The 229,202-nt window shown below is 67.1% G+C and carries 198 protein-coding genes, 6 tRNA genes, 1 other RNA gene and 3 pseudogenes; 109 read left to right on the forward strand and 99 right to left on the reverse strand.

The window, feature by feature from the left end:
• The first annotated feature begins 308 nt into the window (after window positions 1–308).
• Window positions 309–1,328, forward strand: a complete 1,020-nt coding sequence (locus ACIBCN_RS12690) for an ArsA-related P-loop ATPase (protein ID WP_396991893.1) — start codon at window positions 309–311, stop codon at window positions 1,326–1,328.
• A gap of 70 nt (window positions 1,329–1,398) precedes the next feature.
• On the forward strand, window positions 1,399–2,529 hold the full coding sequence (locus ACIBCN_RS12695; protein ID WP_396991638.1) for an ArsA family ATPase: 1,131 nt from the start codon (window positions 1,399–1,401) through the stop codon (window positions 2,527–2,529).
• Between the two features lie 95 nt (window positions 2,530–2,624).
• Here the strand turns inward: ACIBCN_RS12695 and ACIBCN_RS12700 are convergent, their stop codons facing one another.
• Window positions 2,625–2,948, reverse strand: coding sequence for a WhiB family transcriptional regulator (locus tag ACIBCN_RS12700; RefSeq protein WP_014981178.1), 324 nt, complete (start codon window positions 2,946–2,948; stop codon window positions 2,625–2,627).
• A gap of 431 nt (window positions 2,949–3,379) precedes the next feature.
• Here ACIBCN_RS12700 and ACIBCN_RS12705 point away from each other — a divergent pair, with 431 nt between their 5' ends.
• Window positions 3,380–5,677 (forward strand): penicillin-binding protein, encoded by a 2,298-nt coding sequence (locus ACIBCN_RS12705; protein ID WP_396991894.1) that lies wholly within the window; start codon window positions 3,380–3,382, stop codon window positions 5,675–5,677.
• A 56-nt stretch (window positions 5,678–5,733) separates the two neighbouring features.
• Here the strand turns inward: ACIBCN_RS12705 and ACIBCN_RS12710 are convergent, their stop codons facing one another.
• Window positions 5,734–6,198, reverse strand: coding sequence for a GatB/YqeY domain-containing protein (locus ACIBCN_RS12710; RefSeq protein ID WP_396991639.1), 465 nt, complete (start codon window positions 6,196–6,198; stop codon window positions 5,734–5,736).
• A gap of 159 nt (window positions 6,199–6,357) precedes the next feature.
• Between ACIBCN_RS12710 and ACIBCN_RS12715 the strand changes: the two genes are divergently transcribed.
• The 8 genes from ACIBCN_RS12715 (at window position 6,358) to atzF (ending at window position 15,537) form a co-directional block, all read left to right on the forward strand.
• Complete coding sequence (locus ACIBCN_RS12715) at window positions 6,358–7,320, forward strand: metallophosphoesterase (protein WP_396991640.1); 963 nt, start codon at window positions 6,358–6,360, stop codon at window positions 7,318–7,320.
• Between the two features lie 38 nt (window positions 7,321–7,358).
• Window positions 7,359–9,056 (forward strand): hypothetical protein, encoded by a 1,698-nt coding sequence (locus tag ACIBCN_RS12720; protein WP_396991641.1) that lies wholly within the window; start codon window positions 7,359–7,361, stop codon window positions 9,054–9,056.
• Between the two features lie 81 nt (window positions 9,057–9,137).
• Window positions 9,138–9,211 (forward strand) — tRNA-Pro (locus ACIBCN_RS12725).
• Window positions 9,212–9,420: 209 nt separating this feature from the next.
• On the forward strand, window positions 9,421–10,611 hold the full coding sequence (locus ACIBCN_RS12730; RefSeq protein ID WP_396991642.1) for a DUF418 domain-containing protein: 1,191 nt from the start codon (window positions 9,421–9,423) through the stop codon (window positions 10,609–10,611).
• 81 nt (window positions 10,612–10,692) lie between these two features.
• A complete protein-coding gene (locus ACIBCN_RS12735; RefSeq protein ID WP_396991643.1) occupies window positions 10,693–11,418 on the forward strand; it encodes an SDR family NAD(P)-dependent oxidoreductase in 726 nt (241 codons plus the stop codon).
• A gap of 183 nt (window positions 11,419–11,601) precedes the next feature.
• Window positions 11,602–12,105, forward strand: coding sequence for a GNAT family N-acetyltransferase (locus ACIBCN_RS12740; protein ID WP_396991644.1), 504 nt, complete (start codon window positions 11,602–11,604; stop codon window positions 12,103–12,105).
• Between the two features lie 400 nt (window positions 12,106–12,505).
• Window positions 12,506–13,645: a Fic family protein gene (locus ACIBCN_RS12745; RefSeq protein ID WP_396991645.1), complete on the forward strand. Its 1,140-nt coding sequence runs from the start codon at window positions 12,506–12,508 to the stop codon at window positions 13,643–13,645.
• 140 nt (window positions 13,646–13,785) lie between these two features.
• Window positions 13,786–15,537, forward strand: a complete 1,752-nt coding sequence (atzF, locus tag ACIBCN_RS12750) for an allophanate hydrolase (protein ID WP_396991646.1) — start codon at window positions 13,786–13,788, stop codon at window positions 15,535–15,537.
• Here atzF and ACIBCN_RS12755 read toward each other — a convergent pair.
• Window positions 15,520–16,098 carry a TetR/AcrR family transcriptional regulator gene (locus tag ACIBCN_RS12755; RefSeq protein ID WP_396991647.1) on the reverse strand — a complete coding sequence of 193 codons (579 nt, stop codon included), beginning with the start codon at window positions 16,096–16,098 and terminating at the stop codon, window positions 15,520–15,522. The genes atzF and ACIBCN_RS12755 overlap by 18 nt on opposite strands.
• Before the next feature lie 101 nt (window positions 16,099–16,199).
• Between ACIBCN_RS12755 and ACIBCN_RS12760 the strand changes: the two genes are divergently transcribed.
• Complete coding sequence (locus ACIBCN_RS12760) at window positions 16,200–17,435, forward strand: FAD-dependent monooxygenase (RefSeq protein ID WP_396991648.1); 1,236 nt, start codon at window positions 16,200–16,202, stop codon at window positions 17,433–17,435.
• Window positions 17,436–17,487: 52 nt separating this feature from the next.
• Here the strand turns inward: ACIBCN_RS12760 and ACIBCN_RS12765 are convergent, their stop codons facing one another.
• The 5 genes from ACIBCN_RS12765 to ACIBCN_RS12785 all read right to left on the reverse strand — a co-directional run bounded on the left by ACIBCN_RS12765 (window position 17,488) and on the right by ACIBCN_RS12785 (window position 23,266).
• A complete protein-coding gene (locus tag ACIBCN_RS12765) occupies window positions 17,488–18,078 on the reverse strand; it encodes a TetR/AcrR family transcriptional regulator (protein WP_396991649.1) in 591 nt (196 codons plus the stop codon).
• A complete protein-coding gene (locus tag ACIBCN_RS12770) occupies window positions 18,075–19,301 on the reverse strand; it encodes a cytochrome P450 (RefSeq protein ID WP_396991650.1) in 1,227 nt (408 codons plus the stop codon). Before ACIBCN_RS12770 ends, ACIBCN_RS12765 begins: the two co-directional genes overlap by 4 nt.
• Window positions 19,302–20,225: 924 nt before the next feature.
• A complete protein-coding gene (gene bla / locus ACIBCN_RS12775) occupies window positions 20,226–21,149 on the reverse strand; it encodes a class A beta-lactamase (RefSeq protein WP_396991651.1) in 924 nt (307 codons plus the stop codon).
• Window positions 21,150–21,281: 132 nt separating this feature from the next.
• Complete coding sequence (locus ACIBCN_RS12780; RefSeq protein ID WP_396991652.1) at window positions 21,282–22,766, reverse strand: catalase; 1,485 nt, start codon at window positions 22,764–22,766, stop codon at window positions 21,282–21,284.
• Between the two features lie 59 nt (window positions 22,767–22,825).
• Window positions 22,826–23,266 carry a Fur family transcriptional regulator gene (locus tag ACIBCN_RS12785; RefSeq protein WP_396991653.1) on the reverse strand — a complete coding sequence of 147 codons (441 nt, stop codon included), beginning with the start codon at window positions 23,264–23,266 and terminating at the stop codon, window positions 22,826–22,828.
• Window positions 23,267–23,762: 496 nt separating this feature from the next.
• Between ACIBCN_RS12785 and ACIBCN_RS12790 the strand changes: the two genes are divergently transcribed.
• Window positions 23,763–25,115: a serine hydrolase domain-containing protein gene (locus ACIBCN_RS12790; protein WP_396991654.1), complete on the forward strand. Its 1,353-nt coding sequence runs from the start codon at window positions 23,763–23,765 to the stop codon at window positions 25,113–25,115.
• Between the two features lie 66 nt (window positions 25,116–25,181).
• Entirely contained in the window at window positions 25,182–26,531 is a 1,350-nt protein-coding gene (locus ACIBCN_RS12795; protein ID WP_396991655.1) for a serine hydrolase domain-containing protein, read from the forward strand.
• 1 nt (window position 26,532) lies between these two features.
• Here the strand turns inward: ACIBCN_RS12795 and ACIBCN_RS12800 are convergent, their stop codons facing one another.
• Window positions 26,533–27,018: a PaaI family thioesterase gene (locus tag ACIBCN_RS12800; RefSeq protein WP_396991656.1), complete on the reverse strand. Its 486-nt coding sequence runs from the start codon at window positions 27,016–27,018 to the stop codon at window positions 26,533–26,535.
• A gap of 177 nt (window positions 27,019–27,195) precedes the next feature.
• Between ACIBCN_RS12800 and ACIBCN_RS12805 the strand changes: the two genes are divergently transcribed.
• Window positions 27,196–27,879 carry a TMEM175 family protein gene (locus ACIBCN_RS12805; RefSeq protein ID WP_396991657.1) on the forward strand — a complete coding sequence of 228 codons (684 nt, stop codon included), beginning with the start codon at window positions 27,196–27,198 and terminating at the stop codon, window positions 27,877–27,879.
• 19 nt (window positions 27,880–27,898) lie between these two features.
• Here the strand turns inward: ACIBCN_RS12805 and ACIBCN_RS12810 are convergent, their stop codons facing one another.
• The gene (locus tag ACIBCN_RS12810) at window positions 27,899–28,813 is read right to left on the reverse strand and encodes an aminotransferase class IV (protein ID WP_396991658.1); all 915 of its coding nucleotides are present in this window, start codon (window positions 28,811–28,813) and stop codon (window positions 27,899–27,901) included.
• A gap of 100 nt (window positions 28,814–28,913) precedes the next feature.
• Between ACIBCN_RS12810 and ACIBCN_RS12815 the strand changes: the two genes are divergently transcribed.
• The 5 genes and pseudogenes from ACIBCN_RS12815 (at window position 28,914) to ACIBCN_RS12835 (ending at window position 34,015) form a co-directional block, all read left to right on the forward strand.
• Complete coding sequence (locus ACIBCN_RS12815; RefSeq protein ID WP_396991659.1) at window positions 28,914–29,954, forward strand: type IV toxin-antitoxin system AbiEi family antitoxin; 1,041 nt, start codon at window positions 28,914–28,916, stop codon at window positions 29,952–29,954.
• Window positions 29,920–30,738 (forward strand): nucleotidyl transferase AbiEii/AbiGii toxin family protein, encoded by an 819-nt coding sequence (locus ACIBCN_RS12820; RefSeq protein WP_396991660.1) that lies wholly within the window; start codon window positions 29,920–29,922, stop codon window positions 30,736–30,738. Before ACIBCN_RS12815 ends, ACIBCN_RS12820 begins: the two co-directional genes overlap by 35 nt.
• Window positions 30,739–30,845: 107 nt before the next feature.
• Window positions 30,846–31,001: pseudogene (locus tag ACIBCN_RS12825) on the forward strand (helix-turn-helix domain-containing protein); the annotation flags it as partial.
• Window positions 31,002–31,010: 9 nt separating this feature from the next.
• Window positions 31,011–31,421, forward strand: coding sequence for a TetR family transcriptional regulator C-terminal domain-containing protein (locus ACIBCN_RS12830; RefSeq protein WP_396991895.1), 411 nt, complete (start codon window positions 31,011–31,013; stop codon window positions 31,419–31,421).
• Window positions 31,422–31,576: 155 nt separating this feature from the next.
• Window positions 31,577–34,015, forward strand: a complete 2,439-nt coding sequence (locus ACIBCN_RS12835) for a glycoside hydrolase family 3 protein (RefSeq protein WP_396991661.1) — start codon at window positions 31,577–31,579, stop codon at window positions 34,013–34,015.
• A gap of 57 nt (window positions 34,016–34,072) precedes the next feature.
• On the opposite strand, the gene ACIBCN_RS12840 is transcribed toward ACIBCN_RS12835, so the two are convergent.
• Window positions 34,073–35,107, reverse strand: a complete 1,035-nt coding sequence (locus tag ACIBCN_RS12840; protein WP_396991662.1) for an aspartate-semialdehyde dehydrogenase — start codon at window positions 35,105–35,107, stop codon at window positions 34,073–34,075.
• A 3-nt stretch (window positions 35,108–35,110) separates the two neighbouring features.
• Window positions 35,111–36,376: an aspartate kinase gene (locus ACIBCN_RS12845; protein ID WP_357379849.1), complete on the reverse strand. Its 1,266-nt coding sequence runs from the start codon at window positions 36,374–36,376 to the stop codon at window positions 35,111–35,113.
• 231 nt (window positions 36,377–36,607) lie between these two features.
• Between ACIBCN_RS12845 and ACIBCN_RS12850 the strand changes: the two genes are divergently transcribed.
• Window positions 36,608–37,021, forward strand: a complete 414-nt coding sequence (locus ACIBCN_RS12850) for a secondary thiamine-phosphate synthase enzyme YjbQ (RefSeq protein WP_396991896.1) — start codon at window positions 36,608–36,610, stop codon at window positions 37,019–37,021.
• On the opposite strand, the gene ACIBCN_RS12855 is transcribed toward ACIBCN_RS12850, so the two are convergent.
• Window positions 37,018–39,699 (reverse strand): LuxR C-terminal-related transcriptional regulator, encoded by a 2,682-nt coding sequence (locus ACIBCN_RS12855; RefSeq protein WP_396991663.1) that lies wholly within the window; start codon window positions 39,697–39,699, stop codon window positions 37,018–37,020. The genes ACIBCN_RS12850 and ACIBCN_RS12855 overlap by 4 nt on opposite strands.
• A gap of 160 nt (window positions 39,700–39,859) precedes the next feature.
• Between ACIBCN_RS12855 and ACIBCN_RS12860 the strand changes: the two genes are divergently transcribed.
• Window positions 39,860–40,465: a dihydrofolate reductase family protein gene (locus ACIBCN_RS12860; protein ID WP_396991664.1), complete on the forward strand. Its 606-nt coding sequence runs from the start codon at window positions 39,860–39,862 to the stop codon at window positions 40,463–40,465.
• 56 nt (window positions 40,466–40,521) lie between these two features.
• On the opposite strand, the gene ACIBCN_RS12865 is transcribed toward ACIBCN_RS12860, so the two are convergent.
• The gene (locus tag ACIBCN_RS12865) at window positions 40,522–41,097 is read right to left on the reverse strand and encodes a dihydrofolate reductase family protein (RefSeq protein WP_396991665.1); all 576 of its coding nucleotides are present in this window, start codon (window positions 41,095–41,097) and stop codon (window positions 40,522–40,524) included.
• A gap of 27 nt (window positions 41,098–41,124) precedes the next feature.
• Complete coding sequence (locus ACIBCN_RS12870; RefSeq protein WP_396991666.1) at window positions 41,125–41,700, reverse strand: dihydrofolate reductase family protein; 576 nt, start codon at window positions 41,698–41,700, stop codon at window positions 41,125–41,127.
• 73 nt (window positions 41,701–41,773) lie between these two features.
• Here ACIBCN_RS12870 and ACIBCN_RS12875 point away from each other — a divergent pair, with 73 nt between their 5' ends.
• The 4 genes from ACIBCN_RS12875 (at window position 41,774) to ACIBCN_RS12890 (ending at window position 44,553) form a co-directional block, all read left to right on the forward strand.
• Window positions 41,774–42,346, forward strand: a complete 573-nt coding sequence (locus ACIBCN_RS12875) for a TetR/AcrR family transcriptional regulator (protein WP_396991667.1) — start codon at window positions 41,774–41,776, stop codon at window positions 42,344–42,346.
• Window positions 42,347–42,410: 64 nt separating this feature from the next.
• A complete protein-coding gene (locus ACIBCN_RS12880) occupies window positions 42,411–42,596 on the forward strand; it encodes a DUF1918 domain-containing protein (RefSeq protein WP_396991668.1) in 186 nt (61 codons plus the stop codon).
• 184 nt (window positions 42,597–42,780) lie between these two features.
• On the forward strand, window positions 42,781–43,251 hold the full coding sequence (locus ACIBCN_RS12885; protein ID WP_396991669.1) for an SRPBCC family protein: 471 nt from the start codon (window positions 42,781–42,783) through the stop codon (window positions 43,249–43,251).
• A 90-nt stretch (window positions 43,252–43,341) separates the two neighbouring features.
• On the forward strand, window positions 43,342–44,553 hold the full coding sequence (locus ACIBCN_RS12890) for a low temperature requirement protein A (protein ID WP_396991670.1): 1,212 nt from the start codon (window positions 43,342–43,344) through the stop codon (window positions 44,551–44,553).
• On the opposite strand, the gene ACIBCN_RS12895 is transcribed toward ACIBCN_RS12890, so the two are convergent.
• From ACIBCN_RS12895 to ACIBCN_RS12910, 4 genes are all read right to left on the reverse strand, one after another.
• Window positions 44,531–45,373 carry an ion transporter gene (locus ACIBCN_RS12895; RefSeq protein ID WP_396991671.1) on the reverse strand — a complete coding sequence of 281 codons (843 nt, stop codon included), beginning with the start codon at window positions 45,371–45,373 and terminating at the stop codon, window positions 44,531–44,533. The genes ACIBCN_RS12890 and ACIBCN_RS12895 overlap by 23 nt on opposite strands.
• Window positions 45,374–45,441: 68 nt before the next feature.
• Window positions 45,442–47,088 (reverse strand): GMC oxidoreductase, encoded by a 1,647-nt coding sequence (locus ACIBCN_RS12900; RefSeq protein WP_396991672.1) that lies wholly within the window; start codon window positions 47,086–47,088, stop codon window positions 45,442–45,444.
• Between the two features lie 180 nt (window positions 47,089–47,268).
• Window positions 47,269–48,882: an alpha/beta hydrolase gene (locus ACIBCN_RS12905; protein WP_396991673.1), complete on the reverse strand. Its 1,614-nt coding sequence runs from the start codon at window positions 48,880–48,882 to the stop codon at window positions 47,269–47,271.
• A 152-nt stretch (window positions 48,883–49,034) separates the two neighbouring features.
• On the reverse strand, window positions 49,035–49,802 hold the full coding sequence (locus ACIBCN_RS12910) for a sulfite exporter TauE/SafE family protein (protein WP_396991674.1): 768 nt from the start codon (window positions 49,800–49,802) through the stop codon (window positions 49,035–49,037).
• A 267-nt stretch (window positions 49,803–50,069) separates the two neighbouring features.
• Between ACIBCN_RS12910 and leuA the strand changes: the two genes are divergently transcribed.
• The gene (leuA, locus tag ACIBCN_RS12915; protein ID WP_396991675.1) at window positions 50,070–51,863 is read left to right on the forward strand and encodes a 2-isopropylmalate synthase; all 1,794 of its coding nucleotides are present in this window, start codon (window positions 50,070–50,072) and stop codon (window positions 51,861–51,863) included.
• Between the two features lie 508 nt (window positions 51,864–52,371).
• Window positions 52,372–53,838 carry an AAA family ATPase gene (locus ACIBCN_RS12920; RefSeq protein WP_396991897.1) on the forward strand — a complete coding sequence of 489 codons (1,467 nt, stop codon included), beginning with the start codon at window positions 52,372–52,374 and terminating at the stop codon, window positions 53,836–53,838.
• Between the two features lie 54 nt (window positions 53,839–53,892).
• Here the strand turns inward: ACIBCN_RS12920 and ACIBCN_RS12925 are convergent, their stop codons facing one another.
• Both ACIBCN_RS12925 and ACIBCN_RS12930 read right to left on the reverse strand, forming a co-directional pair.
• Window positions 53,893–55,152: a KasA/KasB family beta-ketoacyl-ACP synthase gene (locus ACIBCN_RS12925; RefSeq protein ID WP_396991676.1), complete on the reverse strand. Its 1,260-nt coding sequence runs from the start codon at window positions 55,150–55,152 to the stop codon at window positions 53,893–53,895.
• Window positions 55,153–55,402: 250 nt separating this feature from the next.
• Window positions 55,403–56,332, reverse strand: coding sequence for a LysR family transcriptional regulator (locus tag ACIBCN_RS12930; protein WP_396991898.1), 930 nt, complete (start codon window positions 56,330–56,332; stop codon window positions 55,403–55,405).
• A gap of 145 nt (window positions 56,333–56,477) precedes the next feature.
• Here ACIBCN_RS12930 and ACIBCN_RS12935 point away from each other — a divergent pair, with 145 nt between their 5' ends.
• The 10 genes from ACIBCN_RS12935 (at window position 56,478) to ACIBCN_RS12980 (ending at window position 66,455) form a co-directional block, all read left to right on the forward strand.
• Window positions 56,478–57,425 (forward strand): EamA family transporter, encoded by a 948-nt coding sequence (locus tag ACIBCN_RS12935; protein WP_396991677.1) that lies wholly within the window; start codon window positions 56,478–56,480, stop codon window positions 57,423–57,425.
• Window positions 57,426–57,711: 286 nt separating this feature from the next.
• A complete protein-coding gene (locus ACIBCN_RS12940; protein WP_396991678.1) occupies window positions 57,712–59,487 on the forward strand; it encodes an FAD-dependent oxidoreductase in 1,776 nt (591 codons plus the stop codon).
• Between the two features lie 49 nt (window positions 59,488–59,536).
• On the forward strand, window positions 59,537–60,172 hold the full coding sequence (locus ACIBCN_RS12945) for a pyridoxamine 5'-phosphate oxidase family protein (RefSeq protein WP_396991679.1): 636 nt from the start codon (window positions 59,537–59,539) through the stop codon (window positions 60,170–60,172).
• Window positions 60,173–60,242: 70 nt separating this feature from the next.
• Window positions 60,243–61,475 (forward strand): MurT ligase domain-containing protein, encoded by a 1,233-nt coding sequence (locus ACIBCN_RS12950; RefSeq protein WP_396991680.1) that lies wholly within the window; start codon window positions 60,243–60,245, stop codon window positions 61,473–61,475.
• On the forward strand, window positions 61,475–62,185 hold the full coding sequence (locus tag ACIBCN_RS12955; RefSeq protein ID WP_396991681.1) for a type 1 glutamine amidotransferase: 711 nt from the start codon (window positions 61,475–61,477) through the stop codon (window positions 62,183–62,185). The genes ACIBCN_RS12950 and ACIBCN_RS12955 overlap by 1 nt, the downstream gene beginning before the upstream one ends.
• Window positions 62,186–62,297: 112 nt before the next feature.
• On the forward strand, window positions 62,298–62,993 hold the full coding sequence (locus tag ACIBCN_RS12960; RefSeq protein ID WP_396991682.1) for a DUF2637 domain-containing protein: 696 nt from the start codon (window positions 62,298–62,300) through the stop codon (window positions 62,991–62,993).
• 62 nt (window positions 62,994–63,055) lie between these two features.
• Window positions 63,056–63,490 (forward strand): hypothetical protein, encoded by a 435-nt coding sequence (locus ACIBCN_RS12965; protein ID WP_357379871.1) that lies wholly within the window; start codon window positions 63,056–63,058, stop codon window positions 63,488–63,490.
• A gap of 157 nt (window positions 63,491–63,647) precedes the next feature.
• Window positions 63,648–64,535 (forward strand): ABC transporter permease, encoded by an 888-nt coding sequence (locus tag ACIBCN_RS12970; RefSeq protein WP_396991683.1) that lies wholly within the window; start codon window positions 63,648–63,650, stop codon window positions 64,533–64,535.
• Entirely contained in the window at window positions 64,532–65,599 is a 1,068-nt protein-coding gene (locus ACIBCN_RS12975) for an ABC transporter substrate-binding protein (protein ID WP_396991684.1), read from the forward strand. Before ACIBCN_RS12970 ends, ACIBCN_RS12975 begins: the two co-directional genes overlap by 4 nt.
• A 73-nt stretch (window positions 65,600–65,672) precedes the next feature.
• Entirely contained in the window at window positions 65,673–66,455 is a 783-nt protein-coding gene (locus ACIBCN_RS12980; RefSeq protein ID WP_396991685.1) for an ABC transporter ATP-binding protein, read from the forward strand.
• 7 nt (window positions 66,456–66,462) lie between these two features.
• On the opposite strand, the gene ACIBCN_RS12985 is transcribed toward ACIBCN_RS12980, so the two are convergent.
• From ACIBCN_RS12985 to ACIBCN_RS13015, 7 genes and pseudogenes are all read right to left on the reverse strand, one after another.
• On the reverse strand, window positions 66,463–66,837 hold the full coding sequence (locus ACIBCN_RS12985; RefSeq protein WP_396991686.1) for a type II toxin-antitoxin system VapC family toxin: 375 nt from the start codon (window positions 66,835–66,837) through the stop codon (window positions 66,463–66,465).
• On the reverse strand, window positions 66,834–67,091 hold the full coding sequence (locus tag ACIBCN_RS12990) for a type II toxin-antitoxin system Phd/YefM family antitoxin (RefSeq protein ID WP_396991687.1): 258 nt from the start codon (window positions 67,089–67,091) through the stop codon (window positions 66,834–66,836). Before ACIBCN_RS12990 ends, ACIBCN_RS12985 begins: the two co-directional genes overlap by 4 nt.
• A 69-nt stretch (window positions 67,092–67,160) precedes the next feature.
• Complete coding sequence (locus tag ACIBCN_RS12995; protein WP_396991688.1) at window positions 67,161–68,234, reverse strand: putative zinc-binding metallopeptidase; 1,074 nt, start codon at window positions 68,232–68,234, stop codon at window positions 67,161–67,163.
• A gap of 5 nt (window positions 68,235–68,239) precedes the next feature.
• Window positions 68,240–69,154, reverse strand: a complete 915-nt coding sequence (locus ACIBCN_RS13000; RefSeq protein WP_396991689.1) for a transglutaminase N-terminal domain-containing protein — start codon at window positions 69,152–69,154, stop codon at window positions 68,240–68,242.
• Entirely contained in the window at window positions 69,151–72,165 is a 3,015-nt protein-coding gene (locus ACIBCN_RS13005; protein WP_396991899.1) for a circularly permuted type 2 ATP-grasp protein, read from the reverse strand. The genes ACIBCN_RS13000 and ACIBCN_RS13005 overlap by 4 nt, the downstream gene beginning before the upstream one ends.
• Before the next feature lie 38 nt (window positions 72,166–72,203).
• Window positions 72,204–74,303 (reverse strand): annotated as a pseudogene (locus tag ACIBCN_RS13010) (transglutaminase family protein); the annotation flags it as partial.
• A gap of 189 nt (window positions 74,304–74,492) precedes the next feature.
• Window positions 74,493–75,809 (reverse strand): annotated as a pseudogene (locus ACIBCN_RS13015) (transglutaminase family protein); the annotation flags it as partial.
• 171 nt (window positions 75,810–75,980) lie between these two features.
• Here ACIBCN_RS13015 and ACIBCN_RS13020 point away from each other — a divergent pair.
• On the forward strand, window positions 75,981–76,187 hold the full coding sequence (locus ACIBCN_RS13020) for a hypothetical protein (RefSeq protein WP_396991690.1): 207 nt from the start codon (window positions 75,981–75,983) through the stop codon (window positions 76,185–76,187).
• Between the two features lie 25 nt (window positions 76,188–76,212).
• Window positions 76,213–76,857 carry a hypothetical protein gene (locus ACIBCN_RS13025; RefSeq protein WP_396991691.1) on the forward strand — a complete coding sequence of 215 codons (645 nt, stop codon included), beginning with the start codon at window positions 76,213–76,215 and terminating at the stop codon, window positions 76,855–76,857.
• A gap of 1 nt (window position 76,858) precedes the next feature.
• On the opposite strand, the gene ACIBCN_RS13030 is transcribed toward ACIBCN_RS13025, so the two are convergent.
• The 3 genes from ACIBCN_RS13030 to ACIBCN_RS13040 all read right to left on the reverse strand — a co-directional run bounded on the left by ACIBCN_RS13030 (window position 76,859) and on the right by ACIBCN_RS13040 (window position 78,516).
• Window positions 76,859–77,476: a LysE family translocator gene (locus ACIBCN_RS13030; protein WP_396991692.1), complete on the reverse strand. Its 618-nt coding sequence runs from the start codon at window positions 77,474–77,476 to the stop codon at window positions 76,859–76,861.
• A 69-nt stretch (window positions 77,477–77,545) separates the two neighbouring features.
• Window positions 77,546–78,154, reverse strand: coding sequence for a recombination mediator RecR (gene recR / locus ACIBCN_RS13035; RefSeq protein ID WP_357379883.1), 609 nt, complete (start codon window positions 78,152–78,154; stop codon window positions 77,546–77,548).
• A 20-nt stretch (window positions 78,155–78,174) separates the two neighbouring features.
• A complete protein-coding gene (locus tag ACIBCN_RS13040; RefSeq protein WP_396991693.1) occupies window positions 78,175–78,516 on the reverse strand; it encodes a YbaB/EbfC family nucleoid-associated protein in 342 nt (113 codons plus the stop codon).
• Window positions 78,517–78,754: 238 nt separating this feature from the next.
• Here ACIBCN_RS13040 and ACIBCN_RS13045 point away from each other — a divergent pair, with 238 nt between their 5' ends.
• Genes ACIBCN_RS13045 through ACIBCN_RS13055 form a run of 3 tightly spaced genes read left to right on the forward strand, consistent with a single transcriptional unit; the run spans window position 78,755 to window position 80,568 of the window.
• Complete coding sequence (locus tag ACIBCN_RS13045) at window positions 78,755–79,336, forward strand: hypothetical protein (protein WP_396991694.1); 582 nt, start codon at window positions 78,755–78,757, stop codon at window positions 79,334–79,336.
• 50 nt (window positions 79,337–79,386) lie between these two features.
• Entirely contained in the window at window positions 79,387–80,202 is an 816-nt protein-coding gene (locus ACIBCN_RS13050; protein WP_396991695.1) for a MerR family transcriptional regulator, read from the forward strand.
• 15 nt (window positions 80,203–80,217) lie between these two features.
• Window positions 80,218–80,568: a VOC family protein gene (locus ACIBCN_RS13055; RefSeq protein ID WP_396991696.1), complete on the forward strand. Its 351-nt coding sequence runs from the start codon at window positions 80,218–80,220 to the stop codon at window positions 80,566–80,568.
• A 66-nt stretch (window positions 80,569–80,634) separates the two neighbouring features.
• Here ACIBCN_RS13055 and ACIBCN_RS13060 read toward each other — a convergent pair whose 3' ends face one another.
• Complete coding sequence (locus ACIBCN_RS13060) at window positions 80,635–81,069, reverse strand: SRPBCC family protein (protein ID WP_396991697.1); 435 nt, start codon at window positions 81,067–81,069, stop codon at window positions 80,635–80,637.
• Window positions 81,070–81,276: 207 nt separating this feature from the next.
• Between ACIBCN_RS13060 and ACIBCN_RS13065 the strand changes: the two genes are divergently transcribed.
• Both ACIBCN_RS13065 and ACIBCN_RS13070 read left to right on the forward strand, forming a co-directional pair.
• Window positions 81,277–82,749: an FAD-binding oxidoreductase gene (locus ACIBCN_RS13065; RefSeq protein ID WP_396991900.1), complete on the forward strand. Its 1,473-nt coding sequence runs from the start codon at window positions 81,277–81,279 to the stop codon at window positions 82,747–82,749.
• Window positions 82,746–84,062 (forward strand): class I SAM-dependent methyltransferase, encoded by a 1,317-nt coding sequence (locus ACIBCN_RS13070; protein WP_396991698.1) that lies wholly within the window; start codon window positions 82,746–82,748, stop codon window positions 84,060–84,062. The genes ACIBCN_RS13065 and ACIBCN_RS13070 overlap by 4 nt, the downstream gene beginning before the upstream one ends.
• A 20-nt stretch (window positions 84,063–84,082) precedes the next feature.
• Here the strand turns inward: ACIBCN_RS13070 and ACIBCN_RS13075 are convergent, their stop codons facing one another.
• Window positions 84,083–87,649: a protein kinase gene (locus tag ACIBCN_RS13075; RefSeq protein WP_396991699.1), complete on the reverse strand. Its 3,567-nt coding sequence runs from the start codon at window positions 87,647–87,649 to the stop codon at window positions 84,083–84,085.
• A gap of 334 nt (window positions 87,650–87,983) precedes the next feature.
• Here ACIBCN_RS13075 and ACIBCN_RS13080 point away from each other — a divergent pair, with 334 nt between their 5' ends.
• A complete protein-coding gene (locus ACIBCN_RS13080) occupies window positions 87,984–88,421 on the forward strand; it encodes a MarR family transcriptional regulator (RefSeq protein ID WP_396991700.1) in 438 nt (145 codons plus the stop codon).
• A 31-nt stretch (window positions 88,422–88,452) separates the two neighbouring features.
• Here the strand turns inward: ACIBCN_RS13080 and ACIBCN_RS13085 are convergent, their stop codons facing one another.
• The 4 genes from ACIBCN_RS13085 to ACIBCN_RS13100 all read right to left on the reverse strand — a co-directional run bounded on the left by ACIBCN_RS13085 (window position 88,453) and on the right by ACIBCN_RS13100 (window position 96,384).
• Window positions 88,453–89,559 (reverse strand): esterase-like activity of phytase family protein, encoded by a 1,107-nt coding sequence (locus ACIBCN_RS13085; RefSeq protein ID WP_396991701.1) that lies wholly within the window; start codon window positions 89,557–89,559, stop codon window positions 88,453–88,455.
• A gap of 139 nt (window positions 89,560–89,698) precedes the next feature.
• Window positions 89,699–91,834 carry a 3-hydroxyacyl-CoA dehydrogenase NAD-binding domain-containing protein gene (locus tag ACIBCN_RS13090; RefSeq protein ID WP_396991901.1) on the reverse strand — a complete coding sequence of 712 codons (2,136 nt, stop codon included), beginning with the start codon at window positions 91,832–91,834 and terminating at the stop codon, window positions 89,699–89,701.
• Window positions 91,835–91,969: 135 nt separating this feature from the next.
• A complete protein-coding gene (locus ACIBCN_RS13095) occupies window positions 91,970–93,184 on the reverse strand; it encodes an acetyl-CoA C-acetyltransferase (RefSeq protein ID WP_150400710.1) in 1,215 nt (404 codons plus the stop codon).
• A 365-nt stretch (window positions 93,185–93,549) separates the two neighbouring features.
• Entirely contained in the window at window positions 93,550–96,384 is a 2,835-nt protein-coding gene (locus ACIBCN_RS13100; protein WP_396991702.1) for a DNA polymerase III subunit gamma and tau, read from the reverse strand.
• A gap of 466 nt (window positions 96,385–96,850) precedes the next feature.
• On the opposite strand from ACIBCN_RS13100, the gene ACIBCN_RS13105 reads away from it, so the two are divergent.
• The 6 genes from ACIBCN_RS13105 (at window position 96,851) to ACIBCN_RS13130 (ending at window position 104,761) form a co-directional block, all read left to right on the forward strand.
• On the forward strand, window positions 96,851–97,675 hold the full coding sequence (locus ACIBCN_RS13105) for a hypothetical protein (RefSeq protein ID WP_396991703.1): 825 nt from the start codon (window positions 96,851–96,853) through the stop codon (window positions 97,673–97,675).
• A gap of 171 nt (window positions 97,676–97,846) precedes the next feature.
• Window positions 97,847–99,148 carry an ammonium transporter gene (locus tag ACIBCN_RS13110; RefSeq protein ID WP_396991704.1) on the forward strand — a complete coding sequence of 434 codons (1,302 nt, stop codon included), beginning with the start codon at window positions 97,847–97,849 and terminating at the stop codon, window positions 99,146–99,148.
• Between the two features lie 86 nt (window positions 99,149–99,234).
• A complete protein-coding gene (locus ACIBCN_RS13115) occupies window positions 99,235–101,517 on the forward strand; it encodes an MMPL family transporter (protein WP_396991705.1) in 2,283 nt (760 codons plus the stop codon).
• A 44-nt stretch (window positions 101,518–101,561) separates the two neighbouring features.
• Window positions 101,562–102,191: a TetR/AcrR family transcriptional regulator gene (locus ACIBCN_RS13120; protein WP_396991706.1), complete on the forward strand. Its 630-nt coding sequence runs from the start codon at window positions 101,562–101,564 to the stop codon at window positions 102,189–102,191.
• Between the two features lie 110 nt (window positions 102,192–102,301).
• A complete protein-coding gene (locus tag ACIBCN_RS13125) occupies window positions 102,302–103,003 on the forward strand; it encodes a hypothetical protein (RefSeq protein WP_396991707.1) in 702 nt (233 codons plus the stop codon).
• 468 nt (window positions 103,004–103,471) lie between these two features.
• The gene (locus tag ACIBCN_RS13130; RefSeq protein ID WP_396991708.1) at window positions 103,472–104,761 is read left to right on the forward strand and encodes an ROK family protein; all 1,290 of its coding nucleotides are present in this window, start codon (window positions 103,472–103,474) and stop codon (window positions 104,759–104,761) included.
• A gap of 192 nt (window positions 104,762–104,953) precedes the next feature.
• Here ACIBCN_RS13130 and ACIBCN_RS13135 read toward each other — a convergent pair whose 3' ends face one another.
• The gene (locus ACIBCN_RS13135; protein ID WP_396991709.1) at window positions 104,954–105,724 is read right to left on the reverse strand and encodes an amidohydrolase family protein; all 771 of its coding nucleotides are present in this window, start codon (window positions 105,722–105,724) and stop codon (window positions 104,954–104,956) included.
• A gap of 67 nt (window positions 105,725–105,791) precedes the next feature.
• On the opposite strand from ACIBCN_RS13135, the gene ACIBCN_RS13140 reads away from it, so the two are divergent.
• Window positions 105,792–106,142: a MerR family transcriptional regulator gene (locus ACIBCN_RS13140; protein ID WP_396991710.1), complete on the forward strand. Its 351-nt coding sequence runs from the start codon at window positions 105,792–105,794 to the stop codon at window positions 106,140–106,142.
• A 10-nt stretch (window positions 106,143–106,152) separates the two neighbouring features.
• On the opposite strand, the gene ACIBCN_RS13145 is transcribed toward ACIBCN_RS13140, so the two are convergent.
• Window positions 106,153–107,784, reverse strand: a complete 1,632-nt coding sequence (locus ACIBCN_RS13145) for a DUF2207 family protein (RefSeq protein WP_396991711.1) — start codon at window positions 107,782–107,784, stop codon at window positions 106,153–106,155.
• Window positions 107,785–107,860: 76 nt separating this feature from the next.
• On the opposite strand from ACIBCN_RS13145, the gene ACIBCN_RS13150 reads away from it, so the two are divergent.
• Window positions 107,861–109,048, forward strand: a complete 1,188-nt coding sequence (locus ACIBCN_RS13150) for a neutral zinc metallopeptidase (protein WP_396991712.1) — start codon at window positions 107,861–107,863, stop codon at window positions 109,046–109,048.
• Between the two features lie 29 nt (window positions 109,049–109,077).
• Here ACIBCN_RS13150 and ACIBCN_RS13155 read toward each other — a convergent pair whose 3' ends face one another.
• Complete coding sequence (locus ACIBCN_RS13155) at window positions 109,078–109,428, reverse strand: hypothetical protein (RefSeq protein ID WP_396991713.1); 351 nt, start codon at window positions 109,426–109,428, stop codon at window positions 109,078–109,080.
• 93 nt (window positions 109,429–109,521) lie between these two features.
• Window positions 109,522–110,097 carry an HhH-GPD-type base excision DNA repair protein gene (locus ACIBCN_RS13160; RefSeq protein ID WP_396991714.1) on the reverse strand — a complete coding sequence of 192 codons (576 nt, stop codon included), beginning with the start codon at window positions 110,095–110,097 and terminating at the stop codon, window positions 109,522–109,524.
• Between the two features lie 318 nt (window positions 110,098–110,415).
• Here ACIBCN_RS13160 and ACIBCN_RS13165 point away from each other — a divergent pair, with 318 nt between their 5' ends.
• Window positions 110,416–111,222, forward strand: a complete 807-nt coding sequence (locus ACIBCN_RS13165) for a methyltransferase domain-containing protein (protein ID WP_396991715.1) — start codon at window positions 110,416–110,418, stop codon at window positions 111,220–111,222.
• Window positions 111,223–111,289: 67 nt separating this feature from the next.
• Here ACIBCN_RS13165 and ACIBCN_RS13170 read toward each other — a convergent pair whose 3' ends face one another.
• Window positions 111,290–112,579, reverse strand: coding sequence for an aminotransferase class I/II-fold pyridoxal phosphate-dependent enzyme (locus tag ACIBCN_RS13170; protein ID WP_396991716.1), 1,290 nt, complete (start codon window positions 112,577–112,579; stop codon window positions 111,290–111,292).
• 183 nt (window positions 112,580–112,762) lie between these two features.
• Window positions 112,763–112,857: signal recognition particle sRNA small type (ffs, locus tag ACIBCN_RS13175), an RNA gene on the reverse strand.
• A gap of 139 nt (window positions 112,858–112,996) precedes the next feature.
• On the opposite strand from ffs, the gene ACIBCN_RS13180 reads away from it, so the two are divergent.
• Window positions 112,997–113,081: transfer RNA gene (locus ACIBCN_RS13180), tRNA-Ser, on the forward strand.
• 545 nt (window positions 113,082–113,626) lie between these two features.
• Window positions 113,627–113,791 carry a carbohydrate-binding module family 14 protein gene (locus tag ACIBCN_RS13185; RefSeq protein ID WP_396991903.1) on the forward strand — a complete coding sequence of 55 codons (165 nt, stop codon included), beginning with the start codon at window positions 113,627–113,629 and terminating at the stop codon, window positions 113,789–113,791.
• 53 nt (window positions 113,792–113,844) lie between these two features.
• Here the strand turns inward: ACIBCN_RS13185 and ACIBCN_RS13190 are convergent, their stop codons facing one another.
• On the reverse strand, window positions 113,845–114,261 hold the full coding sequence (locus ACIBCN_RS13190; RefSeq protein WP_396991717.1) for a YybH family protein: 417 nt from the start codon (window positions 114,259–114,261) through the stop codon (window positions 113,845–113,847).
• 355 nt (window positions 114,262–114,616) lie between these two features.
• Here ACIBCN_RS13190 and ACIBCN_RS13195 point away from each other — a divergent pair, with 355 nt between their 5' ends.
• Window positions 114,617–115,090, forward strand: coding sequence for an RICIN domain-containing protein (locus ACIBCN_RS13195; protein ID WP_396991718.1), 474 nt, complete (start codon window positions 114,617–114,619; stop codon window positions 115,088–115,090).
• Between the two features lie 179 nt (window positions 115,091–115,269).
• Here ACIBCN_RS13195 and ACIBCN_RS13200 read toward each other — a convergent pair whose 3' ends face one another.
• On the reverse strand, window positions 115,270–115,608 hold the full coding sequence (locus ACIBCN_RS13200; protein WP_396991719.1) for a hypothetical protein: 339 nt from the start codon (window positions 115,606–115,608) through the stop codon (window positions 115,270–115,272).
• Between the two features lie 402 nt (window positions 115,609–116,010).
• Between ACIBCN_RS13200 and ACIBCN_RS13205 the strand changes: the two genes are divergently transcribed.
• A complete protein-coding gene (locus ACIBCN_RS13205) occupies window positions 116,011–117,189 on the forward strand; it encodes a hypothetical protein (protein ID WP_396991720.1) in 1,179 nt (392 codons plus the stop codon).
• Window positions 117,190–117,308: 119 nt separating this feature from the next.
• Here the strand turns inward: ACIBCN_RS13205 and ACIBCN_RS13210 are convergent, their stop codons facing one another.
• The 3 genes from ACIBCN_RS13210 to ACIBCN_RS13220 all read right to left on the reverse strand — a co-directional run bounded on the left by ACIBCN_RS13210 (window position 117,309) and on the right by ACIBCN_RS13220 (window position 119,766).
• Window positions 117,309–117,944: an EamA family transporter gene (locus ACIBCN_RS13210; RefSeq protein ID WP_396991721.1), complete on the reverse strand. Its 636-nt coding sequence runs from the start codon at window positions 117,942–117,944 to the stop codon at window positions 117,309–117,311.
• A 473-nt stretch (window positions 117,945–118,417) separates the two neighbouring features.
• Entirely contained in the window at window positions 118,418–119,401 is a 984-nt protein-coding gene (locus tag ACIBCN_RS13215; protein ID WP_396991722.1) for an adenosine deaminase, read from the reverse strand.
• 125 nt (window positions 119,402–119,526) lie between these two features.
• Entirely contained in the window at window positions 119,527–119,766 is a 240-nt protein-coding gene (locus ACIBCN_RS13220; protein WP_396991723.1) for a hypothetical protein, read from the reverse strand.
• A 267-nt stretch (window positions 119,767–120,033) separates the two neighbouring features.
• Between ACIBCN_RS13220 and ACIBCN_RS13225 the strand changes: the two genes are divergently transcribed.
• The gene (locus ACIBCN_RS13225; protein WP_396991724.1) at window positions 120,034–122,301 is read left to right on the forward strand and encodes a hypothetical protein; all 2,268 of its coding nucleotides are present in this window, start codon (window positions 120,034–120,036) and stop codon (window positions 122,299–122,301) included.
• A 77-nt stretch (window positions 122,302–122,378) separates the two neighbouring features.
• Here ACIBCN_RS13225 and ACIBCN_RS13230 read toward each other — a convergent pair whose 3' ends face one another.
• The 4 genes from ACIBCN_RS13230 to ACIBCN_RS13245 all read right to left on the reverse strand — a co-directional run bounded on the left by ACIBCN_RS13230 (window position 122,379) and on the right by ACIBCN_RS13245 (window position 130,005).
• Window positions 122,379–124,541, reverse strand: coding sequence for a bifunctional serine/threonine-protein kinase/ABC transporter substrate-binding protein (locus tag ACIBCN_RS13230; protein ID WP_396991725.1), 2,163 nt, complete (start codon window positions 124,539–124,541; stop codon window positions 122,379–122,381).
• Window positions 124,542–124,791: 250 nt separating this feature from the next.
• The gene (locus ACIBCN_RS13235; protein WP_396991726.1) at window positions 124,792–126,009 is read right to left on the reverse strand and encodes a cytochrome P450; all 1,218 of its coding nucleotides are present in this window, start codon (window positions 126,007–126,009) and stop codon (window positions 124,792–124,794) included.
• Window positions 126,010–126,019: 10 nt separating this feature from the next.
• Window positions 126,020–127,282, reverse strand: coding sequence for a cytochrome P450 (locus ACIBCN_RS13240; protein ID WP_396991727.1), 1,263 nt, complete (start codon window positions 127,280–127,282; stop codon window positions 126,020–126,022).
• 413 nt (window positions 127,283–127,695) lie between these two features.
• Window positions 127,696–130,005 carry a bifunctional serine/threonine-protein kinase/ABC transporter substrate-binding protein gene (locus ACIBCN_RS13245; RefSeq protein ID WP_396991728.1) on the reverse strand — a complete coding sequence of 770 codons (2,310 nt, stop codon included), beginning with the start codon at window positions 130,003–130,005 and terminating at the stop codon, window positions 127,696–127,698.
• 443 nt (window positions 130,006–130,448) lie between these two features.
• Between ACIBCN_RS13245 and ACIBCN_RS13250 the strand changes: the two genes are divergently transcribed.
• Both ACIBCN_RS13250 and ACIBCN_RS13255 read left to right on the forward strand, forming a co-directional pair.
• Window positions 130,449–130,934 (forward strand): GNAT family N-acetyltransferase, encoded by a 486-nt coding sequence (locus tag ACIBCN_RS13250; protein WP_396991729.1) that lies wholly within the window; start codon window positions 130,449–130,451, stop codon window positions 130,932–130,934.
• Between the two features lie 40 nt (window positions 130,935–130,974).
• On the forward strand, window positions 130,975–131,613 hold the full coding sequence (locus ACIBCN_RS13255) for a class I SAM-dependent methyltransferase (protein WP_396991730.1): 639 nt from the start codon (window positions 130,975–130,977) through the stop codon (window positions 131,611–131,613).
• A gap of 30 nt (window positions 131,614–131,643) precedes the next feature.
• On the opposite strand, the gene ACIBCN_RS13260 is transcribed toward ACIBCN_RS13255, so the two are convergent.
• A complete protein-coding gene (locus ACIBCN_RS13260; RefSeq protein WP_396991904.1) occupies window positions 131,644–133,137 on the reverse strand; it encodes a hypothetical protein in 1,494 nt (497 codons plus the stop codon).
• Between the two features lie 208 nt (window positions 133,138–133,345).
• Between ACIBCN_RS13260 and ACIBCN_RS13265 the strand changes: the two genes are divergently transcribed.
• Entirely contained in the window at window positions 133,346–135,001 is a 1,656-nt protein-coding gene (locus ACIBCN_RS13265) for a cytochrome bc complex cytochrome b subunit (RefSeq protein ID WP_396991731.1), read from the forward strand.
• 141 nt (window positions 135,002–135,142) lie between these two features.
• Here the strand turns inward: ACIBCN_RS13265 and ACIBCN_RS13270 are convergent, their stop codons facing one another.
• Window positions 135,143–135,352 (reverse strand): DUF397 domain-containing protein, encoded by a 210-nt coding sequence (locus ACIBCN_RS13270; RefSeq protein ID WP_396991732.1) that lies wholly within the window; start codon window positions 135,350–135,352, stop codon window positions 135,143–135,145.
• Window positions 135,353–135,769: 417 nt separating this feature from the next.
• On the opposite strand from ACIBCN_RS13270, the gene ACIBCN_RS13275 reads away from it, so the two are divergent.
• From ACIBCN_RS13275 to ACIBCN_RS13285, 3 genes are read left to right on the forward strand one after another with little or no spacing between them, the layout of a single operon-like run.
• Window positions 135,770–136,255 carry a DUF309 domain-containing protein gene (locus tag ACIBCN_RS13275; protein WP_396991733.1) on the forward strand — a complete coding sequence of 162 codons (486 nt, stop codon included), beginning with the start codon at window positions 135,770–135,772 and terminating at the stop codon, window positions 136,253–136,255.
• Window positions 136,256–136,303: 48 nt separating this feature from the next.
• Window positions 136,304–137,221, forward strand: a complete 918-nt coding sequence (gluQRS, locus tag ACIBCN_RS13280; RefSeq protein WP_396991734.1) for a tRNA glutamyl-Q(34) synthetase GluQRS — start codon at window positions 136,304–136,306, stop codon at window positions 137,219–137,221.
• Window positions 137,222–137,265: 44 nt separating this feature from the next.
• Complete coding sequence (locus tag ACIBCN_RS13285) at window positions 137,266–137,985, forward strand: RDD family protein (RefSeq protein ID WP_396991735.1); 720 nt, start codon at window positions 137,266–137,268, stop codon at window positions 137,983–137,985.
• 75 nt (window positions 137,986–138,060) lie between these two features.
• Here ACIBCN_RS13285 and ACIBCN_RS13290 read toward each other — a convergent pair whose 3' ends face one another.
• Window positions 138,061–138,618 (reverse strand): DUF4190 domain-containing protein, encoded by a 558-nt coding sequence (locus ACIBCN_RS13290; protein WP_396991736.1) that lies wholly within the window; start codon window positions 138,616–138,618, stop codon window positions 138,061–138,063.
• Between the two features lie 29 nt (window positions 138,619–138,647).
• On the opposite strand from ACIBCN_RS13290, the gene ACIBCN_RS13295 reads away from it, so the two are divergent.
• Window positions 138,648–139,427: a queuosine precursor transporter gene (locus tag ACIBCN_RS13295; protein WP_396991737.1), complete on the forward strand. Its 780-nt coding sequence runs from the start codon at window positions 138,648–138,650 to the stop codon at window positions 139,425–139,427.
• Window positions 139,428–139,481: 54 nt separating this feature from the next.
• Here ACIBCN_RS13295 and tgt read toward each other — a convergent pair whose 3' ends face one another.
• The 5 genes from tgt to ACIBCN_RS13320 form a co-directional block, all read right to left on the reverse strand.
• Window positions 139,482–140,726 carry a tRNA guanosine(34) transglycosylase Tgt gene (tgt, locus tag ACIBCN_RS13300; protein WP_396991738.1) on the reverse strand — a complete coding sequence of 415 codons (1,245 nt, stop codon included), beginning with the start codon at window positions 140,724–140,726 and terminating at the stop codon, window positions 139,482–139,484.
• A 107-nt stretch (window positions 140,727–140,833) separates the two neighbouring features.
• Complete coding sequence (locus ACIBCN_RS13305; RefSeq protein WP_396991739.1) at window positions 140,834–142,753, reverse strand: ABC transporter ATP-binding protein; 1,920 nt, start codon at window positions 142,751–142,753, stop codon at window positions 140,834–140,836.
• Window positions 142,750–144,483 (reverse strand): ABC transporter ATP-binding protein, encoded by a 1,734-nt coding sequence (locus ACIBCN_RS13310; RefSeq protein ID WP_396991740.1) that lies wholly within the window; start codon window positions 144,481–144,483, stop codon window positions 142,750–142,752. The genes ACIBCN_RS13305 and ACIBCN_RS13310 overlap by 4 nt, the downstream gene beginning before the upstream one ends.
• 154 nt (window positions 144,484–144,637) lie before the next feature.
• Window positions 144,638–145,147 (reverse strand): RrF2 family transcriptional regulator, encoded by a 510-nt coding sequence (locus tag ACIBCN_RS13315; RefSeq protein ID WP_396991741.1) that lies wholly within the window; start codon window positions 145,145–145,147, stop codon window positions 144,638–144,640.
• Between the two features lie 46 nt (window positions 145,148–145,193).
• Window positions 145,194–145,787 (reverse strand): TetR/AcrR family transcriptional regulator, encoded by a 594-nt coding sequence (locus tag ACIBCN_RS13320; protein WP_396991742.1) that lies wholly within the window; start codon window positions 145,785–145,787, stop codon window positions 145,194–145,196.
• A 201-nt stretch (window positions 145,788–145,988) separates the two neighbouring features.
• On the opposite strand from ACIBCN_RS13320, the gene ACIBCN_RS13325 reads away from it, so the two are divergent.
• Together ACIBCN_RS13325 and ACIBCN_RS13330 are read left to right on the forward strand one after the other, a co-directional pair.
• A complete protein-coding gene (locus ACIBCN_RS13325) occupies window positions 145,989–148,283 on the forward strand; it encodes an MMPL family transporter (protein ID WP_396991743.1) in 2,295 nt (764 codons plus the stop codon).
• Between the two features lie 207 nt (window positions 148,284–148,490).
• The gene (locus tag ACIBCN_RS13330; protein ID WP_396991744.1) at window positions 148,491–150,791 is read left to right on the forward strand and encodes an MMPL family transporter; all 2,301 of its coding nucleotides are present in this window, start codon (window positions 148,491–148,493) and stop codon (window positions 150,789–150,791) included.
• Window positions 150,792–150,834: 43 nt separating this feature from the next.
• On the opposite strand, the gene ACIBCN_RS13335 is transcribed toward ACIBCN_RS13330, so the two are convergent.
• The 3 genes from ACIBCN_RS13335 to ACIBCN_RS13345 form a co-directional block, all read right to left on the reverse strand.
• Entirely contained in the window at window positions 150,835–151,095 is a 261-nt protein-coding gene (locus ACIBCN_RS13335) for a hypothetical protein (RefSeq protein ID WP_396991745.1), read from the reverse strand.
• 60 nt (window positions 151,096–151,155) lie between these two features.
• Window positions 151,156–151,356, reverse strand: coding sequence for a hypothetical protein (locus tag ACIBCN_RS13340; RefSeq protein ID WP_396991746.1), 201 nt, complete (start codon window positions 151,354–151,356; stop codon window positions 151,156–151,158).
• A gap of 182 nt (window positions 151,357–151,538) precedes the next feature.
• Complete coding sequence (locus tag ACIBCN_RS13345; protein WP_396991747.1) at window positions 151,539–151,739, reverse strand: hypothetical protein; 201 nt, start codon at window positions 151,737–151,739, stop codon at window positions 151,539–151,541.
• A 197-nt stretch (window positions 151,740–151,936) separates the two neighbouring features.
• On the opposite strand from ACIBCN_RS13345, the gene ACIBCN_RS13350 reads away from it, so the two are divergent.
• Together ACIBCN_RS13350 and ACIBCN_RS13355 are read left to right on the forward strand one after the other, a co-directional pair.
• Window positions 151,937–152,218 carry a DUF6191 domain-containing protein gene (locus ACIBCN_RS13350; protein WP_396991748.1) on the forward strand — a complete coding sequence of 94 codons (282 nt, stop codon included), beginning with the start codon at window positions 151,937–151,939 and terminating at the stop codon, window positions 152,216–152,218.
• 107 nt (window positions 152,219–152,325) lie between these two features.
• Window positions 152,326–152,751, forward strand: a complete 426-nt coding sequence (locus ACIBCN_RS13355; RefSeq protein ID WP_396991749.1) for a hypothetical protein — start codon at window positions 152,326–152,328, stop codon at window positions 152,749–152,751.
• A 3-nt stretch (window positions 152,752–152,754) separates the two neighbouring features.
• Here ACIBCN_RS13355 and ACIBCN_RS13360 read toward each other — a convergent pair whose 3' ends face one another.
• The gene (locus tag ACIBCN_RS13360; RefSeq protein ID WP_396991750.1) at window positions 152,755–153,609 is read right to left on the reverse strand and encodes an SDR family oxidoreductase; all 855 of its coding nucleotides are present in this window, start codon (window positions 153,607–153,609) and stop codon (window positions 152,755–152,757) included.
• A gap of 62 nt (window positions 153,610–153,671) precedes the next feature.
• Between ACIBCN_RS13360 and ACIBCN_RS13365 the strand changes: the two genes are divergently transcribed.
• Entirely contained in the window at window positions 153,672–154,064 is a 393-nt protein-coding gene (locus ACIBCN_RS13365) for a winged helix-turn-helix transcriptional regulator (protein WP_396991751.1), read from the forward strand.
• The gene (locus ACIBCN_RS13370) at window positions 154,061–154,498 is read left to right on the forward strand and encodes a hypothetical protein (RefSeq protein WP_396991752.1); all 438 of its coding nucleotides are present in this window, start codon (window positions 154,061–154,063) and stop codon (window positions 154,496–154,498) included. The genes ACIBCN_RS13365 and ACIBCN_RS13370 overlap by 4 nt, the downstream gene beginning before the upstream one ends.
• A gap of 307 nt (window positions 154,499–154,805) precedes the next feature.
• On the opposite strand, the gene ACIBCN_RS13375 is transcribed toward ACIBCN_RS13370, so the two are convergent.
• Complete coding sequence (locus ACIBCN_RS13375; RefSeq protein WP_396991753.1) at window positions 154,806–155,279, reverse strand: hypothetical protein; 474 nt, start codon at window positions 155,277–155,279, stop codon at window positions 154,806–154,808.
• 210 nt (window positions 155,280–155,489) lie between these two features.
• Between ACIBCN_RS13375 and ACIBCN_RS13380 the strand changes: the two genes are divergently transcribed.
• Window positions 155,490–155,681, forward strand: a complete 192-nt coding sequence (locus tag ACIBCN_RS13380; protein ID WP_396991754.1) for an integrase — start codon at window positions 155,490–155,492, stop codon at window positions 155,679–155,681.
• Between the two features lie 460 nt (window positions 155,682–156,141).
• On the opposite strand, the gene ACIBCN_RS13385 is transcribed toward ACIBCN_RS13380, so the two are convergent.
• A complete protein-coding gene (locus tag ACIBCN_RS13385) occupies window positions 156,142–156,657 on the reverse strand; it encodes a hypothetical protein (protein ID WP_396991755.1) in 516 nt (171 codons plus the stop codon).
• Between the two features lie 535 nt (window positions 156,658–157,192).
• Here ACIBCN_RS13385 and ACIBCN_RS13390 point away from each other — a divergent pair.
• On the forward strand, window positions 157,193–158,560 hold the full coding sequence (locus tag ACIBCN_RS13390; RefSeq protein ID WP_396991756.1) for a hypothetical protein: 1,368 nt from the start codon (window positions 157,193–157,195) through the stop codon (window positions 158,558–158,560).
• Here the strand turns inward: ACIBCN_RS13390 and ACIBCN_RS13395 are convergent.
• A complete protein-coding gene (locus tag ACIBCN_RS13395) occupies window positions 158,544–159,080 on the reverse strand; it encodes an NUDIX hydrolase (protein WP_396991757.1) in 537 nt (178 codons plus the stop codon). The genes ACIBCN_RS13390 and ACIBCN_RS13395 overlap by 17 nt on opposite strands.
• A gap of 436 nt (window positions 159,081–159,516) precedes the next feature.
• On the opposite strand from ACIBCN_RS13395, the gene ACIBCN_RS13400 reads away from it, so the two are divergent.
• Window positions 159,517–160,200 carry a class I SAM-dependent methyltransferase gene (locus ACIBCN_RS13400; protein ID WP_396991758.1) on the forward strand — a complete coding sequence of 228 codons (684 nt, stop codon included), beginning with the start codon at window positions 159,517–159,519 and terminating at the stop codon, window positions 160,198–160,200.
• Window positions 160,097–160,798 (forward strand): class IV adenylate cyclase, encoded by a 702-nt coding sequence (locus tag ACIBCN_RS13405; RefSeq protein WP_396991759.1) that lies wholly within the window; start codon window positions 160,097–160,099, stop codon window positions 160,796–160,798. Before ACIBCN_RS13400 ends, ACIBCN_RS13405 begins: the two co-directional genes overlap by 104 nt.
• Window positions 160,799–160,805: 7 nt before the next feature.
• Here the strand turns inward: ACIBCN_RS13405 and ACIBCN_RS13410 are convergent.
• From ACIBCN_RS13410 to ACIBCN_RS13420, 3 genes are all read right to left on the reverse strand, one after another.
• A tRNA-Ser gene (locus tag ACIBCN_RS13410) sits at window positions 160,806–160,896 on the reverse strand.
• A 130-nt stretch (window positions 160,897–161,026) separates the two neighbouring features.
• On the reverse strand, window positions 161,027–161,494 hold the full coding sequence (locus ACIBCN_RS13415) for a nucleoside deaminase (protein WP_396991760.1): 468 nt from the start codon (window positions 161,492–161,494) through the stop codon (window positions 161,027–161,029).
• A gap of 1 nt (window position 161,495) precedes the next feature.
• On the reverse strand, window positions 161,496–162,035 hold the full coding sequence (locus ACIBCN_RS13420) for a tRNA adenosine deaminase-associated protein (protein ID WP_396991761.1): 540 nt from the start codon (window positions 162,033–162,035) through the stop codon (window positions 161,496–161,498).
• Between the two features lie 58 nt (window positions 162,036–162,093).
• Between ACIBCN_RS13420 and ACIBCN_RS13425 the strand changes: the two genes are divergently transcribed.
• Window positions 162,094–163,044, forward strand: a complete 951-nt coding sequence (locus ACIBCN_RS13425) for a prephenate dehydrogenase (protein WP_396991762.1) — start codon at window positions 162,094–162,096, stop codon at window positions 163,042–163,044.
• Between the two features lie 18 nt (window positions 163,045–163,062).
• Here ACIBCN_RS13425 and ACIBCN_RS13430 read toward each other — a convergent pair whose 3' ends face one another.
• The 5 genes from ACIBCN_RS13430 to ACIBCN_RS13450 form a co-directional block, all read right to left on the reverse strand.
• On the reverse strand, window positions 163,063–163,680 hold the full coding sequence (locus ACIBCN_RS13430) for a putative glycolipid-binding domain-containing protein (RefSeq protein ID WP_396991763.1): 618 nt from the start codon (window positions 163,678–163,680) through the stop codon (window positions 163,063–163,065).
• 51 nt (window positions 163,681–163,731) lie between these two features.
• On the reverse strand, window positions 163,732–165,606 hold the full coding sequence (locus tag ACIBCN_RS13435; protein ID WP_396991764.1) for an ABC transporter ATP-binding protein: 1,875 nt from the start codon (window positions 165,604–165,606) through the stop codon (window positions 163,732–163,734).
• A complete protein-coding gene (locus ACIBCN_RS13440) occupies window positions 165,603–167,468 on the reverse strand; it encodes an ABC transporter ATP-binding protein (protein WP_396991765.1) in 1,866 nt (621 codons plus the stop codon). Before ACIBCN_RS13440 ends, ACIBCN_RS13435 begins: the two co-directional genes overlap by 4 nt.
• 314 nt (window positions 167,469–167,782) lie before the next feature.
• Window positions 167,783–169,711, reverse strand: coding sequence for a long-chain-fatty-acid--AMP ligase FadD32 (fadD32, locus tag ACIBCN_RS13445; RefSeq protein ID WP_396991766.1), 1,929 nt, complete (start codon window positions 169,709–169,711; stop codon window positions 167,783–167,785).
• Window positions 169,712–169,817: 106 nt separating this feature from the next.
• On the reverse strand, window positions 169,818–171,065 hold the full coding sequence (locus ACIBCN_RS13450; protein ID WP_396991767.1) for a KasA/KasB family beta-ketoacyl-ACP synthase: 1,248 nt from the start codon (window positions 171,063–171,065) through the stop codon (window positions 169,818–169,820).
• A gap of 393 nt (window positions 171,066–171,458) precedes the next feature.
• Between ACIBCN_RS13450 and ACIBCN_RS13455 the strand changes: the two genes are divergently transcribed.
• The 3 genes from ACIBCN_RS13455 to ACIBCN_RS13465 all read left to right on the forward strand — a co-directional run bounded on the left by ACIBCN_RS13455 (window position 171,459) and on the right by ACIBCN_RS13465 (window position 174,055).
• Window positions 171,459–172,592: a DNA cytosine methyltransferase gene (locus ACIBCN_RS13455; protein WP_396991905.1), complete on the forward strand. Its 1,134-nt coding sequence runs from the start codon at window positions 171,459–171,461 to the stop codon at window positions 172,590–172,592.
• Entirely contained in the window at window positions 172,589–173,077 is a 489-nt protein-coding gene (locus ACIBCN_RS13460; protein ID WP_396991768.1) for a very short patch repair endonuclease, read from the forward strand. The genes ACIBCN_RS13455 and ACIBCN_RS13460 overlap by 4 nt, the downstream gene beginning before the upstream one ends.
• A gap of 276 nt (window positions 173,078–173,353) precedes the next feature.
• Window positions 173,354–174,055, forward strand: coding sequence for a DUF998 domain-containing protein (locus ACIBCN_RS13465; RefSeq protein WP_396991769.1), 702 nt, complete (start codon window positions 173,354–173,356; stop codon window positions 174,053–174,055).
• Here ACIBCN_RS13465 and ACIBCN_RS13470 read toward each other — a convergent pair whose 3' ends face one another.
• Complete coding sequence (locus ACIBCN_RS13470) at window positions 174,056–175,630, reverse strand: esterase-like activity of phytase family protein (protein ID WP_396991770.1); 1,575 nt, start codon at window positions 175,628–175,630, stop codon at window positions 174,056–174,058.
• Between the two features lie 224 nt (window positions 175,631–175,854).
• On the opposite strand from ACIBCN_RS13470, the gene ACIBCN_RS13475 reads away from it, so the two are divergent.
• Complete coding sequence (locus tag ACIBCN_RS13475; protein ID WP_396991771.1) at window positions 175,855–176,583, forward strand: maleylpyruvate isomerase family mycothiol-dependent enzyme; 729 nt, start codon at window positions 175,855–175,857, stop codon at window positions 176,581–176,583.
• 84 nt (window positions 176,584–176,667) lie between these two features.
• Here ACIBCN_RS13475 and ACIBCN_RS13480 read toward each other — a convergent pair whose 3' ends face one another.
• Window positions 176,668–177,000 carry a cupin domain-containing protein gene (locus tag ACIBCN_RS13480; RefSeq protein ID WP_396991772.1) on the reverse strand — a complete coding sequence of 111 codons (333 nt, stop codon included), beginning with the start codon at window positions 176,998–177,000 and terminating at the stop codon, window positions 176,668–176,670.
• Between the two features lie 70 nt (window positions 177,001–177,070).
• Between ACIBCN_RS13480 and ACIBCN_RS13485 the strand changes: the two genes are divergently transcribed.
• Entirely contained in the window at window positions 177,071–178,021 is a 951-nt protein-coding gene (locus ACIBCN_RS13485; RefSeq protein ID WP_396991773.1) for a helix-turn-helix domain-containing protein, read from the forward strand.
• A gap of 85 nt (window positions 178,022–178,106) precedes the next feature.
• Here ACIBCN_RS13485 and ACIBCN_RS13490 read toward each other — a convergent pair.
• The 3 genes from ACIBCN_RS13490 to ACIBCN_RS13500 form a co-directional block, all read right to left on the reverse strand.
• A tRNA-Arg gene (locus ACIBCN_RS13490) sits at window positions 178,107–178,179 on the reverse strand.
• 36 nt (window positions 178,180–178,215) lie between these two features.
• Window positions 178,216–178,305 (reverse strand) — tRNA-Ser (locus ACIBCN_RS13495).
• A 92-nt stretch (window positions 178,306–178,397) separates the two neighbouring features.
• Entirely contained in the window at window positions 178,398–179,123 is a 726-nt protein-coding gene (locus ACIBCN_RS13500) for a dienelactone hydrolase family protein (RefSeq protein ID WP_396991774.1), read from the reverse strand.
• A 117-nt stretch (window positions 179,124–179,240) separates the two neighbouring features.
• On the opposite strand from ACIBCN_RS13500, the gene hisC reads away from it, so the two are divergent.
• Entirely contained in the window at window positions 179,241–180,320 is a 1,080-nt protein-coding gene (hisC, locus tag ACIBCN_RS13505; protein ID WP_396991775.1) for a histidinol-phosphate transaminase, read from the forward strand.
• Between the two features lie 3 nt (window positions 180,321–180,323).
• On the opposite strand, the gene ACIBCN_RS13510 is transcribed toward hisC, so the two are convergent.
• Entirely contained in the window at window positions 180,324–181,394 is a 1,071-nt protein-coding gene (locus tag ACIBCN_RS13510) for an alpha/beta hydrolase (RefSeq protein ID WP_396991776.1), read from the reverse strand.
• 797 nt (window positions 181,395–182,191) lie between these two features.
• Here ACIBCN_RS13510 and ACIBCN_RS13515 point away from each other — a divergent pair.
• The gene (locus ACIBCN_RS13515; RefSeq protein ID WP_396991906.1) at window positions 182,192–183,277 is read left to right on the forward strand and encodes a nitric oxide synthase oxygenase; all 1,086 of its coding nucleotides are present in this window, start codon (window positions 182,192–182,194) and stop codon (window positions 183,275–183,277) included.
• 6 nt (window positions 183,278–183,283) lie between these two features.
• Here ACIBCN_RS13515 and ACIBCN_RS13520 read toward each other — a convergent pair whose 3' ends face one another.
• The 7 genes from ACIBCN_RS13520 to ACIBCN_RS13550 form a co-directional block, all read right to left on the reverse strand.
• On the reverse strand, window positions 183,284–183,541 hold the full coding sequence (locus ACIBCN_RS13520) for a DUF4235 domain-containing protein (protein ID WP_396991777.1): 258 nt from the start codon (window positions 183,539–183,541) through the stop codon (window positions 183,284–183,286).
• Window positions 183,538–184,134, reverse strand: coding sequence for a DUF3618 domain-containing protein (locus ACIBCN_RS13525; protein WP_396991778.1), 597 nt, complete (start codon window positions 184,132–184,134; stop codon window positions 183,538–183,540). Before ACIBCN_RS13525 ends, ACIBCN_RS13520 begins: the two co-directional genes overlap by 4 nt.
• Entirely contained in the window at window positions 184,131–184,544 is a 414-nt protein-coding gene (locus ACIBCN_RS13530; RefSeq protein ID WP_396991779.1) for a phage holin family protein, read from the reverse strand. The genes ACIBCN_RS13525 and ACIBCN_RS13530 overlap by 4 nt, the downstream gene beginning before the upstream one ends.
• Window positions 184,545–184,699: 155 nt before the next feature.
• Entirely contained in the window at window positions 184,700–184,921 is a 222-nt protein-coding gene (locus tag ACIBCN_RS13535; RefSeq protein WP_396991780.1) for a hypothetical protein, read from the reverse strand.
• Between the two features lie 183 nt (window positions 184,922–185,104).
• A complete protein-coding gene (locus tag ACIBCN_RS13540; protein ID WP_396991781.1) occupies window positions 185,105–185,536 on the reverse strand; it encodes a hypothetical protein in 432 nt (143 codons plus the stop codon).
• Between the two features lie 128 nt (window positions 185,537–185,664).
• A tRNA-Ser gene (locus tag ACIBCN_RS13545) sits at window positions 185,665–185,749 on the reverse strand.
• 25 nt (window positions 185,750–185,774) lie between these two features.
• Window positions 185,775–186,275, reverse strand: a complete 501-nt coding sequence (locus tag ACIBCN_RS13550) for a MarR family winged helix-turn-helix transcriptional regulator (protein WP_396991782.1) — start codon at window positions 186,273–186,275, stop codon at window positions 185,775–185,777.
• 138 nt (window positions 186,276–186,413) lie between these two features.
• Between ACIBCN_RS13550 and ACIBCN_RS13555 the strand changes: the two genes are divergently transcribed.
• Window positions 186,414–187,400, forward strand: coding sequence for an NAD(P)H-quinone oxidoreductase (locus ACIBCN_RS13555; protein ID WP_396991783.1), 987 nt, complete (start codon window positions 186,414–186,416; stop codon window positions 187,398–187,400).
• A 203-nt stretch (window positions 187,401–187,603) separates the two neighbouring features.
• On the opposite strand, the gene ACIBCN_RS13560 is transcribed toward ACIBCN_RS13555, so the two are convergent.
• The gene (locus ACIBCN_RS13560) at window positions 187,604–188,806 is read right to left on the reverse strand and encodes a cysteine desulfurase-like protein (protein WP_364726169.1); all 1,203 of its coding nucleotides are present in this window, start codon (window positions 188,804–188,806) and stop codon (window positions 187,604–187,606) included.
• A 285-nt stretch (window positions 188,807–189,091) separates the two neighbouring features.
• Between ACIBCN_RS13560 and ACIBCN_RS13565 the strand changes: the two genes are divergently transcribed.
• From ACIBCN_RS13565 to ACIBCN_RS13590, 6 genes are all read left to right on the forward strand, one after another.
• Window positions 189,092–189,697 carry a bacterial proteasome activator family protein gene (locus ACIBCN_RS13565; RefSeq protein ID WP_396991784.1) on the forward strand — a complete coding sequence of 202 codons (606 nt, stop codon included), beginning with the start codon at window positions 189,092–189,094 and terminating at the stop codon, window positions 189,695–189,697.
• Window positions 189,698–189,848: 151 nt separating this feature from the next.
• Window positions 189,849–190,808, forward strand: a complete 960-nt coding sequence (locus ACIBCN_RS13570; RefSeq protein WP_396991785.1) for an ABC transporter permease — start codon at window positions 189,849–189,851, stop codon at window positions 190,806–190,808.
• A gap of 10 nt (window positions 190,809–190,818) precedes the next feature.
• On the forward strand, window positions 190,819–191,676 hold the full coding sequence (locus tag ACIBCN_RS13575) for an ABC transporter ATP-binding protein (RefSeq protein ID WP_396991786.1): 858 nt from the start codon (window positions 190,819–190,821) through the stop codon (window positions 191,674–191,676).
• A complete protein-coding gene (locus tag ACIBCN_RS13580) occupies window positions 191,673–192,626 on the forward strand; it encodes a glycosyltransferase (protein ID WP_396991787.1) in 954 nt (317 codons plus the stop codon). Before ACIBCN_RS13575 ends, ACIBCN_RS13580 begins: the two co-directional genes overlap by 4 nt.
• Before the next feature lie 207 nt (window positions 192,627–192,833).
• Entirely contained in the window at window positions 192,834–193,880 is a 1,047-nt protein-coding gene (gene rsgA, locus ACIBCN_RS13585; RefSeq protein WP_396991788.1) for a ribosome small subunit-dependent GTPase A, read from the forward strand.
• A gap of 151 nt (window positions 193,881–194,031) precedes the next feature.
• Window positions 194,032–194,904: an SDR family oxidoreductase gene (locus ACIBCN_RS13590; RefSeq protein WP_396991789.1), complete on the forward strand. Its 873-nt coding sequence runs from the start codon at window positions 194,032–194,034 to the stop codon at window positions 194,902–194,904.
• 57 nt (window positions 194,905–194,961) lie between these two features.
• Here ACIBCN_RS13590 and ACIBCN_RS13595 read toward each other — a convergent pair whose 3' ends face one another.
• Both ACIBCN_RS13595 and ACIBCN_RS13600 read right to left on the reverse strand, forming a co-directional pair.
• Window positions 194,962–196,875 carry a glycosyltransferase gene (locus tag ACIBCN_RS13595; protein ID WP_396991790.1) on the reverse strand — a complete coding sequence of 638 codons (1,914 nt, stop codon included), beginning with the start codon at window positions 196,873–196,875 and terminating at the stop codon, window positions 194,962–194,964.
• Between the two features lie 124 nt (window positions 196,876–196,999).
• Window positions 197,000–197,545, reverse strand: coding sequence for a GtrA family protein (locus tag ACIBCN_RS13600; protein ID WP_396991791.1), 546 nt, complete (start codon window positions 197,543–197,545; stop codon window positions 197,000–197,002).
• Between the two features lie 225 nt (window positions 197,546–197,770).
• Here ACIBCN_RS13600 and ACIBCN_RS13605 point away from each other — a divergent pair, with 225 nt between their 5' ends.
• Both ACIBCN_RS13605 and ACIBCN_RS13610 read left to right on the forward strand, forming a co-directional pair.
• Window positions 197,771–198,763 carry a glycosyltransferase gene (locus ACIBCN_RS13605; RefSeq protein WP_396991792.1) on the forward strand — a complete coding sequence of 331 codons (993 nt, stop codon included), beginning with the start codon at window positions 197,771–197,773 and terminating at the stop codon, window positions 198,761–198,763.
• Window positions 198,760–200,349, forward strand: a complete 1,590-nt coding sequence (locus tag ACIBCN_RS13610) for a DUF2142 domain-containing protein (RefSeq protein ID WP_396991793.1) — start codon at window positions 198,760–198,762, stop codon at window positions 200,347–200,349. The genes ACIBCN_RS13605 and ACIBCN_RS13610 overlap by 4 nt, the downstream gene beginning before the upstream one ends.
• On the opposite strand, the gene rfbB is transcribed toward ACIBCN_RS13610, so the two are convergent.
• Window positions 200,346–201,350, reverse strand: a complete 1,005-nt coding sequence (rfbB, locus tag ACIBCN_RS13615) for a dTDP-glucose 4,6-dehydratase (RefSeq protein ID WP_396991794.1) — start codon at window positions 201,348–201,350, stop codon at window positions 200,346–200,348. The genes ACIBCN_RS13610 and rfbB overlap by 4 nt on opposite strands.
• 303 nt (window positions 201,351–201,653) lie before the next feature.
• Between rfbB and ACIBCN_RS13620 the strand changes: the two genes are divergently transcribed.
• Window positions 201,654–202,364, forward strand: a complete 711-nt coding sequence (locus ACIBCN_RS13620) for a hypothetical protein (RefSeq protein WP_396991795.1) — start codon at window positions 201,654–201,656, stop codon at window positions 202,362–202,364.
• A 174-nt stretch (window positions 202,365–202,538) separates the two neighbouring features.
• The gene (locus ACIBCN_RS13625) at window positions 202,539–203,258 is read left to right on the forward strand and encodes a hypothetical protein (RefSeq protein WP_396991796.1); all 720 of its coding nucleotides are present in this window, start codon (window positions 202,539–202,541) and stop codon (window positions 203,256–203,258) included.
• 135 nt (window positions 203,259–203,393) lie between these two features.
• On the opposite strand, the gene ACIBCN_RS13630 is transcribed toward ACIBCN_RS13625, so the two are convergent.
• The gene (locus ACIBCN_RS13630) at window positions 203,394–204,386 is read right to left on the reverse strand and encodes an alpha/beta hydrolase (RefSeq protein ID WP_396991797.1); all 993 of its coding nucleotides are present in this window, start codon (window positions 204,384–204,386) and stop codon (window positions 203,394–203,396) included.
• A gap of 238 nt (window positions 204,387–204,624) precedes the next feature.
• On the opposite strand from ACIBCN_RS13630, the gene rfbA reads away from it, so the two are divergent.
• Both rfbA and ACIBCN_RS13640 read left to right on the forward strand, forming a co-directional pair.
• The gene (rfbA, locus tag ACIBCN_RS13635; RefSeq protein WP_396991798.1) at window positions 204,625–205,497 is read left to right on the forward strand and encodes a glucose-1-phosphate thymidylyltransferase RfbA; all 873 of its coding nucleotides are present in this window, start codon (window positions 204,625–204,627) and stop codon (window positions 205,495–205,497) included.
• A 2-nt stretch (window positions 205,498–205,499) separates the two neighbouring features.
• Window positions 205,500–206,048, forward strand: a complete 549-nt coding sequence (locus ACIBCN_RS13640; RefSeq protein WP_396991799.1) for a dTDP-4-dehydrorhamnose 3,5-epimerase family protein — start codon at window positions 205,500–205,502, stop codon at window positions 206,046–206,048.
• Window positions 206,049–206,116: 68 nt separating this feature from the next.
• Here ACIBCN_RS13640 and ACIBCN_RS13645 read toward each other — a convergent pair whose 3' ends face one another.
• Window positions 206,117–207,589, reverse strand: coding sequence for an MFS transporter (locus ACIBCN_RS13645; protein ID WP_396991800.1), 1,473 nt, complete (start codon window positions 207,587–207,589; stop codon window positions 206,117–206,119).
• 85 nt (window positions 207,590–207,674) lie between these two features.
• On the opposite strand from ACIBCN_RS13645, the gene ACIBCN_RS13650 reads away from it, so the two are divergent.
• A complete protein-coding gene (locus tag ACIBCN_RS13650; RefSeq protein WP_396991801.1) occupies window positions 207,675–208,100 on the forward strand; it encodes a MarR family winged helix-turn-helix transcriptional regulator in 426 nt (141 codons plus the stop codon).
• 28 nt (window positions 208,101–208,128) lie between these two features.
• On the opposite strand, the gene ACIBCN_RS13655 is transcribed toward ACIBCN_RS13650, so the two are convergent.
• Window positions 208,129–209,010 carry a helix-turn-helix domain-containing protein gene (locus ACIBCN_RS13655; RefSeq protein ID WP_396991802.1) on the reverse strand — a complete coding sequence of 294 codons (882 nt, stop codon included), beginning with the start codon at window positions 209,008–209,010 and terminating at the stop codon, window positions 208,129–208,131.
• Window positions 209,011–209,221: 211 nt separating this feature from the next.
• Window positions 209,222–209,797, reverse strand: coding sequence for a DUF4282 domain-containing protein (locus ACIBCN_RS13660; protein WP_396991803.1), 576 nt, complete (start codon window positions 209,795–209,797; stop codon window positions 209,222–209,224).
• Window positions 209,798–210,111: 314 nt separating this feature from the next.
• On the opposite strand from ACIBCN_RS13660, the gene ACIBCN_RS13665 reads away from it, so the two are divergent.
• The 3 genes from ACIBCN_RS13665 (at window position 210,112) to ACIBCN_RS13675 (ending at window position 213,863) form a co-directional block, all read left to right on the forward strand.
• The gene (locus ACIBCN_RS13665) at window positions 210,112–210,594 is read left to right on the forward strand and encodes a hypothetical protein (RefSeq protein WP_396991804.1); all 483 of its coding nucleotides are present in this window, start codon (window positions 210,112–210,114) and stop codon (window positions 210,592–210,594) included.
• Between the two features lie 164 nt (window positions 210,595–210,758).
• The gene (locus ACIBCN_RS13670) at window positions 210,759–213,005 is read left to right on the forward strand and encodes a molybdopterin-dependent oxidoreductase (protein WP_396991805.1); all 2,247 of its coding nucleotides are present in this window, start codon (window positions 210,759–210,761) and stop codon (window positions 213,003–213,005) included.
• A gap of 228 nt (window positions 213,006–213,233) precedes the next feature.
• A complete protein-coding gene (locus ACIBCN_RS13675) occupies window positions 213,234–213,863 on the forward strand; it encodes a pyridoxamine 5'-phosphate oxidase family protein (RefSeq protein ID WP_396991806.1) in 630 nt (209 codons plus the stop codon).
• A 14-nt stretch (window positions 213,864–213,877) separates the two neighbouring features.
• On the opposite strand, the gene ACIBCN_RS13680 is transcribed toward ACIBCN_RS13675, so the two are convergent.
• Entirely contained in the window at window positions 213,878–214,333 is a 456-nt protein-coding gene (locus tag ACIBCN_RS13680) for a GtrA family protein (protein WP_396991807.1), read from the reverse strand.
• A gap of 93 nt (window positions 214,334–214,426) precedes the next feature.
• Between ACIBCN_RS13680 and ACIBCN_RS13685 the strand changes: the two genes are divergently transcribed.
• From ACIBCN_RS13685 to ACIBCN_RS13715, 7 genes are all read left to right on the forward strand, one after another.
• Complete coding sequence (locus ACIBCN_RS13685) at window positions 214,427–215,914, forward strand: FAD-binding protein (RefSeq protein WP_396991808.1); 1,488 nt, start codon at window positions 214,427–214,429, stop codon at window positions 215,912–215,914.
• On the forward strand, window positions 215,911–216,672 hold the full coding sequence (locus ACIBCN_RS13690) for a decaprenylphospho-beta-D-erythro-pentofuranosid-2-ulose 2-reductase (protein ID WP_396991809.1): 762 nt from the start codon (window positions 215,911–215,913) through the stop codon (window positions 216,670–216,672). Before ACIBCN_RS13685 ends, ACIBCN_RS13690 begins: the two co-directional genes overlap by 4 nt.
• A gap of 232 nt (window positions 216,673–216,904) precedes the next feature.
• Complete coding sequence (locus ACIBCN_RS13695; protein ID WP_396991810.1) at window positions 216,905–218,917, forward strand: galactan 5-O-arabinofuranosyltransferase; 2,013 nt, start codon at window positions 216,905–216,907, stop codon at window positions 218,915–218,917.
• Window positions 218,918–219,067: 150 nt separating this feature from the next.
• Window positions 219,068–220,945 (forward strand): glycosyl transferase, encoded by a 1,878-nt coding sequence (locus tag ACIBCN_RS13700; protein WP_396991811.1) that lies wholly within the window; start codon window positions 219,068–219,070, stop codon window positions 220,943–220,945.
• A 47-nt stretch (window positions 220,946–220,992) separates the two neighbouring features.
• Complete coding sequence (locus tag ACIBCN_RS13705; RefSeq protein ID WP_396991812.1) at window positions 220,993–224,361, forward strand: arabinosyltransferase domain-containing protein; 3,369 nt, start codon at window positions 220,993–220,995, stop codon at window positions 224,359–224,361.
• Window positions 224,362–224,501: 140 nt separating this feature from the next.
• A complete protein-coding gene (locus ACIBCN_RS13710; RefSeq protein ID WP_396991813.1) occupies window positions 224,502–224,663 on the forward strand; it encodes a hypothetical protein in 162 nt (53 codons plus the stop codon).
• Window positions 224,664–224,692: 29 nt separating this feature from the next.
• The gene (locus ACIBCN_RS13715) at window positions 224,693–224,941 is read left to right on the forward strand and encodes a hypothetical protein (RefSeq protein WP_396991814.1); all 249 of its coding nucleotides are present in this window, start codon (window positions 224,693–224,695) and stop codon (window positions 224,939–224,941) included.
• 11 nt (window positions 224,942–224,952) lie between these two features.
• Here ACIBCN_RS13715 and ACIBCN_RS13720 read toward each other — a convergent pair whose 3' ends face one another.
• Window positions 224,953–225,540 (reverse strand): Uma2 family endonuclease, encoded by a 588-nt coding sequence (locus ACIBCN_RS13720; protein ID WP_396991815.1) that lies wholly within the window; start codon window positions 225,538–225,540, stop codon window positions 224,953–224,955.
• A gap of 93 nt (window positions 225,541–225,633) precedes the next feature.
• On the reverse strand, window positions 225,634–228,990 hold the full coding sequence (locus tag ACIBCN_RS13725) for an arabinosyltransferase domain-containing protein (protein WP_396991816.1): 3,357 nt from the start codon (window positions 228,988–228,990) through the stop codon (window positions 225,634–225,636).
• Window positions 228,991–229,202: the final 212 nt, after the last annotated feature.

Consider the following 229,202-nt stretch of genomic DNA (forward strand, 5'->3'; position numbering starts at 1 on the left):
CGCGCGTCCGAGCTGTCGAGACTCGCGCCTGCGGCGCATGCGCTTCGACAGCTCGGACGCGCGACGGGCCGCGAACGGTCAATGCTCGATCTCGCTGCGCTCGAAACCGGGGGTCTGGCGAGGGGTTCGGTAGCGGGTGACGCGGCGGCACCGAGCGGTACAGAGCGAGTGATACTGCGTGTTGCCCATGGCGCAACCGGGGCCGCTGTCTGGTACAGACACACGCGCTGGACCAGGCACTAGGCGGATCCCTCGGGCGCGATCTCAGAACGGGTTATAGGCTCGCGAGCGTGGGAGTACCAACAGCAGTGCCTCTTTCGGCGGAGCCGAAGCTGGAAACAGGGTGGCCGAAGCGCGCGGAAAAGGCCCGCTTGCACTATGTCTCCGGAAAGGGAGGCACCGGCAAGTCCACGGTGGCCGCGGCACTCGCATTGGCGTTGGCCGCGGGCGGGCGCCGGGTGCTGTTGGTGGAGGTGGAGAGCAGGCAGTCCATTGCCCAGCTGTTCGATCTGCCGCCGCTGCCGCCCACCGAGACCAGGATCGCCACCGCCGACGGTGGCGGCGAGGTGGTCGCGCTCGCGCTCGACATCGAGCACGCGTTCCTCGAATACCTGGACATGTTCTACAACCTCGGCTTCGCGGGCCGGGCGATGCGCCGGATGGGTGCCATCGAGTTCGTCACCACCATCGCGCCCGGTCTGCGTGACGTCATCCTGACCGGCAAGATCAAGGAAACCGCAGTCCGGGTGGACAAGTCGGGCAAGCGGGTCTACGACGAGATCGTGGTGGACGCCCCGCCGACCGGCCGGATCGCCGGGTTTCTCGACGTCACCCAGGCCATGCTGGAGGTGGCCAAGGGCGGACCGATCGCCTCGCAGGCCGAGGGCGTTTCCAAGCTGCTGCACTCGGATCAGACGATGATCCACCTGGTCACCCTGCTCGAGGCGCTGCCGGTGCAGGAGACCGCCGACGCCGTCGCGGAGTTGAAGGCGGCGGATCTGCGCATCGGCACGGTGATCGTGAACCGCGCCACCGAGGGGCAGCTGCCGTCCGAGCTGCGTGCCAAGGCCGCGCAGGGCGAGCTGGACACCGATGCCGTCCGCGCGGGTTTGGCTGCGTCGGGGATCACCTTGGCGGACAAAGACTTCCAGGGGCTGATCACCGAAACCATCGAGCACGCGGCGACTTTGCAGGCGCAGGACGACAGCGCCGATGAGCTCGCCAAGGTCGACGTGTCTCGCATGTATCTGCCCGCGTTGCCGGAGGGCATGGACCTCGGTGGCCTCTATGAATTGGCCGAACATCTCAGTAAACAAGGGGTCCGATAGTGCGCGAGCGAACCAACAGCACAGCCGCCATCGGGGTGCTCATGACGGAGCCGAGCAGCGAGGCGCAGTCATGAGCACCCCGACCGTGGCCGCGTCGCTTGATGTTTCGGACATCATCAATGATCGGACCGCGAAGGTAGTGGTCTGCTGCGGCTCGGGCGGCGTCGGTAAGACGACCACCGCCGCCGCGATCGCGTTGCGCGCGGCGGAGCAGGGTCGCAAGGTGGTCGTTCTCACCATCGATCCCGCCCGGCGGCTGGCCCAGTCACTCGGCGTCGCCGACCTCGGCAACACCCCGCAGCGGGTGCCGCTCGGCCCGGAGGCCAAGGGCGAGCTGCACGCGATGATGCTGAACATGCGGCGCACCTTCGATGACATGGTGCTCGAGCACACCAGCCCGGACAAGGCCGAACAGATCTTCGCCAACCCCTTCTATCAGACCGTCGCGTCCTCGTTCGGCGGGACGCAGGAGTACATGGCGATGGAGAAACTCGGTCAGCTGGCCGGGCGCAAGGAGTGGGACCTGATCGTGGTCGACACGCCACCGTCGCGCAACGCGCTCGACTTCCTGGACGCGCCGAAGCGGCTCGGAAACTTCTTGAACGGCAGGATGATCCGGGTCATCATGGCGCCGGGCCGCGGCGTCACCAGGCTGGTGACCGGCGCGATGAGCCTCGCGGTGCGCGGGGTGTCCACCATCGTCGGCGGGCAGATGCTCAAGGACGCGTCGAACTTCCTGCAGTCGCTGGATTCGTTGTTCGGCGGCTTCCAGGATCGGGCGGACCGCACCTACGCGATGCTCTCCAAGCCGGGCACCCACTTCCTGGTGGTTGCCGCGGCGGAGCCGGACGCGCTGCGCGAGGCGTCGTTCTTCGTCGACCGGCTGTCCACCGAGCGAATGCCGTTGGCCGGACTGGTCCTCAACCGGACGCATCCGGCACTCAGTTCGCTCTCCGGCGGTCACGCGTTGACGGCGGCCGAGCAGTTGGCCGAAAGCGATCCGCTCACCTCGGCCGTGCTGCGCATCCATGCCAGGCGGGTCGCCACCGACAAGCGCGAACAGCATCTGCTGCACCGGTTTACCGGAGCGCATCCGCGGGTACCGATTGTGGCGGTGACCGCGTTGCCGTTCGAAGTGTCGGATCTGGCGGCGCTGCGCGCGGTCGCTGACCAACTGACCGGTAACCGAGCATCTGCTTGATACATAGACGCATCGGCTATCGCACCCGGAAGTAATTGCGCTTTAAACGGAACTGAGCCCGCGTCAGCAGGCTCAGTTCCGAATGGTTACCGGGGCTACATTGCCACCTGATGCTGGCGCTGGGCCTGGAAGAAGTCGGCCCAGGAGGTCACCTCGGGATGCTGCTTGAGCAGCGCGCGACGCTGCCGCTCGGTCATACCGCCCCACACTCCGAACTCCACTCGATTGTCGAGGGCGTCGGCACCACACTGCATCAGCACCGGGCAGTGCCTGCAGATCGTCGCGGCTTTGCGCTGCGCAGCCCCGCGGACGAACAACTGATCGGGATCCACTTCCTTGCATCGGGCCTGGGCTACCCAGGCGATCCTTGCTTCGGCCTGCTCCACGTCCAATCGAGCGATGGGGGTTGTCATGTGCATTTGGTGTGCCCCTTTGCAGTCCGAACACCGGGTCAACGGCGCTCCAGAATCGCGTGTCAGCGTCGCAGCAACCCAAACCCCGCTGCGAACTGCACCACATTCCACTTTGAGTGTTAGCTCTATCACACTGGGTTCTCAATCTAGGTAAAGGTATGGGCCTAGCGCAAGACCGCCCCCGGAATTTTTGGTACGTCCGTCCCTGCAAAATGCCGCAAGCGGCGGCAGGTCCGGCACATTCGCGGCGCGCCGTCCCGCGACACGCCAGACTCGCCCCCGCGACACGCCCAATCGTTCGGACGAATCGCCTTCGGGTAAACGCACGGAAGAGCGCTCGGACCCCACCCCGTAGGCTGGGGTTCGTGCCGATCACACAAACGCTCGCGAGGCTGGCCGGCAGCTGCGTGCTGGCCGCCGTGCTCGTCGCCGGGTTGATGTTCCCGCTCGCAGGTGGCTTCGGATTCGTCTCGAACCGGGCCGCCGATGCCGTCGACAACGTGTCCTCGGAACTGGTCGAGGGCACCGCGCCCGCCGTCTCGACCATGGTCGACGCGAATGGAACACCGATCGCCTGGCTCTACGAGCAACGCCGCTTCGAAGTTCCCAGCGACAAGATCTCCAACGACATGAAGCTGGCGATCGTCTCCATCGAGGACCGGCGCTTCGCCGAACACGCAGGTGTGGACTGGCAGGGCACGATGCGCGCGTTCCTCACCAACACCAGCAGCGGCGAGGTCCAGCAGGGCGCGTCGACGCTCGACCAGCAGTACGTGAAGAACTTCCAGCTGCTCGTCGTGGCCAAGACCGACGCCGACCGCCGGGCCGCCATCGAGACCACCCCCGCGCGCAAGATCCGCGAGATCCGGATGGCGCTCACCCTGGACCGCGAGCTGACCAAGGACGAGATCCTCACGAGGTACCTGAACCTGGTCCCGTTCGGTAACTCCTCCTACGGCATCCAGGACGCGGCGCAGACCTACTTCGGCGTCGACGCCTCCGACCTGAACGTGTCCCAGGCCGCGATGCTGGCCGGCATGGTGCAGAGTTCCTCGAAGCTGAACCCCTACACCAACTCCGAGGGCGTGCTGGCCCGGCGTAACACCGTGCTGGACACGATGATCCAGAACATCCCCAGCCGCGCCGACGAATTCCGCGAGGCCAAGAGCAAGCCGCTCGGTGTGCTGCCCGAGCCCAAGGGTTTGCCGCGCGGCTGCATCGCCGCCAACGACCGCGGCTTCTTCTGCGACTACGCGATGCAGTACCTGGCCAACGCGGGGATCAGCAAGGAGCAGATCGACAAGGGCGGCTACCTGATCAAGACGACACTCGACCCGGCCGTGCAGGACTCGGTCAAGCGCTCGGTGACGGACTCGGCCAACCCGAACCTCGACAACATCGCGCAGGTCATGTCCGTCGTCGCGCCGGGCCAGGATTCGCATCCGCTGCTCGCGATGGCGAGCAGCCGAACCTACGGCCTGAACCGCGACGGAAACGAAACCGTGCAGCCACAGCCGTATTCGATGGTCGGTGACGGCGCAGGCTCGATCTTCAAGCTCTTCACCACCGCCGCGGCCATGGAGAAGGGCCTCGGCATCAACGCCCAGCTCGACGTGCCGAACCGCTTCGAGGCCAAGGGCATGGGTAACGGTGGTGCGCGCGGCTGCCCGCCGGCCACCTACTGCGTCGAGAACGCGGGCAAGTACAAGTCGCCGATGTCGGTGACCGAGGCGCTGGCGACCTCACCGAACACCGCGTTCGTCAAGCTCATTCAGGCCGTCGGCGTGACGCCGACCGTCGACATGGCGGTGCGGCTCGGCATGCGCTCCTACACCGAGGCGGGCAGCTCGGGCCACGGCAACCAGAGCCTGGCCGACATGATGAAGGAACAGAACCTCGGTTCGTTCACCCTCGGCCCGGTCGCGATCAATCCGCTCGAGCTGTCCAATGTCGCCGCGACCCTCGGCTCCGGCGGCAAGTGGTGCCCGCCGAATCCGATCAAGGAGGTCGTCGACCGGTCGGGTAAGCAGGTGCCGCTCACCCAGCAGGCCTGCGAGCAGGTCATCGAGCCCGGCCTGGCCAACACCCTGGCCAACGCGATGAGCAAGGACGACACCAGCGGCACCGCGGCGGGGGCGGCCCAGTCGTCGGGGTGGAACGCGCCGGTGTCCAGCAAGACCGGCACCACCGAGACCCACCGCTCCTCGGCCTTCCTCGGCTTCACCAACTCGATGGCCGCCGCCACCTACATCTATGGCGACAGCCCGACGCCCGGCGAGATCTGCTCGTTCCCGCTGCGCAACTGCGGCGACGGAAACCTGTTCGGCGGTAACGAACCCGCGCGGACCTGGTTCAACTCCATCAAGCCGGTGCTCAACCGTTTCCCACCGCCCGGGCTGCCGCCGCTGGACGACAAGTACGTCCGCGGCTCGAACAACGCGCAGGTGCCCGACGTGGCCGGACAGACCCAGGGCCAGGCGACCGCCACGCTGGTCGGCGCCGGCTTCCAGGTGACGCCGGTGACCGGGCCCGGCGCTCAGGCGAAGGGCACCGTGATGGGGACCTCGCCGAACGGGTCGGCGATTCCGGGTTCGGTGATCACGCTCTACATCAGCGACGGCACGCAGCGGGCCGCGCCGCCGCCGGGCCCGCCACCGGCTCCGCCGGGGATCCCGGGGCTGCCGCCGCCGCCACTGTTGCCGCCCATCCCGATCCCCATCCCGATCCCACGATGACGAAAAGGGCCGCGAACCAATCAGGTTCGCGGCCCTTTCACGTGGCACTCACCACGTCAGAGTCGGGACTTCACGGCTGCGGACAGGCGCGAGCCATCGGCCTTGCCCTCCGCGAGCGCGGTGGCGACCTTCATGACCTGGCCCATCTGGCGCATGCCCGGCCGCTCGCCGAGTTCCTCGGCAACCTGCGCGATCGCGGTGTCGGCGACATCGGCGACCTCCGCCTCGCTGAGCTGGGTTGGCAGGTATTCGTCGATGATCCTGGCCTCGGCGTGTTCGTTGGCGGCCAGCTCTCCGCGCCCGTTCTGGGTGTAGATCTCGGCCGACTCGCTGCGCTTCTTCGCCTCTTTCTGCAGCACGGCGATCACGTCGGCATCGGAGAGTTCGCGCGCCTCGGAGCCTGCGGTCTCGGCCGTCTGAATGGCGGCGAGCAGCATCCGCAGCGTGGCAAGACGCAGCGTGTCCTTGGCTTTCATCGCGGCGGTCATGTCCGTCCGCAGTTGCGCTTTGAGTTCCGACATGAGGCTCACGGTAGCCGGTCGCTCGCAACCCGCCCACCACATTTGCGCAGCTGCGACGAATCGTGGCGCTGTTTCGCGGGGTGGGTCGATGGCCGCAATGCAAGCGCTTGTGCCTAAACACACTCGGCGTTCCGCAACGGGGTCACCTATGCTGGGCAAATGCCCGTAATCTCGACCTCTGCTGTCCGCACGACCGCGTTGGGAGCCGCCGGGGCGGCCGTGGCCGGAATCGGCTACGCCTCGTTGGTCGAACGCAACGCCTTCGTTCTGCGGGAGGCCACGATGCCGGTCCTTGCGCCGGGGTCGTCGTCGCTGCGGGTGCTACACATCAGTGATCTGCACATGACGCCAGGCCAGCAGCGTAAACAGCAGTGGCTGCGCGAGCTGGATCGGCTGGAGCCGGATCTGGTCATCAACACCGGTGACAACCTCTCGCACCAGAAGTCGGTACCCGCGGTAGTCCAGGCCCTCGGCGGATTGCTTTCCCGCCCGGGGCTTTTCGTTTTCGGGAGCAACGACTACTTCGCGCCGGTGGCGAAGAACCCGATGAAGTACTTCAAGAAGGATCACCGCCGGGTCTACGGCGCCCCGCTGCCGTGGAAGGACCTGCGCGCGGCCTTCACCGAGCGCGGCTGGCTCGATCTGACGCACATCCGCCGCGACCTCGAGGTCTCGGGCATCCGGATCGCCACCGCGGGCGTCGACGACCCGCACCTGCACCGCGACCGCTACGACACCATCGCCGGCGCGCCGAACCCGTTGGCCGACTTGCGCATCGGCCTCACCCACTCCCCCGAGCCGCGCGTGCTCGATCGCTTCGCCGAGGACGGCTACGACCTGGTGATGGCCGGGCACACGCACGGCGGTCAGCTGTGCCTGCCCGGGTACGGCGCGCTCGTCACCAACTGCGGCATCGATCGGTCCCGGGTCAAGGGCGCGTCCAAGTGGGGCGAGCACACCCAGCTGCACGTCTCCGCGGGCGTCGGTACCTCGCCGTGGGCGCCGTACCGCTTCTGCTGCCGCCCGGAGGCCACCCTGTTGACGCTGGTCGCCGCGCCGCCGAAGCGGCCGTCGGCCGACACCGGCCAGGGCGTGTCCACCTCGGAGGCCGTCGCCCGCTAAGGTCGCGTGCCGAGACGTGTGTCAGGCAGGGGACAACTGTGAGTGGATTCGACGACCGGCGCAACGACCCGACCGTTCTGGGCCAGCCCGGTGCGGCGCACCCATATCAGCAACAGTCATACGGCGCAGACCAATCCGATCCGGCCGGGTCGGACGCGGAAACCGCCGAGCAGCCCGCACCGCCGCGGCCGTGGAAACGGGATTCGGGTTTCCACGAGCAGGTGCGATGGCCGCAACCGGCGGCAGCGCCCGATCCGACCGTCCAGTGGCAGCCGGGGGCGAACGCACCGAGCGCCGACCCCACGGTGCAAGGGCAGCCGGAGCAGGCGCCCAACTATCAATGGCAGCCGAGTCCGACCGGCCAGCCCGCGCAGTGGCAGCCGGGCGGATCGGCCCCAGCATCGAACCCGCAGTGGGGCAACGCCGGGTCGGCTCCGGCCACGAACGCACAGTGGCAGCCGGGTGGATCGACTCCGGCATCGAACTCGCAGTGGCAGCCGAGCAGTGGCGGTGCCACACCCAGCGCACAGTGGCAGCCGGCCGGCGGTCAGCAGTGGCAGGCCCCCACCGTCGGCCGCGCCGACCCGACCCTCATGGCACAGCCGGTCGCCGGTGCTCCGGCGCCGTCCGCGCAGTGGCAGGCACCGGGGCAGGCCGACCCGACGCTGTTGGCACAGCCACAGTCTCGCGGTACCGGTGAGCCGGTCGGCCTCTGGCAGCCGAGCCTCGGCGCCGCCGAGCCGAGCCCGGACGCGCCGGGCGAAGCGGCACCGACCATTCTCGGATATCCCAACGCCACGCGACTAGGCCAGCCCGATCCCACGCCGCAATGGCAGTCTGCGGCTCCCGCGCCGGCTTATGCCGCACCGCAGTACGGACAGCCGTCAGCCGGTGCGTACGCGCCACAGAGCGGGTTCGGCGGGCCGCCGCCACAGCACCTACCGCCCGGCCACGGCGCGAGCGGGCCACCGCCCAGCGGGCGCGGGAAGGCGATGCTGCTGATCGGATTGGTGGTGCTGCTGGTCGCCGCGGGCGCGGTGACCGCGGTGACGCTGGCGAAGCGCGGGTCGAACAATGCCGACTCGCAACGCAATTCGCCCTCCATGGTGAGCGCGCTCACCACCAGCGAGGGAGCGCAACCGACACCGTCGAAGACCACCACCGCGCCGCCGACCCCGAGCAGCTCGGGCCGCCACGAGAATCCGGTCGTCCCCGGCTACCAGGTCGTTGTCGCGCCCGACCGCGGCGCGGCCTACGACGTGCCGCAAGGCTGGACGATCGCACCGGAGACCGCCATCGGCGGGTTCGGCGAGCCGCCGAACGCGGTGGCGGGCAAGGGTTATGCCAGCGACGGCAAGGGCTACTGCCCCGGATCGACCCGGACCGCGTCGTTCCTCACCGGCTCGAAGGACGCCGATTCCGGTACCGCCGCAACCGATCTCGGCACCCGGACCGCCAAAGTCGCCTACACCGCCTCCGCCGACGCCCACCCGGCCCCACCCGTCCCGCTCGAATCGCTGGACGGTTCGCAGCGCGGCATGTTCGTGGAAACCAAGGGCACCGTCACCCAGGCCAAGCCCGGCTGCGCCACCGCGTACTCCATCTACACCGCCGCCTTCCCCACCGAAAACGGCAGCTTCGTCATGGTGATCGCCGCCGACACCGGCGTCCCCAACGCGCTCGACGCCGACACCGCCAAGCGCATCTTCACAAGCATCCGCCCGCACGACGCCTGACCTCCCGCCGGGAATACCCCGCTGAACAGGCGGTTTAACGTCTACACCGTCCTTGTTGTAAGGTAGTCCAGGTTCGATTCACGGGGTGTGGCGCAGCTTGGTAGCGCGCTTCGTTCGGGACGAAGAGGTCGCAGGTTCAAATCCTGTCACCCCGACTCGTGGTTGAGACGAACGGTCTGCCCCCTGCCCTCACCGGCAGGGGGCAGACCCGTTTCCGGAGCCTGCGGCGCGGGCAAACAGCAGCACGCGATCCCCATCCAAACGGTCCTTTCAGGGTCTTCCCCTATTGCGCGCCGAGTTAGTATGCGCCATATACTATCTGTCGGATACTTAATCTCACTCGATAACTGAAAGTCGGACACCCATGACCGATCAGCTGGTCGCGACTCGCGCCCGAATCCACGATGTAGACGCACTGCGCGGGTTCGCGCTGCTGGGGATCTTCATCGTCAACATCACGTTCATGTCCTCCGGGTATCCCGGCAATCTGGTGACCGACCCCGCCTTCGACTCCTCGCTCGACGACCTGGTTCGCGCGCTGTCGTCGGTGTTCGTCGACATGAAGTTCTATCTGCTGTTCTCGTTCCTGTTCGGCTACAGCTTCACGCTGCAGATGACCTCGGCGGCGCGGGCCGGCGCGGCCTTCGAACCACGCATGCTGCGCCGGATCGTCGGGCTGTTCGTCCTCGGCGTGCTGCACATCGTGTTCCTCTACAGCGGTGACGTGCTCACCACCTACGCGCTCGCCTGCCTCGTGCTGTTCTGGATGCGCGGAGTCGGCGATCGGACCGCGCTGCGGGTCGCCGCCGCGCTGTACGGGTTCGTCTTGCTCGGCCTGCTGGCGAGCGGCCTGCTCATGGACATGTCGGCGGTCTTGCCCTCGACGGCCGAGGCTCAGGACAACGGCAGGCAGGCCACCGCGGCGCTGCTCGGCGGGTGGAGCGACGTCATCGGGGATCACCTCGCCGGATTGCCACTGCTTGTCCTGCAAGCCATCACGCTGCAAGGGCCGACCGCGCTCGCCATGTTCCTGCTCGGCATGGTCGCCGGTCGTCGGAAACTGCTGGCGCGGGTGCGCGGCGACGAGCCGATCCTGCGCCGCATCCAATGGATCGGGTTTCCGATCGGCCTGGCGGGCAGCCTGATCTACACGATCGGCGGCGGTACCGGCAACGCCTTGCCCGTCGCGGTCAGCGTCCTCACCGCACCGCTGCTGGCCGCCGCGTACGTCGCGACCCTGCTGCGAGTTATGCACAGCCCGCGCACCGGCTGGCTGCGCGCGGCACTCGCGCCGGCCGGGCGGATCGCGCTGACGAACTATCTCGGTCAATCGGCCATCGGCTTGCTGCTGTTCACCGGCATCGGATTCGGTGTCGCGGGCCGTCTTTCACCGTTGGCGACGCTGGCGGTCGCGCTGCTCGTCTTCGCGGCACAGTTGGCGGTCAGCGCAGTGTGGTTGCGCCACTACCGATATGGGCCCGCGGAGTGGCTGCTGCGGTGGATCACCAACGCCCGCCGACCGGCGTGGCGCGCGGTGGAAAGCCGAACGGCGTAGCGAAGCAGTCGATTTTGGGTAGGCGCGGCCTGCATACTTGCTCTGCTGAACACCCAGCGGCGCAGACGGAAAGGCAAGGCCATGACCAAGACCGGTCCGCTCACCGGAAAGGTGGCCCTGATCACCGGCGGCGACACCGGGATCGGCAAGTCCATCGCCAAAACTCTTGCCGGACAAGGCGCGCGGGTGGTGATCCAGCATCCGCACGCGCCGGAGTCGGCCGCCGACGTGGTCAAGGAGATCACCCACGCGGGCGGCTCGGCGCTGGCCCTCGCGGCCGACATCGGCGATCGGGCCGAATACGAGGAGCTGATCCAGGCCATGCTCGACGAGTGCGGGCACTGGGACGTGCTGGTACAGACCACGGCGGCGATAACGGCGCCGCTGCGGGAGGTCTCCGATGAGGACTTCGACCTCGGCTTCGTCGCTCCCGCCAAAGCCGTTTTCTACGGCATACAACTCGCCGCGACCCACCTGTCCGACGGTGGCCGCATCATCACCGTCGGACGCTGCACCGCGCCCGGCAACGCCGTCGACAACGCCGCGATGAGCGCCATCGCGGCGTTCACTCGCGCGCTCGCCGCGGACTTCGCACCGCGGCGCATCACGGTCAACGCGGTCAGCCACGGCGCGGCGGCGAACCTCGCGGAAAAGGCCGAGCACGAAACGAGTTACGCCGCGGGGACGAAATTCCTCGACCGCGTCAACGCTTCAACCGAGATCACCGAGGCGGTGGCCCTGCTGGTGAGCGACGATGCCGAAGCGGTGACCGCCGAATACCTTCGAGTCGGCGGCGGCACCGCCTGAAAACTGCCGCTATGCAGGCAAACCGCCGGTGAAACCCGGGCAACGAGAACAGCGGGCCGAATCGGGTCGAACGGTAGCCGAACGACTCGATACGGCCGCAAGACTCCTCCTGAACGATCTCGATCCGGATCGTGCACACCGGGATCGCCTCGACCGACCGAGCAAACGCTTACGCTGTGTTTTATGACTCGTGTTACCGCGCAAGGGAGCACAGTGGGCAGCGCGATGGCGGCACCGTCGCCCGTATATCGGAGTGCCGAGCTTTCCGATCTCGTTGATGTCGCGGCGATCGAGGCCGAGCGCTTCGGCGACCAGGCCTACCCGTACTTCGTGTTGCGCCAGCTCTTCGACCTGCACGGTGCCAATTGGCTGATCGTGGAGGTCGACGGCATCGTCCTCGGCCATGTACTCGTCGCGCTCACGCCGGATCGCCGCGGCTGGCTGCTCAGCCTCGCTGTCCGCGCGCACAGTTGCGGCCGCGGTTACGGATCGACCCTGCTACAAGAAGCGATCAACCTATGTAGGCAGCGCGCGATGCGCAGCGTGCGCATCACCGTCCGCCCGACCAACCAGTCGGCATACAACCTCTACCGGCGCATCGGCTTCGCCTGGACCGGCTACGAAGAACGCTACTTCGGCGCAGGCGAACCGCGCGACGTGCTCGAGTACAAGCTCGCCAACGCTTAACCAAGAGAGCCGCGCCCGTCACCCACGGTGGCCCCCGTTACAGACCACCGAAGCCTCTCCGGCACAGGAACTCTCGACATTTCTTCAACGCTACCGATCCGCCGCTGGCCGCCTATAGGGCTGTGCCGCACGGAATTCCGATCACCAGCCTCCCATCCCCGCTGTCAACTCCGCCCATTCAAAGTGTGCGCCCGTTTCAGCGGATTGCCAAGAGCGCCGACCAACCGATCCGCACACCTCAATCCCCGCCGACCGGTTTCGCGATCAATCCGAGCCTCGCTCTCCACAACACTGAGCCTTCAGCGTCCGCGACACCGGCCCGTCCTAATGTCTTTAATTTAGAGCCATAACTGTACTTCTGTCCTAAGATTAGAGACATCATCGGCATTGGAGGACACGCGTGCTGTACGCGACACCCGAGCTCGATTCCACCGACCAGGCCGTGCTGACCGGCATCTACCGGCGGCGCGCCAGCCTCGCGTCGGCCATGCGGGTGCCGAAACGCTGGCCAGGGCTGCTGCGGCGCAATCTCATGGCCCGGGCCATCCGTGGCTCGAACAGCATCGAGGGCTACCGGGTCGAGACCGACGACGCGGCGGCCGCAGTCGATTACGAGGAAGCGCTGAGCGCCGATGAGCAGACCTTCGCCGAAATCCGCGGCTACCGGCAGGCGCTCGGATATGTGCTCACGGTGGCACAGAGTGCGGCGCCGGTCGACGAATCCACCATCAGGGCACTGCATTTCATGCTTCTCGGCCACGACCTCGCGAAGAGCCCCGGCCAATACCGCACCGGACCGATCTATGTGCGCGAGGACACCAGCGGCGACACCGTCTACGAAGGTCCCGGCTCGGCGCTGGTCCCCGGTTTGATGGCCGAGCTCGCCGATGCGCTCGAGACCGATACCGACCCGATCGTGGCCGGTGCCATGGCGCATTTGAACCTGGTGATGATCCACCCGTTCCGCGACGGCAACGGGCGAATGGCGCGGGCCCTGCAAACCCTGGTCGTGTCCCGCGGCGGGATCGCCGAACCGACATTCGGCAGCATCGAGGAATGGCTCGGCGTCAATACCGACGACTACTACCGCATCCTGGCGGTCACCGGGGCGGGCGCCTGGTCCCCGGAGCGCGACGCCGGGCTGTGGGTGAAGTTCAACCTGCGTGCCCACGATATTCAAGCGCAGACGGTCGAGGGCCGGATGCGTCGCACCGAACGCGCGTGGCTGCATCTCGACGACCTCATCGGCGCGCACAAGTTGCCCGAGCGGACCGCCGACATCTTGTACGACGCATTGATCGGTTTCCGCATCCGCCGACACGGTTATCTCACTCGCGCCCAGATCGACGAAAGAACAGCCTCCCGAGACCTCAAGGCATTGACCGACCTCGGACTTCTCGCCGCGCGGGGGGAGACTCGCGGCCGTCACTATGTGGCTGGTGCCCAGCTCGTCGAGCTCCGATCTGTTCTCCGCGAGGAGATTCCGCGGCACATCGTTGATCCGTTTCCGGGGCTCAGAGCAGAATTGGTCAAGCCGTGAACGAGAGCGCCGGCGGGCGAAATCGGCAGGGTGAGCGGATCCTTACGCCCCACTAACCTGTTGTCATATTGCTGAAACGCCAGATCCATAGCGTTTACCGGCATGTCGACACCCCACTGGCAGTGATCGGAGTCGGCCAGATGAGCACCGGCGGCCCAGACGGCAGTGCACTACCCACCGCGCGGGTGACCGCCGCGTATCGACGGATCGCCGAGGTGGATCGGCCCGAGGTGTGGATAACCCTGCGCCCGGAAAGTGAGGTCGCCGCCGAGGCGGCGGCGGTCGAACAAAGGCTCGCCGACGGTGCTTCGCTGGCGCTGGCCGGGGTACTGGTGGCGGTCAAGGACAACATCGATGTGGCCGGGTTGCCGACGACTGCGGCCTGCCCCGAATTCGCGTATACCGCCGAGGTGACCGCGGCCGCGATCGAGCGGCTGGTCGCGGCGGGAGCGATCGTGCTCGGCAAGACCAACCTCGATCAGTTCGCCACGGGGCTGGTCGGCACGCGCAGCCCGTACGGTGCCGTGCGAAACGCGCACGATCCCACGCTGATCTCCGGCGGTTCCAGTTCGGGCTCGGCGGTGGCGGTGGCGCTCGGCATCGCCGACCTCGGAATCGGCACCGACACAGCGGGTTCCGGCCGGGTTCCGGCGGCATTGCACGGAATCGTCGGCGTCAAAGCCACTCTCGGCGTGATTCCGGCGCACGGTGTCGTGCCCGCGTGCGCGGACTACGACGCGGTCACCGTTTTTGCCCGAGACCTCGCGAACGCGGTGGCGGCCGCGGCGGTGATGTCGGGTCCCGAACCGCGTGATCCGCGCAGCCGCGCCTGGCCCGCTGATGTCCGGCTGGCGGCGCCGCTGGCTGCGCGCATCGCGATTCCGCGCACCGCGGACCTGGCCGCGCTGAGCGGGCCGTATCGGGAGGCGTTCGCGCGCACCGCGGCCGTCGTCGCGGATTCCGGCGCGACGATCGAGGAGGTCGACATCTCCGTCCTGCTCGACGCCGCGCTCCTGCTCTACGACGGCGCGATCGTCGCCGAACGCTATGCCGCGGTCGGGACCTTCCTGGATACCGCACCCGCCGGCGCCGATCCCACGGTCGCCGCGATCATCGAATCAGCCGGAGCCACCTCAGGTCCCGCGTTCGCCGCCGATCTGGACACCCTGGCCCGCACCCGCGCGTCCGCCGCCGAACTGCTCATCGGTTTCGACGCACTGTTACTGCCGACTACCACCGAACACCCGAGTATCGCCGCGGTACAGGCGGACCCGATCGGCATCAACAGACGCTTGGGCACCTACACCAACTTCTGCAACCTCCTCGACATGGCGTCGATCGCGTTTCCCGGCGAATCCACCGCCGCCGGTGCGCCTTTCGGCGTCATGCTGGTGACGCCTGCCTTCGCCGACCAGGTCGCCGTCGATCTCGCCGCCCGCATACTCGGTGCCGAGACCGTACCGCTGCTGGTCGACCGTGGCGTCGACCTGGCCGTTTTCGGCGCACATCTGCGCGGCCAGCCACTGCACTGGCAGCTCGAACAGCTCGGCGCGCGCTTCGCCGGAGATATCCACACCACCGACGCCTACCGGCTGACCGCGCTGGACACCACACCCCCGAAGCCGGGACTCGTCCGGCATGGCGACGGGCTCGGTGCCCCCATCCCCGGTGAGCTGTTCCGCGTCTCCGAGGCCGGGCTCGGCAGCTTCCTCGCCGCCCTGCCCGCCCCCATGGCGTTGACCAGCATCGAATTGTCCGACGGCCGTTCGGTAATCGGCTTCGCGTGCACCTACGACGCCGCGATCATGGCCACCGACATCACCAGCTTCGGCGGCTGGAAGTCCTATCTCGAGCACGGCGCACAGCGCGCTTCCCTAGCTATGGGGAGCTAGCGCGGCTATCGCCGTGACGAGTTCTTCGCCGGTGGGCAGCGGACTGGTCGGATCGCTGATCCATTGCAGGGCTAGGCCGTTCATGAGAATGAAGTACAGCTTGCCGATCGCGCGGGCCTGCGGCTCGGTCAGCGCGGGGTGCATTTCGCTGATCAGCTCGGCGAATCCGGCGATCGCGTGCTCGTGGACGGACGCCATATGGTGCTGATCGGCGGCCATCGACCGGTGGCTGCGGATCAGGTTCTCGGCGCTGGCGACGATACCGTCGCGGTGGCGGGCGAAGAGTTCCTCGACGCCGGTCCAGGTCTCGGCAAACGCCTGCGCCCGTGATCGGTCGCGCGCCGCGCGCCGAATCCGCTCCGCCAGTTCGTCACCGAACACTTGTCCGGTCGCATGAGTGAAGGCCTCGGTGAGCAGGCGCTCCTTCGAGCCGAAGTGGTAGCCGATCGAGGCCAGGCTCACGCCCGCCTCGGTGGCGATGTCGCGTGCCGTCGTCCGGGCGAATCCGCGCTGATAGACGCAGGTGCGGGCGGCGGCGAGCAGTGCTTCTCTGTTTCCCATACCTCCACTGTACGGATGTCTTGAACAGTTGTACTAGACATATGTTCAAGATTGATGTAGACATATGTCTAAGACATTCAGACCAAGCAAGGGAAAAGATCATGAGCCTCAACCACTCCACCGAGCTCCGCGTCCTGATCGCCGGCGGCGGCATCGGCGGCAATGCGGTCGCGCTGCAACTGCTTCGGGCAGGCATCCGCCCCACCGTGGTGGAGCGGGCCGAGGCGCCGCGACCGGGCGGTCAGGCCGTCGACCTGCGCGGGCCGAGCCGCGAGGTGGCCGAGCGAATGGGCCTGATGCCCGGCATCCGCAAGTACCAGCTCGACGAGCGCGGCATGAAGTTCGTGGACGCCGCGGGCCGCGATGTGGTGCGGATGCCAACCGAGCTGTTCGAGGGCAAGGGCGGCGTCGCCGAAATCGAGCTCACCCGAGGCGATTTCAACCAGGTGCTGCTCGACGCGCTGGCGGTGGCGGGCGGTGTGGACTACCGCTACGGCGAGCGGATCATCGAGCTCGACCAGGATGAGGCGGGCGTCGAGGTCACCTTCGCCTCCGGCGAGCAACAGCGCTTCGACATCGTGATCGGCGCGGACGGTCTGCATTCCGGCACCCGCCGCATGGTGTTCGGTCCGGAGGAGCAGTTCTCGACCTACCTCGGCGGCTACATGTCCTTCTTCACCCTGCCGACCCCCGACAGCACGGAGAACAACTGGTTCACCATGCACTCGCTGGTCGGCGCGACCAATATCGGGCTGCGCCCCGACGCCGATCCGGCAACCTCCAAGGCCTTGGTCACGATCCGTACCGACGCCGATCCCGCACTGCGCCGCGATGTTTCGGCCCAGCAGGAGCTGATCCGGCAGCGGCTGGCCGGTGGCGGCTGGGAGGCGGCCAGGATCACCGCCGCCATGGCCGATGCGACCGACTTCTACTTCGACGACCTGGCCAGGATCGACATGCCGACCTGGTCGAAGGGCCGGGTCGTGCTGCTCGGCGACGCCGGCTACTGCAGCTCACCGCTCACCGGCAACGGCACCGCGATGGCGCTGATCGGCGCGTATGTGCTCGCCGGTGAAATCGCTACGCACGCAGGCGATCCCGAGCAGGCGCTGGCCCGCTACGAGGAGGTGCTCCGCCCGTTCATCGCGAAGGCCCAGGAACTCCCGCCGGGCGGCCTGAAGGCCATGACCCCCAAGACCAGCTTCGGGATTCGCGCGGGCCAGACCGTCAGCAAGCTGATGGCCTCGAAGGCGGTGAAGCCGCTGATGATGAAGATGCTCAGCAAGACCGAGTCCTACGACCTGCCCGATTACTCGGCGCAGACCGTCGACCGGTAGTCCGAACGCGCAACGACCGGAACCGTGCCGCACGGTTCCGGTCGTTGCCGTCTTACTCGACCGTCGTTCGCTGGTCGAGCAGGAACGGAAGTGCGAAGTTACGGAGCATCATTCGCTCGTCGTCTTCGCCAGTACCCGGCAGGGTCAGTAGGGACACCATCACCCGGACGAACCATTGGCCGAGCCGGCGGGCTGCGGTCGCGGGCAGGTCCGGCCGGAAGCCACTGACGAAGTCGGTCGCGAGGGTATCCACCACCTCGGACGAATTCGACAGCTGGGCAACGATTCCCGCATTGGCAGGCGCGAACCACACCGCAAGGTGCGGTGTTTTGCGGACTTCGGCGATCAACGCGGTGAAGCCATCCAACATTTGCTCGCCAGGGTCGTCGGCGGCCGTGACCGCAGGATCGCGCCATACCCGCTCGACCACTTGACGCGCCTCCCGACCGGCGAACGCGACATACAAGGCTTGCCGATTGTCGAAGTATCGATAGAGCGTCGCCCTGGAACACCCTGCGGCCTCGGCGACTTCGGCCATGCCGACGCCGCTGACGCCTTTATCGATGAACAACGCGCGCACCGCGTCGAGGATGCGCTCGCCCGCCAGCTCCGCGCGGCCGTCGGCCAACCAATCGCCGGTCATGCCACGCACCGGAAGGGGACGGTGGTCGGCCGACGGACGTAGGGGCCGGGAGCGTATTCGACCGCGTCGATATCCACCGCGAAGTTCGGAAAGCGATCGAGCAGTTCCTCCAGCGCGACTCGGGCCTGCATCCGCGCCGCGGCGGCGCCGAGGCAGTGGTGCGGACCGTGCCCGAAGGTGAGTATTCGCTGCGGATTCCGGTCGATATCGAGGTCTGCCGCATCGGCACCGAAGGCGCGTTCGTCCCGGTTGGCGGAGCCGAACACCAGCAGCACCTTGCGACCGACGGGAATTGTCTTGCCGCCCAACTCGACATCGCGGGTGACCGTCCGTGCCAATCCCTGCACCGGCGCGGTCAGCCTCGCGAATTCCTCTATGGCCGTGCGGATCTGGTCCTTGTCCTCGGCCAGCGCGGCCCGCTGCTGCGGATGTTGTTGCAGCAGTTGCACCGCGCCGCCGAGCAGACCGGTCGTGGTGTCGTTACCCCCGGCGACCATCGTCCAGGTGTAGGCCAGAATCTGCACCAGGCCACGCACGTCCGCGTCATCCGCCGCCTTGCCCGCCTGCACCAGCAGCGATACCGTGTCCTCCCCTGGATCGGTCCTGCGCCGCTTGATGAGTTCGGCGAAGTAGCCCATCATCGCCATCGAGGCGGGCAGTGCCTGGGTTTGCGCGCGATCGATGCTGCCCGCGACCACCGCATCGGTCCAGCCGTCGAAGCGGGCCCGCTCCTGCTCGGGTACCCCGAGGTAGTAGGCCACCACCATGCTCGGCAGCGGCTTGAACACCTGCTTGACGATGTCGCCGCCGCCCTCCTCGGCGATCCGGTCGAGGCGCTCGCGGACGAATCGGCGCACCACCGGTTCCACCTCGGTGACCTGGCGCGGGGTGAACCCGCGAACGACGAGTTTGCGAAAGTCGGTGTGCTCCGGCGGATCCTGCATGACCAGCGGCGGGTTGTCGGTGAGCCCGATCTGTGCCAGCTCGCCGTATTCCACGGTCAGCCCGTCGCGCGAGGAGAAGGTCTCGCTGTCCCTGGCCGCCGCGTACACGTCCTCGTGCCGGGTGAGCACCCAGTAATCGTTGTCGGGACGCGTCGGCGGCACCACGTGATGCACCGGATCCTGTTCGCGCAGTGCGGCATACATCTCCCAGGGCGACGTCCAGGTGGCGCCGGAGCGGAGCTCGAAGACGGGAGCGGGCCGATACGCATCGATCAACATGTAGTGACGGTAAGACAAGTAGGCAATTATGTCTAGAACAAGTTCTACTGGTGGCGCCGGGCCGATTACCCTCCGAAACCGGTCCGGCCGCCCTTTCGAGTCGGGACCGTCGCCGCGCACCCGCGGCCTCGCGCATTCGCGATGCGCAAGCGCCCTAAGCGGTTACCTTCAGCAGTGGCAACACGGTGCTCGTTGCCGGTCAGCTCCCGGAAGAGCCAGCGAAAAGCGTGTCCGGTGTCCCGAGTGGCCCGCCGAGCCGGTCACCCCTCGTGGACCGGCCCGGCAAGCACCCTTCCCCCGGAGCCCGACCTGTCAACCCCTCGAAGACAGGTCGCGCTCCGTTCCCCACCCCCGGCGGTGGCTAGAACACCGAAGCCCCGGAACCCCCCGCCCGGGGCGTTCGGTGTTGACACAAACAATGCACGCGCGGGCTTAGCACGGACTTAAGAACACCTTGCAGGGGCGAAGCCGCCGGTAATAAGGCCATGTGGGCGGCGAATGTGCCGGGTTTGTAGCAACTGGTCCCGGATAGCGGATGATGGAGGCAGGAGCGCCAAGGAGATTGGGAGCAACAATGGAAACCGTGGTGGTCTGGGCACTGGCCTGCCTGCTCTATTGGTGGGGCCTGCTGTAACCGTGGGCGGCAACCTGGTCGAAAACGACCAGGCCTACTACACTCTGTCGTAGAGTCGTGACATAGTCGTACGCGCGTCTCATCCGACTGGGTTACCGTGACTCACCCAACGACCGCCCGGCCAGATCTCGGCACCGGGCCTCGGCCAAAGTCAACGGACTCTCTTGGTTCGCAGCGATTTTCAAGATCGTCGCCGATCGGCATTGCCGGGCCGCGTGCCCGCCGAGCTCTCGCCTGACCGCGACGAGATCCGCTGTCCGCCACCATGAATGACGGACAGCGGCGAAACGTCAGCTCAGCGTTTTGACAGCGGTCTTGGTGACATCGGCGACCAGCTCGTTGCTCGGCTCGGCATCCTTGGCGGGCTTGCGGGACTGCACCGCGATGACCAGCGGCGCGCGGGCACCGTCGGGCCAGGTGACCGCCACGTCGTTGGCGCAGCCGTAATCGCCGGTGCCGGTCTTGTCGCCGGTGGTCCAACCGGCGGGCACGCCCGCGCGAATTCGCTTGTCGCCAGTGGTGTTCGCCTTCAGCCAACCGGTCAGCCGCTCGCGCTCCGGCGCACCGAGGGCATCGCCGAGCACGACCGCGCGATAGTCGGCGGCGAGCGCGGCCGGGGTGGTGGTATCGCGCTCGTCACCGGGGATCGCGGTATTGAGATCCGGTTCCCAGCGATCGAGACGGCTCACCTGATCGCCGAGGGTACGCAGAAAGTCGGTAAGCGCTTGGGGGCCACCAAGTTCGCGCAGCAGCAGGTTGCCCGCGGTGTTGTCGCTCTGGGTGATCGCGGCGTCGGCCAGCTGGGCGGGCGTCATGCCCTCGGCGACCTTGGTGCTGGTCACCGGCGAGTAGCTGAGCAGATCGGCGGCGGTGTAGTGGATGACCCGATCGAAGTAGCCGGTGTCGAGCGGGTGGGCCTTCAGCAGGGCCGCGGCGGCCAGTCCCTTGAAGGTGGACAGGAACGGGAAGCGCACGTCCCCGCCCGCGGCGACCGTCTTGCCGCTTCCGGTGTCGACCGCGAACAGACCGATCTGTGCGGCATATCGCTGCTCCAGCGCCGCGATCTCGGCGGCGGCGGAATTGTCGGCCTGCGTGCTGGCGCTTGGTGAGTCGGTATGCGCAGCAGGGGTATCGGTACCGCAGGCGGCGAGCAACGGTAGAACGAGCACGGCGGTGGCCAAGGCCACCCGGGAATCACGCGTCAGCCGAAACATCCCATCACTGTGGCAGGCCAGTCAACGGCCCGCAAACGGAACTTCGGTCCGCATGACCTGCGGCTATTACCGGGGCAGGTGCGTACCACCGGGGGGGCACGCACCTGCCTCGCGTTCGAACTACCGCGCCGCTCAGCCCTGTGCGGGCGGCGGCGTCGAACCGCCGTCCAGACCCGCGCGGACGCCCTCCTCGACCCGCTTGCCGAGACCGGGATCCACATTGGTCCAGTACTCGAAGACCCGGCTCAGCACCGGCTCTCGTACGCCGAGTACGTGCCCGACGATGTTGTTCACCAGTCGGTCGCGCTGTTCGTCGTTGAATACCTCGCGCACCAGGGTGCCCGCCTGGGTGAAGTCGCCATCCTCGGCGTGCCGCACGTAGCCCGCCCGCACCATCGTCGGGTCGAACTCCCACAGGCCGCCGTCGGGTGCCTGCGCCGGGTCGGCGTGCGGGCCGCCGAAGGAATTCGGCGCGTACACCGGCACGCTCGCGTCGTTGTAGAAGTACCGCATCGCGCCCTCCTTGGAGTAGGAGTTCACCTCCGCGGCCCTGGGCCGGTTCGGCGGCAGTTGCGCGTAGTTGGTACCGACCCGGTAGCGGTGCGCGTCCGCATAGGCGAACACCCGGCCGAGCAGCATCTTGTCCGGCGAAAAACCGATGCCGGGCACGACATTCGACGGCTCGAAGGCGGCCTGCTCGATGTCGACGAAGTAGTTGCCCGGGTTGCGGTTCAGCGTCCACTTGCCGACCTCGATCAGCGGGTAGTCCCGGTGCGACCACACCTTGGTCAGGTCGAACGGGTTGAACCGGTAGCCCTCGGCGTCGGCGACCGGCATCACCTGCACGTGCAGCGTCCAGCTCGGGAACTCGCCGCGCTCGATCGCGTCCCACAGGTCCTTGCGGTGATAGTCGGCGTTCTCGCCGGCGATCCGATCCGCGTCGGCCTGAGTGAGGTAGTCGATGCCCTGGTCGGTCTTGAAGTGGTACTTCACCCAGAAGCGCTCGCCCGCGGCGTTGATCCACTGATAGGTGTGCGAGCCGTAGCCGTTCATGTGCCGGTAGGTCTTCGGGATGCCCCGGTCACCCATCAGCCAGGTCACCTGATGCGCCGTTTCCGGGCGCAGGGTCCAGAAGTCCCACTGCATGGTGTGGTCGCGAAGTCCGTTGCCGGGCAGGCGTTTCTGCGACCGGATGAAGTCGGGGAACTTGATCGGGTCCTTGATGAAGAAGACCGGGGTGTTGTTGCCGACGAGGTCGTAGTTGCCGTCCTCGGTATAGAACTTCACCGCGAAACCCCGCGGGTCGCGCCAGGTGTCGGGGCTGCCCTGCTCGCCTGCCACGGTGGAGAACCGGGCCAGCGACTCGGTCCGGGCGCCCGGCTGGAACAGCTTGGCCTTGGTGTAGCGGCTGACGTCGTTGGTCACCACCAGCTCGCCGTAGGCGCCGGCGCCCTTGGCGTGCACGATCCGCTCCGGTACCCGTTCCCGGTTGAACTGGGCGAGCTTCTCGATGAGGTAATGATCGTGCAGCAGGATCGGGCCTTGGGTGCCCGCGGTGAGCGATTCGTTGTCGCTCTCCACCGGCGTTCCGGTGTTCGTCGTTGTCGGCTTGGTCATCTCGAAGCCTCCTCGTTGGCGCGAATGCCCCGGGGGTGGGCTGTACCCCCGGGGCTCGATCAGGATTGATGCCGCTCTTGCGGGCGGCACGTCGGGCACAGGCCCCAGAAAACGACCTCCGCCTCGTCGATCGCGAACCCGTGGTCGTCAGCGGGTTCCAGGCATGGGGCGCTACCCACGACACAGTCGATGTCGGCGACCGTGCCGCAGCCGCGGCACACCAGGTGGTGATGGTTGTCCCCGGTGCGGGTTTCGTAGCGCGCGGCCGAACCGGCCGGCTCGATACGCCGCAGGATTCCGGCATGCACGCAGGCCCGCAACACGTCATAGACGGCCTGCGTGGACACCGAACCCAGGGCTTCCCGAACGGTGGCGGCCACCCGATCCGCATCGGCGTGCGGCGTGGCGGCGACCGCGTTCAACACCGCGATCCGCGGGGCGGTGACCCGCAGACCGGCTGCGCGCAACTGCGCCTGCGCATCGGTGTGGTTGGTGTGCATGCGACCAATCCTCCGGATTTTCTGGAATTAGTCAAGAAACAGAATCAGTAAATATAAGCGCAGTTCGCGGCCCTGCACGCGGCAAACAACCACGGTCAGCGCTAGCGAAGTGTGCTGGAAAACACATGTGGACCAGCTCTGGCACTAGTCAGGTTCAGCGCGGCAGCGCGATGCCCGTGAGCGGCGGCTGGAATTTCGGCGCGCGACCGAAACGTGTGGGGCAGGTCACATTCGATGGAGCGGAATACTTCCGGGCTAATGGTCGTTGATCACCACTGTCGGCGTCCGGACAGCCCCGGGCCTCACCCCATTTGTCGCTACGAGCGACCACCCGCCGAGAGGCGCTTGTGGGACGTCGACGCGAGTCGTGACGCTGGCGTGGCGTCCGGCGACTCAGCGCCGCCAGGTTTAGTGACCTGGCGGCGTTTGTGTTTTCCGGCCCGGCTCGCCGCCTTGTTGGCCGGTCCTGGCGGGCTTGCGCGATAGCCTCGTCCGCATGGGGCGATTCGGTGGGTTCCTCGTTGGGTTCGCTGTGTTCTCGCTGGTCGCGGGCAATGTATTCGCCGGTAACGCGCAGGCGGCACCCAGCCGTGCGTCCGCCGAGGTGCGCTGCACGCCGCAGTCGGGACGCGAGTTCACGCGGGCGAAGCCCGAGCAGGTCGGCCTGGATGCCGAGCTGGTCGCCGACGCGCTGACCTTCGCCGCCACCCGAAATCGGTTGAATGTGCAGGTGTTCCGGCACAACTGCCTGATCGGCGAGGGACCGACGAACGCACAGACCGGGAACGTGGCGTGGAACATCTGGAGTTCCACCAAGAGCGTGGTCTCGCTGCTCGCCGGGATCGCGTGGGATAAGGGGAAACTCGACATCTCCGCACCCATCGATCGGTACTTGCCCCCCGGACTCGGCGATGCCGAGCATCGCTCGATCACCGTGGAAAACCTGCTCACCGAGTCCTCTGGACTGGCGGTCGGCGCGCTCACCGAGGGCATCACCGGGGTGGTCCCGATCGATCCGAACAGCGCGGTGCAGGCGCTGGGGATGCCGCTGGACCATCCACCCGGCACGACATTCAGCTACAGCCAGCGCAATGTCGATCTGCTCAGCTATGTCCTCGAATTGGTGGTCGGTGAGCCGTTGCAGCAATTCGCGCAACGCGAGCTGTTCGATCCGCTCGGCATCGAACGGGGCGACTACTACTGGGCGCGCGATCGCTCCGGGCACACCTACGGCTACGCACATCTGATGATCCCGCCGAACGATTTTGCCAAGCTCGGACTCCTCGTCAGCAACGACGGGCACTGGGGCACAAAGCAACTCGTCTCGCCACGGTATCTGCGGCTCGCGCTTCGACCGTCCTCGGCCAACGAATGCTACGGATATCTTTTCTGGCTGGGCCCCCACTGCGCGGCGCCGCTCTATAACGTGCCCGACGATGTGTTCATGATGGACGGACTCGGCATGCAGAACGTTTTCGGCATTCCGAGCCTCGACCTCACCGTGGTCTGGACCGGATTCTTCGGCAATCGCAGCAGCAAGGGCTTGACCGGCACCCTGCAGAACCAGGCCGAACTGCCGTACGAGTTCTTCCGCAAACTGTTCGCGGCCTTTCATGACCGGCCCATGCCCGACCTCGGCCCGTTCGTCGAGCCGCCGGTGCGATTGGACCCGAGAACGTATGTCGACCCGGACATTCTGCTCGCGGTGTTCGGCATCGGCCCCGGCGCGTACCCGGGCTGCAATATCTTCTCCTGCCTGGACTACCCGCTGGCCCCGCCGTTTTGGGATACCGCGCCGGGTTGCGCGATCCTCGCCTGCCTCGGCCCCGACGCCCCGGGTATCCGGTGAATTTCCGGCGCACCATAACTCGCCATTCGCCCGTCGCCGTCGACCTCGCGCGATAGCCTCGTGCGCATGGGGCGATTCGGTGGGTTCCTCGTTGGGTTCGCTGCGTTATCGCTGGTCGCCGGGAATGTATTCACCGGCAGCGGACAGGTATCCGCTGAGCCGACCGATCCGGTGCGGTGTGCGGTGCAATCCGGCCGCGAGTTCACGCGGGCCGCGCCCGAGCAGGTCGGCCTCGACAGCGCGCGGGTCGCGGACGCATTGACCTTCGCCGCCGGCCGAAACCGCGTCAATATTCAGGTATTCCGGCACAATTGCCTGATCGGCGAGGGGCCGACGAACGCACAGACCGGCAATGTGGCGTGGAACATCTGGAGCGCGACCAAGAGCGTGGTCTCCCTGCTCGCCGGGATCGCCTGGGATCAGGGCAAACTCGACATCTCCGCACCCATCGATCGCTACCTGCCCCCAGGACTCGGTGATGCCGAGCATCGCTCGATCACCGTCGAGAATCTGCTCACCGAGTCATCGGGGATGAAGGTCGGCGTGTTGACCGAGGGCGCCACCGGTGTCGTTCCGATCGATCCGAACAGCGCGGTGCAGGCTCTCGGTGTGCCGCTGGACAATCCGCCGGGCGCGGTATTCAGCTACAGCCAGCGCAATGTGGATCTGCTCTCCTACGTTGTCGAATTGGCCATCGGGGAGCCGCTTCAGCAATTCGCGCAGCGTGAGCTGTTCGGGCCGCTCGGTATCGAACGGGGCGACTATTACTGGGCGCGCGATCGCGCCGCGCATACCTATGGCTACGCACATCTGATGATTCCGCCGAACGACTTCGCCAAACTCGGCTTACTCGTCAGCAATGACGGCCGTTGGGGGACACAGCAACTCGTCTCCGCGCAGTATCTGCGAGAGGCGCGCCGGCCTTCCGCGGCCAACAAGTGCTACGGCTATCTGTTCTGGCTCGGGCCAGGGTGCGCGGAATTGGCGAGCAACCTGCCGTCCGACGTGTACATGATGGCGGGGCTCGGCATGCAGAACGTCTTCGTGCTGCCGAGTCTGGACCTGACGGTGGTGTGGACCGGATTCTTCGGCAATGTCAGTCAGTACGGCGTGACCGGGACCATCCAGAACACCGCGGAACTACCGTACGAGTTCTTCCGCAGGCTGTTCGCGTCGTTCCATGAGCCGTCCATCCCCGACCCCGGACCCTATGTAGAGCCGCCGGTGCGACTGAACCCGAGTCAGTTCGTCGACCTGAACTTCGTGCTCGCGGTATTCGGCGCCGGACCGTTCGCCTATCCGGGCTGTAATGTCGTGTCCTGCTTGAATTTCCCGCTGGCGCCGCCCTTCGCGGATGCCGCGCCCGGGTGCGCGATCTTCGCCTGCCTCGGCCCCGACGCCCCCGGCATCCGCTGAATCACACACCGAGGAAGGGCAGCTCGCCGTCCTTGGCGCCGTGCGTGCGGAAGTGGTCCGGGGAGACGACGATGAACAGCGCGTCCGACTCGGCGATGAGCTGGCCGTCGAGTTCGAGCCGCGCGTAGATGTGTAGTTTGCGGGCGCCCTCGCGGCGATCCACGTGCGCGGACACCGTCATCGGGCGGTGCAGCGGCGCGGGTTTGACGTAGTTCACCGTGAGTTTGGCGGTCACCGCGGGAATCCCGCCGCGGGTCGGCACGCTCCCCGAGGCCTCGTCCAGGACCGCCGCGACCACCCCGCCGTGCGCGAGGCCCGGTGCGCCTTGATGCCTCTCGTCGAAGGTGCAGTCGCCGACGATGCGGCCGTCCACGAGTTTCGTCAGCATGGCCACTCCGGCGCGATTGGCCGGCCCGCAGCCGAAACAGTTCTCGCCATGCGCGGCGTCCGCGCCGTCCGGCGCCTGGCCCTCGGCAAGTCCGGTCATGCGCACCCCTCGATCAGGAATCAACTGTGTCCCGATTGAAGCTACGGCATGATCGGCCATCGATCGCACCGGCCGATTCGTGGTGGCGTGACAGGAACGCGCTCCTGCGACAGGACCAGCGGCCGGTCATCCGCTACGGTTCAACCGATTTACCGCGTTGTCGTTAGGAGCCGAAGCGTGACCGACCGCGTAGCACCCTCCCCCAAAGAAGAGGACTTCAGCGCCCATCGGATAGGGGCATTCGCCGACGCGGTTCTCGCGATCGCGATCACCCTGCTGGTCATCGAGATCAAACGGCCGGAGGGCGAGCAGCTGGCCAGCCCGCACGCCCTCGCCGAATTCCTCTGGCACGAGAAGGCGTCGTTCGTCGCGTTCGTGCTGGCGTTCTTCCTGCTGTGGTCGGTGTGGCGCAGGCACCACATCCTCATCGACGAGGTCGACCGGCTGGACCGGGCGACCGCCGCCGCGCACGCACCGCTGCTGCTGTTCGCCGCCTTCCTGCCGTTCCCCACCGCGATCTTCGGGCACGCGCCCGACAACAAACTCGCCGCCTGCTTGTTCGCCGCGACCGCCGCGGCGCTGTTCGGCTGCGAAGGTGTTGTGAAGGAGTTCGCTTGGCGGCGCGCGATATTGCGGCCCGGGGTGGATCCGTTGAAGATCCGGGTGAGCGCCAACGCGTCCGCCTCGGTCACCTTCGTCTTCGCTCTGACGGCCGGGCTGGTGTGGGTCACGCCGTGGATCTGGTACGCCTGGTTCTTCGTTCCGCTGGCCGCCGCGTTCGGCGGGAATCTACTCGAACGTGTGCGTCCAGACGTCAGCACGCGAGTGCGCGAGCGCCGGGCCGGGCACCAGCCGGTGTAGCCCGGACGCTCGCGGGTGGTCAGCCGATCGGGGTGAGCCAGCCGTGCAGGTCGTCGGTGCGCAGCGCGGCGGCGTGCCGCTTGCGCAGGGCCTGCGAGATCGGGCCTGCTTGCCCGTCGGCGACCGTGCGGCCGTCGACCTCGAAGACCGGGGCGGCGCCCGCGGAGGTGCCGGTGACGAAGACCTCGTCGGCGATGTAGAGCTCGGTCAGGTCGACGGCGCGCTCCTGGACCGGGATGCCGTCCTCGGCCGCCAGCGTGAGGATGGTTCTGCGGTTGATGCCGTCGAGGATGTCGCAGGACACGTCGGGGGTGATCAGCGTGCCGTTGCGGACCAGGAAGATATTGGCCGCGCTGAGCTCGCAGACGTGGCCGCCGCCGTCGAGGAAAACGCAGTCGTCGTAGCCACTGTCGATCGCGTCCTGTTTAGCCAGCACCGAATTCACATACGCGCCGTTGACTTTCGCGCGAGACGGAATCGCGTTGTCCGGAATGCGCCGCCACGGACTGGATTTCAGCCGCATGCCGTCCTGCGGGACGATCGGCACCGCGTCGTAGACGAACATGCTGACCTGAATCGCACAGCCACGCACCCGGGTGCCCGGGATCGACTCGACGACATGCACTGTGGCACGGACGAATACATCCTCGACCGGCGCGTTCCGACCGATCAGCTCGACCACCGCCGCATAGAACCGCCGGTAATCCCACTCCACCGCGAACCGATCGATCCCGATGATCTTGCACGACTCCTCGAGCCGCCGAAAGTGATCATCCAGCCGGAATGCGGTACGCGCCGCCCCCGCCACATGAACCGGAAAAACGGTGTACACGCTGAGCCCGTACAACACCGCCGACGACGCGACCCCAACCGTAGCCGCCTCGGCCGCAACGATCCGGTCACCTAGATACACATGGGGATGGGGGTTTGCCATCGCCGGAGGCTAACAGCCGCGACTACGACCGTGCGATCAGATTTTCGGGCTACCCACCGGGCGGCTTGCCTCCCGTCGGGTATTTGTTCATAATTTGAAGATGTTCATTCAGAATGAACACGGGCATGGAGTGAACAGACTCTTGCACGGCGCCCAGGCCGCACTCGACGAGCACGGGATCAGCTTGACGGTCATCGAGCCCGATGCGCGGCCTGACCGCCGACAGGACCTGATCGCTCGACTCGACGCGGGTACGCGCGGCGAACGAACCTACGCGATCGAACTCAAAACCCAACTCACGAGTACCAACGCACGCGCGCTACCGCCAACCGAACTACCGATGCTCCTCATCACGCCGTACATCTCCAGGGAAAGCGCCGATGTACTGCGACGAAACGGGGTGGATTTCGTCGACCACGTCGGGAACATGTCGATCAGCTGGCCCGCGATGCTGATTACCGTCGTCGGCAACCGACGCCCTTCGCCCGAACACGCGTCGTCGCGGCGCGCGCCGCGGGCGTTCAGCCCGGCTGGGACAAAAGCGCTCTTCGCCGTTTTGAGCTGGCCGGATACGCTCGGTCTCCCACTGCGCATGATCGCCGATCGCGCGGGCGTCTCGCTGGGCACAACTCAGATCGTCATGAACGAGCTGGAATCCAGCGGGTATCTCTACACCGTCGGAGCAAGAAGGACGCTGGCCAACGGCAAAGAGCTGCTAGATCGGTGGGCCGAAGCATTCACGACATCGCTCAGCCACAAACTGACCCTTGGTGAATTTCATGACCACGACGATCGCTGGTGGCGTGATTCACGAGACCTATTGCACAAGAACATGGTTCAACTCGGCGGCGAGGCAGGCGGTAGCCTGCTCGACTCTGATCTGACACCGACAACAGCCACCCTCTACTGCGACTCCGTCCCGGTGCCGGTCGTTGCCGACCGACGCTGGAGTCGATCGGCAACCGAACCGAACGTTGTAGTCCGGCAACGATTCTGGACCCCGCCGGAACCATTCGAGGCACTGGTACCGAGCACTCTGATCTACGCCGACATGTGGGCGTCGGGCGATCCGCGCCAGCGCGCGCACGCAGAAAGGATACGGGCGCATGACAATCGACTTGTCGAGCTCGACGGATCCTGAAATATCTTTAGCAGCAACGATTCTCTGTCAGATCAAGCAATTGATGGTGTCATATGGGATCGTCTTCCTGGTAGTCGGAGCAACTGCGCGCAACATCGTGTCCATCGGCGTATTCGGCTCCGCTCCTGGGCGCGCCACCCGTGATATAGACATTGCTGTCGCCGTCGCCACCTGGGACGAAGTGCGTCGACTGCGGTCGGAGATGTCACCGATCGATCAGTCATGCCATCGGTTCGACGTGTGCGGGGTTCCCGTCGATATCATCCCGTGCGGACCGATCGAGAACAATGATCGCACCGTTGACTGGCCGGAAGATTTCCGAATGAACACCCTCGGGTTCCGAGAAGCGTTCGCGGCGGACGAGATCGCGTTACTTCCCGGCCAGTTGAGCGTGCGTGTTCCGTCGATCGCGGCACAGACACTCCTGAAGCTCGTCGCCTGGCACGACCGGCACTGGCGCAGCACGAAAGACGCGATCGACTTGGCCACGATGCTCGACTGGTACAGCAGCGGGCACCAACTGAATATCTTGTACACAGAACACATTGAGCTTCTTGCCACGTACGACTACGACGCTACGCTGGCGAGCGCCCACCGTCTCGGCCAAGATATCGCGCTCCTGCTGGAGACGGCGGACTCGAGGAGAGTCCAACCGCTGCTGGACGACCCGGTCGCATTGCAACGACTCGCGAACGACATGACCGGCCCCTTCGACCAGGCACACCAACGAATGTCGGCGTTGTATGCGGGCATTCGAACGGAGCGCGCAGTCGGGCGCGGATGACAGCCGCGTAGTAGCAGGGCGACCGCATTTCGAGCGGCGTCCGGGCTGGGAGCGGTGGACCTGGTTACGCTCGATCTGTGACTCAGGGACAGCAGGGTGGGCGGGGGGTGCGGGGGGCTGAGCGGCGGGAGGCGATACTCGAGGCTGCTCGGGAGGTGATTGCGGAGCGGGGGTATCGGGGGGCTTCGCTTGGGGCGGTCGCGGAGCGGGTTGGGCTTACGCAGCCCGGGGTGTTGCATTATTTTCCGAGTAAGGAGCACCTGTTGGTCGCGGTGTTGGCGGCTCGGGACCGGTGGGATACGGCGGCGTTTCTGGCTGGGGGGTCGGATAGTTGGCGGCTGTCGCATCTGGAGCAGTTGGTGGAGTACAACGCGACGCGGCCTGGAGTCGTGCAGACGTTCGCGGCGTTGGCCGGGGAGAGTGTGACGGGTGGGCATCCGGCTCGGGAGTACTTCGTCGAGCGGTACGCGCAGGCCAGGGCGCGGCTGGCGGAGATGCTGCGGGCGGAATTCGGGGATCGGTTGGCGGGTGGGCGGACGCCGGAGCAGGTGGCACCGCTGCTGATCGCGGTGCTGGACGGGTTGCAGACGCAGTGGTTGCTCGATCCGGAGGCTGTCGATATGGGGGCCGCGTTCCGGGACTTCGTCGCGTTGCTCGGGCCCGGTGACAATTCTGCCCGGTAGCGGCAGGCTCTAATATAACGAGCGAGTAACGACACCTACTATTGATTAGGTGAGCTTGGCGGTACCTGTGGACGCCCGCTGCCCGCACTCACGGGTTGTCGATGGCATCCCGCCGATCCCGTCCGCAACAACCCTGGCAGACAAAGGAGTTCATCATGAGTCCAGCCGACATAGCCCGTGAGGAAGCCGTGACGGCGGCTCTCGGGAAGCTCGATCTCCCGGCCAAGGCCCGGCTGTTGATGGGGCAGGACATGTGGTCGTTGCCCGCGCTGCCGGAGATCGGATTGCGCTCGCTGGTGATGTCCGACGGCCCGATCGGAGTACGCGGCGTGCGCTGGACCGCCGATGATCCCTCCATCGCGCTGCCGTCGCCGACGGCGCTCGCCGCGACCTGGGATCCGGAACTGGCCAGGCGGGCCGGTCGGCTGCTCGCGCAGGAGGCGCGGCGCAAAGGTGTGCACGTGCTGCTCGCGCCAACGGTCAACCTGCATCGATCACCGTTGGGCGGAAGGCATTTCGAGAGTTACTCGGAAGATCCGTATCTGACGGGCCGCATCGGGACCGGCTATGTGCGCGGCGTGCAGGATGGCGGGATCGGCACCACCGTAAAGCATTTCGTCGCCAATGACGCCGAGACCGAACGCTTCACCGTGAACAATGTCGTCTCCGCCCGCGCGCTGCGCGAGCTGTACCTCGCACCGTTCGAGGCGATGGTCCGCGATGCCGGACCGTGGGGCGTGATGGCCGCCTACAACCAGGTCAACGGCACGACGATGACCGAGCACGGCGAGCTGCTGAACGGCACGTTGCGCGGGGAATGGGGTTTCGACGGCATCGTCGTCTCGGATTGGATGGCGGCCAGGTCGACGGTCGCGGCGATCACCGCGGGGCTGGATGTCGCGATGCCGGGTCCGCGCGGCGTGTACGGGGATGCGCTGGTCGCGGCGGTGCGCAACGGCGAAGTGGACGAGTCCGTGGTCGACGCGGCGGTGCGCAATGTGCTGCGGCTCGCGGCGCGCGTCGGCCTGCTGGACGGAGCGGAGCCCGCGGTCGACACGCCGCCCGCAGAGCTCGACGGGGTGGCATTGGCACGTGAGATCGCCTCTCGCGCTTTCGTTCTGGTCCGCAACGAAACGGTCGGCCAACGCCCGGTCCTCCCCCTCGACAAGGCTCGGACGAAGGTCGCGTTGATCGGACTGGCCGCCAGGGATGCCCGCATTCTCGGCGTCGGCTCGGCCACCGTCTTCCCCGAGGCCGTGGTGTCTCCGCTCGACGGACTGACCGCCGCGCTTCCGGAGGGCGCACTGACCTACGCGATCGGTGCCGCCCCCAGCGACGTCCTCGGCGCCGCGGATCGCGGATTCGACTTGCACGCCCGCGTTTTCGACGCCGACGGCGCACTGCTCGGGGAAAGCTCGCTGCCCAACGGCATGGTCAACTGGCTGGGCGAACTGCCCGACGGCATCGCCTACGACGCGCTGCACACCGTCGAGGTGCGTGGCACCTTCACCCCCGAGGAAACCGGCGCGCATGTGTTCGGCACCAAGGGAGTCGGTGATTTCCGGCTCACCATCGGCGACACCGTACTGTTCGACGGTGCCGAAACACTCACCGGCGCAGATCCGTTCGAAGCATTCTTCGGCACACCGGCCGAACGCGGCACGGTCGAGCTCAGCGCCGGGACGACGGTCGAGGTGACCATGACCCACACGCCGATGAAGTTCGCGGACATGCCCATCCAGGCGATCCTGTGCACCCTCGCGCACAGCGACCCCCGGCGCGATCCAGTCGAGCTGATCGCCGAGGCCGTCGAGGCGGCGCGGGCGGCCGATGTCGCGGTGGTCGTGGTCGCCACCACCGAACAGGTCGAGTCCGAGGGTTTCGATCGCACCAGCCTGAAGCTGCCGGGCCGCCAGGACGAATTGGTCAGCCGGGTGGTCGCGGCCAACCCGAACACCGTCGTGGTCGTGAATGCCGGATCGCCGGTCGAAATGCCCTGGCGTAACGCGGTCCCCGCGATCCTGTTGAGCTGGTTCCCCGGCCAGCAAGGCGGCGCGGCCCTCGCCGAGGTACTGCTCGGTGACACGGAGCCCGGCGGTCGTCTGCCCACCACCTGGCCCGCCGCTCTGGAAGACTGCCCGGTCTCGGAGGTGACCCCCACCGACGGCGAGCTCGTCTACCGGGAAGACCTGTTCATCGGTTACCGCGCATGGGAGCGGGCGGGCACCACTCCGGCCTACCCGTTCGGGCACGGATCCGGTTACACCACATGGGCTTACGAGTCGATCACCAACGATGACAGCACGGTGACGGTCCGGCTGCGCAACACCGGCACCCGCCGCGGCGGCGAGGTCGTGCAGGTTTACCTTGCGCCCGTGGCCGATTCGGCGCACCGCCCCGCTCGCTGGCTGGCCGGTTTCGCCCGCGTCGAAGCCGAACCGGGTGAACTGGTGGAAGCCGAGATCCGAATCCCGGACCGGGCCTTCGAGATCTGGGACGACGGCACATGGCGAAAAGTGCCCGGCTGGTACGAGATCCAGGCCGGGCATTCGATCGCCGATCGCCGCCTGACGGCCGAGTACACAGCCGAGTAGACGACTGCGGCCGTGGATCCGGTAGGGATCCACGGCCGCGATGTCCGTTCAGCGTACTCAGCGATTGCTGAGCAGCACCTCGGCGATCTGAATCGTGTTGAGGGCGGCACCTTTTCGCAGGTTGTCGCCGGAGATGAAGAGGGCGAGCCCGCGACCGTCGGGCACGCCCGGATCCTGGCGGATGCGGCCGACGAGCGAGTCGTCGGCACCGGCCGCCTGCAACGGGGTCGGCACGTCGACGAGCTTGACGCCGGGAGCCTTGGCCAGGATCTCCTTGGCCTGTTCGACCGAAAGCGGCTGGTCGAACTCGGCATTCACCGACAGCGAGTGGCCGGTGAACACCGGGACACGCACGCAGGTTCCACTCACCAGCAGGTCGGGCAGGCCGAGAATCTTGCGACTCTCGTTGCGCAGCTTCTGATCCTCGTCGGTCTCGCCGGAGCCGTCGTCGACCAGCGAACCGGCCAGCGGCAGCACATTGAACGCGATCGGCGCGACGTACTTGTTCGGTGCGGGGAAGTCCACGGCGCTGCCGTCGTGGGTCAGCTTCTCGATGTCGTCGATCACCGCGCGCGCTTGCGTCGCGAGCTCTTCCACACCGGCCAAGCCGCTACCGGACACCGCCTGGTAGCTGGACACGATGAGGCGGCGCAGACCGGCGAGGTCGTGCAGCGGCTTCAGCACCGGCATGGCGGCCATGGTGGTGCAGTTCGGGTTGGCGATGATGCCCTTGGCCAGATTGCGGGTCTGCTCGGGGTTGACCTCGCTGACCACCAGCGGGACGTCGGGGTCCTTGCGGAAAGCCGACGAGTTGTCGATCACCGTGACACCGGCCGCGGCGAAGCGCGGGGCCTGCACCCGGGACATGGTGGCACCCGCCGAAAACAGCGCGATGTCCAAACCCGACGGATCGGCGAGCTCGGTGTCCTCCACGACGATCTCGCCGCCGCGCCACGGCAGCGTCTTGCCCGCCGACCGCGACGAGGCGAAGAACCGCACCTCGTCGACCGGGAAGTTGCGTTCCTCCAGCAGCTTTCGCATCACGGCGCCGACCTGCCCGGTCGCGCCGACCACACCTACTCGAACACCCATGGTTTAACGTCCTGTTCCCGCGTGCACCACGGCGACCTCGTCGCCGCCGAGATTGAAGGCCCGGTGCAGCACCTGGACGGCCTCGTCCAGCTCGGTGTCGCGGACCAGCACCGAGATCCGGATCTCGGAGGTGGAGATCAGGTCGATGTTCACGCCCGCGTCGGCCAGCGCCTCACAGAACGTGGCGGTGACGCCCGGGTGGCTCTTCATGCCCGCGCCGACCAGCGACACCTTGCCGATGTGGTCGTCGTAGAGCACCTGCGCGAAGCCGATCTCATCCTGCTGCTTGGTCAGCATCTCGACGGCGCGCGCGCCGTCGGTCTTGGGCAGGGTGAAGGTGATGTCGGTCTTGCCGGTATCGATCTTGGAGACGTTCTGCAGCACCATGTCGATATTGATCTCGGCATCGGCGACCGCGCGGAACACCTTGGCGGCGTAGCCGGGCACGTCGGGCAGTCCGACCACGGTGACCTTGGCCTCGCTGCGGTCGTGCGCGACGCCCGTGAGGATTGCTTGCTCCAAGGGGATGTCCTCCATCGATCCGTAAACGTAGGTGCCGGGCTTGTCGGTATAGGACGAGCGAACATGCACAGGCACGTTGTACCGGCGCGCGTATTCGACGCAGCGCAGCATCAGCACCTTCGCGCCGCAGGCCGCGAGTTCCAGCATCTCCTCGTAGGAGACCTGCTCGAGCCGCTGCGCGTCCGGCACGATCCGCGGGTCGGCGGTGAAGACGCCGTCCACGTCGGTGTAGATCTCGCAGACGTCGGCCTCCAGCGCCGCGGCCAGCGCCACCGCGGTGGTGTCGGAACCGCCGCGGCCGAGCGTGGTGACGTCCTTGCTGTCCTGGCTGACGCCCTGGAACCCGGCGACCAGCACGATCTGCCCGTCGTCCAGCGCCTGACGCAGGCGGCCGGGGGTGACGTCGATGATCTTGGCGTTACCGTGCGCGCCAGTGGTGATGACGCCGGCCTGCGAGCCGGTGAACGAGCGGGCCTCGGCGCCGAGCGAGTGAATGGCCATCGCGACCAGCGCGTTCGAGATGCGCTCGCCCGAGGTGAGCAGCATGTCCATTTCCCTCGCCGGTGGCGCGGGCGCCACCTGCTGGGCGAGGTCGAGCAGTTCGTCGGTGGTATCGCCCATGGCCGAGCAGACGACCACCACGTCGTGGCCTGCCTTCTTGGTCTCGACGATCCGTTCAGCGACGCGCCGGATGCGCTCGGCGGTAGCCACCGAGGATCCTCCGTACTTCTGAACAACGAGAGCCACGACAGGGTCCTCCAAGATCGACTACCAGCTGCTAACAGGCACCCAGCGTACCGGCCGTGGTCCAGCGGATTCCGGCTACCTCCTCAGCCGACCGGCGCGGCGGAGCTGTTTCGCTGGTCGGACTCGGTCGCGAACTTCGCGAGTCGGCCGTGACGTCTGGCGTTGTGGAAGGCCGCGATCCGACCGCGTTGCGCGCCGACGAAGCCTGGCGAAATGACGCACGATGGAGTGATGAAGAGCACGGTATTAGCGGTGACCACCGGACGGACCGAGGTTGTGCAGGACATCACCGGCCAGTGCGCGTCGTTCGTGCGCGAGGCGTCCGGCGGCGGTGACGGGTTGCTCAACGTGTTCGTGCCGCACGCGACGGCCGGTATCGCGGTCATGGAGCTCGGTGCGCGCAGCGATGACGACCTGCTCGCGGCGCTGCGCGAGCTGCTGCCCGCCGATGATCGGTGGCGGCACGCGCACGGGTCGCGTGGGCACGGGCGCTCGCATGTGATGCCCGCGCTGATCGCGCCTTACGCGACGATTCCGGTGATCGACGGCACGATGGCCTTGGGAACCTGGCAGTCGGTCGCATTGGTGGATCTCAATGTCGACAACCCCGATCGGCAGGTGCGGTTGTCGTTCCTCAGCGACTAGCCGTCCGCCGGAACGGATAACCGGGCGAGCTCGGTGCGGTTGGCGACGCCGAGCTTGGCGTAGACGTGGGCCAGGTGGGTTTTCACGGTGCCGCGACTGATGAACAGGCGCGCGGCGATCTCCGGATTGGACAGGCCGTCGACGGCGAGAGCGACGACGGACCGCTCCATCGGGGTGAGGCTCGCCCAGCCGGAAGCCGGGCGGTTGCGTTTGCCGCGCGCTTTGGTGGCGTAGTCGACGGCCTGGGCGATGCCCATGGATCGGCCCCGTTCCAGGTGGTCGGCCAGATCCTGTGCTGCGACACGAGAATCCAGCAGGGTGCGGGCGACATGCACAGGCCGTCCGTGCGCCGACCCGGTGTCGGCGCGGGCGCGATCGGCGGCGCCGAGCAGCACGGCGGCCGACTCGAGGGTGCCGCGCCGGGCGAGCACCACCGCGAGCGCCTCGAGGCTTGCCACGCAACCGAGTACGAGCTCGCGGTCTGTCCGGATGCTCAGCGCTTCATGATGCAGGCGCAGTGCCTGCTCGATATCGCTGTCGTGCAATAGGAATGCTTGCTGGTCGAGTACGTCGGCGTGCACCGATGGGAGAGCCAGGAGCATCGGTTCGGCCACCAAGGTGTCGAGAAGTGCTGCCGCCGCGTCGGATTCATCGTTCTCACGCAATGCGGTGGCAAGGACCACCCGGGTCCACGGCGTCAGTGATCCATCGGCGGCTTCGCCGGGTGTGCGGCCTTCTTTGCGGCACCACGCGATTGCCGCCGCGGGGTGTCCCTCGGCCAGCGCGAGCATGCCGTGCACTCGCTCCCAGCCGGGCACGAACGGCGAAGCTTCGCCGTCGAGCAAGCGGTCGATCGGCGCGAGTGCCGCGGACGCATCATCGAAACGGCCCTGGTACACCCGTATTTCGGCGAAGGCCGCGCGCGCCGAGCCCATGTGGTGAAAGTCGTGCAGCGGTTGCGCGGTGGCGACGGCCTGCTCGGTGAGTTCGGCGGCGCGCGGCAGATCGCCGGACCGGGCGGTCGCGGTGGCGAGCCAGGTGAGCGCGAAGGAGGCGGAGCCGCGATCGTTGCGCTTACCCATGCCGACCAGGGCCTGGTCGAGTTGTGCGATGGCGCTGCGGTATTCGTCGCGGAACAGGTGGATCAGTCCGAGCAACGCCTGGGTCGAGTCGGCGACGAAACCGTCGCCGGCGTGCAGCGCGTCCTGGTGCAATACCTCGGCGTCGGCGGATGCCCGATCCAGGTCGATGCCGAGCTGCTCGACCGCGCACAACGAGCGGGCCAGCCTGCCCACCGCGTCCGCGCCCAGCTCGGCAGCCAATGCCGCTGCGGCACGGGCCGATTCGTAGCCGACGAAACCATACACAGCCGTGTCGCACACCAGCGCCAAACCGGCCAGCACGCGCGCCTGCAGCTCGTCGCGCGCCCCGTCGCCACGGTCGACGGCCAACCGCAGCACTCGCACGCCCTCGACGCCACGTGGTTCGAGGTACCAGAACCACGCCATCGCGGCGGCGAGTGCGCGTCCGCCGGACGGATCGTCGCGGCGCAATCCCCAGTCGATGGCGGCGCGAATATTGGCCAACTCCACCGCGATTCGCGCCCGCCAGGCATCCTGGTCGGTGTTGCGCAACGGTTCGGCCTGCTCGACCATGGCGAGATACACCGCCAGGTGGCGATCGCGCAGCCGCTCGGCCTCCGCGGCTTCGGCCAGCCGCAGCAACGCGTAATCCCGGACCACGCCCAGCATTCGATAGCGCGCCACCACACCGGTGGTATCCGCCGTCACCAACGACTTGTCGATCAACCCGCGCAATGTTCGCAACGCGCGACCAGGCGGCGCAGCCAGCTCGGCAACCGCATCGGCGGAGAAACCCGGCTCGAACACCCCGAGCCTGCGGAACAGCACCCGCTCGTCGTCGACGAGCAGCTCATGACTCCAGCGCATCGACTCCGCGAGTGTCCGCTGCCGGAACGGCGCGGTCCTGGCACCGCCGTCGAGCACCGCGTATGGCTCGTGCAGCGAGTCCGCGAGCTGGGTCAGCGACAATGTGCCCGCCCAACCCGCGGCGAGTTCGAGGGCCAGCGGCAACCGATCGAGGCGGTCACAGACCCGGCGGGCCGCGGTGTGGGCCTGCGGTGTCGGCTCCCCCGCGTACGCCCGGTCGAGGAACAGCGTCAACGCGTCCGCCAGCCCGAGCGCGGGCACCCGGCGCACCTGCTCACCGCCGACCCCGAGCGGCCCACGGCTGGTCGCGAGCACACCGAGTCGTGGACACCGCCCGAGCAGGCCGGTGACCAACGCCGCGACACCGTCGCCGAGCTGCTCGCAATTGTCGAGTACCAGCAGGGTTTCGCGGTCGGCGAGCCCGCGGGCAACGGTGGCGACGGGATCCGCACCGCCGGGAAGCAGCACATCGATGGCCGCGGCGACTCGCTGCACGACCGCCGCATCGTCGCGTTCGTCCTCCAGCGCGACCCACCGGACACCATCCGGCCAGTTCTCGAACACGGTGTGCGCGACCCGAAGCGCGAGCCGCGTCTTGCCGCAGCCGCCGGGCCCGACCAGGGTGACGACCTTGCCCGGTGCGACGGCGGCACCGATCGCCGTCAGTTCCTCGGTGCGGCCGATGAACGAGGACAGCTCGGTGGGTAGTGCGTCGGTGGAGGCTGGCATCGCGTCAGCAGTCTGACATGGCGGGCCCGCGCGGACGACCTATATCCGGTCGGCCACCTCGGCCATCACATATCGGCCAGGTGGCAGATGTTCCGGAGTCGCCGCGACGGAATCATCGATCTCAACGACGCAGGCAGCGTCACAGACAAGAAGGAACATCATGACGAACACAGGAAACCGCCGGGTCGTTGCCAACATCTCGCTCTCGCTGGACGGCCGCACCAACGGTCCGGGCGGCGATTACGACATGAGCTGGATCGTGCCGCACGCCGTGAGCGACACCGCCCGCGACCGGATGGTCCAGATGACCGAATCGGCCACCACCGCCCTGCTCGGCCGCAAGAACTATCAGGGTTTCGGCGGCTACTGGCCCACCGTCGCGATCGACGCGAACGCCGACCCGCGCGACCGGGCCTTCGGGCAGTGGCTCGACGACGTCGAGAAGGTGGTCTTCTCCACCACCCGCACCGACGCCCCGTGGCAGCACTCGCGGATCGCGGACGCCGACCCGGTGGCGACCGTCGAGCACCTGCGCGAGCAGGACGGCGGCGACATCGTCGTGCTGGCCAGCAGCAGCGTGATCAAGGCGCTGCTCGCGGCCGATGAGGTCGATCGGATTCTCATCACCCAGTGCCCCGAGATCGCCGGCGGCGGCGCCCGCCTTTTCGAGGACGGCCTCGCGGCGTCGAGCTGGTCGCTGACCGACCTGTCCACCACCGAGTCCGGCGCGCTGTACCTGATCTACGACCGGGTCCGCGGCGAATGATCTCCCCCGACGGCGACGGCCGCAGCGAAAGTCGCTCGGCCGCCGCCATTGTCGGGTCAGCCGCGGGTGAACCAGCTGACCTGATTGCCGTTGCTGAATTCCTTGCGATCGGTCGGCGTGAACAGCGTCGGCCGGAACTCGCCGTCGAAGGCGGGGATGCCGGTGCCCGCGACGACCGGGTAGCTCTTGATCACCAGCTCATCGATCTCACCGAGCAGTGCGGCGGCCAGCTTTCCGCCGCCGGCCAGCCAGATGTCCAGGCCCGCTTCCTGTTTGAGCCGCCGCACCAGTGCCACCAGGTCCCGCTCGATCAGTTGCACGGCCGGGTCATCGATCCGGCCGAGCGTGCTCGAAACCACGTACTGCCGCATATGGCCGTACGGGCTGGTCAGCCCGGCCGCGAGGGCAGGCTCGTAGGTGCCCCGGCCCATGACCAACGTGTCGAACCGCCGATTCGGCGCATGCGCCGCGATGCCGAAATGCGGCCGCACATGGGTGGGTAGCGTCTCCGGATAATCCCGCGCGAGCCACGCCGTGAAGTCATCGGGTAGCGGATAGAAGCCGATATCGCCATCGGGACCGGCGATGTAGCCGTCGAGCGACATCCCGACGAAATAGACGAGTTTTCGCATAGCAGAACCTCTTTCGAAATGTGTCGGTCAGGCGCGGGTGAACCAGGTGACCTGCGCGCCGTTACCGAATTCCTGGCGCCGGGCCGGCGCGAAAAGGGTCGGCCGGAACTCACCGGCGAAGACGGAGACGCCACCGCCCGCGACAACGGGGTAGCTCTTGATGATCATCTCGTCGATCTCACCGAGCAGCTGGGCGGCGAGATTGCCGCCACCGCAGAGCCAGATATCTTGGCCCTCCTCCTTTTTGAGCCGCCGCACCAGACCGAGCGGGTCGGCGTCGACCAATTCGACGGCTGGCTCATCGATCCGGCCGAGCGTGCTGGACACTACGTACTGCCGCAGGTGTGCGTACGGACTGGGGAAGCCGGCGAACAAACCTGGCTCATAGGAGCCGCGGCCCATGAGCACCGTGTCGAAGTGCTTGTTCGGCGTGTCCAGCGCCATCCCGATGTGCGGCCGGAATTCCGTCGGGACGAACTCCGGGTACTCCGCGTTGATCGAGGCGCCCATCTTGTCGTCGGCGGGGTAGAAGTCGTATTCGCCGCCCGGACCTGCGATGTATCCGTCGAGAGACACGGCAACGTAGTAGACAAGCTTTCGCAATCCGATACCGCCTAAGCTGTTGTACTCTGTTTGTAGTGATTTGAAGATAGTACTACAGATGGAGTGGTGTCAAGTGCGGACTAATCCCGAGCGTCGACAAGCGCTGCTCGACGCGGCGATCGAGGTCCTGGCCAGCGACGGAGCGCGTGGACTCACCTTCCGCGCGGTGGACAAGGAGGCCGCGGTGCCGACCGGCACCGCGTCGAACTACTTCGCCAACCGCGACGACCTACTGACCCAGGCGGGTAGTCGCTTCTACGAACGGCTGGCGCCGAGCGCGGCCACCATGACCCAGCTGGCGGACGGCCCGAAGACCCGCGCGCACGTCACGAAGCTGATGAAAGAAATCGTCGAGCGCATCGAGGCGTTCCGCACCGGCTACCTAGCGCTGCTGGAGCTGCGCCTCGAGGCGACTCGGCGACCGGAACTGCGCGCCGTGCTGACCGAGCGGGTGCGCGCGGACATGGAGTTCAACGTGCGCAACCACCTCGACGCCGGACTGCCCGGCGACGAAAAGTCCGTGCAGCTGCTCTATTTGGCATTGAACTGGCTGATCGTCGACCGCCTCACACTGCCCGGCGTGTTCACCGAGGAACAGAGTCAGGAGCTGATCGAGGCCGCCGTCGATCGGGTCGTCGGCGCCTGAAAACCGGGCGGTATCCATCGCCGAATCCTTGTGACCCGCGTCACCGATATTCGATAATGAGTTGATGATGGCGAATGTCGGAGACCGGCTGCACGTACATGGGCACGTTGTGGGGCAGGGCGATCGCCACGGGGAGATCATCGAAGTGCGCGGGCCGGAAGGCACACCGCCCTACCTCGTGCGTTACGCCGACGGGCGCGAGTCACTCGTGTTTCCCGGCCCCGACGCGATAGTCGAGCCGGCCACCTGACGCCGAGACTGTCACAAATCTTCCGCGCGGAACTTGTTCAGCTACTTCCGATGTCCACTTTTGGACACATAAGGCCATGTCGGCAGCGCCCATGGACTATCGGCCTCGGCGACGAGGTTGACGGAACAGATAACCGATAGAGAGAATCGGGCGCAGTTGTCCATCGGGGGTCGGAAGGTTTTACATGCGCACGAGAACCGATATTCGATTCGTCGTCGACGCCGATTCCGCGCAAGTGATGGATGCGCTGGCCGCTGTCGAAATGCTCCCGGAATGGTCGCCGGGATATCGCGATGCCCGAGTCGCCACCCGTGATGACGCGGGACGGCCGATCCGGGTTTTCGTCAAGACCGAACTGCTCGGCAGTTCGGATATGCAAGTGCTGGAATACGATTGGACCGACAACCGGTCATCGTGGCAGGTCACCGACAGTACCCGGAGCGCGAAGGGCGGCGGCTGGTTCGAGGTCACCGGCGGTGCGGACGGCACCGACGTCTGGTTCCACGCGGAGGACTACCTACCCATCCCGGTGCCCGGGCTGCTACTCAAGCGCACCGTGCGCAAGCAGTACGAGATCGCGGTGCAGAATTTCATCGAGTTCGCCGAGACGTTTCCGGAGCCGGAAACCATCAAGCCGTATAGCTATAACGAATAACAAACGGCAGGCGCACGTTCATAGCGAAATCGGGCGACGCGCAGCCGAGCAAACACGCGCAGGCCCGATCGGGGTGCGACGATGTGCACCATGATCGGTTCCAAACGGGTTCGGCTGACGCCGGTGGCCGAAGGCGCGTCGGTGACGCAGCTCGAGCTCTTCTTCGACCTGGTGCTCGTCTTCGCGTTCACCATGGTCACCGACCTGGCGGCGGAGGAGACGAGCGCGAAGAACATGCTGCGCGCGTTCCTCGTCCTCGCCCTGATGTGGTGGTTGTGGATCGCCTACTCCTGGCTCGGCAACGTGGTCCGCGCCGACGAGGGCTTCGCCAGAGTGGCGATGTTCATCGCGATGGGTGGCGCGTTCCTCGCCGCACTCGCCATACCGGAGGCGTTCCACGATCTGCCCGGCGGCTGGTACGGCCCGCTGGTCTTCGCGATCGCGTATCTGATTGTGCGACTTGTCCACCTCGGCGTGTTCTGGCTGGCCAGCAGCGAGGACGCTCAGCTGCGCGGCCAGGTGCTGCGCTGGTCGCTCGGCTCGATCACCATCGGCACCACCCTGCTGGTGATCGCGGCGATGACCTCCGGCGCGGTGCAGATCGGGTTGTGGATCGCCGCGATCGCGGGCGACTATCTGTGGACCCTGGTTGCCGGCACCGACTGGCGGTTGAATTCGGCGACCCATTTCGCCGAAAGATATGGCCTGATCATCATTGTGGCGCTCGGGGAATCGATCGTTTCGATCGGTATCGGCGTCGCGGGGCTGCCCGTCTCCTGGCCGATCGCGGTGGGTGCGCTGCTCGGCCTCGCGGTATCCGGACTGCTGTGGTGGACGTATTTCGATGTCGCCGCGCTGTCGATCGAACACGAGCTGAAGCATGCCGACGGCGCGCGGCAGATCAAGATCGCCCGAGGCGCGTACACTTTTTGGCATTTTCCGATGATCGCCGGAATCATCGGGCTCTCATTGGGATTGAAAAAAGTCCTCTACTACGTCGGGGACGCTTCACATCACACGTTGAAAGACGCGCTGTACGGAATTCCGTTGTTCGCGTTGTACGGCGGAGTTGTGCTGTATCTGATCGCGCTGGTCGGTGCGAAACACTATGCGACAGGATCGATCAGCGGGCCGCGGGTGATCACGGTCGTGGTGCTGCTCGCGCTGATCCCGCTGGCCGCCGCGCTGCCCGCACTGGCCGCACTCGCCCTGCTGTGCGCCGTGCTCGGCGTGCTGATCATCTGGGAGACAGTCCGATTCGCCCAGCCACGGGACGAGATCAGGCACGGGGTATCCGGCTGAGGTGATGACGCACGCTGTGTTCGGCCGGCGTCGGGCCGTACGCGGACGGTGGCACCCGGACATCGTTGCGCACCGCGTGCCGGATCTGATCGATGTTCTCCCGCAACACATCCGAGACCAGCTCGTCGGTGCGCGGATCCTCCAGCACCTGGAACAGGATCCGGAATGTGGTGTCGGCGATCAGCCGGATGATGTCGTCGTGAAACGGGATGTAGCGCACCCGACCCGCCTGCGGGTCCTTCTTGATCAGCTCCAGGATCATCTCGTCCATCTCGGCGCGGTTCTCCTGTAGCGCCGCCGCGATATTGCGGGTGTAGTGGCCGGTGCGCATCACCGACGCGACCTCGTCCATCACCGCGATGGTCATCGGCCGCTTGATCGTGTCCACGATGGTCATGACGAACCGGTTGACCACCGCGGCGGTGATCCGGTCGCCGAACACGCGGTCGGCGACGCGACCCAGCCGGACCGCGATCACCACGATCCGCAGCAGCCGGAAGCCGCGGAAGAACGGTCTGGTCACCGGGATCATGCCGAGGACCTCGTACCAGTAGACGAACGGGAACGTCCACGGCCAGCCCGCCCGGCGCCAGCGCCACAGGAACTCGACGGCGAACACGCCACATATCGTCCAGTCGACGATCACGATCGTGTGATGGGTGCGCGCGGACACGTCGAAGAAGGTGATCCAGACGACCAGCGCCACCGACACGATGGCCAGCGCCAGCATGAAGAAGTCGGTCCATAGCGCGGGCGGCTTACGCGGGTAATCGCCCTCCGGAAGTTCCTCGCTGACCGGAGTGGTACGCGCAGCTGTCACTGGATGTCCCTTCAACGCCGAACGGTCGTGCCGACACTAGTCGGCACGACCGCGCTTCGGCCCGAACGCTACTTTCCGGAGCGGATGATGGCCTCGATATTGCGCTCCGCGAGCGCGGCGATGGTGAGCGACGGATTGACCGTGCCGGTGCTGCCCGGAATGGCCGCGCCGTCCATCACATACAGGCCGGGGTGCCCGTGCACCCGGCCGTAGCCGTCGGTCGCCTTGCCGAGCACCGCGCCGCCCAGCGGATGCGCGGTGAACAACGCGTTCGCGTCATAGCCGAGAGCGCCGTATTCGAGCACCGCGTCGGCCCGTTCCGCGATCCGGTGATCGACCGCGCGGGCCGCGGCCACCATGTCGTCCCGGTTCTGGCTCGGCCACGACAGGCCGACCCGGTTCGCGGCCGCGTCGTAGCCGAACCGCGCGCGGGCCGGGTCGAGGACCATGCCGAGCGAGGCGAGCGCGCCCGTCTCGAACGGAATGCCGGGGATGTACCAGCTTTCCAGGCTGAGCGGCGGCCCCGACTCGTCGAAGATCCGGCTCGCGCTCGGCACACCTTGGCCGAACCCGGCCAGGGCGCTCGCGCCACGGCCGAGCACCACGTCGCCGTTGGTCCCCCAGCCGTCGCCGACGTGCTCGTTGAGGTTGGGCAGTGCCCCGGTCGCCTGCGCGCGCACCAGCAGCTCCGAGGTGCCGACCGAGCCCGCGCCGAGGAAGAGCTGATCGCAGGTGAGGGTGCGGGTGCCGAGCACCTCGCCGGTCGGGGCCAGCTTGGTCACCCGGACCGAGAACCGCCCGCCCGGCTCCTGGGCGATGGACTCCACCTGGTGGCCGGGGAAGATCCCGGACCGGCCGGTGCCCTCGGCGTACTTCAGATAGTTCTGATTGAGGTCGAACTTGGCGCCGTTGGAGTTGCCGAGGTTGCTGCGGGCGGCGGTGGCCGACGCCCGGCTGCCGCCGTTCAGCTCGGCGCGCAGGATGTCCCAGTTGAAGATCGAGTCGTTGGGCATCGGCTGGTAGCCGGCCTTGCGCACCTGGTCGTCCCAGGCCCTGGAGTGCGCGAACGGCTTAGCGCCGTAGATGTCGCCCGGCATCGAGCTCAGCCGCAGCATCTCCCGCACCCGCGGGTAGTAGACGCGGTCCAGCTCGCCGTACTCGACCGTGCCGCCGAAGAGGTGGTCGAAGAAGCGGCGCTCGGGGGCGACCATCGCGCCGGTGAAGATCACCGATCCACCGCCGACCGCGGCCGCGCGCCACACATCGATGCCGGGATAGTTGGTGCAGTCGAGGACGCCACCGAAGCTGGCGAACGTCATCGGCACCTTGCTGACGCCGGTGAAGTTGGTGCGATGCCAGAAGCCGCGACCGTCCGGCAGGTCGTCGCCGGTGAAGATCTCCCGCCATGGATCGTTGGGCCAGCGCGACCCGCGCTCGAGCACCGTATTGGCGATACCCGCCTCGGCCAGCCGCAACGCGGTGACCGCGGCGCCGAAACCGGAGCCGATCACGATCGCGGGCGTGTGCTCGGGTGGGTCGGGTAGGGGGGCGAAGATTTCCGGCACCCACGACTGGAACAGCAGGTTCCACACCGGATCCGCCGACGCCGGTCCGGCCGCCCGCAACGTTCCCGCGGCAGCACCGAACAGCGCGGCCGTACCCGCCGCTTTGAAGAAGGCGCGTCTGCGCACCCAGCCACCTCCCTCATCACGCATGGCCGAGCGCAGATTACCGGTATTCCGCCTAGCTGAACAGTCGTTGCCTGACCGTCATCCGTTGTCTCCCTTCCATTGTCCCGGCCGACGGCGGCCCGCCGGCGGCGAGCGGCGGGAACGGCAGCGTGACGAACAGACCACGCCGGCGCCCGCGGCAGGTGGACGACAGGGGTCGGCCGCTCAGTCCGCGAACGGTGCCCGATCGGCTTTGCAGGTCGCGCCGGGCGCGGGCAGCTGCTGGTCGATGAGGTAGCGCTCCCGCAAGCGGCGGGTGCAGTCGCCGGTGATGTCGTGCCCGTAGCCGCCCTCGACGACGACGAGTCGCGCGTTGACCAATGCCTGCTGCGCCTTGCGCGCCGCGGTCAGCGGCGTGGCCGGATCGAAGCGATTGTTGAACAGCAGCGCGGGCACGTCCGAACGCAGGATCCACGGACCGGCGTAGCGCTGCGGGTAGCCGCCCTGCGGCGACGGCCACGAGGCGCACGCCTGCCGAAGGTACAACCAGAACGCACTGAAGACAGGACCGTCGGCGCTCAATTCCTTTGCTATCGCGGGCCATTGCTCCGGCTCGCGCGGAAAAGTGTTGTCCGCGCAAGAGATTGCGTTGAACGACTCGAGGAAGCCGGGCGGCACCGCGTTCGCGTCGAGGATGGCGCGCACGGCATCGGGGTTGCCCGCGGGGCCGCGCTCGACTTCGGCGAGCAGTTGAGCCAGTGCGGGCCAGTCCTTGGGGTCGTACAGCATCAGCGTGTGCGGCGCGATGACGTCGGTATAGCTGATCGACCGGGCGCGCTCCCCTTCGCCGACCAGCACCGGCCCTTGCCGGAGCCGGTCGAGCAATGCGGTGTCGCGGGCGCGTAAATCGTCACCGCCGCTTGCCTTTTGGTCGCTACGAATCTGCCCGATCGGATCCGCCGACGGCTTGCCCTGGCTCGCGAAGGCGCAGCGTGGCTGACCCGCCTGGGCGCACAGCCGGAAGAATTCCGACAGCACCTCGTCGGTGCCCGTCGCCGCGGCGGCGACCTCGGCGCGGGTGTCGGAGGTGTAGGCGTCCGGGTCGATCATCGAGCTCAGGTTCAGCGCGCGCACGCGATCGCCGAAGACCGCCCCGTACACCTCGCCGAGATAGCTTGCGTACGAACCACCTTCGTAGGTCAGCCGCTTGTCACCGACGGCGCGGCGCAGCAGATCCAGGTCGCGGGCGGCGTCGACGGTGGTCAGATGCGGCAGCAGCGCCGCGCTGTTCGCCGCGCAGCCCGCCGAAAGATCGCGGCTGAGGCGCGCCTGCGCGGCCTCCTGTTCGGCATTCACCGGCGGAATCCGCACCGCGGACCAAAATCGTTGCTCCGCATCGGCATCGGCGAAGCAGCGCACCTGCGAGCTGCGCCCGACGCCGCGCTGATCGAAGGTCACCACGTCGAAGCGACGGGCGATCTCGCCGGGGAACATCTCGCCGCCGCTCGCCCAATGAATGCCCGAGGCGCCGGGTCCACCCGCCGGGGAGAAGAGGGTGCCGATGCGGCGCGACTGATCGGTCGCGGGCTGCCGGACCAGCGCGAGCCCGAGCGTCGGACCGTCCGGGTGCGCGTAGTCGACCGGTACCGTCGCCGTCGCGCACTGCAGCTTGCTCAGGGATTTCTCCTGGCACGGCGCCCAATCCAGCCGCGGGGTCGGCGCGGCATCGGCCTGGGTGACCAGGTCGGCCACGGCCTGTTCATGCTTCTTCGGCGTGCCACAACCACTCAATACCAATGTCGCCGCCAGCACACCGACGACAATCCTCCACCCACGCATATCGAACATCTTGTGCCGCAACGGCACGGCCGTCGTCCGCCACAGGGATGACTTGCACCCTGAGTTCTCCGTGCGCGGCGCCCCCGAGGGCACCACTACGCCGGAACCGGCCACAGCGCGGCGCCGCGGTTCGTCACCGTCACCGCCACCTCCTAGGACATCAACAGTCGAACCACGGCGATGAGGCCGACCACCACGATGACCGCGCGCAACGCGGTCGGCGGCATCCGCCTGCCCATCTTCGCACCGAGTTGCCCGCCGATGATGGAGCCGAGCGCGATCAACAGCACCGCCCGCCAGTCGACGTCGGCGATCACCATGAAGATCAGCGCGGCGACCCCGTTCACCAGCATCGCGAGCACGTTCTTGATGCCGTTGAGGCGCTGCATGTCCTCGTGCACGAACACCCCGAGCAGCCCCATCAGCAGCACACCCTGCGCCGCGCCGAAGTAGCCGCCGTAGACACCGGTCGCGAAGATCGCCACGAACAGGATCGGGCCGCCGTGCACGGGCGCGGGACTGTCACCGTCCTCGCGCCGCCGCTTGACCCACCGCGACAGCCGCGGCTGCACGACAACGAGCACCAGCGCCGCGATGATCAGCACCGGCACGATCGCCTTGAACGCGGTCGCGGGCAGGGTGAGCAGCAATACCGCGCCGGTGATGCCGCCGAGCAGCGACGCGGTGCCGACGCGCAGCAATCGTTCGCGCTGTCCGGCGAGTTCCCGCCGATAGCCGTGCACGCCGCTGATCGCGCCGGGCACCAAGCCGATCGTGTTGGACACGTTCGCCGTCACCGGCGGCAGCCCGAAGGCGAGCAGCACCGGGAAGGTGATCAGGGTGCCCGAACCCACGATGGTGTTGATGCCGCCCGCGGCGATGCCCGCACCGAAGACCGCGAGCTGTTCCAGCCAAGTCATCCAAAATCCGTTCGACGTCCCGTCGGACCCAAAGCAGTCCGTACAAGCGTTTGCTCCGTGCGAACGCTATCGGCACTGTCCGTTGAACGGACGACGGGACCGGGGTTCCAAGGTGTATTGCCACACGGTAAACTCGCCGACATCATGCAGCGGGCACTTCTTCTCAGCCGCCGCGACGGGGTCTGATCGGACCGGCTCCCGTCGCGGGGTTTCGCCGCGCCGGTCGACCCACCCTTTGGGAAACACCACACCCTCGGAGTAATCGCCATGTCCCCTGCTGACGCCTTCGTCTCCGGCTCGCGCACCATCACGCCGCCGTCCAAGCCCGCCCCCGCCGACCAGGCCGGTTGGAACGCGCAGAAGAACTCCTCGATGCCGACCTTCCGGTACCGGCCCTTCGCCGAGGAGGTCGAGCCGGTCACCGTGCCCGACCGCACCTGGCCGGACAAGATCATCGATGTCGCGCCCGGCTGGTGCGCGGTCGACCTGCGCGACGGCAACCAGGCACTGATCGATCCGATGAGCCCGGCCCGCAAGCGCCGGATGTTCGACCTGCTGGTGCGGATGGGCTACAAGGAGATCGAGGTCGGCTTCCCGTCGGCCAGCCAGACCGACTTCGACTTCGTCCGCGAGATCATCGAGGACGGCGCGATCCCCGACGACGTCTCCATCCAGGTGCTGACCCAGTGTCGAGCCGAGCTGATCGAGCGCACCTTCGAGGCCTGCGCCGGCGCGCAGAACGTGATCGTGCACTTCTACAACTCCACCTCGATCCTGCAGCGCAAGGTGGTGTTCCGCGCCGATCGCGCGGCGGTCAAGAAGATCGCCACCGACGCCGCGACGCTGTGCCTGCAGATCGAGCAGCGCTACCCCGACACCAACTGGCGCTATGAATACAGCCCCGAGTCCTACACCGGCACCGAGCTGGAATACGCCAAAGAGGTGTGCGACGCGGTCTCCGAGATCATCGCGCCGACCCCGGCCAAGCCGCTGATCATCAACCTGCCCGCCACCGTCGAGATGGCGACGCCGAACGTCTACGCCGACTCGATCGAGTGGATGAGCCGCAACCTGGCCCGCCGCGACTCGATCGTGCTGTCGCTGCACCCGCACAACGATCGCGGCACCGCCGTGGCCGCCGCCGAGCTGGGCTACCAGGCGGGCGCGGACCGGATCGAGGGCTGCCTGTTCGGCAACGGCGAGCGCACCGGCAACGTCTGCCTGGTCACCCTGGGCATGAACCTGTTCTCCCGCGGCGTCGACCCGCAGATCAACTTCTCCGACATCGACGAGATCCGCCGCACCGTCGAGTACTGCAACCAGCTGGCCGTCGCCGAGCGCCACCCGTACGGCGGCGACCTGGTCTACACCGCGTTCTCCGGCAGCCACCAGGACGCCATCAACAAGGGCCTGGACGCGATGAAGGTCGCGGCCGACGACGCGGACGCCGACGTGGACGACATGACCTGGGCGGTGCCGTATCTGCCGATCGATCCCAAGGACGTCGGCCGCACCTACGAGGCCGTCATCCGGGTCAACTCGCAGTCCGGCAAGGGCGGCGTGGCCTACATCATGAAGACCGATCACGGGCTGGCGCTGCCGCGCAGGCTGCAGATCGAGTTCTCCCAGGCGGTGCAGCGGATCACCGACGGCGAGGGCGGCGAGGTCACCCCGAAGGAGATGTGGGACGTCTTCGCCGACGAGTACCTGAGCCCGATCCGGCCGCTGGAGCGGATCCGGCAGAAGGTCACCGCGTCCGAGACCGACGGCGGCACCGACACGATTGCCGTTGTGGTGAAGGTCGACGGGGTCGAGCAGGAGATCACCGGCACCGGCAACGGCCCGCTCGCCGCGTTCATCGACGCGATCGCCGCGGTCGGTTTCGACGTGCGGGTGCTGGACTACTCCGAGCACGCCATGTCCGCGGGCGACGACGCGCAGGCCGCCGCGTACGTGGAGTGCGCGATCGGCGACAAGGTGGTGTGGGGCGTCGGCATCGCCACCTCCATCACCACTGCGTCACTGCGCGCGGTGGTCTCCGCGGTGAACCGCGCACACTGACCGCATTCGCGCGGCGGCGGGTGCACTGGTCTCCTCGGCCAACCGAGCACGCTGATAGCGCAGGTCGAGTACGGTAGAGCCGGGCGCGCAGGTCGAATATTCGACCTCGCGTCCGGCTCTCGATCTTGCTGTCGGAGACCAGTTATCGGCGGCGTGTCATCCGGGCGCGTCTGCTGTTCATACCGCGACGCGAGCCCGCGAACCCCGTGCTAGCGTTGGTTTCGCACTCAAGCGCCGAGCTCTCTGCTCGTAGTACCGAGCAGATGGGGGAACTGTGACAACAAACGACCACAACCCGACCTCACCGCCCTGGCTGCAGAGCCAATCGGTGGACACGGCCGACGGCACCGAGTCGGAGCAAGCCGCCGATTCGTCGGCAGAGCAGCCCGGCGGCGTGGAAGTGACGGACTCCGAGACGACCGAAAAGCCGGACCAGCCGGATCAGGAACCGGTCGAGCCCGACTTCAGCGGCTCGACCGACCAGACCGTGTCCTACCCGCACGCGGCGATGCCGCCGCAGCCCTACGGCGCACCCGAAGGTTTCGCGCCGCCCGCGCCCGCCGAGCAGTACGGTGGCTACCCGCCGGCCAACGCCGGGCCGTTCGCGCCACCCGGCGCATATGAGCCGTACCAGACCGGCCAGTACCAGCCGGTGAACGCGCACAGCGGCAGCCACCAGATCGCGCCGGAACCGCAGCAGAACCAGAGCTACGGCGAGTACCGGCAGGAGATCGGCCCCGACGGCCTGGTCCGCCGGGTACCGCAGGAACATTCCGAAGCCGGTGCGCCGCAAGCCGATCAGCCTGCCGGACCGATCTACAGCTGGGCGCCGCCGCCACCGCCGGTGACCCACCAGCCACCGCCGCCACCCGCGTACCAGCCGCCGCCCGCCCAGCTGGGGCAGCAGCCGCCGCAGGGCCCGCCGATGGGACAGGTGCCACCGCCGAACTGGCCGGGCGGACCGAATCCGCATCAGCCCGCGCAGCCGTTCCAGCCGCAGCATGTGCCCGCGCCGGGCCAGCCGGGCCACTCGGTCAACGACCTGAACCTGCTCAAGCGCGCCCGTCGCGCGCCGCGCAGCGGTTGGCGGCGGGCGGTGCACAAGGCCACCGGCGGCGTGCTCAACCCCGGCGAGTCCGCGGCCGATGTCGTCTACCGCGACCTCGTCGACCGGGTGAATCAGCCGGTGCGCGGCGACTATCGGATCGCGATCCTGTCGCTCAAGGGCGGTGTCGGCAAGACCACCACCACGGTCGGCCTCGGCTCCACCTTCGCGTCGCTGCGCGGTGACCGCGTCATCGCCATCGACGCCAATCCCGACCTCGGCACGCTCGCCCACCGGGTGCCGCGCCAGACTCGCTCCACCGTGCGCAATCTGCTCGAAGACCAGCACATCAGCAGGTACTCGGACGTGCGCGCACACACCTCGCAGGCGCCTAGCCGACTGGAAGTGCTTGCCAGCGAACAGGATCCGGCCGTCTCCGAGGCGTTCAGCGAGGCCGACTACCGCAAGGCCATCGGCATCCTGCAGTCGTTCTACAACATCATCCTGACCGACTGCGGCACCGGCCTGATGCACTCGGCCATGGCCGGCGTGCTCGACATGGCCAGCTCGCTGGTGCTGGTCACCTCGCCCGCCATCGACGGCGCCCGCAGCGCCTCGGCCACGCTGGACTGGCTGGACCACCACGGCTACGGCAAGCTCGTCGAGCGCACCGTCGTCGTGGTCAACGCCTCCCGCCGCGGTGCGTCCACGGTCGACCTCGACCAGTTGCGCAAGCTCTTCCTCGACCGCACTCGCGCGGTCCAGGTGGTGCCGTTCGACGATCATCTCGCCGAGGGCGCGGAGATCGACCTGGAACTGGTGAGCAAGCCGACCCGGCGTGCCCTGCTGGAATTGGGCGCGATGGTCGCCGACGACTTCGGTTACGTCGGCGCGCAGCAGTACCGCCACCCCGGCCCGATGGGTCACTAGATATTCGAAAGATGTTGCGGCCCCGAGGCATACGCCTCGGGGCCGCACTCTTTTCTAGTACTTTCCGAACAGCACCGCCGCATTGTGGCCGCCGAAGCCGTACGAATTGTTCATCACGTACCGCACGTCGGTGTAGCGCGCCGCGCCGCTGACGATGTCGAGATCGATGTCGGCATCCTGGTTGTCCAGGTTCAGGGTCGGCGGTATCACGCCGTCGCGCAGGCTCAGCACCGAGATCGCCGCCTCCAGCGCGCCGACCGCGCCCACCGAATGACCGAGCGCCGACTTGGGCGCGTAGATCGCCGGATACTTGCCGATCGCGGCGGCAATGCCCTTGGCCTCGGCCAGATCTCCGAACGGCGTCCCGGTGGCGTGCGCGTTGACGTGGTCGACCTCGGCGCCGTCGACGCCCGCGGTCTGCAACGCGCGGCGCATGGCTCGGGCATTACCCCGCCCCTCCGGATCCGGCGCGACCAGGTGATAGCCGTCGGCGGTCAGACCGGCACCGAGCAACCGGGCCAGCGGCCGGGCACCACGGGCCAGGGCGTGTTCTTCGGTCTCCAGCACGAGCAAGGCCGCGGACTCGCCGAAGACGAAGCCGTCCCGGTCACGGTCGAACGGGCGCGAGGCACGTTCCGGTTCGGCCACCCGCGAGCTCAGCGCGCGCATATTCGTAAAGCCGGCCAGCGCAAGGGCATTGATCCGGCCTTCGACGCCGCCCGCGACGATGATGTCGGCCTCGCCGAGGATGATCGACCGCCAGGCGTGCACCAACGCTTCGCAGCCCGACGAACACGCCGACACCGGCGTAACCACGCTCGCCCGCGCGCCGAGCTCGAGCCCGAGCACCGCGGCCGGGCCGTTCGGCATGGCCATCGGGATCGCGAACGGCGAGACCTTGCGGTAGCCCTGATCGCGCAGGATGTCGTTCGAGTCGACGATCACCTCGGCGCCGCCGACGCCGGTGCCGATCGAGATGCCGAGCCGGTCCTTGTCCACCTCGGGCGCGCCGAGGGTGTCCCAGATCCGCTTGCCCATCACGTAGGCCATCTGCTGGACATAGGACATGCGCCGCTTCTTGATCCGATCGAGCTCGGCGGTCGGGTCGGTCTTGAACTTCGCGCCGATATTGATCGGCAGCTGCTTGCTCTCGACCTCCGGATCATCGAGGAGCCGCACCCCGCTCTCCCCTGCCAACAGGCCCTTCCAGGTGGACTCCGCGTCCGCGCCGAGCGCGGAGGAGACCTCGACCGCGGTCACCACCACACTTCGGAATCCGCCGTTGCGAGTAGTGAACTCGGTGATATCACGCATTACTGTCGCGTGTCCTTTCGTAGAGCAGCACCGCTGAAAGCCTGTCCAGCAATCTATTTGGCGGACCAGGGTGGCGACATGTGCGGAACTCTCACAGGACACACCCAGGAATTGTGGGAAGGTGCCAACGACGCAACAACAGTCGGCCGCTTAGGCTCTACCCTCGACTCCCGTACCATTGCCTTCGCGTCACACTATCTCGATCATCGCGAGACCCATCTGTGGAAAGCCGACAACCGCGACGACGAAATCACCTCTCCCGCTTCGCGGTCGCCCTAGGCGCGGACTCGGCGACCACGCTCGCCGCGGCATCGCGGAACGCGGCAAGCACCGCGGCGATGGCCGGGCTGCGCTCGGCACGGGGGCGGGTGGCCAGCTCGAACATGCGGGCGGCGCGAACACCGGTGAGGCGCAGCAGCGAGAGATCCGGGTGCGACACCGAGTAGCGCGGCATCAGCGCGACGCCGTAACCACTCGTGACCAATGCCTCGATCACCCGGAAGTCGTTCAGCCGCTGCGCTATTCGCGGCTGCACACCGGTCAGCGTGGCGATCGAGCGGAGCACGTCGTCGATCGGGTAGCCGCCACGCACGCTCAGCCAGGTTTCGTCGGCCAGTTCCTCCGGAGCCACCGCGGCATGACCGGCCAGCCGATGGAACGGTGCGACAACAACATCGATGGGTTCGCGCATGAGCAGGCGGACGGCGATGCGCGGGTCGGCGATCGGCGCGGCGCGCTCGTCGCGATGGGTGAGCACCACGTCGAAGTCGGCGAGCAGCCGGGTGGCCTCGGCGGGTGGCAGATCGACGTCGCTCGCGACGAGGTCGACGCCGCTGTCCGAGAGCGCGGACAGCACCAGCGGCAGCAGCAACGAGCCCGCCGACGGGAACAACGCGACCCGGACCCGGCCGCGCGGCGACCCTCGATAGTTGGCCATCTCCGCGACGGCGCGATCCATCGCGGCGAGCACCTCGTCCGCGCGCACCACCAGCGCCCGGCCCGCGTCGGTCAGCCGGACGCGGCGGCCGTCGGGTTCGAGCAGCGCTACGCCCGCCTCCTTGGCGAGCACCTTGAGCTGCTGCGAGACGGCCGATGGGGTCATCGAGAGCGCGGTGGCGACGGCGGCGATGGTGCCGCGATCGGCGAATTCGCGCAGCACGCGGAGCCGCTCGACCGACATCGGCGGGCCATCCCGCTGGTCAATCACGGTTTTGACGCAGCGGGGCCGATACCGGACGACGGACTGGGATCATGAAGTAAAACTACATTAATGGTCCACATTAATTCGATTGTCCTGATGGTTAGTCGCGCGCACGATTGACCACATGACCGCTCGTGACCGCCTGCTCGGACTGACCGTTGTGCTGCTCTGGGGACTGAACTTCCTCGCGCTGCGCGCCGGGCTCGACCACTTCCCGCCGTTCTTCTTCGCCGCGCTGCGCTTCGCGGTCATCGCGGTTCCGGTGCTGCTGTTCGTCCCGCGCCCCAAGGTTCGACTGCGCTGGCTCCTGTTGTATGGCACCGGTTTCGGCATCCTGCAGTTCGCGTTCCTGTTCACCGCGATGCGCGCGGGCATGCCGACCGGGCTGGCCTCGCTGGTGCTGCAGTCGTCCGCGCCGTTCACCGTGCTGCTCGGCACGCTGTTCCTGCGCGAGCGGATCCGGCCGGTGCAGGTCGCCGGGATCGCGGTGGCGATGGCCGGCATGGCGGTGATCGGCTGGGATCGGCTCGAACACGCAACACTGCTGCCGGTGCTGCTGACGCTGGCCGCCGGGCTCGGCTGGGCCTTCGGCAATATCGGTGCGCGGCAAGCCACCCTCGAATCCCCCGGACTCAACACCATGCACCTCACGCTGTGGATCGCCGTGATCCCGCCACTGCCGATGTTCTTGCTGTCCGTCGCGACCGAGGGCCCGGTCACCGGGCTGCACGCGGTCGTCGATTCCTTCTCCGCGGCAGGCTGGCCCGCGCTGGCCGCGATCGCCTACACCGCGCTGCTCGCGACCGTTGTCGGCAGCGGCATGTGGACGTATCTGATGAGCCGCTACCCCGCGGGCGTCGTCGCGCCGTTCAGCCTGCTGGTTCCGATCATCGGCATCGCCGCCGCCTGGGCGTTCCTCGACGAGACCCCGACACCGCTCTCGTTGATCGGCGGTGTGATCGTGATCGCCGGCGCGTTCGCCGCGACCGCGGGCAAGCGGTCGAAGGTCGACCGAACCCAGGCCGCCGAACTCGATGCGGCAGCCGGTGTGCCGGAGCTGGTCAAGGCTTAACGCGCGCAAGGCCGCCTGACACCGCGTGAAACCCGTCGTGCCGCCTGCTTCGTCCATACCACCGGGCGGTGCCGGCGGCACGGATATTTATGTGTGCCAAGAGGTTCGAGAAACCGTCGTCACAGGTTCGCCTATCCGATCGCCGATATCGCTATGCTCACATCCGCCGTCCGAATCAGCCTTCATCTCGGGCCAGGCACGGGGCGGGTACGCCGGTGCGGACCTGCCGCTTTACAGTAGTGACAACGTGTAATAAAGGTCCCGAGGCTAGGCAGCAGAGCGGCGCATGGCAGAAAATCGGTGGACCGTATCGCGGAGGACATTGCTTCGCGGAACGGCTGCGGCGGGGGTAGCGACAGCGGGGGCACTGACAGCCGGAGCGCTGAGATCGGGGCCTGCCGCGGGTAGTCCGGGCGGCAGGCGGGTCGCGGTACTCGGAGGTGGCGTCGCGGGCTTGACCGCGGCGCACGAGCTGATCGAACGCGGTTTCCAGGTAACGATTTTCGAGCGACGGGCGTGGGGCGGCAAGGCGCGCAGCATTCCGGTGCCCGGCACCGGTTCCGGCGGCAGGCCGGATCTGCCCGGCGAGCACGGTTTCCGTTTCTTCCCCGGCTTCTATCAGCACGTGCCGGATACCATGCGCCGAATCCCCTTCGCGGGCAACGCAAATGGGGTGTGGAACAACTTGGTCGCGGTACCCGAGGCCCGCTTCGCCCGGCGCGACGGCGACGACTTCCGGCTGCCGCTCGGCCCGCGAGCCCGAACGGGGTTCACGGCGGACAGTTTCCGCGAGACGCTCGGCGCCACCATCTCGACCACGCTGAATATGCCTGCCACCGAAGGCATCTACTTCGCCAACCGCCTGCTGGTGTTCAACAGCAGCTGCGATGCCCGCCGCCTCGGTCAGTGGGAGCGCACCTCCTGGCGCGACTACGTCGGCGGCAATGCCCGCTCGCACGAGTTCCGCGCGCTGCTCTCCCGCACGCTGACCAGCATCATGGTCGCCGCGAAGGAGGACGTCGCCAGCGTCCGCACCATCGGCACCATGGGCGAACAGTTCCTCGGCAATCCGGCCGAGATCGGCAACGACGGCGGCCTCGACCGAGTGCTGAACGGACCGACCAACGCCGTCTGGATCGAGCCGTGGCTGCAGCGGATGCGCGAGCTCGGCGTGCGGTTCGAGCTCGGCACCGAGGTACGCGGGCTCGACGTGCGCGATCGCCGGATCGCCGCGGCCCGCGTGGTGGACAGCTCCGGCGGGGAGCGCACCGTCGACGCCGACTACTTCGTGGTCGCCATGCCCGCCGAACAGGCCCGCGCGCTATGGTCGCCCGACGTGCTCGCCGTGCGCCCCGAATTGGCCACGATGGACCGGCTCTTCTCCGACTGGATGAACGGCATCCAGTTCTATCTGCGCAGGCCCGCCGATATCTCCCGGGGCCACACCGCCTACATCGACGCGCCGTGGGCACTCACCTCGATCAACCAGAACCAGGTGTGGGCCCGCAAATTCACCGACTTCGGCGACGGCACCGTGCAGGACTGCCTGTCGGTCGATGTCTCCGACTGGAACACACCGGGCATGCTGTACGGCAAGCCCGCCAAGGAGTGCACGCACGACGAGATCGCCCGCGAGGTCTGGGCGCAGATCGCGGCGCATCTCAACGACCGCGGCGACGTGCTGCGCGACGCCGACCTGCACTCCTGGCACCTCGACCCCGGCATATCCTGGCAGGAGGGGCAGCACCGCAACGCCGACGCCGACCCGCTGCTGATCAATACCGCAGGTTCGTGGGAGTTCCGGCCGGAACCGCACGGCGCGCTCGAAAACCTTTTCCTGGCAGGCGATTACGTCCGTACCAACGTGGACCTGGCGACCATGGAGGGCGCCAACGAGTCGGCGCGCGCGGCGGTGAACGCGCTGCTCGACGTGGACGGCTCGAATGCCGAACGCTGCAAGATGTTCACGCTGTACCGGGCGGTCGAGCTCGAACCACTGCGCCGGATCGACGCGGATCGTTACGCCGCGGGCCAGCCCAACCTGTTCGACGTCCAGCTCTGATGTGACGGATCTCCCGCTGCCCAACGCGATTCGGATGCTTGAATCGGGTATGCGCGCGCCCATCGATCAGATCACCGACCCCGCCGACCTGCGAAACCTGCTCGGCGAGGTGGGATCCCGCGCCGCGAACAAGGAGCGGGTCTCGCTGCATCCCCGGGATCGCGACTGGATCGCCGCCACCCCGTTCCTGGTCATGAGTACCAGCGACGCCGCGGGCAACTGCGACGCGTCGCCGAAGGGCGATCCGGCCGGCTTCGTGCGGGTCCTCGACGACCGGACCCTCGCGATTCCCGAGCGTCCCGGCAACCGGCGCGCCGACGGCTACTTCAACATCCTCGCCAACCCGCACATCGGCCTGCTCTTCGTCATTCCGGGCCGCAGCCAGACGCTGCGGATCAACGGGCGCGCCAGGCTCATGCGCGACGCCCCCTACTTCGACGAGATGGTGGTGCGCGGCCATCGCCCGATCCTCGCCGTCGAGGTCGACATCGAGCAGGTCTATTTCCACTGCGCGAAGGCGTTCCTGCGCAGCAACCTGTGGCAACCGGAGCAGTGGCCCGACGACGGCCTGCCGTCCTGGGCTCACCTGGTCAAAGAGGTCCAGGCCGATGTCACCGAAACCATCGAGGAACTCGAACACCACTACGCCCCCGCCAACTACAACAGCAAGCTGTACCAGGGCTAGCCCCGCCCGGGTGGGCTACGCCACTGGCCCGGACCGCGCCGGTGCCGCGGGTCGAACATAGACTCGCAGCGTGACAGACATTTCGGTGCGTGGGCGAATCGCCTTGCGGGCCGCGGCGGCAGCGTCGTGGGCCTCGCAGAAGGCGGGACGCGGCAAGGGATCGATGATCGGCGGGCTCATCGCGCTGCAGATCGACAAGACGATCATGGACCAGCTCGGCCGCGGTCGGCGCACCGTCCTGGTGACCGGCACCAACGGCAAGTCGACCACCACCAGGATGACCACCGCGGCGCTCAGCACGCTCGGCGAGGTCGCCACCCAGGCCGACGGCGCCAACATGGACGCGGGCATCGTGGCCGCGCTCAGCGCCCATCGTGGTGTCGAGCTCGCCGCGATCGAGGTGGACGAGCTGCACCTGCCGCACGTCACCGACGCGTTGAACCCCGCCGTGGTCGTGCTGCTCAATCTGAGCCGCGACCAGCTGGACCGGGTCGGCGAGATCAACATGATCGAGCGCAAACTGCGCGCGGGCCTGGCCCGCCACCCCGACGCCGTGGTGATCGCCAACTGCGACGACGTGCTGGTGACCTCCATCGCCTACGACCACCCGAACGTGGTGTGGGTGGCGGCGGGCAGCGGCTGGTCGATGGATGCCACCAGCTGCCCGCGCAGTGGTGAGCCGATCCTGTGGGAAGGTCAACACTGGCGGAGCACTGGCGCGGATTTCGAACGGCCGGAACCTGATTGGTGGCTGGACGGCGACGACTTGGTCGGCCCCGACGCGCAGCGTTTCCCGCTGAAACTCGCCCTGCCCGGCCGGGCCAACCGCGGCAACGCCGCGCAGGCGGTCGCCGCGGCTATCGCGCTGGGTGCCGATCCGGCCGCCGCGGTCACCGCGACGGGCACGGTGCGCGAGATCGCGGGCCGCTACCGAACGGTGCAGGTGGGCGAGCATGCCGCCCGGCTGCTGCTGGCGAAGAACCCGGCGGGCTGGCAGGAAGCGCTGTCGATGATCGAACCGAGCTCGGCCGGACTGGTGATCGCGGTGAACGGGCAGGTGCCCGACGGCGAGGACCTGTCCTGGCTGTGGGACGTGCGGTTCGAGCACTTCGAGGGCGTTCAGGTGGTCGCCTCCGGTGAGCGAGCCACCGACCTCGCGGTGCGCCTCACCTACGCGGGTGTCGAGCACACCACGGTGCCGAATCCGTTGCGCGCCATCGCCTCCTGCCCGGCGGGGCATGTCGAGGTGCTGGCAAACTACACCGCATTCCGGGATCTCAACCGCGACCTCGAGGCCAAGTGATGAGTGAATCGACCGTCCGCATCGGTTTGGTGCTGCCCGATGTGATGGGCACCTACGGCGACGGCGGCAACGCGCTGGTGCTCCGGCAGCGGTTGCGGCTGCGCGGCTACGACGCCGAGGTGGTCGAAATCACGCTGGCCGACCCGGTTCCCGACTCGCTGGACATCTATACCCTTGGCGGCGCGGAGGATTCGGCGCAGCGTCTGGCCACCCGGCACCTGCAGCGCTACCCGGGCCTGCAGCAGGCGGCCGCGAATGGCACTCCGGTGCTGGCCATCTGCGCCGCCATCCAGGTGCTCGGCCAGTGGTACGAGACGTCGTCGGGTGAGCGCGTCGACGGCGTCGGCATGATCGACGTGACCACCGCACCGCAGCCCAAGCGCGCGATCGGCGAGGTGACCACCGCGCCCCTGCTCGCCGGGCTCAGCGCGGCATTGACCGGCTTCGAAAACCACCGTGGCGGCACCAAACTCGGCGGCGACGCGACCGGACTCGGCAAGGTCACCCGCGGTATCGGCAATGGCGTCGGCGACGGTCTCGAAGGCGTGGTGCAGGGCTCGGTGATCGGCACCTACATGCACGGTCCCGCGCTGGCCCGCAATCCCGAACTGGCCGATCTGTTGCTGGCCAGGGCGCTCGGTGTCACGGAATTGGCTCCGCTGCCGATGCCGGAAGTCGAGCAACTCCGCCGTGAACGTTTGCGCGCGTAGCTAGTCCAGCACCAGACAGCACAATGCCAGGTTGCGGCTTTGTCGATCGATAAACGCGACTCGACCGATAAGCTCCGGGGTGCTGGGCTATCCGCACGCTACGCTCCCCGCTATGACGACGATCACGCCGGGGTTGCCTGCCGAATCAATGGCGCGGCCGGTAATGCCACGCCGTCCACCGATATGGTCTCGCTGGCGCAGCATTCTACGGCCGCGCCCGTTGTATCTTTCGCTGATCGTTTCGTCGGTAGTCGCGCTCAAGGCGTTCGAGATGTCTTTTGCCGCACTGCACCATCTGGCCGTGCGCAACCTGGTGGAAGCCGACCTGGCGTCTAATGTGCCGATCGCCATCGACGGCCTTGTCGTCGGCGCCATCGTCGCCACCGCGTCATTTCCGAAACGCAGTGCGGGCTGGTGGTATGCGACAGGGCTATTCGTCCTTTCGACGCTGGTATCGGTCGCCGGAAATATCGAATACGCCCGGGAGATCGGCGGCGGTCCGGTGTCGTTGATCATCTACGCCGGAATGCCGTTGACCCTGCTGTTCGCCGTGCACCTCACGCTGATTCTGTTGGCGCGCAGCACCGCCCCACGACCGGTCGCTGACCACGCCGCCGCGGCAGTCGAGCACCTCGCCGCGGCCGAGGAAGTGCCGGAAATGGTGACATCGCCGCAGCTCAACGGACATTCACCGACCAACGGGCACGAGGTCGCCAAGCCGACGGGGCCCTTCGCCGCCGGTCCGAACACCCCCATGCGTTTCAACACCTTCGATGCCGACAGCCGAAAGCTGGTCAACCACCGATAATCACGCCGCGACGTCCCCGGTGCCAAATCACCCACGCTCGACTACTTCGATGGAGAAAACGTATGTCTCTCACAGTCTGGCAGGACCAGGACGTCGATCAGTTTCGTGAAGTAGCGAGCAGGCTCGCCTCGGTGATCCAAAGCAGTGTGGACCGATCGGGTGCGCTGAGCCAACTCACCGAGTCGGTGGAAAGCGGAGATGCGTTCACCGACCTGTTGATCGAATTCGCCGGTCGCTGGTTCCACGAGACCGGCGGGCAATCGGTGTTGATCGGGCCGGAATTGTTCTGGCTGCTGTCGGAACCGAACCTGCGCAAAGGCATCAGCAGTGCGCTGCGCGGCCCGGAAACCGCACCCGATCTCGAGTACTCGGTGAGCCGGCGCAGTCGAAAGCTGTTGCTGATCTGCGTTTTCGAGACATTGGCACAGAACCAGTGGCTGGCGGGCAACATCGGCGAGCACGTCGGCATGAACGGCAGCGTCAACGGAATAGGGTGATCGGCTCTTCGCGCGTCCACGATCAATTAAGTTCACGGAGTTTCTAACCCTCCCTTCGGCCCCCTCGGCGCGGATAGCGTCGAGATTTGCCGAGTTTTGAGGAGAGTGCCGTGTCCGACGTGGGCCTGCATCGGCGTGGACTGCCACCGAGCGCCGAATGACCGCGATCACCACGCCGGACGCGCCGACGGTGAGTGCGGACGCGCCCACCGTCGCACCGCGGCGTTCGAAAAGCTGTCGCCGCCTGCTCGGCCCGGCGCTGACGCGCCTCGGTGCGCTCGCGCTCGTGCTCGGCCTGTGGGCGGTGCTCACGGCGACCGGGCTGGTCGATCCGCTGTATCTGCCGTCGCCGCACGCGGTGTGGGATGCGTTCGTACGGGCCAATTCTCGGCATCAGATCGCGGCGGGCGTCGATCGCACGGTGATCGGTGAGCAGAACTATTACCTGTGGGAGCATCTGCTGGCCAGCCTGCAGCGGATCGGCGCCGGGGTCGGCCTCGCCGTTGTGATCGGCCCGCTGGTCGGCTTCGTGATGGGCATGCTCACCCCGGTGCGGCTGGTCACCGAGCCGATCCTGAACTTCCTGCGGTCACTGCCGCCGCTCGGCTACATTGGTCTGCTGATCGTCTGGTTCGGCATCGGCGACATGTCGAAGATCTGGCTGCTGTTCCTTGCCGCGTTCCCGCCCATCGCCGTGGCCACGCTGAGCGGGGTCACGGGCGTCAAGCAGGACTATCTCCATGCCGCCCGCTCGCTGGGTGCCGGTCGCGCCCAGGTCATTTCGCGAGTGGTGCTGCCCGCGACGCTGCCCGAGGTGATCGGCGGCATCCGGATCGCCACCGCGTTCGCCTGGACCACCGTGGTCGCCGCCGAGCTCAACAACGGCATCCCCGGCATCGGCGGCCTCGCGTATATCTCGGGCACGCAGCTGAATACGCCGCTGACCATCGCCTGCATCCTCGTGATCGGCTGTGCCGCACTCGCGCTCGACTCGGTCATCAAATTCCTTGGTGCCAAAGCAGTTCCGTGGAAAGGCAAGGTATGAAATCCGCAGTACGCCGGGTGGCCGCCGCAGGTTTGGCCGTGGCGGCCGTCGTCGCGACGACGGCGGGGTGTGTCGAGTCCGGCCGCGGTGACACCGGAGCCGAGGGGGCGCAGGCCGCCTGCCCGTTCGCCGCGGATCCCAGCGTGACCACGCAGGCGCGGATCGGCTTCCAGGCGATCCCCAATGCCGATCTGTTCGTGAAGGATCGCGGGCTGCTCGCCGCCTGCCTGCCGAACGCGAAAGTCGCGTGGAGCCAGTTCTCCTCGGGTGCCGACGTGGTCCAGGCGTTCGGCGCGGGCAGCCTCGACATCGGCACCATGGGATCGAGCCCGGCGACCAAGGCGCTGTCCGCGCCGCTGAATCTGCCGGTGCGGGTGCTGTGGATCCACGACGTGATCGGCAAGTCGGAATCGCTGATCGCCAAGGACAAGTCGATTACCTCGCTGGCCGGGTTGCGCGGCAAGCGTGTCGCGACGCCGTTCGGCAGCACCGCGCACTACAGCCTGCTCGCCGCGCTGAGCAAGGCTGGTCTCGGTAACGACGTGCAGTTGATCAACATGACACCCGACGCGATTCCCGGTGCCTGGACCGGCGGCCAGATCGATGCCGCCTGGGTGTGGGATCCGACGCTGTCCAAGCTCGCCGAATCCGGCGGCCACGTCGTCACGTCCAGCGCCGACACCGCGGCCGCGGGCGCGCCGACCTTCGATCTGGCGGTGGCGAGCAAGCGGTTCCTCGACGAGAACACGCGATTCGCGGTGGTCTGGGCGAAGTTGCAGGACTACGCGGTGACCCAGCTGCGGACCAAGCCCGAGGACGCGGCCGTCTCGATCGGCGCGCAGCTCGGCATCGAGCCCAAGCTGGTCGGACCGCAGCTGGCCGGGTACACCTACCTCGGCGCGGCCGAGCAGTCCGACGCGAAGTATCTGGGCGGCGGCTTCGGCGGCGACCTGCACAAGACGGCCGAATTCCTGTTGAGCCAGGGCGGAATCGACGCTATCGGCACCGAATCCGACTACCGCACCGGCATTTACGTCGACGCGGCCAAGGGAGCAAGTTCGTGAGCGAGCGCAGCGAGGGAACCATCAGCACAGCGCCCTCGGGCACGGCGGAGCCGAGCGCTAGCGAGGCGGAGTCGTGAACGATGCGCTCCAGGTCACCCTCTCCGGGGTGAGCAAGAGCTACCCGGGTGACGACGGTCCGACGCAGGTGCTCGCGCCGACCGATCTGACCATCGAGGGCGGCGAATTCGTCTGTGTCGTAGGTCCTTCCGGCTGCGGCAAGTCGACACTGCTGAATATTCTCGCCGGATTCCTCGCGCCGACCGAGGGCACAGTGCGGGTCGGCGGCCATCCGATCACCGGACCGGACCCCGATCGCGGCGTCGTCTTCCAGCAACCCAACCTCTACCCCTGGCTGTCGGTCCGCCAGAACGTCGAGTTCGGCCCCAAAGTCCGTGGCGTACCGCGCAACCAACGCACCGCCGAAGCCGAACGCATGCTCACCCTCGTCGGCCTGGATCACCTCGGCGCCCGCCGCCCCTACGAACTCTCCGGCGGCCAGCAACAACGCGCTCAAATAGCCCGAGTCCTCGTCAACGACCCCCGAATCATCCTGATGGACGAACCTTTCGGTGCATTGGACGCCCTGACCCGCGAAAAGCTGCAAGGCGAACTACTCACCCTCTGGCGCGACCGCAAGAAGACCGTCCTCTTCGTCACCCACAGCATCGACGAGGCGCTACTCCTCGGCACCCGAGTCCTCGTCATGGGCACCCGTCCCGGCCGCATAATCTACGACGAGCCAACCACTTTCAAAGCCACCCTGGCCAACCCCTCCTTCGCCGCCCTGCGCGCCGACCCCGACTTCCGCCGCCTGCGCGACGAGGTCTCCGCCCACATCTACGCCGCCCACGCCTGACGCGTCCTCACACCGGGAGGATGGCCACCTCGTACTGCTGACACCAGGGATCGTGCGTGACCAGCGTGAGATCCTCACATTGCGCCTGCGCCACCAACATTCGATCGAACGGATCCCGATGAATCAGTGGCAGCCGACCGGCAATGGCGGCATGGTCGAGGCCGATCGGCAGCGGGATGAACCCGCCGTTCCCGATGTAGTCCGCCAGGCCGACGGGCCCGTCCAGCTTGCCGAGGGCCTGCTTTATGGCGACCTCCCAGATCGTTGCCGCACTCACCAGGACGTCGGGGTCGTGGGTGATCCGTTCCTTCAGTTCATCGGAGAGCGCCGGATCGTCGGTGAGCCACCACAGCACCACGTGGGTGTCGAGCAGCAACCTCACGGCACCATCCCGAAGTCGCCGGCGATCTGGGCGTTGGTCTCGTCGGAGTCCCAATCGGGGGCGAGGACCAGCCGTCCGCCCAGCGAGCCGCGGCCGGTCCGGTTCGCGCTGCGACTGAGCGGGACCACTTTGGCGACCGGCCGACCGGCACGACTGATGACGATCTCCTCGCCGCGTTCGACCCGCTCGATGATGCGCGAAAGATTCGTCTTCGCCTCGTGGATGTTGAACTGCTCAGCCGATGTGCCCGCCATGACCCACCTCCTTAGCTAAGAGGTTAGTCCACAGCAGTCGATCACGCCACCATCTTTCGGATACCCTGGTCAGCGCGGGATCGCGCAGAGATCGTGGGCTAGGCGCATCTTGTCGAGGACGGGGTCGGGGAGCACAAAGGGGTAGAGGTCGGGGTGGCCCATGGAACGGTTGACCATGTTGAGGGACCAGGCGAGGGGGAGCCAGAGATCGATGATCTTGTCGAAGCCCGCGCGGCCGATCTGGGGGCGGTCCAGGGTGGCGCCCGCGGGGGCGATGCCGAAGGCGGCGGCGGTGTCGAGGGCGTCGCGGATATGCAGGTAGTGGGCGAAGGTTTCAGCCCAGTCTTCAGAGGCGTGCATGGTGGCGTAGGAGGAGACGTAGGCGGATTCCCAGCCTGCGGGGGCGCCCTCGGAGTAGTGGCGGTTCAGTGCCGCCTGGTAGTCGGCGTCGGGGTCGCCGAAGAGGTCGCGGAAACGCTGGGCGGCGTCGTCGCTGGCGACCAGGCTCATGTAGTAGTAGTGGCCGATCTCGTGGCGGAAGTGGCCGAGCAGGGTGCGGTAGGGCTCGTCCATTTCGATGCGCAGTTGTTCGCGGTGCGGGTCGTTGGCCTCGGCGAGGTCGAGGGTGATCACGCCGTTCTTGTGGCCGGTGATGACCTTGCCGTTGGCACTGGTGAGCAGGTCGAAGGCCAGGCCGCGGTCGGGATCCCGGTCGCGGCCGACGATGGGCAGGCCGAGTTCGGTCAGCTCGACGATCAGGCGGCGTTTGGCCGCCTCGGCCTCCGCGAAGGCGGCCAGCCCGGCGGCGTCGAGGTCGTTGGGGCGGGTTCTGGTGAACCGGCAGGACTCGCACAGCACCGGTTTCCCGTTGCCGTTCGCGACCCGCGCCGTGGATTCAGAGCCGGACTCGGGCACCTCCACCAGCCAATTGCATTGCGCCACATGAAGGTTATCGCAGAGCCGGAAGCGGCTCGCGTCCACGACACCGGTCATCGGGTCGTTCGGCGCGGCGCCCGGCGGCGCACCGATCACCACCAGGGCGATGTCGACGAGGCTGAAACCCAGTGGGCTGGAACAGGACAGGCACACCGAGTTCTCGAAGGCCAACTGCTGACCGCAGTTGGGGCAGGCGAAATCGCGCACGCGGGTTACACCTCCACCGGAGAGACATCGACCGAGACGGTAATTGTGCTCTGCTTGGCGTCGGTATAGATGATGCCGCGCAGCGGCGGCACGTCGGCATAATCACGGCCCCACGCCACGGTGACGTAGCGTTCGTCGCCGAATTGGTCGTTGGTGGGGTCGAAGTCGATCCAGTGGCCGGTCCGGTCCTGCTCGTCGGCGGCGGGCACCCACACGGCCGACCAGGCATGGGTGGCGTCGGCGCCGACCATGCGTTCCTTGCCCGGCGGCGGGTCGGTGGCCAGGTAGCCCGATACGTAGCGACCGGCCAGGCCGTGTGATCGCAAGCAGGCCAGGCCGATTCGCGCGAAGTCCTGGCAGACCCCGGCCCGGGCCGCGAACACGTCGGCGACCTTGGTGGACACGGTGGTAGAGCCGGACTTGTAGGTGAAGTCGGTGTGGATGCGGGTGTTGAGTTCGGCCACCGCCGCCAGCAGCGGGCGGCCGGGGGTCAGCGACTCGGCCGCGTACGCCCTGACCTCGGCGGTGATCTCGGGCGGCTGCAGATCGAGGGTGAATTCCACCGCGAGCGGACCCGTCGCGCCGGTCGGGCGGGCCAGCTCCCACGGCCGCCCCGCCGGACCGTCCTGCGCGCGGTCCGGACGATCCACCTCGACCAGGGATTCGCCGGTGACCACCAGGGTCCGATGCTCGGCGGTCACATGGAAGTAGGACGTGGTGTTGCCGTACACATCCGGGCCGACCGACTGGTCCGAGGGCACCGGGTCGATCGAGATATCGTGCGAAAGTAGCCGCTGCCCAGGGAATTCGCGCGGGGTCAGGTAGGCACGCCCGTAGGAACTGGTGACCTCGTCGGAGTAGCAGTAGGTGGTGCGGTGTGCCACGCGATAGCGTCGGGGCGAACCGTTGCGGCCGCTCATCCGACCACCCGGGTGCTACCCCACAGCGGCTGGAAGCCGGCGGGCAGCGACAGTTTCGACGTCTCGAACGATTCGGACAGCTTGCGCAGCCGCAGGTGCACACCCTCCAGCAGCTCGAGCAGTTCGGTGCGCCTGCCGTCGCCGTCGGTGACATCGAGATCGTCCGGGTCGACGCGACGCAGCATCCGCTGGGCGTCGGCCAGCAAGCGTTGCGGCCGTGACGATCCCGACGCGCCGGGCAGTGCCTGAAGGTCGGAGTCGAGCCGATCCAACTGGTAGGCCAGCGAGCGCGGATTGGCGGTATCGAAGAGCAGCAGGCCGGCGACCGCGGAGATCCGCACCGAATCACCGTGCTGCCGAAGGTAACTCACTTGGGACTCGGTGGCCCGCAGCACCGACTCGGTGACCACCCGTTCGGCCTCGTTCGGGTAGGTCTGGGTCAGCGCCGCCGACATCAGCGCGGTCAGTGCCAGCCCGCGCTCGATCCGTTTGCCGATATCCATGACGTACCAACCGGAGTCGCGCACCAGCGATTCGGCGCCGATCCCGGACAGCGACAGCAGCGCCGCCAAGGTCAGCGAATGCACCGCCGACAGCGCGGTCTCCTGGTCGCCGTCGGTGCCTCGGTACTCGGCGAGCGCCCGATCCACCGCGCTCAGAATCATCCAGGTATCGACGGAGAGCTGATCACGGACGGCGCGGGCGGCGTTCTCGTATCGATCGATCGCGAACGCCAGCGACCCGGGCAGCTCACGGTCAATTGTCAACGCCGCCAAGTATTCGTAGCCTTCGTGCGACGCCCCGGCGACTGCGGGCATCCACACCGCCCCGGGGGCCGGGACGCCTTGTTCCTCGGCGGCACTCGCGGCGGCGGCGATCGCCCGCTGCAGCACCCCTGGTCGGATGGTCACGTTCATTTCCTCGGCGATACCCGAGTCCGTGTCGCCGGCACCTGCCGCGTCGACGTCCGATCGCTCAGCCGAATCGGACTCGGCCCCAGCCGAAGCCGGCGTATCCGCGCCCATGGACTGCGACTGTCGCTGACTCGAACCGACCTGTGCCGCTACCGTCTTCGCGGGTCCGCTCGACTGCGACTGCGACTGCGACGAACCAGCTCTCGTACTATCCCCAGGCACACCGTCTGCGCAATCCTGCTCTGCCGCATCGCTATCCGCGTCGTCGACGCCGAACAACACCGCCGCCGGAGCGACCGTGGCGGTCGCACGAGCCAGCGCCGCCATCAAGACCGGCACCGCCTCGGCACCCTCCAGCCACGGCCGGTAGCGATAGTCCTGATATCGCGCATGCGTGGCGATGAGCAGCCGGGCCGCCGACTCGGCCCGCTCGCTGTATCGACCCATCCAGAACAGATCGTTGAGCACGCGCGGCGAACTGATCGCCGAAACGACCGGAGCGGCCCGGCGCTCGCGTTCCTCGTGCGGCGCCTCGGTGGCCACCGCGGGCACCGCGCTGGCGGCGGCCCTGACCCAAATGTCCTTGGCGGCAGTCTTGATCACCACCCGCTCGGGCAATATGCGCTGATGCAACTGCCCGAGACCGCCCGCCATCGCGGTGTAGCCGCTGCGCCTGGCCATCGAGAACAGCCGCATGCCGACCGGCGCCGGAGCCAGCCCGCCATAGCCTTCGACCGCGGGCGCCACGGAGAACTGCGCGGGTTCCTGGCCGACCCATTGCCAGCCGCCGGCCTCGATCTCGGCCCGCAGGTCGGCGCGCTGCCTGATCGATAGGTCGGGACCGAAGACAGTGGCACCGTCGACCGCGGACCGGATGATCAACCGGTGCAGGTTCTTCGTCAGGTGGGCGCGCTCCTTCTCGTCACCCCCCCAATAGCTCGGCGCGCTCTCCAACATCAGGTCCTCCCCGAGCAGCGCCCGGGACAGCCGCGGCAGGAACCCGGTCAGCGCCGGGTTCTCCAGCAGTCCACTGCCCAGCGTGTTCACCACGGTGACCGCGCCCCTGCGCAGCACCTCGACCAGCCCGACCACGCCGAGTCGCGAATCCGGCCGCAGGTCGAGCGGATCGGAGAACTCGGCGTCCACCCGGCGCAGCACCACGTCGACCCGGCGCAGCGTGCCGAGCGAGCGCATCCACAGCGCGGCGTCGCGCACCACCAGATCCGCGCTCTCCACCAGCGGGAAACCGAGCATCGACGCGAGATTGGCCTGATCGAACGCGGTCTCCGAGTGCACGCCCGGACTCAGCACCACGACGAACGGATCGTCGGCCGCATCCTCCTGCGCCGACTCGATCAGCATCAACCGCATCGCCCTGGCGAACGGGGTGAGCGGGCGCGGATTGGAATGCTCGAACGCCTCCGGGATCGCCGTGGACACCACCCGCCGGTCGGCCAGCGCGTACCCCGCGCCGGACGGTGCCTGCGCCCAGTCGGCGGTTACCCGGAACTGACCGTCGCTCCAGCGGCTGATATCGCAGCCGTGCAGGAACAGCTGATGCCGACCGGGCACCGTAATGCCGTGTGCGGCACGGACATAACCGCGGTAGCCGAAGATCACCTCGGGCGGCAGCAGCCCGCTGGTGAGCGTGCGGCGCGGGCCGTAGACATCGGTGAGCACCTCGTCGAGCACCCGCGAGCGCTGCACCAGCCCGGTCTCCAGCCGGGTCCAGTCGTCCGCGGAGATCAGCAGCGGGATCGGATCGAGCCGCCACGGCGTGGTCACCGCCTGCTCGCCCGCCCCGGTGACCTCGGTGTAGGTGATGCCGTCGTCCTCGATCAGCCTGCGCACCCGACTGTCCAGCCTGCCGAGTCCTGTGGTGCCGAGCTCGACGAAATCGGCGGACAGCTCCGACCACATCCGGCGCACCTTGCCGTCGCCGTCGACCAGTTCGTCGTAGTAGCCCTCGGTCGGCCTGCCGCATTCGTCGTAGGGCGCGCTCTCGACGCCGCCGGTCCGGTAGCGCGCGAATTGCTCGGCCACCTGCTCGCGCACCGTGGAGCCGGCGGTTGTCTCCCGCAGTGCGTCCTCGCGCATCGTCACCGCGCCGACCTCACTTCCGCTGCCAGACGTGCCTAACGGTCGCTGACCAATCCCCAAACGGTCCGCGCCCGGCGCAGATCAAGGATGCCCGCGACGCCGCTGTCCGTGGATTGTGCCGCTATTTTCGCACGTAACTCCCCTGGGTCGACTCGATCGGTGGTGTGTCCCGCCGCCTCGAAGCGCCGGTTGCGGCGCGATTGCGCCGCAACCGCGTTGACCGGAGGCTCGGCGTAGGCCATGCCGCCCGGGTGCGCCACGTGATAGGTGCAGCCGCCGCGCGACAGCCCGGTCTCGGCGTCGATCAGGTCGAAGACGAGCGGCACGTCGACGGTGATCGACGGGTGCAGCGAGTTCGGCGGCTGCCACGCCCGGTAACGCACGCCCGCGACCTGGACATCGCCCTTGTCGGTGGCCAGCAGCGGGACGGGCATGCCGTTGCAGGTCAGCACGTACCGCCCGCGGTCCGCGCCGACCACCCGCACCTGCAGGCGCTCCACCGAGGAGTCGACGTACCGCGCGGTGCCCGCCGTGGTGGTCTGCTCGCCGAGGGTGTGCCACGGTTCGATGGCGCCGCGCAACTCGATCTCGACATCGCCGAGCAACACCGTGCCGATGCGCGGGAAGCGGAACTCGGTGAACGGCTCGAGCCAGCTGGCGTCGAAGTCGACGCCGTGCGCGCGCAGGTCGGCGGCGATATCGGCGATATCGGCAAGCACGAAGTGCGGCAGCAGATATCGGCCGTGCAGATTCGCACCGTGCCGAATCAATGGTGCGCGCAACGGCTCCGACCAGAATCGGGCGACCAACCCGCGAACCAGCAGCGACTGCACCATCGCCATCTGGAAGTGCGGCGGCATCTCGAAGCCGCGCATTTCCACCAATCCGAGCCTGCCCCTGGCGGTTTCGGGACTGTAGAGCTTGTCGATACAGAATTCGGCACGGTGCGTGTTGCCGGTGAGATCGGTCAGCAGGTGCCGCAGAGCGCGATCGATGTGCCACGGCGCCGAACCCACCGAGCGCTGTGCCGAATCCGCCACCTGCGCAAGCCGACTCGGCTTGGCGAGCCGCGCGATTTCGGCGAACGCGATCTCCAGCTCGTAGAGGGCCTCCTCGCGTCCCTCGTCCACCCGCGGCGCCTGCGACGTCGGCCCGACGAAACGTCCGGCGAACAGGTAGGACAGCGACGGATGCCGCTGCCAGTAGGTGAGCATGGACACGAGCAGGTCGGGGCGGCGCAGCATCGGTGAGCGCGCGGGAGTGGCACCACCGAGGGTGATGTGGTTGCCGCCGCCCGTTCCGCTGTGCGTGCCGTCGACATCGAACGATTCGGTGCTCAGCCTGGCCAGCCGCGCCTGCTCGTACAGGGTGGACAGCAGCTCGGACTGCTCGGCGAACGAGACGGTCGGCTGCACGTTGACCTCGATCACGCCGGGATCGGGTGTCACCGAGAAGGTTCGCAGCCTGGCGTCGACGGGCGGGGCGTAACCCTCCAGCACCACCGGCCGGTCGACCGCCACCGCGGCCGCCTCGATCCGGCGCACCAGGTCGAGGAAGTGGTCGAGTTCCTCGATGGGCGGCAGGAATACGTGCAACCGCCCGTGGCGCACCTCGCCGACCAGCGCGGTTGTCGGCTCCCAGTCCGCGGGCTGCACCACCGCGGGCGGCTCGGCCCGGTCGACGGTCAGCGGCCCGGCGAACAAAGGATCGCGGTCGGGGCGTTGGGTCGGCGTGTGCCAGGAGACGGAGTCGAGTGGCAGCCGCAGCCCGGCCGGGGAATCACCCTCCGTCAACACGATTCGCCCGGCGGGCTGGTCGGCGCGGACGCCACGGCGCAGCCGCCAGTCGGCGCTCGCCCAGCCGGTGCCGTCGTCGCGGCGATACAGCGAGAGCACGTAGGCGGTTGGTTCGGTGACCTCGGCGTCCAATCGGGTCAGCAGGTCCTTACGTGCCTGCGCCGAGTCCCGATCCGGGTCGAGATCATCGCTCGGGGCGACCGGATCGCCTTCGGGGGCACGGACTTTCCCGGCAAGCCGGCGCAGCGGATCCTCGTACGCCGGGCGGACCTGTCCCGGCGGCAGCCCGAGGCTCGCCGCCACGTGCGCGATCAAGGCTCGCGCGGCATCGGGTTCGACGGGGGCGTACATGCGTTGCGCGGCAGGCGCTTCAGCGGCCTCGGATAATCGCGGACCGCCGTCCGACAGCACAGCGGCCTGCCCGGCAGGCTCGGGTGATCGCGTGGCCTGCACCGCGGCCCCATCGGCGGTTGAAGTTATTGTGGCACTTGGCCGTTCGATGGCTCCCGGCGGACCTATCGCGGTGAGCTCAGGAGTCGTTTCGCGCCGGGCCGGCGAACGCCCGAACGGCGTCCACGGGTCGGCGAGCAGATCCTGCCGTGCCCACGTCGGCTCGTCATCGACCCGCCAGGCGACCGCGATCTCCCACCGCGGCAACGGCTCTCCCGGATACCACTTGCCCTGCCGATACTGCACCAACCCGGTCGGCGCGTAGATCCGGCGCAACCGATCGGCGAGATCGACCGCCCGTGCACGCTTGTGCGCGCCATCTGCCTCGGTGGTCCACTCCGCGCCGGTCTGGTCATCGATGGAGACGAACGTCGGTTCGCCGCCGACGGTCAACCCCACGTCCTCGGCGGCCATCCGCGCGTCCACCGCGGCACCCGACGCGGTGATTCGCGCCCACTGGGATCCGGTGTAGGGCAAGGTGACCCGAGGATCCTCGTGGAAGCGCCGGACGGTATTGGAGAACTCCATGGTGGCGACGGCCGGCCCGGTCGCCCCGGTGATCGGCGCGGCGGACACCGGATGCGGCGTCGCCGCCAACGGGATGTGTCCCTCGCCCGCGAAGAGCCCCGACGTGGGATCGAGCCCGACCCAGCCCGCGCCGGGCAGATAGACCTCGGTCCAGGCGTGCAGGTCGGTGAAGTCGGCGGGCGGACCCGACGGCCCGTCCAACGACGGCACGTCCTGGGCCAGCTGCACCAGATACCCCGACACGAACCGTGCCGCCAGCCCGAGTTCACGCAGGATCGACACCAGCAGCCAGGCCGCGTCCCGGCACGAGCCGAGCGCGCCGCGCAGCGTGTGATCGGGCGTCTGCACCCCGGCTTCCATCCGGATCGTGTAGCCGACGTCGTGGCGCAGTGCCTGGTTGAGGCCGACCAGGAAGTCGATGGTGCGCGGCCGATCCGCCGCGTCGTGCGCGCGTACCCAGGCCTTGACCGCATCGCCGGGGCCGGAACCCGGGCCCGACTCGTCCACCGGCCGCAGGTACGGCTCCAGATCCGCGAGCAGTTCCGCGCTGTAGCCGAACGGATAGTGCTCGGCATCGTCCTCGATGAAGAAGTCGAACGGGTTGACCACCTCGAGGTCGGCGATCAGCCCGATGGTGATCGACAGCTCCCGTGCGGGCTCCGGAAACACCAGTCGCGCAAGGAAATTGCCGAACGCGTCCTGCTGCCAGTTGCAGAAGTGCTCGGCCGGGGTGACCCGCATCGAGTAGGCATCGATCCTGGTGCGCGAATGCGGCGCCGGGCGCAGGCGCACCACGTGCGGATGTACCTGCACCGGCCGATCGAAGGTGTACATGGTCCGGTGCTCGAGCGACACCTTGATGCCCATGCAGCAAGTTCACCACACGGCGGACGCGGTGTGCGACACAATCGCGCAGCGTTCGAGGTGCGGGAACTGCGCAAACGGCGGTCGACGGCCGACACACGCCGCGGACGTCCCCCCGCGTGCGGCACGGGAGTGGTAGACAAAGATAACGAACCGATCTCGTCAGGAGGTCACATGCGCGCGCCGGATTGTTCGTCCTGCGAATCCGCCGTCGACCACTGCCACGGCACCCTGATCGTCCACTCGGGCAGGCTCACCGAATGCACCGAGGGCGACTGCGTGGATCTCGACTACGTCAGGCACACCTTCGTCGTCGACTGCGCCGACGTGGCCGGTGGCTGTTCCTGTGCCGAGCCCGGCACGGCCCGTCGCCTGGCCTGAACGGCCGCGTACGTACCCTATCCGGGTGAGCTATGACCACGTGTTGCTGCCCTCCGGTGTCGCGTCATCGATCTCCGAGGTCGACGCTTACCTCAGTACCCAGCAGGGCCTCCCCCAGGCGGGCCTGGTCGCGCAGATCGCGGCCGAGCTGAACAAGGCCAACTCGGAGATTCCGGAGGACGACAGCTTCCTCAGCGTGCACCCGGTCGGCGGCGTCCCGACCGGCGGCGCACTCCAGGTGCCGAGTCCGTACGACGCGATCGGCTTCGTCCGGCAGCTGCTGTTCGCGATCGCGACGCCGCTGGACTACGCGATCTACGATCCGCAGCTGGCCTGGCTGATCGACCCGGCCGGGCACGTGCCGGCCACGGTCACCCACGGCGGCGCGGGCGAATTCCCCTATCTGACCAAAACCCTTGCCGATCAATGGGTTTCCGAGCTGGCCCCGCCGAACCCGTACCTGGTGGTTGAACGCGACGAGCAGGTCTACATGCAGACCTACCGGGAGAAGACCGGCGCGTTCACCCTCGAATACCGAGATGGCTCCCCGGACAAGCACTTCGGCACCACGGTCCTGGACGCGCCGACGGTGTCCGCGGTCATCTGGGACTGGGCCACCGACGACCGCACCCGCATGCAGAACCTGCCGTGGTCGCGCGTCGAACTCTGACTCACTGGTTCTGCACGGCCAGGCGTCCGGCCAGCGCGATGAACGAGACGCCGAACACCCGGCGCATCCAGGTCACCACGGCGGGCCGGGAGATGACGTGGTTGCGCACTGCCGCCGCGCACACCCCGTAGCCCGCGAACACCACGAACGTCGCGGCCATGAAGATCCCGCTGAGTTCGAGCATGCGCGCCAACGCGTTCGGTGAGCCGTTCGGCACGAACTGCGGCAGGAACGCGAAGAAGAAGATGGTCAGCTTCGGGTTGAGGATGTTGAGCAGCACCGCCGAGGTGATCACCTTGCGCGCCGACTGGGTGACCTGCGCGCTGTCCGCCGGCACGGTGAGCGCGCCCTTGTCCCGGAATGTGCTCCACGCCATGTAGATCAGGTACGCGACACCGAGATACTTCAGCGTCTGGAACGCGACCGCACTCGCGTTGAGCAGCGCGGCCAGGCCGGTGATCGCCGCGACCATGTGCGGGATGATGCCGAGGGTGCAGCCGAACGCCGCGATCACGCTGGCCTTGGTCCCCCTGGAAAGTCCGGCCGCCAGGGTGAAGAGCGCGCCCGTGCCGGGAGTGGCGACGATGACGAGCGTTGTCAGCATGAATTCGATGCTCATCCCCGTCACAGTAACCCGTCGCCTGGACACCGCAACCCCCGTAGATTCGGGGCTGGACCTGCGCCGAAGTTAGAGCGCGCGCCGGCCGGACAGCGCGCGGCCCAGGGTGAGTTCGTCCGCGAATTCCAGATCGCCGCCCATCGGCAGACCCGACGCCAGCCTGGTCACGCTCAAGCCGGGGAAATCGCGCAGCATCCGCACCAGGTAGGTGGCCGTCGCCTCGCCCTCGGTGTTCGGGTCGGTCGCGATGATCACCTCGGTGACATCGATGCCGTCCTCTTGATTGCCGATGCGCGCCAGCAACTCCCGGATCCGCAGCTGGTCGGGCCCGATGCCGCTCAGCGGGTCGAGCGCGCCGCCGAGCACGTGGTAGCGACCACGGAACTCACGGGTGCGCTCGATCGCCTGCACGTCCTTGGGCTCCTCGACCACGCAGATCATGGTGCGGTCGCGGCGCGCGTCGGCGCAGATGCGGCACTTCTCGCCGTCGGAGACGGTGCCGCAGACCACGCAGAACTGCACGCCGTCGCGCACCTTCTGCAGGGCGGCCTGCAACCGGTCGATCTCCGGCGGCTCTACCTGCAGCAGATGAAACGCGATGCGCTGTGCGCTCTTCGGACCGACGCCGGGCAGCTTGCCGAGCTCGTCGATCAGATCCTGAACCGGACCCTCGTACAACGGCTATGTCCCCGTGGCTCTCAGAGGCCCGGCAGCCCGGGCAGCGAGCCGCCACCGAGCCCACCCGAGAGCGGGCCGAGCCGCTCGGCCGCCAGCTGCTGCGCGTTGGCCATCGCGTCGTTGACCGCGCCGATCACCAAGTCCTGCAACGTCTCCACGTCTTCCGGGTCGACCGCCTTGGGATCGATGGTCAGCGCGACGACCTCACCGGAGGCCTTGATGGTGACCGTGACCAGCCCGCCACCGGCCTGGCCTGCCACCTCGGCCGCGGAGATCTCGGCCTGGGCTTCCATCACCGCCTGTTGCATCTGCTGCGCTTGGGCGAGTAACTGCTGCATGTCGAACTGGCCACCGGGCTGCACGGCATATTCCTCTCTGGGGAAAGTGTCACTGATCAGCCTAGTCCCTGACGCCGCGGTGGCCCCGCCCCGCCTCGACCGGTCGACGCACCCGCGCGCGCGAAATCCGTTCGGCAATATAGCTCCCGACCGGTCGTTATGTCTTCGATGCATGGCCGGTAACAGGTTGGGTACGTCCGGGTTCAGCACCACAAGATCGACCTACCATCGAGAAGTAGGTCGGGAGTTCTGGAGTACCGATATGAGCACGATGAGGGCGCGTTTCCTGAGCACCGCGGTGCTTTCGCTGGGGGTTCCCGGCATCTTCCTCGGCATTGCCGCACCGGCGGCGACCGCGGATCCCGGTGTCACCGCGGCGGCCGCCGATTACGGCGGCGGCTGTGTCCTCTACCCGGACAACCGGGCGGCCACCATCGACTCGCTGCGCGTGCGTTGCTCGCCGGAGCAGCAGGACGCCATCTTCCGGGACGCCGAGCGCGGCGACGTGCCGATGGGCGTGCAGAACGGCTGGGTGACCAGGCCGCCCGCGATCGAGGGCATCGCGCCCGCGTTCTGGATCGGCAAGACCTTCTACACCGGCCCGGACGGCGGCATGCTGACCAACCGGGTGACCGGCGCGGGCTACGAGGCCTGGCCCGCTTACGTGTACACCGCGCCAGCGATGCTCGACGGCAAGCCGACCTGGGCGCTCAACTACGACCCGTCCCCCACCCCCCAGGTCTACGACGAGATCAGGGAGATCACCCCTGGCGTCTGGTTCGGCTACTCGTGGTGGCGCGGCTTCTTCCAGAACACCCTGCTGCTGACCTTCGTCCTCGGCTGACCTTCCCGGGAAATTGACTCTCCCCCCGCTGGAGGGTGTTCGCTGAAGGCATGACAGCGACCGTCTCCATCGGGGAGTTCGCCAGGCTGACGTACCTGACCGTGAAAACGCTCCGGTACTACCACGACATCGAGCTGCTCGAACCCATCGAGATCGATACGGGATCCGGCTATCGGCGCTACTCGACCGACCAAGTGGCACAGGCTCATCTGATCCGGCGCCTGCGCCGGCTCGACATGCCGCTGCCCGAGATCAAGGCCGTGCTGACCGCCCCCGACACCGGCATCCGCGATGCCGCGCTGCGCGCACACCTGGAACGGATGGAGGCCGAGCTGGCCAGGACCCGCTCGGTGGTGGCGTCATTGCGGTCATTGCTCACCCCGTCCGCGCCGATCGTCGTCGAATACCGCTCGATCCACGCCTTTTCCGCGCTGGCGCTTACCGAGGTGGTCAGCAGGGACGACATCGGCCCGTGGTGCGCTGCGGCATACCCGCTGCTGCACCGGACGCTGGCCGCGACGGGTATCGAGCCCGACGGCGTCGATGGCGCCACCTATTCGATGGACTTCTTCGAGAACGACCTCGGCGAGGTGGTCGCCTACGTGCCGATCCCGGCCGCCGCCCGGATCGCACCGGCCGAGCGGGTCTCGATCATCGAGCTGCCCGCGCGCCGCTTCGCCGTCGCGCTGCACGAGGGGGATTTCGACGACTTCGACCGCACCTACGGCGCACTGGGCAGCTACGTCGCCGAACACGACACCGCGCTGGCCGAGCCCGTCCGGGAGCGCTACCTGCTCAGCCCCGACGACACCGACGACCCGAACAGCTACCGAACCGAAGTCTGCTGGCCGATCGGCCTGCTCTGAGAAGTGGAGAACCCCATGACACTGTCACTCGCGCACATCACCGTCGACTGCGCCGACGCCGCCACCCTGGCCGGATTCTGGTCGGAGCTGCTGGACAAGCCGGTCGACGCGGGCGCGTCCGCGCGATTCGCCACCGTCGGCAGCGCGTCCGGCCTGTCGCCGCTGCTGATGTTCATCCAGGTACCCGACAAGAACCCGGGCAAGAACGTGATCCACCTCGACTTCCACGCCGAGGACTGGCATCAGCACGTCGAGCGCGCGGTCAGCCTGGGCGCCAAGCGGATCGGCGACTTCGACGAGTACGGCGCGCAGTGGACAACGCTGGCCGACCCGGAGGGCAACCTCTTCGACATCGGCGCGGCGTAGCCACCCGGCTCGACAACGCAGCCCGACACGAGGGGTCGGGCTGCGCTTCGCGTTATGGCTTGGGTGTCAGGCGAGTTCGCGCTGCAGGTTGCCGAGCACCTCGGCCTGGATCTTCTTCAGGCCGAGCGGCGCGAAGATTCCCTCGAAGATGCCCGCGACGCCGCCCGCGCCCTGCCAGGTGGTGCGCAGGGTGACCTGCGCGCCGGCGCCGTCCGGCGTCACGGTCCAGGTGTTGACCATGGTGGAGTTGGAATCGCGCTCGGTGACAATCGAATCCGACACCGCCACCACCGCGTGCACGCTGCGCGAGCGCTTCTCGGTGGCCTGCAGTGTCCACTCGGCCACGGTGCCCGCGCCCTTGCCGCCCTCGACGACCTTGTAGTCGTGGTAGTGCGACGACAGAATGCGCGGCCGCACCGTCTCGTAGTCCGCGATGGCCTCGAGGGTGCGCTGCGGGTCCGCCGCAACGGTGATCGAACTACTGGCGCTGACCTGTCCCACAATGAGCTCCTTGTCCGGGTACGGTATATCGACCGGTCTTCATCCTGCCCTGTAGCGGCCACCACACCGCATGCCGGTCGAGTCGTGTGGCGAACTTCTCCGAGCCGGTCGGTATTCCGGTTCGCAACATATGCGTGACATTTCTCCCGAGACCCTGCCCTCGCGGTGGTCTCACACTCAGGTGCGTACTAGCGTCGAGGGGTGGCAGTGAGTCTGTTGGGGAAGGCCGGACGCGCTCCGGCCGCGCACGAATCCGGGTTTGCCGCGCATCGAGCTGGGGTAGATCGACTCCTGGCGAGTTATCGCGCGATTCCCCGGGACGCGAATGTGCGGCTGGCGAAGAAGACCTCGAACTTGTTCCGGGCCAGGGCGAAAAACCCCGCGCCCGGCCTCGATGTATCGGGACTGGCCCAGGTGATCGCGGTGGATCCGGTGGCCAAGACCGCCGACGTCGCAGGCATGACCACCTACGAGAACCTGGTCGCCGCCACCCTCCCGTACGGCCTCGCGCCGTTCGTGGTGCCGCAGCTCAAGACGATCACGCTGGGCGGCGCGGTGACCGGCCTCGGCATCGAGTCGACCTCGTTCCGCAACGGCCTGCCGCACGAGTCGGTGCTGGAGATGGACATCCTGACCGGGTCGGGCGAGATCATCACCGCCACCCCGGACAACGAGCACGCCGACCTGTTCCGCGGTTTCCCCAATTCCTACGGCACCCTCGGCTATTCGGTCCGGCTGAAGATCGAACTGGAAACCGTGCAGCCGTTCGTGGCCCTGCGCCACCTGCGCTTCCACGACCTGCGCGAGCTGGAGCGGACCCTCGCCACCATCGTCGACGAGAAGGTCTACGACGGCGAGCGCGTCGACTACCTCGACGGCGTGGTGTTCACCGCCGACGAGAGCTACCTGACCCTCGGCCGCCAGACCGACGAGCCGGGCCCGGTCAGCGACTACACCGACATGGACATCTTCTATCGGTCCATTCAGCACGACACCGATCCATCGGGTCGCTCCGCAGGCTCCGCTCCCGTGCAGCCCAAGCGCGACCGCCTGACCATCCACGATTACCTGTGGCGGTGGGACACCGACTGGTTCTGGTGCTCGCGAGCGTTCGGCACGCAGAACCCGAAGATCCGCCGGTTCTGGCCGAAACGCTACCGGCGCAGCAGCTTCTACTGGAAGCTGATCGCGCTCGATCACAAATACAACATCGCCGACAAGCTGGAGGCCCGCCAGGGCAACTCGCCGCGCGAGCGGGTGGTGCAGGATATCGAGGTGCCGGTGGACCGCACCGCCGACTTCGTCGAATGGTTCCTGCGCGAGATTCCGATAGAGCCGATCTGGCTGTGCCCGCTGCGGCTGCGCGACACCGACGCGCCCGCGACGACCGGGCGCACCTGGCCGCTGTACCCCCTCGAGCCGAACCGGACGTATGTCAACGTCGGGTTCTGGTCCGCCGTCCCCACCGTGCCCGGACAGCAGGAAGGAGCGGCCAACCGTGCGATCGAGCGCACCGTGACCGACTTCGACGGACATAAGTCGCTGTACTCCGATTCCTACTACGACAAAGATGAGTTCGCGGCGCTGTACGGCGGCAACATTTACACCGAATTGAAGAAACGCTACGACCCGGACCAGCGGCTGCTGGATTTGTATTCGAAGGCGGTGCAACGCAAATGACGACATTCAAGGACCGTTCCGACGTCTTAGGTGACCTCGGAGCCAAACTCAGCATTGCCGAGATCTTCGAGACGCTGATCGACGGCGAGGCACCGATCCGGCTGACCGCCTACGACGGCAGCGCGACCGGTCCGGAAGACTCGAAGTACGCGCTGGACATCAAGACGCCACGCGGCATTAACTATCTGGCGACCGCGCCCGGCGATCTCGGCATGGCGCGCGCCTACATTTCCGGCGATATGACCGCCGACGGCGTGCATCCCGGCGATCCCTACGACATCCTCGCGGCGATGGACGGGCTGAAGTTCCACCGTCCGTCCGCGCTCGCGCTGGTCACCATCGCCCGCTCGCTGGGCTGGGAGCGGCTCAAGCCGATCGCGCCGCCGCCGCAGGAGACGCTGCCGCGCTGGCGCCGGATCGCGCTGGAAGGCCTGCGGCACTCCAAGACTCGCGACGCCGAGGCGATCCACCACCACTACGACGTCTCGAACAAGTTCTACGAGTACGTGCTCGGCCCGTCGATGACCTACACCTGTGCGTGTTACGGCGACGAGGACTGGACGCTGGAACAGGCGCAGGAGAACAAGTACCGCCTGGTCTTCGAGAAGCTGCGGCTGAAGGAAGGCGACCGGCTGCTCGACATCGGCTGCGGCTGGGGCGGCATGGTCCGCTACGCGGCCAAGCGCGGCGTCAAGGTGATCGGCGCGACGCTGTCCGCCGAGCAAGCCGAGTGGGCCCAGCAGAAGATCGCCGAGCAGGGCCTCGCCGAGCTCGCCGAGGTCCGCCACTCCGACTACCGGGACATCCCGGAGGGCGAGTTCGACGCGGTGTCCTCGATCGGGTTGACCGAACACATCGGTGTGCACAACTACCCGTACTACTTCGACTTCATGAAGACCAAGCTGCGCGACGGCGGCCTGTTCCTCAATCACAGCATCACCCGCCCGGACAACACCAGGACCACCAAGGCCGGTGACTTCATCGACCGGTACGTGTTCCCGGACGGCGAACTGATCGGCTCCGGCCGGATCATCTCCGAGATCCAGAACACCGGGCTCGAGGTGCTGCATGAGGAGAACCTGCGCGAGCACTACGCGCTGACCCTGCACGAATGGTGCAAGAACCTGGTCGAGAACTGGGACGCGTGCGTCGCGGAGGTCGGCGAGGGCACCGCGAAGGTGTGGGGCCTGTACATGGCGGGTTGCCGGCTCGGCTTCCAGCGCAACGTGGTTCAGCTGCACCAGGTGCTCGGCGTGAAACTGCCGGCGGACGGCGACTGGACGGTGCCCCTGCGCCCCTGGTGGCAGCCGTAACTTTCGCGGCGCTGCCCGTCCTAGTCCAGGAGTTCGTCCAGGAATAGGGCGGGCAGTTCTATGTCTCCGGTATGTGCTGCGGCGGAAGGCATTTCGGCGCGCAGCACGCGCAGGATGGAGACCACGCCCGGACCCGCGTCGAGCAGTGGCCTGGTCCAGCCCAGTCCGGCGCAGGTCGCGGCCGCGGGCAGCAGCAGGCCGGTGGCCTCGCCGACCCAGCCCGAGGCGGCGAGACATTCGGCGAGCAGCAGCGAGGCGTCCAATTGGGCTCGGGGGCGGCTTTTGTCGAGCATGCGGCCGTGCAGGGCGCGTGCTCGGCGGACCGCGCGATCGTCGGAGCCGAGCCTGCCCTTGGCCAGCAGAGTGCGGATTGCGGCGACCTCCTCGGCCTCCGCGGTGAGCACGGCGGCACCGGTCATCCGATGACCCGCACGCAGTGGCGCGGCGGATGATTCGGGGCCTGCGAATTGGTCATCCGCGTCGTCCAGCGGTAACCCGAGGCGCAGCCGTTCGGCGCGGATATGCGCGGCGAGGCGGAACAGCCTGTTGTCGTTCGCGATCCGCGCGCCCTCGTCGAGCCGGGTGGCGGCCGTGAACAAGTCGCCGCGCACTGCCTTGACCCTGGCCCCGATGACGAACGTCGAGATCAGGAAGTCCACCGGGCCGACCCTGGCGACCAGCTGATGGCTCTCGTCGAGCAACTGGTCGGCCGCGTCGAGATCGCCACGGCGATAGTTCAATTCGCCGAGCATCGCCGAAGCCACCCGCAGCGAGTGCGAGCGCGGACCCGACCGCTGCTTGGCTACCTGCCAGGCCTCCTGGAAACACGCTGTCGCCGTGGGGATGTCGAGCTGCTCGTAGGCGGCGGCACCGCGCCCGCACAACCCGAACACCGCGCCGAGCGGATCCTTGGACCGCGCATGGTATTCCGCCGCCCAGTCCTGGATCTCCCGGGCGCCGTCGAAGTCGAACTCACACAGCCGCACGAACGAGGTCAGGTTCGCCGCGGTCGACACGGTCCAGGCGGGCAGCTCGTCCGGCTTCTGCAGGCAGTCCGCGACCCGGTCGAGCACGCCGTCGGTATGGTCGCGGGCGATCTGGTCGGCGGCGCCGATCACGGCGGCCTGGCAGCGCTGCTGGCCCACCTCCTCATCGGTGGACGAACCGCGCGCGAGGATATTGGACAGCCTGCCAAGCGCCGTGCGTGCCGCGCCCGACTGCTGCAGGTTCACGTTGGCCCTGGCCACCGCCATCAACAGCTTGGACCGCGAAGCCACCTGCGCCATCGGCAGTTTGGAGACCGAGCCGAGCAGCGTGGCCAGGCGGGAACGATCGATCAGGTCCATGCCGCCGGTCTCGAGCAGGTCGAGTGCCATCTTGAAGTCGGTGGCGGCGAGCGCGTGATCGACCGACTTGCGCAGCAGCTGATGCTCGGCATACCAGCGGGCTGCCTTGCGGTGCAACGACTTCAGCCTGCCGGGCTGGGCCCGTTCCAGGCGGGCCCGCAGATGCTCGGCGAACAGCGGCTGCATCCGGAACCACTCCGGATCGTGCACGATCCGGCGCAGGAACAGCTCGCGCTGCTCGGCCTGCTCCAGCAGTTGCTCGGCGTCCGTGTCCTCGGACAGCGCCGCGGCCAGCGAACCACACACCCGCTCGGTCACCGAGATCGACATCAGGAAGTCGAGCATCTTGGGTTCCAGTGTGTCCAAGACATTTTCGGCGAGGTACTCGCGGATGCCGTGATTGCCCTCGGGCAGGGTGGCGATCAGCTGCGCCGGGTCGGCGTTGCCGCGCAGAGACAGGCTGACCAGTTGGATGGCGGCCGGCCAGCCATCGGTGGCGGCGTGGATCTGCTCCACCTGGGTGTCGCTGAGCGGAAATCCGTGCTGGCGCACCAGGATCTCGTTGGTCTCCTCCGTGGTCAAACGCAGTGCGCTGGAACCGATCTCGACCAGTTCGTCGTGCACTCGCAACCGACTGGTCGGCAGGCCGGACTGCTCCCGGCTGGTCACCACGAAGCGCAGATGGTGACATCCGTTGTCCAGCAACGCTTCCATCGCCCGGTGCGCACCCGCGTCGACGACTCGATGCCAGTCGTCGATGACCACCACCACCGTGCTGCCGCTGGCATGGATTTCGTCGATGAGCGTGGAGATGACGAAAGCACCCGCGTCGGCGGGCCTTTCCTCGAGCGCCTGATCCAAGCCGACACCCACGTCCGGGCGAACCCGGCGGATGGCCTGGATGAGGTGGGCGAGGAACCATATCTCGTTGTCGTCGTCGCGATCGATGCCGATCCAGGCGACCGGGATGCCGCGGTCGGTCAGGTCGGTCCGCCACTGCGCGGCCACGGTGCTCTTGCCGAAACCGGCGGGCGCGTGGATCACGGCGAGCCTGCGCCGACCGCCCGCGCGCAGGACGTCCAGCAGCCGCGGGCGCGGGACCGGGTCGCGGGCCGGGGTCGGTGGACGGAACTTGGTGGCCGCGGTCGGCGGCAAGGTGATTGCCGAGCCGCTGGCCCCCGTGGGCTGGGACAACGCCGGACGCAGCGTCAACGGCCAGCTGCGCCGGGCGGTCACCGCGGGCCTGGACTTGGTCGACGCCGCGGATTCGGTGGGATGTGCCATCGGTTCGGGCGCGGCGATGGTTTCCAGCAGCGCCATCTCGTCGGGCATCTGATCGTGGTCGCGCTGCACCGCGCGCAGCAGTTGCCCGAATTCGTAGGCCGAGGGCGGGCGTTCGTCGGGGTCGATGGACATGGCCTGCTGGATCACCTCGGCCACGTCCGGCGGGATGTCGTGCTCGCGCAGGTCCGGCACCGGCTGGGTGGTGATCCGCAGGAACTGCGCGACCACCTTCTCCCCCGCCTGCCGCTCGAAGGCGGCGTGCCCGGTGAGCAGCGCGAACAGCGTCGCGCCGAGGCCGTAGACGTCGGAGAGGGTGGTCGGGTCGTCGCCCTTGAGCACTTCCGGCGCGGTGAACGCGGGCGACCCGGTGATCAGGCTGCTGGAGGTCTGGAAGCCGCCGGGGATCCTGGCGATGCCGAAGTCGGTCAGCTGCGGCTCGCCGTAGCCGCTGAGCAGGACGTTCGCCGGTTTCACGTCGCGGTGCAGGATCTGGGCGCGATGCGCGCTCTCGATCGCGCCCGCCAGCTTCACCCCGGCCCGCAACGAGTCGGCCCAGGTGAGCGGTCCCTGATCGCGGATCACCTGCTCCAGCGAGCCGCGGGTGCAGTACGGCATGACAATGAACGGCAGGCCGCTCAACGTCACGTCCACCTGCAGAATGTCGACGATGTTCGGGTGGCCGGACAGCCGGCCCATGGCCTGCTCCTCGCGCAGGAAGCGCTCGCGGCTCTCCACCTCGATCTCCGAGGAGAGCACCTTCACCGCGACCACCCGCTCCAGGGCTCGTTGGATGCAGCGATAGACCACGCCGAAGCCGCCCCGGCCGATCTCCTTCGCTTCCGACAGGCCAAGCGCCTCCAGCTCGTCGGCGATCCCGATGAGCGGGTGGCGCTGGGTATCCGAGTCGGCCGGAGTCGAGTCCGGGCCGACCGCCCCCGCCTGTGTCCGTGGATTCACGTGACCACCTCGAACTCATATCGAATCGGCGTCACCGGCAACCAATAAGCGCGCCGACGGTCGGACATCACCCGGAACCCCGCGCGATGTCCGATATGTCTGCGCATACTCCAACGTAGCGCGGGCACGGCGTCCGGTGGGAGAAGTTTCGGAACAGGATCTTTTCCATCACCACCTTCCCCCATAATTCTCCCCGCTCAGCGCTCCGCCGCGGGCCTTGTTTCCGGCGCGATCAGGAACGAGATTCGCTCCATCACATTCTGACGCTTGGTGTTGTGGAAGGACGCAATTTCCCAGCGACCCGCCTGACCAACCTTGCCGTGTCAACACCCCCATGGGATCGGATGCGAGCGAGGTTTACCGGCGCTATCTGAGCGCGGTCATGCTGCACGGACAGGCCAGTGCGCGGGCCGTCGACCTCGGCGCGACCGACCTGTACGCACTGAACATCCTGGAGTTGACCGGGCCGATGACGCCGGGCGAACTCGGCACGCGCAGCGGACTGACCACCGGCCCCACGACGCGGCTGATCGATCGACTGGCGGACGCGGGTTACGTGCGTCGCGTGCCGGTGCCCGGCGACCGGCGCAAAGTGCTCGTCGAATTGGTCGGCACGTCAGCCGAATTCGACGAAATGCTGGCCCCGGCGCGCCGCCGGATCGGCGAAATCATCGGCAGCTATACCCCCGAACAGCGAGAAGTGCTGTTCGACTACTTCATTCGTGCCGCCGACGCGTACCGCGACGCGACCGAAGACCTGCGCACCGAATAGATCCGGAGCGACCGCTGCGGGCGGGCGCGTCCTAGCGAACGGCGAGCGCGATGACTTGGGTGATCTGGTTGTCGGCGAAGTTGTTGTCGCTCACCAGGATCAAGGTGCGCTCGCCGGAGGGCAGGCGCGGGCCCCAGGTCATGCCTTCGACATTGTCGAGGTTGCGCAGGCCCACGTCGGCCAGGTCGACCAGCAGGCGCTTGCTGACCGGGCGGGCGTCGCCGAGCGGAGCGTCGAGCACGTTGGTGGCGGCGCTCAGGTCGGCCTCGAAGATCCGGATCTTGTTACCGACGCCGAAGACGAAAGAGCGTTCCAGGACAAGGATCTTCGACGGGTCGACCGGGTCGACGGCCAGGATCGAGGCGATCCCGTTCATGCCGAGATCGGGCTGCGGACGGGATTCGGCGAACACCGGCTCCATCGGGTACGCGTACTGGGCGAGCAGCTGGCCGGACCGCGCCTGGACGGTGAGCCGCGAGGTCGCGCCCGCCGTTGTCGTCGCCAGCGGGCCGTCTTGCAGCAGCGGGCCTTCCACCGACGTCACGAATAGCGAACCGCCCGCGGTGAACGTGGCGCCCTCCAGCGCGAGATTCTGCCGCGGACCCGAATTCGGCCGCATCCGTTCGTTGTCCGGGATCGGCAGCTCGGCCGCGAAGGTCCCGTCGGGACGCGTGACGCGGACCGAGGGGTCGGCGAGCACGGTGTCGGTGCGCTCACCCTCCTGCGTCCAGTAGTAGTCGCCGGTCCACGGATCGACCCGAATCTCCTCGGGGTCCAACGACTTCGGGCCGTAGGTGGCACCCGCGGCGGTCAGCAGCGGCCGCGTACCGGTGAATGTCACCGGGCCGATGCCGTTTTCGCCCACCGGGATGCGCGCGGTATAGAACCGGGCCGGATCACGCTCCGAGCGGTCGTCGCTGATCAGCACGTAATCGCCGGTGCGGGAATCGAAGTCGATCCCGGACAGGCCGCCGACGGCGGTGTCGTGGAAGACCAGGTCGTTGGGCACCACCTGCTCGCCGAGCAGCCGGACCGCCTGGCCCGAGTCCGGCGCCGCGGCGGCGGGCGCCACGCCGAGCGCCACCGCGACGGTCGCAACCAACAGTGCTTGCCCACGTCGAGGAAGTCCACGTCTCACGCGCATCACGCTATCCACCATGCGGTACCAACAGGTGAACAACACCCGAATCCGCCGAATAGCCCCGACAACGGCGAAAGCCCGCCGCCGCGAATCGCGGTGGCGGGCTTTGCCGTTGGTGACGCTCTGCCGTTGGTAACTACTTGCGCAGCGAGGCCGGAACCTCGAAGCGATCGCCGTAGGTCTTGGCGAGGTAGTCGGCGCGCTCGACGAACGCCGCCTGCCCACCCGGGTAACCAACGATGAACTGGTGCACACCACCGGTCCAGGCCGGGAAGCCGATGCCGAAGATCGAGCCGATGTTGGCATCGGCGGTGGTCTCCAGCACACCCTCGTCGAAACACTTCTGGGTCTCGATCGCCTCCGCGAACAGCATGCGGTCGATCAGATCCTGCAGCGGCACACCGAAGTCAGCCACGGTCTTGAAGTGCTCACGCAGGCCGGGCCACAGGCCGGTGCGCTTGCCGTCGTCGTCGTACTCGTAGAAGCCCGCCTTCTCCAGGCGACCCGGACGACCCTCGCCGACCATGTAGTCGATGACGTCCTGCGCCGGGTGCTTCTTCTTGCCCATCGTGGTGTCGCCCGCCGCGGCGGCCTCGATGGTCTCCTTGGCGATCTTCTGCATGAGCTTGAGGTTCAGCTCATCCGACAGCTGCAGCGGCGCGGCCGGGTAGCCCGCCTGCAGGCCGGCCTGCTCGATGGTCGCGGGCTCGATGCCCTCGGTGAGCATGGCGATCGCCTCGTTGACGAAGGTGCCGATCACCCGCGAGGTGAAGAAGCCACGGCTGTCGTTGACGACGATCGGGGTCTTCTTGATCGCGAGGGTGTAGTCGAACACCCGTGCCAGCGCCTCGGGCGAGGTCTTCTCGCCCTTGATGATCTCCACCAGCGGCATCTTGTCGACCGGCGAGAAGAAGTGGATGCCGATGAAGTCTTCCTGGCGCTTCACACCGGCCGCGAGACCGGTGATCGGCAGCGTCGAGGTGTTCGAGCCGAGCAGCGCGTCCGGGGTGACGATGTCCTCGATCTCCTGGAACACCTTGTGCTTGAGCTCGGTGTTCTCGAAGACGGCCTCGATCACGAAGTCCACGCCGTCGAAATCCTTGGGATCGGCCGACGGGGTGATCTTGGCCAGCAGCGCCTTGGACTTCTCCTCGGTGGTCTTGCCCCGCGAGAGGGCCTTGGCCTCGATCTTCTCGGAGTAGTTCTTGCCGCGCTCGGCCGCCTCGATGGTGACGTCCTTGAGCACGACGTCGTAGCCCGCCTTGGCGGAGACGTAGGCGATGCCCGCGCCCATCATGCCCGCGCCGAGCACGCCGATCTTCTTGATGTCCTTCTTGGGCACATCGTTCGGCCGCGAGCCACCGTTGTTGATGGACTGCAGGTCGAAGAAGAACGCCTGGATCATGTTCTTCGCGACCGGGCCGGTGAGCAGGTGCACGAAGTAGCGCGACTCGATGAGCGAGGCGTTGTCGATGTCGACCTGCGCGCCCTCGACCGCGGCGGACATGATCGCCCGCGGGGCCGGCATGTTGGTGCCCTTGAGCTGCTTACGCAGGTTGGCCGGGAACGCGGGCAGGTTCGCCGCGAAGGCCGGGGTGGACGGGGTGCCACCGGGGATCTTGTAGCCCTTCTTGTCCCACGGCTGCACGCCACCCTCGGGGTTGGCCTTGATCCACGCCTTGGCGGCGGGCACCAGTTCCTCGACCGAGCCGACGACCTCGTTGATCAGGCCGATTTCCTTGGCCTTGCCCGGGCGGTACTTGTTGCCCTGCAACAGCACCTGCATGAGGGCGTTCTGCAGGCCGAGCATGCGCACGGTGCGGGTGACACCGCCACCGGCGGGCAGCAGGCCGAGGCTGACCTCGGGCAGGCCGAGCTGCACGCCCGGCACGTCGGCGGCGATCCGGTAGTGGGTCGCGAGGGTGATCTCGAGGCCACCGCCGAGCGCGGCGCCGTTGATGGCGGCGACGACCGGCTTGCCGAGGGTCTCCAGGCGGCGCAGCGCGTCCTTGATGGTGAAGAGCTCTTCCATCACGCCCTGGCCGTCTTCCGGGCCGACCTTCATCATGTTCTTGAGGTCGCCGCCGGCGAAGAAGGTCTTCTTCGCGGAGGTGATCACCACGCCGGTGATGGTGTCCTTCTCGGCCTCGAGCTTCTCGACGGTCGCGGTCATCGACGTCTTGTACAGCTCGTTCATCGTGTTGGCGCCCTGGTTCGGGTCGTCCATCGTCAGCGTGACGATGCCGTCCGAATCCTGCTCCCAACCGATCATGTTGGTTTCGGTGCTGGTCACAGCTCTGTGTCTCCTGTGTCTAATTGGCGGTGTTCGCGGGCCCTGCGTGGTTACACAAGCTGCCGCCTCCGGGCCTGACGCTCACGCCGCCGTGATTCTCAGCTGTCGGTTGGGTTAGACGCGCTCGATGATGGTGGCCACGCCCATGCCGCCGCCGATGCACAGGGTGATCAGCGCATAGCGGCCGTTGCGGCGCTCCAGCTCGTCGACCATGGTGCCGGTGATCATCGCACCGGTAGCACCCAGCGGGTGGCCCATCGCGATCGCGCCACCGTTGACGTTCAGCTTCTCGTCCGGGACGTTCAGGTCCTTCTGGAACTTCAGCACCACCGAGGCGAACGCCTCGTTGATCTCGACGAGGTCCATGTCCTCGATCGTCAGGCCCGCCTTGGCCAGCGCCTTCTTGGCGGCCGGAGTGGGGCCGGTCAGCATGATGGTCGAGTCGGCGCCGCTGGTCGCGGTCGCGACGACGCGCGCACGCGGGGTCAGGCCGGACGCCTTGCCCGCCTCTTCGGTGCCGACCAGCACCAGCGCGGCACCGTCGACGATGCCCGAGCTGTTGCCACCGTGGTGCACGTGGTTGATCTTCTCGACGAAGTAGAACTTCTGCAGCGCGACCGCGTCGAAGCCACCCATCTCACCGATCACGGCGAAGGACGGGTTGAGCTTGGCCAGATCCTCGGCGGTGGTGCCGGGACGCATGTGCTCGTCCTTGTCCAGCACGACGATGCCGTTCTGGTCCTTGACCGGGACGACCGACTTGGCGAAGTAGCCGCCGGTGGTGGCCTTGGCGGCCAGCTCCTGCGAGCGCACCGCGTAGGCGTCGACGTCATCGCGGCTGAAGCCCTCGATGGTGGCGATCAGGTCGGCCGAAACACCCTGCGGCACAAAGTAGGTGTCGTAGTTGGTGGCGGGATCGAGTGCCCACGCGCCGCCGTCGGAGCCCATCGCCACGCGGGACATGGACTCGACGCCACCGGCCAGCACCAGGTCGTCGAAGCCGGAGCGCACCTTCTGAGCGGCCAGGTTGACGGCCTCGAGGCCGGAGGCACAGAACCGGTTGAGCTGGAAGCCGCCGACGGTGTCGGGCAGGCCCGCCACGGTCACCGCGGTGCGGGCGATATCCATGCCCTGGTCACCGACGGGGCTGACGACGCCGAGGATCAGATCCGAGATCCGGTCTTCGTCGAGGTTCGGGAAGCGGCCGCGCAGCTCCTGGATCAGACCAACAGTCAAGTCGATCGGCTTGACCGAATGCAGCGAGCCGTTCTTCTTGCCGCGGCCGCGCGGAGTGCGGATGGCCTCGTAAATGTAGGCCTCTGTGGTCATATCGGAGTGTTCCTTCCTTAAAGGTGCGGCGGCCGGACGTCGTCCGTCCGAGCGCTCTGTGCCGCTACTCCGCGCGATGCGGGTAGCCGCGGGTAACCTCGCCGACCGGTCCTGCGACCGACCGTGCCGTATTGAATTGCACAACTCTCTGGGCCTGCGTGGTTACGCAAGCTTGCTCCTTCGGCCCTGACGTTCGTCGTGCATACGCTGTACAAAACGCGGCATGCGACGGCGGACGCAGGTTCCGATCGCCCATACGCCTGGGCTTACCATAGAACCTCGTCGTACCGGAGCTCACGGCCACCCGTTCATACTACCGTGGTGTGCGAACTCCGGTTAACTTAACGTGCTGGCGGCGGTGCTTGTCAACCACTCAGCCGTGTGGCCCCGAGCTCACTCTTCAGCAATTCGAGGGCAGCCTCGTCGGGGTCGCGCCGATCCTCCGGCGCCACCGGGACGGCCGCGGCCCGGATCATCTCCTCTTCGTCCTCCGGCGTGGTCTCCGGTACCACCCCGTCGGCGGCGCGTCCGGCGCCGTTACCCGCTCCCTTGCCGACCTGGGGCTGCGCCGACTCGGGCGGCGCTGAATCAAAAGGGCCGGGATCGTCCGGTAGATCGGGAAAATCGGGCGGCGGGATGTCGTCGTCACCGCCGAACGAACGCGGCTTGTGCGCGCCGGCCGCCTGGTCCGCCGCGGCGTTCTTGGCCTGACTCGGCCGCGAGAACCGCGGTGGCGCAGGCGCATCCGCGCCGCGCTCGGCCGCGTTGCCGGATTCACGCGTCGCGGGTTGCGCGGCACTGCGTTGCGGCTTCGCCGCCGCACTTGCCCGCTGCGTCGCCGCAGGTCGCGCCGCGGCACCGCCCGCTTCCCAGCGCACGTCGTGCTCCCGCCCGAGCACCGCGCGGACCGCGGAACGCACCGCGTCCAGGTTGCGCGGGTCGGAGAGTCGCTGGGCCAGCGGCGCGTGCTGATGCGCGAACACGATCGTGTCACCTTCGATGCGCGACACCGAGGCACCGGCCAGCATCGCCTGCACGGCGGCGCCGAACTCGCGCACCTTGGCTCGGATATCCGCCCAGGCGGCCTCGACCTCGCGCAGCAGATCGGCGTTCGACCCGGCGGGGGCGGCCTGCTGTTCCGGCTCGGCTACCGGATCGGGCCGCGCGGCGGCGGCGGGCGGCTGGACAGCGGCCACCGCGGGCTCCGGTTGGGCCGGGGCGACCTGCGCGGGCGCCGGTTCAGCAACCTCCCCGCCAACCGCCTCAGCTGCGGAAACCGCCTGCGCCGCTTGGCCTTCGGTCGCCGCCGCAGCCGGGGCGGGCTCGCCCGAACTCGTCGGAACTTGCTCCGGCGCGGCGTCAGCCTGTCCCGGCTCGGACTGCGTGCCACCAGCGGATTCGTGCTCGATCGGAGTCAACACGCTCGGTTCATCGACCGAGCTGCCCGTCCCAGCGACCGCCGCGGCAGCGGTAGCCGCACCGGCGCCAACGCCAACGGGTCCGGTTTCCCCTGCCGCGTCGATCCCCTCAGCACCGCTCGCGGCCGACCCGCCGGGGGACGCAGCGTTCGGACCCGCCGTAGCGTCCTCGTGGCCACTCGGCGCACTATCTGAGCCGGTCGAACTGTCAGCCGGTCGGGTTACCGCAGCCTCGTTGCCATTCCGCGCGTCACCCTCGTCGCTCGCGGACGTCGCGACAGCGGTCGAGACACCAGATTCGGTCCGACCATCAGCCGGGGCTCCTGCCGTCTCGCCGACACCCTCGTGGCTACTCCGCGCAGCACCTGCGTCACTCGCGGTCGGCGCTGGAGCAGCGGAAGTTTCGCCACGCGATCCGGCTCCCGCGCCGTCGGCAGCTGTTTGCGCGGCACTGCCCGATCCCGCGGTCTCCCGGCGGATGGCGGCGAGCGCCTCCGCGCCGCGGCGGCGGGCCGACTCGCCCGATCCGCTGGCGGGCGCGATCCTTGGCGCGGCGGCAGCTGCCGCCGCGGCGGCTGCGGCGGGCGGCGAGCTCGACGATGCCGCGGGCGCGGTGGCAACGGCCCCGCCGGCGAACCCGCGCTCGAGCCGCTCCAACCGCTGCAAGGTCGCGGATTCGGCATCCGACACCGACGGCAGCAGCATGCGGGCGCAGACGACCTCGAGCAGCAGCCGCGGTGACGTCGCGCCGCGCATTTCGCCGAGTGCCTCGTGCAGCAACTCCGCGTAGCGCGCCAACGTGGCCGGGCCGAGTCGCCCGGCCTGTTCACTCATGCGATCGAGGACATCCTCCGGCCCGGAGACCAAGCCGCGCTGGATCGCGTCGGGGACCGCGCGCATCAGGATCAGGTCGCGCAACCGCTCGAGCAGGTCGATGGCGAAGCGACGCGGATCGTGCCCCGCCTCCATCACCCGGTCGACCGTGCCGAACAGTTCCGCGCCGTCGTTCTCGGCCAGCGCGCCGACCGCGTCGTCGATCAGCGCGACATCGGTGACGCCGAGCAGCGACACCGCCCGCGAATAGGTGACGCCCTCGGGACCGGCACCGGCCAGCAGCTGGTCGAGCACGCTGAGGCTGTCGCGCGGCGAGCCACCGCCCGCGCGAATCACCAAGGGGTACACCGCTTCTTCGACGGTGACCTGTTCCTGGTCGCAGATCTTGCCGAGCAGGCCGCGCATGGTGGCGGGTGGCAGCAGCCGGAACGGGTAGTGGTGGGTGCGCGAGCGGATGGTCGGCAGCACCTTGTCCGGCTCGGTGGTGGCGAAGATGAAGATCAGGTGGGCGGGCGGCTCCTCGACGATCTTCAGCAGCGCGTTGAAGCCCGCCGTGGTGACCATGTGCGCCTCGTCGACGATGAACACCCGGTAGCGGGATTCGGCGGGCGCGTAGAAGGCGCGGTCGCGCAGTTCGCGGGTGTCGTCGACGCCGCCGTGACTCGCGGCGTCGAGTTCGATCACGTCCAGGTTGCCCGGTCCGCCGGGGCCGAGCGCGACGCAGGACGGGCACTCGCCACACGGGGTCGAGGTCGGGCCGTCGGCGCAGTTCAGCGACCGCGCCAGGATGCGCGCCGACGAGGTCTTGCCACACCCCCGAGGTCCGGAGAACAGGTAGGCATGACTGATCCGTCCGGTGTCCAGGGCGATGCTCAGCGGGTCGGTGACGTGCTCCTGACCCACTACCTCAGCGAACGTTGCCGGTCGGTACTTCCGGTACAGAGCCACGGCCAGAGGTTACCGGCGCGCACCGACAAAGAACATTCCCGCTGCGCGCCGGGCCCGGCGCGGCGAAACAGCACCAGCGAACATTCTGAGATGTGATCCAAATCACAAGATTCTGGAGCCCTTCTTAACCCCGCCCACCGATACCGACAGCGGCAACGCATGAGCTAACGCTGACGAGGCACCGGTCGCATGCGGGAAATTACCGCCCAATTCCCGCTTGTAGACCGGAAAATATGTACCCATTCCCCGATTTGCCGCAGGTTTGTGGAGATAACGAAAGCGTCAACGAGGGTGACACCGACGCAATCGGCTGGCTACCGTGGCAATCGGCAACTTCGGTAGCCAAACCTTCATCAGGTTGGTTGCCCCGGCCGGTCCCTCATCCCGACCGGGGCACAACCAAAGTTCCCGCACCGCCAAGTTCCAGCGCAACCGAGTTCCACATCCATCGGAGGAACTTCTCACCGTGCAAACGCCTGATGACATCGCCACCGCGTTGCTTTCCAGCACCGACTTCGCCGGCGATCGCTCCGCGGTAGACCTGCTCAGCCGCGCGATCAGCCCGCAGGACTTCGCGATCAAACGCGACTCGCTCCCCGTGGCCGCCGCGGCCGATCCCGCAACCTCCGCCGCCATCCTCGAGCTGCTCGAACGCGGCCAGGTGCCGACCATGGCCGCGATCCGCACCCTCACCACGCAGAACGAGATGCGCCGCGAAGCCGAACGCATCGAGCGCCTCGGCCGCCGCGCCCAGCGCAGCATCGACGACTTCGGCCGCGCACTCGCCACCCTGGCCGACGCCCACTGGACCGCGCACGGCATCGGCCCGACCCGCCGCGACGTGCTGTCCTCCGAACAGGTCATGTCGCTGATCCGGACCCGCATCGGCGACATCGCCCCGTCTGCGGTGAAACACCTCTGGCTGATCGAGCGCGCCCAGCGGGCCGGCTGGATCGCCTCCAACGCCAACGCCGGATCGCTCTGCGCCGGACGCCGCTTCCATTCCGATCAGTACGGCAACCGGGTCTCGCTGCGCCCGGTCAACACGATCGGCACCGCGGTCGCCGCCTACCTCGGCGACTACCTGGCCGAGCATGATCGCGCCCCGCGCTGGTCCACCGTCGCGCAGGAGTTGCGCGACGATCGCGGTCGCCGGGTCTTCCACAACACCGCCGACGCCCGCGTCCAGCAACTGTGGCTGACCACCGCCGAATGGGTCGCCATCCAGGACGAACTGCCCGTTCCCGGCAAACGCGGTCAGCGCGCGATCGCCCGCAAGTCCCGCGCCTGATCGGTCCCGGTCGCACCACGTCCCTGGACAAACATCCCATGTCCGAACTTGCGCGCAACTCCTAGACCAGCGCAAATCCGGCGGTGAGCATTCGGTAATTTCCTTGCAACGCAGAGAGCGCTTGCGAGTCACGCATGTGCGAGGCCGCATCTCGCGTGGAAGGAGCTTTCCGTGTCCACATCCCTGGATCCCGCGGCCACCGCCTGGCTGCTCGTCAGCACGGCCCTGGTGCTGCTGATGACGCCGGCGCTCGCGCTGTTCTACGGCGGGATGGTGCGCTCGACCGGCGTGCTCAACATGCTGATGATGAACTTCATCGCCATCCCGCTGGTGACCGTCGCCTGGCTGCTGTTCGGCTACAGCATGGCCTTCAGCGACGACGCGGGCGGCGGCCTGATCGGCAACCTGGACCATCTCGCCATGGCGAATATCGATCCGGGCACCCTGCACGGCGCGGTACCGGAGCTGCTGTTCGCCACCTTCCAGCTGACCTTCGCGATCCTGACCGCGGCCTTGGTCAGCGGCGCGATCGCGGACCGCGCGAAATTCGCCGCGTGGATGATCTTCGTGCCGGTGTGGGCGCTGGCGGTTTACGCGCCGATCGCGCACTGGGTGTGGGGTCCGGACGGCTGGCTGGCCTCGTTCGGCGCGCTGGACTACGCGGGCGGCCTCGTCGTCGAGATCGCTTCCGGCGCTTCGGCACTCGCGCTCGCGCTGGTGCTCGGCCCGCGCATCGGTTTCAAGACCGACGCGATGCGTCCGCACAACCTGCCCTTCGTGCTGCTCGGCGCGGGCCTGCTGTGGTTCGGCTGGTTCGGCTTCAACGCGGGCTCCGCGCTGTCCGCGAATGGTGTTGCGGCGGCGGTCTTTCTGAACACCCTGGTGGCTGGCTGCCTCGGCATGCTCGGCTGGCTCGCGGTCGAGCAGATCCGCGACGGCAGGCCGACCACCTTCGGTGCGGCGTCCGGCGTGGTGGCAGGCCTGGTCGCGATCACGCCGTCCTGCGGATCGGTGAATACGCTCGGCGCGCTGATCGTCGGGCTCACCGCCGGTGTGGTGTGTTCGTTCGCGGTCGGCTGGAAATTCAAAGCGGGATATGACGATTCGCTCGACGTGGTCGGCGTGCACTTCGTCGGCGGCATCGTCGGCACGGTGCTGATCGGCCTGCTCGCCACGCAGGTGATGACCGGCGGGGTGCGGGGCCTGTTCTTCGGCGGCGGGTTTGCCCAGCTCGGCAAGCAGCTGGTCGGCGTGCTCGTCGTCGCGGCGTACGCGTTCGTGGTGACCTTCGTGCTCGGCAAGATCATCGATCGCACCATCGGTTTCCGGGTGAGCCAGGAAGACGAGACGGCGGGCATCGATTTCGCGCTGCACGCCGAGACGGCCTACGCGGAGGGTGTGCACGGTCATGCCCCGCGGCGGTTCGGCGAGGGACATTTCGGCCAGGGTCCGATGGGTGACCGGAATCACTGATCGCGCGACGGCTCCCTCTGTTCGCGCAGGGTTAACGGCGTTACGCTAACGTCGTTAACATACTGCGTCGAGCAAGGGAGCCGCGCGTGCTGACTCGGATCGCACAGATCGCCACCCGATATCCCCGGGCAATTCTGCTCGCCGCGGCCGCGCTCGCGATCCTCTGCGGGGTGTTCGGCGCGACGGCGGCATCGCATCTGAAGTCCGCCGGATTCACCTCACCCGACGCGGAGTCGTCGCAGGTCGCGCGGCTGCTCGCGGACAATTTCGACGGGGCGGCACCGAACTACGTGCTGCTGGTCAGCGCGGACGCGGGCGCCGACGCACCGGCCACCCGCGCCGCCGGCATCCATCTGACCGACACGTTGCGCGCCCGCGGCGACGTCAAGGGCGTGCAGTCCTACTGGACCGCCCCGCCCGCGGTGGCCTCCGCACTGCGCAGCACCAGCGGCAAGGAAGCCCTGGTGTTCGCCTACCTGACCGGCGACGACACCCAGGCGCAGGAGGCGGCGGGCGAGCTCACCGAGCAGCTCACCGGAACCACCGACGGCGTCACCGTCCGGCAGAGCGGTACCGCTGCCGTGTTCCACGATGTGAACAAACAGATCACCCACGACCTCGCCATCGCCGAAGGCGTCGCGATCCCGGTGTCGCTGATCGTGCTCGTGCTGGTCTTCGGCAGCCTGATCGCCGCCGCGCTGCCGCTGACGGTCGGCATCTTCGCCATCCTCACCACGCTGGCCATCCTGCGGGTGTTCACGCTGATCACCGATGTATCCATCTACGCGCTGAACATGACCACCGCGCTGGGGCTGGCGCTGGCGATCGACTACAGCCTGTTCATCGTCAGCCGGTATCGCGAGGAGCTGGCGAACGGCCTCGAGCCGGTGGCCGCGACCATTCGCGCCGTGCAGACCGCAGGCCGCACCGTGCTGTATTCCGCACTGACCGTCGCGCTTTCGCTTGCCGTGCTGAGCATCTTCGACATCTACTTCCTGCGGTCGTTCGCCTACGCCGGTGTCGCGGTGGTCGCCGCGGCGGCCGCGGCGGCGATTCTGATCCTGCCCGCCGCACTGGTGCTGCTCGGGCGCCGGGTGAATTCGCTCGACATCCGGGTGCCGTTGCGCCGCTTGTTCGGTCGCTCCGCGCCGGATCCGATGCGGCCGCTGGTGCCGGAGCAGAGCCGGTGGTACCGGATGGTGACCTGGGTGACCGGGCACGCCATCCCGGTCGCGTTGCTGCTCGCCGTGCTGTTCCTCGCGCTCGGATCGCCGTTCCTGTCAGTGAAATTCGGCTATCCCGACGACCGGGTGCTGCCCACCACCGCCGCCACCCGCCAGGTCGGTGATGTGCTGCGGGCCGAATTCCCGGCGGCCAACGCGGGCAACAACACCACCGTCGTACTGGACGGCTATCGAGGCGGCCCAGGACCGATCGGTGACTACGCCAAGGGATTGTCCAAGGCGGACGGTGTTTCAGCGGTGCTGTCCAGCTCCGGGGTCTTCATCAAGGGCGGCCGGGTCGCCAACGGACCGGCCGGAATGGCCAACGGCACAGGCGAATACATCAATGTCGCGACGCGCGTCGACCCGTTCTCCCCGGCGGGCGAGGCCCAGTTGCGCGAACTACGCGCCGTGCCCGCCCCAGGGCCTGCACTGTTCGGCGGCGGCGCGGCGGTCAATGCCGATGCCCTCGACTCGCTCGGCAAGCGGCTGCCGCTGGCCATCGCGCTCATCGCGCTCGCCACCTTCGTTGTCCTGTTCCTGTTCACCGGCAGCCTGATACTGCCGTTGAAAGCCATTGTGCTCAACACGCTTTCGCTCACCGCCGCGTTCGGCGCGATGGTGTGGATCTTCCAGGACGGGCATCTGTCCGGGCTGCTCGGCTTCACCCCGGTCGGCTACATGACTCCGACCATGCCGATCCTGATGTTCTGCCTCGCATTCGGCATGTCGATGGACTACGAGGTGTTCCTGCTCTCCCGGATCCGCGAGGAATGGCTGGCCTCCGGTCACGTCGTCGACGGCGTCATCGTGCGTACCGCCGAGGACAACGTGCACGCCGTTGCCGTCGGCGTCGCAAGGACCGGCCGAATCTTCACGGCCGCAGCCGTTCTGATGGCCATCGTGATGGGCGCGATGATCACCTCGAAGGTGTCGTTCATCCAGTTGATGGGGCTGGGCCTCACCCTGACCGTGCTGGCCGACGCCACCCTCATCCGCACCATGCTCGCGCCGGCCCTGATGAAGCTGATGGGCACCTGGAACTGGTGGGCGCCCGCGCCGCTCGCTCGGCTGCATGCCCGAATCGGGTTGCGCGAGCACGCCGATCCCGATCCGACCGAGCGCGTGCTGGCCGGGCGCGAATGATCGGAGCGGGCAGGTCGCGGTCGGCGCGCGGCACCGGCGCTCAGTTGCGCACCGAAATTCTTGATGCGGCAAGGGAATTGCTGGCCAGGACCGGCCATGCCGACGCGGTGTCGATCCGTGAGATCAGCAAGCGGGTCGGTGTCAGCGCGCCCTCGATCTACCGGCATTTCGCGGACAAGGACGAGCTCATCGAGGCCGTGGTGGTGCAGGTCTTCGAGGACCTGGACGCCGCGATCGTCGCCGAAACCGATCCGTCGGTCTCGCCGATCACCCGTCTGTGCCAGCAGGGGCTGGCGTATGTCCGGTTCGCCAGGGAGCACCCCGAACAGTATCGGCTGGCGACCACTCCGACCGAGGCCGTTGGCGCGGTGGATCAGGTGCTCGGTAGCGGTGCGTTCCAGCATTTCGCGCAGACGGTGCAGGAATGTATGGACGCGGGCGTGATCACACCGGGCGACCCGTTGCCGATCGTGCTCGACCTCTGGTCCGCCGCGCACGGTATCGCCTCGCTGCTGATCGCAAAGCCCTTCCTGCCCTGGGGAGACACCGAGGCAGTAGCGAACCGAGTGCTGCGCGCCGCGTGTGTCGGCCACGTGGTGGTAGACATGATCGGCACCGATTCGGCGCCGGACGAGATCGCGGACTGGGTGAGCGAGTTGCGCCGCAACCAATGATCGCCGAACGTCGCCCATTGGAATCTGCCTGCGTTTTTCCCTCGTTCTCCTGGGCTTTCTCCTCGATGCTTTGCCTCGACAGCCGCTGTCTAGATGAGGGATCGCAGTACATGAGGATGAGCAAGCTTGCCGTGGTCGCGGCGCTGGTGACCATGGCGACCGGAGTGGCCGCCGGCACTTCCGTCGCCGCGCCGACCACCGAAGGCCCGGTGAACTACACCGCGCGCGCCACCGACACGTCATCGATCATCTCGACGGATTCCGGCTCGCTGGTGGTCGAGGACGATGCCTTCAAGATCAAGGCCGCGGACGGCACCGTCATCGCGGCGACGCCACTGAAGCTGCGGATCGACGACTTCGAATTCCCGATCGCCGCGCAGATCTCCGAGCGCACCGCGACGCTGACCCCGCAGATCGACACGCAGCACGCCATTTACCAGCCGGTCGCCCTGCCCTTCGAGGACAAGGCACCGTGGAAGTCCGAGTACGACCGTGAGCAGGCGGCCTGGAGCCGACTGACCAGCACGATCAGCGCGGGCGCGACGATCGGCACGCTCGTCGGCGGTCTCGGCGGCGCGGCCGTGGGTTGCGTGCTCGGCGGCATCCTCGGCGCCACCGCGGCCTCGGCCACCATCATCGGCCTCTTCGGGCCGTTCATCCCCGCCGCCGCGATCGGCTGCCTCGGCGGCATCATCGCCGTCGGCGCCCTCGGCACCGTCGCCGGTCAGATCTTCGTCACCGCACCGGTCGCGATCGGCGCGGCGATCCAGTACTTCACCACGATCAATCAGCCGTTTTCCCCGGCGAAATAAGACGCGGTCGCCACTGCCGCGACAAAATCCCGCCCAGCATCCGCTCGCTGGGCGGGATTTTTCGTAGGCGCATGTCTCCTTTGCCCCGACCGATCTCGGCGGCACGAGCTGACGATCGGCTCCGTCCTGGCGAGCTCTCGCGCCGGACGTTCATGGCTCCGCGCGGGCCGAAGGCGGATGCGGCTCGGGCCGTGACCTAGGGAAACGGTGTGTGCGAGAACACAGCGGCGGATTGACGCTTGGTGAGTCGTGGTACCCGGTGTTAGCTTCATTTACATGTCTGCCAGCCGATCGACCGCGCCGCGGGTCACCTATGTGACCGCCGCGCTCGGTTTGCGGTTGCCGCTGACGCGCGAACTGTGTTGTCGCCCTTGCTGCAGCTGAGCCGCTTTTCCGGCTCATTTGCTGCCTAGTCGCCCATGTAGGCATATCCCGCCAAGCGCGGGACCTCGGCAAGGAATCTTCACCATGTCCCTCCCTACCCTTGAACGATCCGCCACCAGGGTCGCCGGCGGCCGCATCCGCGTCCAGCGTCCCGTGGTCGCCCCGGAACTGCGCATCGCCGACAACCCGGCGGCCGCGGTACTGCGCTCCGCCACCGGTGGTCCCGTATCGCGCGACAATGCCGCGCGGTCAACGGGTTTGAGCATCGCCACGGTCAACCGCCAGGTGTCCGCATTGCTTGCCGCCGGGTTGCTGCGCGAACGGCCCGACCTGACGGCGTCGGGTGCGGTCGGACGACCGCGGGTGCCCTTCGAGATCGACCACGAGGCGTACCTGACCCTCGGCATCCACATCGGCGCCGCCGTCACCAAGATCGTGGCCGCCGACCTGCGCGGCCGCATCCTCGGCGGTTTGGCCATCGCCACCCCGCAGACCGGCCAGGAATTCGCCACCACCACCGTCGCGCGCAGCGCCAAGGCGTTCCTGCAGCGGTGGCACCGGCGCAAGCCGCTCTGGGCGGGCGTCGCCATCGGCGGCCGGGTCGATCCGCTCACCGGCGTGGTCGATCATCCCAAGCTGGACTGGCAGGGTGCGCAGATCGGTGCCGTGCTCGGCGAGGTGCTCGAGCTGCCCGTGTCGGTGGCGCCACACGTCGAGGCGATGGCGGCCTCGGAGTTGTTGCTGCCGACCATCGAATCGCGCGATGCCGCAAACGGTCGCGTCGCCGGTCCGGAACGCGGCAGCAGCCTGTACTTCTACGTTCGCGAAACCGCTGGTGTCGCAGTGACTTTGGATGGCCGCGTGCACACCCCGAGCAACGGGCCAGGATCGATCGCGCACCTGCCGACCGGCTCCGACGTCGAATGCACCTGCGGCAGGCGCGGTTGCCTCGAGGCAACCGTCGGCGACCGTTCGCTGCACTCGCGGGCGGTCGGGCGCGGAATCATCCCGGCGCACAACGGAACCGCGGGCTCGACCATCGTCGACCTGTATCGCGCGGCCGAATCCGGTTCGGCACCGGCCCGTGAACTGCTCGCCGAGCGGGCGACCATCCTCGGCAACACCGTTGCCATGGTGCGCGACATGCTCAACCCCGATCGCGTGATCCTCGGCGGACAGGCCTTCACCGGCTACCGCCCTGCCGTCGCACACGTGGCGCGCGCGTTCAACCAGGGTTCCACGCTGCCGCCCACCGACATCCGGATCAGCGGATTCGGCGGCAAGGTCCAGGAATTCGCGGCAGTGGTCACATCACTGAGCGTGCTCTACGCCGACCCGCTCGCCGCTGTTCGCCGGACCGCACTGAGCGACTGATCGCTCGGCGGCTGCCCGAGCCGACACCGGGACGGCGCATTGCCCTGTCAGACGTTGCGTCAGAAACCGCTCTGCCCCCTGGTCATTCCGACGTACGCGAAATCGAGTGGCGTCGGCGGCACTTCGTGGCCACTCGACTCGGTGTACGCCGGAATGGGCACGCACCGGCCGGACTTATCGGTGGTCCCGGCGTCAACTCAGCAACTGCTGGGCGGTGCCGCCGAGGACCAGTTCGCGTACGTAAGCCGACCGGGTGGCGCGTTCGACGGTGAGGCGGGCGATCACGGGGTCACCATAGGGCGCGTCCGAGCCGAAGAGTGTGCGCTCCGGGATCTCCGCGATGGCCAGCCGGACCGCGAAAACGATACTGGCGGTGGATAGTTCGAGGTACATGGTGGGGGTGTCGCGAACCAGCTCGATGGCGTCCATCCAGTGCGCTCCGCCGAGCTGGGACACCACCAGCGGCACCCGTGGGTAGCGGCGCGCCAAATCCGCCAGCGTCCGCAGGTCCGCGGCGGTGGTGGGCGCGGCGCCATGAATCACCACGGGGAGCCCGTCGTGGTCGGTGGCGGCCCGCAATACGGGTTCCAGCAGCGCTGCTCGAGCCGGCGGCGGCGTCAACTCGCCGATACCACGCAGTCCCCGGCCGACCACATCGCGCTCGACGAGCGCGCCGACATCGGGCGCGTCGAGCGGCACCGAGCCGAAGCCGATGAATCGGTCCGGGTACGCGGTGAGCGCCGCGTCGAGTTCGCGCCAGGCTACTTCGCGGCCCGCGCCACCCCCGCCGGCGAGCGCCCGGTGCAGCAGATCCATCTCCTGACGCAGCGCGGCGAGGTCTTGGGCCCGTTCCGGATGCGGCCGGGACATGAAGAGCACGGTCTTGTCCACACCCGCCTCGTCGAGCAGCGCGATGTGGTCCTCGACCGGAACGTGTACGTGGCTGTGCGCGTCGATGATCAACGGTCCTCCTCAGGAATCGAGTTACGCCGTCGAGTGTTGATCCCTGACACCATGGGAAGGTCAAATCATGCTGATCGGTGAACTGTCGGACCGCACCGGCATCAGCGAACGCCTGCTGCGCTACTACGAACGCGTCGGCCTGCTCACGGCCGAACGCCGCAGCAACGGCTACCGCGAATACGACGATGCCGCCGAACAACGCGTCACCCAGATCCGCGCCCTCCTCGCCGTCGGCCTCCCCACCCGCGTAATCGGCCAGCTACTCCCCTGCGCCACCGACACCGGCGCCCTCCGCCCTTGCCCCCACGTCCTCCCCGCCCTACAAGACCGCCTCTCCGAATTAGACCGCCGCGCAGCCGAATTAGCCACCGCCCGCGCCCTACTCCGCCGAACCATCACCGACACCGCCCCCCAATAACGCGGGCGGGTCAGCGGTGGGGGTCGCCCGCGGCGGAGAAGAGGGATTCGAGGGCCGTGATGAAGAAGGGGAAGTGGCCTGCGAAGCGCTGGAGGTTGCGGTCGCGGTCGAAGCCGCCGAACCAGTAGAGGCCGGGTTGGGAGTCGGCGGAGGGGTTCAGGTCGCGGAAGGCGCGGATCCAGTTGTCGGCGCGACCACCGATCACCATGAACGGGAGGGCGCGGGAGAACACGGTCTCCTGGTCGATCGGCGGAACCTGTTCGCGCCGAGTCGATTCCAGGCCGCGCTGGAGTGCGCGGAGCTGGCCGGTCAAGGCGAGGCCGTGGGTGGTCCGGACGGGCAGGTACTTCGGCAGCAGCACGGTGGCGATACCGGCGAGCGCGATCGCGACACCGACCAGCGCGTGGCCGGAGGTGAGGGCGAGTGCGATGGTCGCGGCGACACCGGCGACGATCAGCGCGCCGCCCAGCCACATCGCCAGCCCGGGGCGGCGGCGATCGAGGAAGGTGCCGCGGGTGACCGCGTCGGCGACGAGGGCGGTGCGCACGGCCCCGGACTGCACCCGTCCTGGGGCGCGTAGCTCGCTGATGGTGACGGCGTCGGTGCCGTCGGGTAGCAGCGCTTGATAGACGGCCTTCTCGTAGTCACGCAACTGGTCGTCGAGCGCGTTCACCCGGGTGATCCGCCAGTCGGTCTCCCCGAGCGGCGTCACCCAGATGTACCGGCGCACCGCGAGATCCACCACCGTGGCCGCGATATCGACCGGATCGACGTGCTCGTCGAGCAGCAGACCCGCCTCGCCGGGCAGCACCCCGTCGGGAGAGGTGAACTGCACTCGCTCACCGTCGCGCACCAGCGGGTCGATCGTCTCCGATCCCGTTCCGGCAGCGGCATTTTGGCGGCGTGCACGCAGCACGAACGCGGCCAGTCCGGCCAGCGCGAGCAGCAGCACACCGAACGCGACGAGCACCGGCGTGGTGATCGCGAACGGCCCGGCAGCGCCGGTGTCGCGCACATCGGCGTTGCTCGGCACACTGCCCGGCGGCAGTTGCAGGGTGAGGTCGATGGCGTCACCCTTTTTCAGATCGGTCTGCTCCAGATGGAGCACGCCGTCGACCTCGGTCTTCACGTCGGCGCACGGCCTGGTGTTGCCGGGCGGGCCGAGTTTGCAGTCAACGATGCCCATTTCGAAGCTCGGGCTGATCAAGGTGGCGCTGATCGACGCGATATCGCTGCCCATCACCCCGAGCCAGTTGAACACCTGACTGCCCGGTGCGTCATTGACCAGGTTGTGCACCGAATAGGTGAACGTCGACTCACCGGGCTTCGCCTCGATGGTGAATTGATCGTTCGCCACCGTCGCCGTGCCCGCGCCCTTGGTGTCGACGTCGGTGACCTTGAAATAGCGTTCGACGTCGTCACTCACCTTCAGTCGCAACGGCAGCGACATCCGGAACGAGCCGTCCGCCGGCACATCGACCTGCTCGACCACCTCGAGCACGCCCTCGCGGCTGAGCTTCAGATCAGCGATGATGGTGACACCGCTCGGGGCGGGCTGGGTGTGGGCGATCGGGGCGGTCGCGAGCAATCCCACGGTGGCGAGCAGCAGCGCGCCTACGGCGCCCCCCCGAAAAGTCAGCATGGCTGCCTACTTTAGACAGCTTGCTATTCTGCGTCATCGGCTGTCGGTGATCATTGAGACGAGGGGGTACGGGGGCGTGACACAACCACCGTACGGATACGGACCGGTTCCGCCTGGTGGGCGACCGGTTCCGCCCCCGCCTGGGTACGGTCAGCCTGCTGGGCCCGGTTACGGGCCGCCGCCGGGTTACGGTCCGCCCCCGGGGTACGGGCAGCAGCCCGGCTACGGCCAGCAGCCCGGTTATGGTCAGCAGCCCGGCTACGGTCCGCCCCCGGGATATGGTCCGCCCCCTGGCCATTCGCAGCCCGGCTACGGCCCACCGCCCGGACATCGCGCGCCACCGCCGATGCCCTATGGACCGCCCGGCCGTCCGCCGCACTCACCCCGCCGCAGGTCCGGTGGCGGCGGTGCCTGGATCGCCGTCTTGGTTGTGGTGGTCTTCCTGGTCGCGGGTGGCTTGGTACGCAACGCGATATCGACGGGCAAGCACGACAACGACACATCCGGTCCGGCACCGAGCCTCACCTTCGCCCCCGACGGTGCGACGGGCCCCGCCGAGACCGGCGCCAACCCGTTGCTGGCCGACCCGAGCGCGACGCTCATCCCGTCCCGCTGCGACTACTCACCGTGGGGCACCCAGGTCGACGCCGCGCGCAAGTTCTTCGACAGCGCCGCGGGCTGCCTGGAGGCGGCTTGGAAACCGGTGCTGCAGAAGGCAAACCTGCCGTTCACCGCGCCCGCACTCAACGTCAGCGCCACCACTACCGGCATCACTACCCCGTGCACCGGCTCCACCAGCAATTTCGCCGCCTTCTACTGCCCGGCGAACAAAACCATCTATATGCCGATCAGTCAGCTGCAGACCGACTTCTTCAAAAACAACTGGGTCGTCTACCTGTCGGTGTTCGCGCACGAGTACGGCCACCATGTGCAAGCCATGTCCGGCATCCTGCGCAAAGCCAACAGCGACCGCGCCGACGCAGGCCCGCGCAGCACCCGCGGCCTCGAGCTGTCCCGCCGAGTCGAGTTGCAGGCCAACTGCTTCGACGGCATGTACCTCAACTCCTCCTCCGGCGGCGGCTCGCTGACCAACTCCCAGCTCACCCTCGCCCGCAAGGACGCCTACGGTCGCGGCGACCAAGCAGGCGACATGCGCGACCACGGCACCTCCGAAAACGGCGGCCAGTGGTTCGAATCGGGTCTGGACAAAAACCGTGCCGCCCAATGCAATACCTTCACAGCCTCAGCATCGGCCGTGAGTTAGACGCTTCGAACCAACCAATTCCGCGATGTTCACGCTGGCCGCGGGTCTTCCACGCCGCCGACAAAGGGGGCACTCGGCCGACGGGCATACGTGTATTCCGGCGCCACGGTGATGACATCGCACACCTGCACCAGCTCGTCGGGCACATCGCCCTCGAAATGCGCTGTGCTCGGCACGATCACCGCATCCGTGCCGAGCCGCCGTGCCACCGTCACCAACCGGCCGATGACGTCGTCGGTCTCCGCACCGAACACCACCGTCTTGGCAAGGTCATACCCGAACCGCTGCGCCAAACTCCGGATCAGCACCTCATCCCACTGCTGCCGCGCCCCGGAAACATCTCGACGCAAATACCCGACTGCCGCTGGACGTCGCCTCATCAGACCACTCCCTTCCGCCCAACACCATCCCGGCAAACCCTCGCCCCCAGCAATGCCGGACCGCTGCCAATAACCCGCCACACCGAAGGGCGGTCATTTCGTCTTGGCGGCCGCCTTCGCCTGCTTCTTGAATTCCCTTACCTGGGACAGAGATTCGGCGTCGGTGACGTCGGCGACGGAGCGGCGGGACCCTTCGTCGCCGTAGGCGCCTGCCGCTTCCCGCCAGCCCACCGGTTGGACTCCGCGTTGTTTACCGAGTAGCGACAGGAAGATCTTGGCCTTCTGTTCGCCGAAACCGGGCAGCGCCTTCAGACGACGCAGCACCTCGGCACCGTCGGGCTTGTCGTTCTTCCACAGGTTCTCGGTTTTCCCGTCGTAGTTCTCGATGATGTAGCGGGCGAGTTCCTGCGCGCGGCGCGCCATCGAGCGGCCGTAGCGGTGGATGGCCGGCGGGGTGGCGCAGAGGTCTTCGAATTCTTGCGGGTCGGCCTCGGCAATGCGGTGGATGTCGAAACCGCCCATCCGGTCGGCGATCTTCTTCGGGCCGCGGAAGGCGTGCTCCATCGGATACTGCTGGTCGAGCAACATGCCGAGCAGGGTGGCGAAGTGGTCCTCGGTCAATAGCTCGTCCGCCTCGACGTCTTGCGCCAGGCAAAGCTTGCGGCTCATCGCCATTCCTTCCCACCGTGACAACCATGCTCGGACGAATTCGATCATCTCATTTGTCAAGACGGTGTGAAGGCGTCCTGATCATCGCGGTAACGCCGCATCGTCGCACCCGTCCGGATAGCTGAGGTGACGGGTGGGCATCGCGAATCTTCGCGTGATGGGATGGCGGCGTCCAATCACGCCCCCCGTGACGGACCTCACATCCCTGCCGTGCGTCGCTATGGGCCCCCGCGTAGGCTCCAGCGCATGCCTCAGCAGACGGCAGTACCTACATCGGCACCCCACGAGGTGGCCACGGCTAGGGATGGAAACGGGCCCATGGACACCTACACTTTGCGCCCCGATCGGTTCGATCGAGCAGGCCAGGATCAACTCGTCGACGTTCGCGACCTGCAAGCCACACTGCCCGGTATCCGCAGGTTGCGGGACTGGGCGCACGACGCGCTCGCGCTGCGTCCCGGCGAACACGCGCTCGACATCGGCTCCGGCACCGGCACGGAGGTGATGGCCTTCGCGGACGTGGTCGGTCCCGGCGGAGCGGCGGTGGGCGTCGAGCCGGACCCGAACCTGCTCGCCTCCGCCGAACGCCGAGCCGCGCAGACCGGTTCGCCGGCCAAGTTCCATTCCGGCGACGCCTACGGCCTGCCGTTCGGCGCGGGCAGTTTCGATGCCGCGTTGTGCGAGCGGGTGTTTCAACATCTGACCGCGCCTGCCCGCGCCGCCAACGAGATCGCGCGCGTGCTGCGTCCCGGCGGCCGCGTCGTGGTGGTGGACAGCGACTGGGGCACGGCGATCGTGCACCCCGGCGAGCGTCAGGTGGTCCGCGAGGTGGTCGACACGTTGATCTCCGCCACCACCAACCCCTTCTCCGGCCGCAGGCTGCCCGGGCAACTGACCAAGGCGGGCTTGGTGATCGATGACATCGGCTCGCACGCGCTGGTACAGGATCGCACCGTCGGCGTCGGCTCGCTGGTCACCCGCATCTCGGCGATGGCGGTGGCGCGCGGCGTGATCACCGAGGAGCAGCGCGCCCGGCTGGTCGAGGACCTCGAGGCGGGCGCGGCCAGCGGCGACATCCACCTCTCGGTGACGATGTTCGCGGTGCTCGCGCACAAACCGAACTGACCCTGGACTCCCGCAGCGGGCGCGTACCTCGGTACGCGCCCGCTGTTGTCGTTTACTTGTCGAGCGTTTACTTATCGAGCAGCTTCTCGGTGGCCGCGAGCAGCACGCAGGTGGCCAGGCCGTCCATCGCCTTCTCCAGCTCGGGCAGCTTCGGGAAGCTCGGCGCGATCCGAATGTTCTTGTCCTCCGGGTCATTCCGCAGCGGGAACGCGGAACCGGCGGCGGTGAGCGCGATCCCGGCGTCCTTGGCGAGGGTGATCACCCGCCCCGCGGTGCCCTCCATGACATCCAGGCTGACGAAGTAGCCGCCCTTGGGCTCCGTCCAGGACGCGACCTTCGACGCGCCGAGCCGGTCCTCCAGAATCCGCAGTACCGCAGCGAATTTCGGCTCCAAGATGGCGCGATGCTTCTGCATGTGCGCGCGCACGCCGTCGGCGTCCTTGAAGAACCGCAGATGACGCAGCTGGTTGATCTTGTCCGGGCCGATGCTCCGCTTGCCCGCGTGTCCGAGGTACCAGTTCAGGTTCGCGGTGGAGCCACCGAGGAAGCTGACGCCCGAACCGGCGAAGGTGATCTTCGAGGTGGAGGCGAACACGATGGGGCGGTTCGGGTTTCCGGCAGCGGCGGCCAGGCCGAGCACGTCGTACACGGGCGCCGCGGTGTCGGTCAGCGGGTGGACGGCGTAGGCGTTGTCCCAGATCAGCCGGAAGTCCGGTGCCGCGGCGGGCATCGAAACCAGTTCCCGGACAACCTCTTCGGAGAAGGTGACGCCGGACGGGTTGGAGTAGTTCGGCACCACCCACATGCCCTTGATCTGCGGATCGTTCGCGACCAGCTCGGCGATGGCGTGCACATCGGGACCGTCGTGGTGCATCGGGACCGGGATCATCTCGAAGCCGAGCACCTCGGTGATCGAGAAATGCCGGTCGTAGCCGGGGGTGGGACACAGGAACTTCAGCTTGTCCTCGGCTGCCCAGCGACGCGGAGAGTCGTTGGTGCCGTACAGCATCGCGAAGGCGAGCACGTCGTGCATGAGCTCGAGGCTGGCGTTGTTGCCCGCGAGCAGGTTGTCCACCGGGATACCGAGCAGCTCACCGAAGATCGCGCGCAACTCCGGAAGTCCGTGCTGGCCACCGTAATTGCGGCAGTCGGTGCCGGTGCCGTCCCGGTAGTCACCGTCGCCGGGCAGCGAAAGCAGGTCGAGCGACAGGTCGAGTTGTTCCGGCGAGGGTTTGCCTCGCGTCAAGTCCAGCGTGAGCTTCTCGGTCTTGAGCGTCGCATAGTTCGCGTGCTGAGTCTCGTGCTCGGACACGAGTTCCTCGTGGCTCATCAAACCGATCTGCGATTGCCGGGGCATCCTGGGCAGCCTTTCGAAACAGCGGGGACGTGGGTTGTGGCCAGACCGATGTGCGGCGGCCGGACATTCAGCCCGCCGAGCGCATCGTGCGTCGACGGACCATAGTTCACGTTACCCGTGCGCTGCTCGGATTTGGAGGCGTTATTCGACAGCCGGGCTGCAGCCCGTGCGAGCCCCCAAAAGATAAGGGGACCCCGCGCACCCGGCAGAGCCCATTGACCCTTGCTGCCTTCCGGCCCTGGGGGAGTTCACAGGATGCGCGCCGCGCGGGATCCGTCGGCCAGTGTAGCCGCTCCCCCGCCCATCCCCCTCCTCCGGGTATCCGAAACGGGGTAGAAACCGGGCCGAACTGGGACTTTCTCGCTCCGAACGGACCCGTTTGGCGTCAAGCCTCCCCCACCCGGTATGCTGCTCCACGGAGGATTCGCCTAGTGGCCTATGGCGCTCGCCTGGAACGCGGGTTGGGTTAACGCCCTCAGGGGTTCAAATCCCCTATCCTCCGCAGTGGCAAACGCTCCTGATCAGACCTTAACGGCTGGTCAGGAGCGTTTTGCGTTGTAACCGACCTCCTACCTCTGGTCAGGGCGCTTTCCGAAGCCGCCAGCAGGCACTTCCGCAGATAGAAGGCGTGTTGACCGCGTCAACAAGGCTCCGGGATAGCGGAGCACCTCCCCGCGACGCGATGGTTCAGGTCTCAGCGCCCGGAGGCTACGGCGAACTCGGCCGTAATTGATCGGCCCGGGTTTCGTGCTCACTCTGATGTGCCCCGTGTTTGCCGGAGCACATCAGCTGTTCGAGAGCGCCAACGGCAAGTTCCCATCAGCCGGTGACGATGAGCAGCGCTCCGAGGTTGGTGTGGCTACCGATGACCACCGGACGCTCTGCACCGCAGTCGATCTCGCTGTGCACAGGGCCCACGCAGCGGCATTCCCGACCTCAGACGCCGTGTGTTGCCGGTCCGCTTCTGGAAGACCCGACTGACAGGCGGGCAGTGTGGTCCGATGAGACGGTCCACATTCACATCGCCCTGGGAGTGTCACTGTGACCATGATTGATTGGTTCGACTGCAGCGGTAAGGAAGACGGCGACTACCCGCACCCGAGCAACCCGACTAAATATATTTCATGCGTGGCACACGAGTATGCCTACGAGAACGACTGCCCGCCCGGCATGCAGTTCGACCCGGGGTCCGGGACCTGCGTTCAAATGTGACCGAAGCCTGGCCGAGCCAAGTCCGGGCGGTACCAGGCGCTGCCCGCGCGGCGTCAGCCGGCGGTCGGGGCGATGCCGAAGGGGTTATCGATGAGGTAGCGGTAGCGGCCGTCGGCGCCGCGGCGGACGATATCGGTGGAGGTGCCCTCGATGTGCACCGGTATGCCGTCGGATCCGGTGCCGTCGAGGTACCAGTCGTAGATCAGCACCGCAGTGTCGTCGGCGGTGTAGATGTGGCGTACCTCCCGCTGCGCGATGGGCACGCCGAGGGCGAGGAACTCCTCCATCGCCTTGCGGATGCCCTTGCCCCGCACCGGTTTTCCCGGTGCGGGCAGGAATACCGCGTCGTCCGCGTACAGCTCCATGCAGGCCTCGAGGTCGAAGCTGTTGTAGCGGTCGAGGAACACCTGCGGGAAGTCCTCGGCCCGAGTCGGAAGCGGCGGGACACTCACCGTGGTCTGCTTACCCATAACAAGCTCCTTTCGCACTGCGGACAGGTCAGCTGGCGGAGCAGGTCTAGTTGAGATTTCATTCGAATTGCAGGTTAGCTGCCTAGGTGCTGATGAGCTAGGTGACGATGGTCTCGCCAGGTAGTCGCGACCAAATCGCCTTTAGCACGCAGATTACGGCACGCTGGACCGTTTGATGGATGTTTGCGGTAACGCGCGGCTCACGCGGCAGCCCATCCATGGTGCGCCGGACAACGAATAGTCACGAGCACTCCACCACGAGATCAGCGCGGCGATGAGCCGTCAGCAAGTCTGTCGTTCGTACGATCATGTGGGGCCGTGTGACGCTCCGCCTTTCCGACAATCACAGGAGACCATGACCATGGTGCCCGGTTTCGGCAGGAAAATATTCAGAGTCACTACGGTGGCAACAGCCATCGCCGCGCCAGCCCTGATGCTGCTTCCGCACGCCTCGGCGTTGGCCGGAGTCCGCGTCATCAAAAGCGTAAGCAGCGGAAACTGCGTCGAATCCCACCATCACGCGGTCGATATCTCTCCGTGCCGCGACATCAGCGACCAGCGCTGGGAAATCGAGGGCTCGACAATCAAGAACCTCAGCGCCGATGAATGCCTCGAATCCGACTACAACGGCAGCCACTTGACACTCAGCCCTTGCCGCGACCTCAGTTCGCAACGCTGGGAGATCGCCGGCGCCACCATCAAGGATGTCAGCTCGGGCAGCTGTCTCGAATCGGCCTACAACGGTAGCCGGGTGCGCCTCGCAGAGTGCCGTGATGTCACCTCCCAAAAGTGGGAACTCCGCGATGCCCCGCCACGCCCAGCCAAATAACGCCAGGATTTCCTCGGCCGCACAGGCCTCCGTGGCCACCCCACAGGCACATCCACGACTCGGACACCAGCGCTACGACGCGATAATTGCTAGCCGAAATCGCCGAGCTGCGCGGTGGTGAACCAATAATTCGACGACCGCGCGCTGTGCCGCAAGGTAAACCGCGCTCCGTGTTCGGTTCAGGCGCAGCCTGAGTTGAGTTTGTACAGAGCAATCTTGCCGGTGTGGTCGTGGACGAACAACAGCCAAGGCGAATCTCGACATGCGCGCGCCGACCGATCGACCGCGAACGGCAGCGGCCACCGCCGCTCCGACGACTGGGGACCGCCATATCGCCCGACCAAGCGCTGATACTGCTCGCTACCCTCGGGTGCGGAATCCACGCGGCTATAGGTGACGTCATCAATGCGCGGGGGCGGTGTCAACATCCAGGTGAGTGAATCGTAACGGGACAGGAAGAACAGCCAATTCACAACGAGCGCGGCGAGAACAACGACGACCATCACGACCACAGCCATAAGCCATCTTCTTGGGCGAGTGCGTGCTTCAGTCACCGGGATAGTTCACCTTGATCATGTGATAAGTCAGAAGGAAAGAGTTTCTGCTGCCCTGCTGAAGTGACCGCGCAAGCTGGCCGTTTCGACCTGCACAAGACACCCCCTTTCAGACGAAGAGACTATCTCGGAAGTGCGGGATTCCTACGAGCCTCCGTGCCATCACCCCAGGCACATCCACCGCTCGGGCACCAGCGCTATCAAGTGCAGTGGCAACATGATCAGTCCGGTTGGCCAAGCCGCGGGAATTCGTTACGCCTGAACAACTTTCGATTGGTTGCGGTGGAATCTCCGCGCGGTATGATCTTGGGTTCCGCGTTGGTGCGGGTGCTCGAGGGCTGAGGGTTCAGCCGGTGGGGGAAGATCGTGCAAGACCAGTGGTACAACCATGTCGATCCGGCTGCGGGCGGTGGACCCGGCGACAATCGAGATGGGATTCCCGACGGCGTGCCGGACACCAGTGCGCAGTGGGCGGGTGAACCATGGCCGCCTGCAACGCCTTCGGGTTCGATGCCTGAAGTCACGGTGCCATCGAGCGGGCGGCGCAAATGGTGGTGGCTGGCGTTGGCCGCGGTGCTCGTGCTGGCCGGGTCGCTGTCGGTCGGCGGCTATTTTCTGCTCCGCGCGGAACCGATAGCGCTGGCCGTCGGTGACTGTGTCTCGCTCGACACGGCGGCGCCGATCGAATACGGCTGTGCCGACGGCAAAGCGATGTACCGCATCGCGGCCCGCGAGGCCGTGGTGTGGCCGTTGGAGTCGGCGTGCATGAAGTATTCGGACGTCACCAAGGCCGTCGGCGATGTACCCGGCGCGAACCCCGAGGTCGTGCTGTGCCTGACCCCGACCCGGTTCAACACCACCGATCCGGGGGCGTTGCGGGCCGACGACTGCGTCGAGGTCACCGGCGCGGGCGAAACCGTGAATCGCATTCCGTGCGCGGCCAACAAGTCGACCCGGGTGCTCAGCACGGAGTTGCATCGACAGCTCCCGGTCACCGACCAGGCCTGCCGTGATCAACCGCGAGCCAGGCAGGCATTCGCGCAGGCGTCGCTCGGCGGGCGTGCCATCGTGCTGTGCGTGTTCATCAACGATCCGCAGAACATCGACTCGGCACAGGTCGGCGACTGCACCGGCAAGGAGCTACGCAAGATGGTGCGGTGCGATTCCCCTGAGGCCGGCCTTCGGGTGCTGACCGTTCGCGCGCTGCATCAACGGCCGACTAAGCCACAGTGCCCGGATGTGCTCGGCGCGAGCGCCTTTTCGATGACCCACAACGACAAGGCGGACTTGGTACTGGCGATCTGTCTGGGCCCGGCCGACGACAACGCCGTCATCTACTCGAAGGTCGGCGACTGCGTCGTCTCCGGCGGCAGCGGCCCCGCCGACCGGTCGCGGCGCGTCGACTGCGCGGACCCCGCGGCCACCCACGAGGTGATCGACCGGCACGAGTCCAATGACGGCAACTGTCCGGCGACGTCGCCCGCCTGGATCACCTTCGATCCAGGCGTCACCAACGGCGTGACGATCTGCCTGGCGCGCAGATAACGCGAGCGGCGCGATACCGGGTTGCCCGTCCATGTTGGCCGGGCGTCTGCTCCGAAGGGGGCCTCGGGATCGAGCAGCGCGTCGGGACCGACGCAGTCGAAACCGTGTCGGCGACTTGCTCACCCCGCCAGGGCGATCGTCACTATGCCCGCGAGGACGATGCAGGTGCCGGTGAGGCGCCGGATCGGGTCTGCCTCACCGAGCCTGCGCCACGCGAGAACGCCGCCGATCACTATGGAGAGTTCGCGGATCGGAGCGACCACGCTCAGCGGTGCCAGCGTCATCGCGTAGAGCACCAGCACCGAGGTGATCGGGGCAACCGCTCCGACGGTACACAGCTGGCGGCGATGCGCGCACCACAGTTGCGCGACCTGTGTGCGGCGGGGGATCACGTAAGGCAAGAGCAACACGCTGAAAGTCAGTGTGCGGGCGCCGAAATAGAGCAGGGCGGGTAGCAGTCTCGTGCTCATGACGTAGGCGTCCCACAGGGTGAAAGCCGCGACGGTTATTCCGGTGGCGAAACCGTATCCCACACTCACCCTGGTGGATCGGCGCTCCTCAGCGGTACTGAACGCGATCACGACGACACCGCCGGCAACGGCCGCGACCCCGAGCAGCACGAGCGCTCCCGGTCGCTCACCTAGCAGGACCACAGCGGCGCACACCGTTAGCAGCGGACCGCTGCCGCGAGCCACCGGATAGACGACCGACATATCTCCGGCCGCGTAACCTCGTTGCAGCACAACGAAATACACCCCTGCAGGATCGCTCCTGTCACCGCTACCGGCAGCCAGGACCAGCGCGGATAGCACTCGGTGCCGATCGCGACAGCCACCGCGATCGGTGCGACGACGGCCGCCGACACGGTCTGGCAAACCCAAACGGTCAGCGCGCCACCATTTCCCACTCGCTTGGCGGCGAGATTCCAACTGGCATGCGCGATCGCGGCAATCAACAGCATCGCGAGGACGAGGCTCACGGGGACCCTTTCCCATTCCCGCGCACGCGGAAACTCGGGGTCCTCCAGGCTTTTGTCCCTTGAGATGTCCGGCGGCGCTCGGCGGCCACCGGTGGTGTCGCTCGGACCAGACTCGCCGACCCCGGAAGGGCGGCGACGGAACCCTAGACACTACGTAGCCGACGGTACCCGAATCTCATGCGAGGCGGTGGCCATCGACGCCACGACGCCGAATGCCGTTGTGGCACCGATCATCAGGCCCTGGACAGCTCAGAACCGGTAAGCGTCGACCTCGTCGAGGTAGCGGGCGCGGGTCTGCTCGTCGATGAACGAAGCCTCGAAGGAGTTGCGGGCCAGGGTGCGCAGGTGGTCGACGGTCAGGTTCAAGGCGTCCCGGATGCCGTCGAAGTTGTCCTGCACGTAGCCACCGAAATACGCGGGGTCGTCGGAGTTCACGGTGGCGACCAGGCCGAGTTCGAGCATCTGCCGCAGCGGGTGGTCGGTGAGCTTGTCGATCACGCGCAGCCGCACGTTGGAGAACGGGCAGACGGTCAGCGGGATCCGCTCCCGTACGAGGCGCTCAACCAGCGCCGGGTCATCGAGCACCCGGATGCCGTGGTCGATGCGCTCGACGCGGAGCACATCCAGCGCCTCGGCCACATACGCCGCGGGCCCCTCCTCGCCGGCGTGCGCCACCGCCCGCAGCCCCAGCTCGCGGGCCCGCTGATAGACGGCGGCGAACTTCGCGGGCGGATGGCCGACCTCGGCCGAGTCGAGCCCGACCGCGACAATCCGATCCAGATACGGCTCGGCCTCCCGCAGGGTGTCGAGGGCGGCTTCGGCCGACAGGTCGCGCAAGAAGCAGAGGATGAGTGTGGTCGAGATGCCGTATCGCTGTTCGCTGTCGCGCAGCGCCGCCCACAGGCCGTCGATGACGGTCGCGAAGGGCACTCCGCGCGCGGTGTGCGCCTGCGGGTCGAAGAAGATCTCGGCGTGCCGGACGCCTGCCGCGCTGGCCCGGACCAGATACGCCTCGGCCAGGTCGGTGAAGTCCTGCTCGACCCGGAGCACATCCGTCAGCCGGTAGTACAGGTCGAGGAACGACTGCAGATCCTCGAACCGGTAGGCGTGATGCAACTCGTCTACCGAGGCGAACGGCAGCTCGGCGCCGTTGCGCTCGGCCAGCGCGAAGGCAAGCTCGGGTTCCAGCGTTCCCTCGATGTGCAGATGCAATTCGGCTTTCGGTACGGACACCCCGGGGATCCTAGCGTCGCTCTATGACGGCGACGCACCGCGCGGATCACCCGAGCCCGAGTTGCGACACGGCACCGGGGCGAGGCCGGCAGCGGACGCCGTGCCGACCTTCGAACCTGGTGCAACTACAGGATCAGATCAACTATCCGCTCCACCACGGCGTGCACGGCATCGGCGAGCAACCGCCCGAGCGCCGATCCCGCCACGCTGACAAAGAAATTCTTTCGATCACGGCTGGGCTGCCGATCCGGCTCCGGACGGTGTCGAACCGCGTGCCCGCCCTCATGGGTGCGAACCGACCTGGAAACGGCGGGTGATCCTTCGGCCTGACCGGCTTTCGGATCACTGGTGTCCTGCGAGACCATGGGGTGGGCCCTCTCTTGAGTCGGCCTGACCGAGGTGGGCCCGCACCGTCGCCTCCAAGTTCCGATGCGGGTCACACCCAGTGCGGCTGCCACTTCAGCAGCCATGCCGCCATTCAAGAGCGGGGACAATTTTCCTGTCTACTCCCTGAATTCCAGTTGACTCGAGCGTATTCGAGACATCGAGTCGGAGAACATTGTCCCGCGCAGCGCTCTACAATTGCCCGGCACGAGACTGATGAGGGACAACTCCACTGCCTGGAGGACTGCATGGGGGAGCACCAGCGCGTCGGGCGGCCCTTGCGGACCGATCCGGAGCAATTCCCCGCTGATCTGCCCGCGACAACGCGAGAACTGAACGCCGAGCTCAACAAGCTGCTGACCGAGGCGGGACTGACCCACAAACGAGTTGTCGACCTGACCGACGGGTTGGACCTGACCGACAAGCAGCGGGCTCGCCAGATGGGTGAAACCCCCGGCGGACCCTCGCGACAATTCTTCGACGCGATCATCGCCGCCGCGGCGGACAAACTCGATCGTCCGGTCGAGGATCTGCTCGACATCTTTGTCCCGCTGCGCGAACGAGCGCAGGCGGACATTCCGGGATGCAAACCCCCGCAACGAGTTCCATTAGTTCCCCCGGCCTCCGATCCGCCTGGACAATTGGCCGGGGCCAACGGCGGCGTCACCCTGGCGGACAAGACGGCATGGCTGCTCACCCTGCTGTGCGAGGGGAAGGAGGCCAGCGCCGCCGAACAGCTGGATGAGGTCTTCCGCCTCGGCGACCCGATGCTGCCCGCAGCGCTGGTCGAAGTAGGCCGCCGCCTTCCGGGTGCGGTCGCCTCCTTGCTGTACGCGGTCTGTGAACGGGGAGAGAGTGGGCTCGGCGCGGAATTGTTCGAGGCGATCACCGACCTCGACGAGGAGGTTGCCGGGCGAATCGCCGCGGTCCCATGGCGCGAGATATCTCCGCCGCCCGCACCGACCACCAGCATCCTGATGACCGATCCGGAGCTGCTGTTCGGCCGCCGGATCGCCGCGGTGCTCCGGCGAGGGGATGTCGGGCAGGCAAGTCGCGAAGTCGTCGCGAAGATCCGCGACCCACTCGGCACGCAGCGCGGCATCCTGAGCGAGATCATCGAAATCAGTTCGGATGGACCGCAACTGGCCAACATGCTGCTGTCGTCGATGGCCAAGTCACACCGCGATCAGATGATCCTGTGTGTGGTTCAGCTCTTGCGCGCCGCGCGGACGATAGATGGCAAAGCCCTGCTGCGCGGCTTCGACAATGCGCTGTCGGCCGAGCTGCGCGCGACCATTCTGCTGCTGCTCAGCCACACCAGCCGGATTCCGAACACGCACGGCCCGAGTGACCAGTTCACCGACCTCTCCGGCTTCTTGGCCGCCGCGGCGCCTGCCCGCCTTGCCACGGTGCTGACCGAGGAGGAGGTCGTCTCCGCCGAGGGTTTGGCGGCGGGGCACCTGCTGGAGGCGGTGCCCGACTTCGGCTCGATCCTCGGGCGAATGACCTCCGCCCGGTTCAACGAGACCGCGACGCTGCTGGCGCGCGCGCTCTTCGATTGGGACACCCGCGCGGGCATACTCGGTGTGCCAGAACGGTATTGGCCCGTGCAGAATCTCGCCGACACGATGCTCAATATGACCTCGGGGAGCCAGCTCACGGGGGCGATCCTGAAGAACAACCCCGAAAGCGGCACGCTGCTCTTCCACGCCATGCAATGGCTGGACCACCCGCAGTTCCCCGCGCTGCTGGAGGCGTTGGCCGACCATGTCACGATCGAAGCCCTCGCCGACACGCTCATCTCCGTCAACCAAGACCTGCGGCGACTGCGGATCTTCGAAAAGCTGATCACGCAGCCGGCGGCGGGCGCCGAGCCGATCATCCACACCGTGGTCAATCACCCGATCGCCGCGACGGCGCTGTTGTCTCCGGCCCGCAAATACGCTCCGCCGCTTGCCGAACGGCTGCACGCAATGCTCGGTGGTGGACGAGAGTCCGGCGGCACCCGCCGACCATCGGAACCTCAGCAGGTGGCCGCGCACACCGAAAAGCCCAGCCAGCCACAATGGTTCGAGACAGCCGCGGCGCCGCCGGTGCCGGTATTCGAGACCTCTGAGGCGAACGCGCAAGCCGTATCTTCGGATTCGACACAGCCCGCCGCCGCCCCGGGCGCACCGGTGTTCGGTGCTGCCGTCCCGGTCGAGCGGTTCACCTCGCGCTTCCCCCGTGCTGTCGGCCCCGGGGTACCGGACCCGAGCGCGAGTGATGCCGCCCGGTCGCCCACGCACTCACTGTGGTCCCCGGCCGACACTTCTGCCGCGCCTTCGCGTTTCCCTCGGTCCCCCGCACCCCAGCCCCCGCCCGCTCCGGCGTCTGGTGTCGCGGGTCCGGTCGAGCAGGACCCAGCTCCGCACTCGCCGTTGACGACTTCGGTCACCGGGATATCGCCCGCGAAGGCCGCCACGGTGGCCGAGTCGGCCGAACAGACCAGACAGGTCCCGCCCGGATCCGCGTGACCGTGCGCGTCGTAAACCGTTGGTGCCTGTCCTGAGGCACGGCGCGTACTCGGTGCGGCGATCGACGACAACGCAGGCTAGTTGATCTTGTATATCCAGATCCCCGGGTTCGCCAGTTCGCCGGTGGCCGACCACCGGTACGTGCGCGCCAGACCGGTGCCTTCGTATCGATGCAGGTAGTCCAGCAGGTCCGCGCGGGTGCCGCGACCCGAGGCGATGCCGTTCAGGACGATCGTGGTCAAGTCATAGGCTTCCACGGCGTTCCAGCCCGGACCATCGCTGTCCACGGCTCGGAAGTCGAGATAGAACCTTCCGACGACCGGACCGCACGAACACGGCAGCAGCGCGCCGGTGGCCGAACCTGCCGACTGGGCAACGAAATCCACGCCCAGCGCTCCTTCGGTACCGACGAAAGCCGCGGTGACGCCGTCCTGTTTCAACTGCTGGGCGAATACCGCCGCTTCGGCGCTGAAACCGGAGTAGAGCACCGCGTCCGGCTTGGCGTCGGCGACCTTACGCACCGCCGCGGTGAAGTCACGATCGCCCTGCTTGACGTCGGCGCGGCAACCCGGGTCGGCCACGGAGCCGAGGATCGCGACAAGGTCGTGCGCCATCCCCTTGCCGAATCCCGAGTCGTCACGAACGACGCAAATCTTTCCGAAATGCGCTGTGTCGAGCAGATATTCGGCCACCGCACGGCGATACACCTCGGTGGTGGGCAGGCCGCGGAAGAAGCTATGCCAGGTTCGGGTCGCGGGGCCCGACGGAGACATCCCCGGGAACAGGAATGGCAGGCCCGCGGCATCGAAAATGCCGCCACTGGACTCGATTTCGGCGGACGATGGACCGATCAGCGCGACGATCGACGGGTCGTCCACGATCTGCCGAGCGATATCGGCCGGCTGTGGTGCCCCACCGGTGTCGAACTCCTGCACGGTGACCCGGCAGCCGGGATTCGCCTTGGTGAACTGGTCGACGGCCAGCCGCACCGCGCTGGGCAGACTGCGGCCGGTCCCGGCGTTTTTTCCGGTGAGAATCGCGGTCGTCGCGATGGTCACCGGCGCGCACTCGGCCTTGCCGTCGCCTGTCGGACTGACCGCGACGCCGGGTCTGGCGACCTCCTTGCCGTCGGCGTCGATCTGCGTCAGCGCCTGGAAGAGTACGTGCCCGCCACTCGTTCCCGGCGCGACGGCACCGGACCAATCGATCGGCTGCACCGCGAGAGGTCCGGTAGCGCCGGACTTCGACTCGATATGGCCGGACCTCTTCCAGAGCGTCCCTACCACCAGCGCGATCACGACCACCAGTGCCAGCGCGCCGATCACGGTGTAGCGCAACGCCCGATTCGTCGACCGTCGTGCCGACGGGGTCGGTGCCGGCTCGGGCTGTTGCGCGGCGGCCTGGACTGGCGCCGCCAACCCCAGCCGGGCCGCCGCGGCGAATTCGGTACAGGACTCGAATCGTTCATCGGGGCGCTTGGCCAGCGCCTTCGCCAGTACCACGTCCACGCCGGGCGGCACGCTCGGCCGCAGGCTGTGTATCCGCGGCGGTGGTTGCTGCAGGTGGCCCGCGATCATCGTGGCCGGACTGCTCGCGGCGAACGGTGATCTGCCGACGAGCAGCCAGAACAGACTGCACGCCAGCGAGTATTGATCCGATCGGTGATCGATGGGACTGAACGACAATTGCTCCGGCGACGCGTAGGCCAGCGTCGCGGTCAGCGTGCCGTTCTCGGTCAGCTGCCGTGACTCGTCACGCAATCGCGCAATACCGAAGTCCGTCAACAGCACCCGCTCGTCCTGGCCCGCAGCCGCGCTCGCCAGCAGAATGTTGGCGGGCTTCACATCGCGGTGCAGCACGCCGGCGGCGTGCGCGTAGTCGAGCGCCTTGGCCGTCTCGGCGATGATCTCCACCGCCCGCTCCGGCGGCAGCGGCCGGGGTTTGACGGCGGCGGCGTCGGTCCCATCGACGTACTGCATCGATATCCACAGCAGGCCCTCTTCGACGCCGCGGTCATACACCGCCACGATATTCGGATGGTCCAACCGTGCGACCAGTTCCGCCTCACGCTCGAACCGTGCCCGAACTTCGTTGTCGGAATACAGATCCGGGTCGAGCACCTTCAACGCGGTCAGGCGTGGCAGGCGCGGATGTTGCGCCAGGTATACCGATCCCATACCGCCGCGGCCCAGCTGACGCTTGATCACATATCCGGCGAAAACCTCACCAGCACGCAGCATCCAGCCCCCTCAGACTTCGAGTCCTCCGGACCGGGCGCCGAGCTAGCTGCCGACCACGCGGGTAGCGGTGACGAGCGGCCGATCGGCCCGAATGCATCGTCGCTCGTCAAGCCCATTCTAGCCGCGAGAAACCCTGCCGCACTATAGAATCGGACGTCGGCCGGGGACCGCGTCGCTGGTCGCCCGTTGCCGCTCTCCGCGTCGGGTGACGACGCGTCGGGTGCCGCGACGACACCCGACGCGGGTAGAACTACTCCAGGTACACCGGGAGCTGGCGGTGACCGTTGGAGACGAAGCTGCCCACGGGCTGCAACTCCGCCGGATCCACCGCCAACCTGAGCTTCGGGAAGCGCTCGAAGAGGGCGGGGAGGGCGATCGCGGCTTCGAGTCGCGCCAAGGGGGCGCCGATGCAGTGGTGGGCGCCGTGGCCGAAGGACAGATGGTCCTTGTTGGTGCGGTGGATGTCGAACTGATCGGCGGTCGCGCCGTGCAGGTTCGGGTCGCGTCCGGCACCCGCGTAGGAGGCAAGGATGGCCTCGCCCTTGGGGATTCGGATGTCGCCGACGTCGATGTCGTCGACGGCGTAGCGCAACGGCAGGTGCGCGACCGGCGCCTCGTAGCGCAGCGTTTCCTCCACCACGTCCGACCAGGGCACCCGGCCCTCGACCACGTCGGCCCGCTGCGCCGGATGGGTCAACAACGCGAAGATCGCCTGATCGAGCAGGTTGACCGTGGTCTCGTGACCCGCGTTGATGACGAGCATCAGGGTGTCGACGAGTTCCTTCTCGACCAGTCGCTCACCGTCCTCGGCGCGGGTGGTGATCAAGACGCTGGTGACGTCGTCGCCGGGCGTCTCGCGGCGGTAGGCGACGAGTTCGCTGACGAGCCGGTACATTTCGAGGTAATTGGCTTGCGCCTGCTCGGGCGTGAACGACGTGTCGAAGAATCCGTCGACGCACTTGTGCAGGCCGCCACCGAGATGTTCCGGCACGCCCATCATTTCGGTGATCACCTGAATCGGCACCGGATACGCGTATCCCGCACGGAGGTCGACGGATTCGCCGGGCAGGGTGGCCGCGAGCGCGTTCAGCAGGTTCTCGGTGATCGCCTCGATCCGCGGCCGCAGCGCCGTGCTGCGCCGGTGGGTGAACGCGGGCGAGACCAGTTTCCGGAGGCGCCGATGGTCCGCACCGTAGGCGGTGAACATGTTGTCCACCGCGACCCAGGGCAGCAGCGGCCACGCCTCGGTGATCTCGCCGTTGATGAACGAAGACCAGTGCTGCCGAGGATCTTTGGATACGCGCGGATCGGCGAGCAGGCTCTTGAGCACCGCCGCGTCGGTGGCCGACCACGCGGGCACGCCGCCCGGTAATTCCACCACCGCGACGGGTCCGCGCGCACGGATCCGCGCCGACTCGCCTTGAATGTCGGCACCGGTCGTGTCCAGAACTATCGGCTCATGCTCCATCGGACGCTCCTTACATCATGTTCAACGGAGGGGACTTGGGGAAGACGACCGGCAACGCGGCGACCGCGCGATGGAAAGGACCCGGCCGCCAAGCCAATTCGTGCACCGGTACGGCGAGTTCCATTTCGGGGAGTGCGTCGAGCAGCTGATCGATGGCGTCCTGCACGATCAGGTAGGCGACCGACTTGGCCGGGCAGGCGTGCGGTCCGGCCGCCCACGCCAGGTGCGAGCGGTTGCCGGTGCGGTCCCCGCCACGGATCTCGGGGTCGTTGTTGCAGCCCGCGAGGCTGATCAGGACCGGCTGGTGCGCGGGCAACCAGTTGTTGTCGATGAGAATCGGCTGCCTCGGGTAGGAGGTGCAAAAGTTCGCCATCGGCGGGTCGTTGAACAGCACCTCGTCGAGCGCGTCGCGGGTCGACATGCTGCCGCCGAGCACGTCGCCGCCGAAACGATCGTCGGTGACCATCAGCATCAGGGTGTTGATGATCAGGTTCTGCTGCGGTTCGATGCCCGCGCCGTAGAAACTGATCAGCTGGCACAGCATTTCGGTGTCGTCGAGTTCGGCCGGGTGATGCGCCAGTCGCGAGGTGACGTCGTCGCCCGGCTCCGCGCGCCGCAACCCGATCAGCTCCAACAGTGCCTCGCTGAGCATCTGCATGCCCTGGGCGGCGTTGACGGTGTCGAAGAGCGCGGCCATGCCGGTCGCGACCCGCTGGCCCAGTTCCGCTGAGCAGCCCACCATTTGGTTGAGTACCTCGAAGACTAGTGGGAACGCGTACTGGGTCACCAGGTCCGCCGAGCCGGTCTCGCAGAAGGTGTTGATCAGCGGAATCGCGATCCGCTCGACGGTGGAATGCAAGGCGTGCAGGTCGATTCCGTCGATGGCGGCGGTGTAGGCCTGCCGGTAGCGCGCATGCGCGGCACCGCTGTTGCGCAGCGCGTTCGGGTACCACTCCATCATCGGCTTGATGGGTGAGTCGTCGGGGATGTGCTGCTGCCAGGTCCGCGGATCGGCCGGAAAATGCTCGGGGTCGTTGAGGATTCGCAACGCCGCCTGATAGCCGACCACCAGGGTGGCCGGCACGTCCGGGGCCAGCTCGATCGGCACCAGCGAGCCGTACTGACGGCGCATCTCGGCGTAGGCGCGATGCGGATCGGCGGCGAACTCCGGGGTGTGCAGCTGGACGCGGGGGCCATCGGTGTCGATGGGTGATCCGTGCTGGACCGGGCAGACTCCGGGCGCGGCAGTCTCGGTGAACGGTGACGTGGTCAAAGACGTGACTCCAAGCGGTCGGTGCGCGGGCACGTGGCTCGGTCACGTGCCTCGGGAAAGGTCGGCGGTGTATCAGGTGTCAACCGACCATAGGTGACCATTGCTAACGAGTGCACGTCGAGGACCGGGACGCTCCGTGGCAATCGCAGATTCACCGTGTCTACCTCATAATCCCTGCAGGACACGTGTTTTCGACGGGTGCGACACCGACTGATCCCCCTAGTCCCGGCAGCCGCCCAGAACCCGACGGCTCACCCACGGTAGCAGCATTGCGGCAAAGTCTCTCTCGATGCGGCAACAGGTTTCAGGTGGTTGATAGCGCGCAAATAGGTGGCGTTACCAGGGGATAGACCGCTGCCGTTCAGTTGGCCCGTACCGACTGATGCGGACGGGTGTGGACCTGATCGGGCGGGTTAATTGACCTTGTAAAGCCAGGTTTGGGGCGTCGCGAGTTCGCCGGTGGTGGACCAGCGATAGGTGCGGGCGAGGCCGGTGCCCTCGTAGGCGCGCAGGTAGTCAACGAGGTCGGCGCGGGTCGCGCGGCCGGAGGTGATGCCTTTCAGGACGATCGTGGTGAGGTCGTAGGCTTCGACGGCGCTCGGGCCGGGAGCCTGGCCGTTGAAAGCCCGGTAGTCGCTGGCGAACTGGGTCACGACGGGGCCGCACGAGCAGGACACGAGCGCGCCCGCCGCCGAATTGCCTGCCTGGGTGGTGAAATCCGGCGTGACCGTGCTTTCCGCGGAGACGAACGGCGCGGTGATACCCGCGCGGCGCAGCTGTTGCAGCAGTGCGGCGGCCTCTTCGTAGTAGCCGGAGTAGAAAACGGCATCCGGTTTGACTGCGGCGATATCGGTTGTCACCGTGGTGAAGTCGCGGTCGCCCTTGCCGATCCCGGCCGCGCACTTCGGATCGGCGGCGGAGCCGAGGCTGGAGACGGCGCTCCCGGCCAGGCTGCTGCCGTAACCGGTTTTGTCCTGGATGACGCAGATCTTGCGGAAGTGGGCCGTGTCGATCAGATATTTCGCCAGGGCGGTGCCTTGGACGTCGTCGGCGGCCAACCCACGGAAGAATGAGTGCCAACCGTTGGTGGACAGTGCGGGGTCGGTGGCCGACGGGGACAGGAACGGGAGCCCGGCATCACTGAAAACCTTTCCCGTAGAAGCGATTTCCGTCGAGAACACCGGACCGACCAGCGCGACGATCGACGGGTCGTGCACGATCTGCGCGGCCACACTCGCCGCCTGCACGTCGCTCTGGACGTCGAATTCCCGCAGTGCGACAGAACATCCCAGATTGGCCTTCGTGAACTGATCGATAGCCAACTTCACCCCACCGCCGGCGGTATGCGCGGCACCCGCTGTCGTGGCAATGGTTACGGGTGCGCACGTCGCCTTACCATCACCAGCCGGAGTGAGCGCGGCGCTGGGTTTGCCAACCTCTTTGCCCTGGACATCAAGTTGCGTCACCGGCTCGAAGGCGCGCGACGCACCAGCGGTCCCCGGCGCCACTGCCCCCGCCCAATCAATTGGCCGCGATGCGCCCGGCCCGGATGATGCGGTATTCGACGAGGACCACGAATTCGCCCAGACGATCCCCGACACGATCGCAGCCACCACGACCAGCACCACCCCCGCCACACCGGCATTACGTGCGGTTCGCCCAGCCGGACGCGCTGCTATCAGCGCTTCCTGCCGCCCTTCGCTCGACTCGGCCGATTCCGTACGCTGACTCGGCTCCTCCCGCAACGTGCGCTCGTTCGACGCCGAGCCGTGTGCGGACGGGCTCCGAGGCGGGGATACCCACGGCTGCGGGACTGTGGGCGGTGCGTGCCCGGATGTTGTCGAGGTGCTCGAGGATTGGCGATCCGACTTGGCTCCTGGGCCGCGCGCGGCGACGGAGAGCGCTTGGCGTGCCGCCGTGGCGAACTCCGCGCAGGAGTCGAAGCGGCCTTCAGGGCGTTTGGCCAGTGCCTTTGTCAGTACGGCGTCGATGGCGGGCGGCAGGTTCGGGCGGCGGCTGGTGAGCGGGGGCGGCGGTTGCTGGAGATGCGCGGCGATCATGGCGGCCGGATTGTCGGCGGCGAAGGGGGCGGTGCCGGACAGGAGCCAGAAGAGGGTGCAGGCCAAGGCATATTGGTCGGTGCGGTGGTCGACGGTGCTGGCGGATAGTTGTTCGGGGGCGGCGTAGGCCAAGGTCGCGGCGAACATTCCGGTTCGGGTGAGCTGGTGCGCGTCGTCGCGGAGCCGGGCTATGCCGAAGTCGGTCAACAGGACTCGCTCGTCCTGACCGGCCGTCGGGCGGGACAGCAGAATGTTGGCCGGTTTCACGTCGCGATGCAGGACGCCGACGGCGTGCGCGTAATCGAGTGCCTTCGCGGTCTCGGTGATGATCTCCACCGCGCGTGCCGGGTCCAGCGAGTGGGGGTCGAGTGCTCCGGCGTCGATGCCGTCGACGTACTGCATCGAGATCCATCGGATGCCGTCGTCGACGCCGCGGTCGTATACCGCGACGATATTCGGATGATCCAGCCGCGCGACCAGTTCGGCCTCGCGCTCGAATCGTGCCAACATTTCGTCGTTGGCATGCAGGCCAGGACTGAGCAGCTTCAACGCGATCCGGCGCGGTAGCCGCGGGTGCCGCGCGAGGTACACCGAGCCCATGCCGCCGCGACCCAGCTGGCGCTCGATCACATACCCGGCGAAAACCTCACCAGCGCGCAGCATCCCGTCCTCTCAGACGTCCAGGCACCCGACCCCATTCCGCTCGATCGGCCCGCTGCCGGTCCTGAGCCGAATTGGTCACCGCCGCAATCCCATCCGTCACCGATTCCAGCTTCCGCCGGAATGACGAAAAGAGGCGGATGGTGTCCGCCCCGCTCCGACCGCGCCGGTCGTTCACCCGGCCATCGTAGCCTGCGTTTTTACGCGGGCGGGCGGACCCGAACGCGCTAGCCGGGCCCGCTGGAGCCGGTCGGGGCCTGCTAGTCGCCTGGCACGATAACTTCCTGATCAGGTGCCTTTACTCGCCCGGGCGAGGTCGCCGACGCGCCGCAGTATCCGCTGAGGCGGTAGCGGTCGGCGGGGAGATCGTGACGGGTTACTCGAATGGTCTGTCCGGCGGGGAATTCCGTTGACCTGGGCACAGCAGTTCCAGGAGGCTCGGAGTTGTGCACAGGAATACCGAGCCGGTCCGTCTCGAGCCGCTGACCGAGGACAATCTCGCAAGGCTGCTCGAGGCTGCGGTGGCCGACGCGGATCCGCTGGAGGTGATGCCGCCGGTAGCGGGTGCACCGGGCTGGAATGCGAAGCGTAAGCAGGCGTTTCTCGAGTTCCACCGCAGGCGATCGCTGCTGGCGGAGGCGCCGGTCGAATACACCTATCTGATCGCGGTGGGTAACCGCGTCGTGGGCGCCGCGCGGTTGCAGCCCGGCGAGGAGGGGCTCGAGGCCGGCGTGTGGATCGGCCGCTCGGAGCGTGGGCGGGGAGTGGGCCGGGCCGTTGCCAAGCAACTGCGGGCAGCTGCCGCTGAGCTCGGTGCACGCCGGGTCGTCGCGGTCACCACGGTCGACAATTCGGCGGCACGCAAGCTGCTCGGGGCGGCCACTTCGATAGTCAGTGGCGACACGGTGACGGCGACACTGGCGCTCGATTAGTGCCGCGGATCGGCGCTGATGCTGTGGCAGAGTGGGATTGATGGCTGGACCCGAATGGAATCACAACAGCTTTTACCACCGTTTTCTCGTGCGGCAACTACCGAAGCCGTGCGCCCGGGTGCTGGATGTCGGGTGCGGGGCCGGTGCGTTCGCGGTCGAACTGGCGCGGCATGCCACGCAGGTGGCGGCCATCGATCGGTCGCCCGTGATGATCGATGCCGCCGAACAGGTGACACCCGGCAACGTCACCTGCATTGTGGGGGACGTGTTGGAGCGGCCACTGCTTGCGGCGAATTACGACGCGATCGTGTCGATCAGCGCGGTGCACCACATGCCGCTCGACAAGGTGTTGCCGGTTCTGGCTGACGCGCTACGGCCGGGCGGGGTGCTGGCCGTTATTGCGCTGCCACGCACGGACCTGCCCCGCGAACTGCCGGTCGAAATCTTGGCGGCGGTTGGTCACCGGATTCTCGGAGTCGTATTCACTGGTCTCCGCACACTCACCGGCGGAAATTGGCACGCCATCGAGCCGAGTCACGATGCCATGCCGGTCGTTCTCGATCCGCCGCTGACGACTCGTCAGGTGCGGCAGCAGGCAGCCGTCATCCTTCCCGGGTCGCGGGTGCGGCGGCGCGTTTACTGGCGGTACTCACTGGTGTGGCACAAACCTGCTGACTAAATCTGTCTACCGAATTCCGCTGTAGCACAATCACTTCAAGGCCTGTGCGGCCTCGGCCAATGCGGCACGCAACAATGCTGAATAGGCGTCGAGATCTGGAACTGTCGCGGTATCGGCGTGCAGTGAGATTGTGACGGTTTCGCCGAGTCCGTGGACTCCGTGGGTCAACCGCATGACCGAACCGATCGCCGGGAAGCCGCCGGTGAAGCGGACCCGGCCGCCGCCGAAGGTGAGGTCCGCCGGGCCGCGGTGCACGCTGGAAACGACGGTGTGACCTGCGATGGAGTCGGGAACCGTGGCCAGCGGGTAGCGGGCGATATCGCGCCGGAGCAGCGGGGCGGGCACGACGGCGGTGACGCGATCTTGCGCCGACAACAGCGGATGCCGCGCGCGCACTCGCCGCTCGGCCATGGCCGCCGCGATTCTGTCGGCACGAAGGCGCAGATCGGGTTCGTCGATGCAGAGATCGACGCTGAGACTGCGGTAGTTGTTGCGCGCGTTGGACGTCGCGGTATCGGATAGCGCCATGGGCACCTGCGCACCGAGCCGCCGCACCGCCCCACCCCGCCCGTCGAGGTAGCGCGCGAGCGCGAGCGATACCGCGGTGAGCACGACAACGGTCACCGTGCGCCCAGGCACCCGCAATGCCGCCGCGTCGTACACCATCATTCGCACTGCGTGCGCCGAATCCGCTTCCGTTGCAGCCTGGTTGACCAGGCTCGGCGGAAAGTCCGGCCCGGGCGGCGGCAACTTCCCCGACGTGGTGAGCTCGGCGAGCTCCTGCTGCGCTCGAAAGGCCTGATAGCCACGGAAGACCGTGCGGGCCAGCCGAATCGGCATTCGCGGCAACGCCAGCATCGCAGCCATCGGCGCGGACGTCGCCGACCTGATCGGCACGCGAAGCAAGCCAGCAACCGAATCCCCCAGGCTGGCGGTCGGCCCGAATCCGCCGAGCTCGGCACCGACCGATCGAACCCGGGTCACCACCGCGGCGCCGGCCAGGCGATCGGGGCGAGGAGTACCTCCCGCAGAGGTGGTTTCCTCCGCCGGGCCCGCCTCGGCTAACAGCGCCCGCGCGATCTCGGCGGCGCGACGACCGTCGGCGAGTGCGTGCGACATCTGAAGAACAGCGACGAGCGTGGGCTCCGCAGGTTTCTGTCCGGGCGAAGGCGCGTCGACCACCCCGCGGAACACATGCAACCGCCAAGGCCGCACCGCCGCGTCGACGCCGGTGTCGAGCACCTCGCCGAGGGCCGCTTGCAGGTGCGCCCACTTCGGCTCCGGCAGCGGATGCTCGATGAACTGGTCGGGGGTGAAGTCGCACGGCACCCAGGACGGGTAGTCGAGATCGCCCGGCACGGCGCGCGCCCGGACTCGGAGGTCGGCGATTCGCCTGCTGCGTTCGGCGACGAAGGCGCGCAGGTCGGCGGACGGGAGTCCGGCATCGGCGAAGCAGTACAGCAAGAACAGATCGTTGCGGGTACGGGCCGACAGCCAGTACATCGTCGCGTCCGGCGCCGCCATCGCACTCACCGCCCGACAGTATCGAACCGGTCGGCCTACCCTCCGCTCGAATGCCAGGCACCTCCACTCGTCATTCTCGGACAGCACCGGCGGCGGCTGAATGATCTTGTTCCACAATCGGATCGCGCAAAAACCATCGATTCCCCGAAGGCCTCCTGCTACCGTCTGTAGTAGAACGCACACCACTCTCCAGGGGCGGGGGTCGACCATGGCAACACAACTCGGTCGCAAGGTCAGCGCGCAGGCGAATTCCGCCGACGAGCGATATCAAGCCGCAAACTTTCTCAAGCGGTCGATCAACAAGGTCTTTCCGACGCACTGGTCATTTCTGCTCGGCGAGATCGCGCTGTACAGCTTCATCATCCTGCTGCTTTCGGGCGTGTATCTGAGCTTGTACTTCGACCCATCCATGACCGAGGTGGTCTACAACGGCTCCTACCAGCCGTTACGCGGCGTCACCATGTCGCGGGCCTACGAGACGGCGCTGAACATCTCGTTCGAGGTGCGCGGCGGGTTGTTCGTGCGGCAGGTGCATCACTGGGCCGCATTGCTTTTCGCGGCATCGATCATCGTGCACCTGTTCCGGGTGTTCTTCACCGGCGCATTCCGCAAACCGCGCGAGGCGAACTGGGTGATCGGCTCGCTGCTGCTGATCCTGGCGATGTTCGAGGGCTACTTCGGCTACTCGCTGCCCGACGACCTACTCTCGGGCACCGGCCTGCGGGCGGCGTTCTCGTCCATCACGCTCGGCATTCCGATCGTCGGCACCTGGATGCACTGGCTGATGTTCGGCGGAGACTATCCGGGCACCATCATCATTCCACGCCTGTTCATCGCGCACGTGCTGCTGTTCCCCGGCATCATGCTCGCGTTGATCGCGGCGCACGTGGCGCTGGTCTGGTACCAGAAGCACACCCAGTACCCCGGTCCTGGCCGCACCGAGAACAACGTGGTCGGCGCGCGCATCGTGCCGGTGTTCTCGCTGGATCAGGGCTCGTTCTTCGCGTTCACCCTCGGCATCGTCGCCATCATGGGCGGCCTGCTGCAGATCAACCCGATCTGGAACATGGGTCCGTACAACCCTTCTCAGATCTCCGCGGGTTCACAGCCGGACTTCTACATGATGTGGACCGACGGCATGATGCGCCTCATCCCGCCGTGGGAGCTGTATCTGGGCCGCTATACGGTGCCCGCCCCGGTGTGGGGCGCGCTGATCATGGGCTTGGTGTTCACGGTGCTGATCATGTACCCGTGGATCGAGAAACGGCTGACCGGCGACTCGGCCGTGAATCACAACCTGCTGCAACGCCCGCGCGACGTGCCGGTGCGCACCGCGATCGGTGCGATGTCGATCGCGTTCTACGTCGTGCTCACGCTGTCCTGCGTGAACGACATCGTCGCCTACAAGTTCAACGTCTCGTTGAACGCGACTACCTGGACCGGGCGCATCGGCATTCTGCTACTCCCGCCGCTGGCCTACTTCGTGGCGTATCGGATCTGCCTCGGCCTGCAGCGCGGTGACCGTGCGGTGCTCGAGCACGGCGTCGAGACCGGCGTGGTCCGGCGGCTGCCGAACGGCGAGTATATCGAGCTCCATCAGCCGCTCGGCCCGGTGGACGAGCACGGCCATCCGATCCCGCTGGAGTATCAGGGCGCGCCGGTGCCGAAGAAGATGAGCAAGCTCGGCCTGGCGGGCAAGCCGGGGACCGGCAGCTTCTTCCGGGCCGATCCGTGGGAGGAGTCCGAGCGCAATCACGAGGCCGACCACAACGAAGAGCGGCGGCAGCTCGCGGTGCTGCGGAATTATCAGGAACGCGATAGCCGGGACGGAAACGGCGCGGGCGGTAACGGCTCTAGCCGTTAGCTGACAGCCATTAGCTGACGTGCGCGCATTATCCCGACATGCAAGTATTCGGACGCCGGAAACCCGATGCCCGAATATTGCGCGGCCCCGAGTCCGTGCCGACTCGGGGCCCGTAGTGCCTGTTCAGCCGACCTGTTGTTATCAGGCGCGCCCGAACTCCCCCTGCGTCACTCCAGTTAGGAATGCGTCCCACTGACCCGGGGCAAACGCCAGCACCGGGCCATACCCGTTGTCCTTGGTATCACGGACCGCGGTTTTGCCGTCGACTAGAAAGGCGACTTCCACACAGTTTCCGTCGGGACCGCTGTATGTGCTCTTGCGCCACACAGCATTCGTCAAATCAACCTCCACGGCACTAGCTCCTTTGCTGCGTCGAGAACGAGATTTCTTCTGACATCGTTCTAACTAGCACCGGCACCCGGCCAAGCAACGCCGAATCCCCTGCGCCTGCTGGAAGCGCGCAACTCAACGGTGCGTCGTTATCGCACTGTACGTCGGGGTGAATACACCCCACGAGGTTGCCCCCGCGCGATAAACACTAGCAGGCCTATCGAAAGTTTGCCCGTCTCTTGCTTATTCAATCATCGCAACTGCCAAGTTTGCGAAGATAAAATGTTGCGGAAACATTGCCAGCAGCTATCGACCATTCCTCTGATCGGACTGCCGCAAACTTTCCGGCCGATGTAATTGCTCCGTGATCCGTCATTGTTTCCTTATGTGGACACTGGCTCATCGACGCCACGGCCGGTTACGGGCATGATGGAAGTCATGGTTGACCGCGATCGCGACGACGCAGGTCGCGCCCTTAACTCTCGTCCGCGTGACCGATTGGGCCGCCCGCTGCCGTTCGGCAGTGTCGGAGTTGCCCGAATTCCCGATGATCTGAACCTGCCGCCACAGCAAACCCTCACCTTCGCTCAGCAACTGCTGGACGACGGATTGGCATTCAACGCGCACGAGGTATTAGAGGCGGCGTGGAAGAACGGACCGTTCGCCGAACGGATGCTGTGGCAGGCACTAGCGCAACTCGCTGTCGGTGTCACACACATCCAGCGCGGTAATCCCAAGGGCGCGCGCACGCTGCTCACCCGCGCGATCACCCGGCTGACCGAGTACCAGCCGGAAGCGGGCGCGCAGCCGCCCTACGGTATCGACCGCGCCGGCCTGATCGCACACTCCCAGGCACTGCTCGACGCTTTGGACGCGCAGGCACCGATCTCGCCGACGGAGCTGACGCCGCGGCTGCGCGGCTGATATCTACGATGGGCACCGTGTCCACGTCATCCCGCCCGCGCCGGGCCCGTGCCTGAGCCGGGTGCGGGCCGGTACGCGCCGAGCCCGTCCGGAGATCTGCACCTGGGAAATCTGCGCACGGCACTGCTCGCCTGGGCGTTCGCCCGCTCGACCGGTCGGCGCTTCCTGATGCGGGTCGAGGATCTGGATCGGGTGCGGCCGGGCGCCGAGCAACGGCAGCTGGACGATCTGGCCGCGATCGGACTCGACTGGGATGGACCGTTGGTCCGGCAGTCCGAGCGTCTTCCGTATTACCAGGACGCCATCGATCGACTCACCGCCGCCGGCCGCACCTACGAATGCTTCTGCACGCGAAGGGAAATCCAGCAGGCGGCGACCGCGCCACACGGTCCGCTCGGCGCCTATCCCGGCACCTGTCGCACGCTGACCGACCAGGCGCGCAGGAGGTTTCGCGAACAAGGGCGTCCGGCCGCGCTGCGCTTGCGGGCCGCGGCAACCGAATTCGAGATCGTCGACGACCTGCACGGGCGCTACCGGGCACCGGTGGACGACGTGGTGCTCCGGCGCGGCGACGGCATCCCGGCCTATAACCTCGCGGTCGTGGTCGACGACGCGGCACAGGGCATCGACCAGGTGGTGCGCGGCGACGACCTGCTACCGTCCACCCCACGCCAGGCCTATCTCGCGACGCTGCTCGACCTTCCGGTGCCGCACTACGCGCACGTTCCGCTGGTACTCAATGCCGATGGACAACGTCTGGCCAAGCGCGACGGCGCGGTGACGCTGGCCGATCAACGCACGCTCGGCGACACGCCCGACCAGGTAGTAGCCGCGCTCGTCCACTCGCTCGGCTACCCGGCGACCTCGGCGGCGGCACTGCTCGACAGCTTCGACCCGGCACATCTGCCGCGCGAACCGTGGATACTCGACGGGAATGGGTTGTTGCAACGCAGTCGATGTCCGTAACGTACGCATTCGTCCAACTACTGATCACTCGACGAGGACAAACTATGACAAGCGGTGGGTACGACCCCAACCAATATCCGCAGGGCGGGCAGCCGTATGGGCAGCCGTACCCGCAAGGCGGCCAGCAGCAACCGCAAGGCGGTCAGCAGTTCCCGCAGGGCGGCCAACAGTTCCCCCAGGGCGGCCAGCAGCCGCCGCAGTACGGGCAGCAGCCGCCGCAGTACGGGCAGCAGCCGCCGCAATACGGCCAGCAGCCGCAGTACGGTCAGGCGCCGCAGTACGGGCAGCCGGATCAGTACGGCCAGTACCCGCAGCAGCCGGGCGGCTTCAACCAGTACGGTGGCCAGCCGGGTGACCTCGGCACCCGCATCGGTGCGCGCGTCATCGACGCGATCATCCTGGCGATCCCCTACGCCATCCTCTACGTGCTGTTCAGCGGTTCGACCGGGGCCACCATCGGCCTCTCCGTGGTCTGGACGGTGGTAGAACTCGCCTACTTCGTCGGCATGGAGACCACCCAGGGCACCACGCTCGGCAAGAAGATCCTCGGGCTGAAGGTGCTCGCGCCCGGCGGCGCGGCCAAGATCGAACCGGTCACCTCGCTCAAGCGCAACCTGTTCCTCGCGGCGAACATCATTCCGTGCGTCGGTGGTCTGGTCTCGCTGGTTCTCGCGATCTACATCATGGTCACCATCTCGCAAGACCCGAACAAGCAAGGCTGGCACGACAAGTTCGCCGGTGGCACCCAGGTCGTCAAGTCCTGACCCTGATCGGCTGAAGACACGCGCAGGGGCGCACCCGTTCTCGGGTGCGCCCCTGACGTTTTCGTGAAGTCGCGGCTAGGTGGTTCCGGCGATGAGTACGACGACGAACCACAGGACCGCGAGCACGATGGCGCCGACGCCGATCCAGATGCCGGCCAGCGCCATGCCCTTGCCCTCTTGGCCGCTCTGCTTGACCTGGTTCAACGCGATGACGCCGAGGATGATGCCGACGATCGAGCCGAGGCCGCAGGTGACGAATCCGGCCAGGGAGGAGATCAGGGCACCGATCGCCATGCCGTTGGTGCCCTGCTGCTGCGGCATCCCGTACGGCTGGTAGGCGGGCTGGTAGCCATAGTTCGGCTGACCATACGGTTGCTGCGGCTGGCCGTACGCCTGCTGCGGCTGTTGCTGGCCATATGCCTGCTGCGGCGGCTGGTAGCCCGGGTACTGCTGTTGCGGGGGCGGTGTCATGGGCTGGGCGGGCTGCTGCGGGTATTGCGGCGCCGACGGGTACCCCGATGGCTGTTCAGCGTTCGGGTATTGCGGAACTGAGCTCTGCGCACCGGATTCCGGCGATACGCCCTGGCCGCCGTACTGTTTCCACCATTCGTCGGAATCGCCGGGATTCGTCATTGCTACAGGGTATTCCACAACCTGGTTGGATGATGCGGGTGAGTGAGCCGAATAAAATCGAAGTCCCCGAATCTGGACACCCCGCGCCGGACCATGCGGCATTCGCCCAGGTGGCGCGGGGGTACTACACACCGATCGTGGCGTTGTTCACGGCGACGCTGATCATCTCCAACATCTGTGCGACCAAGGGCGTGCAGTTCTTCACCGATCACTCGGTGAAGATAGGGCCGCTCGAGGTGCTACCGATCAGCACCGACGGCGCCTGGTTCCTTTTCCCCCTCGCCTACATCCTCGGCGATGTGCTGAGCGAGATCTACGGCTTCAAGTCCGCCCGCCGGGCCATCTACTTCGGGTTCGCCACCCTGCTGTTGACGGTGGTGTGCTTCAAGATCGCGATCGAGTTGCCCGCGGCGACGTTCTACGAGAACCAGGACGCGTTCCGCACCGTCATCGGCACCACGCCGCAGCTGGTCGCGGCCGGCCTGGCCGGTTATTTCGTCGGTGAGATGCTGAACTCCGCGACGCTGGTGCTGATCAAGGAACGGACCAAGGAAAAGCACCTGTGGGCGCGGCTGATCGGCTCCACCGTGGTCGGCGAGTTCGGCGACACGCTGATCTTCTGCTCGATCGCGGCCACCGCCATCGGCATCGACTCGTGGAGCCAGTTCGTGAACTACGTGATCGTCGGCTTCCTGTGGAAGACGCTCGCGGAGGTCATCGTGCTGCCGATCACCTATCGGGTGATCGCCTGGCTCAAGAAGAACGAGCCGACCTACGCACCGAGCAAAGAACCCGCACTACTCAGCTGAAAGACATGGGCGGCCACCGAACTTCACGCCGCCGTGGAGTTCGGGGCCACCGGTCTACGGGGTCGGAACGCGGCCCTTCCAGCGACCGAGCGTCTCGGCCTTGTGCTCGTCGAAGTAGCCGCCCTCGATGCTCGCGCGGATGCGGTCGACCAGCCGAATGGTGTAGCGCTCGTTGTGGATCGTGCACAGGGTCGCCGCGAGGATTTCCTTGGCCTTGAACAGATGATGCAGGTAGGCGCGGGTGTAATTGGCGCAGGTGTAGCAGTCGCAGGTGTCGTCGATCGGGGTGAAGTCGCGCCGGAAACGGCTGGTGTTGATGTTGAATCGGCCCTCGGCGACGTAGATGGCGGCATTGCGGGCGACCCGGGACGGGTTCACGCAGTCGAAGGTGTCCGCGCCGTTCTCCACCGCCGTGAAGATGTCCTCCGGCTCGCTGATGCCGAGCATGTGCCTGGGCTTGTCCTCGGGCAGTTCGTCGCAACACCAGCCGACGATGGTGCCGAGGTTGCTCTTTTCCAGCGCGCCGCCGATGCCGTAACCATCGAAACCCGTTCCCTCGCTACCGCGCAACGATTCCAGGCCGCGACAGGCCTGACGGCGCAGGTCTTCGTACTGCGCGCCCTGGATGACACCGAAAAGCGCCTGGTAGGGACGGTGTGCGCGGGCCGAGGTCAGCCGCTCGTGCTCATCGAGGCAGCGTTGCGCCCACGCGTGCGTGCGCTGCAGTGACTTCTCTTGGTAGCCGCGGGTATTGAGCAGGGTGGTGAGCTCGTCGAAGGCGAACATGATGTCGGCGCCGAGCTGATGCTGGATGCCCATGGACACCTCGGGGGTGAACCGGTGCTTCGAGCCGTCCAGGTGCGAGCGGAAGGTGACGCCGTCGTCGTCGACGGTGGCCAGCCGCTCCTTGCCCTTCGCGATCACGTCGTCGCTGCGCACGTCCACCGCCTCCATGGCGAGCACCTTCTTGAAGCCGACGCCCAGCGACATCACCTGGAATCCGCCGCTGTCGGTGAAGGTCGGCCCCGCCCAGTTCATGAACTTGCCGAGCCCACCCGCCTCGTCCACGATGTCGGACCCCGGCTGCAGGTAAAGGTGATAGGCGTTGGCCAGCAACGCCTGGGCCCCGATCTCCCGCATCGTCTCCGGCAACACCGCCTTCACCGTCGCCTTGGTGCCCACCGGGATGAACGCGGGCGTGGCGATCGAACCGTGCGGGGTGTCGATCACCCCCGCCCGGCCATGCCGCCCGTCGAGGCGGCTACCAACGGTGAACGAGAAGGAACCAGGGTCTGACACCCGGACATCCTCCCAGGGACGAACGCCCCGGGCGAAGGCGGTGGTCGGCAAGATACGACAAGGGCCGCCGCGCCGAGGTGAACGGCGAAGCGGCCCTTGATCGAACGCTAGACGTCGGCCGATGCCGCCGCGAACTGTGCGTTGTACAGGCGGTAGTAGGCGCCGCGTTCCTCGAGCAGGCGTTCGTGGGTGCCGTGCTCGACGATGCGGCCCTGCTCCATCACGACGATCAGGTCGGCGTCGCGGATGGTGGACAGGCGATGCGCGATGACGAAGCTGGTGCGGTCGCGGCGCAGGGCCGCGGTCGCGTGCTGCACCAGCAGTTCGGTGCGGGTGTCCACCGAGCTGGTCGCCTCGTCCAGGATCAGGATGGACGGCTTCGCCAGGAACGCCCTGGCGATGGTGATCAGCTGCTTCTCGCCGGCGCTGACGCCGGAGCCCTCCTCGTCGATGACGGTGTCGTAGCCGTCGGGCAGCGCGTGCACGAACCGGTCCACGTACGCGGCCCGCGCGGCCTCGAGGATGTCTTCCTCGCTCGCGTTCGGATTGCCGTAGGCAATGTTCTCCCGGATGGTGCCCTTGAACAACCAGGTGTCCTGCAGCACCATGCCGATGCGGGAGCGCAGGTTGTCGCGGGTGATCCGGGTGATGTCGACACCGTCGATGGTGATGGCGCCGGAGTCCAGCTCGTAGAACCGCATCAGCAGATTCACCAGCGTGGTCTTGCCCGCGCCGGTGGGACCGACGATGGCGACCACGTGGCCCGGCTCGGCGATCAGCGACAGCCGCTCGATCACCGGCTTCTCCTCCTCGTAGCGGAAGGAGATGCCCTCGAACTCGACCTCGCCGCGGTCGACCGGGCGGGTATCGGCCGCGATGGGGTCCGGGCTCTGCTCCTCGGCGTCGAGGATCTCGAAGATCCGCTCGGCCGAGGCGACGCCGGACTGCAGCAGGTTGGCCATCGCGCCGATCTGGGTGAGCGGCTGGCTGAACTGACGCGAGTACTGGATGAACGCCTGCACCTCGCCGAGCGAGAGCTGACCCGTCGCCACCCGCAGGCCGCCGACCAGCGCCACCAGCACGAAGTTCACGTTCCCGAGGAACATGATGGCCGGCATGATCAGCCCGGAGATGAACTGCGCCTTGAAGCTCGACTGGTAGAGCTCCTCGTTGCGCTTGTCGAACTCGGCGCCGACCTCGCGGTTGCGGCCGAACGCGGTGACGATCTCGTGCCCGGTGTAGGCCTCCTCGACCTGCGCGTTCACCAGACCGGTGTTTTTCCACTGGTCCACGAAGTGCGGCTTGGAGCGTTTCGCGATCAGCGCGGTGACGGTGATCGCGGCGGGCACGGTGAGCAGGGCGATCAGCGCCAGCAACGGCGAGATCCAGAACATCATCACCAGGATGCCGATCACCGTGAACACCGAGACGATCAGCTGACTCATCGTCTGCTGCAGGCTCTGCGACACGTTGTCGACGTCGTTGGTGACCCGGCTCAGCACGTCGCCGCGCGGCTGGGAATCGAAGTAGCGCAACGGAAGTCGATGGATCTTGTCCTCGATTTCGCCGCGCAGCCGCTTGACCGTCCGGTTGATCACCATGTTGAGCAGGAAGGCCTGCAGCCAGCCGAACACCGACGCGCCGATGTAGAGCGCGAGCACCAGCATGAGCACATGGCCGACGGCGGTGAAGTCGATGCCGACGCCGGGGGTGACGTTCATGGCGCTGAGCATGTCGGCAAAGGTGCTGTCGCCCTTGGACCGCAGGTACTCGACCGCCTGATCCTTGGTGGTCCCCGGCGGGAATTTCAGCTGCTTGCCGACCACGCCGTCGAAGACGAGGTTGGTCGCCTTGCCGAGCATGTACGGGCCGAGCGTGTTCAGCACCACCGAGGTGATGGCGAGCAGCACGACGAGCCAGACGAACTTCTTTTCCGGCGCGAGCCTGCGCAGCAGCCGCTTCAGCGACGGGCCGAACGACTTCGCCTTGGCATCCGGCGCACCGGGGGCCGGCATTCCTGGCCTCATCGCACCTCCTCCGCGCTCAGCTGGGATGACACGATTTCCTGGTATTCCTTGCAGTCGCGCAGCAATTGTTCGTGCGTGCCGATTCCGGCCATTTCGCCGTCCTCGAGCACCACGATCTGGTCGGCGTCGCGGATCGTCGTAATCCGTTGCGCCACAATGATTACCGAGGCATCCCTGGTGACGGGCCGCAGCGCGTCGCGCAACCTGGCGTCGGTCGCCTGGTCGAGCGCGGAGAACGAGTCGTCGAACAGGTAGACCCTCGGCTGCTTCACCAATGCCCGGGCGATGGCGAGCCGCTGGCGCTGGCCGCCCGAGACGGTGGTGCCGCCCTGGGCGACCGGAGTCTCCAAGCCCTGCGCCATCTCTCGGACGAAGTCGTCGGCCTGCGCGATCTCCAGTGCGCGCCACAGTTCCTCGTCGGTGGCGTCGGGATTGCCGTAGCGCAGATTGCTGGCGACCGTCCCGGAGAACAGGTACGCCTTCTGCGGGATGAGCCCGATCTGTTCGCGCAGCAACTCGAGGTCGATGTGCCGGACATCGGTGCCGCCGAGGTAGACGGCGCCGTCGGTGACATCCATCAGCCGCGGAATGAGGTTGAGCAGGGTGGTCTTGCCCGAACCGGTGGAACCGACGATCGCGGTGGTCGTGCCCGGCTTCACCTCGAACCGAATGGCTTTGAGCACCGGCTTCTCCGCGCCGGGGTAGGCGAACTCGGCGAACTGGAAGTCGACATCGGCCGGGTCGCCCTTGAACGGCTGCGGCAGCGGCGGCGGCACGACCGAGGACTCGGTCTCCAGCACCTCCCCGATCCGGTCGGCCGAGACCGCGGCGCGCGGCGCCATCATGGCCAGGAACGAGGCCATCATCACGGCCATCAGGATCTGCATGATGTAGGACAGCATCGCGGTGAGCGAGCCGATCTGCATGGTGCCCGCGTCGACCGCGTGGCCGCCGAACCAGATCACCGCCACCGCGGTGATATTGCTGATCAGCATGACCAGCGGGAACATCAGCGCCATCAGCCTGCCGACCCGCAACGCGGTGTCGGTCAGCTCCGTGTTGGCGACGCCGAAGCGCCACGTCTCCTGGCGTTCCCGGACAAACGCGCGGACCACGCGGATGCCGGTGATCTGCTCGCGCAGCACCCGGTTGACCTCATCGATCCTGGTCTGCATGTCCCGGAAACCGGGCACCATCCGGCTGATGATCCACCCCATCGACAGCCCGAGCACCGGCACCGCGATGAGCAGCAGCCAGGACAGGCCGAGATCCTCGCGCAGCGCCATGATGATGCCACCGATGCACATGATCGGCGCCATCACCAGGATGGTCGCGGACATCGCGATGAGCAGCTGAACCTGCTGAATGTCATTGGTATTGCGGGTGATCAGCGACGGCGCGCCGAACATGCCGACCTCGCGCGCGGAGAACGTGCCGACCCGGTGCAGCAGTGCGCCCCGCATATCGCGGCCCGCGCTCATCGCCGCCTGCGCGCCGAGATACACCGAGCTGCCCGAGGCGAGGATCTGCACGCCGGTGACCGCGAGCATGCGTAGACCGGTGCTCCAGATATATCCGATATTGCCCTTGGTGACGCCGTTGTCGATGAGATCGGCGTTGAGACTCGGCAGATACAGCATCGCGATCACCGAGATCAACTGCAGCACAACGACCCCCGCCAACTGGGCGCGGTAGGGGTACAGATAGGTGCGCAGAAGTCGAATCAGCATGATGAATCGCAGAATACCGGCGAACAGTGACGTGCGTCGCAAACATTTCTGACCTGCATAAATGCCCTCCGTCGAGGCGCTTACCCGCGCCTGGCGTCCAATTCGGTGGCCCTGGCATCTGATTCAGCGGGTGATATGTCTGATTCAGCGGGGCCTAATTCAGCGGGCGCTCTCTACGCGCCCATGCGCCCGGATCATTCGTGAGCGCGTCGACGAACTCGGGTAGCCGATTGTTGGCGACGTCGTCGATCGAAACATTCTCCAGTACCGCACGGATATTCACGCGCAAGGCGATCCAGACACGCTGCAGCGATTCGGCCGCGCCCTGATAGGTCACGTCCTCCGGGCGTTCGCCGCGCACCGAGGCGAGCGGACCCTCGATGGCCCTGATCACGTCGGCGACAGAGATCTCGGTGGCCGGGCGGGCCAGCCAGTAGCCGCCGTCGGGACCGCGCCTGCTGATCACCAGACCGGCCCTGCGCAGGTCGCCGAGCACCGTCTCCAGCACCTTCGGCGGGATTCGCTGGGCCGTTGCGATCGCCTCGGCCTTCACCACCGGCGCGGCCTGCACGACGGGGCCGGGCGCGGCCTGGTTCAGCTGCGGCGCGCGGGCGATCTCGAGCAACGTCCGCACCGCGTAGTCGACCTTCGCGGTGATGTGCACAGCGTCTCCTGGCGTTTTCCGGTTGGTCCGTCCGAGTAGCTGCAATCTACGCGCTGCCACGCGGGTTGAGCACGCAGGTCGCCGCATCGAGCAGCGTGGTCTCCACCAGCGCGTCGTCGGCGCCCGGCGCGAATTCTCGGGACATCAGCGCGACGCCGAGCATCGCGAGCGCCGCGCCGGCCCGAAGCTTCGCCTCATCGGTGGCGTCCGGTCCGGCCAGCCATTCGCGCAGGGTCTGGTCGTCGTCGACGAGGTCGGGGTGCCGGTCGGCCATCGCGTTGACGATCGTCACGGTGTCGCGCAGCACCAGCGCGCCCGCGGCACGGTGGTGCACCATGCCGCGCAGGTAGTTTCGCAGCACATCCCGAATGCCGTCCGCGTCGTGCGAGGCCTGGTCGAGATCGACCACCACCGAGCGCAGGTGGTCGATGATCGGATCAATAATCGCGTGCAGCAGATCGAGCTTCGAGGCGTAGTGATAGTAGAGCGATGCCTTTGTGATTCCTACCGCATCCGCGACCTCGCGCAGGCTCGTCTGCTCGAATCCTTTGTCGCCGAATAGCTTCACCGCGGCGTCGCGGATCGCGGATTTCGTGCCTCGACCAGCGGCGACGCCGCCGGGGGTGGAACGCGCGGTCATCGGATGATCCTCTCACCATTCGTGCGCCGAGCTAACGAAGTCGGCGAAACAGAGGTTGCACCTCCACTTAGGCCTCGAATAGTCTACCTACCGCACGGTAGGCAGAAAGCGTCACGTGGAGGCGGGGACAAGCAGGGCACCCCGCGAGTGCTGTCACCGGCCTGAATCAGCACGCCCCCCAGCATCGCTAGGAGAACCTTCGTGTCCGTTTATCTGTATAGATGGGGAAAGTTCGCTTTCCGAAGAAAATGGATAGTGCTCCCCGTCTGGCTTGTCCTCTTAGTGATCCTGGTCGGCCTGGGCGGGCAGCTCAAGAAGCCGATGACCAACGACTTCAGCATGCCGGACCTGCCGTCCGCGCGCGCCAACGACATTCTCGACAAGCACTTTCCCGGCGCGTCCGCCGCCTTCAAGTTCGACGCCGTCACCGGCACCTACGTGATCGCCGCACCGGCGGGCCAAAAGCTCACCGACCCGGCGAACCGCACCGCTGTCGACGCGTTCATCGCCAAGCTCGGTGAACTCGACATCGTCGACCACAGCAAGCCGATCATGAACCCGGTCGCCGCCGCCGAGAAGATGGGCTGCCTGGCCGACCCGGATCCCGGCAAGTGCAGTGGCGCACCGCTCAACGTGCTCAGCAAGACCGTGCCCGACTCGGTGGCCGTGCTGAACGTGCCGTTCACCATCAAGAAGTTCACCGACGTCACCGACAAGGAACGCGACGCCGCCTACGCGGTAGCGGCCGACGCGCGCAATGCCGGGCTCACCGTCGAGATGAGCGGCTCGATCGCGATGAAGCAGCAGGCGCCGAGCGGTAAGTCCGAGATGATCGGGATGGGCGTCGCGCTGATCGTGATGGTGGTGGCGTTCGGCGCGATCGTCGCCGCCTTCGTGCCGATCCTCACCGCGATCATCGGCCTCGGCGCGGCCACCTCGCTGATCTTCCTCGGTACCTCGGTGATCGAGGTGCCCAGCTTCACCACCTTCCTCGCCTCGATGATCGGTATCGCGTTGTCCATCGACTACGCGCTGTTCATCGTCTCGCGATACAAACATGAACTGGCGGTACAGGATTCACCGGAGGAAGCGGCAGGCACCGCGCTCGGCACGGCCGGCTCCGCGGTGGTGTTCGCCGGCCTGACGGTGATCATCGCGCTCGGCGGGCTCAGCATCGTCGGCGTGCAGTTCATGACCTTCATGGGTCTCGGTGGCGCGATCGCCGCGGCGTTCGCGGTGCTCACCGCGATCACGCTGATGCCCGCGCTGATCGGTGCGTTCGGACGGTTCCTGTTCAAGCCGAAGCTGCCGCTGGTCGCCAAGCACGATCCGGAGGACGACGACTCGGTCACCAACGGCATGCGCTTCGGCCGGTTGATCGGCAAGGCGCCCTGGCTTGCCCTCGGACTGAGCGTGCTGGTGCTCGGCGCGCTCGCCGCGCCCGCGGCCGGACTGAACCTCGGCCTGCCCGGCGACGACAGCCAGCCCAAGACCTCCACCATTCGCAAGGCTTACGAACTGCGCACCGAGGGTTTCGGTGAGGGCAGCAACGGCGTGTTGAACGTGGCGGCCGACCTGTCCAAGGTACCGGTGGAGAACCGGGACAACGCGGTCAAGGCGTTGCGCGACAAGCTCTCCGGCTACCCCGGCATGGACTACGTGACCGAGCCGAAGTGGAGCGAGGACAAGCAGGGCGTGCTGCTCGACGGCGTGCCGAAGTCGGGCCCGAACAACCAGGCCACCAAGGACCTGGTCAAGGACGCCCGCGACGCCGAAGGCCAGCTGCAGGCCGAGTTCGGCATGGCATACGGCATCACCGGAAGCACCGCCATCTATGCCGACGTGGACAACGTGCTGCTCGGCAAGATCGTGCCGTACCTGGCGATCGTCGCCGGTGCCGCGTTCGTGCTGCTGATCCTGGTGTTCCGCTCGATCCTGGTGCCGTTGACCGCGGCGCTCGGCTTCCTGCTGTCCATGGGCGCGACGTTCGGCGCGACGGTGCTGATCTTCCAGCAGGGCAAGTTCGGGCTGATCGAGGATCCGCATCCGCTGATCAGCTTCCTGCCGATCATGTTGATCGGCTTGGTGTTCGGCCTCGCGATGGATTACCAGGTGTTCCTGGTGACCCGGATGCGCGAGGAGTTCGTCAACGGCAAGTCACCGAAGGAAGCGGTTGTCGCCGGTTATCACCACGGTGCCCGCGTGGTGACCTCGGCGGCGATCATCATGATCTCGGTGTTCGGCTCGTTCCTGCTGGAGACCGACGTGACGGCCAAGTCGTTCGGCTTCGCGCTGGCCGCCGGTGTGCTGTTCGACGCGTTCATCGTCCGGATGGTGCTGATCCCGTCGCTGCTCGTGCTGATGGGCAAGTGGGCCTGGTGGATGCCCAAGTGGCTGGACCGGATCGTGCCCGATATCGACGTCGAGGGCGCGAAGCTGCGTGAACTGCGGCAGCGGTCGGCGGTAACGGCGAAGGTGCCGGTCGGCGTGAGCTGATCGCCGCCACGCACTCGGCCCCGCACCCGATTTTCGGGTGCGGGGCCGAGTTGTTTCCGCGCTCGGTTCTTGATCTTGTGTCCCGTCCGCAGCAGACTCAGAAGAAGTTCGACCTCTCCAGCTCGGTAGTTCCCCGGCGGGCGCAGTCGGCCCGCGGGCGTTCCGTCGCTCGATCCGGCCCGACTCGATCACCGCGAGGAGAACCCTGTGTCCGTGTATCTATACCGATGGGGCAAGTTCGCCTTCCGCCACAAGTGGATAGTGCTGCCCATCTGGATCGTCGGTTTCCTGGCCCTCGGCGTGCTCGGCACCCAGCTCAAGGAGCCGATGAGCGATGACTTCAGCATGCCGAACCTGCCGTCGGAGCGCGCGACGCAGATCCTCGACCAACACTTCCCCGGCATGTCCGAGGGGTTCAAATTCGACGCGGTCACCGGGACCTACGTGATCGGCGCGCCCGCGGGGCAGCGGCTGACCGACCCGGTCAACCGGCAGGCGATCGACGCGCTGATCGACAAGCTGAACCAGCTCGGCATCGTCGATCACAGCAAGCCGATCCCGAACCCGATCACGGCCACCGAGCAGATGGGTTGCCTCGTTGCCGAGCCGGACGCCTCGAAGTGCAGCGGCGCACCGCTTAACGTGCTCAACAAGACCGAGCGGGACACCGTCGCGTTCTTCAGCGTGCCGTTCGGCATCAAGAACTTCACCGACGTCACCGCGGAGAGCCGCAAGGCCGCCTATGACGTGGCCGACCAGGCGCGCGGCGCGGGGTTGACGGTCGAGCTCAGCGGCACCATCGCGATGGAACAGCAGGCGCCGAGCGGTAAGTCCGAGATGATCGGTATGGGCGTCGCGCTGATCGTGATGATTGTGGCGTTCGGCGCCATCGTCGCCGCCTTTGTGCCGATCATCACCGCGGTCGTCGGGCTCAGCGCGGCTACCGCGCTGATCTTCCTCGGCACCTCGTTCCTTTCTATCCCCAGCTTCACCACGTTCCTGGCGTCGATGATCGGGATCGCGTTGTCCATCGACTACGCGTTGTTCATCGTCTCGCGATACAAACATGAACTGGCGGTACAGGATTCGCCGGACGAGGCGGCGGGCACCGCGCTCGGGACGGCGGGCTCGGCGGTGGTGTTCGCGGGTCTCACCGTCATCATCGCGCTGGTCGGGTTGAGCATCGTCGGCGTTCGATTCCTCACCTTCATGGGTCTCGGCGGCGCGATCGCCGCGGCGTTCGCGGTGCTCACCGCGATCACGCTGATGCCGGCGCTGCTCGGCGCGTTCGGACGATTCCTGTTCAAGCCGAAGCTGCCGATCATCGCCCAGCACGACCCCGAGGACGACGACTCGGTCACCAATGGCATGCGCTTCGCCCAGGCCATCGGCAAGGCGCCCGCCGTCGCACTGATCCTCAGCGTCGTGGTGCTCGGGTTGCTCGCCCTGCCCGCGACGAATATGAACCTGGGGCTGCCCGGCGAGGACAGCATGCCGAAGACGTCCACCGTCCGGAAGGCCTACGAGCTGCGCACGGCCGGGTTCGGCGAAGGCAGCAACGGCGTCCTCCAGGTCGCGGTCGATCTCGCGAATGTGCCCGCGGAGAAACGCACCGCGGCGCTGAATTCGCTGCATGACGAGCTCGCGGCCTCCTCGGACATGGACTACGTGACCGAGCCACGCCTGAGCCAGGACGGGCTCGGCGCGCTGATCAACGGGGTGCCGAAGTCGGGCCCGAACGACCAGTCCACCAAAGACCTGGTCCATGACGCCCGCGCCGCCGAAGGACGGCTCGACACGCAGTACGGGATGAAATACGGCATCACCGGCACCACCGCCATCTATGCCGACATCGACCACGTGCTGCTCGGCAAGATCGTGCCGTACATGGCGATCGTCGCGGGTGCCGCGTTCATCCTGCTGATCCTGGTCTTCCGATCCATCCTGGTGCCGCTCACCGCCGCGCTCGGCTTCCTGCTGTCGATGGCGGCCACCTTCGGTGCGACGGTGCTGATCTTCCAGGAGGGCAAGCTCGGCCTGATCCAGGATCCACGGGCGATCGTGAGCTTCCTGCCGATCATGCTGGTCGGGTTGGTATTCGGCCTCGCGATGGACTACCAGGTGTTCCTGGTGACCAGGATGCGCGAGGAATACGTGCACGGTAAACCGCCGAAGGAGGCGATGATCAGCGGTTATCACCACGGGGCCCGGGTGGTTACCTCCGCGGCGGTCATCATGATCTCGGTGTTCGGCTCGTTCCTGCTGGAGACCGATGTCACCGCGAAGATGATGGGTTTCGCGCTGGCGGCAGGCGTGCTGTTCGACGCCTTCCTGGTGCGCATGGTGTTGATTCCGTCGCTGCTCGCGCTCATGGGCAAGTGGGCGTGGTGGATGCCGAAGTGGCTGGACAAGATCGTGCCGGACATCGATGTGGAGGGTGCCAAGCTGTTCGCGTTGCGCGGACAGCCGACGCCGGGGGGTGCGAAGTTGCCCGCCGACGTCGGCTGATGCCGAGACTTCGCCCCCACTCGGTTCCGGGTGGGGGCGTTTTTTACTGGCTCGGCTGCGGCAAGGTGCAGTCGTCGATCTTCGGGTTCATCCCCAGGTAGTTGAGCGGACCGGCGAGCGCCGTGACGGCGATCGTGCCCCAACCCGCGCAGTTCGTCGGGCTGCTGTCGAAATAGTGCCGCTGACCCGCGGCGATCATGCCGACGGCCAACCAGATGAGCAGCAGCGTGCTGAACAGCCTGGTACCGGTATGGCGCACTGCTCGGCCGCGGAAACCGCGGTTTCGAATCTCTTGGTCGCGCATGTGATCGCTCCCTTTCCGTGCTCCCCGCCAAGGAATACCCGGCTGAGCACGGATTATCCCCTACTGACTCGGCTGCGGAACGTTGCAGTCGGTGACCTTCGGGTTGACGCCGAGGTAGTTGAGCGGTCCGGCCAGCACGGTGAGCGCGGTATTACCGAATCCGGCGCAATTGATCGGGCCACCGTCGAAGTAGTGGCGCTGGCCTGCGGCGATCACGCCGACCACCAGCCAGAGCACGACAATCAGGCTTCCAAGTCGCATGCTGCCTCATTCATCGGCGTCTGCTGAGCGACCCTCATTATGTGGTGTCCAACGCGACGCGCCGAACGCGACGAGATTGCCTGCGTGCCGCCCGCAGACGGCGGACCTCGCGCACGCTGCCGGGCGCGAGGCCACCGAATGGGTTGGGCCGGTGCGCGTTACGCGGTCACCGGTTTCGTTGATTACTGACTTGGTTGCGGCACATTGCAATCGGCGACCTTGGGATTCACGCCCATGTAGTTGAGCGGGCCCGCGATCACTGTGACGGCGATGGTGCCGAACCCGGCGCAGTTCACCGGTCCGCTGTCGAAGTAGTCCCGCTGAGCTGCGGCGACAACGCCGATCAGCAACCAGACCAAGACAATAAGGCTTCCGATTCTCATGTTTCTCTCGCTCATCGGTCTCGAGCGGACTGCACGACGGCGCATGGGCCACCACGTCCTTCCCGCATTTAGCTATCCGGCGTATACCCCCGATCGCCCGAAATATCCGTTGCGACCGAACTATTGCTCGCCGGCTCGACGACCGTCTGCCGCGCTGTGATCGGGAACACTCGCTGCCGCCGGATCGTTGAACAGGCATGGCGTCGGTACTGCAATGGTGGATCCCGGGCTGGATCATCTTGCTGATGCTCGTCGCGGTGTACGAGTTGAGCATCGGCAGACGGCGCAAGCGCCGGCGGACGCCGGTGTCGGGCACCTTCACCGATGAATTCACGGCGCTGTTCTATTCGACCAAGCGGATGGAGCTCGATCACCGCGAGTCGGTGTCGATGTTGCGGGACGAGGATGCGGAGGGCGCGCCGCCCTTCGGGGTCGATCTGGACCGGCACACCGTGGTCTTGCGGCCGACGGGCGGATAGCGGCCCGGGTCGGCGCACGATTCCGCACGACTGCCGGTTACCAGGTCATGCCAGCGATTACGCTCTTACCAGCTCGCCCGCATGCCGACCTTCCAGGAGGTAGCACGATGAGCAGGTCTTTCTCTCGAACCGTGGTAGGTACCGCGATCGTCGCGGCCGTCACCATGATCGGCCCACCGGCGAACGCCGACGTGGCATCCGTCAGCGTCGCCGCTGGACCCGAAGGGCTGTTGACCGGTTGCCGCTACACGGTGACGGCGGCGGTCACCGATTCGATGATTCCGCCCGGCTCGGTGTTCTTCCTGCTCGCCGGCGGCGTGATCCCCGGCGATGGGGAGCGGATCCCGGGCGAGGCCGTGCATCATCCGGAGAACAACACCGTCACCGCCAGCTGGACGCCGACCCGGATCGGTTCGCAGAACCTGATCGGCATGCAGAGCGAGCCGGGCCGGTACACGTCATCTAAGTTCATCACCGTCGACGTGGTCGGCAGCGGGCTCGATACCGGAAGTTCCTGCCTGCGTATCGGATAGCTGTCAGGCGAAATCGGCGGCGTGATCGGCGGCCCACTGCGCGTAGCCGCGGGCGGGCGATCCCGTGACCTCTTGAACCGTCGATGTCGGCTGTCCTGGCGTGTCGACCATCGCGGCAAGGCCGTCGAGCACGAAGTCGGCGAATTCCGCTGGTAGCCAATCCATCTGCTGTCTGGCCTGTACCCGGGTGAGTTCCTCCCAGACCAGTGGGCGACCGAGTGCCGCGCCGATGGCCGCTACCTGTTCGATCCTGCTCAGCGGAGCTGGTCCGGTCAGCTCGTAACGGGCACCGATGTGCGCGTCAGTGGTCAGTGCACGCACCGCGACCGCCGCGATGTCCGCCTCGTGCAGCAAGGTCATCGACGCGGCTCCGTACGCGCCGCGCACGACATTGCCCGCGCGGATCTGCGGCGCCCACTCCAGCGTGTTGGTCGCAAAACCGTAGGGGCGCAAGAAGGTCCACTCCAGTCCGGAGTTCCTGATCGGCCTTTCGATGGCCGCGTGTGCCTTACCGATCGGATTGCTCTGTTCCTCGAGGTCATCGCGGACCGCGCCGGAAGACAGCAGGACGAGGCGGCGCGCGTGCTCCGCGATTACGTCGACCACCTGAATCGCTTTGTCCGCGGACAACATCGGCCACGTCAGGTAGACGGCGTCCACACCGTCGAGCGCGGGGACCAACGTTTCCGGTGCGGTCAGATCGCCGGGTACGACCTCGACACCGGCCGGGAACGAAGCCGCCTCGGGTTTGCGAGCGAACGCGCGCACCGCTGTCCCACTCGCCGCGAGTTGCGAAACAACCTGTCCGCCAACGTGACCGGTCGCCCCGATCACCAGCACCTTGTTTGTTCGAGTCATGAGCTCACCATACGAAAGTGACTAACCTTTGGTAAGGCCGTACCTCGAAGTAAGCTCTGGGTGTGAAGGTAGGTTCTCTGGCCAACGGCTCGCCCGACACCGTGCGGCAGGCAATATTCGACAGCGACTGCCCCGGCCGCACCATCCTCGACAAGCTCACCAGCCGCTGGGGCGTGCTGATCCTGGCCGCCCTGCGGGACGGGCCGATGCGGTTCTACGTGCTGCGCGATCACGTCGGCGGCATCAGCGAGAAGATGCTGTCGCAGAACCTGCGCAGCTTCACCGACTACGGACTCACCGAACGCACCGTGGAACCCACCACGCCGCCGAAGGTCACCTACTCACTGACCCCGATGGGTATGGAAGTAGCGGAACGATTGCACGGTCTGCTGGACTGGGTAAGCCGCAACGGCGAGGCGATCGTGAAATTCCAGTCAGGGAGGTCAGCACGATGAGCAGGTCCCACTCTCGAGCCGCAGCGAGCGCGGCGGCCCTAGCGGCCGTAACCGTCACCGCCTCGCTGACCTGTCCACCGGCCAACGCCGAGATGACCGACGTCAGCGTCACCGCGGGTTCCGAAGGCATCGTGACCGGCTGCCACTACCGAGTCACCGCCACGGTCACCGATTTGTCCGCCGATCCCGGCTCGGTCTTCTTCTGGCTCTCCGGCGGGGCCATCCCCGGCAACGGCGAACGCCTCCCCGGCGACCCCGTCCCGCACCCCGCCAACAACACCGTCACCACCACCTGGACCCCCACCCGAAGCGGACCGCAAAACATCACCGCTATCCAAAGCGTGCCGGGGCAATACACTTCGACGAAGTCCACCACCATCAACGTCTCAGGTACTGGCCTCTACACCGGAAGTTCCTGTGTGAGAACGGGATAGTGAACAACAAACGCCTCCCGACCGCGCACATGTACGGCCTGAGCAATACCGAGCCTTGCCGCCTCAGCTGGTCGAGAATGGAGTGACCATGACCTCCAACACAATGACGCGCACGAAGAAAACCCGAGACGAGCCCGCACAGCCAGTGAAGGCCTAACCGCTGCCCTTGATTCGTGCCCCGAAGCTCGACCAGGACGCTCTCAGAAACCAAAAGCCCCTCAGCTGGGTGAGGGGCTTCGGCGGTGGGGATGTGAACGCGCCGTGACGGCGTCGGCCGCTGGCCGGTCACGTTCGAGAGTGCGGTGGGTCAGCCGGCGTAGAACTCGGCCGCGGGCATCACCTGGTGTGGCATATCCGTTGTCGTGGTGATGCTGACGCGGCCGACTCCGGTGAAGAAGGTGGCCCGGCCGATGGCGCCGGAGTTCGCGGGCAGGGCGAAACCCCAACCGCCACTGAGCGGAACGTCCACGGCGCCGGTGTCACCGGTGTCGAGGTTGGTCCAATGTGCGGTGATGGTCACCGTGCACGGGGTGTAGATGAAGGCGCGGTGCTGGAAGCCGTACCAAATGCCGACGGTGCCCAGCGGACCGAGATCCGGGCGGCTCTGCGCGTTGCCGTTGATCTCGGCAGGAAGGGGAAAGTCACGGCAAGCGGTAGGTGTGTTCGCCAGCTGAGCGCCGTAAGGCCCCGCCGCGCTCGCGGTGGCGCCGGACGAAAGCAGTACTGCGGCAACGAACGCTCCGATGATCGGCATCCGAACGAGCATTTTGCGGTGTCGCATGGTGTCTCCTAGGAATTGACGGGGAAACGCAGTCGATCTGAGTGCCGCCGTATTCGGGTCCCCATTCGGAGTCGTAGATCGGCCACCCCAACGGCAACGTCACGAACCCAGAAACGCGTCACGCATCCGGACGCTACACCGCACGGGGTCGCGCCCACAGAATTGTGGGCAGGATCCAGCAGCTCCCTCGACGCTCCCGCTCGGTGCTGGATGCGCAACCGCACCAACGTCTTTGCCGCATCGGCAACGGAGGTAGTGGCGGGTGCGAACGTGCTCGCGCTCGCTCGCCTCCTCGCCCACAAGGACGCGAAGGACGCGCTAAACACCTACGCGGATCTGTTCGACAACGGTCTCGACAAGCTTGCCAACCCTATAGACAAGGCCTACGCACCATCCGAGTAGACAAAATGTGGGCACGGCGGAGAATCGCACGTTCTGTGGGGAAAAAGCCCCCACCTGGACTAACAGGTGAAGGGCTTTGGCGGTGGCGGAGGGATTTGAACCCTTTCCGCACTACTGGTCAAGGGTCTAGAATCGGCTCTACCTGCAAAAACACATGGTTGGCATTCACACCGAATCACGGCAATTCGTGCCCGGTTGTGCCCATTCTGTGCCCAGAAACCCGCAGCCCCAGCACTTTGAGAGGAGATGCCGGGCCGCAGTCGGTCGCGGGGACGCCCTACACGCCCCGTTCGCGATCAACGGGCGGAGGTTGCGGGGCACTGGTGGATTCCGGGCCACGCAAGCGGATACGCAATCGCCACAGTGCGTTGCGCATCCTGACTGGCCCCCAGAACCACACACGATGCCAGAGACCCGGATCGGGATACTCGGCGTACCTACCGTTGAACATCGGCATGGCTCATCCTCTCGGACATTCGGCGGCAGTAACTCGGCGGGTATCCCCATTCTCGGTGAAGTCGAACGGGCGACCTTGCAGCGAGCCGTAGACACGCACCGTGGTCCGCCAATCGCCGGTCTCGCACTCCGCGCTCACCTGATACCTGCGTTCGGCGGGATAGGGAACCCCGGAATCCACGGTGAGCGCCCAGCGTACCCAGCGTCCAGCGTTGACATGATCCAAACTCAGTTCCAGCGTGTGGCTTTCCGGTGGCACGTCGCATTTCGCTGCCGCGTCGGCGGAGATCACCGGGTGCAGCAATGTCGGCTTGCTGAATGCGGTCCTGAAATCGCACGCCTTCGCCGCCCTTACAGACGTTGGGGCGGCATCGGCCGATGCGGTTCCGGCAATCACGGTGACAGCAACAGCAGCGGCAAGCGTGCCGATTCGAGACATGTTGTGGTGCATGATTTTCCCTCTGTTCCCCGAACGGCCGGCGCCGCTCAGTACTCCCGTGATGCGTCCGGCTTCATGCACCCAGCGTCGATTAACGTTCGTCGCGCAGCCGCCTTACGCGGGCATTCGTCGGCGCGACACTCGCGATGCCGCTGCATCGTGGCGTGCGCTTCGGGCACGCTCAGAGGTCGGTCGGGTGCCTCATGCGGCCAGCCCTTCGGCCACAGCCCGGCGTCGGCGGGATGGTCATTCTTAGCCTGGTGGCGTCGGCGCTCGGCTCGCCATTCTGCCTGCACGCGATCCACGATCTCTTGCACAGACGGGCCGTCGAGCGCGGATACCCGCCACCAGTTGAACCCCATCGCTTCACCCCTGCCGTGTCCGATGCTGTTGGTGGCACCCGACGCCGAGGGCTTTCGCCACCGACTGGCGGCTCACTGCTGGTCGGCGCGCCGATGAGGACAACGGCATCGGCCCGGCGTCGGGTGTCGATCTAAGGGGACCTCTGATCCGATGCCGCTCGTAAGGCGCGCGTAGCAGGCAAGTGTGTGCACGGGGGGTGCGCACAGCTGCCAGATCATGGCGTCGGCAGCGATACAGGCGCACACTCCTGGTTATGGGACGCCAGCCCAAACAGCCGAACAGGCAATTGGTCGAGCTGCTCGAGGAAACCCGGCCCAAGCTCAGCCGAAAAGGTCTCGCCCGCCGGGTAGTTGAACGTGGGCGTGCCGTAGGTGTGGAACTTCGCTACGACCACACGGCGGTCGGCCGGTGGGTGGCGGGTGAGCAGCCGAACTCACCTGGACCGGAGTTGATCGCCGAGGTTCTGACGGAAGTTCTAGGCCGGCGGGTAGTTCCGTCGGACTGTGGGATGTCCGGCGGGCAAACCCCGGCTGATCTTGGGCTGGAGTTCTCATTGAGCATCGCAGAGGCTACAGCCGCTGCGATCGCATTGTGGAGGAGCGATGTGGAGCGCAGGCGGTTCCTGGTGGGAGCCTCGTATGCGGTAGCGGTGTACCCGGCTGCGTCGATGCGGTGGCTTACCTTGCCTGGCCCGGAACATCCTGTCTCCGCTGGATTCCGCCGTGTCGGGCAAACCGATGTCGACGCGGTACGCACGATGACCAAGGCATTCCGCGATCTGGACAACCGTGTCGGAGGTGGCAAGGTCCGCTCGACAATCGTCCACTACCTCCACAGCTCCGTCGCGCCGCTCCTACACGGCAGCTACAACGAACCGGTCGGACGCCAGTTGTTCGCGACCACCGCCGAACTGACGAAACTCGCGGGATGGGCGGCCTATGACCTCGAGGAACACGGCCTCGCTCAGCGGTACCTGATCCAAGCCCTTCGAATGTCCCGAGCAGCGGGGGACGTGGGGCTAGGCGCGGAAATTCTCGCCGCGATGAGCCACCAGGCCACCTATGTTGGCCGTCCAGGCGACGCCATCGATCTCGCACGCGCGGCGCAGATCGCCGCTCGCGGTGCAGGATTGGCGGCTCTGGAGTCCGGATGCCACATGGTCGAAGCTCATGGCCACGCGGCCCGCGCTGATAGCGCATCGTGCGCCGCTTCTCTCAACGCTGCCGAGCGGGCATACAGCCGTGCCGACTCGTCGCACCCGGGCTGGCTCGACTACTTCGACAGCGCATATCTGTCGGCGAAGACGGCCCACTGCTTCCGCGACTTGGGCGACTACGCGAGGGCAGCGCAGTTCGCGGAGCAATCACTGAACATGACCGACGGCTACCTTCGCGGGCGCGCATTCAACCTGTGCCTATTGGCGTCGGCCCTCGCCGACGAGGATCCACACGAGGCAGCACGCATCGGCACCGAAGCACTCGACATCGTGGGCGGACTGGAGTCTCACCGGACCCACGCCTACCTTCGCGACGTACGCCACCGCCTCGCGGCATACACCGATCTGCCCGACGTCGACCACTTCCGACGCCAGGTAATCACCATCACTACGCGGGCAGACTGAGCGCCCGATATAGCGCGACAACCGTTGCAGCGCCAACGATTTCGCCACGCTCGATCATCTCGACCGCTTCCCCTAGCGGAATCCAACGGATGTCTTCGGCTTCGTTTATGTCCGGCGGCGTATCGGTCAGGTTCGCGCCTCGTGCGAGGTAAATCTCTTGCGGCTGATCCAGGGTGCCGATCGAAGGCTGGTAGGTGACCAGATGCTCCATGGAATTCGGCCGCCACCCGGTTTCCTCCTCAACCTCGCGTGCCGCTGCGACGGCGACGTCCTCGGCATGGTCGACGTAGCCGCCAGGAAGCTCCCACACCCACCGGTCGATGATGAACCGGTGCCGGTACATCAGCAGGGCTTCCCGCTTGTCGTTGAGTACCAATGTCATTGCGCAGCGAGGCATTCTTGCGACGTACTGAGTGAACTTCACTCCGTCGGGCAACTCGATGTCGACGGTAGAGAGCTTGATATGTCGGTTCTCGTCCACCACGTTCTCACCGTGGATCGTCCACTGAGTACGGCTCACAAGGTCGACCGTAGCGCTACGCCGAAGCAGGCACCGGAGAGCCACCCTAAAATTGATACCCCGCCCCTGACTCACCTGCGGCAGTCAGGAGGTTTCTCTCTCCCTGGCAGAAAACTTCGGAACCCGTACGAATTGGCACGCTCTATGCCAACCGCCAGCGCTTCGACCCTGGGGGAGGGGCTACCGCCCAGCGCGCCGACCTCGACACGGCCCACTTCCGGTCGGCGTCCTTTGGTGTGCGAGCCACACGAACGGCGGAAGCGTATGGCCGCGCGCGGTAAACCAGCTACGAGATGGGACACCATCGGCGAACAGAACGCCGACCGCCTTGCCGACGCCTACCTTCAGTTCCCTGTCCATCAGATCGAGACCGGCGGACGACGACCCGAACAGGTCGTCAGAGCGATCCAGGACCTGAACGCAATTGGGGTCGACCATGCCTACCGCTAGCCTGTGGGAGCGGACCTTGACGTTTTTCCCTCAGTTCGTGCGCGCCCTCAATGAAGAGTGCCGGCCGGGCGCGACCGTGGCCGTGGTCGGTGCCAGCGACGGCAAGTTCGTACTCCCGCTAGCCGCAGCCGGGTACCGCGTTGTCGCCATCGAGAAGGACTCGGTTGCGCTGAACGGCGGCGAAGCCCTACTGCCGGTGTCAGGCATTACCTACGTCCCTGGTTTGGTGGAGCGGCTGAAAGAGGCCAATCTCCATCATCGAGTTCGTATCGTGTGTGCGGACTTCCTCGAAGTCGAATCCGCGGAGACCACCGTCGACGCGGTATGGACAAGCTGCTCGTGGCACTACAGCGTGAATCACCGAAGACCTCTGAGTGAGTTCGTCGGCCGGATGCAGCGGCTCGTTCGACGGGGAGGGCTGTTCGGTGCGGAGTTCATGATGCCGGTCGAACCGCGTCGCCACTCGATCGAGCACTACACCGCACCCGACCGACTGTCCCGCTACTTCACGAACGGTTGGGAGGTGCAATTGACGTTGCACACCGACGCGTTCACCGAGCGTGCCCATGTGGGCCAGTTGGACGACCACACCCATCGCATGGGATTGCTCATCGCAAGGCGAGATCCGAAGAACCAACTCGAAGGCGGATACAGCAGCAATGAAACATGAGTACGAGGCGAAATTTCTGGCGGTAGACGTCGAAGGCCTGCGCGCCAAGCTCACGGAACTCGGCGCGATCCAGTCGTTCTCGCGAACGCTGTTGACCCGCAAGATATTCGAGAACGATTCACTGACTCGTGGTGCGTGGGTCCGCCTGCGCGACGAAGGGTCGCGCTCCACGCTGACACTCAAGCAGGTCACCGACGCCACCACCATCGACGGCACCACCGAAATCGAAACCACCGTGGGAGACCTGCACGCCATGGCCGAAATCCTGGTCAAGCTCGGCCTTCGGCAGGTCCGATACCAGGAGAACTACCGCGAGGAGTGGCAATTCGGAGACGTGGTGTTCGACCTGGATACCTGGCCTGGTCTACCGACATTTCTAGAGATCGAGGGCCCGAGCGAGACTGCTGTGCGTCTCGCGGCCGAACGGTTGGGTATGGGCTACGCGGAAGCCAGGTTCGGCAGCGTGGACGAGATCTACAAGAGCGAAACAGGCCGGGACATCCTCGCTGAGCCAACTCTCCTATTCGAAGATCCGGCAAGGAAATCTGAACAAACCAGGCCGATGCCCGAGCAAAGAAAAAGCCCCTCACCTGAGTGAAGGGCTTTGGCGGTGGCGGAGGGATTTGAACCCTCGGAGGGGGGTTACCCCTCACACGCTTTCGAGGCGTGCTCCTTAGGCCGCTCGGACACGCCACCGCCGACAACCATACCGGACCGACCCCCGATCACTAAATCGGCTGGGCAGTACGGGTAGTGGTGTGACTTGACGCACTGAAGGTGCACGTGACGTGTGTTGCAGCGTGCGTCGAGAGGGGTGAACCGTGCGTCAGGTGGGGCCGCGGTGAGTGTGGAAGAAGGTGTTGAGGAGGGCGGCGCAGTCGGGTTCTAGGATGCCGCCGTGGACTTGGGGGCGGTGGTTCAGGCGGCGGTCTCGGACTACGTCCCAGAGGGAGCCTACGGCGCCGGTTTTGGGTTCCCAGGCGCCGAAGACTAGGCGGGAGATTCGGGATAGGACTAGGGCTCCTGCGCACATGGTGCAGGGCTCTAGGGTGACGGCTAGGGTGGCGCCCTCTAGGCGCCAGCCGTCGCCGTGGAGGTGGGCGGCGCGGCGCAGGGCCAGGATCTCGGCGTGGGCGGTGGGGTCGCCGAGGGCCTCGCGGGCGTTGGCCGCGCGCGCGAGTTCCCTTCCGGTGGAGTCGAATACGACGGCACCGACGGGAACGTCGCGGGGGTCCGCTTCGGCGGCCGCGGCGATCGCGGCGCGCACCATGTCGGCGTCCGAAGGGAGGGTCATGTCAGCGGGGGAGCTTGTCCAGCACCGCCGATAGTTCGTCGGCGAAGCCGAGTCGTTGGGCGATCATGCCGAGCTGCTCGTCCGGGTAGAGGTCGGTGTCGGCGAGGATGACGCTCAGCACCGGCTCGGGCAGACCCAGATCGGCGAGCACACCGAGGTCGCCCTCTTCCCACGGCTCGATGTCGTCGAGTTCGTCAGGGTCGATGTCCGGGATTTCCACATTCAGGGCGTCGAGTACGTCCGCGGCGATGTCGTAATCAATGGCGGCGGTCGCGTCCGAAACCAGCATCCGGGTGCCGCTCGGCGCGGGCCGGACCACGATGAAGAACTCGTCGTCGATGTCGAGCAGGCCGAAAACGGCACCCGAGCTACGCAAGGCCTTCAGTTCGTTTTCCGCCGCGGTCAAATCCGTAAGCGCCGCTGGACTCAGCGGGCTGCACCGCCATTTACCTTCTTCGCGGACAACCGCCACTGCGAACCCTTCTACGTCGTCGTAATCATCCGACGCCGCCCTATTCGTGCCCGAGCGCTGTGCTGCCATGGCCGCAACGGTAGTCTGCCCGAGCCGAAATGTTGAAGTCGTATGCGAATCTGTTCAGGTGACTTCTGCTGAGAAAGCCTCCGTCTGTGTCCTCGGAACCGGCTTGATCGGCGGTTCCCTGCTGCGCGCCGCCGTCGGCGCCGGGTATGACGCCTGGGGTTTCAACCGTTCGGCGGCGGGGGCCGAGGCCGCGCGGAGCGACGGCTTCGATGTGGGCGAGGACCTGTCCGCCGCGCTCACCCGGGCCGCCGATGCGGACGCGCTGATTGTCGTCGCGGTGCCGATGCCCGCGGTCGGGCACATGCTTTCCGCGATCACCACCTACGCGCCGCGCTGTGCGCTGACCGATGTGGTCAGCGTGAAGGCGCCGGTCGCCGAGGCGGTGCGCAAGGAGGGGCTTTCGGCCCGCTACGTCGGCGGGCACCCGATGGCCGGTACCGCCGAATCCGGGTGGGCCGCCACCGATTCCGAACTGTTCCGCGATGCCGTGTGGGCGGTCGGCGTGGACGAGGGCACCCATGTCGAGGCGTGGACCAGGGTGGTGCGGCTGGCGCTCGACTGTGGCTCGGTGGTCGTTCCGGTGGACGCGGACGAGCACGACCGCGCGGTGGCCCGGATCTCGCATCTGCCGCACGTGCTCGCCGAGGCGCTCGCCTCGGCGGGGGCGGCGGGCGGCGAGCTCGCCCTCGGCCTGGCGGCGGGATCCTTCCGCGACGGCACCCGCGTCGCGGCCACCGCCCCCGATCTCGTGCGCGCCATTTGTGAACCTAATTCCGCGGCACTGCTGGCGGTCCTGGAGGAAACGCTCACGGTGCTCGGCGCCGCCCGTGACAGCCTGCGCGCGGACAATTCCCTGGCCGATCTCATCGAGGCCGGACACGATGCCAGGGAACGCTACGAAACCGCGCGCCGATGGGAAATCACGGATATCCACGCCGGTGACCACAATTGGCTGGTGAACTTGCGTGCCGCCGGACAGCGCGGCGGGGTTATCACCCGGTTGAACTGAGCGCGGTATACCGAATTGTCAGATGCGTTCGGCGAGGCCCGGGTAGTCGAGCAGGAAACCGTCGGCGTCGACGGTGACCGTCGCGCTGGAGACCGGGGACAGCACGCTGATGCCATCGGCGGCCGCGCTGTAGGTGAGGCTCGCTTCCTGCACCAAGAGGTCGGGCAGCCGCACGTAGACGACCGGGACCTGCACGTCGTGTACCGCGTGCTGCAGATCGAAGCGGCGGATCGGCAGCGTGTTGAAGAACGGGCTGAGCACCACGTCGACATCGAGCGCGCCGGCGAAGGTGGAACGCACGTGGCTGCCGCCCGCGTCGACCAGCCAGTAGTTCTCCTCGTCCCTGGCGATGGACGCGTGCCGCTCGCCCGCCGCCGTGGTGGTGCGCAGCGAGAGCCGCTTCGTCGCGCCGCTCTCGTCGGTGACCAGGTCGTAGGACGCGCTGAACGCCGGGTGGTCGTCGCACGCGCCGCCGATCATGCGACCGGCGGCGCGGATGCGATTGCCGTTCAGCGTCACGCGGACCGACTCCATCCGCGACGCGTTGTGCGCGCGCCAGGTGAGGATCGCCGGCCAACGGGAGGCCGGCGGCGTCTCTGGGCCAGTGGCTTGGCTCTCGGGGGCTGGAGTCGTCACGTATCTACCGTAAGCGACATCGAGCTGTAGCCCGCACCACACCAGCCCGCATCACACCAGGGATTCCCGCCACGCCGCGTGCAGGCTGGCGAACCGGCCGGTGCCCGCGATGAGCTCGGCCGGGGTGCCGTCCTCCACAATCCGCCCGGATTCCAGCACGAGCACCCGGTCGGCGATGGCCACGGTGGACAGCCGATGGGCGATGATCACCGCGGTCCGATCGCGCAGCACCGTCTCCAGTGCCTGCTGCACCAGCCGCTCACCCGGGATGTCCAGGCTGGACGTGGCCTCGTCGAGCACGATCACCGCAGGGTCGGCCAGGAAAACCCGGGCAAACGCGACCAGCTGCCGCTGACCGGCGGACAACCGGCCGCCGCGCTTGCGCACATCGGTGCCGAAGCCCTCCGGCAGCCCCTGCACGAAGTCGTACAGTCCCACCGCACGCGCCGCCGCGAACACCGCCTCGTCGGCGGCGTCCGGCCTGCCGAGCCGGATGTTGTCGGCCACCGATCCGGAGAACAGATAGGACTCCTGGGTGACCATCACGACATTGCGGCGCAGGTCGGCATCGGAGATCCGGCGCAGATCGACCCCGTCCAGGCTGACCGTGCCCGCCGACGGGTCGTAGAACCGCGTCAGCAGCTTGGCCAGCGTCGACTTGCCCGCACCGGTGGCACCGACCAGCGCGACCACCTGTCCCGCCGGGATGTCCAGCGAGAACTCCGGCAGCACCTGACGCTCGGCCCCGTAACCGAACGACACCCGATCCATCAACACCGCACCGCTCGCCCTCGCCACCGGCGTCGGGTCGGTCGGCTCGGCCACCGAGGGCTCTTCCTCGAGCACACCGGAGATCTTCTCCAGCGCCGCGGCCGCGGACTGATACGAGTTGAACACCTGCGCGAGCTCGTCGAGCGGACCGTAGAACTCGTTGAGGTACAACAGGTATGCCGCGAGTACACCGACCGCGATATGCCCCTCGATCACCTGCCAAGCGCCGACCACGATGATGACCACCGTGGTCAGGTTGCCGAGCAGCCTGCTCAGTCCCGCGTAGTCGCCCATGCCGCGCATGGCCTTGGTGGTCGCCTGCTGATAGTCGCTGTCCTCGTGCGCGAGCACCGACTCGTTGCGCTGCTCGCGGCGGAACGTCTGCACCGCGCGCATGCCACCCATCGACTCGACGAACTGCACGACCACCTTCGCGATCGCGCCGCGGGTGTGCCGGTAACTCGCCCGCTGCCTGCGCTGCGCCCAGCGGGTGACGAACACCAGCGGCACGAAGCCGATCAGCACGATCGCGGCCAGCGTCAGATCCAGATAGATCAGCAGCACCGCGATGGTCAGCACCGAGAGGATCGCGCTGAGCGCCTGATTCAGCGCGCCCTCCAGCAGCTCCTGCAGCGTCTCGATGTCGCCGGTGAGGCGCGCGACGACCTTGCCCGAGGTGTACTTCTCGTGGAAGGCGACGCTGAGCCGCTGCATGTGCGTGAACGAGCGCACCCGCAGGTCGAACAGCACGCTCTGGCTGAGCTTGCCGGACACCCGCAGGAACAGGAACGTGGTGAGCCCGCCGATCAGCACCGCGGTGAAATACCCGCCGACCGCCCAGGTCAGCGGGGTCCAGTTGTCTTTGCGTCCTTCGCCTATGCCGTTGTCCAGGCCGTGCGCGATGAACAGCGGCGCGGACACCATCGCGGCGTTGTCCACCACGATGAGCACCAGCGCGAGCGCCGCCAGCTTGCGATACGGGCGGACCAGGTCGAGCAGCAGGCGCCGGGATCGCCCGGCCAGCACCAGGTTTCCGGCCTGGGTGACCTCCTTGTCCTCGCTGGCGATGCCGCGCCAGTCGGCGGCTTCGTCGCGCCGGACGGACGAATCCTCTTGTTTCACCACATCTTTCGACTCGACCGTTTCGGTACTCACAGCTGCTCACCTCCCATCAGTTCTCGATATCGACTGCTGCTGCGCAACAGTTGGTCGTGCGTGCCCTCGGCGACGATCCGGCCGTCGGCCAGCACCGCGACCCGGTCGGCCAGCGCGGCGGTCGAGGGCCGGTGTGCGACGAGCAGCGTTGTCGCGCCGGCCAGCACGGTGCGCAGTCGTTCCTGCACCCGCTCTTCGGTTTCCACGTCGAGCGCGGACAACGGATCGTCGAGCACCATGATCCGGCTGCGGCGGATTTCACCCACCCCGTCGGCTCCGCCTCCTGCCGTCCCCTGGCCCTCGCTCGCGCCACTCAGCACGGCGCGGGACAGCGCGAGCCGCTGGCGCTGGCCGCCGGACAGGCTGAGGCCCTGCTCGCCGATCCTGGTGTCCAGTCCCCACGGCAGGTTGTCCACGAACTCGGTGGCCTGCGCGACGTCCAGCGCGCGCCGCACATCGGCGTCGGTGGCGGACGGGTCGCCGAGCGCGACGTTCTCCCGCACGCTCGCCGAGAACAGCACCGGCTCCTCGAACGCGACCGACACCAGGGAGCGCAGATCGGCCAGTCGCATGGTCGCGATGTCGATGCCGTCGATGGTGATCACGCCGCCGGACAGGTCGTAGAGCCGCGGTATCAGGTTGAGCAGCGCGGTCTTTCCGCTACCGGTCGCGCCGACCAGGGCCACCGTCTCGCCGGGTCGGATCTTGAGCGAAACATCGTGCAGCACCTCCCCTTTCGCATCCGGGAAGGCGAACTTCACACCTTCCAAACGCAATTCGCCGACGACCGTCTCCGGCAGCTCCACCGGATCGGCCGGATCGGCGATGTCGACGGGGGTGTCGATGATCTCCCAGTACCGATCGCCTGCCGTGCGCGCGTCGTTCAGTTCGGCGAGCAGGAAGCCGGTCCAGATGATCGGCCACTGCAGGAAGTTGGCCAGCGTGATCGCCGCGACCAGGGTGCCGAGCGTCATCGAACCCTGCACCACGGCGTAGCCGCCGTAGCCGAGCGCGAACGCGATGGCCAGTTGCGGCAGGCCGGTCATGGCCGACCACAGCCGCGCGTCGAGACGCACCTTCAGCAGTTCGGTCTGCCGCAGTTCGCGCGACTGCGCGAGGAACCGGCCGCCGAAGAACACACCGCGGCCGAACGCTTTCAGCACGCGCACGCCCTGCGCCGATTCCTCGGCGGTGGTGGCCAGGTCGCCTGACTGGTCCTGGGATCGCCGCGACGCGATCGAGTACTCGCGCTCGAAGCGAACGCAGATGTAGGTCAACGGAATCGCGATGATCACGAAGATCAGCCCGATCTGCCAGTTCAACGCGAGCAGCACGATCAGCCCGACCGGGATCAGCACGAAGTGGATGATCAGGAACGGCCCGGCGAACGCGACGAAGCGGCGCAGGGTGGCCATGTCGTCGACCGCGCGGGAGAGCAGCTGACCCGACTCCCAGGAGTCGTGCCGCCCGATCGCCAGCGACTGCAACTTGCGGAAGATCTTGGCGCGCATGGTGATCTCGACCAGGGTCGCAGGCTTGGACACCAGCCAGCGGCGGCCCCACACGCCGAAGGCTTCCAGCAGGCCGAGCACGAGCACCAGCGCGACCGGCGCGAACACGCCCGCGAAATCACGGTGCGCGATGGGTCCGTCGATGATCTTGGCGATGATCAATGGGATGACGATCGCGGTCAGCGAGGAGAGGATCGCGAGCGTGGTGGCGGCGAGCAGCGCGCGCCGGTACGGGCGCACGTACGGCCAGAAACGGCGCAGCGAATGCAGGCGGCCCGGCGCGGACACGGCGGGCCGCTCCGGTCTGTCGGCCTCCGGATCGGCCGTTGCGACGTCCAGTGCGACTGACATAGCTCCCCCTAGCGGTCTGTGGATGGCGGTGTCGAGAAGCGGGACACTCGGTGATGTTCGCACCGGGGTCCGACATTTCAGGGTGGCAGCATCACCCCGAACAGCCAACCGATTTTTCGGGCTCGACGATTCCCCGTCGCCGGTGTTCGTGCTGGACATCACCGCTGGTTCGCAGGTCCCGCCGACTTCCATCTATACAGCCAACAACCTCGAGTTACCTCGAGGTCAAGGGCGGCGCGGTACCGAGAACGACCTCGGCGCCCACGTCGTGGGCGCCGAGGTCAGTGCATTCGGATGTTCGAACGAGATCCGCGCTAACGAATCCCCGCGCTCTCGGACTCCCGCTCGACCGGCGCGTCCGGGAAGGCCTGCTGCTGGTATCCACCGCGCAGCGTGCCGTCCAGATACGCGGTACGGCAGGCGCGACGCGCGATCTTGCCGCTGGAGGTACGCGGAATCGAACCTGCGGGCACGAGCAGCACGTCGCGCACCGTGACGCCGTGCCGCTGCGAAACGGCCGCCCGCACGGTATCCGCGATCGGCTCGGTTTCGAGCTTGCCCGCGCCGGTGTTGCGCTCGGCGACGATCACCAGCTGCTCGGAATTGTCGTCGGCGTCGAACTTCAGGCCGGAGTGACTGTCCTTCGCGAACACCAGCGCCGGAAGTTCGTTGGCGGGCACCGAGAATGCCGCGACGAAGCCGGGGCGCAGCGCCGTGCTCGATTCCTGCGCCGAGAACTCCAGGTCCTGCGGGTAGTGGTTGCGCCCGTCGACGATCACCAGGTCCTTCACCCGGCCGGTGATGTAGAGCTCGCCGTCGAGATAGGCGCCGTAATCACCGGTGCGCATCCAATTGGCGTCCTCGGGCGTGCCCTGTGCGTGGCTGCCCGTCGGCTGGCGGGCGGCCAGTTTGGCACGGAAGGTGGCCACGGTCTCGTCGGGCTTGCCCCAGTAACCGATGCCCATGTTCTCGCCGTGCAACCAGATCTCGCCGACCTCGCCGTCCGCGCGCTCGACGCCGGTATCCGGATCGACGATGGTCGCCCACTGCGACAACGCCACATAGCCACAGGACACTTGGGCGATCGAATTCTCGGCACCCTGCTCGACCTCGATCATCCGGCCCGAATTCAGTTGGGCGCGATCGACATACACCACCCGTGCCTCGTCCTCGGCCTTGGTCGCCGACACGAACAGCGTCGCCTCCGCCATGCCGTAGCAGGGCTTGATCGTCGTCTTGGGCAGCCCATACGGCGCGAACGCGTCGTTGAACTTCTTCATCGACGACACCGACACCGGCTCGCTGCCGTTGATCAGGCCGATCACATTCGACAGGTCGAGTTCTTCGCCCGGCTTCGGCTTGCCCCGCGCCGCGGCGTGTTCGAAGGCGAAATTCGGTGCCGCGGCATAAGTTCCGGCACCGTCGGAGGCGGCGGCCAGTTCTTTGATCCAGCGATAGGGGCGGCGCACGAAAGCGCTCGGCGACATAATGGTGATGAATCCGCCGCCGACGGTCGGCAGAATCACGCAGAGCAGGCCCATGTCGTGGAACAGCGGCAGCCAGGTGACTCCGCGCGAATTCTCTTTCACACCAATGGCATCGATCATCTGCAGCAGATTCGTGCCGACGGCCCGGTGCGTGATCTCCACGCCCGCAGGCGTTCTGGTGGAACCGGAGGTGTATTGCAGGTAGGCCACGCTGTCGATATTGATATCGGGCCGCACCCACGTCGCGCCGACGCTGTCCGGAATCGCTTCCACCGCAATAATCCGCGGCCGTTGCGCCGCGGGCAGATGCCGGAAGAAGTTCCGCACACCGCCCGCCGCGGAGCCGACCGTGAGGATCGCCGCCGGGGTGCAGTCGCTGAGCACCGCGGTGAGCCGGTCGGTGTGCCCCTGCTCCTCCGGGTCGAACAGCGGTACCGCGATATTGCCCGCGTAGACGGCCGCGAAAATGGAGACGACATAGTCGAGCCCCTGCGGTGCCAGCACCGCCACCCGGTCACCGGGTTTGGTGACCTGCTGCAGTCGTGCCGCGACGGCCCGTAGCCGGACACCGAACTGCCGCCAGGTCAGCTCGTGGTACTCGCCGTCGCGTTCCCGCGAATAGTCGATATAGCGGTAGGCGAGGTCGTCGCCATTCTCCGCGCTGTGCTTGTCGACGAAGTCGATCAGGGTCTTGTCACCGCGGATTTTGATATTGCCCTGGTCGTCCAAATAGTCGTCGAAGGTCTCGTCGATCATCGCCTTATCCTTTTGCCAAAGCACGCACACAGGCCGTGCAGTTACACCGAACACAGGTCGATAACGAAGCGTCGGGAAGGCTAGCAGGTGCGCAGCCTTCCGACGCTCAGTACCGCCCGAAGGCGATCGCTACGTTGTGTCCGCCGAAACCGAACGAGTTGTTCACGGCGTAATCGATCCGACCTGCCCTGCTCTGGCCCTTGACGATGTCGAGGTCGATTTGCGGGTCCTGATTGTCCAAATTCAGCGTCGGCGGAACGATGCCGTCGCGAATGGAGAGCACGGTGATCACCGACTCGAGCGCGCCGACCGCGCCGATCGAATGCCCGAGCGCCGATTTCGGCGCGTAGACCGAGGTGTGGCTGCCCACGGCCGACGAAATGGCTTGCGCCTCAGCGGTATCCCCGATCGGCGTGGCGGTGGCGTGCGCGTTCACGTGGGTGACATCGGTTTTCGTCAACCCGGCCTTCTCGATGGCCCTGGTCATCGCGCGCGCCGCACCCTTACCCTCCAGGTCGGGTGCGACCAGGTGGAAGGCGTCGGAGGTGATGCCGGCGCCCATGATTCGCGCGTGGATCGTCGCGCCGCGCGCCTTCGCGTGCTCCTCGGTCTCGATGACCATCATCGCGCCCGCCTCGCCGAACACGAAGCCGTCCCGGTCCTTGTCGAACGGGCGCGACGCGCTCTTCGGATCGTGATTGCGGGTGCTCATCGCGCGCATCATGGTGAACGCCGCGATCGGCACCGCCTGGATGGAGCCCTCGACGCCGCCGGTGACGACCATGTCGGCGTCACCCATCACGATCATCTGCCAGGCGTTGGCGATCGCCTCCGAGCCGGACGAACAGGCCGACACCGGGGTGACCACGCCCGCGCCCGCGCCGAGCTCGATACCGACGCAGGCGGCCGAGCCGTTCGGCATGATCCGCTGCACGGTCAGCGGCGAAATCTTGCGGTAGCCACCGTTTTTGATGCGGTCTCGCGCGTCGATGATGTATTCGCCGCCGCCTAGACCGGTGCCGATGGCGACCCCGAGCCGGTTCTTGTCGACCTCGGGGCTGCCCGCGTTGCGCCACACCTCACGGCACAGCACGGTGGCCATCTGCTCCACGTAAGACAGGGTGCGCGCCTCGACCCGGGTGAGGCTCTCGGCGGGCGAGACCTTCAGATGCCCGCCGATGCGGACCGGCAGCTCGAACTGCTCGATGAAGCTGTCCTCCAGGACGTCGATGCCGCTCTCGCCGTTGAGCAGGCCCTTCCAGGTCGAGTCGACGTCGCCCGCGATCGAGGTCGTCGCGGCCAGACTGGTCACGACAACGTTGGGAAAGCTCCTGTTTTTCGAAGGTATCTGCATGTTCGCTCACTTTCCCTAGCGTGACGACTAAGAAATTTGTCGAGCTCAAAACCTTTGTGGAGCATTTGCATTTCGCATGCGGACGCGCCGCCTAACACGTGGGGCGGCGTCCGCGCGTATAGCGCTGGAGCGCAGGCAGATCAGCCTGCCGAGCCTGTCATCAGGGCCGCGAACTCGATCGGCCGATAAGCATTATCGAGCAGCAGCAGACCGATCATGATGCTGACACGCGGACGGTACCAGGCCACGGTTGCGAGCGCTGCGTCGCGCCGTCATGGCATTGTTCGCGGACGGCACCGGGCAACTCGAGTAACCTCACCCCGGGCACGGGGCGACGTCGGCGGCGTCTCGACCGAGAACGCGAGGAAGGGACGGTCGGTGACGGGCGCGCGGATGGTCGGGCTGTTCGCCGGAATCGGCGGGCTCGAGCTCGGCCTCGGCCACAACGGCTGGCAGACCGAGCTGCTGTGCGAGATCGACGCGGGCGCGCAGGGTGTGCTCGGCGCCCGTTTTCCTGATGTACCACTGCATTCCGACATCACCAGTCTGCGCGCGCTACCGGCGGGCACCGAGTTGGTCGCGGCCGGATTTCCCTGCCAGGACCTGTCCCAGGCCGGGCGCACCGCAGGCATCACCGGAAAGCGGTCGGGCCTGGTCGACGAGGTTTTCCGGCTGGTGCGGCGCAAGCGCGGGCCGCGCTGGCTGCTGATCGAGAACGTGCCGTTCATGCTGCAGCTCGGTCGCGGCGCCGCGATGCGGCACATCACCACGGCCCTGGAGGAGCTCGGCTACACCTGGGCTTACCGGGTGGTGGACGCGCGCGCGTTCGGGCTGCCACAGCGCCGTCAGCGGGTGCTGATGCTGGCCTCCAGGACCGAGGACCCGCGCGGGGTGCTGTTCGGTGACGACGCGGGCCCGCGGATCGTCGGAGACGCCGAGCGCGACCCGTGCGGTTTCTACTGGACCGAGGGCGTGCGCGGGCTCGGCTGGGCCGTGAACGCGGTGCCGACGGTGAAGGGCGGGTCCGCGCTGGGCATCGCCAGTCCGCCCGCGGTGCGGCTGCCGTCCGGGGAGATCGTCACGCCCGGCCTCGTCGACGTGGAACGGCTGCAGGGCTTCGCCCCGGATTGGACCGCGCCCGCGGGTACGGTGCCGGGCATCCGGCAGGGGCATCGGTGGAAGCTGGTCGGCAACGCGGTGAGTGTGCGGATGGCCGACTGGGTCGGGTCCCGGCTGGCCGCGCCGCTCGACCCGATCCCCGGTGACCAACCATTACCGCCGGGAACACCGTGGCCGGTGGCGGCTTGGGGGCACGCGGGGACGGCCTACCGTGTTCCGGTGTCGACCTGGCCGGTGCACGAGCCGTACGAGGATCTGCGGAATTTCCTCACCGATTCGCGGCTGCTTTCGGCGCGGGCGACCGCGGGATTCTTGCGGCGGACCGGCATGGGAAGCCTGCGGTTTCCGCCGGGCTTTCTCGACGATGTGGAGAGCCATCTGCATCGGATGGGCGGCTGGGCGGCATGAGCGAACGGCCGGGTCCGTCTGGCGACGCGCCCGACGACGCACCAAGATTTCCCAGCGATAGCCGACGCCCGACCACCGACGCGGCGACGAGCGCGCGGATGGCGCGACAGCGGCGGAGTGGGACCAAGCCGGAACTGGCGCTGCGCCGGGAACTGCATCGGCGCGGGCTGCGGTATTTCGTCGATCGAGCGCCGATCCGCGGGCAGCGGCGGCGCGCCGATCTGGTGTTCCCTCGGCTACAAGTGGCGGTCTACGTCGATGGCTGTTTCTGGCATCGCTGCCCGCGGCACGCGACCGATCCGCGCAACAACGCGGAGTGGTGGGCCGCCAAGCTGGCCGGAAACGTGGCGCGGGACCGCGCGACCGATGCGGCGCTGACCGACGCGGGCTGGCGGGTGATCCGGGTATGGGAGCACGAAGACGCCGTTGCCGCGGCCGATCGCGTACAGGCCGCGCTCAGGACGGGTGCTAGCGGCGGGACTTGACCCGGACCAATGTCCGTGGCGCGTGGGCCGCGAGGTAGCTCGATGCCACCATCACCGCCATCACGGCTACTCCGGCGGCGGCTGTTGCGTAGCCGATCATGGGGACCTCCTTGGGAACGCTTCCCTGACAGCCTGTCGGTTCAACCTGACAGGAGCCTGTGCGCCGGTTGGCAATGACGTGTGTTTGGTCCCATCGAGTGGGTGATCCCATGACTCCACGCGCCCGCTGACCTACGGTTTGATCATCGGTCCAGTGGCAGGTAGGAGAATGGATCCGTGACAGATAGCCGAAAGATCGCCGAACGGCGCGTGCGGGTGGCGTCCCTGGTGATCGCGGCGGCAATCCTGATCGCGGGAGTCTGCTACTCGTCCTGGGTGCTCGAGTTCGTGCTGAAGATCGACGTCGACCCGGTCAACTCGTTCCTCAGCGAGCTGGACGCCGAAGGCAAGCCGTACCGTGCGGTGTTCGCGACCGCGGACAAGATCGTCGGGGTACTGCTGATCCCCGCCGCGATCGGCGGACTGCTGCTGTTCCCCCGCCGCCGGTTCACCACGATCGGCTGGGTCGCGCTGTTCTGCTTCGGCGCGGCGACGATCGCCGACGTGTTGCTGCCCTTGAAGGACTGCACCGCTGGCGACAATGCGTGCGGCGGCGGCAGCGAGCTTTTCCCGCAACTGCACCAGCCGCACGCACTGTCGAGCACCATCGCGGTCACCTCGATCGCCGTCGCCACCTTCGCGTTCAGCCTGGCCGCGTTCCGCTATCACCGCTGGCGGATCCTGCGCGAGGCCGGGCTGGTCGTGCTGGTGGTCGGGTCGGCGGCGACCGTGTGGATGCTGGTCGCCGACAACCTGCCAGGCAACTACGCGCTCGGCATCGCCCAGCGGATCCAGGTCGGTTCGATGTCGCTGTGGCTGATCACGTTGGCCGCGGCGGTGATCCTGGAAGGCCGGGAATGGATCGACCCGGGCGACTAGCTATTTCACGTTCAACTTGATGTTGTGGTCGTCGGTCTTCGCGGGCAGCTTGGTGGTGTCGACGAAGAGGATCTCGCCGGTGTCCTGCACGCCGTTGGGCAGTGTCTTGGGCTTCAGCTCGAACGGCGGTCGCTCGCCTTTACTACCGGCGAGGCCGAAGTCGCTGTCGTTCGAGATGTAGAGCGTCTTGCCGCCGTCCAAAGTCGCGACACCCTCGATCTTGTCGTGGCCGAAGAACTTACCGTCGGCGTCGAGGTTCTTGACGAGGCCAGCGAAGTCGAGGTTCTTCGGCTTGGCCGCCGGTGTGATGCCCGCCTTGGTCAGCGCGGCGACGCCATCGGTGGTCGAGGCCGTGCCGACCACTGTCTCCAGCGGCTTGCCGTCGATCTGGAGGCCGCCGTGCTCCGGATCGTAGTGCGCGCCAGGCACCTTCGAGTCGGGGCCGACGTCGGTGGCGTTGGCGATGTCGACGGTCCACAGCTTCTTGTCCGCCTTGGGCGCCAGGTTTCCGTCGCGTTCGTCGATCAGGAAGGTGGTCGCGCTCAGCGCGGTGATCTCCGAGTCGGCGACCTTGTTGCTCTTCGGGTTCTCCAACGGAACCACGAATTCCTTCTGCGCCTTCGTCTTCAGGTCCACCGTGACGATGCGGGTCAGCGGCACATCCTTGGCGGATCCGTTGAGGCCTGGCGTGTTCAGCGCGCTCTGCACCACGCCGACGAGGGTGCCGCCGTCCGGCGTAACGGTCAGGCCCTCCATGCCCTGGTTGGGGGTGCGCAGCGAAAGCTCCTTGGGCAGGCCGGATCCCGGAGCCAGACGCTCGATTTCGCCACCCTTGGCGTCGAAATGCACCAGGAACGGGCCGTATTCGTCGGACACCCAGAAGGTGCCGTCGGGCAGTGCGACCAGGCCTTCCGGATCGAGGCCGTGATCGGTGGGCGGCAACACGTTTCCGGCGAGGTCTTTGATGGTTTCGCCGGTATTCGCGGAAACGTCGACCTGACCGTTGAACGGGACACCTGCCGCGCTGTGCAGATCGAGGCTGGACTGCAGCACCGCGCGGGTGCCGATCAGCTTGAACCGGCCGATCTTAGGCACGAAACTCGGTGTCGGCGACAGCTTCTCGTTCTTGCCAGGGCCGTCCACGTTCGGGCCGCGGTCGGTCAGCCCGTAGAACTCGTCCTTGCTGCCCGGCACCGGCGTCCAGGCCGAGCCGAAACCGCTGCCCTGCACCGTTGTTCCGCCGAACTCGCCGATCGGCGGAATGGCGGTGGTGTAGAGGCGCACCGCGTCGGTGGTGGTCACCTTGAAGCTGTCGGATCCCATATAACCGGCGTCGGGGGTGTAGACGAGCGCGCCGTCGGTGCGACGGCTCAGCTTGCCGTGCTCCGGATCGGCGATGTGGACGGCGGCGCTGCCACCCGTCTTGGCGAGCAGGTCATCCAGCGAGATCACCAGCGGCTGGTCCATCGTCGCGGTGAAGTCCGCGGCCGAGTCCGACGAGGAGCAGCTTGCGGCCAATACACCGGCACAGAGGACGGCGACGGCGGTGACGCGAGGACGAGAATGAGCTTTCACTGGGACTGCCTACCGTGCCGATCCGACTGCTGGCCGACGCGCAGATGACAATTCGGTGCCGATCCTTGGCGGGTCCGGTGAGCGGCACCACTGCCTCGGTCACCGGCGGCAGCGAACAGACCAGGGAAAGCCGACGCCGTTGGCGGCGAGCAGCCGCGCGGCCAGGTCCTGCTGATCATAACGAAGTTCGGCGGGGTGTGGCCGGTGTCGCTAGGGTCGCAGCTGTGACAAGTGCTGCTCCGGATCCCGTCTCACTCGACACCCTCGCCGACGCGACCGATCACCTCCTCGACACCATGCGCAAGCTGGGCGACAGCGAGGTGGCCGAACCGTCGCTGTTGCCGGGCTGGAGCCGGGGGCATGTGCTCGCGCATCTCGCTCGCAATGCCGACAGCCTGCTGAATCTGCTGCTGTGGGCGCACACCCGGGTGGAAATCCCGCAGTACGCGAGCATGTACCTGCGCGACTTCGACATCGAAGCCGGTGCCCCTCGGCCCGCCGCGGAGCAACTCGTGGACAACGAGGCCGCCACGAAACGCTGGCTGGCGCTGGCGAATTCGCTGACCGAGGACACCTGGCACGCGGAAGTTCGCACCCGCCAGGGGCGTCCGATCCCGGCAAGCGAAGTGCGGTGGATGCGGTTGCAGGAGGTGGAGATTCACCACGTGGACCTGAACGCCGGATACACCCCGGCCGATTGGCCCGCGCCGTTCGTCGCCCGCATCCTCGGCCAGGCGACCGTCGATATGAACCGAATCACCTCCGCCGCAACGGAACCCGTTCCAGGCTTCGCACTCCGCGCCACCGACACCGACTTCACCGGCATCGTCGGCGCCGACTCCCCTGCCAACACCATCTCCGGCCCGGCCGCCGCCCTCGCCGCCTGGCTACTCGGCCGTTCCGACGGAGCCGACCTGATCGGCGACCTGCCCGCCCTCCCCGCCTGGAAGTAATGGGCGGAGAACGTATCCGGCGAAACGCCGCGCTCAGCGAAATTCGAGAGGTTTCCCTCTCGGCGAGCCCCGTGGCGGTAGCGCTCAGCCCTCGGGATAGAAGACGAACAGTGTGCACCCGGCCTTTGTCTGCGGGATGTGCGAGGAACCGGCGGGGGCATGGATGAAGGAGCCCGCCGGATAGTCCCTTACGCCGTCGTTGAACACCCCCGCGACCACGAAGACCTCCTCTGGCCCCGGTTCGTGTACATCGATTCCCTGCCAACAGGTATCCGGGTCCATTTCGAGGACATACGCCTTCGCGCCATTGCCCCCGAGCCATAACGAGCGGGAGCGGATACCGGGGAAGAGCTCGCGAACCGGGGCGTCCTGCGCGGCCGACCATTCATAGCCGACCATGTTCAAGTCTGTGGTCATGCAGCCAGCCTCCCCGAGTACGGTGCCCCGGCCGAGTGTCAGAGATGACATCTCGGGGTACTTTTCTGCCATGCATCGAGTTGTCGCGCTTGTCCATCCGCCGCAGTCGACCTTCGAACTCAGTTGCGCGGCAGAGGTGTTCGGCATCGAGCGAGGCGGACTTCCGACGCGCTATTCATTCGGCGTGTGCACCGAGCACCCCGGGCCCGTCGAGACGTACGCCGGATACGCCATGTTCGTAACCGACGGACTCGACGCGCTCGACCGGGCGGACACCGTGATCATCCCCGGGTGGTTGCCCACCGAGGAGGCACCCGCACCGGCCGTCATCCAGTCCCTGCGCCGCGCGCACGCCCGCGGCGCGCGGCTGGTCAGCATCTGCTCCGGGGTCTTCGCGCTGGCGCACACCGGCCTGTTGGACGGGCGCCGGGTGACCACGCACTGGGCCAGCGCAGACGAACTGGCCGAACGCTTCCCCGCCGTGTCCGTCGACCGGGATGTGCTCTACGTCGATCACGGCGACCTGGCCACCAGTGCCGGCGCGGGCGCGGGCATCGACCTGTGCCTGCACCTGGTCCGCACCGATCATGGGGCCCGGTACGCCGCGCAGGTCGCGCGGAGCATGGTCATGCCGCCGCATCGCGAGGGCGGCCAGTTGCAGTACGCGGCACCGCCACATCCCGTTCAGATCGATGGCTCGCTGGCGCCGCTGCTGGAGTGGGTGACCGCACGGCTCGGCGAACCGCTCACCGTCGAGGATCTGGCCGCGCAGGCCGCCGTCTCGGCCCGTACACTCGCCCGCCGGTTCACCGACCAACTCGGCATCGGCCCCGGCCAATGGTTACTTGCCCAGCGAATCGCCGTGGCCCGGGAACTACTGGAAACCTCGGACCTACCCGTGGATGCCGTCGCCCGCCGCGTCGGCCTCTCCTCCGCCACCAACCTCCGCAGACGCTTCCTCAGCGCCCTCGGCACCACACCAGGCGCCTACCGGAGAGCCTTCAGGACCGCCCCGCGATAACCCAATCCCCTAGAGCACCACGGTTTTCAAGACGCCCGCGAAATGATGAAAGCCTCGGCAGTTAACTGCCGAGGCTTTCATCTTGTGCGGCTGAAGGGATTCGAACCCCCAACCTTCTGATCCGTAGTCAGATGCTCTATCCGTTGAGCTACAGCCGCATAGTAATTCAGTTGTGTTACCGGTTGCCCGGGTTGTGGCGGAGGCGAGAGGATTTGAACCTCCGGTCCCGGTGAAGGGACAACTCATTAGCAGTGAGTCCCATTCGGCCGCTCTGGCACGCCTCCTGGAGCCTTCTCTTTCGAGGGCACCGGTCCTTTCGAACCGCCGAGCATGAAGATTACAGTAGCCGTTGTCCAGATCGCAAAACGGCTGGTTATCAGCGTAAGTTGCTGTCGAACCAGTCGAAAATCCGGGTCTGTGAGTCGACCAGACCGTAGTCGTCCTCGGTGGCCTGATGGTCGGCTCGGTGGCGCAGGCCTGGGTAGCTGACGACCAGGCTTGCCACGGCGGCGCGGCCGGTCGCGTCGCGCAGTCGCTCGACCTCGACCGGCGGGGTGGCCGGGTCGTCGCTGCCGAACAGGCCGAGCCAGGGAGCCTGCAGGTGTGGGGCCACCCGGACGAGGGCGTCGGCCTGGTCGGTGAGCGGCTCGATGATGCCGGGCGCCGCGACGCTGACCGCCGCGCCGACCGGACGGTTGGTGGCGACCAGGAACGCGGCGGTGCCAGCGGAGTCGAAGCCGAGCACCCCGATGGTGTCGGGGAACACACCCTGCCGGGTCAGCCAGTCGAAGCAGGCATCGAAGTCGTCGAAGAGTTCGTCGCCGAACACCTCCACGACCGACTCGCGACTCGTCCGATGGAACAGGTTGGGCGCGACCACCGTCCAGCCCTCCGAGGCCAGCGCGCTCATCAGGGCCAGCAGCGCACCGGTGAACTCGCGGGATTCGTGCAGCATCACGATCCCGCCGCGGGCATTGCCCTCGGGTTCGACCACGATGATGGGCACCTGGGTATCGGCGGCCCGGGGTATCGAATCGGTCGCGGGTTCGGGCGACGGGTCGTCGCGGCGCAGGGGGGCTAGGTCGTTGTAGGTGCCCGACATGAATCCAGCGTAGGGCGACTTGCTGATCTTCGGTAGAAATTGCTGTTGAGGGCGTATCGGCCACAGAATTTCCGGTACGCACGCAAGGCTTTGCGGCACGCCACCTATGGTTGGTATGTGACAGCGTCTACCCGGCCGGACCTCGATTCGATTCCGGCGTACGTCCCAGGCCGCGACCATCCCGGCGCGGTCAAGCTCGCCAGCAACGAGACGACCTTCGGCCCGCTACCCGCGGCCGCCAAGGCGATCGCCGAGGCGGCTGAGCTGGCCAACCGGTATCCGGACAACCAGGCGCTCGAATTGCGCGCCGCGCTGGCCGATTTCCTAGGTGTCACGCAGGCGAATGTCGCGGTGGGCTGCGGCAGTGTCGCGCTGTGCCAGGAACTGGTGCAGATCACCTGTGACGCGCCGACCGACGAGGTGCTGTTCGCCTGGCGCTCGTTCGAGGCCTATCCGATCGTCACCAAGGTGGGCAACGCGACCGCCGTTCAGGTGCCGCTCGCCCCGGGCTACCGGCACGACCTGGACGCGATGGCCGCGGCGGTCACCGATCGGACCAAGCTGATCTTCGTCTGCAACCCGAACAACCCGACCGGCACCGCGGTCGGCACGGCCGAACTGACCCGCTTCCTCGACGCGGTGCCCGAGCGGGTGCTCGTGGTGCTGGACGAGGCGTACTTCGAGTACATGCGGCTGGCCGAGGAGGACTTCCCGAACGGCATCGAGCTCGGCCGCACCCGACCCAATGTCGTTGTGCTGCGCACCTTCTCGAAGGCATACGGGCTGGCCGGGCTGCGCGCCGGATACGCGGTGGGCGATCCGGCGGTGATCACGGCGCTGATGAAGGTGCACATCCCGTTCAGCGTCAACCGGATCGCGCAGGCCGCGGCGATCGCCTCGCTGGACGCGCGGCACGAATTGCTGGATCGCACCCACTCGCTCGTGGTCGAACGCGATCGCGTGCGCGACGCCCTGCTCGCGGCGGGCTATGTAGTTCCGCCGAGTGAGACCAACTTCGTCTGGCTGCCGTTGGGCGAGCGCAGCGCCGAGTTCGGCGAAGCGAGTGCCGAGGCCGGCGTGCTCGTTCGCCCCTACGGCACCGACGGGGTGCGCATCACCACTGGCGATCCGCACGAGAACGACCTGTTCCTGAGCTTCGCCACCGATCCGGCGGTGCTCGAACGCTTCCTGGGCTAGCCCTCAGACGCCGAGGGCACCCGCGACGACCGGCCACGACTGGACCAACTCGTCGGCCCAATAGGGCCACGAGTGGGTTCCGGTCGCCCGGAAGTCCGCGGTCACCGGGACGCCGAGGGCGCGAAGCCGATCGGTGAGCCTGCGGGTGCAGGCATTGGTCGCGGCCTCCAGCGGGCCGCCGAAGCTGATGGCGGTGGCCACGTCGACGTCGGGCTCCCCCGGCACGTCGTGGATGCCGGGCACCCCGCTGCCGACGGACATGTAGATCGTCTTGCCGCGCAACGCTTCCGCGTGCAGCGTGACGTCGTGGTCGAGCCAGGCCGGATCGTCCTGCGCGCCGAACATGTTGTCCGGCTCGCCCTGGTAGGTGGCGATCACGGCCCTGGCTTGCGCCTGGCCGAGGTCGGTGCCCATGGAGAAGCAGCCGCTGTGCGCCGCGATCGCGGTGTAGAGCTGCGGGTGCCGGACGGACAGCATCATCGCGGCCTCGGCGCCCATGGAGACACCCATTACGGCGTTGCGTCCGTTGCCCTTGAACCTCGCGTCGATCAGCGGCGGCAGCTCGCGGGCCAGGAAGGTGTCCCACATGTTGGTGCCGAGCACCGGATCCGGCTTCTTCCAATCGGTGTAGAAGCTGGCCGGGCCGCCGACGGTGAGCACCACGTTGACGTCTTTGTCCTCGAAGAAGCGGTCGGCGTGGCCGAGGTCGGTCCAGTTGTTACTGGTCGGGTTGGCGCTGCGACCGTCGAGCATGTAGACGGTCGGCCGCGGTCTGGACGTGTCCCGTGGCAGCAGCACCTGCACCTCGACGGTGCGGCTCATGGCGGGTGATTCGACGAAGACCCGCAGCCACCGATCGTTGATCGGTTCGATGCGGTCGATCACCGGTTTGGCCGGTCGGTCCGTGGTCGGCTCGGCCGGGGCTGGGCCGTCCGCGGAGCCGGAGCTTGGTTTGGAGGGATCAGTGGGGGCTGCGGACAACTGGGGAGCGCCGAACGCCACAGCACCGGAAACCAGTGCCGCGCTGACCAAGACGCTGGAAACCCAGCGCCGCACCCTGCGCCGAGACAGCATGCGACCATCCTGCCAGAAATGCGCAGATCAATCGCCCGGCCATAGCGGGTCGCCATAATATGTGACCAGGGCCACGTTTGAGCTTCGGCGGGGCCCAAATTCGGCACTGCCAGCACCGTTGGGTTGCCGCGAGCGAGCACGCTGCGAGGGCGATCCCAACTGGTGGGCATCGCGGGCTCGTCATCGGTGTAGCCGAGATCACCCGTTCCATCAGCCGACCGATTCGTCCGAACATCAATCCGGGCATTTCCGCGTCAGGCGCCGTTGGCCAAGCACGGCGACTGCCAGCTCACGCACAGCAAACTCTGCCTATCGGAACGCCGCGAGGCGTCAATGGGGCTCGACGACACCCGATTTCGATCCGCCGACTTGGGCCGACACAGCAAATCCAGCGAATCTGGGCACACTGCCAGCACACTCGCCGTACGCTACTCTCCGGGTCTCCTCCGGGCATGAACAAGGACGAGCATGATCGCAGATCCACACCATCGGCACCGAGGTCACTTCACTGCGCGTAGCCACGGCAAGCGGGCAGGCCGTTCGGTACGGAGTCGCGAAATACCCGATGGCAGCGCACTCCCCTTGGAGCCGAAGCTATTTCGCGGCATCACTGTTATCCCCCGCCGCCGCGGGCCGCCGACGAGTGCCGGTGTCGGCCGCGCGCCTACGCGAATTCTCCCGCTCGAACTTGTCTGTTTCACCGCAGTACCGATGCCCGACCGGAGAAAACCGTGAATCCTGTGTTACCTGTAACACCGCTCGAAACTTCCCCTGACACAAAGCCTTTCAGCACCGACCTGAAACGGCGGCTCCGTGAGTGCGACGAATTCTTCCGCACGCCGGAATTGGCACACCTCTCGCCGCAACGCCGCCGTAGCGCACTGGAGCAACTCGAACAAACCGGCGGCTACCTGCAGACCGCCGAAGAGATCCTGATCGGGGCCAAGCTCGCCTGGCGCAACCACGCCCGCTGCGTCGGCCGAAAACATTGGCGCTCCTTGAAATTGCTCGACGCGCGGCACGTGCGGTCCGCGCGTCAGCTGGCCGAGGTCTGCTGGCAGCACCTGCAGCTGGCCACCAATGGCGGTGCCATCCAATCGATGATCACGGTCGGGCCGTCGAGACAGCCCGACGGGCGCGAATTCCGGATCGTCAGCCCGCAGCTCATCCGGTACGCGGGCTACCGCAACGGCGACGGCACGGTCACCGGTGACGCGGCCAATGTGGTGCTCACCGAATTCGCGACGAAGCTCGGATGGCGCGGTGCCAGAACACCATTCGATATGCTGCCGCTACTGATCAGCACACCGGACGAGCCGATCCGCTGGTTCGACGTTCCGCCGGAGCTGGCCAGGGAGGTGGAGCTGGAGCATCCGGAATTCGAGTGGTTCGCCGGACTCGGCCTGCGCTGGCACGCGCTGCCCGCGGTCTCCAACATGAATCTCGAAGTCGGCGGCGTCACTTACCCGTTCGCGCCGTTCAACGGCTGGTACATGGGCGCGGAGATCGGCGCGCGCAATCTCAGCGACACCAATCGCTACAACATGCTGCCGCTGATCGCCGAAATGATGTGCCTGGACACTCGATCCGAGCGCAACCTGTGGCGCGATTCGGCCCTGGTCGAGCTCAATCGCGCGGTGCTGCACAGCTTTCGCAAGGCGGGGGTGTACATCGTCGACCACCACACGGTGGCCAAGCAGTTCTGCGATCACGTGAAACGAGAAGAGGACGCCGGTCGCACCTGCCCCACCGACTGGAGCTGGATCAACCCGCCGATCTCCTCGGGGCTGACGCCGACCTTCCATCGGTACTACGACCCGCCGGATCTCGATATCCGGCCCAACTTCGTCCGCCGGGATTTCAGCGGGGACTCGGACCAATGAACCCCACTATTCGGGCCAGGTACCGGTCAGGGACTGGTAGCCGGTCGCACCAGCGCGGTCTATCGCGGCTTTGACCAAGCCGAAGATGGCGCCTTGGAGAGCCGCGGCGATCAGGACCTCACCCCAGGTGTAGTTCTTGGCGGTGGCGGCCGGGGCGTGGTCCTCCCCACTGATCGTGCGCCACACGCGGATGAACGCGGCATTGGCCGCAAGGCCACCGACGACGCTGACCAGCAGGCCGAGCGGCTTGTACAGCGTTTTCACGACTGCCGCCGACGCAGTATCCACCAGACGATGAGTGCGGCGAGCACCGCCGCACCGGCAACCGCGGCCGGCTGTTTACGAGCCACGTCAGCGGCCTGCCTGCCGCGTTCGGCCACCGGCTCGGGTGTTGCTGCCTCGGCTTTGTCGGCCAGTTCGCGGGCAACCTGCTTGGCCTCCGCCGCCTTGCGGTTCGTGGTGTCCTTCGCCTCCGCGGCCAGGTGAGTCACGGATTCCTTTGACTGGCCGGCCTTCTCGGTTGCGGCCTGCTTGGTCGCGGCAGCCTTCTTACCGACGGCAGCCTTGGTCTCGGCCGTCTTCCGGCTCGCGGCCGCCTTGGCTCGAGCGGTCTTCTCGGCGGCGGCTTCGACTGTCTCCGTGGCCTTTTCCCGCGCGGCGTTGGTGGCATCCTGCAGTTTGTCCTCGGCCCGGCCCTTGACGTCCAGCTTGTCGGTCAACTCCGAAACCGTTTGCCCGAGCTGCTCCCTGGTCGCATCACGATCCGTGCGCAACGCCTCCTCGTCGATCGGCCCGCTCACGATCGGCTTGTCGGCAGCTGTTGCTTTGTCGGCAGCGTGGCGTGCCTCGTCGCTCATCGGTGTCTCCCGTCCTTGATGGTTTCGATGTCGCGTTTGACGCCCGCAGCCGCCTCCTGCGGCACCGGCGGAACGGCCTCCTGGACGTCTTTCTTTCCCAGGAAGGCCAGCGCGGCACCGATGACAAGCAGCACCCCACCTACGATCAGCGCCGCGGCCCAGGCAGCTAGCGGTATCGCCAGCGCGAATATCGCCGCGGCGATCAAGGCCGCGCCGCCGTAGAACGCCAGCAGCGCCCCGGCCCCGGCAAGCCCGGCTCCGCGCCCGATCAGCTTGCCCTTTTTCTGTACTTCGAGCCTGGCAAGCTGAAGCTCGTCGCGAATCAGCCTGCTGATCTGCTCGGTAGCGTCGTTGACCAATTCGCCGACCGACCGTGTCTCCGCCGGTGGCCCGCTTCGCGCTTCCGTCATGTGGCACCTCCCAGTCGACGGCCGGTTACCCGGCGGCGCGGGAGACAAACACGCTGGGACACATCCCCTGGAATAGCAACGGGCGGGGAGACACATCCCCCTACCCGTCACCCCGAACCTGGTGTCGTCAACCACTAACGAATTGACCGAATGGTCTAGATAGGCTGCCAGTGGAAGCCTTGGGCTTCGCTGTAGTCGCACACATATTCTTGACCGCTGTATCCGGGCCCGTCCCATGCGTGCCAGCCCAAACCGGCTTCAACACATGCCATCTCGGTGGGATATGCGGTGGCGTTCGGCGCCGCGAGCGCCAGCGAACCGGCGATGGCCGCCGCCGCGACAATGACGAACGGCATTTTCTTACGAAGCATGTTCATGGATCCTCCCCAGAATGTGGTTGTATCCCCCTGCCATCGACTGTATCCACGAGAAATTGAAATCGCCAGCAGCACTGCCCTTTTCGGCAGTGCACTGCCATCTTTTGGCAGTAGTCGAGCGCCGACGAGCGGCGCGAGGATCGGCGGTGGGCACCGCGCGGCCCGCGCCACTCGTCACGGCGGTCAGCCCCCGAAGCTGCCGGTCGGCGGCTTGGCGGCAGGGGTGACGACGATGTCGACCGGAGCACCCAACTCGTATCCGCCCGCAGGGGTGGTGTCGGCACACCCGCCCCGCGCGGTGATGGTGGACCCCGGCTCGAGGCCGGTCAACGAGGTCTTGATCGTCTGGCCGGGCTGGGCCAGTGACTCCAGCTTGCCCTCGCCGAAGAAGACGTGGTTCTTCTCGGGGCCGACGCCCGCTTCGGCCCAGCACTGGCCGCGATCGTTCGTGTTGTGCAGTGTCGCCGTGACCGTTCCCGGCGCGGTGACTTCGAAGGTGACCTCGGGAGCCTTGAACGGTGCCGCCGCGAAAGCCGGTGCGGCGGTGAAGGGCGCGAATGTCACGGCCGCGACGGACGCGGCGAGCAGGATGGATCCATGGATTCGTCTGTTCATCACACGACCGGATCCTGCCCGGTAATGGCTTCGAGCACAACGGGTTCCATCGCCACAAAGCCATTCAACGAGCAACCGCAGGACCGGGTTCGGTTCGCAAAAACCGGCCCGACCTGCGGTCTACCAAGCGGAGACGGAGGGATTTGAACCCCCGGTCGATCTCTCGACGCTCGCTTTCAAGGCGAGTGCATTCGGCCGCTCTGCCACGTCTCCTCAGTCCACGATGGTAGCGGACGGCTCAGGCGGGTCGCGTTCCGATTTCCTGATCGATGCGGGCGAAGACTTCGGCGATGACTTCGAGCTGGTGCGGGGTGAGCAGGTCGACGAAGTCGCGGCGGACGGCCTCGACGTGGCCGGGGGCGGCGGCTTCGAGGCGGCGCAGGCCCTCGTCGGTGAGCTCTGCGAGGACGCCGCGGCCATCCTCGAGGCAGGTGTTGCGGCGCACCATGCGCTCGCCTTCCAGGCGGCGGATCTGGTGGGTGAGGCGGCTCCGCGAGGAGAGCACGCCGTCGGCTAGCTCGCTCATCCGCAGCGCGCGACCGGGGGCTTCGGACAGCAGCACCAGGATGCGGTATTCGGCGACGCTCAGATCGCTGTCGCGCTGTAACTGCCGGTTCAAGGTGGCCATCAGACGCTGGTGCCCGTCCATATAGGCCCGCCAGGCCCGTTGCTGCGCCGGCGTGAGCCACCTCGGCTCGGCTGCCACGGGACTGCTCGGTTCGGAATGCACGCCCCTCATTCTATGTCGCTCCCAACTGCGGAAACGCGCTGTGGGGAAAGACGTATCAGTCGGCCGAAGGCGGCGGACCGGATCGGACGGTGCGCTCGCGAGGGGCCCGCGGTTCGCGGCGGGGTGTCCGGGGGCAGTATGGAGTTCGTGCGTGCGATCAAGGTGAATGGTTCCACCGGGCCCGACGCGATGGTGTGGGCGGACGCTCCGGATCCGGTGCCGGGGCATGGCGAGGTGCTGATCGAGGTGGCCGCCGCCGGGGTGAACCGGGCCGACCTGATGCAACGTCAAGGGCTGTACCCGCCGCCGCCAGGCGCCAGCGAGGTGATCGGCCTGGAGTGTTCCGGTGTGATCGCCGAGCTCGGCGACGGCGTGCACGACTGGCAGGTCGGGGATCGGGTGTGCGCGCTGCTGTCCGGCGGCGGTTACGCCGAAAAGGTGGTCGCGCCCGCCACGCAGCTGCTGCCGGTACCGGAGGGCCTCGACCTTGGCGCGGCCGCCGGGCTGCCCGAGGTGGCGGCGACGGTCTGGTCGAACCTGGTGATGACGGCGGGGCTGCGGTCGGGCCAGCTGCTGTTGATCCACGGCGGCGGCAGCGGGATCGGCACCCATGCCATCCAGGTGGCGCGCGGCCTCGGCGCTCGGGTCGCGGTCACCGCGGGCTCGGCCGACAAGTTGGCGCGGTGCAAGGAACTCGGCGCGAGCGTGCTGATCAATTACCGCGAGGACGATTTCGTCGACGCGGTGCGGGCCGAGGGCGGCGCCGACGTCATCTTCGACAACATGGGCGCGGTCTACCTGTCCCGCAATGTCGACGCACTGGCGAATTTCGGGCACCTGGTGATCATCGGTATGCAGGGCGGCGTCAACGGTGAGCTGAATGTCGCTGCGCTGCTGCGTAAGTGGGGTACCGTGCACGCCACCAACGTGCGCAACCGCCCGGCCACCGGACACGGCAGCAAGGCCGAGATCATCGCCGACGTGCGCCGCAACCTGTGGCCGTTGGTCGCCGACGGCGCCGTCGCACCGGTCATTCACGCGGAAGTGCCGATCGCCGAGGCGGGCGAGGCGCACCGGCTGCTGGAATCCGGCGAAGCCTTCGGCAAAGTCGTGCTGCGCGTACAGGATCTCTGACCGCGCACGAATCAGCCTGGCGCGCACCACATTGCCAGCCGCACGAGAATCGATGCGCGACACACGGGCCCTGCCGCGAACAAGTCGGCACGGCAGCGATCTCGGTGCCGCGCACGAATTGACATGGCGCGCAGTGAATTGCCGACTATTTCGAGCGCGGCAGGAGATTCATTGCGCGGGAGTGACATCCGAGCGCGGGGGACCTACTCCAAGGCGGCGAGGGCGCGGCCGAGCTGGTCGATTTCGAACTTGGTGGTGTAGGGAGCCAGGCCGATGGTGACCGCGCCGCCTTCGTCGTTGACGCCGAGCGCGTCCAGCAGGCGGCTGCCGCCGTGTACTCCGCTGAGCGTGCCGATGCGGTTGTCGGCGAGCTTGGCGGCGACCTTCTCGGCCTGCATGCCCGCGAGAGTGAAACTGACGGTGGGGATTCGGGTGGAGGCGCGGCCGATCACGGTCAGGTTCGGGATCTTGTCCAGCACATCCATCAGGTGCTCGAACAGCTGATCGTGGTAGTCCTGCAGCGAGGTGATCGACATTTCCAGCCGCTGGCGCCTGCTGCCACGGGCCCGCTCGTCGAGTCCGGCGAGGAAGTCGATCGAGGTGGTCAGCCCGGCGAGCAGGGCGTATTGGTGACCGCCGACCTCGAGCCGCTCGGCGCCCTTGGCGTACGGGTTCAACGACATCGACGGAATCCGGTCGAGGAAGGCCGGATCGCGGAATACCAGCGCGCCGATCTGCGGGCCGCCCCAGGCGGGCGCGCTGAGCGCGACCACGTCGGCGTTGAGTTCGTCGATGTCGATGAGTGCGTAGGGCGCGGCGCCGAACGCGTCCGCGACGAGCAGGCCGCCCACCTCGTGCACCCGGTCGGCGGCCACCCGGACCGCGGGCGCGGAGCCGACGATCGGCGAGGCGGCGGTGAGCGCGACCAGGCGCGCGGTGGGCCCGATCAACTCCTCGAACTGCCAGGACGGCATCTCGCAGGTTTCGATCTCCACCTCGGCCCAGCGCACGTGCGCGCCGTACCTGTTGGCGATCCGCAACCACGGAGCGACATTCGCCTCGTCATCCAGCCGGGACAACACGATGCCGGTGCCGAGCCCGAGCCGCGAGCTCAACGACTCGGCCAGCCAGGCGAGCAGCACGGCCCGATCCGGGCCGAGCACAACGCCCGCCGGATCGCCGCCGACCAGATCCGCCACCGCCTCGCGGGCCGCGTCCAGAATGGCGGCGCTGCGCACCGCGGCACCATTGCGACCGATATGCGAAAAAGACGAAGTTCGGAATCCTGTTGAGACGGCGCGAGATACCGCATCGGGCACCAGCATGCCCGCTTGCGGGTCGAGATGAATCCAGCCGTCGCCGAGGGACGGTATCAGGCCCCGAACCCTCGCGACGTCGTAAGTCATGTTGGCCACTCTAAGGGCAGCGGGCGAGCCTGTGTAACCGCGTTCCCCTCCGCTTCATAGCGGGGGCACAGCGACCTGGGACTCAGCATGGCAACCGACTTTCAGCAAATCCGAACCACACGACCCGAACAGAATAGAACGCCACCGGGTCGCCATGCGCGGCCTCGGGCATTCACGCTCGCAAGCGCTCCAAGAGTACCGGAGCAACCTGGTCGCAGCCGGTTATCCACAGACCGGTGAACACCGGCTTAGCGCGTTCGGGAACGACGCGACATGATAGGGACCATGACGCAATCGGATGAGGCCCCGGACCACATCGTCGTTGTCGGACCGGACGGCCGCCCGTTGGTCATCCCGGCGGAGGCCGCGGCGGACGCGCCCTTCACCGCGCAGGTGGTGACCGACGAGGACAAGAAGGACGAGTCGGACGACAGGGACGATGCCGGCGAATCGCTCGCGGACATGGTCGAGCAGCCCGCGAAGGTCATGCGCATCGGCACCATGATCAAGCAGCTGCTCGAAGAGGTGCGCGCGGCTCCGCTCGACGACGCGAGCCGGGCCAGGCTGAAGGAGATCCACAAGTCGTCGGTGCGCGAGCTGGAACAGGGCCTGGCCCCGGAACTGCGCGCCGAGCTCGAGCGGCTCACGCTGCCGTTCACCGACGAGGAGATTCCGTCCGACGCCGAGCTGCGGATCGCGCAGGCGCAACTGGTCGGCTGGCTGGAGGGCCTGTTCCACGGCATCCAGACCGCGCTGTTCGCGCAGCAGATGGCCGCGCGGCAACAACTGGAGCAGATGCGCCAGGGCGCGCTGCCGCCCGGCATCCACGCGGGCGATCCCCGCGGCGGTCCGGCCAACCATGTGACCGGCGGCTCCGGGCAGTATCTGTGAGGTGCTGACCCGCGTCCACGCGGGTCGATAGGAATATCCAAGGGTAGTGTCGAGCACCGTGCCCGCCGCTGCCGCCCGCCCCGACTCGGACATGGGTTCGGGGCGTCCTGAAGAGAGCTCAGTGCGTTCAGATGACAGCTCAGATGAATCCGTGCGCTCGGAGGACGATCCCTCCGACGACAGCGCGGTGCGCGCCGATGACAGCGCGGCGGAAGAGGATCAGGTGACCCCAAGCGAGACCTCGACGGCGACCGCGCTCGCCGAACCCGTGGATACCGAACCGCTCCCGTCGGATTCGCTGACCTACCGGCGGGCGTTCAAGGACTTCCGCGTCGGTTTCGGGCAGCGGGAACTATGGTTGTCGCTCGGCTGGCAGGACATCAAACAGCGGTACCGGCGCTCGGTGCTCGGGCCGTTCTGGATCACCATCGCGACCGGTGTGCAGGCCGCGGCGATCGGCCTGCTGTACTCCGCGCTACTGAACCAGCCGATCAAGGACTACCTGCCCTATGTGGCGATCGGCATCATCGTCTGGAATGTGATCAACGCGAGCATTCTCGAGGGTGCCGATGTATTCATCGCCAACGAGGGGCTGATCAAACAGTTGCCCTCGGCGTTGAGCGTGCACGTCTATCGCCTGGTCTGGCGGCAGCTGCTGTTCTTCGCGCACAATCTGGTGATCTATTTCGTGGTGCTCGTCGTGTTCGGTGTCTGGGAGAAACTGCAATGGACCGCGATTCTCGCCATTCCCGGGCTCGGGCTGCTCTTCCTCAACGCGATGTGGGTATCGATCGTGTTCGGCATCTTCAGCACCCGATACCGCGATATCGCGCCGATTCTCGGCAGCCTGACGCTGATGCTGTTCGTGCTGACCCCGGTGATGTGGAGCACGAAAAGCCTGACGTCGCAGGGTGGTGCGGTCGGTGACCGCGCGAAGCTGGCCGAGATCGTCCCGACGTTCCACTATCTGGAGATCATTCGCGCACCCTTGCTCGGCGAGGACCAGCATCTGTATCACTGGGTGATCGTCGGCTCGATCACCGTGGTCGGCTGGCTGGTGGCGATCTTCGCGATGAAGCAGTTCCGCTCGCGCGTGCCGTACTGGGTTTAGGAGGGGATCGATGACCGACCATGTGAGTATCGAAACCCGCCACGCCTGGGTCGAATTCCCGATCTTCGACGCCAAGTCGCGGTCGCTGAAGAAAGCGTTCCTCGGCAAGGCGGGCGGCGCGATCGGGCGCAACCAATCCGATGTCGTTGTCGTCGAGGCGTTGAACGACATCACCTTGTCGCTGAAGGAAGGCGACCGCGTCGGCCTGGTCGGGCACAACGGCGCGGGCAAATCGACCCTGCTGCGGCTGCTCGCGGGCATTTACGAACCCACCAGGGGCAGCGCCCGCATCCGCGGCCGGGTCGCGCCGGTCTTCGACCTCGGGGTCGGCATGGACCCGGAGATCTCCGGCTACGAGAACATCATCATCCGCGGCCTTTTCCTCGGGCAGACGCGCAAGTCCATGCTGGCCAAGATGGACGAGATCGCCGATTTCACCGATCTCGAGGAATACCTGTACATGCCGCTGCGCACCTATTCGACGGGCATGCGGGTACGCCTGGCGATGGGCGTGGTGACCTCGATCGACCCGGAGATCCTGCTGCTGGACGAGGGCATCGGCGCGGTGGACGCCGAATTCATGAAGAAGGCCCGGCTGCGCCTGCAGAAATTGGTGGCTCGATCGGGCATCCTGGTATTCGCCAGCCATTCCAACGAATTTCTCGCGCAACTCTGCGATTCCGCGCTGTGGATCGATCACGGACGGATCCGGCAGCGCGGCGGTATCGAAGAAGTGGTGCGCGCGTACGAAGGTCCGGACGCGGGCAATCACGTCGCGACCGTGTTGCGAGAGCTGGCGGCCGAACGCGAATTAGAAGCCGAACAGACCGTGGGAACCGAACAAGAACTGGAGCGGAACAAGGCATGAGTGAGCCGAGCTCCAGTGCAGCCGAGACGTACGCGCCAACGGGGACCGGGCCCGAGGCTCGCATCGTGGCCGTCGTGGTCACCCACAAGCGCCGCGAGCTGCTCGCTGAATCGCTGAAAGTTATTGCCTCCCAAGCTCGTCCGGTCGATCACCTGATCGTGATCGATAATGCCAACGAGTCCGAGGTCGCCGACCTGGTGCGCGATCAGCCGATCGAGTCCACCTACCTCGGCTCGGCGCACAACCTCGGCGGCGCGGGCGGTTTCGCGCTCGGCATGCTGCACGCGCTGAGTCTCGGCGCGGACTGGGTCTGGCTTGCCGACGACGACGGCCGCCCCGAAGGGCCGGAAGTCCTTGCCACCCTGCTGGATTGCGCGCAGCGGCACGGGCTCGTCGAGGTGTCGCCGGTGGTCTGCGACATCAACGAACCCGACCAGCTCGCCTTCCCGCTGCGCCGCGGGGTGGTCTGGCGGCGGCTGCGTTCCGAACTCGGCGACGAGGACTTCCTGCCGGGCATCGCTTCGCTCTTCAACGGCGCCCTGATCTCCGCCAAGGCCGTCGATGTGATCGGCGTGCCCGACCTGCGCCTGTTCGTGCGGGGCGACGAGGTCGAGGTGCACCGCAGGCTGGTCCGCTCCGGGCTGCCCTTCGGTACCTGTCTGCAGACCGCGTACCTGCACCCCAACGGCGCCGCCGAATTCAAGCCGATCCTCGGCGGGCGCATGCACACCCAGTACCCGGACGACCCGATCAAGCGGTACTTCACCTATCGCAACCGCGGGTACCTGATGTCCCAGCCCGGCATGCGCAAGCTGCTGCCCCAGGAATGGGTCCGCTTCTCCTGGTTCTTCCTCGTCACCCGCCGCGACCCGGCCGGCCTGCGCGAATGGTTCCACCTGCGCTCCCTCGGCCGGCACGAGCAATTCGGCAAACCCGACCAGCGCCCCTAGCGACAAATCGGTTGCGTGGGTGCTAGGCCCATGTCAAAGTTGGGACGACTGCGAGAGAGGCGAGGAGGTGTGACCGTGGCTAGGAAACTTCGGATTGTCGTGTCCGGACGAGCTGTGCTCGAGCACGCCGCCACACGGAACGCCACCTCATCCCTCAGTCGCTGAGTCCGCGTTGGGCTCGGTGCCCAACGAAAGATTCCTTCCATCATGGTCGAGAACGACCTTCTTGTTCCTTACGGCTGGACCGAAGCCGTAGCTGATGACTATGCCTCGATGATCGAGGAGAATTGCGTGCCCGCCCGGGTTATCCGGATGGATCGCAGCGAATGTGATGTCGCCACACCGACCGGTGTCACCCGCGCCCGGTGTCCTCGGGCCGATGCCGAGGTCAGCGGGCTGTGCACCGGCGACTGGGTCACGATCGATGCCGAATCGTCTGTGCGGCAGCTGCTTCCGCGACGGTCGGCGATCATGCGGTCGTCGGTGTCCGGCCGGTCGCGGGGTCAGGTGCTCGCCGCCAATGTCGACACGGTGTTGCTCTGCACCGCGGCCGACGCGGACGTCGACCTGGGGCGGATCGAGCGAATGCTCGCGCTGGCCTGGGAGAGCAACGCGCAGCCGATCGTGGTGCTGACCAAAGCCGATGCGGCAGTGGATATTCCACTTCAGGAAGCGCAGGCCGTCGCGCCCGGTGCGAGGGTGCTCGCGGTGAGCGCGAGCAGCGGTGCCGGGCTGGACGTGCTCGCGGCCATGCTCGACGGAACCGTCGCGCTCATCGGCCCGTCTGGTGCCGGGAAGTCCACCCTCGCCAATGCCCTGCTCGGGCAGGAAGTGTTCGCCACCAGCGCCGTTCGCGCGGCGGACAAGAAGGGGCGGCACACCACGGTGCATCGGGAGCTGCGGCCGCTGCCCAACGGCGGCACACTCATCGACACGCCGGGCCTGCGCGGGATCGGGTTGTGGGACGCCGCCGAAGGCATCGAGAAGACCTTCAGCGATATCGAATCCCTCGTCGCCCGTTGCCGGTTCGGCGACTGCGCGCACAACGGCGAGCCGGGCTGTGCCGTGCTGGCCGCCATCGATAACGGCGAACTCCCCCAGCGGCGCTTCGACAGCTACCGCAAGCTGGCCAAGGAGAACGCCTGGATGGCGGCCCGCACCGACAAGCGCCTGGAAGCCGAGCGCAAACGCGACTGGCGCGCCATCACCAAACAGCAGCGGCAGGGCTATCGGGAACGCGGCTCCCGCCGCTGACGCACCGAGCGGGCGGTACCTGATCGGCGATCAGGTACCGCCCCCGACCACCCTATGCAACCCGTTGCATATGACGAGGGTTTACGCTTATTGTGCACACGGTGGAAGGCTGCGGGGCCTTACCTGCGGCGCTGACGACAGGAGCAGGTCAATGACGGAATCGGGATCCAAGCCGCTCGCGGGCCGGACGCTGATCATGTCCGGCGGCAGCCGGGGCATCGGGCTGGAGATCGCCAAGCGGGCCGCGGCCGACGGCGCGAACATCACGCTGATCGCCAAGACCGATCTGCCGCATCCCAAGCTTCCCGGCACCATCCATACCGCGGCGGCGGAGCTCGAGGCGGCGGGCGCCCAGGTGCTGCCGTTCGTCGGCGACGTGCGCATCGATGAGTCGGTGGCCGAGGCCGTGCGGCAGACGGTCGAGCGGTTCGGCGGCATCGACATCGTGGTGAACAACGCCTCGGCGATCGATCTGTCGCCCACCGACGCGCTGGCGATGAAGAAGTACGACCTGATGCAGGACATCAACACCAGGGGCAGCTTCCTGCTGTCCAAGCTGAGCATCCCGCACCTGCGCGAATCGGCGGCGGCCGACCGCAATCCGCACATCCTCACCCTGTCCCCGCCGCTCAACCTCAACCCGAGGTGGGCGGGCATGGCACTGGGCTACACCATCGCCAAGTACGGAATGTCGCTCACCACACTGGGTTTGGCGGAGGAACTGAAGGGCGATGGCATCGGCGTCAACTCGCTGTGGCCGCGCACCACCATCGCCACCGCCGCGGTGCAGAACCTGCTCGGCGGCGAGGAGATGATCGCTACCTCGCGCACCCCCGACATCTACGCCGACGCCGCCTACCTGGTGCTCACGTCACCGGCCAAATCGACCTCGGGCAACTTCTTCATCGATGACGATGTCCTTGCCGCGCACGGCATCACGGATCTCGAGCAGTACCGGGTCGTGCCGGGCGACGGCAAGCTCACCACCGACCTCTTCCTGGACGACTCGCCGCTCGGCAGGTAGTACCGACCCGCAAAGGGGACGGGCAAGCTTTGCCCGTCCCCTTTGCTGTGTGCGAAATCAGTTGGCGGGCTTGGTATTCGTGATGCCGTACAGGCGTTCCCAGTTGGCCCGGCTGGTCAGCTCGGGCACCGCGGCGCGGTATTCCTGCTGCAGGGCGGGCAGTTCGTTGCGGAGCCGACGCAGCACCTGGATGGTGCGGCGCAGCAGCTGACGGGCCCGTGCCTTGTCCCGCTGCCGGACCCGGACGCCGGACTGTGAGGCGTCGGTGACCACCACGTGGTCGAACAGCGAAACATGCCACCAGTACGCGTCTTCGCGGGTGACGCCGATGACGCCGTGCTGGGTGCGACCGAACCACTGGTTGATGGCCCGCTTGATCAGCACCAGCACGGGACGGCTCGGTTCGCCGGTGGCACGGCGCAATTGGATGTCACCGGATCGCACCGGCGGCGTGGACGCCGGGTGCTTGATCGTCTCGGCGTAGTCGGCCCTGGTGCCGCGGGCGGCGGCCAGCGCGTCGATGCCGCCGTCCTGCAACACCTTCGGTCCCTTAAGGAAGTCCTCGATGCCCTGCAATGTGGTGTGCACCAGGCCGTACTGCATGGCGACCAGCTGCTCGGACAGCTCGCGGAACAGCTTGCGGGTGATCGCCTTCGCGTCCAGATCGGTGTGCAGCGAGCCGACGATCAACGAGTTGCGCGTGCTGAAGTAGCGCGCCCAGTCGTCGTAGTCCTTCCAGTAGAAGTCCGCGTGCCACACCGCCGCGTTGGGCAGGGTGACCGTGACGAAGCCGTTCTCGCGGGCCCGGATGCCGTATTCGACGTCGTCCCACTGGAAGAAGATCGGCACCGGCAGCCCGATCTTGGCGACCACCTCGGCCGGGATCAGGCAGGTCCACCAGGCGTTGTAGCCCGCGTCGACGCGCCGCTCCTGGTTCTTCTTCAGCATGCTGGTGTTGCGCAACGCCTTCGGCACCTTCTGCCCGTGCCGCAGCTGCTGCAGATGCACCTCTTCGGCGCCGACATTGAGGTAGTCGGGGTTGAGCAGGAACAGCATCTGCGCGCCGACCAGGGTCGGCTCCACCGTCATGTTGGCGAAGGCGTTGAGCCGCAACACCGTTTCCGGCTCGCAGAGGATGTCGTCGTCCATCAGGATGACGTCGGCGTGCTCGTTGGCCGCGGACACCTCGTAGAGGCCGCGGGTAAAGCCGCCCGCCCCACCGAGATTGGGCTGGCGGATGTAGCGCAGCTTGTCGCCGAAGACCGGCGCGACCTCTTGGTAGCGCGGCCGGTTCTGCACCAGATCGGTGCCCTGGTCCACCACGTACACCGCGTCGATCGCGGCGAGCACGACCTCGTCGGAGGCCAACGCCGCGACGGTGTGCGCGCAGTCCTCGGCCCGGTTGAAGGTGCAGATGGCGATCGCGACCGGACGCATGTGGTCCGGCGCGGCGGTGGTCCAGCTGACCTCGGTAATGCCGAGGTCGCCGCCGATGGCGTCGAATTCGAGCCAGATCGCGCCGCCGTCGACGTACTGATCCAGCGGCGCGGCGAGCGTCAGCGGGCCGCTCTCGGTGACCTGCGCGGTGTCGATGATCCGGCGATGCCCCGCGATGTCGGAGGCGACCAGGCGGGCCCATGCCTTCTTGGTCACGTCTAGCGCCATGGTCACCCGCACCTCGGTGACGGTGGTCCAGCGCTGCCAGTAGCTCGCGGCGAAGCGGCCGAAGTAGGTGTTGGTGTGTGCGGCGGTCCCCTTCTCCAGCCGCAGCACCTGGCGTTCCCGGTGCGCGCGACCCTTGACGACGGCATACAGCTCGTCGCTCACCTTCGCCGACGGGCCGGTGAAGATGCCGCGCTGCAGCACCAGCCGATCCGGCGCCAGGTGGTCGGAGCGCAGCGAGGCCGGGGCGACAACGGCCGGCGCTCGATCGTTCGTTTCGGTCACGGCTTGGGTAGCCGACTGATCCATGAAGTCCTCGAAATCGTTATCGTGCCGGACGGGACAGACTGCCCCTGGATGCCGTTCGCGGCGGGGGTGAGGATATCAACCAGCGTAGCTAGCTGCCTGTTCAGTGGTGGTGCCGACGTGTCTTTTACGGTTGCCGAACGTTCGCTGAAGTCTCGGTATCGGCCGCGTCCACCGGCGCACGAGCACCGGTGAAGACGAACTTGTCGTAGGCCCAGTAGCGGAAGATCACGGCCACGATCTGGCCGATGAGCGTGCCGGAGATGTTGTCCGACAGCGGCGAAGACAGGTCGAGCACGTACCGGGAGAAGCCGAGGCAACCCAGTTGCAGGCCGATCGCGACGACATTGAAGACCGCGTAGAGAAGGTATTCGCGCCCGGGATTGTCCGTCTTCTTGTGCGCGAAGGTCCACCACTTGTTCCCGAAGTAGGTGACCACCGTCGCCACCGCGATCGCGATGATCTTGGCGGGCAATGGGTAGTGATAGAGCACCCCCTCGCCACCCCAGAACACCAGGAGGTTGTATGTGCCCGCGTCGACCAGGAAGCCGAGCGCCCCGACCACCAGGAACGCGCTGCCCTGCCGCAGCGCGGTGAGCACCTTGCGGACAATCGATGCTTCGGCGGGCGGCGCGGTCTCGCCCGGCCGCGCGGTCGACTCACTGGTTGGCACGGCCCGACGGTACCGCAGCCCGCGTGCGTCGTGGCCCGGCCGAAAATTCCGCCCACGACGTGGTGCGGTCGGCCACGCGTCGACGGTGAGTTGCTCGTGTCCGACTTGGCGGCGTTCGCGGCCCCTACGTGGTTACCCAAGCTGCCGCCTCCGGGCCAACGCTCGCGCCGCCGTGTACCCTCCCGGTGTTCCCACATTCACCACCGATCGCGAGGATTGACCCGGGTGGACTCCACCGAGCTTCGTATTGCCGCCGTGGTGCCGTGCCACAACGAAGAAGCGTCCGTCGCCAAGGTCGTGGCCGACCTGCAGGCCGCCGTGCCGGGGATCGTCGTTTACGTCTACGACAATCTGAGCACCGACCAGACGGCCGAGCGCGCCCGCACCGCCGGGGCGATCGTGCGCCACGAGTACACCAAGGGCAAGGGCAATGTGGTCCGTCGCGCCTTCGCCGACATCGAGGCCGATGTCTATCTGATGATCGACGGCGACGACACCTACGAGGCGTCGGCCGCGCCGCTGATGATCAAGACGCTGCTGGACGGTCCGTACGACCACGTGCTCGGCGTGCGCAGGCAGGACGAGAGCGGCTCGGCCTACCGCGCCGGTCACGAGACCGGTAACAAGGTGCTCAACGGCGTGGTCGGCAAGGTGTTCGGCGAGAACGTCGAAGACATGCTGAGCGGCTTCCGGGTGTTCTCCCGCCGCTTCGTGAAGAGCTTCCCCGCGGTCTCCCGCGAGTTCGAGATCGAGACCGAGCTGACGGTGCACTCGCTGCACCTGCGGGTGCCGCGGACCGCGGTGCCGGTCGACTTCCGGGACCGCCCGGCGGGCAGCGAGAGCAAGCTGCGCACCTATCACGACGGTCTCAAGATCCTGGCGCTGATCATCGGCCTGGCCAGGCACGAGCGGCCGGTGCTGTTCTACGGCCTGTTCGGCACGCTGAGCTGGCTGGTGTCGATCGTGCTGAGCATCCCGATCGTCGTCGAGTTCTACAACACCGGCACGGTGCCCCGGTTCCCGACGCTGTTCCTCGCCTTCACCCTGCTGCTGCTCGGCAGCCTGGCCTGGACCGCGGGCCTGATCCTGGACGGCATCCGGCGCTCGCGGCACGAGGCCGCGCGGCTGGTGTATCTGCGCTACTCCGCGGTGAGCGCGGACGACTTTCATCCGAACGGCAACGGCGGTGACGCCCGCACCGGCGGAGCCGGACGGTGACCGCCTCGGCGGAACGAGCCACGACCGAAGACCGCGAATCGACTCCGGCACCGACGCCGGCCGAGACGGCCCCCGTCTCGGCCAACGGCAATGGTGCGGCGAAGTCGGTGTCGGTCAAGACTTCTGACGGCTCGCCGACCGGGTTCGCCGGCCGCGCCGTGACGCGTTTCGGCGGGGCGACGATCGCCTTCACGGTGCTCGTCGCGATCTTCGGCGGCCTGTTCACCTACCTCACGCCCGCCTTCTGGGGCCATGACGAGATCACCCAGTTCGGCCGCGCCTATCAGGTCGCGCACGGCGGACTGCTGCCGCAGCAGATTCACGACGATCGCGGGGTCGCCTACGGCGGCGACGTTCCGAAGAGCATCACCGCCCTGATGGGCTACGCGCTGCGGGACTACACGACCAACCCCGAAGAGCCCGGCTCGATGGTCGAGGACCCTGGCGCGTACGACCGGCTCGGCGGCGCCGCGGTATCCGACGCCACCGAGCCCGTCTGGTTCACCAACACCGCCGCCTACTCGCCGGTGCCGTATATCCCTGCCGCCGTTGGCATTCGGCTTGCCGAGGCGTTCGGCCTCGACGTCGGTGCGACGATCGCGCTGACCAGGCTCGCCGGGCTGGTCGCCTACCTGACCGTGGTCGGCTTCGGCCTCTACGCGTTGCGCAAGCACCGGGTGCAGTGGCTGGCGTTCACCGTCGCGGTGCTGCCGATCGCGGTGTTCCAGGCGGGCACCGTCACCGCGGACACCATGACCAACGCGCTGGCCATCATGGTGTCGGCGCTGCTGGTGAAGGCGCTGTTCGTCGGCGACCGGCTCGGCCGGGTAGAGACCGGTGCGCTGCTCGCCGCGACGATCCTGCTGCCGGTGAGCAAGCCGACCTACGTGCTGCTGGCGATGCTCGTCGTGCTGGTGCCCGCGGACCGGCTCGGCTTCAGCGGTTGGAAGCGCGGGATCCCCTGGGCCTTCGCGGCGCTGGGTGGGCTGATCTTCGCGGCCTGGATGAAGATCGCGGCGCCTACCGGCGACGGTATGGGCCTGATGCGGCCGGAGCACCAGTGGCATTCGGTGCGGCCGGGCGAGCAGTTGCGCGGGATCCTCACCGACCCAGGGCATTTCATCAACGTATTCGGTGAGAGCATCGCGCTGCGGGACGAGCGGTGGTTCAGCCAGTTCTTCGGCGAGCTCGGCTTCTCCTATATCGACGTGCCCGCCTTGACGATGCTGGCCTGCCTGTTCGCCTTCGCGGTGAGCATCGGTGTCGCGGATCGGATGACCGCCGCCACCTTCCGGCGCACGCTGCTGGTCGCGCTCACCGTGGCGGCGAGTGTGGCGATGATCTATGTGACGCTGTACATGTCGTTCACGCCGGTCGGCTACTACATCATCGACGGCGTGCAGGGCCGCTACTTCGTGCCGCTGGCCATCGTTGCCTTCGCCGTGCTGCTGCGCTGGATGCCGTTGCGGCTCACCAACGTTGCCGGGCGGACCCCGACGGTGGGTCCCGCGGTGACGGTGGTTGTCGCGACGGTGATCGCGCTGATCGGCGCGGTCTGGAAGTACTACGACATCGTCTGGGGCTAGCCGAGGGTCTGCTCACCCGCGGCGACGTAGGCCCGCTCGGTGACGGCTTTGTATGGGCGCCACCAGGATTCGTTGTCGCGGTACCACTGCACGGTGGCGGCGAGGCCGGCCCGGAAGTCGGCGTAGCGCGGGGTCCAGCCGAGTTCGGTGCGCAGCAGCGTCGCGTCGATCGCGTAGCGCTGGTCGTGACCGGGCCGATCGGTGACATGGTCGAAGTCGTCCGGGTCGCGGTCGAAGGCGGCCAGGATCATCCGCACCACGGACTTGTTGTCCAGCTCGCCCTCGGCGCCGATCAGGTAGGTCTGCCCGATCCGGCCGCGGTCCAGGATGTCCCACACGGCGCGGTTGTGGTCGTCGACTTGGATCCAGTCGCGCACCTGATGGCCGGCGCCGTAGAGCCGCGGCCGGACGCCGTCGATCAGGTTGGTGATCTGGCGCGGGATGAACTTCTCCACGTGCTGGTACGGCCCGTAGTTGTTGCTGCAGTTGGACAGCGTGGCGCGCACGCCGAACGAGCGGGTCCAGGCGCGTACCAGCAGGTCACTGGACGCCTTGGTGGCCGAGTACGGGCTGGACGGGTTGTACGGAGTGCGTTCGGTGAACGCGGGCTCGTCGGGCAGGAGATCGCCGTAGACCTCGTCGGTGGAGACATGGTGGTAACGCACGTCGTAGCGGCGCACCGCCTGCAGCAGCGAATAGGTGCCGACAATATTGGTCTGCACGAACGGCCACGGCTCGGCGAGGGAGTTGTCGTTATGTGATTCGGCGGCGAAATGCACTACCGCGTCGACACCGCTGACGAGTTCGTCGACCAGATCCAGATCGGCGATGTCACCGTGCACGAAATCGATGCGGTCGGCCACCGGGTCCAGCGAGGTGCGATTTCCGGCATAGGTCAGCGCGTCCAGCACCGTTACGGTGGTATCCGGACGGTCGGCAACGGTCTGCTTGACGAAGTTGGCCCCGATGAATCCGGCTCCGCCGGTGACAAGCACTCGCACGCCATGACTCTACGTGGATCGTGTGCTCGCGATCGACGCAACACCGGGCGATCTCGGCCGATCCGCCAGAGTTGCGCTCTGTGACCTTGGTCTCATACCCTTCGGTAGATATAGGACGCCCAGTCCGCTTTGCCGCCCAAAACCCTGGCATGCGTGCATATTTCCGCAACCCCACCATGCCATGGGTCTCCTTGGTGAACAAAATTTGAATAAAAGGTCACAACCGGTTCACCGTGCGTTAGCTGGTCTAGATTTCGATCGTCTAGTCCCCTCCGAACGCTTCACATCGAGGTTTTCAACAAAATGCTGATGAGGAAATTCGCCGCGACCTCGGCGCTGCTGATCGCCGCTCTTGGCGTGACCGCTGGCACCGTCAACGCGGCTCCGGCCCCCGAGGCCGATAACGGAGCCGTCAATTTCACGGCGAGCTCCACCCCCACCCAGACCATCGTCTCGACCGACTCCGGCTCCATGGTCGTCGAAGACGGCGCCTTGAAGATCAAGGCTGCCAACGGCACCACCCTCACGGGCACCGAACTGAAGTTCCGCGTGGACGAGTTCGAGTTCCCGATCGCGGCCGACATCGCGGATCACACCGCGACGCTGACCCCGCAGTTCGAAATGGACAAGGCGACCTACAAGCCCGTCGCCCTGCCGTTCGAAGACAAGGCTCCCTGGAAGAGCGAATACGACCGTGAGCAGGCTGCCTTCAACCGCATGAAGGACACCATCGCGATGGGCGCCACCATCGGCACCCTCGTCGGTGGCCTCGGCGGTGCGGCTGTCGGTTGCGTGCTCGGCGGCATCCTTGGCGCCACCGCTGCCGCGGCGACCATCATCGGCATGTTCGGTCCGTTCATTCCGGCCGCCGCGGTGGGCTGCCTCGGCGGCATCATCGCCGTCGGCGCGCTCGGCACCGTCGCGGGCCAGATCCTGATCACCGCCCCGGTTGCCATCGGTGCGGCCATCCAGTACTTCGCGACCACCTCCGGCCCGTTCAACGCGCCGAAGTAAGTCGAGAAGCTCTCTTACACAACTGAATTCGCACAACTGAAGAAGACGAGCCCGGAACCCGCTCGACCGTCCGTCGAGCGGGTTTCCGTTAGCCCGGCCGTGTTACTGATAGTTTGCGACCTCAGTTTCCGGCCCCCACCCCCTGCCAAAAGCACCTGGATGAGGACCAAACAGATGATCATCAAAAAGTTTGCCGCTACCTCGGCCCTGCTCATCGCCTCGATCGGGGTCACCGCGGGCACCGTCAACGCGGCCCCGGCCCCTGAGTCCGGCGACGCCATCAACTTCACCGCCCAGGCCGTGGACTCGACGTCGATCATCAAGACCGACGCGGGCTCCATGGTCGTCGAGGACGGTGTCTTCAAGATCAAGGCCGCCAACGGCACCACCGTCGCGGGCACCCCGCTGAAGTTCCGGGTCGACGAGTTCGAGTTCCCGATCACCGCGGACATCGCCGATCACACCGCGACGCTGACCCCGCAGTTCGAGATGGACAAGGCGACCTACAAGCCCGTCGCCCTGCCGTTCGAGGACAAGGCGCCGTGGAAGAGCGATTACGACCGTGAGCAGGCGGCCTGGAGCCGGATGACCAGCACCATCTCCATGGGTGCCACCATCGGCACCCTGGTCGGCGGCCTCGGCGGCGCGGCCGTCGGTTGCGTGCTCGGCGGCATCCTCGGCGCCACCGCCGCGTCGGCCACCATCATCGGCCTCTTCGGCCCGTTCATCCCCGCCGCGGCCATCGGCTGCCTCGGCGGCATCATCGCCGTCGGCGCCCTCGGCACCGTCGCCGGTCAGATCTTCGTCACCGCCCCGGTCGCGATCGGTGCGGCGATCCAGTACTTCGCCACCCTGGCGCAGCCGTCGGTCCCGGCGCCCGCGCCCGCCAAGTAGGCAACGCGGACAACCGAATACACCGTCGAAACCCCGCTCGGCCGCTGGCCGGGCGGGGTTTCGCTGGTTTCCGACATGCGCGAGCCCCGTCCCGGCCACAAGCGGAACGGGGCTCGCCTGGACAGGCCGGACGGCTTACGCGGTCCGCGCCTGTTGGCCCTCCTCGATGCGAGCACGGACGAAGCGCGACACCCGAGCCAGCGCCGCTCTGCTCTCCGGCAGGTTCGGCGCGATGCTCATGAACGCGTGCACCTGACCGCGCCAGAGCTCCACCGCGTTCGGCACACCCGCCGCGGTGAGCCGCTGCGCCATCAGCTCGCAGTCGTAGCGCAGCACCTCGTCCTCGGCCGCGATCAGCAGCACCGGCGGCAGGCCGGCCAGGATGCCGTTGACCGGTGAAAGCAGCGGATCGAGCTTGCCGTCGATCTCCGCGCCGATGCGAACCACCGCCTCCAGCGCGAGCAGCGGGATGTACGGGTCCTTCCGGACGTTGACGTGCGTTCGCTTGGCCGCGTAGTCCAGATCGAGCAGCGGGCTCAACCCGACCAGCCCGGCGGGCGCGGGCAGGCCGAGCTCGATCGCGCGCAACGCGGTGGCGAAGCTCAGGTAGCCGCCCGCCGAATCACCGGCGAAGACGATCCGGCTCGGATCCGCGCCGTGCCGCAGCAGCCAGCGGTACGCGGTGAGGCAGTCGTCGACCGAATTGGTGATGCGCTTGCTCGGCAGCTGTCGATAGTCGACGTTGACCACCGGAAGGCCGGTACGCCGCGCCAGGCTCGCCGCGACCGGCCGATGGGTACGGAGCCCACAGACCGCGAATCCGCCGCCGTGCATGTACAGCAGGGCACCGTGGCGCAGTGCCCTTGCCGCGCCTGCCGGGCGCAGGATCTCCATCCGGAACCCGTTGAGCGACACCTGCTCCCGGTCGATCCCCTGCGGCTCCGGCCGCAACCTGGCCAGCGCGTCGATGGCCAGCGCGCCGATCGGGATGGTCGCGCGGGTGATCGGTGCGGCGCGCAGGGCGGGCCGGACGACGCCGAGGCAGGCCGCGAGCACCAGCCGCGCAGGGGCACTCAGATTGTCCGGATTCATCACATTGCCGGTCTCGCCGACGCTGGTCGCTGCCATCGCGCACCTACCTCACCCACTGGTGCGCCGAGCCACGACCGAGCGGTCCCAGGCGAGCTGTCGGCGCTGACATCTCACACAATGATGTTTCAGAACACCATGTGTTGTGTGACCTAAACAACAGAATCGCCGAATCAACGGCTCCTGAAACCGCGAAAGCCCATTCCGTAATCAATTCGACTCCGCGCCTGCGAACCTCGCGGCGCCCGGCGCGGACCGAGCTGGCAGACTCCTGGTCATGCGGGGAATCATCTTGGCTGGTGGCACCGGATCCCGGTTGCATCCGATTACGCGCGGGGTCAGCAAGCAGCTGGTCCCGGTCTACGACAAGCCCATGGTCTACTACCCGCTGTCCACCCTGATGCTCGCCGGCATTCGCGACATCCTGGTCATCACCACGCCCGCGGACGCGGACGCGTTCGGCAGGCTGCTCGGCGACGGCACCCAGTTCGGCCTCGCCATCAGCTACGTGGTGCAGCCGGAACCGGACGGCCTGGCCCGCGCCTTCGTGCTCGGCGCCGATCACATCGGCACCGACAAGGCGGCACTGGTGCTCGGCGACAACATCTTTCACGGCCCAGGGCTCGGCACCAGCCTGAACCGCTTCGCCGGCATCGACGGCGGCGCGGTGTTCGCCTACCGGGTCTCGGATCCGACCGCGTACGGCGTGGTCGAGTTCACCGAGGGCCGGGCGGTATCGATCGAGGAGAAGCCGAAGACGCCGCGGTCCAACTACGCCATCCCCGGGCTGTATTTCTACGACAACGACGTCGTCGAGATCGCCCGCACGCTACGGCCGTCCGCGCGTGGCGAATACGAGATCACCGACATCAATCGGGCCTACCTGGCCCAGGATCGGCTCCGCGTCGACGTGCTCGCCCGCGGCACCGCGTGGCTCGACACCGGCACCTTCGATTCGCTGCTCGACGCCGCCAATTACGTGCGCACCATCGAGGAACGGCAGGGCCTCAAGATCGGCGTGCCCGAGGAGGTGGCCTGGCGGATGGGTTTCATCGACGACGAGCAGCTTTGCGCGCTCGCCGCACCGCTGGTCCGCTCCGGCTACGGCAGCTACCTGCTCGACATTCTCGAACGCGGCAGGGACTGGTGAGCATGGAGTTCAGGGAACTCGCGGTGCCCGGCGCCTGGGTGATCACCCCGCGCCAGCTCGGCGACGGCCGCGGCATGTTCCTCGAGGGGTTCAAGGCCTCGGAGTTCGAGAAGGTGACGGGCAGGCCGTTCGATCTGCGCCAGGTGAACCTGTCGGTCTCGGCGGCGGGCGTGCTGCGCGGCATCCACTACACCGAGGATCCGCCGGGACAGGCGAAGTACGTGACCTGCGTGCGCGGCGCGTTTCTCGACGTGGTCGTCGACCTGCGTCCCGGCTCGCCGACCTACGGGCGCTGGGACAGCGTGCTGCTCGACGATGTCGACCGGCGCTCGATGTACCTGTCCGAGGGCCTCGGGCACGCGATCCTGTCGCTCGAGGACCACTCCACCGTCACCTATCTGTGCTCGCTGGAGTACACACCCGAATTCGACAGGGACATCGACGCTTTCGATCCGCGCCTCGGTATCGACTGGCCGACCCTCGGCCGGGACGGCAGCCCGCTGACCTTCATCCGCTCCGCCAAAGACACTGCGGCACCGCCCTTTTCCTGAGCAACATGAAAGCCGACCGGCACCACCCCACAGTGGTGCCGGTCGGCTTTTCGAGTCGGCCGCGAGGGTCAGCCGACGAGTTCGAGCTCCGGTTCCGGTTTCGGAGCCGCCTCGGGCTGCTCGGCGCGCTTCTTCCCGAAGAAGGCCGAAAGGGCAACCAGCGCACCGACGATCGAGACCGCCGCGGCGAACATCAGAGCGGGCCGGTAGGTGTCGAGCATCGCGGTGGGCGAGGCGTCACCGTGCGTACCCGACGCGATGATCGCGGTGGTCACCGCGAGCACGATGGCCGCGCCGACCTGCATGGAGGTCTGCAGCACACCGGCCGCGAGACCCTGCTCGTCGTCGTCGATCCCGTTGGTCGCCTGAATGTTGATGGCGGGGAAGCCGACCCAGCCGATGCCGATCAGCATGATCGCGGGCAGCAGCATCGTCCAGTACGACGGCGCGGTGTCCAGTCGCAGGAACAGCAGGTAGCCGACGGCCATCACGGCCATGGTGACGCCGATGATCGGGCCGGTGCCGAACCGGTCGACCAGCTTGTCCGAGAACACCGCCGACAACGCGACCATCAGGCCGACCGGCAGCAGCGCCATCGACAGCTTCAGCGGCGACCAGCCGAGGGTGTCCTGCATGTACAGAGTCACGATGAACTGCCAGCTGAAGTAGGAGCCGGCCACCGCGACGATCGCCAGGCTGGCACGGACCAGCGACACCTTGCGCAGGATGCCGAGCCGGACCAGTGGGTGCTTGACCCGCTTCTCCACCGCGATGAATCCGGCGAACAAGACGAGCACCGCGGCGAACGAACCGAGCGTGCGCGCCGACACCCAGCCGGCCTCCGGCGCCGTGACGACGGTGTAGACCAGCAGCAGCATGGCGGAGGTGGACAGCAGCGCGCCGAACAGGTCGTGGCCGCCACCCTCGGCGGGCTTGTCCTTGGGCACCAGCACCCATGCGGCGGCCAGCGCGGCCAGCGCGATCGGGACGGGCAGCAGGAAGGTCCAGCGCCAGCCGACGCCGGTCATCAGGCCGCCGAACAGCAGGCCGGACGAGTAGCCGCCGGCACCGAACACGGTGTAGATGGACAGCGCCTTGTTGCGGGCCGGGCCTTCGGCGAAGTTGGTGGTGATGATCGACAGACCGGTCGGCGCGGTGAACGCGGCGGCCAGGCCCTTGACGAAACGGGTGAGGATCAGCAGCGGACCCGAGCTCACCAAGCCACCGGCGAGCGAGGCGATCGCGAAGATGGCCAGCGCGATCAGGAAGACCTTGCGACGGCCGAACAGGTCGGCGGTGCGGCCACCGAGCAGCAGCAGGCCGCCGTAGCCGAGAATGTAGCCGCTCACCAGCCACTGCAGGGTTGAGGTGGAGAGATCGAGTTCGTTGCCGATGGACGGCAGCGCCACACCGATCATCGACACGTCGAGGCCGTCGAGGAACAGCACGATGCACAGCGTGATCAGCATGCCCCAAAGGCGGGTAGTCCATCTGGTCGGATCGGTCGCGGAAGCGGCCGCCAGGGTTGCTGGTGAAGTCATGCGGGGTACGTTACATGCGTACGCATTAAATGCCAACACATTTAATGCAGTTGCATAGATCGAGGGCCAGCACTAAGATGGGGCCATGTCGAACCCATCGACAATCGAAACAGCCCGCCGCACCGTCGCGCAGACCGGGCTGATTGGCGAGTGGCGAGAGCTACTCGACCGGCACGCGGCGGTGAGTTGCGCACTGGAAAAAGCGCTACAGGGACAGCATCAGATCGGACTCAGCGAGTTCGAGACGCTGGACCGGCTGGTCGACGCCAACTGCGGCGACTATCGAATGAGCGATCTGGCCAACGACATCTACCTGAGTCAGAGCGCGCTCTCGCGTGCGGTGGCCCGGCTCGAGCGCGACGGCCTGGTGTCACGCACCATGTGCGTCGAGGACCGCCGCGCGGTATTCGTCTGTCTCACCGAGAAGGGCCGCGAGGTCTACGACCGGGCGCTGCCCACCCATCGCTCGGTGCTGGGCGCCACCTGGGGCACGCCCGGCCAAAAGTGCTGAGGCCCAAGGGCGCTCAGCCACCACCGGCTCACACGTCGCAGTTGGCGCGCGCCTTTTCGATGCTGTCGCGCGCGTCCACCGCTACCGACCCCAGGCTCGTGAAAGCCCTTCGGTACCGGTCTATTTCGATTTCCTTGTCCAGGTAGACCGGCCCGGTGAAGGCCTCGACGTAGACCACCGGCGGCTCGGCCTGCTCGCCGACCCGCAACTCGGGGAACTCCAGCATCACGAATCGGCCCGAGTCCATGCCCTCGTGGTAACCGGAATCCGGTGGCACCACCCGGATTCGGACGTTGGGCAGGTCGCACATGCGCCGCAGGTGTGCCAGCTGCCCGGCGGCCACCTCGGCACCGCCGATCCGCCGCCACAGCACCGCCTCGCTGATCACCGCGTCCAGGTGCAGCGGCGCGTCGATCCGGGTGACCAACGCCTGCCGCGCCATCCGCAGCTGCACCCGGCGATCGATCTCGCTCGCGGACATCTCGGGGCGGGCGGCGACCAGCATCGCGCGGGTGTAGGCCTCGGTCTGCAACAGACCTGGCACCACCTCGTTCTCGTAGGTCGACAGCCGGGCGGCGGCCTCCTCCAGGCCGATGTAGACCTCGAAGCCCTCGGCGATCACGTCGCCGTACGCGGTCCACCACCCACGCGCCTTGGTCTCCCGCGCCAGGGCGGTGAGCGGCCCGACGAGGTCGGACGGCGCGCCGTAGACCTTGCACATCGCCTCGACATCGAGGCTGCGCAACGAGGTTTGGCCCGTCTCGATCCGCCAGATCTTGGCTTCCGACCATTCCAGCTGCTGTGCTGCCGTCCTGGTGGTCATTCGCGCCCGATTGCGCAGGTCACGCAGATGGCGCCCGAGTTGGCGCCGGGGCATGGTCGATCCAGTCGTCCCCTGCGGTAAAGCCATAGGTTTTCCCCCTCGTTGCCGTGCGCCGGTCGCACTCCCGAACCCACACGAGTTCGCCCTTGCGACCATCCCTAGCAGATGCCCGATTCGATATCCCGGCATCCGAACAGCATTGTTTCACAGCAAATCGGACATAGGTCACGATCGGTGACCCAGCTAGGCCGATGGCCTCACAACGCCAAATATGTTTGGTGCGCCCGGTTTGGCGCCGCTACCTGCGCGACCCACCCTTGCGGAAGCGCCAGAACTGCACCGCGCGAACGTCTTCGGAGAGCTGGTTGACCGGCTCGGCGACATCGGACAGCGCCTGGAACAGATCGTCGGCCAGCTCGCTGATGTGCTCCATCCTGGTCGCCAGGCGGGACGCGTTCGCCAGGAATTCCAGCATGAGCCGCACCGCGGCCGCGATGGTCAGCCCGAGCGGCACCCCGATCAGCGCCGCGACCACCCCGAGCACCGCCGAGACCCGCCACATGAACACCGTCAGCGCGATCGGCACCGCGCAGGCGAACACCAGCCCGAGCAGATAGACCAGCGGCAGCAGCGTGCGCGTCGCGGTGCGGCGGAACTGCACATCGAGCAGACCGCGCGCCGCCTCGACGCTCCACTGCCCGAAGGCGCGCGGGCTCTCGAACGGCTCCGGCGGCTGCTCGTCCGCGACCGCGGTGCCGCGGGAGAATCGGCGCGCCGCCGATTCCTTCCAAGTGATCCACCGCGATTCGGCTTCGTACTCCTCCGGGTCCGGCAGCTCACTTCCCTTGCCGGTGCCGTTGGACTCATCACTCATGATCGAAATCCTCCCCGTAATCCCACTTCCGAGCCAGCCGGAACGTCATGCAAACCACACAAGTCCCACCATCCACAGCAGCCTCGCAGGAACGGCACAGCGAAAGAACAGGTCAGCGGCCGAAAGTAGCGGCGGGACAACAAGTCTTGACCAGTTCGAGCAACGTCATAGCAATTAGCTTTCAAGCGGGGCTGAAAGAGACGTAGCCAACAGTCCTAAAGAAGTTTTGAAGATCGCGTAACGCTGCGCACCACGAGCACCGATACGCCCCATGAAGATGCAGGACCCAGATCTACCGGGGAATGGAGAGAACAGTGCGCACCACGTTTCCGACTTCCGTCTCGGCGGCCGCAATGACCGCCGCTGCGCAGGACTACACCCAGCGCGGATGGACGGTCGCAGAAACGGCCAACGGTCTCTGCCTGATCACCGATGACGACCTTTCCGCCATCGAGGTCAGCGGCGAGCTGGCCGGCGAGGTTCGCCGCTTCCTGCGGGCGAACAACCTGTCCGGCCCCGTCATCGAGCTGCCCGGCGCCGAGCGTCGCGAGATCCACTTGGTCACCGGCGTCCGCAAGGCCGCCATGGCGCTCGAGGCGCTCACCGCCGCGGGTGCCGTTGTCTACACCGACGGCGCGGGCGTCCCGCTGCCGCCCACCCAGCTCTCGGCCGGCTCGGCCTGCTGGAGCGTCGCACCCGCCGAAGCCCGCTGGGTTCCGCCGGTCGTCGCGATCAGCGCCGCCGTCCGGGCCGCGACCGCAGGCAAGCGCTCCGCGCTCACCAGCGTCGCCTGCTGAACTAAGGCACGACGGCCGGGCTGACCCCCGGCCACCACGACCGATACCCGAATCGCACCGGTATCGGTCGTTTGTCGTTGCGGATCCGATTGATACCGCAGAGTCGACGCCTGCCTCGATTACGCTGTGAAATCAGGCACTCCCGAGGCGAGGACTTTGAGCACATGGGTAACTCACCGGGTACGGGCTCAGCCCCGCAGGCAGGGAAATCCGACCTGAACACGCTGGGCGACGGACTAGCGTCGCGCAACTTGTTGCGCACCTGCCCGCTTTGCGAGGCCGTGTGCGGACTCGAAATCACGGTTGATCCCGACGACCACGTGACCTCGGTCCGCGGCGACAAAGCGGATCCTTTCAGCAAGGGCTTCCTCTGCCCCAAGGGGGCGAGCTTCGGCAGCCTGGACGAAGACCCGGATCGGGTGACCGAGCCGATGATTCGGGATCGGGCGACCGATACCTGGCGGGCCGCCTCATGGAATGAGGCATTCGATCTCATCGCGGAACGTTTTCCGAGGGTTGTCGCCGAGCACGGAAAACAATCGGCGGCGGCATATTTGGGCAACCCGAACGCACACACCGTGGCGGGCGCGCTGTATGTGCCGGTGCTACTGCGCGCGTTGAGCACGAAGAACATCTTCTCGGCCAGCACCGCCGATCAGATGCCCAAGCAGGTGGCCAGCGGGCTGATGTTCGGCGATCCGCTGACGGTGCCGGTGCCGGACCTCGATCGCACCGACTATCTGCTGATGCTCGGCGCGAACCCGCTCGAATCCAACGGATCGCTGTGCACCGCACCGGACTTCCCCGGCCGGTTGAAGGCCTTGCAGCGCAGGGGTGGCCGGTTCGTGGTGGTCGACCCTCGGGTCACCCGCACCGCCAAGCTGGCCGACGAGCATCTGTTCATCCGGCCGGGTAGCGACGCGTATCTGCTGTTCGGGATCGTGCACACGCTGTTCGCCGAGGAGCTCACCGATATCGCGGTCGACGTCGCCGGGCTCGATGAACTACGCACGGCCGCAGCGGCATTCAGCCCGGACTCGGTAGCGGTACGCACCGGCGTGCCCGCGGCGACGGTGATTCGCCTCGCGCGCGAAATCGCCGCCGCGCCGACCGCGGCGGTGTACGCCAGGATCGGTACCTGCACAGCGGAATTCGGCACCATCACGCAGTGGCTCGTCGACGCGATCAACGCGCTGACCGGCAATCTCGACTCCCCCGGCGGCGCGATGTTCGCCACCGCGGCGGCGGGCGGAATCGCGCGCAGCAGGCCGTTCCGGCTCGGCCGCTGGACCAGCCGGGTCCGCGAATTGCCCGAGGCGATGGGCGAACTGCCGGTCGCGACCCTGGCCGACGAGATCCTCACCCCTGGCGAGGGGCAGATCCGCGCGGTGGTGACGGTCGCGGGCAACCCGGTGCTGTCCGCGCCGAGCGGCGCCCGGCTGGACGCCGCCTTCGCGCAACTCGACTTCATGGTCAGCGTCGACCGCTATCTCAACGAAACCACCAGGCACGCCGACGTGCTCCTGCCGCCGCCGCGGCCGGTGCAGTCGCCGCACTACGACTTCGCCCTGCTGCAGTTCGCGGTGCACAACTACGCGCGCTACTCCCGCCCCCTGGTCCCGCTGGGTGATCGTCCCTCGGAATCGGCGGTGCTGGTCCGCCTGGCCGCGGCGGTCTCCGGCATGCCGCACGCGGGCGTGGACGGCGTCGACCCGATCACCGGCGTGGACGAACTGATCATGGCAGGCACCCTGCAGAAGGCCGGAATGGCCGACCGCCGTGCCGAATTGGCCGGGGTAGACACCACCGAGCAACGCCTCGACATGATGCTTCGCCTCGGCCCGTACGGCGAGTGGAACGGCGGCACGCTGAATCTGCAAGTGCTGCTGGATAATCCGCACGGCATCGACCTCGGACCATTGCGGCCGAAGCTACCCGGCGCGCTGCGGACCGCGTCGAAGCGGGTGGAGCTGGCCCCGCAGCCGCTGCTCGACGACGTGGCGAGGATGCGGGCCCGGCTGGCCGATATCGCGCCGGACGTGGTGCTGATCGGACGACGCCAGTTGCGGTCGAACAACAGCTGGATGCACAACATCGGACAGCTGGTGAGCGGGTCGAATCGCTGTACCCTGCACATCAATCCGGCCGACGTGGCCCGGCTCGGGCTGGGCGAGCACGCGGTGGTGAAGTCCGCCGCGGGCACGCTGACGGTGCCCCTGGAGCCGACGGAGACGATCATGCCCGGAGTGGTGAGCCTGCCGCACGGGTGGGGACACACCGACAGCACGCAGACGGTCGCCCGAGCGCACGCGGGCGTCAACGCCAATGTGCTGACCGATGATTCGGTGGTCGATGTGCCGTCGGGCAACGCGATCTTCAACGGCGTCCCGGTGACGCTGAACCCGGCGTGACGCCGGGCCGCTCTGATCCAGCGGGCCGGGGTAAACCATCCCGGCCGGTCGGCATCTAGCCGAACGCCGGAAACCCTTGCGCTAACAACGCATTCGGTGCATTCTCAACGTTGATTTCACAGTTTTTGCCAGGCCGAACGGACTAAAATGGACAGGATTTCGGTTTAGTCGCGGGCTCAACGACGACCCTCGAAGGATCCGGATTCCGGCAACCAGAGGGTGGCGAAGATGCCCGGTATACAGTGCGGCAGCGACGGTGAGCACGAGCTACAGGATCGGTACGGCACCCAGGAGAGAGCCGCTCGCTTCTATAACGACCAGGTACTCGAAGAGCTGAATCCCACGATGATCGAATTCATCGGCCGGATGGAGATGGCCTTCATCGCCACCTCGGACAAGCACGGCGAATGCGATTCGAGCTTCCGGGCGGGCGAGCCCGGCTTTCTGCACGTCATCGACGAACGCACTATTGCGTACCCCGAATACCGGGGCAACGGCGTGCTGGCCAGCCTGGGCAACATCCTGGAGAACCCGCACGTCGGCATCCTGCTCCTCGATTTCGTCCGCGATCTGATCGGCCTGCACATCAACGGCTCAGCCAGGATCATCCCCGACGCCACCCTGCGCGGCGCGACACCCGGCCTGCCCGAGAACCTCAAGGGCCGTACCGCCGAACGCTGGGTGGTCGTCGACATCGAAGAGGCATACATCCACTGCCGCAAGCACATTCCGCACCTGGTGCCCGCGGACCGCGAACGACGCGACTGGGGCACCGACAACGTCCGCGCCAAGGGCGGCGACTACTTCGGCGCCAAGGCGGAGAGCGGCGACCGGGCCGGGGCACTGGTCACCCGCTGACCCGGCCCGCCGCTTCAGTGGATCTTGAAGATCACCAGGCGTTGCACGACGAAGTTGATGACCGTCGCGGTGCCCTGCGCGACGACGAAGGCAAGCAGCTGACGCCAGGCCGCGTCGGGCAGTGCGTCGTAGAGCACCGCGTTGATACCGACCTGGACGGCGAAGGTGACCGCGTAGAGGATCACCACGGCAACGAACCGGGCCCGGCTCGGCGGCGCCTGGAACGTCCAGCGGCGATTGATCAGGTAGGCCGTCGTGGTGCCGACGATGAAGCTGAGCGACTTGGCGACCTCGCGCGGCAGCCCGATCAGGTTGAACAGCAGGCTGTACAGGCCGAAGTCGACCACCGCCGATAGCCCGCCGGTCAGGGTGAACCGGACGATCTGGGTCTTCAGGTCGACGTCGGTACCGCCCGGCTCGTCGACCAGCGGCAGCTCGGCCGGGAGCGGCAGGTGGGGTTCGGCATGCACGCGACGAGCGTAGCGGTCGCTAAACCGATATGTAGATCACTACTCCGGAGTAAGAGACATCGACGCCGATGTCCGGCCATACCTGTAGCCTCTATGCCGATGTCCACGAAAGCTCCGACCGCCACCACGACGACCGGTAACGAGAGCGGCACCACCGTCACAAACGATGGGGCCGACGCCGGGACTGCGTTCGCATTGCCGACGCACACCCGCACGTTGACCGGGTGGGGTCGCACCGCACCAACCTCATCCGAAGTGCTCTCGACCGGCGACCCCGAACTGATCGCCAAGGCCGTCGCCATGGTCGCCGAGGACAACGACGCCAAGCCCCCGCATCTGCGCCGCGGCGTGATCGCGCGCGGGCTCGGCCGGTCCTACGGCGACCACGCGCAGAACGCGGGCGGCCTGGTCATCGATATGACGGCGCTCAACAACATCCATCGGATCGACCGCGATACGCGGATCGTCGACGTCGACGGCGGCGTCAGCCTGGACCAGCTCATGAAGGCGGCACTGCCGTTCGGGCTGTGGGTCCCGGTGCTGCCCGGCACCCGTCAGGTGACGATCGGCGGCGCCATCGCCTCCGACATCCACGGTAAGAATCATCACAGCGAGGGCAGCTTCGGCAACCACGTGCGCTCGATCGATCTGCTGACCGCCGATGGCCAGGTGCAGCACCTCACCCCGAAGCGCAACGCCAAGCTGTTCTGGGCGACCGTCGGCGGCAACGGGCTCACCGGCATCATCCTGCGCGCGACCATCGAGATGACGCCGACCGAGTCGGCGTACTTCCTCAACGACGGCGTGAAGACCACGACGCTCGACGAGACCATCGCGGCGCACAGCGACGGCAGCGAGGCCAACTACACCTATTCCAGCGCGTGGTTCGACGTGATCAGCCCGGCGCCGAAGCTCGGCCGGGCCACCATCACCCGCGGCCGCCTGGCCAAGGTCGACGAGCTGCCCAAGCGGCTGCGCGCGAAGCCGCTGAAATTCGATGCGCCGCAACTGATGACGGTGCCGGACATCTTCCCGAACTGGACCATGAACAAGCTGACGCTGCGGTCCATCGGGGAGGCGTACTACGCGATGGGCGGCAACTACACCGGCAAGGTGCAGAACCTGACGCAGTTCTATCACCCGCTGGACATGATCGCCGAGTGGAACCGTGGCTACGGTTCCAACGGATTCCTGCAGTACCAGTTCGTGGTGCCGACCGAGGCGGTCGAGGAGTTCAAGAAGATCATCATCGACATCCAGGGGTCGGGGCACTACTCGGCGCTCAACGTGTTCAAGCTGTTCGGCGCGAGCAATCCGGCGCCGCTGAGCTTCCCGATGCCGGGCTGGAACATCTGCGTCGACTTCCCGATCAAGCCGGGGCTCAACGAGCTGGTCAGCGAGCTGGACCGGCGGGTGGTCGAGTTCGGCGGGCGGCTGTACACCGCGAAGGACTCGCGGACCACCGCGGCGACGTTCCACCAGATGTACCCGCGGATCGACGAGTGGATCAAGATCCGCCGAACTGTCGATCCCACAGGCGTTTTCATGTCCGACATGGCGAGAAGGCTGGAGCTGCAGTGATCAATGCCGTAGGTAACCCGCAGGCCATTCTGCTGCTGGGCGGGACCTCCGAGATCGGTCTGGCGATCTGCGCGGAATACCTGAAGAAGGGTCCCGCGCGCGTCGTCCTCGCCGCACTGCCGAACGATCCGCTACGCGAAGACGCGGTCGCCGAGATGACGGCGGCCGGCGCGAGCCAGGTCGATCTCGTCGACTTCGACGCGCTCGATACCGACAGCCACCCGAAGGTGATCGACGCGGCCTGGGACGGCGGCGACATCGATATCGCCATCGTCGCGTTCGCGCTGGACGGCGATCCCGAAGAGCTGTGGCAGAACCAGCGCAAGGCCGTGCAGGTCGCCGGAATCAACTACACCGCATCGGTTTCCGTCGGCGTGCTGGTCGGCGAGAAGATGAAGGCGCAGGGCTTCGGGCGGATCATCGCCATGTCCTCGGTCGCCGGCGAGCGGGTCCGCCGCTCGAACTTCGTCTACGGATCGACCAAGGCGGGCCTGGACGGGTTCTTCCTCGGACTCGGCGAGGCGCTGCGCCCGCACGGGCCGCGCGTGCTGGTGATCCGGCCGGGCATGGTGCGGACCAAGTTCTCCGCGCACGTCAAAGAGGCGCCGATGACGGTCGACAAGGAAGACATTGCGGTGCTCGCGGTTTCGGCCGCACAGAAGGGCAAGGAGCTCGTCTGGGCGCCGGGCGCCTTCCGCTACGTGATGATGATCCTGCGCCACATCCCGCGCCCGATCTTCCGCAAGCTCCCTATCTGAGCTCGCTCTGAGCCGCACCTCGATCCGACCTCACACCTGTTGCGTGAGTCGGGAGGTGCGGCTTTTTTCGTTTCGCCACGACGGCACGCGCTGTCACATCCGAAGCCGGACCTGGCAGCATGATCGCCGATCGTCCGCGCAACTCGAATGAACCCGGAGATGCCATGCGAGTAATCCGAGAACGTCGCAGCACGGCGTGCCCGCCGCACGTCCAGGCCGGCGGAGCGGGTCGATGACGGCCACCGTCGTTGCGCAGGGCGAAGCCCCCGCTCCGGTGCGCGGACGAGGGTCTCTGCTGGCAAAGCACATCGGGGCCGGTGTCGGCGAGGCTGTGCTGGCGACGCTGGTCGCGATCGTCGTGACCGCGGTCGGGCTCGTCGCGTTCTCGCTGGTGCACTGGCCCGCGTTCAACTCCTCTAATGTGACTCGGGCGTTGACGACGGTCGGGCAGGTGGTCGCCGCGATCTTCGTGGTCGCGGCGATCGCGCTGACTCGGCTGCGTCCTGGTAAGTGGTTCACGCGGCCGTGGGTGGCGAAAGTGCTGTCCTGGGTCGGCATTTCGACGTTCGTCACGTTCACCCTCGGGATGCCGTTGGGGGCGACCAAGCTGTATCTGCTCGGCGTCTCGGTGGATCAGGAGTTCCGGACCGAGTACCTCACCCGGCTCACCGATTCCGCCGCGCTGCACGACATGACCTACGCGGATCTGCCGCCGTTCTATCCGGCCGGGTGGTTCTGGATCGGCGGACGCGTGGCCAACGTGCTCGGCATGGACGGGTGGGCGGTGTTCAAGCCGTACGCGATCGGGTCGATCGCGGTGGCGGCGGTGATCTCACTCGTGCTGTGGTCCAAGCTGATTCGCGCGGACTGGGCCATCGCGGTGACGGCGGCGGTGACCGCGCTCGCGGTCGCGTACGCGTCGCCGGAGGCGTACAGCGCGGTGATCGTGATCTTGCTGCCGCCTGCGCTGGTGCTCGCCTGGGGTGCGCTGCATCGGCCGGGCGATCGAGGGCACACCCTCGGCGGTTGGGGTGCGGTGCTCGGCACCGGCTTGTTCCTGGGCATGTCCGCCACGTTCTACACGTTGTACGCGGGCTTCGCGGCGTTCGCCGTCGGGCTGATGGGTCTCGTCGCGGCCGGGCTCGCGGTGCGCGAACAGTACGCCGCCGCGCATCCTCGACGCACCCGCCCCGACGACGACACCGTCCGACCGTGGCGGGCGGCCGTGGCCCCGCTGGTGCGGCTAGTAGTGATCGCGGCGATCGCCGCGGTGATCGCGCTGATCGTGTGGCTGCCATATCTGCTGAAGACGCTGAGCGGCAAGGTCGCGACCTCGGGCTCCGCGTTCCACTATCTGCCCGAGTCCGGCTCCGAACTGCCGTTGCCGATGGCCGAATTCTCGTTGCGCGGCGCGCTCTGCCTCGTCGGCCTGCTCTGGCTGGTATTGCGGGCCGCGTCGTCGCGACGCGCGCAGGCACTCGGCATCGGCGTGCTCGCCGTCTACCTGTGGTCGCTGCTGTCCATGGCGGTGACCGCGGCGGGCACCACGCTGCTGTCGTTCCGGCTGGAGTCGGTGCTGCTCGCGCTGCTCGCCGCGGCAGGCGCGTTCGGCTTCGTCGAGGGCGCCAGGGCGATCTATCAGGTGGTGAACGAGCCGAGCGGCTTCCGGCTCGCCACGGTGGCGGTCGCGATCGTCGGCGCGCTCGCGTTCACCCAGAACATCCCGCACATCCTCGCGCCGGAAATCACCACCGCCTACACCGACACCGACGGCAACGGCGAACGCGCGGACAACCGCCCGCCCTCGGCCGTGGGGCACTACCGCGAGATCGACAAGGCCCTCCTCGCCCAGACCGGACGCCCCCGCTCGGACACGGTGCTGCTCACCGCCGACACCAGCTTCCTGTCCTTCTACCCGTACTACGGCTTCCAGGCGCTCACCTCGCACTACGCGAACATGCTCGCCGACTTCCCCGGCCGGGCCGCGACCATCGAGAGCTGGAGCAAGCTGAAGTCCTCCGGCGCGCTGCTCGACGCGCTGGCGGCCTGCCCGTGGCGGGCTCCGGACGCCTTCCTGTTCCGCAACAGCGGCGACACCTACACGTTGCGTCTCGCCAGGGACGTCTACCCGAACGATCCCAACGTGCAGCGCTACACCGTCGCCTTCGCCAAGGAGCTGTTCGCCGATCCGCGCTTCACCACCACCGATATCGGCCCCTTCACCTTGGTCACCCTCCGCCGATAGCAAGATCGAATAGAACAGCGCAGAAGCGCGTCCGACCTGCGCCGCTGCCCTGTTTTCGCGTGGGCCGCAACTCCCGTTGCCAGGCACAACACAGTGTCTTCGGCTAGCGTGGGCGGCTGAGTTGAAGCTAGTTATAGGAGAAGTTCGCAGGTGGTACGGGCACAACAGGTCGATCTGGGCGAGCAGGACGGGTCGGCGGTAGGGATCGCGGAAAGAGAATCGACCGCGACCGAAGTGCTCACCACCGGGACCTCGACCCCGGTTCGCAAGCGCAGACTTCCCCGCATCCGAGTCAACCCGGTCGATCTGGTCCCCGCTTTCGGGTATCTGGTGTTGGCCGTCGTCGTCCTATCCGGGCAGTGGCGCAATACGCAGAGCGGATACCTGATCAAGAGTGGTCAGGACCAGACCATGTGGGAATGGTTCTTCGCGGTCACCGCGCATTCGGTGGCGCATCTGGAGAACCCGCTCGGCACGACGCTGCAGAACTTCCCGGCCGGGGTGAACATGATGGCCAACACGGCCATGTTCGGGGTCGGGGTGCCGCTGACGCCGATCACCCTGCTGTTCGGGCCGACCGTGACGTTCGTGCTCGTCCTGACGCTCGGACTGGCCACCACCGCGCTGGCCTGGTACTGGCTATTCTCCCGAGAGCTGGTCGAGTCCAGGATCGCGGCCGGAATCGGCGGGCTGTTCTGCGGTTTCGCGCCCGCGATGATCTCCCATGCCAACGCGCACCCGAACTTCGTTGTGCTGCTGCTGCTTCCGATCATGGCCGGGCTGCTGATCCGGATGGCGCGGCGCGCCGGGGCCGGGGCCGGTGAGCGGCGGCGCTGGCGCATCCGCGACGCCGCCCTGCTGGGATTCCTTGTCGCACTGCAGATCGCGCTCGGCGAGGAGCCGCTGCTGATCTTCGCGCTGTCGTTCGGCCTATTCACGGTTGTGTACTACTTGCACACCCCGCGCCAGGGTTTGCGCGTACTGCGCGGGATCACCCCGGCGATCCTGCTGGCCGGGGCAATCGCCTTGCTGTGCACCGTGATACCGCTGTGGTGGCAGTTCTTCGGGCCGCAGAGTTACCGATCGATCGATCACGGTCCGATGGGCAACGATCTGAAGGCGATCACCCAGTTCCCCTCCGAGTCGCTCGGCGGGATCTTCTTGCCGGGGCAGTATGTGGCGATCAACGACACCGAGCAGAACGCCTACTTCGGCTGGCCGCTGCTGCTGGTGCTCGCCGTCACCGTCGCGCTGCTGTGGCGGGAACGGGTGGTCCGGGCCGCGACCGTGGTGATCGCGGTGTTCGGGGTGCTGTCGCTCGGCGCGGTCGCCATGTTCGGCAAGCGGGACACCGGCATCGCGTTGCCGTGGCGCTGGGCCGAACACGTCCCGTTGCTGAGCACGGTGCTGGAAACCCGGCTCACCATGGCGGCGATCCCGGCCATCGCGGCGGTGCTCGCCCTGGCGACCCAGCGGGCCATCGGCTGGTGGCGGGAGTCGCCGGTCGACTGGCGGCCGCTGGCCTGGTTCGGCGCACTGCTTTTCGCGTTGCTGCCGCTGATACCGACCGTCCTTCCGGTGGTGCAGCGCCCGCCGACGCCCGCCTTTTTCGCGGACGGAACCGTGCGCGATTACGTCAACAACGGGTCCGTGGTGATGGTGCCGCCGTCCCGGCCGATGGACGCGGGCGCGCTGCGCTGGCAGGCCGACGCGAACTTCGACTTCCCGCTGGCCGGCGGCTATTTCGTCGGCCCGACCAGCACGCAGAAGAAGGGCATCTACGGCCCCGAGTTCCGGCCGACCACCGCGCTGCTGGTCCAGGCGCAGGACACCGGCACCGTGCCGCCGATCACCGACGAGGCGCGCGAACAGATCCGCGCCGACCTGAATTTCTGGCGAGCCGACGTGCTGGTGCTGCCCGCGACCAGGAATGTCGACACGCTGCGCACCACGGTGACGCAACTGCTCGGCTTCGGGCCCACCCGGGTCCATGACGTGTGGATTTGGGACGTGGCCGCGATGCGATAGGTGGTGATCATCGGCGGCTTGTCGTCGGGTGGCTACCATCAACCCCCGTGCGACCGGACCGATCAACTCGAGCGTTCACCCGTTACCGCCTGATCGCCCTCGTCTCCGGGCTCCTCGGATTCGTGCTGGCGCTGCTGACACCGCTGTTGCCGGTGCGGCAGGACCGGGCCGCGCTGGACTGGCCACAGGCCGGCGTCAGCAGCGTCGAGGCACCGCTGGTGTCGTATCAGCCGCTGCGGCTGAACGCGACGCTGCCGTGCTCGCTGATACAGGAGGTGGGATCGGGCACGGTGGTGTCCACCGTGCCCGTCTCGTCGGGGCAGGCGGCGACTACCGGGCTGGTGGTGTCGGTCGCCGACGGCACGCTGTCGGTGGTGCTGCGCGATGTGCCGCTGCTGTCCGCGCCGGTCGCCGAGATCACCGCGGCGGGCTGCACCGCGCTCACCATCGATTCGACGGCCGCCGCCACGAGCACCGAGATCACCGGTGCGACGCGGCAGGACGGGACGCCGTTCCGTAACACCGTGACTCGGGACATCCGGCCGCAACTGGTCGGCGTGTTCACCGATCTGGCCGCCGGACGGCTGGACGGCGCTCGATTGCACGCCGACATCGACTCGCGTTTCTCCTCGTCGCCGTCGGTGCTGAAACTTGCCGCGATCATCGCGGCCGTGGCCTGCACCATCATCGCGCTGCTCGCCATGCACCTGCTGGACACCAGCGATCGGCGGCGGGCGCGCCGGTTCCTGCCCGCGCGCTGGTGGCGGTTCACGGTGACCGACGCGGTGGTGCTCGGCACGCTCGGGCTGTGGCACTTCATCGGCGCCAACACTTCCGACGACGGCTACATCCTGAACATGGCGCGGGCCTCCGGGCACGCCGGATACATGGCCAACTACTACCGGTGGTTCGGGGTGCCCGAGGCGCCGTTCGGCTGGTCGTACGAGGTGCTCGCGTGGATGACCAGGATCTCCGACGCCAGCCCGTGGATGCGGCTGCCCGCCGTGCTCGCGGGCGTGACGTGCTGGTTGGTGATCAGCCGGGAAGTGTTGCCGCGCCTGGGTGCCCGGGTGCGCCGGAACAAGGTCGCGCTGTGGACCGCAGGGCTGGTGTTCCTCGCCTTCTGGCTGCCCTACGACAACGGGCTGCGACCGGAGCCGCTGATCGCGGCGGGCGCGCTGCTCACCTGGTGCTCGATCGAACGCGCCATCGCCACCGGACGGCTGTTGCCCGCCGCGATCGCGGTGTTGATCGCGGGGTTCTCGCTGGCGGCTGGTCCGACCGGGCTCATCTGTATCGCGGCGTTGATCGCGGGATCGCGGCCGGTGCTGCAGATCATCATCAAACGGGCGCGCGGGGTTGTTCCCGCGGTAGGTGGCGGAGTGGCCGAAAGTCCCTCGGGCTCCATGGGACTCGACGCATCCGACAACGAGACAAGTGGTCCGGCGACGAAGCCCGGTGCACACGACACCCGACCTTCTCGGGCGACAACACTCTTCCGCTACTTGGCGCTGCTCGCACCCGGCCTCTCCGCCGGGACCCTGGTGCTGGTGGTGGTTTTCGCCGATCAGACCCTGTCCACCGTGCTGGAAGCCACCCGGGTGCGCACCATCGTCGGGCCGAACGTGGCCTGGTTCGATGAACGCACGCGGTGGGATTCGCTGCTGATGCTCTCGCCGGACGGGTCGCTGGCCCGGCGGTTCGGTGTGCTGGTCATGCTGCTGTGCCTGCTGGTCTGCGTGCTGCAGGTGCTGCGCAAGGGCCGCATCCCCGGCACCTCGCGCGGGCCGTCGGTGCGGATTCTCGGCATCGTGTTCGCGTCGCTGGTACTGATGATGTTCACGCCGACCAAGTGGACGCACCACTTCGGCGTGTACGCCGGATTGGCAGGCTCGCTGGCCGCGCTGGCCGCGGTCGCGGTGGGCAGCGAGGGCATTCGCTCGCCGCGTAACCGGGCGTTGTTCGCGGCGGCGGTGCTTTTCCTGCTCGCCGTGACGTTCACCGGATCGAACGGCTGGTGGTATGTGTCCAGCTACGGCGTGCCGTGGTGGGACAAGGCGCCGCTGTTCGCGGGCAAGGGCTTCTCCACGCTGTTCCTCGGGCTCAGCGGGGTCGCGCTGGTGGTCGCGGTGTGGCTGCACTATCGGGAGCCGTATCGCCGGGCGCGCACGACGCCGAAACGTTTCGATCGGTTCGCGAGCGCGCCGCTGACCATCGCCGCGGCGCTGCTCGTGCTGTTCGAGGTGGCTTCGCTGGCCAAGGCGGCGGTCGCGCAGTACCCCGCGTACTCGGTTGCCAAGTCGAATCTTCAGTCGCTGAAGGGAGATTCGTGCGCGTTGGCGAACGAGGTGCTGGTGGAGACGGACACCGCCAAGTCGGTACTGCTGCCCTACTCCGGTGCGCCCGCCGACGGATTGGCCGCGGAGTCAAAGGGATTCACGCCCAACGGGGTCGCGAGCGACCTCACCGCCGACGCGGATGAGACCGTGTCCGGCGGGGCCAACTCGGTGAATTCCGACGCCAAGAACAAGACCACCAAGACCACCGGCGCGGGCACCGGCGGCGGCACCACCGCGCAGACCGGCATCAACGGCAGCACGGTCGCGCTGCCGTTCGGGCTCGACCCGGCGACCACGCCGATCATGGGCAGCTACCAGGAGGACGAGCAGCAGCAGGCCTCGCTGACCTCCCAGTGGTATCACCTCGACCTGTCCGACAGCATGCGCCATGACCCCGCCTACCAGGTGCTCGCCATCACCGCGGCGGGCCGGATCCGGCACGTGGACGCCGACGGTGTCGTCACCTACGGCCAGGAACTGCACCTCGAATACGGCGTGCGCGCGGCGGACGGCTCGGTGCGCAAGCTCGGTTCGGTCGACCCGATCGACATCGGGCCCGCGCCGTCCTGGCGCAACCTGCGGGTGCCGCTGGACCAGCTGCCGGTCGAGGCGAACGCGGTGCGGCTGGTCGCGGTGGACAACGACATCACCCAGAAGCAGTGGCTCGCCGTCACCCCGCCCCGGCTGCCCAAGCTGGCCACGCTGAATTCCGTTGTCGGATCGCGGAATCCGGTGCTGCTCGACTGGCACGTCGGGCTCGCCTTCCCGTGTCAGCGCCCGTTCGACCACCACGACGGGGTCGCCGAGGTGCCCGAGTGGCGCATCCTGCCCGACCGGGTCGGCTCCGACGCGTCCAATGCCTGGCAGGACGACATCGGCGGCGGGCCGCTCGGCTGGACCGGGCTGCTGTTGAAGTCGGAAACCATGCCCAGCTATCTCGGGCACGACTGGTCGCGCGACTGGGGATCCCTGGAGAAGTTCACCCCCTATGACCCGAACGCGACACCGGCTGAGATCGGCGTCACGGTGCAAAGCCGGAGTGGTTTGGCCAAGGACGATCCGATCCGGGTTCGCTAGCCGTAGTTGCCGTTCCGCGACACCGGACCAGCCGGTTCGGTGTTGCGGGGCCGCAAAGATGTTGTAAACAGACCGGTTGGACGGCAAAAACGCCGCGCGATCGCAGGACGAAACCCACAGAAATCCGTAACCTGTGAACTATGACGTCGGCTTTCGACCAGATGGATCTGCGTGACCTCGTCGGTCTGCTCACCGCAGATGAACAACGCGAACTGCGCCCCGCAATCCTGCGCGTACTAGACCGCCTCCCCTCCCAGGAGGTCCTCCGCCGCGAACTCGGGCTGCGTATGACAAAGGTCTGAGCAACCCCCCGGCGACCCGCCTGCACCGCTTGATCGGCGCCGCACGCCTACTCCAGGGCGGCGGCGACTACGAACTGACCGAACCGGGCCACAGTCTCAACCGGTCAACGTTCGAGAAGAGAGGCTTGAAACCGATGGCGACCGCCTTCGATGATGTGGAGCTGTCCGAGTTTGCCGGTCTGTCCTTCACCGGAATAGTCGAAGGCCCAGCCGATTTCGCTACCACGTCCCAAGAGGTGCTCAGACGCGAGCTGCTCAGCCAAGCCGATGGTTCTTGATGCGCCGCGCCTTATCCTGACGTCAGCTCACCGAAGGCGACGTCGATAGCGATGGGCGAGTCCAAGGTCAGGCGACGGGTGTGCAAGCAAACGAGGTGATAGCGCCCTTCAGACAGGCGATACTCCTCGATCAACTCGATGCCGTCGGCCGCTTCGGTCAGAAACACTATGAGGTACACGGGTATACCCGCGGCAGCGTAAGCCGCCTTCTTCTCCACGGTGTCGGTGTGGAAGGAACTGTCGGGTGACACGACCTCGACAGCGAGTACCGTGTCGCCCGCGTAGAGCTTCGCGTCATCGTCGAGGCAGCGATACACGATCACATCGGGCCTGCGCAGACTCAACGGGACGTCGCTTATTCGGACATCGACATCGGTATCGACCATGAGGCACGGCTCCGGCTTACGCCCGGCCTCCATATGCGTGGCCATGCGTCGCGCCACCCGATTGTGCAGGCGCGACGGGCTCTCGCATTTCACGATGTGGCCATCGACGACTTCGATCGTGCGGCAGAAGTCTTCTGGCAGCAGCTCATAGTCCCGCGCGGTGATCTGCTCCGGGATCCACCGGTACCAGTCGCTGGGAGCGCCGCTCGTCATGCCGTGAGCCTACCGGCCGCCGAACGATATCTTTCCAGGTCGACAGCAAAGCGGCGGCCGATGAGTCATCAACCGCCGCTTCGAGCACAGAACTTAGAACACCCGGAGTTGGCCTGGGGACCAGAAGCCGGAGCGGGTGGTGGTGCCGGTCTCCAGTTGGGCTGGGGTGGCGCTGCGGTCGTATTGGTCGTAGCGCTCCAGGGAGCCCCAGTCGCGGGCCCAGTTGTCCTTGAGGTAGGTCGGGACGGTTACCGACTTGGCCAGCATTTGGGCGAAGCCGAGGAGGCCACCGAATTCCTCCGCCTGCCAGGTGTTGGTGGAGCTGATGGCCAGCGGGCGGTCGGGCAGGATGCGGTAGCCGGGGACCTCCGCGACGCCGTTCTTGTGGTACAGCGGGCGCTGGCAGGGGAACTGCAGGCCGACCGCCCAGTCCTCGAGGACCGGCTGATCGGAACCGATGAAGGTGTTGAGCGACTGCAACTTCGGCATCCGCGGCGGGGTGAACGCCAGCCACTGGTCGCCGATCAGGATCGGGTCGTTGGCGACGACGCGCACCACGTCGGCGTCGGGCGCGATCTCGGCGAGCGGAACGCGCAGGTTGCGCCAGGACGGGAACGGGCCGATGTCGCGCGGCAGGTAGGTGCCGAGCTTCTCGACGGTGCCGTCCGGCAGGTGCCTGCCGTAGTCGACGGTGAGCGACTGGCCGTACTTGGTGTCGCCGGTGTCGTCGACCGAGAGGATGCGACCGGCCGCGGAGATCACCACGAGCGGCTTGTCCTCGGACCGCGGCGCGAGCTGGTACCAGCTCGACGTGAGGTGCGCGGGCTGCTGCACCCCGCTCTGGTAGCTGCCGAGGATCGGCGTGGTCGCCGGATCGAGCCCGAACGGCAGCGCCACGGTGCTGCCGTTGACGCCGCGCGCACCCTGGCCACCGCCGGTGCCCGCACTCTGCCCCTCGGCGAACGCGGCGCCAACCGACTGAGTGGAGGTGTTGCCGGTGCCCGGCTTCACCTCGACGCTGTCGGCGGACAGGTCGTTGGGCACACCGTTCGGATCGAAGCCGACCGGATCGGTGCCGGCCAGCGGGTCGTTCGGGTCGGTGAGCGGATGGGCCGAATCGGCGACCGGCTGCAAGGCGCCGCCGTTCGGATTCGGTTCCACCAGCACGTCATTGGCGAGGCCGCAGCTGCTGCCGCCGATCGCGTCGAGGTTCGACCGGGCGATCGAGTACGCCGGATACTGCGCGACGGCACCCTTGACCAGCGAGAGCACCTCGAGCAACACCATGAGCGCGGCGACGATGGTCAGCGGTATCGCGGCGAACTTGCGAATCCGCTTGCCGCGCGCCGACTTCGCCGAGGCCTCCGGTTTGGCGTAGCCCTCGCGCAACGAGTGCCAGGCGACCAAAGCCAGTGCGAGACCGAACAAGCCGAGCATCAGGGTATTGGACTGGTAGCCGTGCAGCGAGATCCGCTTGTCGAACCACGGCACGCCGAAGCTGGACACATACCAGTAGCCGTTGATGCCGGAGAACGAGAGCGCGAGCACGAACAACAAGCCCGCCAGGAAGATCGCGCGATTCTTGCGCGCCCGCAAGGCCGATGCCGAGACGGCGACCGCGGTCACCGCGGCCAGCGAACCGGCGATGCCCGCGTACGCGCCGAAGTGGTGCGTCCACTTGGTCGGGTTGAACATCATGAAGAAGATGGTCCCGAAGACGACGCCCATCAACCGCCAGGTCGGCCCGCTCGCGATGCCGGGAACCTGCCTGCGCCGCAACAACACCAGCATGGTGGTGAACAGGCACAGCAGCATCACCAGGAACGCGAACCGACGGGCCAGCGAGCCGTCGACCGTCTCCACGAACAGGTAGTAGTAACGCAGGTAGTCCTCGTACCAGGCGAGGTTCGGCCCGGTCACCTGACGCACCCGGTTGGCCTCCTGGATGCCCGCGAACGTCTGATCGGTGTACACCGCGATCAGCACCAGCAACCCGGCCGCGGCGATCGGTGCGAGCAACGGCAGCGTCGACCACCACTTCGCCCCCTCGGAGCCGAACTGCCGTCGCCTGCGCACCACGATCCGCACCAGCGGACGGATACCGGCGAGCAACGCCGCCACACACATCAATCCGGTCGGCGCGGCGGCAAGCGTGAACGCCGCGACCAAGACCGCGACACCAGCGGGCAACAGCCGCCCGGTCGCGATGGCCCGCTCGATGGACACCCAGGTGAGCAGCGCGCCGAGCGCGACGATCGGCTCCGAGCGCAGGCCGTTGTCGAACGGCAGCCAGAACGCGAGGAACACCAGGCCGCCGGTCCACAGCGCGACCTTGCTGTTGCGCACGCCGCGCCCCAGCCGGGGCACCACCTCGCGGCTGATCACCATCCAGCAGAGGATGGCGCACAGCAGCGCGGGCACCCGGACCCACGCACTCGCGGTGGAGAACTCCGCGAAGAGCTGGATGACGTAGTAGTACCAGCCGAACGGCGCCTCCGGCACGCCGTACCAGCGGAAGTAGTTGGCCATGTAACCCGCGTGCGGCGCGACCCGCACCATGCTCAGGATGTAGCCGTCGTCGGAGGTGTTGGCGCCGACGAAATGCCACACCAGCAGCGTGCCGATGACCGCGCCGTCGGCCCAGGTCGGCTTCAGCCAGTTCGACGGCAGGAACCGGCGGTGCCCGCGCCCGTCACTGCCGTCGAGCCGGGCCAGCGCCGCGAGCGCGACCAGGGTGCACAGCACCGCCGCGATCATCGCGATCAGCTTGACCGCGGTCGGGCTGCTGGAGAACCGGGTATCGACCGTCATGTTGAACGAAAGCCCGGCCGGCGCCGCGCCCTTCAGCTCGGAGAAGACGCCGACCACCTGCGGGCGCAAGTCGCTGTTCATGGTGCCTTCGACCGGCACCTCCAGCTGTTGCCCGCTGCCCGCCGGTGCCTTCGGATCGTCGACCATCCGGGTGAGTCCCTTGAACTCCGCGTGCGTGCTCTGGTTGTCAGAGGTGAGCACCAGCTCCGAGCACCGGTCCATGTCCGAGCGCTGGGCCGACACCACCACCGCGTTGCGGTCGACCACGTCCACCGAGGTGTCCGAGACCCGAATGAACAACGCCTCCAAGGCGGCCCGGTCGCCTTGCGGCGGCGCGGTAGCCAACAGCATGCCGCCACGCTCCGGCAGCTGCGCGACCGCGCTGCACGGGATACTCGCGCTCAGGTCGATCGGGACCTGAGACATCAAGGGGGCCTGCACATTGCCCAGCGTCCCGCCCTGCGGCCAGTTCAACTGCGCGGTGGTCTGCGTCACCGGTAGGAACGGGGTCGCCAAGGCGAACAACGCGCCGAGCAATCCGGCGACCAGCGCGATTATTCGCGCGGTCCGGAAATCGGCCGGCGAGGCCGCTGGCACGGAGGGCGGTTTCGTCAGGACAGCGGTAGCGGCGTCGGGCACGATTGGCAATGCTAGCTCCCCGGCACTCCCACGTCTTCAGCGCTCGTCCGCCTCTCCGAGTCTTTAGGCCAGACTTAGGTGCGCGGTAAGTTTTGTAGGCGTCCAGCGGATAACTGCCGAGCCGCGTTCTGGGCGTCCCCGACGAGTTACCCATGTTGCTGAGAGATCAGTTGTCCGTATCTAGATCAATTGAAATGCGAAATGAACTTTAG

The organism is Nocardia sp. NPDC051052, assembly GCF_044456045.1.
GTDB lineage: Bacteria > Actinomycetota > Actinomycetes > Mycobacteriales > Mycobacteriaceae > Nocardia.

What these genes read in the sequence shown, in the direction of transcription:
- ACIBCN_RS12695 (WP_396991638.1), top strand. Translation starts at nt 1,399, where the DNA reads ATGAGCACCCCGACCGTGGCCGCGTCGCTTGATGTTTCGGACATCATC.
- ACIBCN_RS12700 (WP_014981178.1), bottom strand. Translation starts at nt 2,948, where the DNA reads ATGCACATGACAACCCCCATCGCTCGATTGGACGTGGAGCAGGCCGAA.
- ACIBCN_RS12705 (WP_396991894.1), top strand. Translation starts at nt 3,380, where the DNA reads ATGTTCCCGCTCGCAGGTGGCTTCGGATTCGTCTCGAACCGGGCCGCC.
- ACIBCN_RS12710 (WP_396991639.1), bottom strand. Translation starts at nt 6,198, where the DNA reads ATGTCGGAACTCAAAGCGCAACTGCGGACGGACATGACCGCCGCGATG.
- ACIBCN_RS12715 (WP_396991640.1), top strand. Translation starts at nt 6,358, where the DNA reads ATGCCCGTAATCTCGACCTCTGCTGTCCGCACGACCGCGTTGGGAGCC.
- ACIBCN_RS12730 (WP_396991642.1), top strand. Translation starts at nt 9,421, where the DNA reads ATGACCGATCAGCTGGTCGCGACTCGCGCCCGAATCCACGATGTAGAC.
- ACIBCN_RS12735 (WP_396991643.1), top strand. Translation starts at nt 10,693, where the DNA reads ATGACCAAGACCGGTCCGCTCACCGGAAAGGTGGCCCTGATCACCGGC.
- ACIBCN_RS12740 (WP_396991644.1), top strand. Translation starts at nt 11,602, where the DNA reads ATGACTCGTGTTACCGCGCAAGGGAGCACAGTGGGCAGCGCGATGGCG.
- atzF (WP_396991646.1), top strand. Translation starts at nt 13,786, where the DNA reads ATGAGCACCGGCGGCCCAGACGGCAGTGCACTACCCACCGCGCGGGTG.
- ACIBCN_RS12755 (WP_396991647.1), bottom strand. Translation starts at nt 16,098, where the DNA reads ATGGGAAACAGAGAAGCACTGCTCGCCGCCGCCCGCACCTGCGTCTAT.
- ACIBCN_RS12760 (WP_396991648.1), top strand. Translation starts at nt 16,200, where the DNA reads ATGAGCCTCAACCACTCCACCGAGCTCCGCGTCCTGATCGCCGGCGGC.
- ACIBCN_RS12765 (WP_396991649.1), bottom strand. Translation starts at nt 18,078, where the DNA reads ATGACCGGCGATTGGTTGGCCGACGGCCGCGCGGAGCTGGCGGGCGAG.
- ACIBCN_RS12770 (WP_396991650.1), bottom strand. Translation starts at nt 19,301, where the DNA reads ATGTTGATCGATGCGTATCGGCCCGCTCCCGTCTTCGAGCTCCGCTCC.
- bla (WP_396991651.1), bottom strand. Translation starts at nt 21,149, where the DNA reads ATGTTTCGGCTGACGCGTGATTCCCGGGTGGCCTTGGCCACCGCCGTG.
- ACIBCN_RS12780 (WP_396991652.1), bottom strand. Translation starts at nt 22,766, where the DNA reads ATGACCAAGCCGACAACGACGAACACCGGAACGCCGGTGGAGAGCGAC.
- ACIBCN_RS12785 (WP_396991653.1), bottom strand. Translation starts at nt 23,266, where the DNA reads ATGCACACCAACCACACCGATGCGCAGGCGCAGTTGCGCGCAGCCGGT.
- ACIBCN_RS12790 (WP_396991654.1), top strand. Translation starts at nt 23,763, where the DNA reads ATGGGGCGATTCGGTGGGTTCCTCGTTGGGTTCGCTGTGTTCTCGCTG.
- ACIBCN_RS12795 (WP_396991655.1), top strand. Translation starts at nt 25,182, where the DNA reads ATGGGGCGATTCGGTGGGTTCCTCGTTGGGTTCGCTGCGTTATCGCTG.
- ACIBCN_RS12800 (WP_396991656.1), bottom strand. Translation starts at nt 27,018, where the DNA reads ATGACCGGACTTGCCGAGGGCCAGGCGCCGGACGGCGCGGACGCCGCG.
- ACIBCN_RS12810 (WP_396991658.1), bottom strand. Translation starts at nt 28,813, where the DNA reads ATGGCAAACCCCCATCCCCATGTGTATCTAGGTGACCGGATCGTTGCG.
- ACIBCN_RS12815 (WP_396991659.1), top strand. Translation starts at nt 28,914, where the DNA reads ATGTTCATTCAGAATGAACACGGGCATGGAGTGAACAGACTCTTGCAC.
- ACIBCN_RS12820 (WP_396991660.1), top strand. Translation starts at nt 29,920, where the DNA reads ATGACAATCGACTTGTCGAGCTCGACGGATCCTGAAATATCTTTAGCA.
- ACIBCN_RS12835 (WP_396991661.1), top strand. Translation starts at nt 31,577, where the DNA reads ATGAGTCCAGCCGACATAGCCCGTGAGGAAGCCGTGACGGCGGCTCTC.
- ACIBCN_RS12840 (WP_396991662.1), bottom strand. Translation starts at nt 35,107, where the DNA reads ATGGGTGTTCGAGTAGGTGTGGTCGGCGCGACCGGGCAGGTCGGCGCC.
- ACIBCN_RS12850 (WP_396991896.1), top strand. Translation starts at nt 36,608, where the DNA reads ATGAAGAGCACGGTATTAGCGGTGACCACCGGACGGACCGAGGTTGTG.
- ACIBCN_RS12855 (WP_396991663.1), bottom strand. Translation starts at nt 39,699, where the DNA reads ATGCCAGCCTCCACCGACGCACTACCCACCGAGCTGTCCTCGTTCATC.
- ACIBCN_RS12860 (WP_396991664.1), top strand. Translation starts at nt 39,860, where the DNA reads ATGACGAACACAGGAAACCGCCGGGTCGTTGCCAACATCTCGCTCTCG.
- ACIBCN_RS12865 (WP_396991665.1), bottom strand. Translation starts at nt 41,097, where the DNA reads ATGCGAAAACTCGTCTATTTCGTCGGGATGTCGCTCGACGGCTACATC.
- ACIBCN_RS12880 (WP_396991668.1), top strand. Translation starts at nt 42,411, where the DNA reads ATGATGGCGAATGTCGGAGACCGGCTGCACGTACATGGGCACGTTGTG.
- ACIBCN_RS12885 (WP_396991669.1), top strand. Translation starts at nt 42,781, where the DNA reads ATGCGCACGAGAACCGATATTCGATTCGTCGTCGACGCCGATTCCGCG.
- ACIBCN_RS12890 (WP_396991670.1), top strand. Translation starts at nt 43,342, where the DNA reads ATGATCGGTTCCAAACGGGTTCGGCTGACGCCGGTGGCCGAAGGCGCG.
- ACIBCN_RS12900 (WP_396991672.1), bottom strand. Translation starts at nt 47,088, where the DNA reads ATGCGTGATGAGGGAGGTGGCTGGGTGCGCAGACGCGCCTTCTTCAAA.
- ACIBCN_RS12905 (WP_396991673.1), bottom strand. Translation starts at nt 48,882, where the DNA reads ATGCGTGGGTGGAGGATTGTCGTCGGTGTGCTGGCGGCGACATTGGTA.
- ACIBCN_RS12910 (WP_396991674.1), bottom strand. Translation starts at nt 49,802, where the DNA reads ATGACTTGGCTGGAACAGCTCGCGGTCTTCGGTGCGGGCATCGCCGCG.
- leuA (WP_396991675.1), top strand. Translation starts at nt 50,070, where the DNA reads ATGTCCCCTGCTGACGCCTTCGTCTCCGGCTCGCGCACCATCACGCCG.
- ACIBCN_RS12920 (WP_396991897.1), top strand. Translation starts at nt 52,372, where the DNA reads ATGCCGCCGCAGCCCTACGGCGCACCCGAAGGTTTCGCGCCGCCCGCG.
- ACIBCN_RS12925 (WP_396991676.1), bottom strand. Translation starts at nt 55,152, where the DNA reads ATGCGTGATATCACCGAGTTCACTACTCGCAACGGCGGATTCCGAAGT.
- ACIBCN_RS12930 (WP_396991898.1), bottom strand. Translation starts at nt 56,332, where the DNA reads ATGTCGGTCGAGCGGCTCCGCGTGCTGCGCGAATTCGCCGATCGCGGC.
- ACIBCN_RS12935 (WP_396991677.1), top strand. Translation starts at nt 56,478, where the DNA reads ATGACCGCTCGTGACCGCCTGCTCGGACTGACCGTTGTGCTGCTCTGG.
- ACIBCN_RS12940 (WP_396991678.1), top strand. Translation starts at nt 57,712, where the DNA reads ATGGCAGAAAATCGGTGGACCGTATCGCGGAGGACATTGCTTCGCGGA.
- ACIBCN_RS12945 (WP_396991679.1), top strand. Translation starts at nt 59,537, where the DNA reads ATGCGCGCGCCCATCGATCAGATCACCGACCCCGCCGACCTGCGAAAC.
- ACIBCN_RS12955 (WP_396991681.1), top strand. Translation starts at nt 61,475, where the DNA reads ATGAGTGAATCGACCGTCCGCATCGGTTTGGTGCTGCCCGATGTGATG.
- ACIBCN_RS12960 (WP_396991682.1), top strand. Translation starts at nt 62,298, where the DNA reads ATGACGACGATCACGCCGGGGTTGCCTGCCGAATCAATGGCGCGGCCG.
- ACIBCN_RS12965 (WP_357379871.1), top strand. Translation starts at nt 63,056, where the DNA reads ATGTCTCTCACAGTCTGGCAGGACCAGGACGTCGATCAGTTTCGTGAA.
- ACIBCN_RS12970 (WP_396991683.1), top strand. Translation starts at nt 63,648, where the DNA reads ATGACCGCGATCACCACGCCGGACGCGCCGACGGTGAGTGCGGACGCG.
- ACIBCN_RS12975 (WP_396991684.1), top strand. Translation starts at nt 64,532, where the DNA reads ATGAAATCCGCAGTACGCCGGGTGGCCGCCGCAGGTTTGGCCGTGGCG.
- ACIBCN_RS12990 (WP_396991687.1), bottom strand. Translation starts at nt 67,091, where the DNA reads ATGGCGGGCACATCGGCTGAGCAGTTCAACATCCACGAGGCGAAGACG.
- ACIBCN_RS13000 (WP_396991689.1), bottom strand. Translation starts at nt 69,154, where the DNA reads ATGAGCGGCCGCAACGGTTCGCCCCGACGCTATCGCGTGGCACACCGC.
- ACIBCN_RS13005 (WP_396991899.1), bottom strand. Translation starts at nt 72,165, where the DNA reads ATGCGCGAGGACGCACTGCGGGAGACAACCGCCGGCTCCACGGTGCGC.
- ACIBCN_RS13020 (WP_396991690.1), top strand. Translation starts at nt 75,981, where the DNA reads ATGCGCGCGCCGGATTGTTCGTCCTGCGAATCCGCCGTCGACCACTGC.
- ACIBCN_RS13030 (WP_396991692.1), bottom strand. Translation starts at nt 77,476, where the DNA reads ATGAGCATCGAATTCATGCTGACAACGCTCGTCATCGTCGCCACTCCC.
- ACIBCN_RS13045 (WP_396991694.1), top strand. Translation starts at nt 78,755, where the DNA reads ATGAGCACGATGAGGGCGCGTTTCCTGAGCACCGCGGTGCTTTCGCTG.
- ACIBCN_RS13050 (WP_396991695.1), top strand. Translation starts at nt 79,387, where the DNA reads ATGACAGCGACCGTCTCCATCGGGGAGTTCGCCAGGCTGACGTACCTG.
- ACIBCN_RS13055 (WP_396991696.1), top strand. Translation starts at nt 80,218, where the DNA reads ATGACACTGTCACTCGCGCACATCACCGTCGACTGCGCCGACGCCGCC.
- ACIBCN_RS13070 (WP_396991698.1), top strand. Translation starts at nt 82,746, where the DNA reads ATGACGACATTCAAGGACCGTTCCGACGTCTTAGGTGACCTCGGAGCC.
- ACIBCN_RS13080 (WP_396991700.1), top strand. Translation starts at nt 87,984, where the DNA reads ATGGGATCGGATGCGAGCGAGGTTTACCGGCGCTATCTGAGCGCGGTC.
- ACIBCN_RS13090 (WP_396991901.1), bottom strand. Translation starts at nt 91,834, where the DNA reads ATGATCGGTTGGGAGCAGGATTCGGACGGCATCGTCACGCTGACGATG.
- ACIBCN_RS13095 (WP_150400710.1), bottom strand. Translation starts at nt 93,184, where the DNA reads ATGACCACAGAGGCCTACATTTACGAGGCCATCCGCACTCCGCGCGGC.
- ACIBCN_RS13125 (WP_396991707.1), top strand. Translation starts at nt 102,302, where the DNA reads ATGAGGATGAGCAAGCTTGCCGTGGTCGCGGCGCTGGTGACCATGGCG.
- ACIBCN_RS13130 (WP_396991708.1), top strand. Translation starts at nt 103,472, where the DNA reads ATGTCCCTCCCTACCCTTGAACGATCCGCCACCAGGGTCGCCGGCGGC.
- ACIBCN_RS13140 (WP_396991710.1), top strand. Translation starts at nt 105,792, where the DNA reads ATGCTGATCGGTGAACTGTCGGACCGCACCGGCATCAGCGAACGCCTG.
- ACIBCN_RS13145 (WP_396991711.1), bottom strand. Translation starts at nt 107,784, where the DNA reads ATGCTGACTTTTCGGGGGGGCGCCGTAGGCGCGCTGCTGCTCGCCACC.
- ACIBCN_RS13155 (WP_396991713.1), bottom strand. Translation starts at nt 109,428, where the DNA reads ATGAGGCGACGTCCAGCGGCAGTCGGGTATTTGCGTCGAGATGTTTCC.
- ACIBCN_RS13160 (WP_396991714.1), bottom strand. Translation starts at nt 110,097, where the DNA reads ATGAGCCGCAAGCTTTGCCTGGCGCAAGACGTCGAGGCGGACGAGCTA.
- ACIBCN_RS13165 (WP_396991715.1), top strand. Translation starts at nt 110,416, where the DNA reads ATGGACACCTACACTTTGCGCCCCGATCGGTTCGATCGAGCAGGCCAG.
- ACIBCN_RS13170 (WP_396991716.1), bottom strand. Translation starts at nt 112,579, where the DNA reads ATGCCCCGGCAATCGCAGATCGGTTTGATGAGCCACGAGGAACTCGTG.
- ACIBCN_RS13185 (WP_396991903.1), top strand. Translation starts at nt 113,627, where the DNA reads ATGATTGATTGGTTCGACTGCAGCGGTAAGGAAGACGGCGACTACCCG.
- ACIBCN_RS13190 (WP_396991717.1), bottom strand. Translation starts at nt 114,261, where the DNA reads ATGGGTAAGCAGACCACGGTGAGTGTCCCGCCGCTTCCGACTCGGGCC.
- ACIBCN_RS13195 (WP_396991718.1), top strand. Translation starts at nt 114,617, where the DNA reads ATGACCATGGTGCCCGGTTTCGGCAGGAAAATATTCAGAGTCACTACG.
- ACIBCN_RS13200 (WP_396991719.1), bottom strand. Translation starts at nt 115,608, where the DNA reads ATGGCTGTGGTCGTGATGGTCGTCGTTGTTCTCGCCGCGCTCGTTGTG.
- ACIBCN_RS13220 (WP_396991723.1), bottom strand. Translation starts at nt 119,766, where the DNA reads ATGGTCTCGCAGGACACCAGTGATCCGAAAGCCGGTCAGGCCGAAGGA.
- ACIBCN_RS13225 (WP_396991724.1), top strand. Translation starts at nt 120,034, where the DNA reads ATGGGGGAGCACCAGCGCGTCGGGCGGCCCTTGCGGACCGATCCGGAG.
- ACIBCN_RS13230 (WP_396991725.1), bottom strand. Translation starts at nt 124,541, where the DNA reads ATGCTGCGTGCTGGTGAGGTTTTCGCCGGATATGTGATCAAGCGTCAG.
- ACIBCN_RS13235 (WP_396991726.1), bottom strand. Translation starts at nt 126,009, where the DNA reads ATGGAGCATGAGCCGATAGTTCTGGACACGACCGGTGCCGACATTCAA.
- ACIBCN_RS13245 (WP_396991728.1), bottom strand. Translation starts at nt 130,005, where the DNA reads ATGCTGCGCGCTGGTGAGGTTTTCGCCGGGTATGTGATCGAGCGCCAG.
- ACIBCN_RS13255 (WP_396991730.1), top strand. Translation starts at nt 130,975, where the DNA reads ATGGCTGGACCCGAATGGAATCACAACAGCTTTTACCACCGTTTTCTC.
- ACIBCN_RS13260 (WP_396991904.1), bottom strand. Translation starts at nt 133,137, where the DNA reads ATGGCGGCGCCGGACGCGACGATGTACTGGCTGTCGGCCCGTACCCGC.
- ACIBCN_RS13265 (WP_396991731.1), top strand. Translation starts at nt 133,346, where the DNA reads ATGGCAACACAACTCGGTCGCAAGGTCAGCGCGCAGGCGAATTCCGCC.
- ACIBCN_RS13275 (WP_396991733.1), top strand. Translation starts at nt 135,770, where the DNA reads ATGGTTGACCGCGATCGCGACGACGCAGGTCGCGCCCTTAACTCTCGT.
- ACIBCN_RS13285 (WP_396991735.1), top strand. Translation starts at nt 137,266, where the DNA reads ATGACAAGCGGTGGGTACGACCCCAACCAATATCCGCAGGGCGGGCAG.
- ACIBCN_RS13290 (WP_396991736.1), bottom strand. Translation starts at nt 138,618, where the DNA reads ATGACGAATCCCGGCGATTCCGACGAATGGTGGAAACAGTACGGCGGC.
- ACIBCN_RS13295 (WP_396991737.1), top strand. Translation starts at nt 138,648, where the DNA reads ATGATGCGGGTGAGTGAGCCGAATAAAATCGAAGTCCCCGAATCTGGA.
- ACIBCN_RS13305 (WP_396991739.1), bottom strand. Translation starts at nt 142,753, where the DNA reads ATGAGGCCAGGAATGCCGGCCCCCGGTGCGCCGGATGCCAAGGCGAAG.
- ACIBCN_RS13310 (WP_396991740.1), bottom strand. Translation starts at nt 144,483, where the DNA reads ATGCTGATTCGACTTCTGCGCACCTATCTGTACCCCTACCGCGCCCAG.
- ACIBCN_RS13320 (WP_396991742.1), bottom strand. Translation starts at nt 145,787, where the DNA reads ATGACCGCGCGTTCCACCCCCGGCGGCGTCGCCGCTGGTCGAGGCACG.
- ACIBCN_RS13335 (WP_396991745.1), bottom strand. Translation starts at nt 151,095, where the DNA reads ATGCGCGACCAAGAGATTCGAAACCGCGGTTTCCGCGGCCGAGCAGTG.
- ACIBCN_RS13340 (WP_396991746.1), bottom strand. Translation starts at nt 151,356, where the DNA reads ATGCGACTTGGAAGCCTGATTGTCGTGCTCTGGCTGGTGGTCGGCGTG.
- ACIBCN_RS13345 (WP_396991747.1), bottom strand. Translation starts at nt 151,739, where the DNA reads ATGAGAATCGGAAGCCTTATTGTCTTGGTCTGGTTGCTGATCGGCGTT.
- ACIBCN_RS13350 (WP_396991748.1), top strand. Translation starts at nt 151,937, where the DNA reads ATGGCGTCGGTACTGCAATGGTGGATCCCGGGCTGGATCATCTTGCTG.
- ACIBCN_RS13355 (WP_396991749.1), top strand. Translation starts at nt 152,326, where the DNA reads ATGAGCAGGTCTTTCTCTCGAACCGTGGTAGGTACCGCGATCGTCGCG.
- ACIBCN_RS13360 (WP_396991750.1), bottom strand. Translation starts at nt 153,609, where the DNA reads ATGACTCGAACAAACAAGGTGCTGGTGATCGGGGCGACCGGTCACGTT.
- ACIBCN_RS13370 (WP_396991752.1), top strand. Translation starts at nt 154,061, where the DNA reads ATGAGCAGGTCCCACTCTCGAGCCGCAGCGAGCGCGGCGGCCCTAGCG.
- ACIBCN_RS13375 (WP_396991753.1), bottom strand. Translation starts at nt 155,279, where the DNA reads ATGCGACACCGCAAAATGCTCGTTCGGATGCCGATCATCGGAGCGTTC.
- ACIBCN_RS13380 (WP_396991754.1), top strand. Translation starts at nt 155,490, where the DNA reads ATGCGCAACCGCACCAACGTCTTTGCCGCATCGGCAACGGAGGTAGTG.
- ACIBCN_RS13390 (WP_396991756.1), top strand. Translation starts at nt 157,193, where the DNA reads ATGGGACGCCAGCCCAAACAGCCGAACAGGCAATTGGTCGAGCTGCTC.
- ACIBCN_RS13400 (WP_396991758.1), top strand. Translation starts at nt 159,517, where the DNA reads ATGCCTACCGCTAGCCTGTGGGAGCGGACCTTGACGTTTTTCCCTCAG.
- ACIBCN_RS13405 (WP_396991759.1), top strand. Translation starts at nt 160,097, where the DNA reads ATGTGGGCCAGTTGGACGACCACACCCATCGCATGGGATTGCTCATCG.
- ACIBCN_RS13415 (WP_396991760.1), bottom strand. Translation starts at nt 161,494, where the DNA reads ATGACCCTCCCTTCGGACGCCGACATGGTGCGCGCCGCGATCGCCGCG.
- ACIBCN_RS13420 (WP_396991761.1), bottom strand. Translation starts at nt 162,035, where the DNA reads ATGGCAGCACAGCGCTCGGGCACGAATAGGGCGGCGTCGGATGATTAC.
- ACIBCN_RS13440 (WP_396991765.1), bottom strand. Translation starts at nt 167,468, where the DNA reads ATGTCAGTCGCACTGGACGTCGCAACGGCCGATCCGGAGGCCGACAGA.
- fadD32 (WP_396991766.1), bottom strand. Translation starts at nt 169,711, where the DNA reads ATGATCGACGAGACCTTCGACGACTATTTGGACGACCAGGGCAATATC.
- ACIBCN_RS13450 (WP_396991767.1), bottom strand. Translation starts at nt 171,065, where the DNA reads ATGCAGATACCTTCGAAAAACAGGAGCTTTCCCAACGTTGTCGTGACC.
- ACIBCN_RS13455 (WP_396991905.1), top strand. Translation starts at nt 171,459, where the DNA reads ATGGTCGGGCTGTTCGCCGGAATCGGCGGGCTCGAGCTCGGCCTCGGC.
- ACIBCN_RS13460 (WP_396991768.1), top strand. Translation starts at nt 172,589, where the DNA reads ATGAGCGAACGGCCGGGTCCGTCTGGCGACGCGCCCGACGACGCACCA.
- ACIBCN_RS13480 (WP_396991772.1), bottom strand. Translation starts at nt 177,000, where the DNA reads ATGACCACAGACTTGAACATGGTCGGCTATGAATGGTCGGCCGCGCAG.
- ACIBCN_RS13485 (WP_396991773.1), top strand. Translation starts at nt 177,071, where the DNA reads ATGCATCGAGTTGTCGCGCTTGTCCATCCGCCGCAGTCGACCTTCGAA.
- ACIBCN_RS13500 (WP_396991774.1), bottom strand. Translation starts at nt 179,123, where the DNA reads ATGTCGGGCACCTACAACGACCTAGCCCCCCTGCGCCGCGACGACCCG.
- ACIBCN_RS13510 (WP_396991776.1), bottom strand. Translation starts at nt 181,394, where the DNA reads ATGCTGTCTCGGCGCAGGGTGCGGCGCTGGGTTTCCAGCGTCTTGGTC.
- ACIBCN_RS13525 (WP_396991778.1), bottom strand. Translation starts at nt 184,134, where the DNA reads ATGAGCGACGAGGCACGCCACGCTGCCGACAAAGCAACAGCTGCCGAC.
- ACIBCN_RS13530 (WP_396991779.1), bottom strand. Translation starts at nt 184,544, where the DNA reads ATGACGGAAGCGCGAAGCGGGCCACCGGCGGAGACACGGTCGGTCGGC.
- ACIBCN_RS13535 (WP_396991780.1), bottom strand. Translation starts at nt 184,921, where the DNA reads ATGAACATGCTTCGTAAGAAAATGCCGTTCGTCATTGTCGCGGCGGCG.
- ACIBCN_RS13540 (WP_396991781.1), bottom strand. Translation starts at nt 185,536, where the DNA reads ATGAACAGACGAATCCATGGATCCATCCTGCTCGCCGCGTCCGTCGCG.
- ACIBCN_RS13550 (WP_396991782.1), bottom strand. Translation starts at nt 186,275, where the DNA reads ATGAGGGGCGTGCATTCCGAACCGAGCAGTCCCGTGGCAGCCGAGCCG.
- ACIBCN_RS13560 (WP_364726169.1), bottom strand. Translation starts at nt 188,806, where the DNA reads ATGACTTACGACGTCGCGAGGGTTCGGGGCCTGATACCGTCCCTCGGC.
- ACIBCN_RS13565 (WP_396991784.1), top strand. Translation starts at nt 189,092, where the DNA reads ATGACGCAATCGGATGAGGCCCCGGACCACATCGTCGTTGTCGGACCG.
- ACIBCN_RS13575 (WP_396991786.1), top strand. Translation starts at nt 190,819, where the DNA reads ATGACCGACCATGTGAGTATCGAAACCCGCCACGCCTGGGTCGAATTC.
- ACIBCN_RS13580 (WP_396991787.1), top strand. Translation starts at nt 191,673, where the DNA reads ATGAGTGAGCCGAGCTCCAGTGCAGCCGAGACGTACGCGCCAACGGGG.
- rsgA (WP_396991788.1), top strand. Translation starts at nt 192,834, where the DNA reads ATGGTCGAGAACGACCTTCTTGTTCCTTACGGCTGGACCGAAGCCGTA.
- ACIBCN_RS13590 (WP_396991789.1), top strand. Translation starts at nt 194,032, where the DNA reads ATGACGGAATCGGGATCCAAGCCGCTCGCGGGCCGGACGCTGATCATG.
- ACIBCN_RS13595 (WP_396991790.1), bottom strand. Translation starts at nt 196,875, where the DNA reads ATGGATCAGTCGGCTACCCAAGCCGTGACCGAAACGAACGATCGAGCG.
- ACIBCN_RS13620 (WP_396991795.1), top strand. Translation starts at nt 201,654, where the DNA reads ATGCTGATGAGGAAATTCGCCGCGACCTCGGCGCTGCTGATCGCCGCT.
- ACIBCN_RS13625 (WP_396991796.1), top strand. Translation starts at nt 202,539, where the DNA reads ATGATCATCAAAAAGTTTGCCGCTACCTCGGCCCTGCTCATCGCCTCG.
- ACIBCN_RS13630 (WP_396991797.1), bottom strand. Translation starts at nt 204,386, where the DNA reads ATGGCAGCGACCAGCGTCGGCGAGACCGGCAATGTGATGAATCCGGAC.
- rfbA (WP_396991798.1), top strand. Translation starts at nt 204,625, where the DNA reads ATGCGGGGAATCATCTTGGCTGGTGGCACCGGATCCCGGTTGCATCCG.
- ACIBCN_RS13640 (WP_396991799.1), top strand. Translation starts at nt 205,500, where the DNA reads ATGGAGTTCAGGGAACTCGCGGTGCCCGGCGCCTGGGTGATCACCCCG.
- ACIBCN_RS13645 (WP_396991800.1), bottom strand. Translation starts at nt 207,589, where the DNA reads ATGACTTCACCAGCAACCCTGGCGGCCGCTTCCGCGACCGATCCGACC.
- ACIBCN_RS13650 (WP_396991801.1), top strand. Translation starts at nt 207,675, where the DNA reads ATGTCGAACCCATCGACAATCGAAACAGCCCGCCGCACCGTCGCGCAG.
- ACIBCN_RS13655 (WP_396991802.1), bottom strand. Translation starts at nt 209,010, where the DNA reads ATGGCTTTACCGCAGGGGACGACTGGATCGACCATGCCCCGGCGCCAA.
- ACIBCN_RS13660 (WP_396991803.1), bottom strand. Translation starts at nt 209,797, where the DNA reads ATGAGTGATGAGTCCAACGGCACCGGCAAGGGAAGTGAGCTGCCGGAC.
- ACIBCN_RS13670 (WP_396991805.1), top strand. Translation starts at nt 210,759, where the DNA reads ATGGGTAACTCACCGGGTACGGGCTCAGCCCCGCAGGCAGGGAAATCC.
- ACIBCN_RS13675 (WP_396991806.1), top strand. Translation starts at nt 213,234, where the DNA reads ATGCCCGGTATACAGTGCGGCAGCGACGGTGAGCACGAGCTACAGGAT.
- ACIBCN_RS13685 (WP_396991808.1), top strand. Translation starts at nt 214,427, where the DNA reads ATGCCGATGTCCACGAAAGCTCCGACCGCCACCACGACGACCGGTAAC.
- ACIBCN_RS13695 (WP_396991810.1), top strand. Translation starts at nt 216,905, where the DNA reads ATGACGGCCACCGTCGTTGCGCAGGGCGAAGCCCCCGCTCCGGTGCGC.
- ACIBCN_RS13710 (WP_396991813.1), top strand. Translation starts at nt 224,502, where the DNA reads ATGACGTCGGCTTTCGACCAGATGGATCTGCGTGACCTCGTCGGTCTG.
- ACIBCN_RS13720 (WP_396991815.1), bottom strand. Translation starts at nt 225,540, where the DNA reads ATGACGAGCGGCGCTCCCAGCGACTGGTACCGGTGGATCCCGGAGCAG.